Here is a 229,092-nt window from a genome sequence, read left to right as displayed (position 1 = left end):
CACCACCTCGTCGGCGGAAATCAGCCCATGCGATGTGTCCACGCCGGTAATCCGGCCATTGGTCTGGGCCAGCGCCGAGACCGTGCTGGCAATGACCCGCGTGCCATGCCGTTCGGCATCGGCCAGCAGGGCCCTGGCCGCGGCGACCGGTTCGGTCACGCCTTCCTCGGCGACATAAACAGCGAATTCAGGGGGCTCGGCGAGGTCGGGCTCGATTTGCGCCGCCCGCTCCCGGTCAACGCGTTCGATGCCGTAGCCCCATGAAGAGTGTTCGGCCGCGTAGGCTTCGAGCCGGTCGGCCGGCAGGTCCCAGCACAGGCCACCGCACCAGGCGAGCGGAAGCCCGGGCAACTCTTTTGCCAGCCGTTTCCACTCGGCCATGGCGCGGGTGCGCAGCCGGAAATAGATTTCGGGGTTGCCCCAGCTGGCGTTGATCCAGGCAAAGGAATTGGGCGTCGCGACGCCGCCCGCGCCGCTTTCGGAAACGACCGTGACCTGTGCACCGGCTTTGGCCAGGTGCCAGGCGATCGAAGCGCCGATGATGCCGGCGCCGACGACGATAAACTGTTTCGCCGCAGCCATGTTCGCTCCCTTGTCTTGTGGTCCGCCGAGGACACTCTTCCAGTGCCACCCTGCTCGTCACTTGCCAACAGCCGACACGGCAAAAAGATGTACTTGACATCAATACGTACGTACGTATTATTTTGCCATGGCTAGACAATCACTCCGCGAAAAACTTCTCGATGCCGGCTTCCGGACGATATGGGAGTCCGGCTATGCCGCGGCTGGCGTGCGCGACATCGTTGCTGCTGCCGACGCCCGGCCGGGCTCGTTCACCAACCATTTTGCCTCCAAGGAGGAATTCGCCGGCGAGGTGCTGGACCGCTACTTCGCCTATGTCGGCGGGCTGGTTGAAGCAGCGCTGGAGCGGGACGGCACGCCGCCCATCGGCAGGCTGCGCCGCTACCTCGACGTCATCACCTCGAAGCTTGAAGCGCATGACTGGGCGCGCGGCTGCATGATCGGCAACCTCAGCCTCGAGACAGCGGTGCACAGTGAGCCGCTGCGTTTGCGGCTCGTCGCCATTTTCGAGCGTTGGCGCCAGCCCTTCGCGGCCTGCATCGCCGAAGGCCAGGCGGCTGGCGACATCACCAGGGCGTTCGACGCCGAGGACCTCGCCGACTTCCTGCTGTCGTCCTGGCAAGGGGCAATGTTGCGCATGAAGGTCGAGCGCAGCCCGGCGCCGCTCGAGCGGTTCAAGAAAATCATCTTCAGCACGGTTTTTGCAAAGGAGACGGCGTCATGAACTCGAAAATCGACATGCCCCAGACGGGGACCACCACGGCAAGGCGTTCTCAGGTTCCCGTGCTCGATTCCACCATGTCTTATGTTGAAGCGGGCGCGTCTGGTCCGATCGTGTTGTTCCTGCACGGCAACCCCACTTCATCCCATATCTGGCGCAACATCATCCCGCATGTCGCGCCGTTCGGCCGCTGCATCGCGCCTGACCTGATCGGTTACGGCCAATCCGGCAAGCCCGATATCGACTATCGTTTCTTCGACCATGTCCGCTATCTCGACGCCTTCCTCGATGCGCTCGACATCGGCGATGCGGTGGTGGTCGCGCAGGATTGGGGCACTGCCCTTGCGTTTCATCTCGCGGCCAGGCGGCCGCGGCGCATCCTTGGCCTCGCTTTCATGGAATTCATCCGGCCCTTCGAGCGCTGGGAGGATTTTCACCAGCGTCCGCAAGCCCGCGAGACGTTCAAGGCGTTGCGCACGCCCGGTGTCGGCGAAAAACTGGTCCTCGAAGACAACGTGTTCGTCGAAAAGGTGCTGCCGGCCTCGGTGCTGCGCACAATGAGCGACGACGAGATGGCCGGATACCGGACGCCGTTCCCGACGCCGCAATCGCGCAAGCCGGTGCTGCGCCTGCCGCGGGAACTGCCGATCGAGGGCCAGCCCGCCGACGTTGCCGCCATCAGCGAACACGACCACCGCGCGCTGCGGCTGTCCACCTATCCGAAACTACTGTTCGCGGGCGATCCCGGTGCTTTGATCTCGCCGCAAGCGGCACGCGAATTCGCGGCCGGGCTGCGGAACTGCCGGTTCATCAATCTCGGGCCCGGCGCGCACTATCTGCAGGAAGATCATGCCGACGCCATCGGCAGCGCCGTTGCCGGCTGGCTTCCGGAGGTCATCCAGGCGAGCCGCATGAGCGAGGTGGCCTGAGGCGGGCTGTGGCATCCGGTGGCGTCAACGCCGCCGGACCGGTCGACAGCCCGGCACTGCGCTGCTAGAAGCCCGGCCTGTCACACGGAAATCCCAGAGAATGCCCGAAACAATACCAGAGGAAGTGGCGCGCCGCCGCACCTTCGCGATCATCGCCCACCCCGACGCCGGCAAGACCACGCTCACCGAAAAGCTGCTGCTGTTCGGCGGCGCCATCCAGCTTGCCGGCGAGGTCAAGGCCAAGAAGGACCGCATCCAGACCCGGTCCGACTGGATGAAGATAGAGCGTGAGCGCGGCATTTCCGTCGTCACCTCGGTGATGACGTTCGAATATGAGGACAATGTCTTCAACCTCCTGGACACACCCGGCCACGAGGATTTCGCCGACGACACCTATCGCACGCTGTCGGCGGTCGACTCGGCCGTCATGGTCATCGACGCCGCCAAGGGCATCGAGCCGCGCACGCTGAAACTGTTCGAGGTCTGCCGGCTGCGCGACATCCCGATCATCACCTTCGTCAACAAGATGGACCGCGAAAGCCGCGACCCGTTCGAGATCCTGGACGAGATAGAACAGAAGCTGGCGCTGGACACGGCTCCCATCACCTGGCCGATCGGCCGCGGCAAGACGTTCTCCGGCACCTATCACCTGGCGTTGAACGCGGTGCGCAAGGGCGACGACGAGAAGGAGCGCACGCCGGTCAACGGTCCCGATTCCAACCGCGTCGCCGGCCTGCTGCCGGAAAACGAGCGCGAGGCCTTCATCGAGGAACTGGAGTTGGCGCGCGAAGCCTGCCGGCCGCTCGACATCGACGCTTTTCGCGAGGGCCATCTGACGCCGGTCTATTTCGGCTCGGCGCTGCGCAACTACGGCGTGCGCGACCTGATCGAGGCGCTCGGCGCCTTCGGCCCACCGCCGCGCGCGCAGGACGCCGATACGCGAACCGTCGAGGCGACGGAGGACAAGATGACCTCCTTCGTCTTCAAGATCCAGGCCAACATGGACCCCAATCACCGCGACCGCATCGCTTTCGTTCGCGTCTGCTCGGGCAAGCTCGAGCGCGGCATGAAGGCCAAGCTGGTTCGCACGGGAAAGCCGATGTCCCTGTCCGCGCCGCAATTCTTCTTTGCCCGCACTCGCGTCACGGCGGACGAAGCCTTTGCTGGCGACGTCGTCGGCATCCCCAATCACGGCACGCTGCGCATCGGCGATACGCTGACCGAAGGCGAGGAGATACTGTTCCGCGGCGTGCCGAATTTCGCACCGGAGATCCTGCGCCGCGTCCGCCTCGGCGACGCGATGAAGGCGAAGAAACTCAAGGAAGCGCTGCACCAGATGGCCGAGGAAGGCGTCGTCCAGCTGTTCTCGCCCGAGGACGGCTCGCCGGCCATCGTCGGCGTCGTCGGCGCGCTGCAGCTCGACGTGTTGAAGGAGCGGCTGAATTTCGAATACACGCTGCCCGTCGAATTCGAGATGTCGCGCTTTTCCGTTTGCCGCTGGATATCGGCCGACGACAAGGCGGAAGTCTTGCGCTTCATCGAGGCGCATCGCGGCGACATCGCCCGCGACCTCGATAACGATCCGGTGTTCCTCGCCCAGCACGCCTTCTCGCTGAACTACGAAGCGGAACGCTGGAAGGCAATCCGCTTCGCCACGATCAAGGACTACCAGGTCCGCGACAAGGCGGCGTGAGCGCATTCTTCCTTCTCCCCCGTTCACGGGGAGAAGGTGCCCGAAGGGCGGATGAGGGACAGCGCAAATCTCAAGGATTAGCGGCTGAGATGCGCCTCCGCCCTCCGAATGGCTCCCCGCCTTTCGGGTGTTCAGCCTAAGCTCGAAAAGCCAAGCAATTGGCTTTTCGTCCGCTACGCGGACTGCTTCTCACCCTTTGGCCGCTGCTTCGATCTTGGCGATGTCGATCTTGCCCATCTGCATCATCGCCGACATGACCCGGCCGGCCTTGGCCCGGTCTGGATCGAGAAGCAGCCTCGGCAATTGCTCCGGCACGACCTGCCAGGAGACGCCGAACTTGTCTTTCAGCCAGCTGCAGACGCCCGGCTCGCCACCTTCCGTGAGCTTTTCCCAGAAATAGTCCACCTCTTCCTGCGTCTTGCAGTCGATGGACTGTGACATCGCCTCGTTGAACTTGAATTGCGGCCCGCCATTGAGCGCCTGGAACGGCACGCCGTCGAGCTCGAACGTGGTCATCAGCACTTTGCCCTCATTGGCATGTCCCTTGGGCCAGCGCAGAACGCTCAGCACCTTCGAATTCTTGAAGATGGACACATAGTGGTTCATCGCCTCTTCGGCCTGGCCGTCGAACCACAGGCAGGTGGTGATCTTTTGCATGTCGTGCTCCTCGCTTGCTTCTGCAGTGAAACGGCTGACCCCGAGAATGGTGCCATTTCCGTGCCGTCTACCCAAGGACGGCCGTGCGCCGCGCAATCCGACAGCGGCATCCGATTTTTCGTCGATTCTCGTTTTTCGGCGGAATCTGGCGCATCGCAAAAATGTGGCCAGACCAAGCTCTGGCGGCTATAACGCCTGCGATCCAAATTCAGCTCCGCCGCGCCACGCTTTGGCCGCGGCCAGCCACCAAGGAAAAAACATGCCTGCCTATCGCTCCCGCACCACCACCCACGGCCGCAACATGGCCGGCGCCCGCGGCCTGTGGCGCGCCACCGGCATGAAGGACTCGGATTTCGGCAAGCCGATCATCGCCGTGGTCAATTCCTTCACCCAGTTCGTGCCGGGCCATGTCCATCTGAAGGACCTCGGCCAGCTGGTCGCGCGCGAGATCGAGAAGGCCGGCGGCGTCGCCAAGGAGTTCAACACCATCGCCGTCGATGACGGCATCGCCATGGGCCATGACGGCATGCTCTATTCGCTGCCGTCGCGCGAATTGATCGCCGATTCCGTCGAATACATGGTCAACGCCCACTGCGCCGACGCCATGGTCTGCATCTCCAATTGCGACAAGATCACCCCCGGCATGCTGATGGCCTCGCTGCGCCTCAACATCCCGACCGTGTTCGTCTCCGGTGGACCGATGGAAGCCGGCAAGGTGGTGCTGGCTGGCAAGGCGCAGGCGCTCGACCTGGTGGACGCCATGGTCGCGGCCGCCGACGACAAGATCTCCGACGAGGACGTCAAGGTCATCGAGCGCTCGGCCTGCCCGACCTGCGGTTCCTGCTCGGGCATGTTCACCGCCAATTCGATGAATTGCCTGACCGAGGCTCTCGGCCTGTCGCTGCCGGGCAACGGCTCGACGCTGGCGACGCATGCCGACCGCAGGCGCCTGTTTGTCGAGGCCGGCCATCTCGTCGTCGATCTCGCCCAGCGCTACTACGAACAGGATGACGAGACGGCACTGCCGCGCAGCATCGCCTCGAAGGGCGCCTTCGAGAACGCCATGACGCTCGACATCGCCATGGGCGGTTCGACCAATACGGTGCTGCACATCCTGGCCGCCGCGCATGAGGGCGAGGTCGACTTCACCATGGAGGATATCGACCGGCTGTCGCGGCGGGTTCCCGTGCTCTGCAAGGTGGCCCCGGCAAAGTCCGACGTGCACATGGAAGACGTCCACCGCGCCGGCGGCATCATGGCGATCCTTGGCCAGCTCGACGAAGCAGGGCTGATCAACCGCGACCTGCCGACGGTGCATACGGCCAGCCTCGGCGAGGCGCTCGATCACTGGGATATTTCGCGCACCTCCAGCCAGAATGTCCGCGACTTCTTCCTCGCCGCGCCCGGCGGCGTGCCGACGCAGGTCGCCTTCAGCCAGGACCGGCGCTGGGACGAGCTCGACACCAACCGTGAGACGGGCGTCATCCGTTCCGCAAAGACGCCGTTTTCGAAGGATGGCGGTCTTGCCGTGCTGAAGGGCAATCTGGCGCTCGACGGTTGCATCGTGAAAACGGCGGGCGTCGACGAGTCGATCCTGAAATTCACCGGCCCGGCGCGGGTGTTCGAAAGCCAGGACGCTTCGGTCAAGGCAATCCTGTCCAACGAGATCAAGGCCGGCGATGTCGTCGTCATCCGTTATGAGGGACCGCGTGGCGGTCCCGGCATGCAGGAAATGCTCTATCCGACCAGCTATCTGAAGTCGAAGGGCCTCGGCAAGGCCTGCGCGCTGGTCACCGATGGCCGCTTCTCCGGTGGCACGTCGGGACTGTCGATCGGCCATGTCTCGCCCGAAGCCGCCGAAGGCGGCACGATCGGGTTGGTCAGGGAAGGGGATACGATCGAGATCGACATTCCCAACCGCACCATCCGCCTGGCCGTCAGCGAGGCCGAGCTTGAGGCACGCCGCGCGGCGATGGCGGCCAAGGGCGCCTTGGCCTGGAAGCCGGAGGAAAAGCGCAAGCGCAAGGTGACGACCGCGCTGCGCGCCTACGCCGCCTTCGCCACCAGCGCCGACAAGGGCGCGGTGCGCCACGTGCCGGAGTAGAGGCGCGACCTTACCTTCTCCCCTTGTGGGGGAAGGTGGATCGGCGCGCAGCGCCGAGACGGTTGAGGGGGGTGAAGGATCGCCACCGGCGCCAAGCTGGAGCACCCCTCATCCGGCCGAGCTTCGCTCGGCCACCTTCTCCTACAAGGGGAGAAGGAAAGGGCCCTCACGGCATCAGCTGATACTCATACAGCTTCTGGTAAAGCCCGCCCTGATTGAGCAGCGCACGATGTGGCCCGCTCTCCACCACCGTGCCGGCTTCCAGCACCACGATCGTGTCGGCCTGGTGCACGGTCGACAGGCGGTGGGCGATGACGATCGTCGTGCGCCCTTCGGTCAGTTGCTGCAGTGCGTCGCGGAACAGCGCTTCGGATTCGGCGTCGAGCGCGCTGGTCGCCTCGTCGAGCAGCAGGATTTCGGCATTGCGCAGCATGGCGCGTGCGATCGAGATGCGTTGGCGCTGGCCGCCCGACAAGAGGCCGCCATTCTCGCCGACATCGGTCTCATAGCCTTTCGCCTGCGCCTTGATGAAGTCATGCGCGTTGGCGGCCTTGGCGGCGGCGATCACTTCGTCGTCGGTCGCGCCCTCTCGCCCGAGCCGGATGTTGTGCATGATCGTACCGGCAAACAGGAACGTGTCCTGGCTGACATAGGCGATCTTTTCCCTGAGCGAGGCGAGCGTGGCATGCGAAATGTCCTGGCCGTCGAGCAGCACCTTGCCGCTCTTCGGGTCGTACATGCGCATGATCAGGTTGAGGATCGTCGATTTGCCGCCGCCGGACGGGCCGACCAGCGCCGTCATCTTGCCGGGCGCGAAGGTCAGGTCGAAACCGTCGAGAACCGGCGGGCCGTTCTGATAGGCGAAGCTGACGGCATCGAACCGGATCTCGCCTGGTCCGGCCCGAAGCGGCGTCGCGCCCGGTTTCTCGGCCAGCGTCAGCGGCTCGTCGGCGAGCTGGAACATCATGCGCACGCCGACAATGCCGCTTTCCAGCGAGATGCGCACGCGCGCAAGCCGCTTTGCCGGCTCATAGGCAAGCAGCAGCGCCGCGATGAAGGCCATGATGTTGCCAGGCATCTGGCCGCCCTGCAGGACCAGGAAGCCGCTGACCATGACGGCCCCGGCGATCGCCAGTCCTGCCAGCGTCTCCATCACCGGGCTGGTCACCGCTTCCAGCGCGGCGATGTTGTTGGCCCGATCCTCGACGTCCGCCACCGCCTTGTACATGCGCTTGCGCATCAAGCTTTCGAGGTTGAAGGATTTGACCACGCGCACGCCGATCGCGGTTTCCTGCATCACCTGAATGATCTGGCCGACCGAGCGGAATTCCATGGCGGCGAATTTGCGCACACGCTTCAGGATGCGATTGACGCCGTAGATGGCCAGCGGCCCGACGACGAAGCAGATCAGCGACAGTGCCGGTTGCTGCCAGATCATGACGCCAATCAAGGCGAGCAGGGTCACCAGATCGCGGACGTAGGAAGTGACGATCAGGTCGAGCACGTTGCGTGCCGCCTGGGCATTGTTGGTCATGCGGGTGATCAGGTCGGATGACGAGGTCGAATGATAGAATTCGATGCCTTGCGCCAGGATGCGGTCGTAGATCTTGCGCTGCCGGTCGGCGATGATGGCATTGCCGACCCGGCTCATGAAGTAGGCCTGGACGAAATTGGCGAGGCCCTTGAGGATGAAGATCCCGGCGACCGCGCCGGCAATCATGTTGACACGGTCGATCCGCTTGTCGATCACGAATTCATTGGTGATTTCGCGCAGGATCCAGGCGCTTGCAGCCGTCATGCCAGCCACCACCAGCATCGACAGGATGGCGGCGCCGTATCCGAACTTATGCTGTCCGAAGGACTCTTTGACCAGCCGCACGATAAGGCGCTGGTTCTCGATCGAGCGTTCGTCGCGTTTCAGGAACGGCAAGTTGAAGTTCACACGGGACTTCCATGGTTTGCGACTATGGCCTTGAGTCCGAAGCCGATCGCAGCGTGGACGAGAGGCGGCTTATAGAGGGAGTTGCCGCGGGAGGAAACCTTTCGCGATCGCCGAAAGAAACGGCTGCGGCAAGCTGTCTTTTACGCCACCATGGCTGGGTGATTCTGGAACGGGATGACGACAGATGGATTTCGACCTTATCGTTCGTGGCGGCACGCTGCCGGATGGCGGGATTGCCGATATCGGCATCAGCGGCGAGACGATCGCGGCGATCGAGCCCAAACTGCAAAGTTCCGCCCGGACCGAGGTCGACGCCCGCGGCAATCTGGTCTCGCCGCCCTTCATCGATCCGCATTTTCATATGGATGCAACGCTGTCCTACGGCATTCCGCGCATCAATGCCTCGGGCACGCTGCTCGAAGGTATTGCATTGTGGGGCGAACTGAAGCCGTTGCTGACGCATGAGGCGGTGCGCGACCGGGCGCTCGCCTATTGCGACTGGGCGGTGTCGATGGGCCTGCTCGCCATCCGAACCCATGTCGATGTCTGCGATGACCGTTTGCTGGCCGTCGAGGCCCTGCTCGACGTCAAGAAAACCATTGCCCCTTACATAGACCTGCAACTGGTGGCGTTTCCGCAGGATGGCTTCTACCGCTCGCCGAAGGCGCGTGAAAACACCATCCGCGCGCTGGACATGGGCGTCGACATCGTCGGCGGCATTCCGCATTTCGAGCGTACCATGACGGACGGCACGCGCTCGGTGACCGAGCTTTGCGAGATCGCGGCAAAACGCGGCCTGATGGTCGACCTGCATTGCGACGAGACCGACGACCCGCTGTCGCGCCACATCGAGCAACTGGCCTATGAAACGCAGCGCCTGGGCCTGCAGGGCAGGGTGGCCGGCTCGCACCTCACCTCGATGCATTCGATGGACAACTATTATGTCTCGAAACTTCTGCCGCTGATCGCCGAGGCCGGCGTGTCCGCCATCCCCAACCCGCTGATCAACATCATGCTGCAGGGCCGCCACGACACTTTTCCGAAGCGGCGCGGCATGACCCGTGTCAAGGAAATGCAGGCGCTCGGCATCCGCGTCGGCTGGGGCCAGGATTGCGTGCTCGATCCCTGGTATTCGCTGGGCACCGCCGACATGCTCGACGTCGCCTTCATGGGCCTGCACGTCGCCCAGATGTCGAGCCCGGCCGACATGGCGCGCTGCTTCGACATGGTTACCAACGTCAACGCCGCGATCATGGGGTTGGATCATCTGGGCCTGGCCGTCGGCAAGCGCGCCAGCCTCGTCGTCCTCGACGCCGGCAATCCGATCGAGGCCCTGCGCCTGCGCGCCGAGCGCATTTGCGTCATCGCCAGGGGCAAGGTGGTGGCGGAACGGACAAGGCAGGATACCAGGCTTTCCCTGCCTGGCAGGCCGGCGGCGGTGAACCGCAGGCATCAGGCCCAATAGGACGCCAGCATCTGCATCAAGCTTCGCCGCTTTGCCCGTCCGCGAATAAGTCTACAGTGATTCTCCACTTTTAATCGAGGAGGGTTCCATGTGGCGCAAGACTCTTGTGGCGATGGCGCTGACGGCGCTTTGCGCCGGCTGCACGACGATGTCGGCGGAGGATCGACGCGCCGCCGACGAAGCGAAATGCCGGTCCTACGGTTTTCTCAAGAAGAATGACGCGTTCGCCGAATGCCTGCAGCGCATTGATCTCGATCGCCGCGCGGAACTGAGAAGCACGCCGGACTTCGATCCCTGGAACCGGCCGGTGATCTATCGGCCGATCATCGTCAGGCCGCAACCGAAGTAGGTTGGGACGGGCCAGAGCCAGCCGATTCCCGGTGCTGGCCTTGCCGATTTCGGGATTTCTCCTCGTCAAAGCCGCCGCTTCCGTCTACGACGCGGCCTGGAGCAATTCCAGGAAAGTATAAGACGGTCTTTCCACAGGAATGCTCTACGCGAGGGAGGAATCGGGATCGGCATGACGCAGCCCGTGGCGCAGAATTCCACAATCAGGAACGTTCTTCTGGCCGGCATTCTGCTGATGCTGGCCGGCGATTTCATGTTTGCGCTGAACGATGCGATGGGCAAATGGCTGGTCGCAAGCTTCTCCGTCGGTCAGGTGGTGCTGATCCGCTCCGTCGGCGCCTTCATCGTGCTCGGCCCGATGATCGCCAACCAGGGCCCCGCAAAGCTTTTCCACTTGGAGCGGCCTATCCTCCAACTCCTGCGCGTGCTCGCGACCACGGCCGATACCGGGCTGTTCTACGCCGCGGTCGTCTATCTGCCGCTCGCCGACGTGATGAGCTTCTACATGGCCGGACCGATCTACGTTGCGGCGCTGTCGCACCTGCTGCTGGGCGAGAAGGTCGGCTGGCGGCGCTGGCTGGCGATCCTGCTCGGTTTCTGCGGCGTGCTGATCATCCTGAAGCCGTCCTCGGAGGCGTTCTCGCTATCCTCGGCCTTCGCCCTCGTCGGCAGCATCGCCTTTGCCTTCGCCATCATCCTCAACCGGCGTTTGCGCGGCACCAGCGACACCAACCTTGTGACATGGCAGACGATCGGCACGTTGCTGGTCGGCGGCGCGCTGACCATCGGCGCGTGGCGGACACCGTCGGCGCTCGATTTCGGCGCCATGCTCCTGCTTGGCATCGTCTCCTGTGCCGCCCATCTGATGATCACCAGGGCATTGAAGCTGGCGCCGGCCTCGACGCTGGCACCGCTGCACTACACGCTGCTGCTATGGGCCGTGGTGTTCGGACTGGTGTTCTTCGGTGACGTCCCCGGCCCGCGCATCCTGATCGGCTCCGCCATCGTCGTTCTGGCCGGCATCTTCATTTTCCACCGCCAAAAGGTGGTCGACACCACGGTGCCGCCCGAAAATGTGCCGAAGGGTGTGAATTGACGCCTGTCGCCCAAAAGTGCGCGGCGTTCCTGGGACGGCGGCACGGATAAGATTTAAATCCGGATTGCGGGGCTAACCCCGGCGTATTGCCGCCAGATGCCGCGAAAACTCCGGCGTCTCCATCAACGCCTTGCAGCGCGCGAAGCGGCCGTCGGCATAGGCACGGAAATCGTCGGCGGGATTGTCGTTGGCAAGCTGGATCAGCCCCCACAGCGTCCACAGCAGGTCGCACATCGCCTTGTAGATGACGACACGTCCGCGCTCCGCCGGTTTCGCCTCGCCGCCGAAATAGGCGCGCATCAGCTCTTCGTCCTGCGTAGCGTCGAACTTGCCTTCGACACTGAGGTCGCCGAGATCCCAGAGCGGGTCGTTCATCCCCGAATATTCCCAGTCGACGATCCACATCCGCTCGCCCGTATCGAGGAAGTTCTCGCACAGCGGATCGCAATGGCAGGCGACGAGCGGCAGGGGATGGGTGGCCAGCGCCGAGCGCACGCTCCCGGCCTCGCGAACCACGTCATGATAGCCGGCGGGCAGGGCGACGTCCTTGGTCGACAGGACCTTGAGATAGTCGTCGATCATCGCGAACAGTTCGAAGCGGAAAGGAAACACCGCACCGGACGCGTGCAGCTTGCGGAACGCTTCGCCGGCGCGGGCGGGGCTGCCCGGCCGTTCCCTGAATTTCTCCGGTGACATCGTTTCCGCACCGGCGATGAAGCGCGTCACCATCACGCCGGTGCCGGCGTCGGCATGCAGCACTTCGGGGCTGACGCCGGCCTTTGCCGCCTCGCGCGCCGCCACCGCTTCGTTGGCGCGGTTGATGTATTCCTCGGTGCCCTTGCCCGGAATGCGCAGGCAGAAGTCGCCGGCCTTGAAGACGAGATTGGTGAGGCCGCCAAGCCGGTCCAGTGGTCCGGCATAGCCGGCCAGCACCGGAATGGCGGCAAGTTCTGCCCGCGCCTCGTCTGTCACCATGCCTGCGCCCCCACGCGATTATTTCTCATCGCAACGGTTCCACAATTTTCGCCGTTTGGCTATCATCCGATCGTGGTGGGCAAGAGAGCGGCTGGCGGAACGGCGATGGTGGACGGCAAACATCATGGGGCACTCGGCGCCGCCTACGCGTCGAAGCGGCCAGAGGAAGTGGCCGCCCTCTATGACCGTTGGTCGCAGACCTATGACGCCGACATGTCAGCCGCCGGTTATCGCCACCCGACGATCTGCCTTGCCTTGCTCGCCCGCCATCTGCCGCGTGGCTTGGCGCCGCTGCTCGACGCCGGCGCGGGCACCGGTCTCATCGGTGAATGGTTGAACATTGCGGGCTATCCCGAAGTCGAGGCGCTGGACATCTCGCAAGGCATGCTGGATCAGGCCGCCCGCAAAGGGGTTTATTCCGCGCTGCATTGCCTCGCGCTTGGCGGTAGGCTGCCTTTTGCCGACAATGCCTATGCCGGAATCGTTTCGGCCGGCGTCTTCACCTCGGGCCATGTCGGCGTCGAAGGGCTGGACGACCTGATTCGCATCTGCCGGCCCGGCGGGGTGATCGTGCTGACGGTCAAGAACACGCTGTGGGATCAGGGTTTTGCAGCGCGCATCGCCGAACTCGAGGCGCAAGGCATCGTCACCCGCGCCGAGGAGACACGCCCTTACGTCTCCATGCCAGGCGAGGCCGACACCGTGCCCAGCCGGGGCCTTGTCCTGCGGGTAAACTGAAGCAATTCCAGGAAAAACCGTGTCGCTGTTTTCCCTTGGGAATTGCGTCAACACAAAGAGGCGGTTCGGCGTTTCCGTGAACCGATGAACCTTATCTAGGCCTTTACCCTCTCCGCCGCTGGATCGTACATCGGCTCGAGATGGATCTTGGCCGGCGTCCGCTCCATTGCGACCACCAGTTCATAGTCGCCCGAGGCGAGGAAATCGTCGCTCACCCCGTCGCCATTGCGCACATAGCCATAGCCGATATTCCTGCCGATCGTGTAGCCATAGCCGCCGCTGGTCAGATAACCGACCGGCTCGCCATCGCGCAGGATGGTCTCCCGGCCGAGCAGCACGATCTCCGGATTGTCGACCGTGAAGCCGGCAAAGCGCTTCTTCAAAGGCATGCCATCGAGTTTCTCGAGCGCGCGCCGTCCGACGAAATCGGTGTTCTTGCGCAGCTTGACCGCCCAGCCGAGCCCGGCTTCCTGCGGCGTGTCGTTGGGCGTGATGTCGGAGCCCCAGGCGCGGTAGCCCTTTTCCAGGCGCAGCGATTCCAGCGCCCGGTACCCGACCGGGCGGATGCGGTGCTTCTCGCCCGCCGCCGTCAATGCGTCGAAGACTTCACCAGTGGCCGCGATCGGCACATGCAATTCCCAGCCGAGTTCGCCCACATAAGTGACGCGCAGCGCCCGCACCGTGTGGCCGGCAATGGCGATCTCGCGCACATGGCCGAACGGGAATGCCGTGTTCGACACATCGGCCTCGGTCACCGCGGAAAGCACATCGCGGGCGCGCGGTCCCATCAGCGACAGCGTGCCGAATTCCTCGGTGACATCGGTCAGGTTGGCATCGAGGCCCTCGTCGATATGGTCGCGGATCCAGGAGGCGTCATGCGTGCGGAAACCGGTGCCGGTGACGATGTAGAATTTGTCCTCGGCCAGCCGCGCCACGGTCAGGTCGGCCTCTATGCCGCCGCGCGTGTTGAGAAGCTGGGTGTAGGTCAGCCGGCCGACCGGCTTGCTGACATCGTTGGCGCAGATCCAGTCCAGCGCCTTGGCCGCATCGGGTCCGCTCAGCTCGTATTTGGCGAAGGACGACTGGTCGAAGATGCCGACATGCTCGCGCACATGCCGGTGTTCGTCGCCGACCGCCGCGAACCAGTTCTGCCGGCCCATGGAATAGATGTCGTGTTGCTCGACGCCTTTGGGCGCGAACCAGTTCGGCCGCTCCCAGCCGAGCTTGGAGCCGAATACCGCGCGCCGTTGCTTCAGCCTGTCGTAGAGCGGCGAGATGATGCGCGGCCGGCCGCTGGCATATTCCTCGTGCGGGAAGCCGATCGTATAGTGCTTGCCATAGGCCTCCAGCGTGCGCTCGCACACCCATTGCCGGTCGTGGTGCAGGGCGGAAAACCGTCTGATGTCGACCACCCACAGGTCGAGCGGCGCCTCGCCGTCGACCACCCACTGCGCCAGCACCCAGCCGGCGCCGCCGCCGGACGCGATGCCGAAGGCGTTGAAGCCGGCGCCGACGAACATGTTGGCGCATTCGGGTGCCGTGCCGAGAATGAAATTGCCGTCCGGCGTAAAGCTTTCCGGTCCGTTGATCATCTGCTTGACGCCGACGGTTTCCAGCGCCGGCACCCGCGCGATCGCCTGTGTCATGTGCTGTTCGAAATGGTCGTAGTCGTCGTCGAACAGCCGGAATTCCCAGTCGTCGGGCACGTCACCCGTCGTCCATGCCTGCGGGTTGGGCTCATAGCCGCCCATCACCAGCCCGCCGACCTCCTCCTTGAAATAGGTGCGCCGGTCGGGGTCGCGCAGCGTCGGCGCGTCGGTCGCCAGTCCATCGATCTTCTCGGTGATGATGTATTGGTGCTTCACCGGCTGCAGCGGCACATTGATGCCGGCCATGGCGCCCACCTGCCGCGCCCATTGGCCGGCGCAGTTCACCACCTTGTCGCAGGCGATGTCGCCTTGATTGGTCTTAACGGCCGTGATGCGGCCGCCCTTCATCTCGAAACCGGTGACGCGGACATCCTCGAACAGCTTCGCGCCATGCATGCGCGCGCCCTTGGCCAGCGACTGCGTGATGTCGGAAGGGCTCGCCTGACCGTCGGTCGGCAGCCAGGAGGCGCCGACGAGATCGCCGGTTTCCATCAGCGGCCACATCGCCTTGACCTCGTCCGGCGACAAAAGATGCATGTCCATGCCGAAGCTCTTCGCCGTCGTCGCCAGCCTTTTGTATTCGGTCCAGCGGTCGGCATTGGTGGCGAGCCTCAGGCAGCCGGTCATCTTCCAGCCGGTGGCAAGACCGGTTTCAGCTTCCAGTCCCTTGTAGAGGTCGACCGAATATTTGAGCACCCGGGTGATCGATGCCGACGAGCGCAATTGCCCGACCAGACCGGCGGCGTGCCAGGTCGAGCCCGAGGTCAGCTTGCCCTGTTCGAGCAGCACGACGTCGGCCTTGTGATCGCGCGCGAGATGATAGGCCGTCGAGCAGCCGATGATGCCGCCGCCGATGACGACGATGGCGGCCTGGCTGGGCAAGGTCATGATTTCAGGATCCCGTATTTTGTCTGGTAGTTTTCCAGCGCCGCGTCGAGCCGCACCAGGTTTTCTTCGGTGTACGCGACGTAGTCGATGCCTGGCGCGTCGAGATAGAGTTCCGACACCATGCTCCACATCGCCTCGCGCAACAGCGAGGCGCATTGCATGGCGGCGTGCGAGCGGCGGATCGCATCGTCTGGTTCCTTCATGAAATAGGCGGTCAGGAAGGCGAAGGATTCCTCGTCGCTCATGCCCGCGTTCGAAGCGACGCCGGCAAGGTCGAACATCGCCGTGTTAAAGCCGGCATATTCGAAATCGATCAGCCACAGCCTGCTGCCGTCGTCGAGAATGTTTGCCGGCAAAAGGTCGTTGTGGCCGAAGACGATCGGCAGCAATTTCTGCGCCCGCTCCAACTCGTCTGCCAGCGTCAGCAGCCGTGGCAAGTCACCGCGCTTGCGGCTGCCGCCTTCCTCGAGCGTGCGCGCGTAGTCGCGAATGACGTGGAAGACCCAGAACATGAAGCCCGCGCCGGAAATATGGTTGGGCATCTCCCGATGGAAGCCGCGCATCAAGGCCGCGACGCGGCCGAGATTGGCGCGCACGTCCTCGGCAAGATAGGTCCTGGCGCCAAGGAACGCCGTCACCATGATGCCCGGTTCGGCGTAATGGACCGCCGGTGCGAAACCGGCGGCGTGGGCCGCGCGCGCGGTCATCACCTCGCGTTCGCGGAAGACATGGTGGAATGGATAGTCCTGACCGAAGCGCACGACATGCCGTCCGGCACCGTCGCTGACTACATAATTGGCGTTGCTCAGGCCGCCGGGCAGCGGGGCGATCTCGATGGCGCCGGTCCAGCAGGGCAGGGCACGGATGCGGTCTTCGGCAATCACGGGATCATCCCTGGTTTGCTGGGCTTCGACAAGGCGCCATGGACAGCGCAGCGACGGCGGGGAGAAGCGCAAATAATCTCGCCGGTGCGGGACGCCAGGATCGGTATCCCGCACCGCACCGACGAGCCCCTTGGCCAGGTTTTTGATCCCGGCATCCGCCCCCGCGGATCTGAAAATTCCTTGCGCCAGGCACGTTCGAGACTGCCCGGCCAGTGAGTTGCGGCTCTGCCATCGCCCTCCCGTTGCAGCTCCGAAACGCCTGTCGATCAACGGATTTCACGCCAAGGTTGCCCGGTTGTCAACAAAAAGATGTGACTTTTTTTGGGTATTTTGCCCGAAACCAGAAGTCGATCCCTTTAAAAGCGCTTGAATTACCTTAAAATCGGTCAAAAGCCTAAGTCCGGGAAACCCAATGGTCCATTCCAAACGCCACGGCGAGATCCTTCGGCTGCTGCAGGAAGAGGGAACCGTCACCATTGCCAGCCTCGCCGACCGGCTGGGTGTTTCGCTCGAAACCGTGCGCCGCGACGTCAAGCCGCTCACCGCTGATGGGTCGGTGCTGAAGATGCACGGCGCGATAGGCCTGCCGTCGATGATCGGCGAAGCGCCGTTCGAGCGACGCATGCGTGAGAATGCCGATGCCAAGCGCGTCATCGCCCGCATGGTCGCCGCCACCATCCGCGATGGCGAGTCCATCATGCTCGATACCGGCACCACGACCTCTTTCCTGGCGCGGGAACTGCTCGGCCACCGGCGGCTGACGGTTGTCACCAATTCGTCTGATATCGCCCGCACGCTGGCCACGATCAACGGCAACAAGGTCTATATGGCCGGCGGCGAACTGCGCAGCGATTCAGGGGCCGCGTTCGGGATTTCGGCCATCGAGTTCGTCAGCCGCTTCTCCGTCAGCCATGCCATCATCTCCACCGGTGCCGTCGATGCCGTGACGGGTGTCATGGACTACGATCTGGAAGAGGCCGAATTCGCCCGCATGGTGCTGTCACGCGGCCAGCGCTCGCTCGTCGTCACCGACCACACGAAATTCGGCCGCCAGGGCCTGGTCCAGGTCTGCGGCTTCGACGGCTTTTCCGAACTCGCCACCGACCGCGCGCCGCCGCACGATGTAGCCGCGGCGCTGGCGCAGGCGGGCGCGCGGCTCAGCATTGCCGGCGGCGAAGTCGCTTTTTAGCCGAACACCAAGGATTGGTGGGCGCACACGCCAGCGAAAGTCCCGCCCGATACGGCAAAGGCGATGTTGTGCATCGCGCGCGCCGCGTCGCCGGCAGCGTAGACGCCGGCGACTGTCGTCTGCTGCCGGTCATCGACCGTGATTACCGGGCCGAGGAAGCCGTCGGTGAAGCCGCAGCCGAGTTGTTCGGCCAGCGGGCTCGCCATCGTGTTGCGCGGTGCGGTGAACATCGCCCTGACACCAACCTGCCGGCCGCTGTCGAGGTGGACGATCAGGCCGCCGGAGCCGTCCTCCCTGAGTTCGCTGACCGTCGCGGGTTCGAACCTGATGGTCTTGGCCTCCATGGCGTGCATCTGCTCGGTGTCGGGCTCTATCTGGCCGTTGCCAAACAGCGTGACATCGCCCCAGTCGGCAATCAATTGCGCCTGATGCATGGACATCGGGCCGGTTGCGAGCACGCCAAGTGGCCCGCCGGAAACCTCGAAGCCATGGCAATAGGGGCAGTGCAGCACGGTCTTGCCCCATTGCCCGGCAAGCCCGGGAACCTCCGGCAGGATGTCGCGCACGCCGGTGGCCAGAACCAGTCGCGCGGCGCCGAATGTCTCGCCGCCATCGGTGGTGATGTCGAAATCGCTGCTGCTGTTGGCGACGGCTTTGTTTGCCCGCGCCTGGATGAGCTTGGCTGTCGGATAGGCCAGCAATTGCCGCCTTGCATCGTCGAGTATGGCGCCGGGTGCGCGCCCGTCCTGGCCGAAAAAGCCATGCGAATGCGCGGCAAAGCGGTTGCGCGGCTGGCCGGCGTCGATCACCAGGACGTTGCGCCGGGCCCGCGCCGCCTGGATCGCGGCGGACAGGCCGGCAAAGCTGCCGCCGACGACGGCAAGGTCATATTGCATGGCTGGAGGCTCCGATGAGGTCGTAACGACGGCGGAAATCGGCGGTCAGGTCGGCCAGCGTGATGCGGCTGAGCTTCTCCGCCAGCAGCTTCTCCGCCGCGATGCGGAAATCGTCGAGCACGGCGATCACGGCTTGCTCGACGAGACAGCCGGGGCTTTCCGGCTCGGTGCTGAACGGCAGCAGCGTCTCGCCAAGTGCCGCGCTGATCTCGGCCAGCGAGATTTCTTCGGGCGTGCGCCCGAGCAGCCAGCCGCCGCCATGCCCACGTGACGAGGTGACGATACCGGCGTCACGCAAGCCGGCGATGGTGCGGCGCACCACCACCGGATTGGTGTGGATGAAGGTGGCAAGCTGCTCGGAAGTCAGCGCCTGTTCGGGCTTCTCGGCCATGTGGACGAGAATGTGCAAGATGGATGAGAGCCGGCTGTTGCGTTTCATGCAACTTAATTAGTTACGATTTCGGCGATGTCAAACCCGCCAACGCTTTTTTCGTCAAGGCAAAGCTATGTCGGCGAGGCGCGAAAACTCATCCGGAAGCAGGCGCCGCTCGGCTTGCCATCGAAAATCTCGATGTGCCCGCCATGCAGTTGCATGATTTCCTGCACGAGGTTGAGGCCGAGCCCCGCGCCGTGATCTTGAGGGCGCAGCCTGTAGAACGGCTCGAAGATGCGTTCGCGCTCGGCTGGCGGCACTCCGACGCCTTCGTCCCGCACCTCGATGACGGCCGGAGCGGTGACGCTGACGGTGATCTTGCCCGCGCGGCCGCCATGCTCGATGGCGTTCAGGACGATGTTGGTCACCGCGCGCTCGATGGCGGTACGGTCGCCGGTCGCGAAAACCGTGTCCTTTGCCGGCTCGAACGACATTTCATACCCGGCAGAGAACGCCATCGGCGCGAGATCGACGATGACGCCGCGCGCGATTGCCACGAGATCGACTTTCTCGAAAGGCAAAGTCTGCCGGTCGAGCCGTTGCAGGTCGAGCAATTGGTCGGTCAGCGTCGAAAGCCGTGCCGCGTCCTGCAGCAGCCGGGCCCGCTCGGGTGTTGCCGGCAGCGAGGCCAGGCGCGTGTTGAGGATGGCGACCGGTGTCCTGAGTTCATGGGCGGCATCGGTCAGGAAGCGCTTGTGGCGTTCATAGCCTTTGTCCAGGCGTGCGAGGGCGGCGTTCACCGCCTTGACCAGCGGCGCGACCTCCTTTGGCACATCCTTCAGCGGCAGCTGCACGCCGCGCTGGTCGATGTCGATGCGCTCGGCCTCGGCCGCCGCATGGCCAAGCCCCGACAGCGCGCCGCGCACCACCCAGGGCGTCGCGAACAGCGTGGCAAGTGCCATCAATCCGGCCAGCGGCAATATGCCTTGCAGGAAGAATTGCGGCGCCTGTCCGAGCAGGCGCAGCAGCGAAAGCCCACCCTTGGTGCCGGTGAAGATCTGGACATTGCCGGCGGCCGTCTCGGTCCAGCGGATCTTTGCATCCGGCGGTGCGCTCTCGCCGATGGAATTGTCGATACGCGCGTCGCTGATGGTGTCCAGCAGGTCGGCGAAGGGCTGGAAGATGGCCGGCACCGTGCCTTCCTGCAGCCGCTGCCCCTGCTTGTCGCGGATGATGAGCCACAGGCCGGGGATATCGGATCGCAGCTTCGTCAGATCCGAAGTCTCGCGCAGCACAAGCTTGCCGCCCGTATCGCGCGCCACGGCATCCGCCAGCACGTCCATCGTGCCGTCCTCATAGTCGTGCGGAATGAGGCCGGTGGCGAGCAACGCGCCGAGAATACCGACGATGATCAGCGTCAGCATCGCGCATTGCAGCAAGGCGATGCGCAGCACCAGGCTCCATTTGAGCGAACGCGGGCGTTTGAGGCTCATCGCTCGACACTCATGGCGTTTCGCGCAGGAGATAGCCGACGCCGCGAATGCCGTTGATCGTCACGCCGCTCTCCGCGTCGGCGAGCTTGCGGCGCAGGCGCGAGACATGGGTGTCGAGCGCGTTGGACTGGATCTCGTCGTCGAGGCCGAACACCGCTTCCATCAGCGCCTCGCGCTGCACCATGCGGCCGGTGCGCCGCATCAGCGCCTCCAGCACCAGCAGTTCGCGGCGCGGCAGGCTGAGCGGCTCGCCGCGGATCGCAGCCTCGCGATGCCCGACATCGAGCACCAGATGGCCGGCGCGGATGAATTGCGACTGCATCGGCGCCGGCCGCCTGAGCAAAGCGCGCAAACGGGCCAGCAATTCCTCGAAGGCGAACGGCTTTGCCAGATAGTCGTCGGCGCCCATGTCCAGCCCGTCGACCTTGTCGGACGTTTCGCCCTTGGCCGTCAGAACCAGTACGGGCGTGGTGTTGTTCGCCGCGCGCAATCTCGGCACCAGCGACAGCCCGTCGCCATCCGGCAACTGGCGGTCGAGCAGGATGGCGTCGTAGCCGTCGACGGCAACGAAGCCTTCCGCATCGAGCAACGTGCCGGCGTGATCGACCACCATGTCGTGGCGCTTCAGCGCCGCACGCAGCGCCGAGACCATTTCGGGCTCGTCTTCGACCAGCAAGATACGCATCCACACTCCCCCGGCAACGAGCACACCGTATCCGGCGCTACCGCGCCAACATTGCGTGGACATGGCAAAGCCGAATGGCCCGAGACCGGCAAGTCCTTTCTTTGCGTCCGCGCTATTGCGCAATGTCTATGCAATCCAGCCACGGCAAACAGCGCCGGCCGGCAGGAATCGCCATGCCGGCATCAAGGTGTCGGGCCCGGATATGCAACGGATTCGGGTCCGACGCTGAAACGAAATCAAGCGGCACGCCAAATTGGTTTGGGGTGCTGTTGTCCGGGATTGAGGTTGCTTATGCCTGCACATGATGCCCTGTCTTTTCTCATGGCGTGGACCTTCGCGCCGTTCCGGGTCGGCTCCGTCACGCCGTCCAGTTCCAGCCTGGCGGCCTTGATGACGCGCGATATCGGTCCCGAAACCGGCCCCGTGCTGGAACTCGGTCCCGGGACCGGCCCGTTCACACGGGCGCTGCTGTCACGCGGGGTGAGGGAAGAGGATCTGACGCTGATCGAATCCGATCCGGATTTTGCGGCACTTCTCATGCGCCGCTTTCCCGCCGCCCGGATTTTCGAGACGGATGCCGTCGGCCTGCGCCATCTGTCGCTGTTTCCCGGGCCGGTGGTTGGCGCTGCCGTCAGCGGGTTGCCCTTCCGACTGATTTCGCCGCGCAAGACGCTTGCCATTCTCGAAGGCGTTTTCGCGAACCTTCGCCCGGGCGGGGCGCTCTATCAGTTCACGCTCGGCCGGCGCTGTCCGTTCGACCAGTCGCTGCTCGACCGGCTCGATCTCGAGGTCACGCGGGTCGGTCATACCTTTCGCAATTTCCCGCCGGCAACGGTCTATCGCATCGCCAGGATCAAGACTGCTGCGTCCTATGACTGGCGCTTCGCATGACCGGGCCGCTGTCGGCCATTCTCGGCTTCGGCCTGTTCGGCGTCTTCTGCCTTGCCTTCACCGAGAAGATCCTGCCGGTTCCGCCCTCGCATGTGCTGCTGCTGTTCCTCGGCATGACGGCTGCACCGGATGGCTTCACACTGGCGATCCTGCTGGTGGTGACGACGCTTGCCTCCTTCCTTGGCTGCCTTGTCTGGTATGGGGTTGGCCGCCGGATCGGATTCGACCGTGCAGATCGCATGATCGAACGGGTCGGCAGATATGTCTTCCTGCGCCCCGCAACCTACCGCAAGCTCGGCCAGGCCTATCGCTGCAATCATGTCCGCGTATCGCTGCTGGCGCAATTCATCCCGACCGTGCGCAACTATCTGCCGATCGCGGCGGGCGCCCTCAGTCTGCCGGCGTTGCCCTTCGCGATCGCGACGCTGCTCGGCGCCACCATTTGGAATGCGGGCTTCCTCCTGACAGGCTATCTCTTGCGCGGCAGCAGCCAGGATTCCTTCACGGTGGGCTTGCGCATCATCGTTATTGTCGTGGCGCTGGAAACGGCGTTCATGCTGGCATTGCGCTATGGGCCCGCATGGCGGCGGCGCATCCGGCTGGTGCTCGGCTGAGCGCGCTGCCCCAGTCTCCGGTCATGGGATAAGTTCCGCCGTCGGCTTTTCTTCGCCCGGCCGCCGGTGTTTAGTCCGGCGATGGCTTTCACCATCCGACAGTTGCAATTCTTCATCGCCGTCGCCGAGCAAGGCACGGTGTCGGGCGCGGCACAGAACCTCTCCATCTCGCAATCCTCGGTCACCGAAGCGATCAAGGAACTCGAAAGCGATCTCGGCGTCGAGCTGTTCGAGCGCCATCCCCGTGGCCTCAACATCACCCACAAGGGCCATCAATTCCTGCGTCATGCGACCAAGATCCTCGCCGACGTGTCCGATGCGCGACGCTCTTTCTCTGGCGAGCAGGCCGTGGCGGGCGGCCGGCTGCAGCTCGGCGTCACCTCGCTGGTCGCCGGCTATGTGCTGTCGGACCTGCTCGCCCGCTATCGCCGCGCCTATCCGGGCGTCGAGGTTTCGGCCATCGAGGACAATGGCGACTACCTTGAACATCTGCTGATCGGCGGCAAACTCGACATCGCCGTCATGGTCACTTCCAATTTGCGCGATCGCACGGCGCTGCAGTCCGAAATCCTCGAGGTCTCGGCCTACCGCCTGTGGCTGCCGCTCGGCCATCCGCTCGCCGGCGCCGACATCATCGGCATTGGCGACATCGCCGGCGAACCGCTGATCATGCTCACCGTCGACGAGATCGAGGAGAACACCGGCAAGCTGCTGACGGCGATCGGCGCCAAGCCGCATGTCGCCTTCCGCACCCGCTCGGTCGAGGCAGTGCGCAGCCTGGTCGCCACCGGGGCCGGCGTGGCGCTGCTGCCCGATCTTGTCTACCGGCCATGGTCGCTGGAAGGCGACCGCATCGAATCGCGCGATATTTCGGGCTCCTTGCCGGTGGTTCAGGTCGGCATGGTCTGGCGGCGCGGCTCCGGCCTGCCGCAGGCGGCACGGGACTTCGTCGGCCTTGCCCAGTCGCAGCGCACGGTCCGCCAACGCCCCTGATTGAAGAGTGTTCATCTATCGGAAAAACCGATATCGCCTTTCTGATAAATGAATTTGCGAAACCGGAATTTTCCAAGCACCTTCCGTTCCACGGACCAAGCCGCCACCAGAGCGACATCAAGTCCATAGGACGAACCGGCAGTTTTTCAGTCCGCGCTTGATCTGGCGAAAACCGGAGCGGTTTCGGGATCAGGCGCCAAAATGGGAGATCGATGATGAATTCATTCCTGAAGTCATGCACTGCGCTGACGGTCGCGCTGACCTTCTCGGGTCAGGCCATTGCCCAGGTCAAGGAACTCGGCAAGGGTGAAGGCCAGGTCAACATCGTTGCCTGGCCGGGCTATATCGAGCGCGGCGAGACCGACAAGGGCTATGACTGGGTTACCGCCTTCGAGAAGGAGAGCGGCTGCAAGGTCAACGTCAAGACCGCCAACACGTCCGACGAGATGGTCTCGCTGATGAACGAAGGCGGCTTCGACCTCGTCACGGCTTCAGGCGACGCCTCGCTGCGCCTGGTCGCCGGCAAGCGCGTGCAACCGATCAACACCGATCTCATCCCGAGCTGGAAGGCGGTCGACGATCGTCTCAAGGACGCGCCCTGGTTCACCGTCGACAAGGTGCACTACGGCGTTCCCTATCAGTGGGGCCCCAACATCCTGATGTACAACACCGAGGTGTTCAAGGAAGCGCCCAAGAGCTGGAACGTCGTCTTCGAGGAGATGAAGCTGCCGGACGGCAAATCCAACAAGGGGCGCGTCCAGGCTTACGACGGGCCGATCCACATCGCGGACGCCGCCAACTATCTGATGTTCCACAAGCCGGAACTCGGCATCAAGGACCCCTACGAGCTCAACGAAGACCAGTACAAGGCCGCTCTCGACCTGCTGCGCGTCCAGCGCACGCTGGTCGGCCGCTACTGGCACGATGCCGCCATCCAGGTCGACGATTTCCAGAATGAAGGCGTCGTGGCATCCGGTTCGTGGCCTTACCAGGTCAACACGCTGGTCGCCGCCAAGAAGCCGGTCGCCTCGACCGTGCCGGAAGAAGGCGTCACCGGCTGGGCCGACACCACCATGATGGAAGCCGACGCGGCTCATCCGAACTGCGCCTATATGTGGCTTGAGCATTCGCTGTCCCCGAAAGTGCAGGGCGATGTTTCGGCCTGGTTCGGTTCGCTGCCGGTCGTGCCTGCGGCCTGCAAGGGCAATGAATCGCTCGGCGAGGAAGGCTGCAAGACCAACGGCTACGACAATTTCGACAAGATCAAGTTCTGGAAGACGCCGGTCTCGAAATGCGTCACCCAGAACGACCAGTGCGTGCCTTACTACCGCTGGGTGTCGGACTATATCGGCGTCATCGGCGGACGGTGATCGTCTTTACCCTCCCCTTGTTGGGAGGGCCGACGCGCAACGTCGGGTTGGGGGCAGCGCGGGCGTTCGTGCCGGATCACCCCCACCCGCGGCTTCGCCGCGACCTCCCCCATGGATGGGGGAGGTAAAGTGGCCCGCGAATTTGCCATCCAAGCCATGATTTGCAGGCGAAGATGATTCAATAGAACAAAACCGGCAACAGACTGACAGCCCATGACCTCTGCCGTCTCCTTTCATAAAGTCTCCCGCCATTTCGGCAGCGTTCGCGCCGTCGACGCGGTCGATCTCGACATAACGCCGGGCGAGTTCTTCGCCATGCTTGGGCCGTCGGGTTCGGGCAAGACGACCTGTCTGCGCCTGATTGCCGGTTTCGAACAGCCGACCGCTGGTTCGATCTCGATCTTCGGCGAGCGTGCCGAGGGCGTGCCGCCCTACCGCCGCAACGTCAACACCGTCTTCCAGGATTATGCGCTGTTCCCGCATCTTAATGTGCTGGACAACGTCGCTTATGGGCTGATGGTCAAGGGCGTCGGCAAGGCCGAGCGCCACAAGGCGGCCGAGGAAGCGCTGTCGCTGGTCAGGCTGCCCGGCTACGGCGCCCGCCGGCCCGGCCAGCTTTCCGGCGGCCAGCGCCAGCGTGTCGCGCTCGCCCGCGCGCTGGTCAACCAGCCCAAGGTGCTGCTGCTCGACGAGCCGCTCGGCGCCCTCGATCTCAAGCTGCGCGAGAACATGCAGGAAGAGCTGAAATCGCTGCAGAAGGCGCTCGGCATCACCTTCGTCTTCGTCACCCACGACCAGGGCGAAGCGCTTTCGATGGCGGACCGCGTTGCCGTCTTCAATGACGGCAGGATCATGCAGATCGGCACGCCGGAGGATATCTATCAGCGGCCGAGAACCCGTTTCGTCGCCGATTTCGTCGGTTCCTCCAATATATTGCCGCCGGATTTTGTCCAGCGCTATTCCGGCCAGCATCGCTGGGGCAGTCTCCGTCCCGAATCCATTCGCGTCGGCCGTGCCGCAAGCGGCGAAGGGGTTTCTGCCCGCCTCGTCTCGACCAACTATCTCGGCGCCACCACCAGGCTGGCGCTCGATGCCGACGGATTGAAGCTGCACGCCGTGGTGCCGGCCGGCACTGCCCTGCCGGCGGAAGGCGAGGCGGTGGTGCTCACCTTCAACCGCGAGCACCTGCATCTGATGGACGAGCCGGCATGAGCGTCGACGCCACCATGCCGCGCGCCACGGCTCCCGCCATCCTGCCGGGCAGCGGCGGCATGCGCGGTGCGCTGTCGGACCTGTTCTGGCGCCGGCCGCGACTGCTTCTGCTCCTGATGCTGTTGCCGCCGGTGCTGTGGCTCGGCATCGTCTATATCGGCTCGCTCTTCGCGCTCTTGGCGCAGAGCTTTTTCTCCATCGACGAGTACTCCGGCCTGATCAACCGCCAATTCACGCTGAAGACCTATGGCGACCTGTTCCAGGCCGCCAATCTCGACATCATCCTGCGCACGGTGACGATGGCGGCACTCGTCACGCTGGCCTCGGCCGTCGTCGCCTTTCCGATCGCCTACTATGCGGCGCGCTATGCACGCGGCCGCTGGAAAGCGCTGTTCTATCTCGGCGTCATGCTGCCGCTGTGGTCGAGCTACCTGGTCAAGATCTACGCGTGGAAGCTGATCCTGGCCAAGGAAGGCATTTTGACCTGGCTGCTCGCCAAGTTGCATCTGCTGTGGCTGCTTGATGCCTGGCTGTCGCTGCCGGTCGTCGGCGGCAACTCGCTGTCGGTGTCGTTCACCGGCACCTTCATCGTCTTCGTCTATGTCTGGCTGCCTTTCATGATCCTGCCGGTTCAGGCAGCGCTTGAGCGCGTGCCCGGCAATCTGGTCGAGGCCTCGTCCGACCTCGGCGCCTCGCCGGGGCAGACCTTCCGCAATGTTTTGTTCCCGCTGGCGCTGCCCGGCATCGTCGCCGGCTCGATCTTCACCTTCTCGCTGACGCTGGGCGACTACATCATCCCGCAGATCATCGGCACGTCGCGCCTGTTCATCGGCCAGGCCGTCTATTCGCAGCAAGGCACGGCCGGCAACATCCCGCTCGCCGCCGCCTTCACCGTGGTGCCCATCGTCATCATGGGTTTCTACCTCTGGGGCGCCAAGCGCATGGGGGCTTTCGATGCGCTCTGATCGTGGTCAATCCGCTCCGCTCGGCCTGAAGATCGCCGCGGCCTGCGGCCTGCTCTTCCTGCACCTGCCGATCCTGCTGATCTTCGTCTATGCCTTCACCACCGAGGAAAAGAGCTTCGTCTGGCCGCCGCCGGGGCTGACCACGCAGTGGTTCGCCGTCACCTGGAACCGGCCTGACGTCTGGGAGGCGCTGTCGCTGTCGGTGCGCGTCGCCGCCATCTCGACGGCGATCGCACTGGTACTTGGCACGCTGTGTGCCGCCGCGGTGTCGCGCACAAGATTCTTCGGCCGCGAAACCATTTCGCTTTTGGTCATCCTGCCGATCGCGCTGCCCGGCATCATCACCGGCATCGCGCTGCGCTCGGCCTTTGCGCTGGCCGATATTCCCTTCTCGTTCTGGACGATCGTGCTCGGCCACGCCACCTTCTGCGTGGTCGTGGTCTACAACAACGCTGTCGCCCGCTTCCGCCGCACCTCCGGCTCGATGATCGAGGCCTCGATGGATCTCGGCGCGGATGGTTTCCAGACCTTCCGCCATGTCGTGCTGCCCAACATCGCCACCGCACTGCTTGCCGGCGGCATGCTGGCCTTCGCGCTGTCCTTCGATGAGGTCATCGTCACCACCTTCACCGCCGGCCAGCAGCAGACTGTGCCGATCTGGATGCTGGAGGAACTGATCCGTCCGCGCCAGCGCCCGGTCACCAATGTCGTGGCCATGGTCGTCGTGCTGGTGACGCTGTTGCCCATCCTGTTTGCCTACTACCTGACCCGCGACGGTGATCAGATCGCGGGTGCGGGCAAATGAGAACAGTGAGTAGTGAGTAGGAAAATCCACAGCCGGAGCCTGCGCATCACTGACCACCAACTACTCACTATTCACTACTCACTTCGGTTCAAGGAGAAACCCGATGGACACCCAGATGCTGATCGGCTCGAAGTTCGAGAAGGGCGCCGAGACCGAGGAGCCGATCCTCAATCCCAAGACAGGGGCAACCATTCTCAACCTGCCCGAGGCCAGCCAGGCGCAGATCGAGGCGGCTGTCAGTGCCGCCGAACAGGCGTTCGTCTTGTGGTCGCGCACCACGCCGGCGCAGCGCTCCGGCTATCTGCTGAGGATCGCCGACCGCATCGAGGCCGAGGCCAAGGATTTCGCCACGCTCGAGGCACTGAACTGCGGCAAGCCGATCAATGCCGTGCTCAATGACGAGATCCCGGCGATCGTCGACTGCTACCGCTTCTTTGCCGGCGCGGTGCGCTCGATGCCGGGCGTTGTCGCCGGCGAATATCTGCCTGGCCACACCTCGATGGTGCGGCGCGACCCGATCGGCATCGTCGCCTCGATCGCGCCCTGGAATTACCCGCTGATGATGATGGCCTGGAAACTGGCGCCGGCGATCGCCGGCGGCAACACGGTCGTCTTCAAGCCCTCCGAACAGACGCCGCTCACGGCGCTGAAGCTGGCGAAAATCCTGGCCGAGATCCTGCCCGAAGGTGTCGTCAATGTCGTGCTTGGCCGTGGCGACAGCGTCGGCAACACGCTGATCAACCACCCCAAGGTCAACATGATCTCGATCACCGGTGACGTCGCCACCGGCAAGAAGGTGCTGCAGGCGGCCGCCAAGTCGGTCAAGCGCACCCATCTCGAGCTTGGCGGCAAGGCGCCGGTCATCGTCTTCGACGACGCCGATCTTGGCGCCGTGGTCAATGGCCTGCGCGCCTTCGGCTACTACAATGCCGGCCAGGATTGCACCGCTGCCTGCCGCATCTATGCCGGCAAGAAGATTTACGACAAGCTTGTCGCCGATCTGTCCTCGGCGGTGTCGACCATCAAGTACAATTTGCCCGACGATACCGAGAACGAGATCGGGCCGCTGATCTCGCGCCGTCAGCGCGATCGCGTGTCGAGCTTCGTCGAGCGCGCCTCGGAGCTGAAGCACATCGAGATCACCACCGGCGGCAAGCCGGGCGAAGGCAGCGGCTTCTATTATCAGCCGACCGTCGTCGCCGGCGCGCTGCAGGAAGACGAGATCGTGCGCCGCGAAGTCTTCGGCCCGGTCGTCTCGGTCACCCGGTTCTCGGAAGTCGACGAGGCGGTGAACTGGGCCAATGACAGCGACTACGGCCTGGCCTCATCGGTGTGGACGAAGGATGTCTCGCGCGCCATGGCGACGGCCGCCCGCCTGCAATATGGCTGCACCTGGATCAACACCCACTTCATGCTGACCAACGAGATGCCGCATGGCGGCCTCAAGCAGTCCGGCTACGGCAAGGACATGTCGCTCTATGCGCTGGAAGACTACACCGCCGTCCGCCACGTAATGGTGGCGCACGGATAGGCTGGGAAGGAAGGCAAGCATTCAACGAGAGGGAGAAAGACAATGCAGCGCCGACAGTTTCTGACATCCGCAGCCATCGCCGCCACGTTTCTTGCCGTGGCGCCGTCCTTCGCCGCCGATACCGCGCAGTCGGTGGTCGAAGCCTATGTCGCGGCCTGGAATGCGCATGACTCGGCCAAGGCCGCCGGCTATTTTGCCGACGACGTCACCTACTACGATGCTTCAGTCGGAAAGCCGGTCGCGGGCAAGGACGCCGCCAAGACAGGCGTCATCGACAATTTCCTGAAGGCTGTTCCCGACGCCGTCTGGACGATGAAGGGCAAGCCCGTCGTCGACGGCGACCGCGTCTCGTTCGAATGGGAATTTTCCGGCACCAACACCGGGGCCTGGGGTGACGGCACGGCTGCGACCGGAAAGAAGTTCTCTTTCACCGGTGCCTCGATGTTCTCGATCAAGGATGGCAAGATCGCGACCCAGAGCGACTACTACGACGCGCTCGGCTTCTACAAGCAGCTCGGTCTCATGTAACAACGGTGTGTCTGCACCCTTCTCCCCGTTGCCGGGGAAAAGGGTGTCGGCCGCTACTCGACAATACGATAGATGTTCCACAGGCTGGTGCCTGACACGACGTAGGGCTCCATCTCCTTGCCCCATTTGGCGTGTGCGTCGATCTTGCCGATCTTGGCGAAAAACGCCTCCAGCTGGGCCAGGCTCTCGACCTGATGATGGGATTCGACCGTCGCCTCCCGCGCGCCGATCGATCCGGTCATGATCTGGAACTGGAGGTCGGCGAGACCGACCTGTGAGCCAATCTCGCGTTCCCATTTCTTCAGCAATTCGAGCACGGTCTGCTTGTGGCCGAATTTGGCGTCGATCTGCCATCTGGCGCTGAACATGGCGGCCTCACTCGTCCCAGGCCTGCACGACCGTCTGGCGTGCGATCTGCCCGTTCTTCAGTTCCAGCATCGCCGCGGCGAACACTTTTGTGCCGTCCGGATAGGCGCAGGCCTGGGTAAAGGCCAGGCTGTTGCCGTCGGCGATCGTTGTATCGACCTTGTGGGTCATTGCCCGGCTGCAGATATCATCCCAGAAGGTGGTGATCGCCGCCCGCCCACGGATTTCGCGCGGTTTGCTCGGCGGGTTGTTGCGGTCGATCACCCGCACCAGCGCGTCATCGGCATAGAAGCTCGACAGCATCTTGCCGTCACGGGTTTCGATCGCCTTCTTGATGGCCGCGCCATCCACGGCTTGGGTCTTGGTCAGCATTTTATCCTCCATGGCCCGTCTTCACGATCGGGCGGTTGACGTTTGCAAGTCTGCCCGGCGCTTATCGGCGGGCAGGGTCTTTCACTGCGACTTCGCCTTGACGGCCGCGAAGACGTCGTCGGTCTGCTTCTTGAAAGTGGCGAGATCGACCTGGCTGCCATTGAGCATCGTCGACCAATGGCGAACGATCGCCGCCATGGCGATCGCCTCCTTGATCTCCTCGTCGCTCGCGCCATTGAGCTTGGCCGCCTCGGTGTGGAAATAGATGCAGTACTGGCAGGGGATCTGGGAGGCCACCGCAAGGCCCATCAGCTCCTTGGTCTTGCCGTCGAGCGCGGTCTTGGGGTTGAGCTGCACCCCCTTGATCTCGGCCCAGGCACCGGCGACCGCGACGTCGGGCAGTGTCCTGAACATGTCCGGCACCGAGCCGAGCGTCGCCTGGATGTCCTTGTAGGCGGCTGTCGCCGATGCATCCTCGGCCTTTGCGGGAGCGATCGCGGACAGCGCGCCAATGCCTGCCGCGATCACAAATGATCTGACATTCGGTTTTGACTTGAGCATTTCCTCCTCCGTTCGCAGCGCCTTCCCGGCGGCATCCGCCTGGCCTGCATGGGGGAAATTGATAGCGCTACATCGGCATGCCCGCTTCGCCCGAAAGCGCCATGGCTCTCATGGCCCGTCCGGGCCAGTGTGCCTGACGGAAAATGCCGCCGCCGCAGCTCGCGATGGCAGGTCGAGTTTGAGCAATATGTTGGCGACGTGGCGCTTGACCGTGTGCTCGCTCAGCCTGAGCTCGGCGGCGATCGCGGCATTGCTCTTGCCGTCGGCAATCAAGTTCACCACCTCGCTTTCGCGCGCCGTCAGGCAGGCAGGCTCGGTCGCCTTGGCCTTTGGGCGGCAAGCCGGTTCCAGATGCTGTTCGGACATCGCCAGGACAAGCGCCAGCGGCTCGTCCAGTTCGTCGATGCCGATGCGGCCGGCGTCGGTGAAATGAAGCCCTGACCCGGCGGCCAGGTCGGCGACCAGCCGCGACGCCAATATGTCGCCGCGCCCGGCATGCGTGGCGAGGTGCATCGTGACGCGGCCCGTCAATCCGGTCGGTGGCCCGCGCAACTCGATCTCGCCGACATGCGCCCCCTGGGCGCTCGCCACGCCGATCTGCTGCGCCGCCTCGCGCAACGACGCCGCGCAACGCAAGGCGCGCCCTGGCCCATCGAAGCGCGAAATCATCGTTTCGCCATGCATGTCCACGCAGCGCCCGCCATGGCGCCCGACAAGCGTCCGCCATGTTTCCTGGAAACGCTCACAGCGTTCGCTCCACATCCGGTCGCCAAGCCGCGCGGTGTCGTAGATGCGCGTCACCAGAAGCGCGGCCAGGACGCGTTCGGCTTCCGCCACGGCGCACTCGCCGGTCAGGAATTCCTCGATCAGGTCGGCCACCCGGTCGACATCGCCGGTCCAGATCGGATGGTCGCGTCCCGGGATTTCGGCCAGCCGCGCATTCGCGATCTTCCTGGCCAGGAAGCGGCTGGCGTCGGGATCGACCCGGGCATCGTTGCGGCGATGGATCAGCAGCGTTGGCGCGCTGATTGCGGGCAGCACGCCGCGCACGTCGATCTCCGCGTTCATCCGCGCCAGTGCCGCCGCTGCTGTCGGGCTCGCCGACAAGCGCTCAAAGCGCGCCCACCAGGTCGAAAAACGGGTGTCATCCACCCGTCCCGGCGCGAAACTGGGCAAGGTGGCGCCGGTGCCCCAGGCCGTTTCGGCCGTCGCGATGAAGGCATCGAGGCGTTCGGGCGGCATCACCCATTTGTGGAAATGCGCATAGCCGCCATAGAGCGCCAGCGCCCGCGTCCGTTCCGGATAGGTGGCGGCGAACAGCATTGCCATGGGCGCGCCTTCGGAAGCGCCAAGCAGTGCCGCCCGGCCGCTGCCCGCCGCGTCCATCACCGCGCGCACATCATCCATACGCATTTCGAGACTGGGCAAGTGATGGACATCGACACGATCGGAAAGACCCGTGCCGCGCTTGTCGAACAGGATCAGCCGGGAGAATGCCGACAGCCGTCTCAAGAGCCTGGTATAGCCCTCGTCTTCCCAATGCAGGTCGAGATTGGAAATGAAGCCCGGCACGAAAACGAGATCAAGTGATCCCTGGCCGACCACCTGGTAGGCGATCCGCACCTCGCCACTGAGGGCATATCGGGTCTCGATCGGCCTCACGAGTTCTTCCGCCCGGCCTGACGATTTCTGATCGTCGAACATAGCAGAGCCGCATCGATAGCGGCAGCTCAAACTTTAGCAAAAGGAAATATAAGTCCGTGCGATCCGCAGGCTACTTTTGCGAGGCGGTAAGGTCGGCTGGGGAGGGATTCAGTCCGAGCTTGATGTCGGCCTCGGCCGGCGAGATCGGGCGCTTGATCCTGGCGGATGCGGCCACGACGAGTTCGTCGAAGCCTTCGCCGCTGTCCAGCATCTCGAAGAACTGCCGCCGCATCCTGGGCTCCCAGAACTTGTTGATATGCTCGGCGACGCCCGCGACACCTTCCTCGCGCGGCCTCGAATGAAAAAAGGTCGCGATCTGATTGGCCATGCGCACCAGCTTTTCGCTCGTGCTCGTGATGTGGTCTTCGTCATGCGACATGCTGGGCGGCTCCATAGATCACCCGGTCGGGGTGAGTGAAAACATCGAAATCGTCGCCGCGCACCAGCGCCACCAACGTCATGCCCGCCTCCTGCGCCGTGCGGATGGCAAGCGCGGTCGGCGCCGAGACGGCAATGATGAAGGCCGAGCCGATCGCCGCCGTCTTCTGCACCATCTCGACCGAGACGCGCGACGTCACCACGACAGCGCCCGACGCGCCGTCGATGCCGGCTTTGGCCAACGCGCCGGCCAGCTTGTCCAGCGCATTGTGGCGGCCGACATCCTCGCGTGCCATCACGACGCCCTTGCCCGGGATGTAGAAGCCGGCGGCATGCACGGCTCCGGTTTCCGTGTGCAGCGGCTGCACCTTCGACAACAGCCTGACGGAGCGCACGATGTCATCGGCATCAAGCGTAAGTTTTGACGCACCAACGGCGTCAACCGACCGCAGTGCTTCCTCGATGGATTCAATGCCGCACAACCCGCAGCCGACCGGCCCGGCAAGCCTGCGGCGCCGCGCCTCGAAGCGCGTATTGGCAAGGTCCTTCAGCCGGATCTGGATATCGATTCCGGCGCCATGATCCTCGACCTCGATCGCCTCGATCTCTTCAGGGGAAGCAATGATGCCTTCGGTCAGCGAGAAGCCGAGCGCGAAATCCTCGAAGTCGGCCGGGCTTGCCATCATTACCGCATGCGTGGTGCCGGCGAAGGAGAATGCCACCGGCGTCTCCTCCGGCACCATGCGGTTGGCCGCAGCCGTGCCACTGGCACGGTGCGCCAGCCGCGATATCTCAGTCGTTGCTTTGCGGCGCGCGGCCAAGGTTACTCCGCCGCTTGCAGCGAGGCGATGCGGCGGCTGTTTTTTGCCTGTTCATCGTACTCGCGTTGCCATTCCGACGGCCCGTTGGAGGCACCGACCTGCACGGCGGTGACCTTGTATTCGGGACAGTTGGTCGCCCAGTCGGAGAAGTCGGTGGTGATGACGTTGGCCTGCGTGTCGGGATGGTGGAACGTCGTGTAGACCACGCCCGGCGACACCCGGTCGGTAATCAGCGCGCGCAGCGTCGTTTCGCCGGAACGGCTGGTCAGCCGCACCCAGTCGCCATCGCGCAGGCCGCGGTTCTCGGCATCGTGCGGATGGATCTCCAGCCGGTCTTCCGAGTGCCACATGACGTTGTCGGTACGCCGCGTCTGCGCGCCGACATTGTACTGGCTGAGGATGCGGCCGGTGGTCAAAAGCAGCGGGAAGCGTGGCCCGGTTCTCTCGTCCGTCGCCACATATTCGGTGCGGATGAACTTGCCCTTGCCGCGCACGAAACCATCGACATGCATGATCGGCGTGCCGAGCGGAGCCTTCTCGTTGCAGGGCCATTGCACCGACCCGACACGGTCGAGCAACTCGAAGGAGACGCCGGCGAAGCTTGGCGTCGTCTTGGCGATCTCGTCCATGATCTCGGAGGGGTGCTGGTAGTTCCAGTCGAGTCCGATCGCGCGGGCGAGCTCCTGCGTTGCTTCCCAGTCGGCGTAGCGTGCCTTCGGCTCCAGGACCTTGCGCACCATGTTGATGCGGCGCTCGGCATTGGTGAAGGTTCCGTCCTTCTCCAGGAAGGTCGAACCCGGCAGGAAGACGTGCGCGTAGTTCGCCGTCTCGTTCAGGAACAGGTCGTGCACGACCACGCATTCCATCGCCGCAAGGCCGGCGGCGACATGCTTGGTGTCGGGATCGGACTGCAGGATGTCCTCGCCCTGGATGTAGATGCCCTTGAACGAGCCGTCGACGGCGGCATCCAGCATGTTGGGGATGCGCAGGCCAGGTTCGTCGTCGAGCTTCACGCCCCACAGGCTTTCATAGATGTCGCGCACGGCTTCCCCGGAGATGTGGCGATAGCCCGGCAGTTCATGCGGGAAGGACCCCATGTCGCACGAACCCTGCACGTTGTTCTGGCCGCGCAGCGGGTTCACGCCGACGCCTGGGCGGCCAATATTGCCTGTCGCCATCGCAAGGTTGGCGATCGCCATGACGGTGGTCGAGCCCTGGCTGTGCTCGGTGACGCCGAGGCCGTAATAGATCGCGCCATTGCCGCCCTTGGCGTAGAGCCGGGCAGCGCCACGGATCAGCTCGGGATCGACGCCGGAAAGCTTGCCGACGGTTTCGGGGCTGTTTTCCGGCAAGGCGACGAACGACGCCCAGTCCTGGAACTCCGTCCAGTCGCAGCGTTCGCGGATGAAGGCTTCGTTGAAAAGGCCCTCGGTGACGATGACATGGGCCAGCGCCGTCAGCACCGCGACATTGGTGCCGGGCTTCAGCGGCAGATGATAATCCGCTTCGACATGTGCCGATTTCACCATTTCGGTGCGGCGCGGATCGAGCACGATCAGCTTGGCGCCCTGGCGCAGGCGCTTCTTCAGCCGCGAGGCGAAGACCGGATGGGCGGAAGCCGGATTGGCGCCGATGATGACGGCGACGTCGGTGAACTCGACGGAATCGAAATCCTGCGTGCCGGCCGAGGTGCCATAGGTCTGGCCGAGCCCATAGCCGGTCGGCGAATGGCAGACGCGTGCGCAGGTGTCGACATTGTTGTTGCGGAAGCCCTGCCGGACCATCTTCTGCACGAGATAGGTCTCTTCGTTCGTGCAGCGCGACGAGGTGATACCGCCGATCGCGGTGCGTCCATACTGGTACTGGATCCGGCGGAATTCCTTGGCCGTATGGGCGATTGCCTCTTCCCAGCTCACTTCACGCCAGGGATCGCTGACCTTTTCCCGGATCATCGGCGACAGGATGCGGTCCTTGTGGGTGGCGTAGCCATAGGCGAAACGGCCCTTCACGCAGGAATGGCCATGGTTCGCCTTGCCATCCTTGTACGGCATCATGCGGATGACTTCGTCGCCCTTCACCTCGGCCTTGAACGAGCAGCCGACGCCGCAATAGGCGCAGGTGGTGACGGCGGAGCGCTCGGGCATGCCCTTCTCGAGCACGGTCTTCTCACGCAGCGCATCCGTCGGGCAGGCCTGCACGCAGGCACCGCAGGACACGCATTCGGAGGCGATGAAGTCCTCATGCATGCCGGCAACCATGCGCGACTCGAAACCGCGGCCCTCGATCGTCAGGGCGAAGGTGCCTTGCACCTCCTCGCAGGCGCGCACGCAGCGCGAGCAGACGATGCACTGTGCCGGATCATAGGTGAAATAGGGGTTGGATTCGTCGCGGGCGATATAGTCGACCGCCAGCGAACCATGGCCGGGTGCCACGCCATCTTCCTGCTTGACGTGGTTGCGGCCCTCGATGCCGTAGCGGTTCTCTGTCAGGCCGACCGACTTCGCCACCGCGTCGAACTCGCTGGCGCCGGTTCCGGCCTTCTCGTTCCAGCCGGTCGGATGGTCGGAGACGTAGAGTTCCATGACGCCGCGACGGATGGCGTCGAGCCGGTCGGATTGTGTGCGCACCACCATGCCTTCGCCGACCGGCGTCGTGCAGGACGCCGGCGTGCCGCCGCGTCCTTCGATCTCGACCAGGCAGACACGGCACGAGCCGAACGAGTCCAGCATGTCGGTGGCGCAGAGCTTCGGGATCTCAACCCCGCCTTCCATCGCCGCCCGCATGATCGAGGTGCCTTCCGGCACGCTGATGCTGCGGCCGTCCACGACCAGCGTGACCTGCTTTTGCGCCTTCGATTCCGGGGTCCCGTAGTCGAGTTCTTCGATGAGTATCGGGAAGTCGGCCTTGATGTTCATCTGCCAGCTCCTATTCAGCAGCCACGCGCGCAGGCGCGGGCTTGAAATCCTCGGGGAAATGGGTGATCGAGCTCATCACCGGGTAGGGCGTGAAACCACCCAGCGCGCAGAGCGATCCGAACTTCATCGTGTTGCAGAGATCGGTGACCAGAGCGAGGTTCTTTTCCGGCTCGATGCCGGCGGCGAGCCGGTCGATGGTCTCCACCCCACGCGTCGAGCCGATGCGGCAGGGCGTGCACTTGCCGCAGCTTTCGATGGCGCAGAACTCCATGGCGAAGCGCGCCTGCTTCAGCATGTCGGCCGTATCGTCGAACACGGTGATGCCGGCATGTCCGATCAGCCCGTCCTTGGCGGCAAAGGCTTCGTAGTCGAAGGCGGTGTCGAACAGCGAGCGCGGGAAATAGGCGCCGAGCGGGCCGCCGACCTGCACGGCCTTCACCGGCCGGCCAGTGGCGGTGCCGCCGCCGATATCGTCGACGATCTCGCCCAGCGTCAGGCCGAAGGCCGTCTCGAACAGGCCGCCATGCTTGACGTTGCCGGCGATCTGGATCGGGATCGTGCCGCGCGAGCGGCCCATGCCGAAATCCTTGTAGAACGCCGCCCCCTTGTCCATGATGATAGGGACTGAAGCCAGCGAGATGACATTGTTGATCACCGTCGGCTTGCCGAACAGACCCTGGATCGCCGGCAGCGGCGGCTTGGCGCGCACGACGCCGCGCTTGCCTTCGAGGCTGTTGAGCAGCGATGTTTCCTCGCCGCAGACATAGGCGCCGGCACCAACACGGATTTCCATGTCGAAGGCGTTGGGTGAACCCATCACGTTGACGCCGAGCACGCCTGCCTTGCGGGCGATCTCGACGGCCTTGTTCATCGTCGCCACCGCATGCGGATATTCCGAGCGGATATAGACGAAACCCTTGGTGACGCCGGTCGCGACACCGGCGATCGTCATGCCTTCGATCAGCACGAAGGGATCGCCCTCCATGATCATGCGGTCGGCGAAGGTGGCGCTGTCGCCTTCATCGGCGTTGCAGACGATGTATTTTTGGTCTCCCGCCGTATCCAGCACCGTCTTCCATTTGATGCCTGTCGGGAAACCCGCGCCGCCACGGCCGCGCAGGCCCGACTCGGTAACCTGCTTGACGACATCGGCGGGCGCCATGGCCACCGCGTTCTGCAGGCCTTTCAGCCCGCCGAGCGACTTGTAGGCGTCGAGCGACAACGGGTCGTTGATACCGCAGCGCGCAAAGGTCAGCCTGGTCTGCTTGGCCAGGAAGGGAATCTTGTCCGGCGCGCCCAGCCAGCGCTTGTGATGGCCGCCGGTGAGGAAGCCGCTATCGAACAGGCTCTTGACGTCCGACGTCTTGACCGGTCCGTAGGCGACACGGCCGTTGGCGGTCGCCACCTCGACCATGGGCTCGAGGAAATAGGCGCCGCGCGACCCGTTGCGCACGATCTTGGCCTCGATGCCGCGTTCGGCGAGTTCAGCGCGAATGGCGTTGGCGACCTTTTCCGCGCCGAGCGCCAGCGCGCCGGAATCGCCGGGAATGTAGATGCGGGGGATCATGAGCGCACCTCGGCAACGATCTCGTCGATCTTGTCGTCATCGAGCCGCCCGATCACCTCGCCGTCCAGCATCGCCGACGGCGAACAGGCGCAAAGCCCGAGGCAATAGACCGGCTCAAGCGTGACCGATCCATCGCGGGTCGTCTCATGGAAATCGATGCCGAGCAGCTGCTTGACCCTGGCGGCCACCGCATCCGAACCCATCGACTGGCAGGCTTCCGCCTGGCACAGCTTGAGCACGTGCCGACCGGCCGGCCGCGCACGGAAGTCATGATAAAAGGTCACGACGCCATGCACCTCGGCCCTGGACAAGTTCAGTTCATCGGCGATGACGGGCACGGCGTCCTGCGGCACATGCCCGAATTCTTCCTGGATGCCATGGAGGATCGGCAGCAGCGGGCCTTCGAGGCCTTTCAGCTCGTGGATAATCGCGGCCGTGCGCGATACGATCTCGGTACTTGCAGGCTGCATCGTCAAGCAGCGCCCTCCCTGGTCGGTAGCGCTCGAGCGCTAAGTCGTTACAAAAACAGAGGAAACCCGCGAAATCAATAAAGCTGATCCGTTGCTCGATAGAAATCTTCTATCAATGACGGTCAGCTCACCGTGTCTAAACTAGCGATGGGTGCGGAAATCGTCTGCCAGCGCCATTGCCTCGTCCAGCAGCGCCTGCACCAGCGGCGTGTGCGGTTCGCGCGGCGCGGCCACCAGGCCGACCGTATGGCTGGCATCCGGCTCGACGATCGGAATGGCCCGGATCGGCTCCGAAAAGCCGAATGTTTCCGCGAGGTTGAGCGGCATGATCGACGACCATTTGCCGGTGCGGATATGCGAGAACAGCACAATCATCGAATTGGATTCGAGCGTCGGCCGCACCTGCACGCCGGCCTCGGCCAGATGCTGGTCGATGAGGCGGCGGTTCTGCATGTCAGGCGTGAGGAGGCACAGCGGCAGCTGACTGATCTCGGCCCATGACACTTTGTCGCGATCCGAATAAGGGTTGCCTATGGCTGTGATCAATTGATAGCGCTCGTCGTAGAGCGGTACGCTGGTCACCCGCCCAAGCGGCTCGTTGTCGAGATAGGTAATGCCGGCATCGATGTCGAAATTGCCGAGCAACGACAGCACCTCGATCGAAGTGCGCGACAGCACCGAGAAGGTGACGCCCGGGTGCTTTTCGCGAAACGGCGTCGTCAGCCGCGCCACCATGGCGAGCGCGGTCGGAATGGCGGCGATGCGGATGCGGCCGGAAAGGCCGTGCCGCGCCGCCCGCATCTCCTCGCGCATGGTCCTCGAATCGCCGACGATGCGGCGCGCCCAGACCAGCACCTGCTTGCCCTCCGGCGTCAGCCCCTGGAAACGCGACCCGCGGTTGACCAGCATGACGCCGAGCTGCCCCTCCAGCTGTTTGATGCCGGCCGACAGGGTCGGCTGGGTCACGCCGCATGCTTCCGCCGCCCGGCCGAAATGCTCTTCCTTGGCCAGCGCGATGAAGAATTCGAGTTTGTCGATCATGCTATCTTTCCGGTCGTCGCGCACAGGCTCGGGGAAATCGTCCTTTGCCGCAAGCGGTATGCGCAATCGTTTCGCATCCACATCTTTCAGCCGGCTTACTGTTTCCCGCGGCTTCGCGCGGCGTTATGTCAATGAAACGGCCGTGGGCCGGGCGCGATGGGAGACTGACATGCTGGGCTGGTTTCGCAAGCTGCTGCCACGCGAAGATCGTTTCTTCGACCTGTTCGAGCGGCATTCCCGCACGGTGGTCGGCGGCGCGGAGGCGCTGCAGCAGCTTCTCCAGGGCAAGGACATCGATCGCTGGTGCCAGAAGATCGTCGATCTCGAGGACGAGGCCGATCACGTCACCGCGGAAGTCCTGCTCGCCGTGCGACGCTCCTTCATCACCCCTTTCGATCGCGGCGACATCAAGGATCTGATCCAGTCGATGGATGATGCCATCGACATGATGCACAAGACCGTCAAGACGGTAAGGCTGTTCGAGAAGCGGGAGTTCGATCCGCTGATGCAGGAAATGGGCGCCGTCATCGTCGACGCAGCGCGACTGGTCGCGGAGGCGATCCCGCTGCTCGCCAAGGTCGGCGCCAACAGCGCCCGCCTGAACGTTCTCGCCGAGGAAGTCATGCGCGCCGAGGGCCGGGCCGACGACTTGCATGAGCAGGGCCTCAAGGATCTGTTCAGGCGCCACGGCCGCGGTGACGCGATGGCCTACCTGATCGGCTCGGAAATCTATGGTCAGCTGGAGAAGGTGGTCGATCGCTTCGAGGACGTCGCCAACGAGATCAGCGGCATCGTGATAGAGAACGTCTAGGCGATGGACGTCGCGATCGCCTTCCCCCTGCTGGCCGGCCTTGTCGCCGTCGCGCTGTTCTTCGATTTTCTCAACGGCCTGCACGATGCGGCCAATTCCATCGCCACAATCGTCTCCACGCGCGTACTCAGGCCGCAATATGCGGTGCTGTGGGCAGCCTTCTTCAATTTCATCGCCTTCATGTTCTTCGGCCTGCATGTCGCCGAGACCGTGGGGAAAGGCATCGTCGATGTCAGCATCGTCACGCCGGCGGTGATCTTCTCGGCTCTCGTCGGCGCCATTGTCTGGAACATCGTCACCTGGATTGCCGGCATCCCTTCGAGCAGCTCGCACGCGCTGATCGGCGGGCTGGTCGGCGCCGGGGTTGCCAAGGCGGGCATCGGTGCCATCGTCTGGTCGGGACTCGGCAAGACGGTCGCCGCGATCGTGCTCTCGCCGGCGACCGGTTTTGTCCTGGCGCTTGTCCTGATCCTGGTGGTTTCGTGGCTGTTCGTGCGCCAGACGCCGTTCGCCGTCGACAGCACCTTTCGCGTCCTGCAGTTCTTTTCCGCCTCGCTCTATTCGCTCGGGCATGGCGGCAACGATGCGCAGAAGACCATGGGCATCATCGCCGTGCTGCTCTATTCGCAAGGCATGCTCGGCGAGAAATTCTACGTGCCGCTCTGGGTCGTCCTCACCTGCCAGTCGGCCCTGGCGCTCGGCACGCTGTTCGGCGGCTGGCGGATCGTCCACACGATGGGTTCGAAGATCACCCGGCTCAATCCGATGCAGGGCTTCTGCGCTGAAACCGGCGGCGCCATCACGCTGTTCGCCGCCACCTGGCTCGGCGTTCCCGTGTCGACCACGCACACGATCACCGGTGCCATCATCGGCGTCGGTGCTGCCCGCCGGGTCTCGGCGGTGCGCTGGGGCATCGCCGGCAACATCGTCATCGCCTGGATCATTACCTTGCCGGCGACGGCGGCGATTTCGGCTCTTACCTATCTCGCCATCAACCTGGCGGGTTGACCGCAGGCATCGTGGCGCTTGGAGTCGGCTTCAATCTGCACTATCTGAGCGGCAGCCCAACGCCAGGATAAAATTATGTCCGTCACCAAGGAAATCGTCACCGAGCGTCTGAAGACGGTCAATGGGCCGGATTTCACCGGCAACATCGTCGACCTCGGCATGGTTTCCGAGATTTTCATCGCCGATTCGAAAGTGTTCTTCTCGATCACCGTTCCCGCCGCAAGGGCGCAGGAGATGGAGCCGCTGCGCGCCGCCGCCGAACGTGTCGTCAAGGCAATTCCAGGTGTTGCCGGCGCCGTTGTCGCGTTGACGGCGGAAAAGAAGGGCGGCGGCATGGAGGCGCCTGTTCCGACGCGTCCCGCGCCCAGGCCGGCTCCGCCCGCCGCACCACGTTCCGCTCCGCATGCCCCCGCTTCGCACAGCCAGGGCAAGCGCGGCGTGCCCGGCATCGAGGCGATCATAGCGGTTGCTTCCGGCAAGGGCGGGGTCGGCAAATCGACCACCGCCGTCAACCTGGCGCTTGGTCTTGCCGCCAATGGCTTGCGGGTCGGCGTGCTTGACGCCGACATCTATGGGCCGTCCATGCCCAAGCTGCTCGACATCCATGGCCGGCCGCAGACGGTTGACGGCAAGATCCTCAAGCCGATGGAGAATTACGGCCTCAAGGTGATGTCGATGGGCTTCCTCGTCGATGAGGAAACGCCGATGATCTGGCGCGGGCCGATGGTGATGTCGGCACTCACACAGATGCTGCGCGAGGTTGAATGGGGCCGGCTCGACGTGCTTGTGGTCGACATGCCGCCCGGCACCGGCGATGCGCAATTGACCATGGCGCAGCAGGTGCCGCTGGCCGGCGCCGTCATCGTCTCGACGCCGCAGGACCTGGCCCTCATCGATGCCCGCAAGGGGCTGAACATGTTCAAGAAGGTCGACGTGCCGCTGCTCGGCATCGTCGAGAACATGAGCTATTTCATCGCGCCGGACACCGGCAAGCGCTACGACATTTTCGGCCATGGCGGCGCGCGCCGCGAAGCCGAACGCCTCGGCGTCACCTTCCTCGGCGAAGTGCCGCTGGAAATGGGCATCCGCGAAAGCTCGGATGCCGGGACGCCGGTGGTCGTCTCGAAGCCCGACGGCGCCGCGGCGAAAACCTATCGCGACATCGCCGCCAAGGTCTGGGACAGGGTCAATGAAGAACGCGGCGGGGCCGAAGCGGCGGTGCCGAGCATCGTCTTCGAGTGACCTCCCGGGAGGGTCAGCCGCCGACCTTCTCGCCAAATGTCGAAAAGAACTGCCCGGCCAGTTTTTTCGACGTCGACTCGATCAGCCGGCTGCCGAGCTGGGCGATCTTGCCGCCGACTTCGGCCTTGGCGGCATATCTGAGCACCGTGGCGTTCGGCCCATCCGCCGTCAGCGTCACGTCGGCGCCGCCCTTGGCGAAACCGGCGATGCCGCCCTTGCCTTCGCCCTGGATCGTGTAGGAATGCGGTGGCTTGAGGTTCTTCAGCGTCACCTCGCCATTGAAGGTCGCCTTGATCGGTCCGATCTTCAGCACGACCGTCGCCGCCATCTCGGTGTCCGACGTCTTCTCCAGGCTCTGGCAACCGGGAATGCTCTCCTTGAGCACCGCCGGATCGTTCAGAGCTTCCCATACTTTCTGGACGGGCGCCGCGATGCGTTCCTCGCCTTCGATCACCAAAGCCATCAAGACCTCCCGTGCAATTGATGTCGATTGGTCCTAGCGCGCGGCCCGATACATGTCTATCGCACCAAAGTCCGGATTCAGATCGCGCGTGCCCCTTGCCTGCATCCGCGCGTTGTCATATCGATTTGTCATACAAATACGGAGACCATGATGGCTGGCGCCCCCACAGGAAAGAAGAAATTTCGCTCGCAGGAGTGGTTCGACAATCCCGATAATCCGGGAATGACGGCGCTCTATCTGGAGCGTTACCTGAACTACGGGCTGACCCGCGCCGAACTGATGTCGGGCAAGCCGCTGATCGGCATTGCCCAGACCGGCTCTGATCTGTCGCCTTGCAACCGGCACCATATCGAGCTCGCCAAGCGCGTGCGCGAAGGCATCGTCTCGATGGGCGGCATCCCTTTCGAGTTCCCCTGCCATCCGATCCAGGAGACCGGCAAGCGCCCGACCGCGGCCCTTGACCGCAACCTTGCTTATCTCAGCCTGGTCGAGGTGCTCTACGGCTATCCGCTCGATGGTGTCGTGCTCACCATCGGCTGCGACAAGACCACGCCGGCGCTGCTCATGGCGGCGGCCACCGTCAACATTCCCGCCATCGCGCTGTCGGTCGGCCCGATGCTCAACGGCTGGCACAAGGGCAAGCGCACGGGGTCCGGCACCATCGTCTGGGAATCGCGCCAGCGCCTGTCGGCCGGCGAGATCAATTATGACGAGTTCATGGACATCGTCGCCTCCTCGGCGCCCTCCACCGGCTATTGCAACACCATGGGCACCGCCACCACGATGAATTCCCTGGCCGAGGCGCTCGGCATGCAGCTGCCGGGCTCGGCCGCCATCCCCGCGCCATACCGTGAGCGCGGCCAGATCGCCTACGAGACGGGAAAGCGCATCGTCGACATGGTGCATGAGGATCTGAAGCCATCAGACATCATGACGCGCAAGGCCTTCGAGAACGCCATCGTCGTCAATTCGGCGATCGGCGGCTCCACCAACGCACCGATCCATCTCAATGCCATCGCCCGCCATCTCGGCGTGCCGCTCGACAATGACGACTGGCAGAAGGTCGGCCTCAAAGTGCCGCTCATCGTCAATCTGCAGCCGTCCGGCGAATATCTGGGCGAGGACTATCATCATGCCGGCGGCGTGCCGGCCGTGGTTGCCGAACTGATGAAGGCCGGGCTGCTGCCCTATCCTGAAGCCATGACCGTCAACGGCAAATCGATCGGCGACAATTGCAAGGGTGTCGCAAACGAAAACGCCGACGTCATCCACAGTGTCGACAAACCGCTCAAGACCAATGCCGGCTTCATCAATTTCAAGGGCAATCTGTTCGATTCCGCGATCATGAAGATGAGCGGCATCTCGCCGGAATTCCGCGAGCGCTATCTGTCCAACCCGAACGACCCGGAAGCCTTCGAAGGCAATGCCATGGTCTTCGACGGTCCGGAGGACTACCACGCCCGCATCGACGATCCGGCGCAAGGCATCGACGAGCACACCATCCTGTTCATGCGCGGCGCCGGTCCGGTCGGCTATCCCGGCGGCGCCGAGGTCGTCAACATGCAGCCGCCGGCCTATCTCATCAAGAAGGGCATCCACTCGCTGGCCTGCATCGGCGACGGCCGCCAGTCGGGCACGTCGGGCTCGCCATCGATCCTCAACGCCTCGCCGGAAGCCGCGATCGGCGGCGGACTGGCGCTGCTCAAGACCGGCGACCGCGTGCGCATCGACTTGCGCAAGGCCACCGCCAACATGCTGATCAGCGATGAAGAGCTTGCCAGGCGGCGCGCCGAGCTGGAGAGCGATGGCGGCTACCACTACCCCAAGCACCAGACGCCGTGGCAGGAGATCCAGCGCGGCATGGTCGACCAGTTCTCCGAAGGGATGGTGCTGAAGCCGGCCGTGAAATACCTGGACGTCGCCCATACCAGCGGCGTTCCCAGGGACAATCATTGATTACACCGGGGACAATCATTGATTGCTCCGGGGACAATCACTGACATCGGATCGACGGCTGGCAGCTTGATCAATCAGGCCGCCAGCCGTTCTTCCATTTGGCATTGTGCGTCCTGACCGTGGTTCGAGACCGGTCACGATCCTTGACAAGCGTGCCCAACAAATCCACGATCATAACAAGGGGTGCATCGCGACGACCCCGTGAGGCGTCAGCCCAACGTTCGCGTCCAGGCTTCTCTGTCAGGAGGTGGACGCCATGCCGTCAACAACCGCTATCACCGTATCGCAACTCTCCCGGCTGGTCGGCCTGCCGGGCGCGCCTGCAATCATCGACGTCCGTATTGATGAGGATTTCGACGCCGATCCGCGCCTGCTGCCGGCCTCGGTCCGTCGCGATTTCAAAACCGTTTCGACCTGGGCGCCCGATTTCGCCGGCAAGCCCGTCGTGGTGGTCTGCCAGAAAGGCCGGAAACTCTCGCAAGGTGTAGCCGCATGGCTGCGCCACGAGGGGATTCCCGCCGAAACCCTCGAAGGTGGCTTCGAAGCCTGGCGCGATGCGGACGCGCTTCTGGTCCGCACCGACAGATTGCCGCCGCGCGATGTAAAGGGCCGCACGGTCTGGGTGACCCGCGCGCGCCCCAAGGTCGACCGCATCGCCTGTCCGTGGCTGATCCGGCGTTTCGTCGATCCTCGCGCTGTCTTCCTGTTCGTCGAGGCGGCCGAAGTGCCTGCCGTGGCCGACCGCTTTCAGGCCGAGCCTTTCGACATCGACAACGTGTTCTGGAGCCATCGTGGCGAACGCTGCACCTTCGATACGATGATCGAGGAATTCGGGCTGGAATCCACCGCACTCGATCGCCTTGCCGTGATTGTACGCGCGGCCGACACCGCAAGTCTCGATCTGGTGCCCCAGGCCGCCGGCTTTCTGGCTGCCTCGCTTGGCCTGTCGCGAATGTTTCGCGACGATCTGGAGCAACTGGAGGCAGGCATGCTGCTCTACGATGCGTTCTTCCGCTGGTGCCGTGATGCCACCGAGGAAACGCACAATTGGCCCAGCGCGGGTAAACCGTCATGAGCGCCGTTATGCCTGCACACAGGTCGGGGAACGTCGAAGCGCCGGCGGTGCCGACCTTTGCCGAAGCCGTGAAGGTCTGGGCGAAAATCGGACTGCTCAGCTTCGGTGGGCCGGCAGGGCAGATCGCGCTGATGCACAAGGAACTGGTCGAGGAACGACGCTGGATCGGTGAACAGCGTTTCCTGCATGCACTGAATTACTGCATGCTGCTGCCCGGCCCGGAAGCCCAGCAACTCGCCATCTATATCGGCTGGCTGCTGCACAGGACGATCGGTGGCCTTGTCGCCGGCGTCCTGTTCGTCGTGCCGGGCGCGCTCGTCATGCTCGTCTTGAGCAGTCTCTACGTGCTCTATGGCGACATGCCGCTCGTCGCGGCACTGTTCCTCGGGGTGAAGGCGGCGGTGCTTGCTATCGTCATCGAGGCGGTGATCCGCATCGGACGGCGTGCGCTGAAAAACCCAGCCATGGTGTCGATCGCGGTTGCCGCCTTCTTCGCCATCTATGCGTTAAATGTGCCGTTTCCGCTCATCATCCTGCTCGCGGGCCTGACAGGATGGCTGGGAGACCGCGTTGTTCCCGGCCTGTTTTCCGGCGCCGCGCACGGCAAGGGCGACGTTGCCGACATCAAGGGAGCCGTCGACCTGATGTTCGAGCGCGGCGAACTGACTCATGTCGAACCGACCAGATGGCATGCGCCGCGCACTGTCGCGATCTGGCTGCCGATCTGGCTCGGACCGGTTCTTGTTATCTGGTGGTTCACCGGCTTCGCCAGCGTGTGGACGGAGATAGGCCGGTTCTTCAGTCTGATGGCGGTCGTCACCTTCGGTGGCGCCTATGCGGTGCTTGCCTATGTCGCGCAGGCGGCTGTCCAGTCCTTCGGCTGGCTCGCGCCCGGTGAGATGGTCGATGGTCTCGGGCTTGCCGAGACCACGCCTGGTCCACTCATCCTGGTGTTGCAGTTTGTCGGCTTCATCGCCGCGTTCCGTCACGCCGGGTCACTGAACCCGTTGCTTGGCGGATCGCTTGGCGCGCTGCTGACCTTGTGGGTGACGTTCACGCCGTGTTTCTTCTGGATATTCCTTGGCGCGCCCTACATCGAGGCCTTGCGCGGCAACAGGATGTTGTCGGCCGCGTTGGGGGCGATCACAGCCGCTGTTGTCGGCGTCGTCATGAACCTCGCACTTTGGTTTGCCTTGCACGTCGTTTTCCGCGAGGTGCACGCGATGGGTCTCGGCATGAATGTCCCGGTGCTTTCGTCGATCGACTGGCGGGCGGCGCTGCTTTCCTGCGCCGCGATGATCGCCATCCTGAGGCTGAAGATCGGCGTGCTGCCGACGCTCGCCGGATCGGCCCTTGCCGGTGTCTTGCTGCTGGCGGCGAGGGGATAGAGGCTCGCCTGCCTTTGTATTCCGCTCGCCGACCATTTAAGTGGTTGGAAACGGATTGGAACATCATGGCGCAGCGACGCTCTTCCCTCGGTTTCCTTGGCATGTTCGGACGATCGGGCGATCTGAGGCAGCTTGATGCGGCATTGCGTGACGCCGACCTTCATCCCGCGCTTGTGCCGGAGGGGGTGAAACTCACCCTCGTCAATCTGATGAAGGATCGCTGGTCCGACGAGCCGCCGCCACAGGCCTACCCGGATGTGGCGCGACTGTTCAGCTACTGCGTTGCCGGACCGGAGACGTTCGAGCGCTCCCACGGCTTGCAGCAGCGGCAGGACGTGGAGCGCCGTATCGAGGACGCGGTCGAGGCCGGCGACAGTTTCGACGCCCGGATCGTGTTGATGACGCTGCACGCCAAGCTGATCAACGCCGAAGTCGTTGAACGCTACGGCCTGGGCGCCGACTGACTGCTTTGACGAGGCTCAGCCGCCCATATTGGCGCGCGGCAGCTTGATCATGTCGCCGAAGCGCGCGCGCAGCCTGTCGTCGAGCAGCTTCGGCACATGGCGCGGGAAGCGTTCGGCAAGGACGCGCTTCTTCTCGATGATCGCGCGCTGCAATATGTCGGGCCGGCCCTTTTCGTTCCATTCCTTCGGCGAAAACCGGTCGCCGACAGCCGGATAGAAATACTCGGTTTGCATCAGCCGAAGCGTCTGCTCGTTGCCGAGATAATGGCCCGGTCCCTTCAGGCAGACTTCGGCGATGGTGTCGATCGACAGCGCCTCATCGGTCACCTCAATGCCGCGGACGCAACGCAGGCAATGTCCGAGCATGTCATTGTCGATGATCAGGCTTTCCAGGCAGAAGCCGAGCAGCGAGGCATGCATGCCGGCCGATTCGTAGACCAGGTTGAGCCCGGCAAGGCCGGCCATCACGTCGGTGATGCCTTTTTCATAGCCGGACTGGATGTCGGGCAGTTTCGAATCCGTCATGCCGGCGGCCGAGCCGCCGGGCAAATCGTAGAACTGCGCCATCTGCGCGCAGGCAGCGGTCAGCACCGCCTGCTCGGCCGAGCCGCCCGACATGGCGCCGGTCCTCAGATCCGACACGAACGGCCAGGTGCCGAAGATCGCCGGGTGTCCCGGCTTGATGGCGTTGACATAAACCAGACCGGCCAGCACTTCGGCCACCGCCTGCACGACCGCGCCGGCAATCGCCGCCGGGGCGGTCGCACCGGCCTGGCCAGCCGACAAAAGCAGGATCGGGATGCCGCCCTCGACACAGGCCTCGAGCACGCCGCACGCGTCCTCGGCGAACTTCATCGGCGGCACGACGAAGCAGTTGGAGTTCGAAACGAAAGGCCGGGCGCGGAAATTCTCCTCGCCGCCGGCGATGGCATAGAGCATCTCCAGCGCCGGTTGCACGTTCTCGCGCACCGTGAACGAGGTGCCGACATGCTTGGACGTGCCCATCACGCAGGCATAGAGCGTGTTGAAGTCCATTTCGAGCGGATCGGGAATGTCGCGCGGCACCATCGGCCGCTGGAAGAAATGGATGTTGTCGAGCCCCTCGACGATGCGGGCCGCGTCATAGATGTCTTGCAGCAGCGATTCGCGATATTCACGCTTCTCCACATCGACCAGATGCACGGCGGCACCCGCCGTGCCGTAGTGCACGCGCTTGCCCTGAATCACCATGTCGTGTTTCGGGTCCTGGCCGTGCAAGGTGAAATTGCGCGCTGCCTTCTTGATGGTGTCGAGCACCAGCGCGCGCGGAAAACGGATGCGGCCATCATCGCCATGGGTGGCGCCGACCTTGGTCAGTGCCTCGATGCAGGAAGGGATGGCATTGGCGAAGCCGACCGTCTCCAGCAGCGTCAGCACGGCCTCGTGGATGCGCTCCTGATCGTTCCCACGCAAGGGCCCGTAGCTGCCGCCCTCGAGGCCGGCGCGCACCGGCCTGATGTCGTCGGCGAGCGGCGCGGCCCGCATGGCGCGGCGCGCTTCGCGTCCACCGGAGCGGCGCGAGCGCTGATCCGCCGCCGCTTCCTGCTTTTCAAGAACCACTGACATGGAGACACTCCAGCTTTCTCGGAAGCAGGGCGGCGGTTGGTCCACCATCGGCTGCTTCTTCCCCTTTGTGCCACGACTATGCCGCCGGCTTTGGCACAGCCTATGGGCCAGCCTGTTCGGGTGCATGTGCCAGAGCTAAAGGAACCGGAGCCGCCTTTGGGGCTCCGGTCCAAGCATCGGGTGGATGGATCAGGCAGCCGCCGGCCTGCGTCCGGCCGCGGTGGCGAGCTCGCGGATGCCGGGCTCGATGTGCTGCAGCGCGATCGAGGAAATGCCCAACCGCATGAAACGCGAAGGCTTTTCGGTGCGGTCGAAGAAGCGGTCTCCCGGCTCGATGATGACGCTGCGTGAGGCGGCGGCCTCGGCCAAACCACGGGAATCGGTGCCCCGCGGCCCCTCGAGCCAGAGCGACGTGCCGCCGGCCGAATCGGTCGAACGCCATTCCGGCAGGAAAGCGGAAATCGCATGGACCAGACGCTTGCGCCGCTCGTCAAAGGCGCTCGACAGACGCCGCACCAGGGCCTCGTGATGGCCGAGCGACAGGAACAGCGCCACGGCGCGCTGATTGTTGGCCGGCGGATGGCGCAGCATGAAACGGCGCAATGCCCTGAGTTCCGCGATTAGTCCAGCCGACGCGACGATGTAGCCAAGCCGCAGGCCTGGAGCCAGCGTTTTCGACATCGAGCCGACGTAGACGACGCGGCCGGAGCGATCGAGGCTCTTCAATGCCTGCTGCGGCGCCTCGTCGAGTAGCTGGCTGTCATAGCCGTCCTCGATGATGATCTGGTTGTGACGGTTGGCACGTGCCAGCAGATCCTGCCGCCGCTCGGCCGACAACGGCACCATGGTCGGGCAATGATGGCTGGGCGTGACGAACACGAAGCCGGAATCATTGGGGATAGAAGAGGTTACGATGCCGGACTGGTCGACCGGCACAGGCTGGATCTCGGCGCCCGCAAGGCGGAAGATCGAGCGCGCGTCGGGGTAGCCCGGGTCTTCCATTGCCACCTTCGAGCCCTTGGTCATCAACAGCGAAGCCAGCATGTAGAGCGCGTTCTGGGCGCCCAGCGTGACGATGATCTCGTCGGGATTGGCGAAGATGCCGCGCCGGGGCAGGAGCCGCGCCTGGATCTGCTCGATCAAGAGCGGATCGTCACGATCGACCATGTCGGACGCCCAGTTGCGGATCTCGAGCACGGCCAGCGCCATGCGGTTGCACTCGCGCCATTCGGCGGTCGGGAACAGCGCCGGGTCGAACTGGCCATAGACGAAGGGGTAGGACGACTTGATCCAGTTTTCGTGCTTGGCCGGCGGCGGCATGTCGCTGGCGGCGATCTGCCGGCGCGCCTTCCAGTCGATCTCATTGGCCTGGTCAGGCGCCTTCTGATGCGGCTTGGCCGGCGTCGCCAGCACGTCTGGATTGACGAAATGGCCGCGCCGTTCGCGCGCCACCAGGAAACCCTGGTCGACGAGCTGCTGGAAGGCGAGAACCACGGTTCCGCGCGCCACGCCGAGTTTCTCGGCCAGGATCCGGCAGGAGGGAAGCGGCATCGAAGCGGCGATCTGTCGGTCCAGGATGGCGGCCACGATGGCTTGGCGGATCTGCGCCTGCAGGGTCTGGCCGGATTCAGCCGAAATCCGGAACAGGCCGGACCATATCGCCGTGTCGTTTCTCTGTGGCATGGAAGATGTTCCTCGATGGCCAGCTTTTTTCGCTTTGCTGGACCAGTCGAATGTAACGGTGGCACAAGGGGTTGCGCCAATCAATTTTTCTGATCTTTGGGATTTATGCCAGTGATCCTTCCAGCCGAAATCGGGCGCTGTATCGTTCCTGTGACAATCCATGCCATCACTTCGTGACGCGCTGCGTCATCGCCGCGTATTGACCGGACGGAATTCGGCTCAATAGTTTTGTCGCGACGACACGCGCCGGAAACATCCGGTCTGATAGAGTGCGTCGAAAAACGCCAGGAGTCCCCGCCAGTGGATAAGTCAGCCTTCCAGAAACAGCTTGCCGCCTTGCGCGATCATCGCGCCGGGGCGCCAGCCGACATGCGCCAGGCCTTCGCTGCCGATCCACAGCGGTTCAAGACATTCTCCGCCACCGATGGCGACCTTTTGCTCGACTGGTCGAAATGCGCCGTCGACGCCACCACCATGGATCTGCTGGAAAAGCTGGCCGCCGCCGCCGATCTCGAGGGGCGCCGCGCCGCCATGTTTGCCGGCAAGAGGATCAACATCACCGAAGACCGCGCCGTGCTGCACACGGCGCTGCGCAACCTCAGCGGCAAGGGCGTCACGGTCGACGGCCAGGACGTCAAGGCGGATGTCATTTCCGTGCTCGACGCGATGGGTGCCTTTGCCGACGCGATCCGCTCCGGCAAGGCAGCCGGCGCCACCGGCAAGAAGATCACCGATATCGTCAACATCGGCATTGGTGGCTCCGACCTCGGCCCGGCCATGGCGACGCTGGCGCTCGCCCCCTATCATGACGGACCGCGCGCGCACTATGTCTCCAACATCGACGGCGCCCATATCCACGACACGCTGAAGGGCCTGTCCGCCGAGACCACGCTGTTCATCATCGCCTCCAAGACCTTCACCACGGTCGAGACGATGACCAATGCGCAGACGGCGCGCGACTGGGTACAGAAGGCACTCGGCAAGGAAGCGGTCGGCAAGCATTTCGCCGCCGTCTCGACTGCGCTCGACCTGGTGGCCAAGTTCGGCATCGAGCAGGATCGCGTCTTCGGCTTCTGGGACTGGGTCGGCGGCCGCTATTCGGTCTGGGGCGCGATCGGCCTGCCTGTCATGATCGCCGTCGGCCCAAGAAATTTCCGCGCCTTCCTCGACGGCGCGCATGAGATGGACGAGCACTTCCGCAGCACCCCGCTGGCCGGGAACCTGCCGGCGCTTCTGGGGCTGGTCGGCTGGTGGCATCGGGTCATCTGCGGCTATCCGGCGCGCGCGGTCATCCCCTATGACCAGCGCCTGTCCAGGCTGCCTGCCTATCTGCAGCAGCTCGACATGGAATCGAACGGCAAGGGTGTCACCCTCGACGGCACGCCCGTTACGACGCCGACCGGGCCGCTGGTCTGGGGCGAACCCGGCACCAATGGCCAGCACGCCTTCTTCCAGTTGCTGCACCAGGGCACGGACCTCATCCCGGTCGAATTCCTCGCCGCGGCCGTTGGCCATGAGCCGAACCTGCGGCATCAACACGATCTGCTGCTCTCCAACTGCCTGGCGCAGTCGGAAGCCCTGATGAAGGGGCGCACGCTGGACGAAGCCCGCGCGCAGATGCTGGCCAAGGGCATGAAGCCGGCGGATGTCGACAAGATAGCACCGCATCGCGTCTTCTCCGGCAACCGGCCGTCGGTGACCATCCTCTATCGCAAGCTCGACCCGCGCACCTTCGGCCGGCTGATCGCGCTCTACGAGCACCGCGTCTTCGTCGAGGGCACGCTGTTCAACATCAATTCCTTCGACCAGTGGGGTGTCGAGCTCGGCAAGGAACTGGCGACCGGCCTGCTGCCTGTCGTTGAAGGCAAGGAAAGCGCCGCAAACCGCGACGCCTCTACAAGGGGCCTTGTGGAACGCATCCACCAATTGCGTGGTTCGGAGTGAACGACTTGGCAGACATCAAGGGGATATTGTTCGACAAGGACGGGACACTTGTCGACTTCAACGCGACCTGGCTCGGCGTTGCCGACTTCATGGCCATGGACGCATCCGATGGCGACCGCTGGAAGGCCGACAGGCTGCTCGCGGCCGCCGGCTTCGATTTCGCCAACCGGCGCTTCAAGCCCGACTCCATATTTGCTTCCGGCACCAATCTCGACGTCGTCGAACTTTGGTTTCCGCGCCTTTCGAACGAAGACCAGATGCTGGCCGTCGCCCGCTTCAACGAGATCACCTCGGTGCAGGGCTCGGCGATGGCGGTGGCCCTGCCGGGCGTCGTCGACACCTTGGCGGTGCTGCACAAAACATCCTACCGGCTTGGCGTCGCCACCAATGATTCGACCAGCGGCGCGGAAAAGACCTTGGTCACGCTCGGCGTCGCGCAGCTCTTCGACGCAGCCTATGGCTACGACGCGGTCGCCAATCCCAAACCCGCGCCGGACACCATCCAGGCCTTCTGCGACCTCACTGGGTTGAAGCCGGCGCAGATCGCCATGGTCGGCGACAACCGCCACGACCTCGAAATGGCGCGTGCCGGCGGTTGTGGCCTGGCGGTCGGCGTGCTTTCCGGCACCGGTACGCGCGAATCGCTGGCCGAGATCGCCGACGTCATCCTGGATTCGGTTGCCGACCTGCCGGATTTCCTTTCAACGCGGGTCAAGGAGACGGTTTGATCGCCTCCACTGATGCATGTCGCCCAAGTGACCCCGGTTTTGGGAGAACGACATGCATGGAGCAAAGACCCGAGGTGCGCGGCACGAGTCTGTTTCACGGCGATGCGCTTCAGGCAGGCGCGGTCTCGGCCTCGAGGCGAAAGACGCCGCTCGGCGTCAGCGCGGCGTCTCTTGTCTCTCCGAAGTCCGGCACCTTGTATTCCGCAAGCAGGCGCAACCGCGACCGTGGCAGATAGGCCCGGCCCGGATCGCCGACAAGGATCTCGACGCCGACCGCGAGGCAGCGATCGAGAAAAGGCATGATGCGCGCCGCGACGTCTTGTCCGTAGAACACATCGCCGGCAAGCACGAGGTCGACCAAGGGGGGCGGGCCCCCGGTGATATCGCCGTCCACCACCGTGATGGCGACGCCGTTGGCGGCTGCGTTGAGGCCGAGCGCGGCGATGCCGTTGCGGTCGATTTCGGCGGCAACCACCTCGCATGCGCCGGCCTTCGCGGCGGCGATGCCGACCAGGCCGGACCCCGCGCCCAGGTCGAGCACGCGGCGGCCCGCCACGCTCATCGGATGGTCGAGGATATAGCGCGCCAGAACGGCGCCGCCGGCCCACGCATAGGCCCAGTAGGGCGGCTGCGGTTCTGGCGCGTCAGCGTCCGCGCGGGCGTCGTCTTCAGGCTCGACCAGCCGTCTCAATCCGCTGCCCGGATGGGCGGTGTAGAGCCGGATTTCAGGAAGTGCGGGCACCGGGACAAGGCGCATGTTGGCCTTGATGAATTCCGCCGCATCGAGGCGAAGGCGCCGGTCCGGTGCATCATTGTCGGCAAGGATCACTAGCCGCGCAGCGCCCGCCGCAGGATCTTGCCCACCGGCGTCTTCGGCAATTCGGTCCTGAACTCGATGTATTTGGGCCGCTTGTAGCCGGTAAGGTTCTCGCGGCAGAAAGCGGTGATGGCTTCCACGGTCAGGGCTGGATCCTTCTTGACGATGAACAGCTTCGGCACTTCACCCGAATGCTCGTCCGGCACGCCGATCGCCGCGACCTCAAGCACGCCCGGATGCATGGCCACGACCTCCTCGAGTTCGGTCGGATATACGTTGAAGCCGGAGACCAGGATCATGTCCTTCTTGCGGTCGACGATCTTGGTGTAGCCGCGCTCGTCCATGAAGCCCATGTCGCCCGACTTGAAGAAGCCGTCCTTGGTCATCACCTTGGCGGTCTCGTCGGGCCGGTTCCAGTAGCCGGCCATCACCTGTGGCCCCCGGATGCAGATCTCGCCAACCTCGCCCAGCGGCAAATTGTTGCCGTCATCGTCGCGGATGACGATTTCGGTCGAGGGCAGCGGCAGGCCGATGGTGCCCGTGAACTCACTCGATGTGAACTTGTTGGCGGTCGCCACCGGCGAGGTTTCCGACAGGCCGTAGCCTTCCGAGACCGGACAGCCGGTCAGCGCCTTCCAACGCTCGGCAACGCCCTTCTGCACCGCCATGCCGCCGCCCAGCGTCAGGATCAGAGGCTTGAAGTCGAGCTTGCGGAAGTCCTCATTGTTGAGCAGCGCATTGAACAGCGTATTGAGACCGGGAAAGATGTGGACCGGATATTTCCCGAGTTCCTTGACGAAGCCCGGAATGTCGCGCGGGTTGGGAATGAGGATGTTCTGGGCGCCTTGCTGCATGCCCATCAGCGCGTTCACCGTCAGCGCGAAGATATGATAGAGTGGCAGTGCGCAGACGAAGTTGAGATGCGCGGGCTTCGGCTTGATCGTGTAGGCGTCTTCGACCCAGAGCGAGTTCTGCGCGACGTTGGCCAGCACATTGCTGTGCAACAGGGTCGCGCCTTTCGAGATCCCCGTTGTGCCGCCGGTATATTGCAGGAAGGCTACATCATTGGCGGCCACCGTGGCCGGCTTGAAATTCATGCCGCGGCCTGCCTTCAGCGCCGCGTTGAACTTGACATGGCCGGGTAATGACCAGGCCGGCACCATTTTCTTGACGCGGCGCACGACCAGATTGACGATCGTGCCCTTAAGCCCGCCGAGCATGTCGCCCATGGATGCGACCACGACATGCTTGACCAAGGTCCTGGACACCACGGCCTGCAGTGTACCTGCGAAGTTCTCGAGGATGACGATGGCCTGTGCCCCGGAATCCTTGAGCTGATGTTCCAGTTCGCGCGGCGTGTAGAGCGGATTGACGTTCACCACCGTATAGCCGGCGCGGGCCACCGCCATCATCGCCACCGGATACTGCAGTACGTTCGGCATCATCAGCGCGACGCGCGCGCCCTTCTGCAGTCCCGTCGACTGCAGATAGGCGCCGAATGCCGCCGAAAGCCGCTCGAGCTCCGCATAGGTGATCGACTTGCCCATGCAGGTGAAGGCCGGCTGGCCGGAAAACTGGTTGCATGCGGCGACAAGGAAATCGCCGATGGAACTGTGGGGAAGGGGACCGATCTCGGCCGGCATGTTCTTCGGATAGCTTTTCAGCCATGGTTTTTCCGGCAGGCCGGCGACGAGTTCGGTGAGTGCCTTCGGCAGTCGCCGGCCTGGTGCGGGCGCCGGTGTCGGTGTCGGTGTCGCTTTCGCTGGCGATGCGGCCTTCGTTGCGCCGGTCTTGTTCGCCGCTGCCTTCATCGGAGCCGCTTTTGTGGGAGAAGCCTTCGGCGAAGTCTTTGCGGGGGCGGCTTTCACGGTCGGCTTGGTGGCGCCCTTGGCCGTGGTCGCCGCCTTTGCCGCTGGTGCTGTCTTGGCGGGCTTTGCGCCTGCCTTGGCGGTCGCGGCCTTGGCGGCAGCTTCACCTTGACCGTCGGCGGCGGCGGCTGGTTTCGAAACCGCCTTGGCCGACACTTTCACCGGCGCCTTCGATGCTTTAGCCACCCGTTCCTCCCTAGCAATTCTTGTTCGCCCGTCTCTTGGTCGCCTGGTGCCGCACCCGCCTCCAGATGACAGAGACGTCCTCCGCTGCCGCCAGCCAGACCATCTATGTATTGCCTCTATCGGCGGGGGTGCAAGTCTTGCCCTTGCGGCAAGGCGCCGAAAGATTTGCCGTCGAAAATCTTCCCCGCCGGCGACACTGGAACGGTATCTTTCCGCGTCCGCGGCCGGCTGAAGACGCGACGCGGCAATGATGGCGCCAGATGCCGGATCAATAAAAAAATGCGGTTGTTAACAATATCGTGAATGGAAAAAACTGCTAATTTTTTCTGCCATTTAGCAAAATTACGGATTTTTTTCCTGCTTCCCGCGGGGTAAGCAAACGGGGTGTTCCAAAGCCGGAAAAACGGTGCTTATATGCGCGCTTCGCGAGCCTGATAGAGGGGCTTGGAAGAACATCAGGGAGTGCTCAATGAAGAAGAAATTGACTTTTGCAGCCGCGTTGCTGGCTGCAAGCGTCCTGGGAGGCGTGGCCAACGCGAAAACCCTGGTCTATTGCGCGGAAGCATCGCCGGAGGGATTTGATCCGGCGCCGTACACCGCGGGCCAGACGTTCGACGCGTCCTCGCGTACCGTTTTCAACCGTCTCGTCGAATTCGATCACGGCAAGACCACGGTCTCGCCCGGACTGGCTGAAAGCTGGACGATCTCCGACGACGGCAAGGAGTATACGTTCAAGCTGCGCAAGGGCGTCAAGTTCGCCGCCACCGACTATTTCACCCCGACGCGCGATTTCAACGCCGACGACGTGGTGTTCTCGTTCCAGCGTCAGGTCGACAAGAACGGCCCGTGGTTCCAGTACATTCCCGGTATTGCCTACCAGTATTACAATGACCAGTTCGGCGACAACATCACCAAGGTCGAGAAGGTCGACGACATGACGGTGAAGTTCACCCTCAAGGAGCCGGCGATCACCTTCATTCCGACGCTGGGCATGGACTTCGCCTCGGTCGTGTCGAAGGAATATGCCGACAAGCTGCAGGCCGACAAGACGCCTGAACTGTTCAACCAGAAGCCGGTCGGCACCGGCCCGTTCATCTTCGTCGACTACCAGACCGACGCCGCCATCCGCTACAAGGCCAACCCGGACTATTGGGGCGGCAAGCAGAAGATCGACGACCTGGTCTTCGCCATCACCACCGACCCGGCGGTGCGCGCGCAGAAGCTCAAGGCCGGCGAGTGCAACATCATGTCGTACCCGGCCCCGGCCGACATTGCCGGCCTGCAGGCGGATGCGAACCTGAAGGTCGACGAGCAGGAGGGCCTCAACGTCGGCGCGCTGATGTACAACACCCAGCAGAAGCCGTTTGACGATGTGCGCGTCCGCAAGGCGCTCAACATGGCCATCAACAAGAAGGCCATCATCGACGCGGTCTTCCAGGGTGCCGGCCAGGTGGCGATCAACCCGATCCCGCCGACCATGTGGTCCTACAACAAGGACGTGAAGGACGATCCGTACGATCCGGACGCTGCCAAGAAGCTGCTTGAGGAAGCCGGCGTCAAGGATCTCAAGATGAACGTCTGGGCGATGCCCGTTTCGCGCCCCTACATGCCGAACGCGCGCCGCACCGCCGAACTGATCCAGGCGGACTTCGCCAAGGTCGGCGTCACCGTCAACATCGTCAGCTACGATTGGGGTGAATATCTCAAGCGCGCTTCGGCGGTCGATCACGACGGCGCCGTCATCGTCGGCTGGACCGGCGACAATGGCGATCCGGACAATTTCCTCGGCGTGCTTCTGAGCTGCGCTTCCGTCGGTTCGAACAACCGCGCGGAATGGTGCAACAAGGACTTCGATGCGCTCATCAACAAGGCCAAGACGGTTTCCGACCAGGCCGAGCGCACCAAGCTCTACGAACAAGCTCAGGTCATCTTCAAGGAACAGGCACCGTGGGCAACGCTCGCCCATTCCAAGGTGTTCATGCCGATGCAGAAGACCGTCTCCGGCTTTGCGATGGATCCGCTCGGCATCCATCGCTTTGACGGCGTCGATATCGCCGAATAAGGTTCGCGAAACGGGGCGGCGCCACAAGGTGCCGCCCCACCTCGCCCGCCATGCTGCGTTATATCCTCGGCAAGCTCGCCCTCATCATCCCGACCTTCATCGGGATAACCATCCTCGCTTTTGGCTTCGTGCGCATCCTGCCCGGTGATCCGGTGCTGGTGCTCGCGGGCGAACGTGGCCTGTCGCCCGAACGTCACACGGCGCTGATGCACCAGTTCGGTTTCGACCTGCCGATCTGGCAGCAATATCTGACCTATCTGACCAACATCCTCAGCGGCGATTTCGGCACCTCGTTTTCCACCAAGACGCCGGTGCTCAAGGATTTCCTGGTGCGGTTCCCGGCAACGGTCGAACTCGCCATCTTCGCCATGATCTTCGCCGTCGTCTTCGGCGTCGCCTTCGGCATCTTCGCCGCGATCCGCCGTGGCTCCTGGTTCGACCAACTCACCATGGGCACCGCGCTGGCCGGCTATTCCATGCCGATCTTCTGGTGGGGGCTGCTGCTGATCATCGTCTTTTCCGGCACGCTGCACTGGACGCCGGTCTCCGGCCGCATCGACCTACTCTACTTCTTCAAGCCGGTGACCGGCTTCATGACCATCGATTCCCTGATTTCCGGGCAGAAGGGCGCATTCCGTTCGGCGGTGTCGCACCTCATCCTGCCGACCATCGTGCTCGGCACCATCCCGCTGGCGGTCATCGCCAGGCAGACGCGCTCGGCCATGCTCGAAGTGCTGGGCGAGGATTATGTTCGTACCGCGCGTGCCAAGGGCCTGGCGCCGCGCCGCGTCATCGGCCTGCATGCCTTCCGCAACGCGCTGATCCCGGTCGTCACCACCATCGGCCTGCAGGTCGGCACGCTGCTCACCGGCGCCATCCTGACCGAGAGCATCTTCTCCTGGCCAGGCATCGGCAAATGGATGATCGACGCCATTTCCAAGCGCGACTATTTCACCGTCCAGGGCGGGTTGCTTCTGATCGCGCTGATCGTCATGTCGGTGAACCTCATCGTCGACGTGCTCTACGCCGTCATCAACCCGCGCATACGGGCCAATTGACATGACCAACGAAGGCCCAGCCACCGTCGAAGCCGCCACCGTCGTCAAGCCGCAGGACGCGCGGCTGCAGATGTTCGCGGAATTCTGGCATTACTTCTCCATCAACAAGGGCGCGGTGATAGGCCTCTTCGTCTTCGCGCTGCTGATCCTGGTCGCGCTCTTCGCGCCGCTGCTCGCCCCGCATTCGCCTGACGATCAGTTCCGTGACTTCTTCCTGACGCCGCCGGCCTGGCAGGCGGGCGGCAATGCGCAGTTCCTGCTCGGCACCGACGCCGTCGGCCGCGATATGCTGTCGCGCCTGATCTACGGCTCACGCTTCTCGCTGGCCATCGGCTTCGTCGTCGTGACCACGGCGCTGATCTCCGGCGTCATCCTCGGCCTGCTCGCCGGTTATTGCCGCGGTTGGGTCGATACGCTGATCATGCGCATCATGGACATCATCCTGGCCTTCCCGTCGCTGCTTCTGGCGCTGGTGCTGGTCGCGGTCCTTGGCCCTGGCCTCGTCAATGCCATGATCGCCATCGCCTTCGTGCTGCAACCGCATTTCGCGCGGCTCACCCGCGCCGCCGTGATGGCGGAAAAGAACCGCGAATATGTAATCTCGGCCAAGGTTGCCGGCGCCAGCCATCTCAGGCTGATGCTGGTTACCATCCTGCCCAACTGCATCGCGCCTTTGATCGTCCAGGCGACGCTGTCCTTCTCCAACGCCATTCTCGAGGCGGCCGCGCTCGGCTTCCTCGGCATGGGCGCGCAGCCGCCGACGCCGGAATGGGGCACCATGCTTGCCGAAGCACGTGAGTTCATCCTGCGCGCCTGGTGGGTGGTGACCTTCCCCGGCCTCGCCATCCTGATCACCGTCTTCGCCATCAACCTGATCGGCGACGGTCTGCGCGATGCGCTCGACCCCAAGCTGAAGAGGTCGTGAGCATGCCCCTGCTCGAGATCAAGAACCTCACCGTTTCCTTCGACACCGCGGCCGGACCGTTCATGGCCGTGCAAGGCATCGACCTTTCGATCGAACCGCGCGAGGTGCTGGCGATCGTCGGCGAGTCCGGTTCCGGCAAATCGGTGTCGATGCTGGCGGTGATGGGGCTGTTGCCCAATACGGCGACGGTCAGGGCCGACCGCATGGCCTTCGACGGCGTCGATCTGTTGAAGCTCAGTCCGTCCGAACGGCGCAAGATCGTCGGCAAGGACATTTCGATGATCTTCCAGGAACCGATCGCCAGCCTTAATCCGTGCTTCACGGTCGGCTTCCAGATCGAGGAGGTTCTGCGCTTCCACATGGGCATGGATCGCGCTCAGCGCCGGGCGCGGGCCATCGAACTGATGAAGCTGGTCGGCATTGCCGATCCGGAGGAACGGCTGAGCTCGTTTCCGCACCAGATGTCGGGCGGCCAGTGCCAGCGCGTCATGATCGCCATCGCCATTGCCTGCAATCCCAAGCTGTTGATCGCCGACGAGCCGACGACCGCGCTCGACGTCACCATCCAGAAGCAGATCCTCGATCTCCTGGTCTCGTTGCAGGCCAAATACGGCATGGGCCTGATCATGATCACCCACAATATGGGCGTGGTCGCCGAGACCGCCGACCGCGTCATCGTCCAGTACAAGGGCCGCAAGATGGAAGAGGCCGACGTGCTGTCGCTGTTTGAATCGCCGAAGAGCAACTACACGCGCGCGTTGCTGTCGGCTCTGCCGGAAAACGCCGTCGGCGACCGGCTGCCGACCGTGTCCGACATGCTGTTCGAGCCGGCTCCCTCTGCCGCGGGAGCCTCCGCATGAGCACTACGGTTCTCGAAGGCAAGAACATCGTTCGCGACTATCACATCGGCGGCGGCCTGTTCACCGGACCGCGCACCGTGCATGCGGTCAAGGGCGTCTCCTTCACCGTGGACAAGGGCAAGACGCTCGCCATCGTCGGCGAAAGCGGCTGCGGCAAGTCCACGCTTGCCCGCATCATCACGTTGATCGATCCGGCGACGGCGGGCGATCTGTTCATCGACGGCAACAAGGTCGACATCGCCAGGGGCGGATTGACCAAGGAGATGCGCCGCAAGGTGCAGATCGTCTTCCAGAACCCCTACGGCTCGCTCAATCCGCGCCAGAAGATCGGCGACGTGCTGGGCGAGCCGCTGCTGATCAACACCGACAAATCGGCCGCCGAGCGGCGTGACCTCGCCATGAAGATGCTGAAGAAGGTCGGCCTCGGTCACGAGCATTACAACCGCTATCCGCACATGTTCTCGGGCGGCCAGCGCCAGCGCATCGCCATCGCCCGCGCGCTGATGTTGAACCCGAGCCTCTTGGTGCTAGACGAGCCGGTCTCAGCGCTCGATCTTTCGGTGCAGGCGCAGGTGCTCAATCTGCTCGCCGACCTGCAGGACGAATTCCAGCTGACCTATGTCTTCATCAGCCACGATCTGTCCGTGGTGCGCTACATCGCCGACGATGTGATGGTGATGTATTTCGGCGAGGCGGTCGAATACGGCTCGCGCGACGAGGTGTTTTCCGACCCCAAGCACAGCTACACCCGGACGTTGTTCGCCGCGACCCCGCGCGCCGACGTCGCTTCGATCAAGGCGCGGTTGGCGAAGAAGAAGGCGGCCGCCTGAGGCTGCGAGCCGCAGCCGTCAGGCGCCCTTCGTCCATCAGGACAGCTTTGCGATGATGGCGCGCAGCGCCTCGCCGAAGCGGTGGATCTCCTCGACCGTGTTGTAGTGGACCAACGAGGCGCGGATGGCGCCGCTGTCCATCGACAGGTTGAGGCGCTTCATCAGGCGTGGCGCGTACATGTGGCCGTCACGGATGCCGATCTGCATCTCGGCCATCTCCTCGACGATCCTTTGCGGCGACAGCTTGCCGATGTTGAAGCAGAAGGTCGGCACGCGCTCGTTGATGCGCGCCTCGTCCGCGACGCCGTAGATGGTCGCGCCGCAGCCCTTGAGCACGCCAAGCATCTCGCGCGCCAGAACCAGCTCGTAGTCGCGGATTGCTGTCATGCCGGCAACGATGTTTTCGCGCCGCGAGCGATTGTTGGAGGGCGCGAGATTGCGGCCGATCAGTTCCAGATACTGCACGGCCGCGTCCATGCCGGAGACATTCTCGTAGATGAAGGTGCCGGCCTCGACCTTGTAAGGTGGTTCGTCCGGAATGAAATCCTCGCGGAAGGTCGGCAGCCGCTTCAGCGTGTCGAAGCGGCCCCAGAGGAAGCCCATATGCGGCGAGAAGTTCTTGTAGCCGGAGCAGACGAGGTAGTCGCAATCCCAGGCCTGCACGTCGATCAGCCCATGTGGTCCGTAATGCACGCAGTCGAGGAACACTTCGGCACCGGCCGCATGCGCGATCTTGGCCACGGAAGCCACATCGACGATCGAGCCGATCGAATGCGCCGTCACCGTGCAGGCGACGAGGCGGGTGCGGTCGGAAACCAGCGGGCGCAGATCGTCGACATGCAGGTTGCCGTCCTCGCGCATGCGCCACCACTTGAATTTCGCCCCGGCCGATTCCAGCGCCAGCCAGGTGGCGATGTTGGCGTCATGGTCCATGTCGGTGATGACGATCTCGTCGCGTTCTCCAAGCATCTGGCCAATGCCGAGGCTGACGAGGCGGATGAAGGAGGTGGCGTTCATGCCGAAGCAGATTTCCGCCGGGCTGTAGGCGTTGATCAGCAGCGCTACGCTTGTGCGGGCATCGGCGACCGACTGGTCGACGGTTACGCTGCGGCCATAGCGGCCGCCGCGCTGCACATTGTGCGAGACAAGGTGGTTGGTCACCGCGTCGAGCACGCTCTGCGGAATCTGCGCGCCGGCGGCGTTGTCCAGGAAGATGAAATCGCCGGCCCGCTGCAGGGCGGGAAACATGGCCCGGATTGTGGCGACGGGGAAGCCGTCGGTGGCGTGGGGATTGCTCAAGGGATGTCTCCTGCGGAGTGCTATGGCGAACGGTCTGATGGTCAGCGCGTCTTTTCGGTCTTGAAGCGGGCTTCAAGCAGGCTGACGAGGCGCACCATCGGCCAGAGGAAGATGAGATAGACGAGTGCCGCGCCGATCAGCGGCGAGGGGTTGGCGTAGAGCGACTGCGCGTTGGTCGCCTCCTTCAAGAGTTCCGGCAGCGCCACGGTCGAGGCGAGCGAGGTGTCCTTGAACATCGAGACGCAGTTGCTGGTCATCGGCGGGATGACCACGCGCACCGCCTGCGGCAGCACCACCTTGCGCAAGGTCAAAAGGAACGGCAGGCCGAGCGCTTGCGACGCCTCGAACTGGCCGCGCGGAATGCTCTCTATGCCGGATCGGAAGACTTCCGCCGAATAGGCCGACATGATGATGGCGAACGCCGTCACCGCGGACGCCCAGGACGACAGGCGTATGCCGAGGAAGGGCAGCGCGTAGTAGATCAGGATCAGCACCACCAGCACCGGCAAGGCGCGGAAGATGTCGGTGTAGCCGACGGCCAGCCACCGCAGCGGCTTTGGCGCATAGAGCCGCAGCAGGCTGATCACCAGGCCGATCGGAATGCCGATGCCGATGCTGAGCAGGCCGAGCAGCAGCGTGTTCAGGAAGCCGCGCAGCAGCGCGGGCAGGCTCGACGCGATGACGTCGGCGTTGAAGAAGGTGTCGATCAGCGACATGGGAGCGTTCCCGAACCGTTTTGCGTCCCGTGACGCTGGAGCAGGGCCCGGAAACACCGAAAGCGGCTTTGCCGCGCTGACCTGTGGCTCCGGGGAAGGATCATCAATGAAAACGAGGCGTGCCGGCCTTTTGAGCCGGCACGCCCCTGTTCTCGGTCGCCGCTCAGGCCTTCGGCATCGGCATTTCCTTGACGGTCGACGAGTCGGCCGGCGCGTCGCTGCCGAACCACTTCTTGTGGATCGCGGCCAGCGTGCCGTCCTTCTTCATCGCCGTCAGCGCGTCGTTGAGCTTGCCGAGCAGCGGGTGGTCCTTGGTCATCATCAGTCCGTACTGTTCGCCGGTCTTGATGCGCTGCTTCACCTTCAGGTCCTTCATCTTGGTGAAGGAGTATTCCATGCCCGGAATGTCGCTGACGGCGGCATCGACGCGGCCGGCGCTGAGGTCGAGCAAAAGGTTCTGCTGCGTGTCATAGCCCTTCACGTCGCTGAAGCCATCGGCTTCCTGATGCGCCTTGACCCAGGTCTCGCCGGTCGAGCCGGACAGCACGCCGACGATCTTACCCTTGAGGTCGGCCTCGGTGTTGACAGCGCTATCGGTCTTGGTGGCGATGCCCATGTCGGAATCATAATAGGGCTGCGTGAAGGACTGCGACTTCAGCCGCTCCGGGGTGATGGTGATCGAGGAGATGGCGACATCGATACGCTTCGAGGTGGTGGCCGCGAACAGCGCCTGGAAGCCGAGATCGGCGATGTCGGTGGTCATGCCGATGCGCTTGGCCGCTTCGTTGACGATATCGACTTCAAAGCCCTCGAAAGTGCCGCTCTCGTTCTTGTATTCGAAGGGCGGATTGGTCGGGTAGGCGCCGACATTGAGCACATCGGCGGCATAGGCGGTGGCGGGGCCGGCGGCGATGCCGATGGCTGCAGCGAGCAGGATGAGATTGCGACGGGTGAGCTTCATTGGTCGTCCCTCTGGGGTATTCCCTCTGGTTGTTGATCGGGCGGGCTGGCCCCGCACGGTTTCTTGCCGTCCCACCTCCCAGCGGGGCGTCAATTCATGGCAGCGACCATGCGGTCGAGCGCGGTCGCTATCTGGTCGCGGTCACGGCAGACGCACATGCGCAGGAATGCCGTCGCCGAGCTTCCAAAGAGATGGCCGGGCGCCAGCCCGACGCGCGCCGTCTCCAGGATTTTGGCGCAGGCGCGACTGGCATCGCTTTCGCCTTCCATGGCAAAGAAGGCATACATGCCGCCACGCGGTTTCGTCGGCAAAATGACGCCCGGAATCTGTGCCAGCCTGATATAGGCGAGGTCGAGGCCGGTTCTGATCCGCTGCCGAATTTCTTCGACCAGTGGCTCGCCCTGGCGAATTGCGGCAACGGCGCCAGCCTGGATAGGAGCGGCGGTGCCGCTGTTGACGTATTGGGTCATGGCGCCGAGCTGGTCGGCCACTCCCGATGGATGCGTCAGCCAGCCGATACGCCAGCCGGTCATGGCCCAGGCCTTGGAGAAGCTGTTGACCGACAGCACCCGGTCGCCGTCCTCGGCGATCTGCAGGATCGAGGGCGCGACGTCGCCGTCGAGATAGAGCCGGCCATAGACCTCGTCGGAAATGATCCAGATGCCGGTGCGCCGGCTGAAATCAAGCAGGGCCTGCATCTCCTCGGCCGAGGCGGTCCAGCCGGTCGGGTTGGACGGCGTCGACAGGAAGATGGCGCGGGTGCGGGCGTCGCAGCTGGCGAACAGCCTGTCGAGGTCGAGCCGCCAGTCACCCTCGAAGTCGAGCGAAAACGGCCGTGGCTCGCCGCCGATCAGGTGGATGGCGTTGTGGATGTTGGGCCATTGCGGCGCGACGTAGACGACGTTGGTGCCGGTATCGACCAGCAGTTCCAGTGCAAGGTATAGCGCCTGCATGCCGCCCGGCGTGACGGTGGTTCGTGTGATCGGAATCGGCCGGCGGTGGATGCGCGTCTGGTATTCCGACAGCGCTTCATTCAGAGCCCCGAGCCCGCGCATGTTCGGCACGTAGAAAGTCTGACCTTCGTCGAAGGCCGCCTTGGCCGCGTCGCGGATGAAGGCGGGCGTCACCATGTCGCCTTCGCCGTACCAGAGCGCGATGACGTCGCCCAATTCACGCGCGCGCACGGCAAGGTTGGCGATGTTTTCGGTATGGAGATCACGGATCTGCGCGCGGACGCCATCAAAAGCATAGCGCGCGCTGGACGATGACTGGGGCAGCATGAACGACAAGGACTGAACCCCTCCCACCCGAAGCACTGCGATGAACTGGCCGGCAACCCCTCCGGCATCGCGGTCGCCATCGATCCTTGGATGCTATCCAAAGTGCGGCACTTTTCAAGGCGAAAGTTTTAAGCTTAAAAAGTTTGGGCGGCCTGTTGCCCTGCCAATACGCCTTTTTTGCCCCGATGCGCACGTTTCATGCCAATTCGTCGCGCGCGGCGGCAAAGTTGGCCGCCGCGCCGGCACCCAGAAACATCGTGTCGCTGGCCAGCACGAAGAAACTCGCACCGATGGCTGCCCAACGGCCGATCGTCTGTGGACTGGCGCAAAATATGCCTGCTGTCTTGCCATGTGCGATCGTGGCAGAAATGATCGTCCGGATCGCCGCATTGAGCTTATCGGCGCCTTGCGGTCCGATCGCGTCGATCGACACCGAAAGGTCGCCGGGGCCGACGAAGATCACGTCGACGCCGTCGACCGCCGCGATCGCGTCGATGTTGGCGAGCCCCTCCGCTGTCTCGACCTGGACCGCGACGACGGTTCTGTCGTTGGCACCGGCAAGATATTCGGGAATACGATAGCCATAGCCGGCGGCCCGACCGGGTCCGACGCCTCGCTCGCCCTGTGGCGGATAGCGCGAGGCTTTCACTGTTGCTTCGGCCTGGGCAGCGGTCGAGACGCGCGGCACCAGCACGCCTTGCGCGCCGCTGTCCAGCGCCGCCTGGATGGCTTCCGGCGCATGGCCGGGAACACGCACCATCGCCGGCACGCGATGCACGTCTGCGGCTCGCACCATGGTCTCGATCATGTCGCGCGAAATCTGGGCGTGCTCCCAGTCGATGCAGAGGAAGTTGAGGCCGGATAGCGCCATCACTTCGACCGCAACGGGATGGGGAATGGCGGCAAAGGAACCGACGAGGCCCGTCTTGCCGAGGCATTTCTGGCGGAACTCGCTCATGTCCATCCTCTTTTTCGACCTGCCCAAATCCATATCCGCAAACGACCGCGAGGCGAAGCTATTTCAGGCTTGAAATATTCTGGCGCGGGCCTAGCGTGTAGCCTCCCGCCACGAGTTCCCGAGATGATCAAAGCGCATCCCTTGCACCGCCCGAACAAACTGAAGCTCGGCGTCTTCTCGACCAATGCCGACGGGGGGCTTGCGATCACCGATGTGCCGGAACGCTGGACGGCGAGTTGGCAGGACAATCTGACGGCGGCGCAAATCGCCGATCGCGCCGGGCTGGAGTTTCTGCTGCCGATCGCCCGCTGGCGCGGCTTTGGCGGCCGCAACAAGGTGCGCGAATGGTCGTTCGAGACCTTCACCTGGGCGGCGGCTCTGGCGGTGGCCACTGAACAGATCGGCCTGTTCATGACCGTGCATGTGCCGCTGGTGCATCCGCTTTATGCCGCCAAGGCGCTGGCGACCGTCGACCACGTCAGCCAGGGTCGCGCCGGCCTCAACATCGTCTGCGGCTGGAACCCGAAGGAGTTCGGCATGTTCGGCACGCCGCTCGTCGAAAAGGGCTACGACCAGGCGGCCGAATGGATCGAAATCCTCGAAAAGCTTTATGCCTCTCCCGAGCCTCTCGACTATGAAGGCACCTACTATCGTCTCAAGGAAGCGGTCAGCCGGCCGGCCAGTGTGCAGACCCCGCGTCCGGTGACCATGAACGCCGCATTCGGCGGTCCGGGCCGCGATTTCGCCGCCGCCCGGTGCGACTATCTGTTCACGACTTTTTCCGAAATGAGCGATGCCGGCAAACATGTCGCCGACATCCGCGAACGGGCCGGCAAGGTCGGCCGCGATGTCGGTGTCTATACGGTGGCGCATGTCGTCTGCCGCCCGACGATGGAAGAGGCGCGGGCCTACTATAACAGCTACGCGGTCGAACTGGCCGACCATGACGCGGTCGATGCCCATATGGCCGGCAAGAAGGAATTCTCGCAGTCGCACGACCCGCACGCCTATGACCGCTACCGCCAGCGCTTCGCCGGCGGCGCCGGCACCTATCCCCTGATTGGAACCCCGGAAACGATCGCCGCCGACATGGCCGCCATTGCCGGCCACGGCTATCAGGGCATCGCGCTTTCCTTCGTCAACTACACGCAGGAGCTCCCCTATTTCTGCGACCACGTGCTGCCGCTGCTGAGGCAGGCAGGCCTTCGCGGGTAATGACGACAGATTAATCCGGTATGACCGCGGTCGCCTGGATCTCCACCTTGGCGCGATCCTCGACCAGTGCCACCACCTGCATGGCGGCCATCGCCGGAAAATGCCGGCCGATCACCTCGCGATAGGCTTCGCCGATGCCCCTGAGATTGGCCAGATATTCGGTCTTGTCGGTGAAATACCAGGTCATCGAGGTGATGTGCTGAGGCGTGGCGCCCGCCTCCGCCAGTACCGCAACGATGTTTTCCAGTGTCTTTTTCACCTGGCCGACAAAGTCGTCGGTCTCGAACTGGCACTGCCCGTTCCAGCCGACCTGTCCGCCGACGAAGATGAGACGCCCACGCGCCGCGACGCCATTGGCGTAGCCGACCGGTTTGGCCCAGCCTTGCGGCTGCAGAATCTCATGCATTTCAAGCCTCCCCGTATTCCAGAAACCAAGTGTCAAAATTGAATGCCGTCAATGCCGCTGTCAGCCCGCGCTCATCACTTGCCTGGCGATGACCACCTTCTGCACGTCGGATGCGCCCTCGTAGATGCGCAGGGCGCGGATCTCGCGATACAGGCTCTCGACGATATGGCCCTTGCGGACGCCGTCGCCGCCATGCAACTGCACCGCTTTGTCGATCACATCTTGCGCCTTGTCGGTAGCGAACAGCTTGGCCATCGCCGCCTCGCGCGTGACCCGCGCCGCGCCCATGTCCTTGGTCCAGGCGGCGCGGTAGACCAGAAGCGCCGCCGCGTCGACGTCGAGCGCCATGTCGGCGACATGCCCCTGCACCATCTGCAATTCGGCCATCGGCGCGCCGAACAGTTTGCGCTCGGCCACCCTTTTGATGCTTTCATCGAGCGCCCGGCGGGCAAAGCCGAGCGCTGCTGCGCCAACCGTCGAACGGAACACGTCCAGCACCGACATGGCGATGCGGAAGCCGTCGCCGGGCTTGCCGATCAAAGCCAAGGCCGGCAGCCGGACCTGGTCGAAGGACAACCGCGCCAGCGGATGCGGCGCGATCACTTCGAGGCGCTCGGCGATGCCGAGGCCCTTGGCATCACCCGGCACCAGGAAGGCCGAGATCCCCTTGGCGCCCGGCGCCTCGCCGGTGCGGGCAAAGACGACATAGAGGTCGGCGATGCCACCATTGGAAATCCAGGTCTTCTCACCTGTCAGGATGTAGCTGTCGCCATCGTGGGTCGCCGTCATCTCGGTGTTGGCGACATCCGATCCCGACCGCGGCTCCGACAGGGCAAAGGCCGATATCGCCTTGCCGGCACGCGTCTTGGCCAGCCATTGCTGCTGGTTCGGTGTGCCGAACAGGCTGAGCGCTCCTGTGCCCAGTCCCTGCATGGCGAAGGCGAAATCGGCGAGCCCGTCATAGCGCGCCAGCGTCTCGCGCGTGATGCACAAGGTGCGCACGTCGAGCGGCCCCGGATTGTCGGTGTCAACAGCCGTCGGCTTCAGCCAGCCGTCGCGGCCGAGCTTCGCCACCAACTCGCGGCAGGCGGCGTCGACATCATGGTGATCGACCGGCAGGTTCTTGGCGCACCATGCCTCCAGGCGCTCGGCCAACTCGCGATGACGGTCTTCGAAGAACGGCCAGTTGAGGAAACTCTTGTCAGCCATCAATTGCCCTCGAACATCGGCTTTTCCTTGGCCACGAATGCGTTGTAGGCGCGTTCGAAATCGCGCGTCTGCATGCAGATCGCCTGCGCCTGGGCTTCCGCCTCGATGGCCTGGTCGAGGCCCATCGACCATTCCTGGTTGAGCTGCGTCTTGGTGATGCCGTGGGCGAAGGTCGGGCCGGAGACGATGCGCGCCGCCATGTCGAGCGCGTCGGCTTCGAGCGCTGCCGCATCGACCAGCCTGTTGTAGAAGCCCCAGCGCTCGCCCTCGGCCGCCGTCATGGTGCGGCCGGTGTAGAGCAGTTCGGCGGCGCGGCCCTGGCCGATGATGCGCGGCAGGATCGCGCAGGCGCCCATGTCGCAGCCGGCCAGGCCGACGCGGGTGAACAGGAACGCGGTCTTGGCTTCCGGCGTGGCGATGCGGATGTCGGAACTCATGGCGATGATGGCGCCGGCGCCGACCGCGACACCGTCGACCGCGGCAATGATCGGCTTGCCGCAATTCAGCATCGCCTTGACGAAATCGCCGGTCATGCGGGTGAAGGCCAGAAGCTGCTTCATGTCCATCTTGACCAGCGGGCCGATAATATCGTGGACATCGCCGCCGGAGCAGAAATTGCCGCCATTGGAGAGGAACACCACGGCGTCGACATCGTCGGCATAGACAAGGTCGCGGAATGTGTCGCGTAGTTCCGCATAGCTGTCGAAGGTCAGCGGGTTCTTGCGCTCCGGCCGGTCGAGCCGGACCTTGGCGATCCTGCCCTCAACCTCCCAGAGGAAATGTTTCGGCTTGAGGCCGGCCATTCCGGTCATTCGCGTCCCTCCCAGTTGCTGCGGAACGAGGTCAGCATGCCGGTCAGCCGGCGCGCATCTTCCTCGCTGACCTTGCCCAGCAATTCGCCGATCCAGCCCTCATGCGCCGCGGCGATGGTGGCGAAGGATTTGGTGCCTTCCTCCGTCAGCCGCACCATCGAGGTGCGGCGGTCGCCATTGCGGCGGGCGCGGGCGACCAGCCCTTCCGAAACCAGCCGGTCGACAATGCCGGTGACATTGCCGTTGGAGACCAGCAGGAAGCGCGACAGGTCGCTCATCAGCATGCCTTCGGGGGCGCGGTAGAGGGCTGCCATCACATCGAAGCGCGGCAGGGTCGTATCGAATTCCTTCTTCAGGCGCTCGCGCAGTTCGGCCTCGATCGTGCGCGAGGCACGCAGCAGCCTGATCCACAGGCGCAGCCTGTCCTTGCCGGGTCCCGACGGTGCGGGCAGGGGGCCGGCTACCATGTCTCGCCTCCTGAGATCGAAATTGCCTGTCCGGTGATCGATGCCGCCGCGTCGCCGCACAGCCACAGCACGGCGGCGGCGATCTCTTGCGGCTGGATGAAGCGGCCTTGCGGGTTGGTCGAGGCGAGGCTTGCCCGCGCCTCACCGGCCGAGCGGCCGGTCTTTTCGATGATGCGCTGGATGGACTCCTCCAGCATGTCGGTCTCGACGAAGCCCGGGCACACGGCGTTGACGGTGACGCCGGATTTCGCCGTCTCGGCGGCAAGCGCCCGCATCAGCCCGACGACGCCATGCTTGGCCGCGACATAAGGCGCCACATAGGCGTAGCCCTTCAATCCCGCCGTCGAAGCGATGAACACGATGCGGCCTGCCTTGCGCGCGGCCATCCCGGCCAACGCCGGCTTCACCGTCAGGAAGGCGCCGGTCAAATTGACGTCGAGCGTCTTCTGCCAGTCGGCGAGCGTGGTCTTGTGCGCCGGCGTGCTGCCGGCCATGCCGGCATTGGCGACGACGATGTCGAAGGCCCCGCGCGCGGTTTGCGCCGTCTCGTAGAGCGCGGCTATCGCCGCCTCGTTGGTGACATCGGCGGCGATGGCGAAGATGCGGTCGCTTTCGCCCGCAACCTTGGCAAGCTCGGCTTCACGGCGGCCGCAGATGGTCACATTGATGCCAGCGCCAGCCAGTGCCAGGGCGATGGCCCGGCCGACGCCGGAGCCGCCGCCGGTGACCAGCGCGTGCTTGCCGGGGATCGCTGTTGCGGCAGTCATACTTTCAGCCCCGCGGCCGCATCGCGCTCCGCCAGCCGGTAGAGCTGGTCACGCCCCGGCAGGTAGGGATCGGGCCATTTGACGCCGCGGTCACCAAGCGTCACCGCCGCATGCAGCGTCCAGTAGGGGTCGGCAAGATGCGGCCGAGCCAGCGCCACCAGGTCGGCGCGGCCGGCCATCAGGATCGAATTGACATGGTCCGGCTCGTAGATGTTGCCGACCGCCATCGTCGCCATGCCGACCTCGTTGCGGATGCGGTCGGAAAAAGGCGTCTGGAACATGCGACCGTAGACCGGCTTTGCCAATGCCGAAGTCTGGCCGGCCGAGACGTCGCAGATGTCGACGCCGGCTTCTTGCAGCAGCCGCGCGATCTCGACCGCGTCGGCCGGTGTCACGCCTTCGATGCCGACCCAGTCATTGGCCGAGATGCGCATCGAGATCGGCTTGCCTGCCGGCCAGGCGGCGCGCACCGCGTGGAAGATTTCGAGGGGATAGCGCATGCGATTCTCAAGCGAGCCGCCATAGGCGTCCGTGCGCCGGTTGGTGACCGGCGTGATGAAGGACGACAGCAGATAGCCGTGCGCGGCATGGATCTCCAGCATGTCGAAGCCGCAGCGGTCGGCCATCTCGGCCGAAGCCACGAACTGGTCGCGCACCAGATCCATGTCGGCGCGGTCCATCGCCTTCGGGACCTGGTTTTCGGGCGACCATGCGACGGCCGATGCGGCCATGATCGGCCAGTTGCCCGAGGCCAGCGGCACGTCGGTGCCTTCCCAACCCAGCCGGGTCGAACCCTTGGCCCCGGAATGGCCGATCTGCGCGCAGATCTTGGCCTCGGTCTCGGTATGGACGAAGTCGACAAGCCGCTTCCATGCCACCTCGTGCTCAGGCGCGTAGAAGCCGGGGCAGCCCGGCGTGATGCGCCCTTGCGGGCTGACGCAGGTCATCTCGATATAGACGAGGCCGGCGCCGCCCTTGGCGCGCTCGGCATAGTGGGTGAAATGCCAGTCGGTCGGGCAGCCGTCGACGGCCTTGTACTGCGCCATCGGCGAGACGACGACGCGGTTGTTGAGCCTGAGTTCGCGCAGCTTGAACGGCGCGAACATCGGCGCGCGGCGCAGCCTGTTGCCGCCGGCACCCGCCTGCCGCTGGAACCATTCCTCCGCGCCGCCCAGCCATTCGGCATCGCGCAGCCGCAAATTCTCGTGGCTGATGCGCTGCGAGCGTGTCAGCAGCGAATAATTGAACTGCACCGGGTCGAGGCCGAGATAGCGCTCGACCTCCTCGAACCATTCGAGCGAATTGCGCGCCGCCGATTGCAGCTTCAGCACCTCGGTGCGGCGGGCATCCTCATATTTACGGAACGCCGCATCGAGATCCGGCTCGGTCTCGACATAGTCGGCCAGCGCCACGGCACTTTCCAGCGCCAGCTTGGTGCCTGAGCCGATCGAGAAATGCGCCGATGCGGCGGCGTCGCCCATCAGTGCCAGGTTCTTGTACGACCAGCGCTCGCACAGCACGCGCGGGAAATTGATCCAGGCCGAACCCCTGATATGGTTGGCATTGGTCATGAGCGCATGGCCGCCGAGATGCTTGGCGAAGATGCGTTCGCATACCGCGATGGATTCCTGCTGCGTCATCGCGCCGAAGCCGAAGGCAGCCCAGGTCTGCTCGCTGCACTCGACGATGAAGGTCGCGGTGTCGCTGTCGAACTGGTAGGCGTGCGCCCACACCCAGCCATGCTCGGTCTTCTCGAAGATGAAGGTGAAGGCGTCGTCGAATTTCTGGTTGGTGCCGAGCCAGACGAACTTGCATTTGCGGGTGTCGATATCGGGCTTGAAGATGTCGACAAATGTGTTGCGCGCCCTGGAGTTCAGCCCGTCGGCGGCGACGACCAGGTCATGCGTCTCCATGTATGGCCTGGGGTCGGCGATATCGGTCTCGAACATCAGCTTGACGCCGAGTTCGCGGGCGCGGCGTTGCAGCAGGATCAACAGCCGCTTGCGGCCGATGCCGCAGAAGCCGTGGCCCGACGAGACCGTGCGCACGCCGTCATGGATGACGGCAATATCGTCCCAATAGGCAAAATGTTTCTTGATCCAGACGGCGCTGACCGGATCGTTCTTCGCGAGATTGTCGAGCGTTTCGGCCGACAGCACCACGCCCCAGCCGAATGTGTCGTCGGCGCGGTTGCGCTCAAACACCGTCACATCGTGGGCGGCGTCCCGGAGCTTCATCGAAATGGCAAAGTAGAGGCCGGCTGGTCCGCCGCCGAGAACCGCAACCTTCATGTGTGCGATCTCCTCTTCGCTTGCTGTGACCTCAAGTATCGCGCCGGCGGCAAGATATTTCAAGCTTAAAGTTTTATATCGAAATCATTGTGCTGATATTGGGCAGCGCGCTTGCGTCTCGAGCCGCAAGCGCGCGCCTGATGTCACTTCTCCGGATTCTTCGGGCTCCACAGCACGGTCTCGGCACCCTTCTCATAGGCCATGCCGTCGGGATAGCTGATCGCTTCCAGTTGAAGTCCCCAGGGCGCCTGGAAATAGAGAATGGTCTGGCCGGCGGCGGGGCCTTCCTTGACCGGCAAGGGGCCCATGCGCGTCTTGACGCCCTTGCCGTCGAGATAGGCTTTCGCCGCAGCGACATCATCGACATAGAAGGCGATGTGAAAACCGCCAATGTCGCTGTTCTTAGGCGTCAGGTTCTTCTGGTCGGGGGCGGTGTATTTGAACAGCTCGATGTTCGATCCATAGCCGCAACGAACCATGGTGACCTGTTCGATGACAGCCTTGGGATCGACGCCCAGAAGATCCTGCATGAAGGTGCCCTTGTCGTCGGCGAACGGGCCGAAGGACATCGCCTTCTTGCAGCCGACCACTTCGGTGAAGAAGTCGACCGCCTGCTTCATGTCGGGAACGGTAATGCCGGTGTGATCGTGCCCGCGCATGCCGGGGATCGAATCCGCCGAGGCCATGCCGGCGCTGCCAAGGACAGCGGCGGCGAGCGTTGCGTTTCGAAGTATCGTTTTCATGTCAGTCCTCTCCATTGGCGGGACCTGGTTGTTTGCCGGTCGCACGTCCGAGGCCCGCTTTTCGGCGTGCTTATGCAATCATGGCGGCGCCTTGCCGGCGGAAGGGATGTCCAGCCAGCCGGCATCGATCTCGGGCAGCGGAATGGCTGCGATGAGATCGCGCGTGTAGGCCTTTCCAGGGTTGTCGAACAAGGCGTCGGTGGCGCTGGCTTCGACGATCACGCCTTCGCGCATGACGATCACTTGCCGGCACAGCCGACGGATGACGGACAAATCGTGGCTTATGAAGGCGACGGTCAGGCCCATCTCCGCCGCCAGCTTTTCCAGAAGGGTGAGGATCTGCGCCTGTGTCGACACGTCGAGCCCGGAGACGATCTCGTCGGCCAGCACGAATTTCGGCGACAGCGCCAGGGCGCGCGCAATGCCGACCCGCTGGCGCTGGCCACCCGACAGTTCGTGGCGATAGCGGCCGGCGAAGCTCTGCGGCAGCCCGACGCGCTGCAGCGCCTCGGCGACACGTTCCTTGAGCCTGTCGTCAAGCCCGTTCTGCTTGAGCGGCGCGGCGATGATGCTGGCGATGGTGCGGCGCGGATTGAGCGACGACATCGGATCCTGGAAGATCATCTGCAGGTCGCGGCGCAACGGCCGCAACTCCGCTTCCGGCAGATGCGTGATGTCGCGGCCATCGAAGCTGATCGAGCCGGCGCTGGGTTCCAAGAGCCGCACCAAAGCGCGGCCAAGCGTCGACTTGCCGGAACCGGATTCGCCGACAATTCCGGTCACCGAACCCCTGGGCAGGTCGAAATCCAGGCCTTTCAAGATCTCGGCCAAGGGTGCGCGGCCGATCAGCGGTTTGCGTGTCATGTCGGGCAGCGCGACCTTCAGCCCGCGCACGGAAAACAGTGGGTCAGTCATGGCTTGGCCTCCACGCCTGGTCCGCCGCCGCGATCTCCGCCGCAAGTCCGGCCAGCACCGCTTCGTCCACCGGTTTCAGCGAGGCGAATGGATCGGTGTAGCGCGGCGTCGCCGCCATCAGCGCGCGCGTATAGGGATGCTGCGGCGCCGCGAAGAGAGCGGCCGTCTCAGCCTCCTCCACCACCTTGCCGGCATAGAGAACCGAGACCTTCTGGCTGATCTTGGCGACGACGCCGAGATCATGGGTGACGAACAGGATCGCGGTGCCGTGCTCGCGCTGCAACGCAGCGATCAGCCGCAGGATCTGCTTCTGCACGGTGACGTCGAGCGCCGTGGTCGGTTCGTCGGCGACGATCAGCCGGGGTTCGGCGGCGAAGGCGGCGGCGATCAGCACGCGCTGACGCATGCCGCCGGAGAGCTCGTGCGGATAGCTTTTCAATACGCGGTCGGGGTCACGGATCTGCACCTCGTCAAGCAAGTGCCGGATGCGGGTGTCGGCCTGGTCGCCGCTCCAGCCAAGAATGCGCACCAGCCGATCGGTCATTTGCGGGCCGATGCGGCGCGACGGGTTGAGCGCGGTCAGCGGGTCCTGCGGGATCAGCGCGGTGCGGGCGCCGATCAGCGTGCGCCGTGCCTTCGGTGGCATCTTGCCGAGGTCTTCGCCCTCGAGCAGCATATCGCCTTCGACGATACGCACGCTGGACGGCAGCACGCCGAGCACCGCCTTGCCGATCATCGTCTTGCCGGCGCCGCTCTCGCCGACCAGGGCGCGGACCTCGCCGGGCTGCACGGCAAGCGAGACCGAGCGCAGCACGCGGGCGCCGTTCGGCAGCACCGCGCTGAGATTGGCGATGTCGAGACAGGCGTTCATCGCAGCACCGGGTCGAAACGCGCCTTCAGCGCTTCGCCGAACTGGCTGAACGACAGCACGGTGAGGATCAGCGTGATCAGCGGAAAAACCAGCACCCACCAAGCCTGGTGGATCGACAGCCGGCCCTCGGCGATGAGGCCGCCCCAGGTTGGATCGTCGGTCGAGATCGACAGGTTGACGAAGGACAGGATCGCCTCGACGATGACGGCGATGCCCATCTCCAGCGACAGCAGCGCCACGATCGACGGCACCACATTCGGCAGCACTTCGCGCAGCATGATGCCGATGCGGCCATAGCCGGCGATGCGGGCATTCTCGACATAGTCCATGCGCGACTGGCCCATCGCCTCCGCGCGGATCACCCGGCAGAAGCGCGTCCAGTCGATGATCGCGATGGCCAGGATGACGGAACTGATGCCGGTGCCCAGCACGGCCACCAAAAGGATGGCGAACAGCACCGGCGGAAACGCCATCCAGACATCGACGATGCGCGAGATGATGCGGTCGGCCCAGCCGCCGAAATAGCCCGCGATCAGCCCGAGCGTCGAGCCGACCAGGCAGGCGGCGATGGCCGCGGCAAAGGCGACGATGAAGGCGATGCGGCCGCCGAAGATCAGCCGGGACAACAGATCGCGGCCGAGGCTGTCGGTGCCCAGCCAATAGCCCGGCTCGGCGCCATCGAGCCAGAACGGCGGCAGTCGCTCCAGCATCAGATCCTGTGCCAGCGGATCCTGCGGCGCGACAAGCGGCGCGAAGATCGCCGCCAGCAGCGCCAGCAGCAGCCAGCCGCCGGCGAGCCACAGCCTGGGGCTCAGTCCGCGTCTTGTGGCTCTATCCATGGCGCAGCCTCGGATTGAGCAGCGCATACATCATGTCGACGGTCAGGTTGATCAGCACGAACAGCAGCGCGAAGACCAGCACGATGCCCTGTATCAGCGGCAGGTCGCGGTTGATGACGGCATCGATCGCCATGTTGCCGAGGCCTTCATAGGAAAACAGCCGCTCGACGATGACGGTGCCGCCGATGAGGAAGGTGAACTGCACGCCGACCAGGGTCAGTGTCGGTAGTGCGGCGTTCTTCAGCGCTTCGCGCAGGATCACCTGCGTCTCGGAAAATCCTTTCACCCGGGCCAGCACGACATAGTCGAGGTCGAGCACTTCCTTCAGCGACTGCTTCAGCAACTGCGCGATGATCGCCGCCAGCGGCAACGCCAGCGCCACCGCCGGCATCAGCATGTGTTTCAACAGGTCCCAGGTCAGGTCGAAGCGCAGCCGAAGCAGGCTCTCGAAGAAATAGAACTGGGTGACGAAGGGCAGGTCGAGCTGTGGCGAGACCCGGCCGGAAATATCGAAGATCGGCACCAGCACGCCGAACAGCAGGATCAGCACCAGCCCCCACAGGAAATCGGGAATGGAAAGCGCGGCGCCGCTGGCGATGTCGATGCCGGCTTCCACCGCCGTGCCACGTTCGCGCGCGCCGAGCATGGCCGTGGTGCCTCCAAGCACCACGGCCATGACCAGTGCGACGATGGCCAGCTCCAGCGTCGCCGGCAGCCGGTTGAAGACGAGGCCGAGCACGTCTTGCCGCAGCGAGATCGAGGTGCCGAAATCGCCGCGCATCACGCCGGACAGCCAGATGAAGAATTGTTGGATGATGGTCTTGTCGAGGCCGTAGAGCGCGCGCAGCCGGGCGATGTCGTCATCCGTCGCGCCGGGCGGCAGCATCATCGCGATCGGATCGCCTGGCGCGACGCGGATCACGACGAAGACGACGATCGCCACGCCGAACAGCGTGATCAGCATCGTCAGCAGACGGATCAGGAATCGTTGCAGGAGCATGTAAATCTTTGCAGGAGCCCGCGGGCTCGTATGCCTGATAGAAAAATGCGCGCCGTCGCTATGGATGGCGCGCGGCAAGCCCAGGCCGATGTCAGGCCGGGGTCATCAGGGCGGGCAGCAGCGCGCCGGAGATATGCTGCACGACGTTGACGCCCTTGGCATGCACGATCGGCTGGGCGAACTGCAGCAGCGGCAGCACATAGGCCTGCTCGGCGATGTATTTGTCGACCGCCTTCCAGCCGGCGATGCGCTTGGCCTCGTCCTTTTCCCCCCAGAGCGGACCGATCTTGGCGTCGAGGTCGTCGGTCTTCCAGGACGAGTGCGGCGACGGCCCGAACATGGCGAAGCCGGTCGAGGTGGTCGGATCGCCGATGGCGTTGCCCCAGTTGTAGAAGGCCGCCGGCGCCAGCTTGTGCGCGGCGCGCAGTTCATAGTGCTTGGCAATCTCGTAGACCTCGATCGTCGCCTCGATGCCCACCTTGCGCCACATGCCGACGATCGCCTGCACCATCTCGTAGTCCTTGGGCTTGAAGCCCTTGGTCGTCTGGATGGTGACCTTGGCGGGCTTCTCCGGCGAGTAGCCGGAGGCGGCGAGCAACTCCTTGGCCTTTTCGGGATTGTGCTCGACCTTGATCGATGGATCGAAGGCCGCGTATTCCGGTGTCTCCAGCGTCGCGATCGGCTGGCCATAGCCACGCAGCAGCCGCTTGACCAGAAGCTCCTTGTCCACCGCCATCACGGCCGCCTGGCGGACATTCTTGTCCAGCATGGCGTCCTTGTTGTTGAAGAAGATCATGCCGATGTCGGAGACGTTCTTGCACGAGCCCGCCAGCCCGTCCTTGGCGATCAGCCGGTCATATTCCTCGTACGGGATTTCAAGCGTCACCTGCGAGGAGCCGGACTCGATCTCGGCCACGCGGCTCGCCGCGTCGGTGACGAACTTGATCGTCACATTCTCGAAGGCCGGCTTGCCGCCCCAATAGTTCGGATTGGCCTTGAGCCGCAGGAAGGCGTTGCGCTCGAATTTTTCGACCATGTACGGGCCGGTGCCGATCGGCGCCTTCTCGAAACCTTCGGCGCCGACCTTCTCGTAATAGGCCTTCGGCAGGATGTAGCCGGTCAGGAACGACATCCATTTGAAATAGACCGGGTCGAACTGCACCACGTCGCCGGTGATCTTGTTGCCGTCGATCTTGAAGTTGTTGACGTTCTTCCAGACGAACTGGATCGGGTTGCCGGTTTTTTCGTCGCCTGCCCGCTGCAGCGACCAGACCACGTCCTCGGGCGTGAACGGCGAGCCGTCATGCCAGGTCACGCCTTCGCGTACCGTCATCGTCACCTTGGTGCGGTCGTCGTTCCAGCCCCATTCGGTAAGCAGGCCCGGCGCGAAGGACAGGTCCGGCTTCTGTGGAATGAACTGGTCGAAGACTGATTGATAAAGGCCCTGGATCGTCGGGTTGACGGCCGAGGGACCGGTGGTCGGATCCCAGGAGGGCAGGTTGACATTGTAGGCGATGGTCAGTTCGCCGGCGGCCGCCTTGGCGATCCGCGGCAGGCCAACGGCGGCCACACCAAGTGCGGCGGCACTGTATCCAAGCAGTTCGCGTCTATTGATTGTCATGGTCGTTCCCCTTGTTGGTTATTGTCGTTGCGCGGCAGTGTCTGGTCATTGGTTCAGGCTTCGCGGGCAGCAGCGCCTTGCCTCTCGTCACCCCGATGAAATCGTCGGCCTACCTCCCGCCAAGCTGTTGCGCGAGCATGAAGCCCGAGGCCGCGCCGGTGCCGGCGCCCGGCCATGTCGCGGCGCCCGTTAGATGCAGATTGTTGACCGGCGTGTTCCAGCCGGCATAGCCGCGCGCCGGGCGGAACAAAAAGTTCTGCGCCAGATGGTGGCTGCCGCAGACCTGGTCGCCGCCGACGAGGTTCGGGTTCTCGCGTTCGAGGTCGATGGGCGAGAACACCGCCCGGCCGAGAATTTTGCCCCGCAGGCCGGGCGCATAGGTCTCGATGATGTCGAGCACGCGCTCGGCGTAGGCCTCCTTGACCTGATCCCAATGCGCGGGCGCGATGCTGGCCGATGCATCGCCCAGGATGTCGGCTGGCAGCATGCGCACCTGCACCCACAGCACATGCTTGCCCTGCGGCGCGCGCGACGGGTCGATCGCCGAGGGCTGGCCGACGACCAGCACCGGCTCGTCCGGCAGCTTGCCCGCCATGGCCTGCTGATAGGTGCGCGACATCGCGTCGAGCGAGGGCGACAGATGCACATAGGCGAACTTCCGAAGCTCCGCCCCCGCGCTCCAGTCCGGCAGATCGTCGAGCGCCAGGTGGATCATCATCGTACCTGGCGCGTGGCGGAATTTCTGCATCGCGGTGTCAAAACCGGCGTCGCCGGAACCGTTGGGCAGCAGCTTGCCGGTCAGCGCCCGGGGCGCGACGCCTGCGATGACCGCCCTGGTGGCGGTATGCGTCTCGCCCGAAGCGAGCCGAACCCCCGTCGCCTTGCCGCCGGATACGGTGATCTCGGCCACATCGGCGCCAGTGATGATCTGGCCGCCGGCGGACGTCACCATGCCGGCCAGAGCCCGGATGATGGTGTCTGCCCCGCCCTTGCCCAGCACCATGCCGAAACTCTGGTTGGCCATCGATTCCAGGTAGGGGAACACCGCACCGCCGGCGATATCGGGCGCGAAATCGAGATGCATGCCCCAGGTGGCGAGCGTTGCCCGCACATGTGGGGACTCGAAAGTCTCCTCCAGCCACGCGCGTGGCGACGACAGCAGCAGCCGACCGGTGTCGAGCGCACCGGTGACACCCTTCTTGCGCCACAGGTTCCACGCCGTGCCGGCAAGCGCGCGGGCGCCCATCGGCGAGCCGAGCAGCCGGAACAGATGCTCGGCCTCCGCCGGGAAGGCGGCGACCAGCTTGCGCCATGTCGCGGCGTCGGCAGCGGAGAAAGCCGCCATGCGCGCCGCGGTCTTTTCCAGATCGTTGCTGACGCCGAACCAGCGTCCATCCGGAAAGGCGCTGGCAAAACAGTCGGCGACGGGCGCGAATTCCAGCCCCTGCGCTTTCAATTCATTTGCATATTTCCGATGGAAGGCCGAGCCGGCAAACAGGCTCAGATTCATCGCGCCGAAATCGTGGCGGAACCCACGAAGGGTGAATTCGCGGGTCTGGACAGCGCCACCGATTGTTGCACTGCGCTCAAAAATCCCGGTTTTCCAGCCTTTGAGCGCCAGATGCGCAGCGCATGCCAGACTGTTGTGGCCCGCCCCGACAAAGATGGCGTCGAACTCGCTCACGCCCCGTTCCCATTTCCTTTATGCTTAAAGATAATTGCAGATGCATATGTTTTCGTCTAGTAGGATATTAAGGGCCGAGACGAGCCTTGATCATCATCGAAAAGAGGGAACAGAGACCATGGACACCCAAAAACTCCTCGGCGAGGTCGCCGGCCAGCTTCTTTCCGGCGCCATCAGGGTGGTCGACCTGTCGGCACCGCTCGGTCCCGATACACCGCTGATCAAGCTGCCGCCGGAACTCGCGGTCGACACGCCGAAGGTCGAGATCCACAACATCTCCCGCTACGACAAGAACGGTCCCTGGTGGGCATGGAACTGGCTGAAGCTTGGCGAGCATTCGGGCACGCATTTCGATGCGCCCCAGCACTGGATCAGCGGCAAGGATTACCCGGACGGCGCCACAGACACCATTCCGGCGCAGAACTTCGTCGGCCCGGTCAATGTCATCGACTGCTCGAAGGAAGCCGCCGCCGATCCCGATTTCCTGCTCACCGTCGATCACATCAAGGCATGGGAAGCCAAGCATGGCGCCATCAACGCCGGCGAGTGGGTGGTGATGCGCACCGACTGGTACAAGCGAAACGGCTCGGAAGCCGAGTTCCTCAACGCCAACGAGACCGGTCCGCACACGCCCGGCCCGACGGCTGAAGCCATCCAGTTCCTGATCAGCAAGGACATCAAGGGCTGGGGCTCGGAGACCATTGGCACCGACGCAGGCAAGGCCGGCGGCATGGAGCCGCCATTCCCGGCGCACACGCTGATGCACAAGGCCAACCGCTACGGCCTCGCCAGCCTTTGCAATCTCGATCAGTTGCCGCCGAAGGGCGCGATCCTGATTGCGGCGCCGCTCAAGATCGAGCACGGCACCGGCAGCCCGATCCGCGCACTGGCGCTGGTATCGGGCAAATAGAGCGAGGTGGGTCTTCGGGAGAAGATCATGCGCGCAGCCCCGACGGTCGAGAGAAACTGTCAATGAAGGCGCCCGACCACATCATCGTCGGCAGCGGCATCAACGCGCTGGTTTGCGCGGCGATGCTTGGCGGCAAGGGCGCCGATGTGCTCGTTCTCGAGCGCAACGACCGCATCGGCGGCTGTATGCGCACCGAGGAGATCACCGCGCCCGGCTTCGTCCACGATGTGATGGCGACGACCTTCGTGCTGTTCATCACCTCGCCGGCCTTCGCGGCGCTGGGCGCCGACCTCGCCCGGCATGGGCTGGAGTTCTGCCACACGGCAACGCCGACCGGCGTGCTTCGGCCGGACGGCAGCCATGCGGTGCTCGGCACCGACCGCGCCGCCAATGTCGCCGCACTCAACGCGATCGCGGCGGGTGACGGCGACCGGCACGCGGACGATGTCGGCGGCATCGAGCGCAATGCCGGCCTGCTGTTCGGCCTGCTCGGCGGGGCGCTCTGGTCTTATCCGACGGCGAAGCTGTTGGCCGGCGATGCCTGGCGGCGTGGTTCGCGCGGCCTTGCCGCCTTTCTCGGCGACGCCCTGGTGCCGGCGCGTGGCTGGCTGGAAAGTACTTACCAGTCCGAAACCATCCGGGCACTCTGGGCGCCCTGGGTATTGCATGCCGGGCTGGGACCCGAGGATGCGTTCTCCGGCCAGATCGCCAAGGTGATTGCCTTCGCGCTCGAGGCGGCCGGCGCGCCGATCGTCAAAGGCGGGGCGAGGAAATTGCTATCGGCTTTCGAGGCATTGATCACCGAGCGCGGCGGCGTCATCTCGACGGGAGCGGACGTTGCTTCCATCATCCTGGATGGAGGCCGCGCCACCGGCGTGCGGCTGGCCTCGGGCGAAACGGTCCATGCGAAGAAGAGCGTGATCTGCTCGGTCACGCCGACGCAGCTCTACGGTCGGCTGCTCGGCACGGATGCTGCCCAGGCCGATGTCGATGCGACGCGGAAATATCGCTACGGCAAGGGCAACTTCCAGATCCACTACGCCCTCGACAAGCCGCCGGCATGGCGCGGCGAGGGGCTGGACAAGGTGGCGTTGTTGCACCTTACGCCGGGACTGGATGGCGTCTCCAAGGCCTGCAACGAGGCGGCGCGCGGCATGCTGCCGGAGGTGCCCACCATCTGTGTCGGCCAGCCGCATGCGCTCGATCCCTCGCGCTGTCCACAGGGCAAGGCGATCCTGTGGCTGCAACTGCCCGAGGCGCCCCGGCACATCAAGGGCGACGCCGCCGGCAAGCTGCAGGCCCCGGCTGACGGGCAATGGACCGACGCATTGCGCGAGGCCTACGCCGACCGCGCCGAAGCGATCCTCGCCGGCCACATCGACGGCTTCAAGGACATCGTCCTGGCCCGCCGCGCCTATTCGCCGGCCGATCTTGAGGCGATGAACATCAATCTGGTCGGCGGCGATCCCTATGGCGGCTCCTCGACCATCGACCAGTCCTTCCTGTGGCGGCCGTTCAAGACCAGCCGCAACCACCAGACCGGTATCAAGAACCTCTACCATATCGGCGCCTCGACCCATCCCGGTGCCGGCCTCGGCGGCGGTTCCGGCTTTCTCCTGGCGGGGAGGCTCTGATGGAACAGAAGGTTGCGGAAAAGCGCCAGCGCATCTCGACCTTGGGGCAGATCGGCCTGCAGCAATTCGCGCCCTATCTGATGAACCGCATCATGGGCCGCTACAACGCCACCTTGCGCGACGATTTCCGCAAGCAGGGCCTGACCATTCCGCAGGTGCGCACGCTGGCCGTCCTGTCGGTCACGGACGGCGTCACCGTCAACGACCTCTCGGTCTATACGGTCATCGAGCAGTCGACCTTGAGCCGCACGCTCGACACGCTGGAGGGGCAAGGCTTCGTGCGGCGCGAGCAGGGCGTCACCGACAGCCGCATCCGCCATGTGTTCCTGACCGACGAGGGGCGCGCCGAGTTCACGCGCGCCTGGCCGGCCATGCATGATGCGTTCGAGGCAATGTTCGACGATGTCGACGATGCCGAATACGCGGCACTCATCGCGACGCTGCAGAAGATGCTGAAGAACATTCGCAAGCACGACATCTAGACCTACGCGCCGCCAGTGCCAGCCGATAACGGGCTGGGCGGTAACGGAAGGATTGAAGAAATGGCCGAACGGTCTTTTGCCAAGGAAGTCGAGAAACTCAGGCTCGGCGCAGGCGAGGAATTCGCCGGCGAAGGCATCCTCGCCATCACCAAGGCGCTGCTGCAATGCGGCGTCGGTTATGTCGGCGGCTACCAGGGCGCGCCGATCAGCCATCTGATGGACGTGCTGGCCGACGCGCAGGACATTCTGGGCGAACTCGGCGTGCATTTCGAGGCCAGCGCCTCGGAAGCGACCGCCACCGCCATGCTGGCCGCCTCGGTGCATTATCCGATCCGCGGCGCGGCGACCTTCAAGTCGACCGTCGGCACCAATGTCGCCTCCGACGCGCTCGCCAACCTCGCGTCCGGCGGCGTCACCGGCGGCGCGCTGATCATCGTCGGCGAGGACTATGGCGAGGGCTCCTCGATCATGCAGGAGCGCAGCCATGCCTTCGCCATGAAGAGCCAGGTCTGGCTGCTCGACCCGCGCCCGAACCTGCCGTCGATCGTAAAGGCGGTGGAGGACGGCTTCGAGCTGTCCGAGGTTTCCAACACGCCGGTCATGTTGCAGGTGCGCATACGCTGCTGCCACGTCCACGGCCATTTCATCGCCAAGGACAACAAGCGCCCGCCGATGACGGTGGCCGACGCGCTGGAGGCCCCTCGTCGCGACACCGGCCGCATCGTGCTGCCTCCCGCCTCCTTCCTGCATGAGAAGGAGAAGGTGGCGAAGCGCTGGCCGGCGGCGGTGGATTTCATCGCCAGGAACAAGATCAACGAATTCTTCGGGTCGGACCATGGCTCGGTCGGCATCGTCATGCAGGGCGGCATGTACAATTCGGTCATCCGCGCCTTGCAGCGTCTCGGTCTCGCCGACACCTATGGCGACACCGATGTGCCGCTCTATGTGCTCAACGCCGTCTATCCCTTGATCGACGACGAGTTCCTGTCGTTCTGCGAGGGCAAGCAGGCGGTGCTGGTCGTCGAGGAAGGCCAGCCCAACTACATCGAACAGGCCTTTGCCGCGATGCTGCACAAGGCCGGGCGGGGCACGAGGCTGGTCGGCAAGGAATATCTGCCGATGGCCGGCGAATACACCGGCCAGGTCATGCTCGACGGCATTGGCACGTTCCTGCGCGCCGAGGCGCCGCATCTGCTCCCAGGTGAAGTGCGCGCGCCCAACAAGATCGGCGAGGGCGTCGACACCGCGGACCTGATCAACGTCGTGCCGGGCCGCCCGCCGGGCTTCTGCATCGGCTGCCCGGAGCGGCCGATCTTCGCCGCGACCAAACTGGTCGAGCAGGAACTGGGCAAGCATCACATCGCCTCCGACATCGGCTGCCATCTGTTCTCGATCATGCCGCCTTTCGAACTCGGCGCCACCACAATGGGCTATGGTCTCGGCCCGGCCTCGGCCTCGGCGTTCAATTCGCCTGATGCCAAGCGCCGCTCGATCTCCTTCGTCGGCGATGGCGGCTTCTGGCACAACGGCCTGACCTCCTCGATCGGCAATGCCGTGTTCAACAAGAATGACGGCGTCATTGTCATCGTCGACAATTTCTATTCGGCCGCCACCGGTGGGCAGGACATCCTGTCGTCGCGCGCGGGTAACAAGACAAAGTCGACAAAACATCCGATCAGCGAAGCGGTGAAGGGCATGGGCGTCAAATGGCTGCGCCATGTCGACCGCACCTACGATGTCGGCAAGATGCAAGCCACGCTGCGCGAGGCGCTGACGACGGAGGAGAAAGGGCCGAAGGTCATCGTCGCCTCGTCCGAATGCATGCTCAACCGCCAGCGCCGCGAAAAACCGTTGGTCGACAAGGCGATCAAGGGCGGGACAAGGGTCGTCAAACCGAAGTTCGGCGTCGACGAGGACATCTGCACCGGCGACCATGCCTGTATGCGGCTGTCCGGCTGCCCGTCGCTGTCGGTCAAGTCGCTCGACGATCCGCTGCGTGACGATCCGGTGGCGTCCATCGACCAGAACTGCGTCGGCTGCGGTAATTGCGGCGAGGTCGCCGATGCGGCGGTGCTGTGCCCGTCCTTCTATCGTGCCGACGTCGTGCACAATCCGAGCCGTTGGGACCGCTTCCTGGAAAGCGCGCGCCGCGCCGTGATCAGCCTGTTGCAGCGCCGCCGCGAAAGCCGGCGCCTGACCTTCGCCGATGCTTGACGCTGTCCCGCCATTCCGCGCCAAGGCCGGCGCCCAGGACGACGAGCGCGTCATCAAGCTCGCCGTGCTGGCGGTCGGCGGCCAGGGTGGCGGCGTGCTGGCCGACTGGATCACCGACGTCGCCGAGCGCAATGGTTACGTCGCGCAATCGACCTCGGTCGCCGGCGTCGCCCAGCGCACCGGCGCGACGATCTACTATGTCGAGATGGCCCGCGATACCGGCCGGCTGCCGGTCTTCGCGCTGTCGCCTTCGCAAGGCGATGTCGACATCCTGATCGCCGCCGAATTGATGGAGGCCGGCCGCGCCATCATCCGTGGTTTCGTTACGCCGGAACGCACCACGCTGATCGCCTCCTCGCACCGCATTGCCGCCGTGTCGGAAAAGATCGAGCCGGGCGACGGCCGGGCCTCGTCCTCCAAGGTGCATGCGACGGCGGAGGCCGCATCGAAGCGCTTCATCGCCTTCGACATGGAAAAGATCGCCGCCGACAACGGTTCGATGATCTCGGCCAGCCTGCTTGGCGCGCTGGCGGGATCGGACGCGTTGCCGTTCATGCGCGAAAGCTATGAGCAGGCGATTGGCGCCGGGGGCCGTGGCGTCAAGGCCAGCCTCGCCGCCTTTGGCGCCGCGTTTGACCGCGCGCGGGGCACGGCCGCGCCGGCGCCAAGGCCAGTTGAACCTGCTATCGCGGAATCCGCCCAGGGTGCCGGACAGGTGAGTGGCCCGCAAAACCTGCTGCAGGGCTGGCAGGTGCTCGCCGCTCGCATCGACCTGATGCCCGTCGCCGTGCGCGACATGGCGCTGCGGGGCCTGAGGAAGGTCGTCGATTATCAGGACATCGCCTATGGTGGCGAGTATCTCGACCGGCTGGACAAGGCCGCCGCGCAGGACAGCGCCGACCATGCCCATGCGCTGTCCATCGCAGCCGCCAAGCATCTCGCCAACGCGCTGTGCTACGACGACATGATCCGCGTTGCCGACCTGAAGACGCGTTCGACCCGTGATCGGCGTGTGCGCAAGGAGGTCGGCGTCAAGGAAGGCTCGGTCCTGCAGGTGACCGAATATTTCCATCCGCGCATCGAGGAATTCTGCGGCACGCTGCCGGCGGGGCTCGGCAGCTACATCGAGAACCGGCCGAAACTCGCCGCCTTCCTCGACCGGCGCATCAACCATGGTCGCCGCATCCGCACCGACAGTTTCGCCGGCTTTGCGGCCCTCTGGTTCATCGGCGGCCTGCGCCGCTGGCGCCGCCGCCTGCTGCGCCACAAGGTCGAGATGAGCCATCTCGATCGCTGGTATGCGCTGGCGCTCGCCCATGTGTCCCAGGACTATGCGCTCGCCGTCGAAATCCTCAACTGTCGCCGGCTGATCAAGGGCTACAGCGACACCCATGTGCGCGCCCAATCGAAATTCGACCGCGTGCTGTCGGCGCTTCCCATGCTCAAGGGTCGAACCGATGCCGCCGACTGGATTCGCCGCCTGCGCGAGGCGGCGCTGAAGGACGAGAAGGGCGACATGCTCGACGGCGCGCTGAAGACCGTGGCGACGCTCGGACCAGGTCCGGCAACCGGGACGCCCTGACCCCTTATAAACGGCGTTGGCCGCCGCCGCTGTTTCCAGCTGCGGTGAACGTTGTTCATTTTTTGCTTGAACGCTGTTCAAAAAATGATAAGCTCCGATTGTGAACGATGTTCATTTCCGACGGCCGAAAGCCATGGATGGGCATCAAGCGCAGTAAGGAAGTTTAATCAGCTCACTGATATCACTGAGATTGAAACAGCGCCTGCAACCCCGCAGGGCCTTCCGGCACGCCGTCGTAGGGTTCCGCCAAATGGAAATCGCCATGAACACGCATCTGATGTTGTCCCGGCGCTTTGCGCCCCTGTTCTGGACGCAGTTCCTGTCCGCCTTCAATGACAATTTCCTCAAGAACACGCTGGTGTTCCTGATTCTTTTCACGCTGGCCGCCGATCAGGCGGCTTCGCTGGTCACTTTGGCGGGGGCCGTCTTCATGGCGCCCTTCCTGTTGTTGTCCGCGCTTGGCGGCGAGATCGCCGACCGCTTTGACAAGGCCCTCATCGCCCGGCGGCTGAAATTCGCCGAGATTGCCGCCGCGGCTGTCTCCGTCGCCGGCATCGCGCTGTCGTCGATCCCGGTGCTGATGACGGCCCTGCTGATGTTCGGCATCATCTCGGCGCTGTTCGGACCGATCAAATACGGCATCCTGCCCGATCACCTCGAGCGCAAGGAACTGCCCAAGGCCAACGCCTGGATCGAGTCGGCCACTTTTGCCGCCATCCTCGGCGGCACCATTGCCGGCGGCGTCGTCTCGGCCGATGGCATCGGCGTCACGGTCTTCGGGCCGATCATGATGGCCTTGGCGGTCGGCTGCTGGTTCGTCAGCCGCTACATCCCGTCCACGGGTTCCGCAGCGCCCGACCTTGTCATCGACAAGAACATCTTCCGCTCGACCTGGCGCCAGGTCAGCGAGTTGCGCACTGACAAGCGCATCTGGCGCGCCGGCCTGATGACTTCATGGTTCTGGCTGATCGGCGCCATCGTACTGTCGATCCTGCCGACCTTGACCAAGGATTCGCTCGGCGGCAACGAGATCGCCGTCACCGTCTATCTCGCGGTCTTTGCCGTCTCGATCGCCATCGGCTCGGCCATTGCCGCCTGGATGTCGCAGGGACGCATCGTGCTGCTGCCCGCGCCGGTCGGCACCGCGCTGCTGGCGCTGTTCGGCCTGCATCTGGCCTGGACCATCTGGAGCATGCAGCCCTCGCCGAGGGCCGAAACCCTTGCCCTGTTCTTCGCCGGGCCAAACACGATCCGTGTCGCGATCGACCTCGCCGGCATGGCTATCGCCAGCGCCTTTCTCGTCGTGCCGACCTTTGCCGCGGTGCAGGCCTGGTCGCCCGAAGCGCGCCGCGCCCGCGTCGTCGCTGCCGTCAGCATCGTCAATGCCGGCTTCATGACGGTCGGCGGCATTGTTGTCGCGGTGATCCAGACGAAAGTCTCCACTGGCGGCATCCTGTTCGGCTTGGCCGCAGCCAATGCCATTGCAGCCTGGCTGATGCTGAAATTCCTGCCGACCAACGCGTTCCGCGACTTCGTTTCCATCCTGTTCCGCGCCTTCCTGCGCCTTGAGGTCGAGGGCATGGAGAACCTCAAGGCGGCTGGCAAGGCGCCGATCCTGGCGCTCAACCATGTCAGCTTCCTCGACGGTCCGCTCGCCTTGACGCTGACCGATGAGGAACCGGTCTTCGCCATCGACTACACCATTGCCCAGGCCTGGTGGATGAAGCCGTTTATGAAGCTCGCCCGTGCTTTGCCGCTCAATCCGGCCAAGCCGATGTCGACCCGCACGCTGATCAAGATCGTGCAGGGCGGCGATCCGCTGGTCATCTTTCCCGAAGGCCGCATTACCGTCACCGGCGGGCTGATGAAGGTCTATGACGGCGCCGCCATGGTGGCGGACAAGACCGGCTCGATGGTTGTGCCGATCCGCATCGACGGCCTGGAGAAAAGCCCCTTCTCCCGGCTGACGTCGCAGCATGTGCGCCGCCGCCTGTTCCCGAAGGTCAAGGTGACCATTCTGGAGCCGGTCAAGCTGGAAGTGCCGCCCGAGCTGAAAGGCCGCCAGCGCCGCGCCGCGGCGGGTTCGGCCCTCTATCAGGTCATGTCCGATCTCGTATTCCGCACCCAGGACATCGACAGGACGGTCCTGGAAAAGATCATCCTGACCGCGAACGAACGTGGCATGAAACGGCTCGCCGTGCAGGATCCGGTCACCGGCTCGTTAAGCTATGGCAAGCTGCTGACGGCGGCCGCAGTGCTTGGCGAGAAATTCAAGAACCTCCATGCCGATCAGCGGACGCTCGGCGTCATGCTGCCCAACGCCAACGGCTCATGCGCGACGCTGCTTGGTGTGATGTCGGCGGGCAAGGTGCCGGCGATGATCAACTTCACCGCAGGCGCCGCAAACATACTGTCCGCCTGCAAGGCCGCCGAGGTGCGCACGGTGCTCACCTCCCGCGCGTTTGTCGAGCAGGCAAAGCTCGGCGCGGTGGTCGAGGAAATCGGTCGCTCGGTCGACATCGTCTGGCTCGACGATTTGCGCAAGACGATCGGTCTCAAGGACAAGCTGCTCGGCCTGATGCGCAAGTCGACGCCGCGCGCGCCGCGCAAGCCCAACGACCCGGCGGTAATCCTGTTCACTTCGGGTTCGGAAGGCACGCCGAAGGGCGTTGTACTGACCCACCGCAACATCCTGGCCAACGCCGCGCAGGCGGCCTCGCGCATCGACTTCCACTCGGGCGACAAGGTGTTCAACGTGCTGCCGATCTTTCATTCCTTCGGCATGACGGCCGGTACGGTACTGCCGCTGATTTCGGGTGTGCCGGTCTATTTCTACCCGTCGCCGCTGCACTACCGCATCGTGCCGGAACTGATCTACGCATCCAACGCGACGATCATCTTCGGCACCGATACATTCCTCAGCGGTTATGCGCGGACCGCGCATCCGTACGACTTCCGCTCGATACGCTATTGCTTTGCCGGCGCGGAACCGGTCAAGGCGTCCACGCGCATGACCTATATGGAGAAGTTCGGCGTGCGTATCCTGGAGGGCTATGGCGTCACCGAGACCGCGCCGGTGATCTCCATCAACACGCCGATGTACAACCGCTCCGGCAGTGTCGGCAAGATCATGCCCGGCATGGAGTATCGTCTCGATCCGGTGCCCGGTGTCGACGATGGCGGCCGGCTGCATGTCCGTGGTCCCAACGTGATGGCGGGTTATCTGCGCGCCGAGAAGCCGGGCGTGCTCGAACCGCTGCCGGATGGCTGGCATGACACCGGTGACGTCGTCTCGGTCGACGACGGAGGGTTCATCACCATTCGCGGCCGCGCCAAGCGTTTCGCCAAGATCGGTGGCGAGATGATTTCGCTCGCCGCCGTCGAAGTGCTGGCGGGTGAATTATGGAAGGGCTCGTTGTCGGCCGTGGCGGCTGTGGCGGATGCGCGCAAGGGCGAAAAGCTCATTCTCATCACCGAAGCACTCGGTGCCACACGTACAGAGTTCCTGGCGTTCGCCAAGGCGAACGGTGCCATGGACCTCATGGTGCCCGCTGAAGTGCGCGTCGTCCAGAAAGTCCCGGTGCTTGGCTCCGGCAAGCTCGATTTTGCTGGCGTGACCAAACTGGTGCGCGGGGAGGATGTGCCGGTCGCCAAGGTCGAGGCTGCGTGATCAAAGGCCAACAGCGCCCCCATGCCCCGTGCCCGGCCGAAATTCGGCCGGGAACTGTCGGCGCTCGATTCCGCTCAAGGCGCCGACGCCGCCATCAGCCGGATCCGCCGCCAGCGCGAGGCGGCGCCGGGCGCCTATTCGCTTGCTTCCCGACCAGAAACCTTTTCGACAAGGATCCGGAAAAAGACGTGCGGCAAGCTGTCTGATACGGGAGGCGTGACAGGCTTGAGCGCGCCAGGCTCCCACCAGTCCGCGTGCTTGCTCAACACAGACCATGCATGGTCCCGTTGAACCTTGTGGCCGATCCGATCCGTCAGTTCCTCATAGCGGCCGTCGACAATCACGCTTCTCCATCCGCGCCTATTTGTGTGTTCTTCCACCTGGGCGCACACCAGGGGATTGGCCCGCATCCAGTCGATCTTCTTACCCGGCAGGGAGAATGCATAGAGGTGACTGTCGGCATAGGCGTAGTTGAAGCACACGACGTAGGGTTGTGCGTCCTTGGCGCATGCCAGATGGCCCGTGCGGTTGGCCGCCAGCAATTTCGTGCATTCCAAGGTAGAGAGCGTGCGGATCATCATCGGTATGATCTCCTGGTCTTAACCCGGCCTTCAGCCCGAGCACTTCTGTTAATTGGCCTCCATCAACCCAAGCGCGGGACCGCTCATTGATCTGGATCAATCTGCCGTGCGGCAAAGGTCGAGGTCTGTCCTGTCAGTACGAAGCCGCGCCGCCGCCGATCGAAACTTCGGCGGGCGCAGCCGGTATGAATCGCGAGGCATTGTGTGCCGAGCCCGGAACGCTGTGCTGATCTGACGAAGATGTGATCCATCCCGTTTCGACGGGTTTGGGCCGTGCGCCGCGTTTCACGGTGGTTAGGGACGAAACCACGGAGACAACGCATGTTCACAAAATACTTGCTGCCCTTTGCACTGGCGGCCGGCACTTTGATGCTGTCCGGCGCCGGCTCGCAGGCCATGCCGATGGCCAGGCCAAGTGCCCCTTTGCCGATCGAGACCGTCGGCTGGCGCTGCGGTCCCGGCTGGCACATGAACCGTTGGGGCAATTGCGTGCCGAACCGCCGCATGATGATCCGGCCGGCGCGCCATTGGCATCCTGGCTTCTGGGCCCACCACCGTTGGCACCCCGGCTATTGGGGCTGGTGATCCCTCGAGCGATCCAGACGGGCGATCGGAACACCCGCTCCGGAAACGGCGCGGGTGTTTTTCGTTCGGGCCATCAGGCGACGAGATCCCGCATCGGCTTCACTTGCGTGGACTCCGGAAACACCTTGTCACCGAGCACGGCCGCGGAAAGGCCGAACTGGTCGGCGAGCAACCCCTTCAGCACTGCCCTGACATCGCTGGTCGGGGCCAGATCACGCTGTTGGTAAAGCTGAGCCGGCTTCAAGCCCGGCCAGTCGGCGATGACCCGGCCGCCCTTGATCGCGCCGCCGGCGAGCAGCACCACCGTGCCGGTGCCGTGATCGGTGCCGACCGTGCCGTTGATCTGTGCCGTGCGCCCGAACTCGGTGATGGCGACGATCGCCGTGTCCTTCCAGCGTTCGCCAAGACCCTTCTCGAACTCCTCGAAGGCGCCGTCGAGGCCGCCGAGCAGCGTGGCGAGCCGGCCTGTCGCGCCACCTTCGTTGACATGTGTGTCCCAGCCGTCAAAGGCCAGTGCGGCAACACGCGGACCGTCATCGGCGGCGATCAGCTTGGCGGCGCCTTGCGCGGCCTGCCGCATCCCGGCGGCGCTGTCGAGGCCGCCTTTCGGCTTCATCGCCCCGCCCTTCGATTTCATCGCATTGCCGCCCATCTGGTCGTCCAGCGCCATGCGGTCGGCATCTAGTCCTTTTTGCAGCGCCACCGCCAGAACCGGATCGCGATGCTGGTAGAGATCGAGAACCCGCGCCGCGAGGTCGCCGGCCGGCTCCGGCAGGGATTGCGGCGCCCAGCCGAGCACGGGAGCAGCACCGCGGATCACCAGCGGCGTCGAGGGGCCGACGGCGAGACCACCAAGCGCGGCCACGCGATCGCCCGCCGGCAGGTTTTCCAGCGCCCGGTTGAGCCATCCGGTGGCGACGTGGCCGGGTCCGGCAAAACCGCTTTCCAGCACATCCTGCCCGTCGAAGTGCGAGCGTTCGCGATAGCCGGTCGCGGCCGCATGCACCACCGCCGCCTGGCTTGCCTTGAACAGCCGCGCGAACACCGGCATCGCCGGATTGACGGCGAAGAAGCCATCGAGAGGCAGGGCCGCGTGCGGGCCGGTGAGCGACAAAGCGATGTCGCCATGCAGGCCGGCATAGTCGGGATCGCCGACCGGGCCGACCGCCGACAGGCCGTCGAGCGCGCCGCGCAGGACGATGACGATCAGCCGTGGGTCGCGATTGTCGGCGGCGCGGGCGAAGCGGGGCAGATAGGCCCAGGCAAACAGCGCGCCGCCGGTCATCAGCACGGCACGGCGGGAGGGATGAGGGGTTTCACACAGCAGGCTCATGACTTCATCTCCATGGGAGTTGTCGGCGCCGGACCTATCGCTCGAGCTATCGTCTCTGGAATTCGGGCGCCATCAGCAGCAGCGCCAGGCCTTGCTGCCTGGACTCGGCGCGGGCGATCGCCTGCCGCGTCTCCGGCGAGGCGGAAGGCCCGATCACGGCGTCGAGTATGTCGTTGGGATTGCCTATGTCCTTGACCTGACGGGCCGCCTGCCAGGCGATGTCGAGGCGGATCTTCATGCCTTCCGCCGACGCCCAACTGTCCGCCTGGTCGGAAAAGCCGTTCGGTCCCGGTGGCTGCCAGAGCGGCTCGCCCAGCGCGTTAAGCCAGCCGAGCGATTGGCCGGGATCGCTCGCCGCACCCGGGCCGACCGCCCGCCGGATGGCGGCGATGTAGTCGAACGGCGAGCGCATCTTGGCCAATGGCGTCGACCAGGCCTCCGGCATATCGATAAGGGTCGAGGCCAGTGCCCTGAGATTGCCGTCGCTCTTGGCGAAAACCTTGGCCAGCCGCGCCACCGCGGCCGGCGGCGGATCGTCGGATATGAAATGGCGGGCAAGCTCGGTGGCGATGTGCCGCGCCGTCGCCGGATGGCTGGCTATGTCGTTGAGCGCAGCCTCGGCCTGGGCCATGCCCCCGGCCGGATAGGTCTTGCCGAGCAGCACCGCGTCACCCGGCTCATGCGCATTGGCGTTGAAGACGGAACTGCCGGGTTCACCCAGCCGACCTTCACGCCCGGCCATCGTCCAGCCGGTCAGGATGCGCGCGAAGCTGGTGACATCGGCTTGGGTATAGCCGCTGCCGACGCCGAGCGTATGCAGTTCCATGATCTCGCGGGCGAGGTTCTCGTTGAGGCCGCGCTGGCGGTTCTTGCCGGCGCGCGAATCCGGGCCGATCGACTGCTGGTTGTCGAGATAGAACAGCATCGCGGGATGCCGCTCCACGGCCATCAGCATGTCGGCGAAACGGCCGAGCACGAAAGGGCGGATCGCTTCCCGTTCGAAGGCACCGGCGCTCGCCCGCACGACGTTGTCCTTGGCCACGGAAACGCAGAAATGGTTCGACCAGAAATAGACCAGACGTTCGACAAAGCCGGCATCGGCCCGCAGAGCCTTGTCGAAGCGCGCCTGGGCTTCCGCGCGGAACAGCGTGGCCTCGACCGGCGGAACCGCTGGCTTTGGCGGCGCGGCGGGCGACGGCGTGGGTTGGACGGGCGCAACCCGGACCGGTGTGCTCTGGACCGGCGTGAGCTGGATCGGCGCGGCTTGGGCAGGCATGTTCTGGATGCTCGCCGTTGCCATCGCCGGCTGTGCCGCGGCCATGCGTTCGCGGTCGAGCTTGCGCTGGACATTTGCCGCCATGCTGGCCTGGATAGCCGGTGTGCTGCCCAGCAGGCCCCCATAGGCCGGATCGGCAAGCGGGATCAGGGCGATGTCGGGTTGCCGCAGTTCCGCCTTCAGATAGCCGCGCGGGTCGCCGGCAATCCTGTCGCGGTCGCCGAGCCTTGCCCCGAGCCCGAAGCGGTTGAAAGCGACGAGGGTCGGGTCTGGCGGGGAATTGGAGGCCGGGATAGCCAAGTCAACTCTCCATTGCTGGGGCTTCCGGCGAGCAGCGCCTGAAGCCCGTTCGAGCCGGTTCGTGCCTGCTTAGACGGGATCATGGGGCCGGCGCGGTGGGCGGCCCCACGGCCCTTACCAGCGATGCCAGCGGTGCCAGTGGCGGTGCGGATGCCAGGCGTAGTAGGCCGGGCCGTGCCAGTAGTAATAGCGGGGATAGACCACCACGCGATTGGGGACGCAGCGCCCCCAGGGATTGGGATGCCAGCCGGGGCCGCAACCCCAGGCGACTTGCTCGACCACCGCCGGGGCGGCAAGCGGCGCCAGCGGCATTGCCGAGGACGCCGCAACCGTCGCAGCCGTTCCGGTCACCGCGAGAGCGGCGGTGATCGCGTATTTTGACAGATGGTTCATGACCAAACTCCGAAGTTGTCCGAGGTTGAAACCTGTCGGCGCCAGGTTGCCCGGCAGATCCTGCCCTTCATCTCGTTAAACGGGCGCCATCGACATTTTCCGTCGGTCGTCAGGGCGATTTTTTGGGCGTGGCGGATGGCTGCGTCCCGCCGCGTCTCGCGAGGCCCTCCGCCAGCATGTTGCGATCCTCGGTGGACGCTGCTGCCGCGAACTCGACGATGCGCTGCTCCAGCCGCGTGCGCACGGTGACGTCGGCATTGCGGGCCCGCTCCAGGGCGGCCGACAGGGCCGCCGTGTCGAGGACAGGCTGCCGCAGCAGGTCGGCCGCCTCGCGCCTCGCCTGCTGGCCATCGCGAATGATTTCGCGCGACTCTTGGCGGACCTCGCGCAGCGCCTTGCGAAACAGCGTGCGCTGCTGGTCGGGCAGCCGGCCCCCGGCCGCTTCCAGCGAATAGCCCTGGGCCGGCTTGCCGCTTCTTATCCAGACGGCTCCGCCGGCAAGCGCACCGGCCAGGAAGACATTCACCACCACCGACGCAATGAGGAGGTTACGCCCGGTGCTCATAGGTCTTCCTCGATCGTGTCGGGCCCGGCATCGCCGAAAGCCGTCGCGTTGGCGTCGAGCACATAGCGGTCGGGCTGAACCTCGGGCGTAACGACGGTCACCAGGGCCAGTCCGGCGATGGCGCCGGCGACCCCAATGCCGGCCAACCCCAGCCCGAGCCACCAGAACCGCTGACGCCGGCGCCGGACGATGTGCCGGCCGGCGGTCCGCAGGATGGTGTCGTGCAGTGTCTTGCCGGGGTGCGGGACGTTATAGCTGTCAAGCCGGGCGTCAAGCGTGCCGGCATGCCGCGAAATGGCCTGGCCCGCCTCGGTTGAAGCAAAGATGGTGGCTGCCTCATGCTCCGCTTTCGGCCAGCGCCGCAGATCGCCGCCATAGGCTTCCGCGAGCGCCGCGAAGCGCTTGGCATCCATTGCCGGGCCGTCCTCGATGTCTTCAGCCATGTGTTTTCCCCTTGCCCCTTGGTGCCGCGTGCCCACGCGGGTTGGAAACGAGGCCGACCGGTCCCCACCGGGCGCCCGCAAGGCGCGATGAATGTCCGGCGTCCATGATCGCACCTTTCTCAGTCATGGACGCCGTCCCTGGCCAGAATCATCTGCAAGGACCGACGGCCGCGTGAGAGCAGGCTCTCCAGGGCGTCGACGCTGATCTCCAACGTCGCGGCCGCCTCTATGTTGGACATCTCCTGATAGTAGACCAGGATGATGGCCTCGCGCTGGCGCGGCGCGATGGCCTGCAAGGCTTGCTCTACCCGATGTGGCTCTTCGCGGGCGTCGGGAAGCGGGGCAGGGTCGGCCATTTCCGGCAAATTGTCGGTCACCAGCTCGCGGCGCCGGCGCAACCGGTCGTAGCAAAGGTTGAGCGTCACCCGGTGGATCCAGCTGTCGAAGCGTGCATTGCCGCGTCGCCAGCTGGAGGCATGACGCCAGATGCGCACGAAGGTTTCCTGCGCGACGTCCTCGGCCTCCGCCGCGTCGCCCAGCATGCGCACGGCAAGTGAAAGGATGCGCGGCAATTTGCGTGCGACGAGCGTCTGCACCGCCGCGGGATCGCCAGCACCGACCCGACGAACCAGCTCCTCGTCCGGATCGGCGCTCATCGGCTCGCGCACTCCCGATATCCATCACCCGTCATGGCCTCTTGGTCATTGCTCCGGCTTGGGAGCGGATTTGTGGCCTGGCATTTCATCGGCCGTCAGAACGCCGTCGCCATTCTTGTCCAGCCTGGCAAAACGCTTGGCGAAGAACGCATCGAGCTCGGCGCGATCGACGAAGCCGTCATGATTGGAATCGATACGCTCGAAGGATTTGGCGGCGTCTCCCTTGACGTTGCGCTTGGCTTGAAAGGCTTCCCATTCCAAGAGGCTGATCTTGCCGTCACCGTCGGTGTCGGCGGCCATGACCGCCTTCTCCCGCCGCTTCTGGAACTTGGCCAGCGTGAGTTCGGACTTGGCATTTGACGCCGCGGGGGCAGCGGCTGGCGGCGTGGCGGCTGGGGGCTGTGTCGCTGTCTGGGCGAGAGCCGCGACGGTCAGCAGGCTCAAGGCAGCGGCAAGGATCGAACGGCGTATCATGCTTCGGCGTCTCCGGTTGGCGCGTCGGCCACGGCCCATGCCGTGGTCACGCTTCAACCGTTAAACGCCGAGATCGGGAAAATCCGTCGGTCGCCTGTACCTTCGATTGCGATGCCGAATCGGCATCACTCCACAGAGCGACCGCCGTGACGCAATTCCGCGCCGCCTGAATTCACGCCGGGCCGGCCACCACTCCTGGCGGGGCAGGGACTACGCCGGTTGATCGGCGGCGACCAACTGGTCGGGTTTGAAACCCGCATGCTGCGGCGTCCAAACGTCACCTTCCTTGTTGAACCAGTGGCAGAGATACATGCCGGAAGCGGCCCCATCGCTGACCGTCATCCTCGGCCCTCCCGACTTCAGCTTGACGACGTCTCCGGTCTTGAAAGTGTTAGGCATTTTGGACCTCCCATGCTGAGGCCCGCGAGTTTCCCACCAAAGCTGAGTCGCGACAATGGCGGATATGGATCGCTGGCGTCGCGATCCATATCGCAGACAGTGGTGCATGTGCCATTTGCGGCATATGGGACGACAACCGGGGGGAAACTGGTGCCGCTTGCGTGACTCGAACACGCGACCCCATCATTACGAATGATGTGCTCTACCAACTGAGCTAAAGCGGCCCGGGAGGCCAAGGCCTCCAAGATGGGCTGGGTGATAGACTCAACCGGCCGCGAATTCAAGATGCGACTTGGCAAATCATGCACGAGCGCCCAACACGGTCAAAACCAGGGTTGGAGTGTCGCTGCCTGCGAAGAATCGCCGGGATAGTCCGATTTTATTTGCCGGAACATCGCCAAGATGGACTTTCGACGGCCCGTCGAGGCAGAATGCACGCGCACGCCCGTTGATTGATTGGTCGCCTACGGCTAACCATCAGGGAAGATTGGTGCAATTTGCAGAGGGATCTCGCTTGGACGCCATCGAAAAAGCGATCCGGAACGCCTTGGAAAAGGGCAATGCCGAGGACCGGGCGTTTCGCGAGAGGGTCTACCGGTCGGCCTTTGCCGCGCTAGATCGTGCGCTCCAGGCCAATCCCGGCGTGACCGTGGAAGTCGCCATCAAGCGCCGCAAGGCGATCCAGGCGAAGATCGCTGAAATCGAATCCGAGTTCCTGCCGGCGGTGCCGGATGTTGGTCCGCAGGTCGATGCCCCGGCGGCCGGGCCCGCGGCCGCCGCCGCGCCCGCGATCGAGATCGGCGACACGGCGCCGCCCGCGGTCGCCGTCGACGGCCCCGCGCAGCCCGCATCCGACGCGCCGCGCTCACGCGTGCTGCCGGTCGTTCCCGACATCATGCCGGACGCTACGCTGCCCGGCGCGCCTGCCATCGGCATGTCCTCTCCTGCCGCTTCGGGAGCCGCGGCCGAAGTGGCGCCCGATCGCGACGAGCGCCGCATTCGCGGACGTCGCCTGCCGCTGACCGCCATCTTCTTCACCGTGACCCTGCTTGCGGCGATCGGCATCGGCCTGTTTTTCGCCATGCAGACCGGCGTGTTCAAGACCGCGGCGCAACTCGATACGGCACCGCCGGAGGCGCCGCCGACCGTGGAGGACGACGATTTCACGCCGGCCGACGGCGCCAACGCGCCGGCAAAGCCCGGTGCCGCGGACCAGTCGCGCGACTGGATCAATGTGTTCTCGCCGGCCGATCCGACGCATGTCGCCGCCCCTTCGGACGCCAAGGCCGAGGTGATGAAGGACGACACCGGTCCGTTCCTGCGCATCCGGTCCGGCGCCTCCGGTTCGGCGATTGCCTTCGATGTCGGGCAAGGCGTGCTGGAAAAGCTCGCCGGCAAGCATGCCGTGTTCGATATCATCGCCCGCGCCGAGGACGGCAAGGACACGCAAATCTCCGTCGACTGCAATTTCGGCGAACTCGGCGACTGTGGCCGCAAGCGCTACGCGGTCGGCCAGCAGCGCAACGAATATCTGTTCGACGTGCAGTTCCCCAACAAGCGTCCAGGCTCGGCCGGAACCATCGCCGTCAATTCCGACTTCGACAAGCAAGGCAAGGCGGTCAACATCTACGAGATCCGCGTCTCGATCGAGCCTTAGGCGGCTGGAACTCAGCGATCGAGCAGCGCCTGCAGCGTCTCGATGCGGTCGGCCTCGTTGGCCGGCTTGTCCCAGCGCAGCCGTGAAATGCGGGGGAAGCGCATGGCGACGCCGGATTTATGCCGGGTCGAACGGTTGAGTCCCTCGAAGGCGACTTCCAGCACCAGGCCATTGTCGCGGTCCGCCCGCACCGAGCGCACCGGGCCGAAGCGCTCGATCGTATTGTCCCTGACATATTTGTCGATCTGCTTCAGCTCCTCGTCGGTGAAGCCGAAATAGGCCTTGCCGACCGGCACCAGTTCCTCCTCGCCCTCGGGTCCGGACCAGACGCCGAACGTGTAGTCGGAGTAGAAGCTCGAGCGCTTGCCATGGCCGCGCTGGGCATACATCAGCACGGCATCCACTGTGTGCGGATCGCGCTTCCATTTGAACCACGGGCCTTTGGGCCGCCCGGCGACATAGGGCGAATCCCAGCGTTTCAGCATTACGCCTTCGATGATCGGGTGCGGCGGCGCGCGGCGCATCTCCTCCAACGCCTGCCAATCCGCGAAGTCGACGAAGGGCGACAGGTCGAAACGGCTGGGGTCGAGCGTCTTGACGAAGGCTTCGAGGCGCTCGCGCCGCTCGCGGAAGGATAGCCCGCGCAAATCCTCGGCGCCGATCTGCAGCAGATCGTAGCAGCGCATGAAGGCCGGATATTGCTGCTGCATCTTCGGCGTCACCGTCTTGCGGTTCAGCCTTTGCTGCAAATCCGAGAACGTCCCCGTCGCCTGTCGGGGATCGCCAACCAGCAACTCGCCATCCAGCGTCGCGGAAAAATCCATTGCGTCGGCAAGGTCGGGAAAGGCGCCGGCGACATCGTCGCCGGTGCGCGAATAGAGCCGGCGAATGCCGCCTTCCGCCACTGCCTGGACGCGGATGCCGTCCCATTTCCATTCGGCCGCATAATCCGCCGGATCGAGTTTTTCCAGATCGCCGTCGCCGACCGGGTTCGACAGCATCACCGGCCTGAACAGCGCCATCGCCGTGTTGCGGGGTTTTTCAGCCTTGCCTTCCAGCCACGCGAACAGCGCCGTATAGGGCGGCGACAGCCCGTGCCAGAGTTCCTCGATCTCGGCGACGTCGACCTCGCCGAAATCCGCCAGTGCCTGCTTTGCGAGCCGCGCCGACACCCCGATGCGCAGGCCGCCGGTGACCAGCTTGATGATGGCGAAGCGCGCCGAAATACCGGCGCTGTCGAGCAGCCCAGCCAACACCTTCGGTCCGTCGGAGCGGCTTGCCGCCTGCAACCTGGCCACGACCTCGCCGAGCGTCGGTTCACGGTTCGGGATATGTCCCGGCGTTTGCGGCCAGACCAGCGACACCGTCTCGGCCAGATCGCCGACATAGTCGTAGGAATAGCCGAACAGCACCGGGTCCATGCGTTCGGTGACAAGGGTGCGCAGCATCGCCGGCTTGACCGCGGCGATGTTGAGATCGCCTGTGATGGCGGCCAGCGCCAGGCCGCGATCCGGGTCCTCGACACTGCGGAAGTAGTCGACCAGCAGCGTCAGCTTGCCGTTGCGCGATGGAGTCAGCACCAGGCGGTCGAGGAGTTCGGCGAAGCGGTTCATGCCATCAATCGCCTTCGTCCTCATAGCCCACAAGATGCAATGGTCGGGCGGCAATGCCTTCGAGTTCGCACCAGCGCACCAGTGCTTCCTCACGGCCATGCGTGACCCAGATTTCCTCGGCGCCGGTCTCCTTGATGGTGGCGGTGAGCTCGTCCCAGTCGGCATGGTCCGAGATGATCAGCGGCAGTTCGACACCGCCCTGCTTGGCGCGCTGGCGGATGCGCATCCAGCCGGACGCGAAGCAGGAGATCGGATCGGGGAAACGCCGCGCCCAGCGGTCGGCGAAGGCCGATGGCGGGCCAACCACGATGGCGCCGGCGAAATCCCCTTTGCCGCCTTCCACCGTCGCCGGCTCGAGTATCCCCAGGTCGATGCCTTGGCTTTGATAGTACTCGCTGAGCTTGGCCAGCGCGCCATGGATGTAGAGCGGCCTGTCGTATCCGGCGTCGCGCAACAGCCGCATCACCCGCTGCGCTTTGCCCAGCGCATAGGCGCCGACCAGATGCGAGCGTTCGGGAAACTGCGCCGCCGATTTCAGCAGGCGGGCGATCTCTTCCGTGTCGGGCGGGTGACGAAACACCGGCAGGCCGAAGGTCGCCTCGGTGATGAACACGTCGCAGCGGATTGGCTCGAACGGCACGCAGGTCGCATCCTTTCGCCGTTTGTAGTCGCCGGAGGCGACGATACGCATGCCCGGATGTTCGACCGATATCTGCGCCGAGCCCAGCACATGGCCGGCCGGATGGAAGCTGACGCTGACGCCGTTGAGGACGATCGTCTCGCCCAGCCGTGCCGGTTGCATCGTGCCGGCGAAGCCCTCGCCATAGCGCAGCCCCATGATGTCGAGCGTCTGCTGCGTTGCCAGCACCGAGCGGTGGCCGGAACGCGCATGGTCGGAATGACCGTGGGTGATCAGCGCGCGGTCCACCGGCCGCACCGGATCGATGAAGAAATCGCCCGGCGGGCAGTAAAGGCCTTCTGGCCGGGGATGAAGCAGGTCGCTGGCGCGCATGGTCTGCAAGATAGGATATAATTCCGCCGCGGGAAGCCTGTCATCGGAGACTGCTGACTCTCCTGGCAAAGAACGCTCAATTTGGTTCAGCTTCCGCATCCTTTGCATTACAGAGATGGCGGCCCGGCCGCCTCCGCCGGCGGAACCCGCTATCATGAAGCCGTTGCAGACCTCATCGGGCGATTTGAACGCTGATCGCCGTGCCGACTATGCCGAGATGCTCTTTGCCTCCGGCGATCACGTGGCGGCGGCCGAGCTCCTGCTCGGCGCATTGGAATTGGCGCCGCAATGGGCAATGGGCTGGTTTCGCCTTGGCGAGATGCAGGAGGCATCAGGCAGGCTCGACCTGGCGGCGCAGGCCTGGGTGATGGCGCTGAACCTGGATCCAGCCGATCGCCAAGGCGCGGCCCTCAAATTGCAGCTGATCGGCAAAGGCCCGGTTTCCAGCGCGCCGCCCAGCGCCTTTGTCGAAACGCTGTTCGACCATTACGCCGAGACATTCGAAGAGATGCTGGTCGGCAAGCTCGATTATCGGTTGCCCGAAGTCCTCGAGCAGATGATTCGCAAGGCAAGGTCGGGACGCTTTCGTCTGGCGCTCGACTTGGGCTGCGGCACCGGGCTGATGGGCGAGAGGCTGAGGCCGATCGTTGACCGGCTGGAGGGGATCGACATCTCGGCCAGGATGCTCAAGAAGGCGCGGACGAAAGGCATCTACGACACGCTGACAAAGGCTGATCTGCATTGCTTCTCCCACTCGGGCGAAAACCCCGATCTGGTGACATCGGCCGACGTCCTGATCTATGTCGGCGCGCTCGAAGGCCTGATCGGGAGGGTCGCTGGTGTGCTCGCCGGCGGCGGCCTGTTCGCTTTCTCTGTCGAGAGCCTTGCAAGCGGCGACTTCGCGCTGCGGCCCTCGCGGCGCTACGCTCATTCCGACAGCTATGTCAGGCAGACACTCGAGGCCAACGGGCTTTCGATCCTGGCGCTGGAGCCAACGACCATCCGTCAGGATCGCCGCGAGCCCGTCAAAGGCTTGGCCGTCTTGGCCCTGAAGGCTCACGCCACTTGAAGTGTGCATGATCATTGCGGTGAATCCCGACACCGCTCCGCGCTGCTGCGAAAAAGTCCGATTTGCGTGCGCGACTGATATTTGCGATCTGGTCGCGTCAGGGGCGGGATATCAGGAGGAGCATATCGGATGCGCAGGAACATGACGGTCTTGGCCTCTTGCCTAGCAATGGCCGGCTGCGTCGGCAATTCGATGTCCGAGCGGCAGGACGCCAACATAGAATCCTCCCTGCAATACGACACCGTGCCGTGCGATCAGTTGCTGGCGCAGCGCAATGGGTTGGCACAGCAATACAATCTTGCGACGACCGTGAAGCCGACCTTCTCCAATCCCGCGATGGGTTTCGGTCCGTTCACGCCCGACATGCGCTCCAAGGCCCAGCGCGACAGCGACAAGGCGACTGGCGAGATCGACGCCATGAACCGGTCCATCGACCGCCGCGACTGCGGCAAGCCGGACAATCAGAAGAAGAAGTTCGCTCTGCCGGGCTGACGATACGAGACAGGCATTTGGGCGAGATTTATCGCCGGCAGCATGTTGCGCTGGCGCAGGGGTACTATCGGATGAAACTGTCTGACCTCGGAGATCGCATCTGCATTTTGGGGCCGTCCAACAGCGGCAAGTCGACCTTGGCCGACGCGATTGCCCGCAAACGTGGCCTGGAGCCCGTCCACCTCGATCTGCTTCATCATCTGCCCAACACCGACTGGGAACCGCGTCCCGAGAGCGAGTTCATTGTCTTGCATGACGCCGCGATCGCCGGCGAGCGCTGGGTGATGGACGGAAATTATTCGATCTGCATGCCGCAACGCTTACGCCGAGCGACGGGACTGATCCTGCTGGATGTCTCCACGCCGGCAAGTCTGCTGCGCTATTTCAGGCGAAGCTGGTTTGAGAAGAGCAGGCGCGGTGGCCTGCAAGGCGGGCGCGACAGCGTCAAATGGGACATGATCCACCATATTGCCGTGACCACGCCGAAAAACCGCCGGAGATACCAGGCGATGTTCGATCGGCTCGACCTGCCAAAGCTGCGGCTATCCTCCGTGAGAGCAATCAAGCAATGCTTCAGGCAGTGGGATCTGGCCAGATAAGAATCCTGGCTAGAGCACTTCACCGTTTCACGGAAACGGCGAACCACTCTAACTCCTTGTTTTGACGCAATTCCGGACGGAAAAACGCTCACACTTTTCCTGGAATTGCTCTAATACCCCGCTTTGCGATCTACCAGATTGTCGAGCTTCTCGCCGCGCTCGAAGGCATCCATCTGGCGCAGCATGATCGGCGCCAGGTGCATCGGATCGGAGGTCGCCGCGGCGTGCGGCGTCACGAACACCTTCGGATGGCTCCATAACGGGCTGGTCTTGGGCAGCGGCTCGACCTCGAACACGTCGAGGCTCGCCTCCTTCAACGTGCCGTCGTCCAGCGCCCGCACGATGTCGGCGTCCTTTTGCAGGCGGCCGCGTCCGGCGTTGATCAGCACCGAGCCGCCAAGGCCGTTGCGCTTGCGCAGTTCCTTCAGCACGCCATAATTGATGATGCCCTGCGTGTCCGGCGTCAGCGGCAGGAGCACGACGAGTATGTCGGTTGCCTTTAGGAACGGGATCAGGCCGGCCTCGCCGGAATAGGTCGCGACCCCTTGCATCGGCCGGTCGTTGCGCGACCAGCCATTGACGGCGAAGCCGAGCGAAAGGAGCACCGAGGCCGCGGCGCGGCCGAGATTGCCGAGCCCCATAATGCCAACGGAAATGTCGCCGGCCGGCCGCTGCTGCGGCTCGTGCCAGATCTTCTTTGGCTGCTGCGACCGGTAGAGCAGGCCGTGGCGATGGTGATCGAGCACCCGCCAGACGACATATTCCGTCATGTACTGCGTGAGGTTGTCGGCGACGACCTTGACGATCGGCACATCGGGCAGGCCCGGATCGGCGAAAATATGGTCGACGCCGGCACCTATCGAGAAGATGGCGCGCAGATTGGGCAGCGACGACAAAAGGTTCGGCTTCTGCTTCCACACCACCGCATAGGTGATCGATGGATCCTTGGCACCGTCCGGCTCCAGAACCACCTCGCGCTCGGCCGACAACAGCTCGCGCCAGCGCTGCGGGTGAAAGCCGGTGACGGCGAGCAGGATGCGGCCTTTTTCCATCGTTGTTCGTTTAGTCCCTCTAATCACTGACTGACGATGCCGACCGGCGCCGTCTCTATCTTGAAGGCCGCCGAAATCAGCGCCCGAGTATAGTCGGTTTGCGGATTTTCAAAAATCTGCTGGGAAGGGCCTGCTTCGACGATCCGGCCATTGCGCATGACGATGACATCGTTGGCAAGCGCCCGGATGACCTTGAGGTCGTGGCTGATGAAGAGATAGGCGAGGTCGTGCTTGGCCTGCAGATTGCGCAAGAGGTCGACGACCTGCGCCTGTACGCTCATGTCGAGCGCCGATGTCGGCTCGTCCAGCATGACGAAGCGCGGGTTGAGCACCATGGCGCGCGCGATGGCGACACGCTGTCGCTGTCCGCCGGAGAATTCGTGCGGATAGCGGTTGCGGGTCGCCGGATCGAGGCCGACCTCCTTCAGCACGTCGGCAACCTTGTCGTCGCGTTCATCGGGCGACAGCTTCGGCTCGTGGATCTTGAGCCCTTCCTCGATGATCTCGGCGATCGACATGCGCGGGCTGAGCGAACCGAACGGATCCTGGAAGACGATCTGCAACTCGCGCCTGAGCGGCCGCATGGCATTGAAGGTGAGCTGGTTGATGTCGCGCCCGTTGAACTGGATGGTCCCGGTCGATGAGATCATCCGCGCCAGTGCCAGGCCGAGCGTGGTCTTGCCCGAACCGGATTCGCCGACCACGCCCAGCGTCTGGCCGGCGCGCACGGTGACATCGATGCCGTCGACCGCCTTCACATGGTCGACCGTGCGGCGGAAGAAGCCTTGCTTGATCGGGAACCAGACCTTGATGTCCTTGCCGGTCATTACCGGCTTGGCGTCGGCGTTGGCCGCCGGTGGCTTGCCTTTCGGCTCGGCCGCCAGAAGGTGGCGCGTATAGGGGTGCTGCGGGTTGGCGAAGATCTCCTTGGTCGGACCGGTCTCGACGATCTTGCCCTTGGTCATCACACAGACCCGGTCGGCGATCTTGCGCACGATGCCCAGATCGTGGGTGATGAACAGCATCGACATGCCCTTGCGGCTTTTCAGGCCGGCGAGCAGTTCGAGGATCTGCGCCTGCACGGTGACGTCGAGCGCCGTCGTCGGCTCGTCGGCGATCAGCAGTTCCGGTTCGTTGGCCAGCGCCATGGCGATCATCACGCGCTGGCGCTGGCCGCCGGACAACTGGTGCGGATAGGCGTCGAGGCGCTTCTGCGGGTCGCGGATGCCGACCTCGTTGAGCAAAGCCAGCGTGCGTGCCTTGGCGGGGCGATCGGCCATGCCCTGATGCAGCTTCAGGATCTCGACGATCTGCTGCTCGATCGTGTGCAGCGGATTGAGCGAGGTCATCGGCTCCTGGAAGATCATGGTGATCTTGTTGCCGCGCACCTGGCGCAACTGCTTCTCGCTCATCGCCAGCAGGTCGGCGCCCAGGAACAGGATCTTTCCAGAGGGATGGCTGGCGCTGGGATAGGGCAGGAGCTTCAGCACGGACAGCGCCGAGACCGACTTGCCGGAGCCGGATTCCCCGACCAGCGCCACTGTCTCGCCCTTCGCGATGTCGAAGGAGATGTGGTCGACGGCGACAGACTGGCCGCCGCCCTGGCTGAAGGCGACGCTGAGGTCCTGTACGCTGAGCAGGGGAGATTCGCTCATTTGAACGTCTTGCGCGGATCGAAGGCGTCGCGCGTTGCCTCGCCGACAAAGACGAGCAGCGACAGCATCAGCGAGATGACGACGAAGCCGGAAATGCCGAGCCACGGCGCATTGAGGTTGCGCTGCGCCTGCTTCAGCAACTCGCCCAGCGAGGCGGAGCCGGGCGGCAGGCCGAAGCCGAGATAGTCGAGCGAGGTCAGCGTCGAGATCGAGCCTGAGAGCAGGAAGGGCAGGAACGTCAATGTCGCCACCATGGCGTTGGGCAACAAATGCCGGAACATGATGGTGCGGTTGGGCACGCCGAGGGCGCGGGCGGCGTTGACATATTCGAAGTTGCGGGCGCGCAGGAACTCGGCCCGCACCACGCCGACCAGCGCCACCCAGGAGAACAACAGCATCAGGCCGAGCAGGATGAAGAAGCCCGGCGGCAGGATGGCGGCAACGATCAGCAAGAGATAGAGCACCGGGATCGCCGACCAGATTTCGATGAAGCGCTGGAACAGCAGGTCCGTCCAGCCGCCGAAATAGCCCTGCAAGGCACCGGCGCCGACGCCGATCAGCGCCGATCCGGCGGTCAGGATCAGCCCGAACAGCACCGAGATGCGGAAGCCGTAGATGACCCGCGCCAGGACGTCGCGCGCCTGGTCGTCCGTGCCGAGCCAGTTCCAGTTGCCGACGATGCAGGCCGGGTCGGCAGCCCCTTGCGGGTACTGGTTGCAGCGCTTCGCGGCGTCATACTGCCAGGACGGCTTGGCGGGCGCGGCCTCCGGAATGGCGTTGTTGACTGTCTGGTAGGAATAGCGGATCGGCGGCCAGATCATCCAGCCATTGGCGTTGATCTCGTCCTGGATCACCGGGTCGCGATAATCGGTGACGGCATAGAAGCCGCCGAACTTTTCCTCGGGGTAGGCCACCAGCACCGGAAACAGGATCTCGCCCTTGTAGGAAGCGATGATCGGCTTGTCGTTGGCGATGAATTCGGCAAACAGCGACAGCACGAACAGGACGAGGAAAATCCACAACGACCAGTAACCGCGCCGGTTGGCCTTGAAATTCTGCAGACGGCGCTTGTTGAGCGGCGACAGGAATGGCCGTGGCATCCGCTCCGGCACCACTCCGGCGGTCACGCTTGCCTCCGACATCAGATGTCTCTCCGCTCGAAATCGATGCGCGGATCGACCCAGGTGTACATGAGGTCGGACAACAATCCGACGAACAGGCCGAGAAGCGAGAAGATGTAGAGATTGGCGAACACCACGGGATAGTCGCGCTCGACCACCGACCGGAAGCCGAGCAGGCCCAGGCCATCGAGCGAGAAGATGTTCTCGATCAGCAGCGAACCGGTGAAGAAGGCCGAGATGAAGGCGCCGGGGAAGCCGGCGATGACGATCAGCATGGCGTTGCGGAAGACGTGGCCGTAGAGCACTTGCCGCTCCGACAGGCCCTTGGCGCGTGCCGTCACAACATACTGCTTGCGGATCTCCTCCAGGAACGAGTTCTTGGTCAGCAGCGTGGTGGTGGCGAAAGCCGACAGAACCAGCGCCGTCAGCGGCAAGGTCATGTGCCAGATATAGTCGGCGATCTTGGCCGGCCACGACAACTGGTCCCAGTTGTCCGAGACGATGCCGCGCAACGGGAACCAGTCCCAGAACGAGCCGCCGGCAAACAGCACCATCAGCATGATGCCGAACAGGAAGCCGGGAATGGCATAGCCGACGATGACGACGCCGCTGGTCCAGACGTCGAAAGGCGAGCCATCCTTCACCGCCTTGCGGATGCCGAGTGGTATGGAAATCAGATAGGACAGCAACGTGATCCAAAGCCCGATCGAGATCGACACCGGCATCTTTTCCAGGATCAGGTCGAGCACCGAGATGTCGCGGAAGTAGCTGTTGCCGAAATCGAACCGGGCATAGTTCCACAGCATCATGCCGAAGCGTTCTAGCGGCGGCTTGTCGAAGCCGAACTGCTTCTCCAGCTTCTTGATGAATTCCGGATCGAGTCCCTGCGCGCCGCGATATTTCGAGCTGACGTCGCCGGCGGCGTCGAAGTTGGAGCCGCCCGCATCGCCGCCGCCACCGCCGAGGCGGTCGCTGCCGCCCTGATTGGTCAGCTTGGCGATGACCTGCTCGACCGGGCCGCCCGGCGCGAACTGGATGACCGCGAAGGAGATCGCCATGATGCCGAACAGGGTCGGGATCATCAAAAGGATGCGGCGCAGTATATAGGCGCCCATCAGGCTTCCTGCCCTCTGCGGACCGATATCTCAGCCTTTGCCAATTTTTGCCGCCTTGCCCTTATCGAACCACCACAGCGTCTCGACCGGAAAGCCGAAATCGGGCTTTTGCTCGGGAAAGCCGAACATGTCCCAATAGGCGCTTCGGTGATTCGCCAGGAACCAACTAGGAATCCAATCGCACCGCGCGCGCAAGACCCGGTCGAGCGCTCGCATCGCGACCGTCAGGCTTTCACGGTCTTTTGCCGCGCCCACCGTGGCGATCAGCGCATCGATCGCGGGGTCTGAGGTGCCCGGCAGGTTGCGCGACCCGGAGAGGTTGGCCGTCCTGGAATGGAAGAAGCCTTCGAGATCGTCGCGCGTCGGTGTCGCGCTGAACGAGAAAGCCGCTGACAGCAGATCGAAATCGAAGGTCGCCTGCCTGGCCTGGTATTGTGCCGAATCCACCAGCCGGATCGTGGCATCGATGCCGATCGCCTTCATGTTGGCGACCCAGGGCGAATAGACCTGTACGAAAGTGTCGTCGTCGACCATGAATTCGGCCGAAAGCCGGCCGCCCCTGCCGTTGACGACGAAATCGCCCGACCGTTTCCAGCCGGCTGCGGCCAGAAGCTTTGCCGCCTGGCCAAGCAGCTTGCGGTCGCGGCCGGAACCGTCGGATGCCGGCTGGGCCACGGCCTGGCCGAAGACCTCAGCCGGCACCTGGCTTCGCAGCGGCTCGAGCAGCGCCAGCTCTTGTGTCGGTGGCACACCTTCGGCGCGAAAATCCGATTTCTCGAAGCAGGATTGCGAGCGCTCGTAGGAGCCGTAGAAGAAGTTGCGCCGCGTCCATTCGAAATCGAAGCAGAGCGCGATCGCCTGGCGCACGCGAGCGTCGCGAAACTGTTCGCGCCGCTGGTTGACCGCTGTCCCCTGCATCGTCGGCCGCTTCTCGGCCGGGAATTCGTGCTTGACCACCTTGCCGGCGGTCAGCGCGGGGAAATCGTAGGCGGTCGCCCAGACGCGCGAGGTGAATTCCTCGCGGTAGGTGATTTCGCCCTTCTTGAAGGCTTCGAAGCCGGCGGTGCGGTTCTGGTAGAATTCGATGCGGATACGGTCGAAATTGTTCTGGCCGCGATTGACCGGCAGATCACGGCCCCAATAGTCCGCGACCCGATCATATTCGATCCATGCGCCGGCCGAGAACCGGCCGACCTTGTAGGCACCGGAGCCGAGCGGCGGGTTCAACTGCGAAGAGTCGAACGGGTTGGCCGTATAGAAGGCCTTCGACAGGATGGGGAATTCCACGACGTTGAGCACGGTGCGGGCCGATTGCTTGCCGGAGAAGGTGAGCCGCAGCGTGCGGTCGTCGACAGCAACGGCGTCGACCATGTGCGTCAGCGACAACGACAGGTCGGGATGGCCCTTGTCCTTGTAAAGCTTGAAGGTGAAGGCGGCGTCCTGGGCTGTCAGCGGCGTGCCGTCGTGGAAGCGCGCCTCGGGGCGAAGCGAGAAGGTGAAGGAGTTGCGGTCTTCCGACAGTGTCACGCCGTCGGCGATCTGGCCGTAGACGGCGTCGGGCTCGTCGAGTGCGCGCACCATCAGCCCGTCGAAACACATCTCCATGCGCGGCGGCGCATCGCCCTTGTCGGCGAAGGAGTTCATCGTGTTGAAGGTTTGTGTGTCCTGGTTATAGCCCCAGTTCGGCGGCGAGAAATTGAAAATTCCACCGGCTGGTGCGTCGACACTCACATAGTCGAAATGGGCGAAATCCGGTCCGTATTTGAGGTCGCCAAAGGCGGACAGGCCATGCAGCTTGGTGCCGGTCGCAATGTCGGCGAAAGCTTTTGCGGGCAACAGGGCGGCGGCGGTCGCCGCCGCGCCAAGCGCGAGAAAATCACGGCGGGGCAGGGCCGTCATCGATTGCCGCCCCATCAATTGCCGCCCTTGTACTTGGCCGCCAGCGCCTTTTCCTTGTCGACGTCGATCCACCAGGAGTCGATATCGACACCGACATAGGCAGGCTGCTTGTCGGGAAATTTGAACTTGTCCCAATAGGCTAGCCAGACCGCCGACCGGTGATATTGCGGCACGACGTAGAAGTTCCACAGCAGCACCCGGTCGAGCGCATGGGTGGCGGCAACCAGATCATCGCGATCCGTGGCAAAGATGATGCTGTCGACCAGCGCATCGACGGTCGGATCCTTGATGCCCATCAGATTGCGCGAGCCAGGCGCGTCGGCGGCCTTCGAACTCCAGAAGTCGCGCTGCTCATTGCCGGGCGAATCCGACTGGCCGAACAGGCCCGTGACGACATCGAAATCGAAGTTGTTGACGCGGTTGATGTACTGCGTCTGGTCGATGATGCGCAGCGAGGCGTCGACGCCGATCTTGCGCAGATTGGCAATGTAGGGGCTGGCGATTACCTGGTCGGTGTCGTTCCAGCCGAGGATCTCGAACTTGAATGGCGTGCCTGTCTTGGCGTTGACCATCTTGCCGCCCTTGATGACCCATCCGGCCTTGGCGAACAGATCGACAGCCTGCTTCAGGTACTTTCGCTCCGCTTGCGGCGAATCGTAGACGGGTAGCTTGAATTCCTGGGTGAAGAGTTCGGGCGGCAGCTTGTCACGGTATTTTTCCAGGATTTCCAGTTCTTTGCCCTGTGGCAACCCGCTGGATGCCAGTTCGGTGCCCTGGAAATAGCTCGATGTGCGGGTGTTGAAGTCGAAGAACAAGGTGCGGTTCATGCTCTCGAAATCGAACGGTATGGTCAGTGCCTCGCGGACCAGCCGGTCCTGGAACAGCGGCCTGCGCTGGTTGAGGACAAAGCCCTGCATCGGCTGTGGCGACTGGGTCTGGAAGTCCTTCTTGATGACGTCGCCGACCTGGATCGCCGGGAAATTATAGGCCGTCGCCCATTTGCGGGAGCTGTATTCGCGGTTGATGTCTTCCAGTCCGCCCTTGGTGAAGGCCAGCCAGGCGGCATTGTCGTCGAGGATGTAGGTATATCGGCGCGTGTCGAAATTCTCGCGGCCGATCTTCACCGGCAGCTTGGCCGCCCAATAGTCCGGCACGCGCTGCCAGACGATTTCGGAGCCCGGCTTGAAGCTGGCGATCTTGTATGCGGCCGAGCCCAGCGGCGGTTCCAGCGTTCCCTTGGTGATGTCGCGCTTCTTGCCACTGGCGTCGGTGCCTTCCCACCAATGCTTCGGTAGAACGACGAGGTCGCCGATAATCTTCGGCAGTTCACGATTGCCCTTCTGGTTGAAACGGAACTCGACCTCGCGATCGGAGATCGCCACCGCGTCGGTGACATTTTCGAAATACCGGTTGTATTGCGGGCTGTTGGCCTTCAGCACCTGGAACGACCAGATCACGTCGTCGACGGTGATCGGCTGGCCGTCATGCCACTTCGCGCGCGGGTCAAGCCGGTACGTGGCCGAGGAATAGTCGTCAGGATATTTATAGGCATCGGCGATCAGCGGGTGGCTGGTGCTGCCTTCGTCCGTCGCCTGCTCCATCAGCGTGTCGTAGAGCAGGCCGCCGCCAAACCCGACCAGGCCCGCCGCCGGCGATCCCTGGACGATATAGGGGTTGAAACTGTCATAGGTGCCAAGCAGCACCGAATTCAGCGTACCGCCTTTCGGCGCGTTCGGGTTGACGTAGTCGTAATGCTGGAAATTGTCGCCGTATTTGGATTGGCCGATCAGCGATGAGGTGGTCCGCCACTCGTCGGCCAGGGTCGTCTGCAACCCCGCCGCCAGCAGGGCCGCCGCCAGCAGCGACTTGAGAAGCGTTCGGCCAACCGTCATGCACTATCCTCTTCGCGATGCGTGCCAGATCATCCAGGACGCGATCCTAGATGATTTGGCGCTGGTGAAAACCGCAATGCGCCGGCTTTGTCGCCGCACCCTGGATTTTCCCAACAAAAAAGCCGGGCTGAACCCGGCTTTTTCAAGATCGTGGAGATTACAAATTGTTCACTGGGCGGGTGCCGGCGCTGGAGCGGCAGGCTTGGCGGGCGCGCTGGCGTCCGCGGCGGCACCCGGTGCCGGCAGCGGCTTGGGATTGTCCGACAGCGTGCGCAGATAGGCGATGACGTTGGCGCGGTCCTCGTCCTTGGGCAGGCCGGCGAAGCCCATGGCGGTGCCCTTAACGAATTTCTTCGGCGAGGTGATGAAGTGGTTGATGTTGTCGTAGGTCCACTTCTCGGTGCCGCCCTTGGAGAATTCCTTCATGCCGGCCGAATAGGCGAAGCCTTCATGTTCGGCGACGGGGCGGTCGACAAGATCCCACAGGTCGGGGCCGACCTTGTTGGGGCCGCCCTTTTCGCCGGAATGGCAGGCCTGGCATTTCTTGAAGACGGCAGCGCCCGCCTCGACATTGGCGGTCTGCAGCAGGTCGGCGATCGGCTTGGCCGCGGCGGCCGGCGCGGCCGGGCCGCCTTCGGCGGGCTCAGCCGCCTCGATGGCGAAGCCGGGCTTTTCCGGGGCCGGCGAGGCAAACAGTGCGTCCGACACCAGGCCGACCGAGAAAACGACGAAAACGGTTCCGAGCAATCCGGCGAGCAGTTTATTGACTTCGTTGGAATCCATACGCCCCTTGCTCCCTTTTCCGGCGGACCGAACCGTCCACTCCGTCCGTCGGTATCGAGACCCGCCCTCCAGAGCCGGTCAAATCGGGCGGAAACTAGGTCTTTTGCTCGGGCGTTGCAACACCTATAAGGGCGCTGCCAGTGAGACCTTTTGCCACTTTTCCCCTCCTCTTTTCGAACGCCTTGCCATAGCGATGTCCACCTTGATCCTGATACCGGCCCGCATGGCCTCCACCCGCCTGCCGGGCAAACCTCTGGCCGACATCGCCGGCGTGCCGATGATCGTCCATGTCGCCCGCCGTGCCGCCGAAGCGGGCCTTGGCCGGGTGGTGGTGGCGACCGACACGCAAAGCGTGGCCGAAGCGGTGCGCGCGCATGGATTCGAGGCGGTGATGACGCGCATCGACCACGAATCCGGCTCCGACCGAATCCACGAGGCGCTGGCCGCGCTCGATCCTGGACATAAGGTCGAAACGATCGTCAATGTGCAGGGCGACCTGCCGACCATCGATCCCGGCATCATCGCCGCCTCGCTCAGGCCATTCGAGGACGGGGCGGTGGATATCGCCACACTCGGTGTCGAGATCGTCCGCGAGGAGGAAAAGACCAATTCCAATGTCGTCAAGATCGTGGGCTCGCCGCTGTCTGCCACGAGGCTGAGGGCGCTCTATTTCACCCGCGCCACGGCACCTTGGGGCGAGGGGCCGCTCTATCACCACATAGGCCTCTACGCCTATCGCCGCGCGGCACTCGAGCGCTTCGTCGCGCTGAAGCCGTCGCCGCTGGAACGCCGCGAGCGGCTGGAGCAGCTGCGGGCGCTGGAAGCCGGCATGCGCATCGATGCCGAGATCGTCCGGTCGCTGCCGCTAGGCGTCGACACGCCGGAAGACCTTGAGCGCGCCCGAACCATCCTTTCAAACTGAGAAATTCCTCCGCCATGCCTGAAAAAACCAACAGAATATCCTTCCAGGGCGAGCCGGGCGCCAATTCCGATACCGCCTGCCGCAACGTCTATCCCTCGATGGAGCCGTTGCCGTGCCCGACCTTCGAGGATGCCTTCAACGCGGTCGAGACCGGCAAGGCCGATCTCGCCATGATCCCGATCGAGAACACCATCGCCGGACGCGTCGCCGACATCCATCATCTCTTGCCGGAATCGAGGATGCACATCGTCGGCGAATATTTCCTGCCGATCCATTTCCAGTTGATGGTGCTGCCCGGCGTCAAGCGGGAAGAAATCAAGACCGTTCACAGCCACATTCATGCGCTTGGCCAGTGCCGCAAATACATCCGCAAGAACGGCTGGAAGGCCGTCGTGGCCGGCGATACGGCGGGCGCCGCCAAGATGATCTCCGAGGTCAAGGACCGCACGATGGCCGCCCTGTCGCCGGCGCTGGCGGCGACGCTCTATGGGCTCGACATCATCGAGGAGAACGTCGAGGACACCGATTCCAACGTCACCCGCTTCGTCGTCCTGACCAAGAGCAAGCAATGGGCCGAACGGCCGACTGCCGACACCAAGATGATGACGACCTTCATCTTCCGCGTCCGTAACGTGCCGGCCGCGCTCTACAAGGCGATGGGCGGCTTTGCCACCAACGGCATCAACATGACCAAGCTGGAGAGTTACCAGCTCGGCGCTTTCACGGCGACGCTTTTCTACGCCGACATCGAGGGCCATCCCGACGATCCGCTGGTCAAGCTGGCGCTGGACGAGCTTCGCTTCTTCTCCCGTGAAGTGCGCATCCTGGGCGTCTATCCGGCCAGCCAGTCGCGCGAGCAATGGAAGGTAGCGGATTAGAGCAATTCCAGGAAAAGCGCTTGGCGCTTTCCCTTGAGAATTGCGTCAAAACAAAGAGTTGGAGCGGGTCCCCGTTTCCGTGAAACGGTGAATTCTAGATCACCGCGCCCAGCGGCACATAGTCGATCTCGAGAAATTTCTCGACCTCCGGCACCCAGCGGTCGCGCACGAAGGCGACATGGTCGGGATGGTCGTTGTATCTGGTGTAGGCGGCCTGGTCGGCGAACTCCATCGAGAAGCCGAACTGATAGTCGTTCTTGGGGCTGATCTGCCGCAATTGCTCGAAATGCGTGACGCCCCGGATCGCGGTGAGGATTTTCTTGGCGTCGACGAGGAATCGCTTTTCCTCCAGCGAATGCGGCGCGTGCTTCAGCGTGAAGACGACGGTGTGGCGGATCATTTGTCTCTCCTGCAATGACTTTCAGTATCGGCTATTCGCTGTCGACCCAGGCGCGGATGAGGTGATGCGCGATCGCACCTTTCGGCGGCGTGACCAGATTATCGGCGTGCTCCCTGGCCAGCATCAGGCGCACCTCGTCGCGGCCAAACCACCGGCAGTCCTCCAGCTCGTTGAGGTCGGCCTGGATGTCCTCATTGAGCGGCTCGCCGAAGCAGCCGATCATCAGTGAGTAGGGGAACGGCCAGGGCTGGCTGGCGTGGTAGACGACGCGGCCGAGCCGAATGCCGGCCTCCTCCAGCGTCTCGCGGCGCACCGCCGCCTCGATCGTCTCGCCCGGCTCGATGAAGCCGGCGAGCGCCGAATACATGCCCGGCGCGAAGTGCCGGCCTCGCCCAAGCAGGCATTTCTCCCGCGTTGCCGTCAGCATGATCGCCACCGGGTCGGTGCGTGGAAAATGCTCGGTGCCGCAATTCGGGCAATGGCGCTTGTAGCCGCCGGCCCGCATCTGCGATTGGGTGCCGCATTTGCTACAGAAACGGTGGCTGGCGTGCCAGGCGAGCAGGGCGGCCCCTTGTGCCATCGCGCCGGCGGCCGCTTCGTCGATCAGCCCTTGCATGTAGACCGACCGGTAGTCGATCGCCTTGACGGTCTCCGGCAACTGTTCGGCGTCAACGCCGGCCACCACCGCGAGCACCGGTCCTTGATCGGAAAAGCCGAGCAGGACACTTTGGTCGAGGGAAGGGTTGAAAGACTGGCTCTCGGAGGCGCCGAACCAGGGATCAAGACCGCTGCCATTCCCCAATTTCAGATAGAGCCGGCCGCCATTCATCAACAGCAGCCGCGTCGTTGGATCGGCCAGCGCCTTGTCGACCGAATCGTCGGCGCGACTCTCGGATTGCCGGTCGATGGTATTGCCGGCAAAGCCGACAAATTGGCTCGGCTCGCGCAGGGGCGCGTCAAACAGGCTGAAGCTCATGCGGACTCTGGTTCTTTGGGATGGACATGTTTTGGAATGAATACAGGGGAGCTTATAGCGCCGCCCTTATCGTTTCGGCAAACCGGCGCAGGTCGGAGCGCTCATAAGGTTCGCGCAGGCCGTGCCCCCACACCGGACCGGGCCAGCCGGGATCGCCTTCGGACCGGGCGATGATATGGATATGCAACTGGCGCACGATGTTGCCGAGCGCGCCGGTGTTGATCTTGGTGCAACCGCTCACTTTCTTGAGCGCCTGCGCCACCATGTTGGTCTCGAAGGTCAGCATGGCCTGGTCGAGCGGCGTCATGTCGTGGATTTCCTCCGCGCCCGGCCGCTGCGGTACCAAAAGCAGCCATGGCCAGCGGCGATCGTTCATTACCCGCAATTCGCAGAGCCCAAGCCACATCAACTGCTCGCTGTCCGCTTCCAGCCGGGCATCCAGCATGAATCCGGCCTTCAGGCCCGGCAGCATCGGCGTTTCCCTTGCTTTTCTTGGTTTCCTTGAACTCACGACGCTAGAGCGGCGGCAAGAGGGCTGCAAGCGAATCATTGTTCCTCTGAGGGTTTGGTGCGCCAAATCGCGTGCGCACTTGCATTTCATCGCGCAATTGCCGATATGGACGGTGGGAGGTTGGTGGTGGACGATCCACTCGCCAACCGGGTCAGGTCCGGAAGGAAGCAGCCCTAACGAGCCCGGAACGGGTCATTGTTCCAGCCTCCCACCTCATCGGCCCCCCTCGCGACATTGACGACGCATTGCAGCGCGGGCGAGACTATGCGCAGGAATCGGCGCCTTTGGGCGCGGCCTTTTGGAGCTTAACGGGCGAATGAGCGAAGCCGGAAATTCGGGGCCAAAAAGCCTGGAGCCAAAAAGCCCGGAAAACGCAAAGGCCGCCGCCTATCGCGTGCTGGCGCGCAAATACCGTCCGTCGAACTTTTCCGAACTGGTCGGCCAGGAGCCGATGGTGCGCACCCTCACCAATGCCTTTGCCACCGGCCGCATTGCCCAGGCCTGGATGCTGACCGGCGTGCGCGGCGTCGGCAAGACCACCACGGCGCGCATCCTGGCGCGGGCGCTGAACTACAAGACATCGACCGTGGACCAGCCTTCGGTCGACCTTGCCGTCCTCGGCGAGCATTGCCAGGCGATCATGGAAGGCCGCCATGTCGACGTCATCGAGATGGACGCCGCCTCCCACACCGGCATCGACGACATCAGGGACATCATCGAGCGTGTGCGCTATGCGCCGGTGTCGGCCCGCTACAAGGTCTACATCATCGACGAAGTGCACATGCTGTCGACGCAGGCCTTCAACGGCCTGCTGAAAACGCTGGAAGAGCCGCCGCCGCACGTCAAATTCATCTTCGCCACCACCGAAATCCGCAAGGTTCCGATCACCGTCCTGTCGCGCTGTCAGCGTTTTGACCTGAGGCGCATCGATGCCGGATCGCTGGTCGCGCATCTCTCTTCGATCGCCGCCAAGGAAGGCATTTCGGTCGACGACGACGCGCTGGCGATGATCGCGCGCGCCGCCGAAGGCTCGGCCCGCGATTCGCTCTCCATCCTCGACCAGGCGATCGCCCATGGCGCCGGCTCCGTCAGTGCCGAGGCCGTACGGGGCATGCTGGGCCTGGCCGACCGCGCCCGCATCGTCGACCTGTTCGAACATGTGATGAAGGGCGACGTGGCGGCGGCGCTCGCCGAATTCCGCGCTCAATACGACACCGGCGCCGATCCGGCCGCCGTACTGACCGATCTTGCCGAGTTCAACCACCTTGTCACCCGGCTGCGTTTCGTACCGACCGCCATGGATGATGCTTCGCTGTCGCAGGACGAGCGCCAGCGCGGCGCCGATTTTGCCAGGACGTTGTCCGTCAAGGTGCTGTCGCGAACCTGGCAGATGCTGCTCAAGGGCATTCCCGAGGTGCAATCATCGAACCGGCCGGTGAGCGCGGCCGAGATGGTTTTGATCCGGCTGGCGCATGCCGCCGACCTGCCGACGCTCGACGAGGCGCTGAGATCGCTCGAGGGCGCGGGACCGGTTCAAAATGGCGCATCGCGTCCAAACGGGGCGCCCGCTGGCGCTGGCAATGGCGGTGGTGCCAGCGCGGTCGCGCAAACGCGCATGCCATCCGGACAGGGCGGTGGCGCGCAGACCATGCGGTTGGTCGAGGCCACGCCCGCGCCGGTGGCTTTCGTCGCCCCTCCCCAACCGGCGCCGGAGACGCCGCCGGTACCCCTGAAATCGCTGGCCGACATCGTTGCCCTCGCCGACGCACAACGCGACATCGCCCTAAAGGTGCTGGTCAAGCGCTGCATCCGTCCCGTGCGCATCGAACCCGGTCGCATCGACGTCAGCCTGACCGAAGATGCGCCCAAGCTGCTGCTCAACGATCTGACAACGAAACTGCGCGCCTGGACCGGCCGCAACTGGCTTGTCTCGCTGTCCAAGGAAGAGGGCGGCCAGACGCTGGCTGAAATGGAATCGACGAAGCGCGAAAATGCCTTCCTCGATGCCAGGAGCGATCCGGCCGTGGCCGCCATACTGGCGCGTTTCCCGGGCGCCAAGATCATCGACGTGCGCATTCCCGATGCGCCGGAGGCAGACGAGACCGAGGCGGAAGTGCCGGTCGAGCCGCCGGCGGATGACGACGAGACCTGATAAACCAAGAACCTGACAAACCAAGAACCAAGGATTGGACCATGAAAGATCTTCTCGGCCTCATGGGCAAGGCGAAGGAAATGCAGGCCAAGTTTCAGGCCATGCAGGACGAGATCGCCACGGTCGAATCCGTCGGCCAGGCCGGCGGCGGCCTGGTCAGCGTCACGCTGAGCGGAAAGTTCGACATGAAGTCGCTGAAGATCGACCCGTCTCTGTTCAAGGAGGACGATGTCGAGATCCTTGAGGACCTGATTCTTGCCGCCCACAATGACGCCAAGGCCAAGGTCGAGCAGATCATGCAGGAAAAGACCAAGGCGCTGACATCAGGCCTGCCGATCCCGCCGGGAATGAAACTGCCGTTCTGATGCATGGCGCCCAAAACCGTGCAGCGGTTTTGGGGCAACGGCGTGCACGAAAGTTGAGCCAGCGGTGATGCGCCCATGACCGAAGAGCCGTCTGAAAGACTGATCGAGCAGCGTATCCGCAACAGGATCTACGAGATCCTGGAAATCCTCGCGGATTGCGATGCCGGCGTCGATATCGTCGGCATCAAGGGCTATTTCTATTTGTTCGAGGATTTCGTGCACCGCCCGTCGATCGAGGCCGGCACATCGGCGCTTTCGAAGGAGGAGCGTGCGATCGTGCTGGAAATCGCTGAATTCCTCGAGGCGGCTTCCGAGACGAATCCCGATTTCACCAAGGCCGAATTCATCGATAGCGACTGGCCGGGAAAGATCGCGCCGACGGCCAGGAACGCGCGGGCGTTGTTCCTCAGGCGCGGCCTGTTTTCCGAGAAAGTCGAGGAGCTTGAGCCTGGTCGGCCGGCCGCGATGGCGGCGGGGCGGTAGCGATTTCCGGAAAAGCGCGCCGCGGTTTTCCCTGGACAATTGCGGCGAAACGAAGGGATAGCGGTCATCGCTTTTGTGAAATGATGGCTCGATCTATCTGGAAAGCCTCGAAATTGTGCCTTTTCGGCAACAGTACGTTGTTAATAACGTTTTGGCCATCATTTTGCCCGAAAGTGTCTCATTCTTGCCGCAGCCTGGGGGCGGGCATCGAAGTGAGAGGGTAACCTGTTGATCGTCACGCGATGGAAGACGCCGCTGTTGCTCGGCGTCATTACGTCTCCCCTGTTTTTGGCTGCGTGCAGCCAGACAACCTCGCACGGCATGTCCGTCGCCGGCCTCACCGATGCCATCACGCCGAGTTTCCTGAGCTCGCGGCCTTACAGCCACACCCCGAAGGACAGGGAATGCCTGGAAAGGGCGATGTTCTTCGAATCCAACAGGTCGAGCCGCGACGGCATGATCGCTGTCGGCACCGTGGTGATGAACCGCCTGCGCTCCGGCCAGCATGGCAGCACCATCTGCGAAGTGGTGGGCGAGCCGGGCCAATTCGCGCCGGGCGTCATGACCAGGCCGATGAATTCGCGCGCAATGCCCGATGTCGAGGAAGCGGCCAACGCCGTGCTCAAGGGCGAGCGCAAGGCCAAGCTCAAGAACACCATGTATTTCCACACGGCGGGCCTGCGCTTCCCCTACAAGAACATGCATTACACCATGGTCGCCGGCGGCAATGCCTTCTATGAGAAGCGCGGCCGTAACTGGCAGCCGCTGCCCGATGAGCCGACCGTGGCGGTTGCCTCGGCTGGGTCCGAAATCGTGAAGCCGGCCGCACCGGTGACGATGGTTGCCTCGGCCGAGCCGGCGCCTCCGGCCAAAACGTCCCGCGTCGCTCCGGCGCAGCAAGTCTTTATGACCGCCTCTGTGGAACCGGCCCGTCAGCCCAAGGCCAAGGCCGCTCCAGTTCAAGAGACCTATGTGACCGCGGCCGCGGTGCCCACGGCGAAGTCGGCGCGTGTGACCGTGAAGCAGACGATGGTCGCGATGCAGGAGCCGATGGAAGAACCGGATGCCGCCCGGTTCGGCGGAACCTTGAACAAAAAGGTTATCAGTTCGGTTCAGGGTGAGCCGCAAGAGGCGGCGATGGGGTTCCTGTCGACGCCGGAGAACACCGACGCCATCGGCGCGATGATCGCCAGCCAGAGTCGACCGCTCGAGGTCAACTGATTCGCATCGCCACGGCTTCGCGTGGCGGCATGGCGGACCATACGCTGACACGGATGTTCCAAGGCGCTCGGAAAAATCCTGGAGCAGTTCACCGTTTCGTGGAAACGGCGAACTGCTCCAGCTTTTCGTTTTGACGCAATTCCGGACGGAAAACCGCTTCGCACTTTTCCTGGAATTGCTCTAGATCAGAGCGATGTCCAAGCGAATCGCCGGTCCCGAGATCGAACGTCTGATCCAGCTCCTGGCCAAGGTGCCGGGGCTTGGTCCCCGTTCGGCCCGGCGCGCGGCACTGCATCTGATCAAGAAGAAGGAGCAGCTTCTGTCGCCGCTCGCCGCCGCCATGGGCGAGGCTGCCGACAAGGTGCGTATCTGTTCCACCTGTGGCAATGTCGATACGTCGGATCCTTGCATGATCTGCACGGACCCGCGCCGCGATGCCGCCACCCTCATCGTCGTCGAGGACGTCTCCGATCTCTGGGCGCTCGAACGCGCGGCGGCGATGAACGTACGCTACCATGTGCTCGGCGGCACGCTGTCGCCGCTCGACGGCGTCGGCCCGGATCAGCTCAACATCCGCTCGCTGATCGACCGCGTCGCCGGCGGCGAGGTCAAGGAAATCATCCTCGCCGTCAACGCAACGGTCGAGGGCCAGACCACCGCGCACTACCTCACCGACCAATTGTCCGGCTTCGACATCAAGGTGACAAGGCTGGCGCATGGCGTGCCGGTTGGCGGTGAACTCGACTATCTCGATGAGGGCACGCTGGCCGCCGCGCTGCGCTCGCGGACGGCGTTTTGACGCAATTGGCGGGATGTTTGCCGAAATGACTGCATTCCTTCGTACGATCACCTTCGCCCTTGTCGCTACGCTTATCGGTGTCTTCCTCGCCACCTCGGTCTCGGCAGCCAGGATCGACGACCAGTACCGCGCGTGGCTGCAGAACGATCTCTGGCCCGAAGCCAAGGCCAAAGGCATTTCCAAGAAGACCTTCGATGCCGCCTTCGACGGCATAAAACCCAACCTGAAGCTGCCCGACCTTGTCATGCCCGGCGAGAAGCCGAAGACGCCGCAGAAGCAGCATCAGGCCGAGTTCGGCTCGCCCGGCGCCTATTTCGCCGAAAAGACGGTTCGCGCCGTGACGTCGGGTGGACGCACGCGCGAGGCGGCCAACGCCAGGACCCTTGCCGCGATCGAGAAGCGCTATGGCGTGCCCGGCGAGATCGTTCTGGCGATCTGGGGCCGCGAGACCGGTTTCGGCGCGGCGAAGATGCCCTACGACGCATTCGAGGTGCTGGGCACCAAGGCATTCATGTCGACGAAGAAGGACTTCTTCCGCACCGAGCTTTTGGCCGCACTGGAAATCGTCGAACGTGGGCTGGCCCCTGTCGGCGCGATGAAATCCTCCTGGGCCGGCGCGCTCGGCCAGCCGCAATTCATGCCGACCTCCTTTCTCAAGCATGCCGTGGATTTCGATGGCGACGGACGCGTCGATATTTGGAACTCGACGCCCGACGTGCTTGCCTCGATCGCCAACTATCTCGTCCATTATGGCTGGGTGAGGGGACGGGGCTGGGGGTTCGAGGTGACCGTGCCCGAGAGCGTCTCCTGCTCGCTGGAAGGTCCCGATCAGGGCAAGAAGATCTCCGACTGGGCCGGCATGGGCATCAAGCGCGTCGGCGGCAAGCTGTTTCCGGCGAGCGAGCTGAAGGCGGAGGGCTTCCTGCTGATGCCGGCCGGCCGCAGCGGACCGGCTTTCATCGCCACCCCCAATTTCTACGTGCTGAAGGAATACAACACCAGCGACCTCTACGCACTGTTCATCGGCCATGGCGCCGACCGCATCGCGCATGGCGATCAGGATTTTTCCGGCAGCTGGGGGCCTGTCGGCGATCTGCATCGTTCCGATATTGCCGCCCTGCAACGGGCGCTGGAAGCCAAGGGCTATGATGTCGGCAGCGCCGATGGCCTGCCCGGCTTCAAGACCCGCCGCTCGATCGGCAAGTGGCAGGCCAAGAACGGCCAGGCCGCGACCTGTTTTCCCGACGCCGGCCTGGTCGCCGCGCTGAAATAGCGCCGAAATCAAAGCAATTCCAGGAAAAGTGTGAACGGTTTTCCGTCAGGAATTGCGTCAAAACAAAGAGATAGAGAGGTTCGCCGTTTCCACGAAACGGTGAGCCTCTAGCAGATTATTCTCGATCGGCTGCCTCGATTGGCCGAACTACGCGTCGACGCGCGACCCGCCATCCTGCTTCAATGAGCCGTCGTATAAATGCTCGTTGCCGGCCACGGAGCCGCCGGATATGGTGTTGACCAAATGGACAAAAACCACGACGGTAAGTGGACAAGGGGCCGTCATACGCCCTGAAAAGAAGACCTCAATCCTGAGCCGGGAACTCAGGTCAACAACAAAAAAGGGAACAGTCACCATGATGATGGAAAAGCTTGCTCTACGATCCCGCATCCTGCTCGCGGGCGCGGCCATGTCGGCACTGCTTCTGGCCGGAGCGCCGGCCGGCGCGGTCACACCCGCCGACACGCTGGTCGAAGGTTTTGCGATCGACGACATCATCTCCATGGATCCGGGCGAGGCGTTCGAACTGTCGACCGCCGAAGTCACCGGCAATACCTATGACCTGCTGGTCCGCCTCGACCTCAGCGACACCTCCAAGGTCAAGGGCGATCTCGCTGAAAGCTGGACCGTATCCGACGACGGCCTGACGTATACTTTCAAGCTCAAGCCCGGCCTCAAATTCGCCTCCGGCAATCCGATCACCGCTGCCGATGTCGCCTATTCGTTCGAGCGCGCCGTCAAGCTCGACAAGAGCCCGGCCTTCATCATCGATCAGTTCGGCATCAGCGGCGACAATGTCACCGAAAAGGCCAAGGCCGTCGACGACACCACCTTCCAGTTCGTCGTCGACAAGGCCTATGCACCGAGCTTCGTGCTGAACTGTCTCTCGGCAACCGTCGCTTCGGTTGTCGATGCAAAGCTGGTCAAGGAACATGTCGCGGCGGTGACGCCGAGCGCGGACTACAAATGGGACAATGATTTCGGCAATGCCTGGCTGAAGACCGGCTATGCCGGCTCCGGCGTCTTCAAGCTGCGCGAATGGCGCGCCAACGAGGCTGTCGTGCTGGAGCGCAATGACAACTACTACGGCGAGAAAGCCAAGCTTGCCCGTGTCATCTATCGCAACATGAAGGAAAGCTCGGCACAGCGCCTGGCGCTGGAAGCCGGCGACATCGACGTCGCCCGTAACCTCGAGCCGAACGATCTCGACGCCATCGCCAAGAACGCCGACCTCACCTCGACCAGCGCGCCGAAGGGCACGGTCTACTACATCAGCCTGAACCAGAAGAACCCGAACCTCGCCAAACCCGAAGTGCGCCAGGCCTTCAAATATCTGGTCGATTATGACGCGCTGAGCTCGACCATCCTCAAGGGGATCGGCGAGATCCACCAGACCTTCCTGCCCAAGGGCGTGCTTGGCGAACTGGACGAGAACCCGTTCAAGCTCGACGTCGCCAAGGCCAAGGAATTGCTGGCCAAGGCCGGCCTGCCCGACGGCTTCAGCGTAACCATGGACGTGCGCACCGGCCAGCCGACGACCGGCATGGCGGAATCGATCCAGCAGACGCTCGGACAAGCCGGCATCAAGCTTGAGATCATCCCGGGTGACGGCAAGCAGACGCTGACCAAGTATCGTGCTCGTAATCACGACATCTATATCGGCCAATGGGGCCAGGACTATTTCGATCCGAACTCCAACGCCCAGACCTTTGCCTCGAACCCGGACAATTCGGACGAAGGCAAGACCAAGACGCTTGCCTGGCGCAATGCCTGGGATATTCCGGACCTGACCAAGCAGACGGAAGCGGCGCTGCTGGAAAAGGATTCGGGCAAGCGCGCCGACATGTACAAGGACCTCGAGAAGAAGATCCTCGACACCAGCCCCTTCGTGGTCATCCATCAGCAGCTGGAAGTCGCCGGCCTGCGCAAGAACCTCAAGGGCTTCGCGCTCGGCCCGAGCTTCGACACCAATTTCGTCGGGCCGGTCTCGAAGGAATAGTGCCCGCGGACGCGCCGCATGAGTGCGGTTGAAAACGAAGGCGGGCGCGGTGGCGCCCGCGCCGTTGCCCTTGCATCATCGCTCGGCCGTTTCCTGGTCATCGCGGTGACGACCTATCTTGGTCTTCTCGCGGTGACCTTCTTCATTGGCCGTGTCATCCCGATCGATCCGGTGTTGGCGGTGCTCGGCGACCGGGCGCCGGCCAATGTCGTCGAGCGCACGCGTCGCGAGATGGGCCTCGACCTGCCGCTGATCGAGCAGTTCTACATCTACGTGAAAGGCGCGCTGAACGGCGATTTCGGCACTTCGGTGCTGACCACCAACCCGGTCATGACCGACATCCGCCGCGCGCTTCCGGCAACCACGGAACTGGCGACGCTCGGGACACTGATCGGTGCGCTGTTCGGCGTGCCGCTTGGTGTACTGGCCGCGGTCAAGCGCGGCAGCATCATCGATCAGATCGTGCGCGTCATTGGGCTGATCGGCTATTCCGTGCCGATCTTCTGGCTCGGCCTGCTGGGCCTGGTGCTGTTCTACGCCAAGCTGCAATGGGTGGCCTTTCCGGCACGGCTCGACGTCGTCTACGAATACACCTTCACCCCGATCACCGGTTTCTACCTCCTCGATTCTGCGATGCAGGGTCAGTGGGATGTCTTCCGGGACGCCTTCCGGCACATCATCCTGCCGGCCTCGCTGCTCGGCTATTTCTCGCTCGCCTATATCAGCCGCATGACGCGCTCGTTCATGCTCAACGAACTCGCCCAGGAATATATCGTCGCGGCGCGCGCAAAGGGTCTGTCGGAAACCCGCATCATCTGGGGCCACGCGCTACGCAACGCCGCCGTGCCGATGGTCACGGTGATCGCGCTCTCCTATGCCGGCCTGCTCGAAGGCTCGGTGCTGACGGAAACCGTCTTTTCCTGGCCGGGCATCGGCCTCTACATCACCAATTCGCTGCAGAACGCCGACATGAACGCCGTGCTCGGCGGCACCATCGTCATCGGCTCGGTCTTCATCGGCATCAATCTTCTGTCCGACCTCCTTTACCGCCTGCTCGATCCGAGGACGAAATCCGCATGAGCAGAGGTATCTCACTTTCGGGTTCGGCTGCGGCCAATCACCCCCACTCCGGCCCTTCGGGCCACCTCTCCCCCTGCCCGGGGGAGAGGAAAAGCCGGCCGCACGCTTGGCTCCTTTCCTCTCTCCCATCGAACGGGGGAGAGGTGGTCCGCGAAGCAGACCGGAGTGGGGTTCGACAGCCTCAGGAGGCATCGTCATGACCGCCTCCGACGCCCGCCCTCTCTCTCGTCGCGACTGGTTGCTCAGCGAGCGGCCGGCCTCGCGCATGCAGGCGAGGCTTGGCCGCGCCTATGTCGCGTGGCGGCGCTTTTCCGCCAACCGGCTGGCTTTCGTAGGCCTGCTGATCATTATCGCCCTGCTGGTCATCGCCGCCCTTGCCGGCGTGCTGGCGCCCTATTCGCCGACCTTTGGCGATCTGAAGAACGCGCGGCTGCTGGCGCCGAGCGAGCAGCACTTGTTCGGCACCGACGACCTCGGCCGCGACATCTACTCACGCATCCTCTACGGCTCGCGCTGGACGCTCTATGTGGTCATCCTGGTTGCCATCATCGCGGCCCCCATCGGTCTGCTGGTCGGCACCGTCGCCGGCTATGCCGGCGGCTGGACCGATGCCGTCCTGATGCGCATCACCGACATCTTCCTCGCTTTCCCGAAGCTGGTTCTGGCGCTGGCCTTCGTGGCGGCGCTCGGCCCCGGCATCGAAAACGCGGTGCTTGCCATCGCCATCACCTCCTGGCCGCCCTATGCCCGCATCGCGCGCGCCGAAACGCTGACGGTGCGCAATTCCGATTACATCAAGGCGGTGCAACTGATGGGCGCCTCGCCGGCCCGTATCGTGCTGCGCCACATCATGCCGCTCTGCATCTCCTCGCTGATCGTTCGCGTGACGCTCGACATGGCCGGCATCATCCTCACCGCCGCCGGCCTCGGTTTCCTCGGCCTCGGCGCGCAGCCGCCGCTGCCCGAATGGGGCACGATGATCGCGTCCGGCCGCCGCTTCATCCTCGACCAGTGGTGGGTGGCCGGCGCGCCCGGCTTCGCAATCCTCATCGTCAGCCTCGGCTTCAACCTGCTTGGCGATGGCCTGCGCGACGCGCTAGATCCGCGCAGTGGTGACCAATGAGCGCGCTTCTCGACGTCGAGGACCTGCGTGTCACCTTCCCAACCCGCACCGGGTTGATCGAAGCGGTGCGCGGCGTCTCCTTTTCGCTCGGCCGCGAACGGCTCGGCATTGTCGGTGAAAGCGGCTCCGGAAAATCGCAGACCGGCCGCGCCATCATGGGCCTGACGCCGCCGCAGGCCCGGATATCGGCCAGGAAACTGGCCTTCGACGGCATCGACCTGCTCGGCATCTCGGCGCGCCAACGCCGGGCGTTGCGGGGCAACCGCATCGCCATGATCCTGCAGGATCCGAAATACTCGCTCGACCCGGTGATGAGCATCGGCCGCCAGATCGTCGAAACGCTGCGCACGCACGAAAGGGTTTCCAAGGCCGAGGCCCGCGAGCGGGCGCTGGCCATGCTGGAGGCGGTGCAGATCCGCGACCCCAAGCGCGTCTTCGACCTGCATCCGCATGAAGTGTCCGGCGGCATGGGCCAGCGCGCCATGATCGCCATGATGCTGATCGCCGGGCCGGAAATGATGATCGCCGACGAGCCGACCTCGGCACTGGACGTCACGGTGCAGCTCGACGTTCTCGGCATTCTTGACCGGCTGGTCAGTGAGCGCGGCATGGGGCTGATCTTCATCTCCCACGATCTGCGGCTGGTCTCGTCCTTCTGCGACCGCGTCATCGTCATGTATGCCGGTAAGGTGGTCGAGCAGCTCAAGGCCTCGGAATTGGGCCAGGCCCAGCACCCCTACACGCGCGGCCTGCTCAACTGCATGCCCAAGATCGGCGCCGACCGCCACCCGCTGCCGGTGCTCGACCGCAAGCCGGAGTGGGCGGCATGACTGCTGCGATTACCGTCGACAGGCTGGAGGTGATCTTCGACCGTTTTCGCGCGCTGAAGGGCGTCAGCCTCGACGTGCGGCCGGGCGAATCCTTCGGCCTGGTCGGCGAGAGCGGTTCCGGCAAATCGACGCTGCTCAGGGCGATCGCCGGCCTTGCGCCGGTCGCGTCGGGCAGCATCGCCGTCAATGGCAAGACGCTCGGCGCGCGCCGCGACAAGGCCTTTTACCGCGAAGTGCAGATGGTCTTCCAGGATCCGTATGGCTCGCTGCATCCGCGCCAGACCGTCGACCGCCTGTTGCAGGAACCGCTTGCCATCCACGGCTTTGCCGATGGTGAAAAGCGCATCGAGCGCGCGCTCGACGAAGTCGGCCTCGGCAACGGCTTCCGCTTCCGCTACGCGCACCAATTGTCGGGCGGCCAGCGCCAGCGCGTGGCGATCGCACGCGCGCTCATCCTCGAACCATCGATCCTGCTGCTTGACGAGCCGACCTCGGCGCTCGACGCGTCGGTGCAGGCGGAAGTGCTTAATCTTCTGGAAGAGGTCCGCCGGCGGCGCAAGCTGACCTTCCTGATGGTCAGCCACGACCTCGCCATCATCACCCATATGTGCGAGCGGCTGATGGTGATGCAAAGCGGCGAGGCGGTGGAGAACCTGACGGCGGGCGACCTTGTCGAGCGCCATGTCACCAAGGATTATACGCGCAATCTTTTGCGGGCGAGCGACGGGTTTGTGAGAACGGCGTGACTCGTTCTTCCCGTGGCGGACCGGTGCTATCGGACAAGAGTATATTCAAATCTGACGATTGGATTGCATACGTTGTGCATGAAGCTGACGACGACGACATCTACAACGAAGAAGGTGGCAGCTGGCAAATCCACGCAGCGACACGCCAGAGCGGAACGAACGCGAGATAATGCTGGTCGGCCTGCGGCAGGTGGTTCGGCGGGATGAAACCCTCTTGGCATTGGCCGATTGCCGAAAGGTTGGCATGCTTGGCGCAGTTCCAAGTCGTCGCCGTGGCAGCGCGCGAAATCACTCCCTGTGCCGTCCAACGATAACGAGGATACAGCAGGGTCTTAATTCGAACCTTGCGCCAGTTCGCCGTTCTCCGGAGCGGATGGTTCGTCCCCTTGCTTGGGCTCCTTGATCCTGAACCACGTCACATAAAGCGCCGGCAGGAACAGCAGCGTGATCGCCGTGCCGGCGATGATGCCGCCCATCATCGCGTAGGCCATCGGGCCCCAGAACACTTCGCGCGCGATAGGGATCAGCGCCAGGCTGGCTGCGGCCGCCGTCAGAGCGATCGGCCGCATGCGGTGTTCGGTCGCCTCGATGACGGCCGTCCATCGGTCCTTACCCTCTCGGACGAGATCCTCGATCTGCACGATCAGGATGACCGAGTTGCGGATCAGGATGCCGATCAGCGCCAGCACGCCGAGGATGGCGACGAAGCCGAGCGGCGCGCCGCTCGGCACCAGGGCGGCCACCACGCCGATCAGCCCGAGCGGCGCCACCGCCACGACCAGGAACAGACGCTGGAAGCTCTGCAGCTGCACCATCAGGATGGTCGCCATGATGAACAGCATCAGCGGCACCACGGCCGCGATCGGCCCCTGGCTTTTGGCGCTTTCCTCGACCGAGCCGGCGGTTTCCACCGAATAGCCCGCCGGCAGCTTGGCGATGAAGGCATCCACCGATGGCTTCAGCTCGTTGACCACCGTGGCAGGCAGCGTGTCGCCCACCATGCCGGCGCGCACGGTGATCGTCGGAATGCGGTCACGCCGCCACACTGTCGGCTGCTCGAGGTCGTAACTGAAATTGGCCACCGCCGCGAGCGGGATCGCTTCGCCGGTGCTGGTCGGCAGCTGCATGTTCTGCAGCGTCCCGATCGAGCCGCGTTCGGCATCGCGTGAGCGCGCCACGACATTGATCAGATAGGTGGCGTCGCGCACCTGGGTGATGGTGGCGCCGCCGACCGTGCTGTTGAGCGCACTGGCGATGTCGGAGGAGGTGATGCCGAGCTGGCGCGCTTTGTCCTGCAGCACGTCGACCCTCAGCACGCGCTGCGGCTCGTTCCAGTCGAAGGTGGGTGCCGCGAGCTTCGGATTGGCCGAGATGAGGCCGGCGAATTGCTGCGCCAACTCGCGCACGGTCTGGATTTCGGGACCGCCGACGCGATACTGCACCGGACGGCCGACAGGCGGTCCGAGTTCGAGCAGTTTGACGAAGGCGTCGGTGCCGACAAACTCCTCGCGCAGCAACTTCTCCAGCGCGGGCTTGACCCGATTGCGAGCCTCGAGGCTCTTGGTGACGATCACGGTCTGGCCGAAATAGGGGTTGGCCGGCTGCACGTCATAGGCCAGCACGAAGCGCACCGCGCCCTGGCCGATATAGGACGAGAAATGGTCGATGTCTGGATTGCCGACCAGCGCCCGCTGCTCGAACCGCTCCATCTGGTCGCGCGTCTCGGCGATCGACGAGTTCTGTGGCAGGTTCCAGTCGACGATCAGCTCCGGCCGGTCGGATGGCGGGAAGAACTGCTGCTGGACGAGGCCGAAGCCGGCGATCGAGGCCGCGAACAACAGCACCGTGACGATGATGGTCATCCAGTGCCGGCGCACCGAAAATACCAGCAACCGCCGGAACGCCGAGGTGAATCGGCCAGGCTGGTCGTGATGCTTGGTCTTCATCGTCGCCGGCAGGATGGTTACGCCCAGCAGCGGCGCGAACAGCACCGCCACGATCCACGACACCAGCAACGACACGGCGATGACGACGAACAGGGTGAAGGTGTATTCGCCGGCGGCACTTGAGTTGAGGCCGATCGGGATGAAGCCGGCGACCGTCACCAGCGTGCCGGTCAGCATCGGGAAGGCGGTCGAGGTGTAGACATAGGTCGCCGCCTTGCGCAGGTTGTCGCCAACCTCCAGCCGCGCCACCATCATCTCGACCGCGATCATGGCGTCGTCGACCAGAAGCCCGAGCGCGATGATCAGCGCGCCCAGCGAAATGCGCTGCAGTGAAATGCCGAGATACTCCATGACCGTGAAGGTGATGGCCAGCACCAGCGGGATTGACAGCGCCACGACGAAGCCGGCGCGCATGCCAAGGCTGATGAATGAGACGGCAAGCACGATGGCCACCGCCTCGAACAGCGCGCGGGTGAAGCCGGAGACCGCTTCCTCGACGATCACCGGCTGGTCGGCGACCAGATGCACGCCGACGCCGACCGGTAGGTCGGCCAGCACCTTGTCCATCTCCCTGTGCAGCGCCGCGCCGAATTCGAGCAGATTGGCGTTGGGCTTCATGCCGATGGCGAGCGCGATGGCGTCCTGGCCGTTGAAGCGGAACAGTGCCGTCGGCGGATCGACATAGCCGCGTGTGATCGTGGCCACGTCGCTCAGCCGGAAGAAGCGGTCGTTGACGCGCAGATTGATGGCACGCAGGCTCTCTTCGGACGTGAACTGGCCGCCGACGCGCACGCTGATGCGCTCCGGTCCGGACTGGATGACGCCGGACGGCGTTATCGCGTTCTGCGCCTGCAGGCTGGCGATGATCGCCTGCTGGTTGAGGCCAAGGGCCGCGATCTGGCGCGTCGAGAATTCGAGATATATGGCTTCGTCCTGCGCCCCCACGAGATCGACCTTGCCGGCATTGGGCACGGTCAGGATTTTTGTTCGGACCTCCTCGACATAGTCGCGCAACTGGCGCGACGTCAGCCCGTCCGATGTGAAGGCATAGATGTTGCCGTACACATCGCCGAAGCGGTCGTTGAAGAACGGCCCCTGCACGCCTTGCGGAAACTGCGCCTTGATATCGTTGACCATGTTGCGCACCTGAAGCCAGTTCGGCACGACATCGCGCGCCTTGGTGGTGTCCTTCAGGTTGACGAAGATGACGGTCTGGCCGGCGGTGGTGACGGATCTGGTGAAGTCGAGGCTGTCGAGCTCCTCGAGCTTCTTCTCGATGCGGTCGGTCACCTGCTGCAGCGTCTCCTTGACCGACGCGCCCGGCCAGTTGGCCTGGATGATCATCGTCTTGATGGTGAAGTTGGGGTCTTCCTCACGGCCGAGGTTGAGATAGGAGAATATGCCGGCCACCACGAAGACCAGCATGAAATACCAGACCATGGAGCGGTGGCTGAGCGCCCAGTCGGAGAGATTGAAGCCCTTCATCAGACGCCACCCCCGGGCACTCTAACCTTCTGGCCTTGGCTCAGGCTATGGACGCCGGCGGTGACCACGCGCATGCCGGCCTCAAGTCCATCGGCCACCGTGAAGGTGCCGCCATTCCTGGAAGCGATCTTGATGTCGCGCGTACTCACGCTCGATGTCTGCGGGTCGACGATCCACACTTTGTCGGAACCGTTCTTTTCGAGCAGCGCCGACATGGGCAGTTCGATCGTCGGCGCCACCTTGGTCATGCGGGTTGCCGTTACCGTTGAGCCGAGCCTGAAGGCCTGCGGCGGATCGGAGAGCGTCAGCCGCACGCGCCGGGTGCGCGTCGAGCCCTCCGCCTGTGGCGCGATTTCGCGCAGCTTGGCCTCGGTCTGGATCGTCGGCAGCGATTGCAGGATGACCTGGAACGGTGTGCCGGCCGTGAGATCGCCGACCAGCTGGTCGGGAATGTCGACGACCGCTTCGCGCAGGTCGGAGCGCGCCACGGTGACGACTGTCTGGCCTGCCGAAACCGTCTGCCCGACCTCGGCGCCGACCGCGGTGATGACGCCGTCGAAGTCGGAGAACAGCCTGGCATAGCCAAGCTGTTCCTGCGATTTGGCCAGCGAGGCCCTGGCTCGCTCGACGCTGGCTTCCGCGGCCTTGCGTGCCTGCTGAGCGGCATCGAAGACTGCCTGGGAAGCGTTGGCCGAGGCAAGCAGCTGGCGCTGGCGCTCCTCGCTCGCCGCGGCGTTGGCGAACTGTGCCTCGGCATTGGAGAGCTCCGCCTTGGCCGCCTGCACGGCCAGTTCCAGCGCGGTCGGGTCGAGCGCGGCGATCGTGGTGCCCTTGGTGACGATGTCGCCGACCTTGACGTCGCGGGAGACGACCCGGCCAAGCAGGCGGAAAGCAAGGTCGGCGCTGACCTGCGGCTCGACCGAGCCGGCGAAGCCGAAGGTCTCGGTGGTGCGCGGCTCGACCACCACCGAAAGCACCGGCCGGATGATCTCCGTCGGCTTTTCTTCGGATTTCGAGCAGGCGGCGAGCGCGCCAAGCGCGAACAAGCCGAGCATGATTGGCGGCAGCCGGTTCATTGGCCCGCCCTCGATATCTCCACCGTCTGGCCGGGACTGAGCAACTGCCCGCCCGCGGTAACGACACTCTGGCCTTCGTTCAGACCGCTGGCGACGACGACCGTGCCCGAATCGAAGGCCAGCACCTCGATCGGTGTCGTCGACACTGCCTTGGTCGCCGGGTCGACAATCCAGACGGCCGGCCTGCCGGCACTGGACGTCAGCGCCTGCCAGGGCAACAGGATCGCCTTCGCCGGCTTGGCGCTGATCGAGCCGATCACGGCCGCCCCCAGCGGCAAGCCGGGGGGCGTGGCGGGAATGCCGACCCTGACCCGGATCGAACCGGAGGCCTGGTCCACCACCGGCGAGATTTCGCGCACCTTGCCTGTTGCCCGGACCTGCGGATCGGCCAACAGCGTGATCGTCACCGCCGGCGAGACCGGCGTCCTGGCGACCAGCGTTTCCTGCACGTTGAACACGGCGTCACGGTCACCGTCCTCGGCGACGGTGAAGACAGTTTGCGCCGCCTGCACCACCTGGCCGGTTTCGACCTGGCGGGCGGTGATGACGCCGGGGGCGCCAGCCTTGAGCTCGGTGAAGGACAGGTTTTGCTGGGCATTGGCGAAGGCGCTCTGCGCGGCATCGACGCTGCCTTGCGCCACCTTCATCGCCTGGTCGGCGGCGTCATAGTCGCGCCTGGTGGTGAAGCCCTGGGCAAGCAGCGTCTTCTGCCGCTGGAAGGCGGCGGCGGACTGGGTCAACTGCGCCTTCGCCGCATCGAGATCGGCCTGTGCGGAGCGCAGATCGGATTCCTGTTCCTGTGGATCGATGCGGGCCAGCACCGCGCCTTGGTCGACATGCTGGCCGACATCGACAAACCGCTCGGCGACCCGGCCACCGACACGAAACGACAGATTGTTCAGCGTACGCGCCGCGATCACCCCGGTCAGCGAGGTCCTCGGTGCGTAGTCGGCCATCGCCACCGTTTCCGCGCGCACCATGACCGGCAATTTCCTGGTCGCCGCTTCCTGCTTCTGGCAACCGGCCAGCAGCAGGGCGGCCGCGCAGACGCAGACTGCCGAGGGAAAAGACAAAAGACTGGAGGTTTTGACGGATGGCGGCGACACGGATGATGACGCGTTTCTGCTCATGGGCTCCCCCAGCCGCGGGCCACTCGTTGACGGCGATGCCTCGCCGATATCCGAAGGATAATCGATCCCCCGAAAAAGGAAACCGCTCTCGTACGTGTATCGCCCGACTGGTTAAGGGCGGAGATATGCCCGTCGCAGGCCCAATCGCCATCCGGTGGTGCCGACTTGAGGAAAACATGAAATAAGGTCAGAAGACATCTGATCAACGAGAGCGGGCGCCGGCCCGATGAGGGATATCATGAAGAATTCAGCCATTTCCGAACGCAAGAACCAGTCGATCTCGCGCGGCGTCGGCATGACCACGCAAATCTACGCCGACCGGGCTGAAAACTCGGAGATCTGGGATGTCGAGGGCCGCCGCTACATCGACTTTTCCTCCGGCATCGCCGTCGTCAACACCGGCCACCGCCACCCCAGGGTGATCGAGGCCGTCAAGGCGCAGCTCGACCGTTTCACCCACACCTGCCACCAGGTCGTGCCCTATGAGAGCTATGTCAGGCTGGCCGAGCGGCTGAACGCCATGCTGCCCGGCAAGTTCGAGAAAAAGACCATTTTCGTCACCACCGGCGCCGAGGCGGTCGAAAATGCCATCAAGATCGCCCGCAACGCCACCGGCCGCCAGGCCGTCATCGCCTTTGGCGGCGGCTTCCATGGCCGCACCTTCATGGGCATGGCGCTGACCGGCAAGGTCGTTCCCTACAAGGTCGGCTTCGGCGCCATGCCGGGCGACGTCTACCACGTGCCGTTTCCCGTGGCGTTGCATGGTGTCTCGGTCGCCGATTCGCTTGCCGCGCTCGACAAGCTGTTCAAGGCCGATGTCGATCCGGCACGCGTCGCCGCGATCATCATCGAGCCTGTCCAGGGGGAGGGCGGCTTCTACGACGCGCCCCGTGAACTCCTGACCGCGCTGCGCAAGCTCTGCGACCAGCACGGCATGCTGCTGATCGCCGACGAGGTGCAGACGGGCTTCGCCCGTACCGGCAAGATGTTTGCGATGGATCATCATGAGGTCGCGGCCGACATCACCACCATGGCCAAGAGCCTCGCTGGCGGCTTCCCGCTGTCGGCGGTGACCGGCCGCGCCGAGATCATGGACGCGCCTGGCCCGGGCGGCCTCGGCGGCACCTATGGTGGCAGCCCGATCGGCGTCGCCGCGGCACACGCAGTGCTTGACGTGATCGAGGACGAAAAGCTGTGCGACCGCGCCAACACGCTTGGCGCGCGGCTGAAGCAGCGCCTGCAGTCGATTCGCGACGACGTGCCCGAGATCGTCGATATCAGGGGCCTCGGCTTCATGAACGCGGTCGAGTTCAACGACATCAAGAAGGGCCTGCCCTCGGCGGAGATTGCCAACGCCATCCGGCTGAAGGCACTCGACAAAGGCCTGATCCTGCTGACCTGCGGCGTCTACGGCAACGTCATCCGCTTCCTGGCGCCGATCACCATCCAGGACGAGGTCATGAACGAGGCGCTCGACATCCTGGAAAGCTCGATCCGCGAAGTCTGCGCTGCCTAGCGTTCTACCTCCCCCTCGTGGGGAGGTCGGACCAAAGGTCCGGGTGGGGGGGCGCCGACCCCCGCCCCGCTGCTTCGCAGCAACCCTCCCCACAAGGGGGAGGGTGAGGGCGCCTAGCCCGCAGCCCTTGCCGGCTCATCCTGCTGAAACGCGGCCAGCGCCGCCTTCAGCCCATCCGGTCCAGCCGCAACGGTTTCCGGCGTCGGTGAGAAACCCGCACCGAGCATCTTGCGGCCAAGCATGTGGTCGCCGGGGCGGTTGACGGATTCGATGCCGAGCAGCCGGTCACCGGCATAGTGATAGATGGAAAACTTGTTGTCGGGCAGGTCGCCCAGCACGACATGGCTGTCGCCGCCGGCGGTCAGCCCGACCATCTGCAGCTTCATGTCGCCAATATCGGACCAGAACCATGGCACCGCCGAATAAGCGTCCGCGTGACCGGTGATCGTGCGGGCCGCGAGCCGCGCCTGGTCGGTGGCGTTCTGCACCGATTCCAGCCGCACGTCGCCGCCGGTGAACCAGTGCCGGTAGGAGGCGGCGTCGCCGATGGCCAGGATTTCCGGCACCGAACTGCGCATCTGGTGGTCGACGCGGATGCCGTTGGCGATGGCAAGGCCAGCTTGCTGCGCCAGCTCGACATTGGGCACGGCGCCGATGCCGACGATGACCATGCGCGCCGGCAGCCTTTCGCCCGACGAGGTGATCGCGGCCACGACATGGCCGTTTTCGCCTTCGAGCCTTGAAATCGAGGTGCCGGTCAGGATGCGTACGCCGGTCGCCTCCAGCCGCTGGCGGACATGGTTGGCCACCACGGGTGCGACGGCGCGGCCGAGCAGCCGGTCGACCGCTTCCACCACAGTCACCGTGCGGCCGGCCGCGCGCAGCGTCGCGGCGATCTCCAGTCCGATAAAACCGCCGCCGAGGATGACGACATCCTCGCTGGTTGTGCTGAGCTCCCGGATCAGCCGTGCGTCGGCCAGCGAACGCAGCGACAAGACGCCGGACAGGTCCGAGCCCGGCAGCGGCAGGACGCGCGGGCGCGACCCGGTCGCCAGGATCAGATGGTCGAAGGCAAGTTCGCCGCCGCCTGATATCTCCAGGTTGCGGCGGCCGGCATCGATGCGCTCGATCCGGATGCCCGGCCGGTAGTCGATCGCGTTGCCGGTATAAAAGGCCTCGCCACGCAAGGGTTGCGGCTTGGCCTCGGCATCCTTGATGAAGGTCTTCGACAGCGGCGGCTTGTGGTAAGGCAACTCGTTCTCGTCGCCGACGAGGATCACCGGCCCGTCATAGCCGTCCTCGCGCAGACTGGCGGCCGCCTGCACGCCCGCATGACCCGCACCGACAATGACCACACCGTTCTTCATCGCATTCCCATCCCGATTCGATCCTAGAGCGTCTCGCCAGGTGGCAATTGTCTGGCGCCGCCGCAAGAGAGCGTTTGCGGGTCGCACCCGGGATGACAGCTGTCAATCGTACAGTTCGGCGGCAAGGCCGGCACAGCCGAGGCATAAAGTTGACCATTGTAGTTTAGAATAATTCTAAACTATTGTTTCAATTGGCTTTTCCGGACGATTTTCATTGACTTCCATTGGCGTCGAAGCTTTATGGAAGCTCGCGCGTTAGCGCATCCCTTTGATGTCTGGGCCTTGAACCCGTTCGATTGGAGGCATTTTGGTGTCTTTCTTCCCCCAACCGCGCGATCGCGTGGCCAGTCTTGCGTCCCATGGCATCAGCATGGCCTGGCGCCGGCCGCCGCACGCGCCGTTTATAAAATTTTCAAAAAACTGGAGAGCGATAATGACGGCACGATATGGCGGCAGGCTTGCGGCGATTGGCGCCACGGCACTGCTGACGGCGGCGGTGTTTGTGCTGCCGGCCAAGGCGGATACCGATGCGAAAGCGGTGATCAAGACCTACTCCGACATCGCGCTTGCCAAATATGAGGATTCGCTGACCACGGCCCAGGCCCTCGACAAGGCGGTCGACGCGCTGCTTGCCAATCCGTCCGCTGACACGCTCAAGGCCGCTCGCGACGCGTGGAAGGCATCGCGCGTGCCCTACCAGCAGACCGAGGTCTACCGCTTCGGCAACAAGATCGTCGACGATTGGGAAGGCAAGGTGAACTCCTGGCCGCTGGACGAAGGGCTGATCGACTATGTCGCCAAGAGCTACGGCACCGAATCGGATGCGAATTCGCTCTATACCGCCAATGTGATCGCCAACAAGGAAATCGAGATCAACGGCAAGAAGGTCGATGCCTCGAAACTTTCGCCGGAATTCCTGTCCGGCACGCTGCAGGAGGCCGGCGGCATCGAGGCCAATGTCGCCACCGGCTATCACGCCATCGAATTCCTGCTCTGGGGCCAGGATCTGCACGGCACCGGCCCGGGCGCCGGCGAACGCCCCTACACCGACTACGACCTCAAGAACTGCACCGGTGGCAATTGCGACCGCCGTGCCGAGTATCTGAAGTCGGCCACCACCCTTCTGGTTTCGGACCTGCAGGAAATGGTCGGCAACTGGAAGGAAGACGGCGCCGCGCGCAAGAACCTGGTCGATGGCGAGCCGAACACCGCGATCTCGGTCATCTTCACCGGCATGGGCTCGCTGTCCTATGGTGAACTGGCCGGTGAGCGCATGAAGCTCGGCCTGTTGCTGCACGACCCGGAAGAGGAGCATGACTGCTTCTCCGACAACACCTACAACTCGCATCTCTATGACGCGATCGGCATCCGTGCTGCCTACCTCGCCAGCTATACCAGGCTCGACGGCACCGCCGTTTCGGGGCCTTCGGTGCATGACATGGTCAAGGCAGCCGATCCGGCGATCGACAAGGAACTGTCCGACAAGCTCGATGTCACCGTCGCCAAGATGGAGGCGATCAAGGTGCGGGCCGAGGCCGGTGAGGCCTATGACCAGCAGATCGCCGAAGGAAACAAGGAAGGCAACGCCACCGTGCAGGCGGCGATCGACGCGTTGGTCGATCAGACCAAGTCGATCGAACGTGCCGTCGGCTCGCTGAAACTCAACGCCATCGCCTTCGAAGGCTCCGACAGCCTCGACGCGCCCGATAAGGTGTTCAAGTAAGACCGAACCTGGCGCGCGGTTCCGGAGCCTGACAATTGGCTCCGGAATGGGCTCCGGGACCAATCAAGCCACGCGGCGCGGAAGGCGCCGTCAGCCATCCGAGCACTATAAATGCTGATCTGCCATTGCAATATCATCACGGAGAGGGAGATCGAGCAGACGATCATCGCGCTGCTGGATCAGGACCCTTGGCAGCTTATCGTGCCGGCAAAGATCTATCACTCCATGCAAAAGCGCGGTCGCTGTTGCGGCTGCTTCCCAAATGTGGTGGAAACGATCATTCGGGTCACCGAAAATTACCACGCCCGCTCGGAGGCGACCGGCGTGGATGTCGTTTCACATCTGGATCGCGTCAGAGGCCTGCGCATCCAATACGGGAGCAGAACCCATGAAGGGCGAAAGTCAGATCATCGAGCGGCTTAACGAGGCTCTTTTTCTGGAGCTTGGAGCCGTCAACCAATATTGGGTGCATTTCCGTCTGCTGGAGGATTGGGGGTACACCAAGCTGGCAAAGAAGGAGCGGGCCGAATCGATCGAGGAGATGCACCACGCCGACAAGCTCATCGCGCGCATCATCTTCCTTGAAGGCCATCCGAACCTGCAGTCCGTCGCGCCGCTGCGCATCGGGCAGAACGTCAAGGAAGTGCTCGAATCCGACCTTGCCGGCGAATATGACGCGCGCACTGCCTACAAACGTTCGCGCGAGATCTGCCACGAGGTGGGCGATTACGTGACGATGAAACTGTTCGAGGATCTGCTGGCCGATGAGGAAGGTCACATCGACTTTCTCGAGACGCAGCTCGACCTGCTCGCCTCGATCGGCGAGGAGAAGTACGGCCAGCTCAACGCCGATGCGGCCAACGAGGCGGAGTAAAGGCATGCGGGAATGCGGCGCCCCTTAGAATTCCTGCGCCGCTTGCTGAGGGCCGCCGGCTCGCCGCTCCTGCCGAAAAGACCAGCCCGCCCGGCTGGCCGGCGCTGCACCATTCTTGTCCTGGCGCTGACATCATCCGCGATTGCGGGTGACCTTCAGCCAGCCAGCCTTGCCACCACGCGCGGCGACCTCGATGCCCGGGATCAGGCGCGTGTCACCGCCGTCACCAGGCCGACCACGGATTTCTCCAAACCCGAGCCGTTCGAGCTGATGCAAGGTGGCGCCGGCACGTCTGAGAAGGACGTCAGCCGCGATGCCTTCTCGCAATCCTCGACCAACATCACCTTCGAGGAGGAGGGCACTTTCAAGCTCGGCAACGCCTTGTTCCGCAAGAACTGGGTCTCGTCGCCATCCTCGACGCTGGCGTCGGACGGGCTTGGTCCGCTGTTCAACGAGCGCGCCTGCCAGAACTGCCATCTGAAGGACGGCCGCGGCCGTCCGCCGCAAGGCGATGCCGGCACCACCTCGATGTTCCTGCGCCTGGCGCGGGACGCCGGCAGCGCCGAGGAAAAAGCGGCCATCGCCAACCGCCAAATGCTCAATTTTCCCGACCCGGTCTACGGCACGCAGTTGCAGGAACTGGCGGTGCCCGGCCTGCGCGGCGAAGGTCGGATGCGTGTCGACTATCAGGAACGTGAGGTGGAACTGACGGATGGCACCGTCGTTTCCCTGCGCAAGCCCAATTATTCCGTCACCGATCTCGGCTATGGGCCGCTCGATCCGCATACCACGCTGTCGCCGCGCCTGACGCCGCCGATGATCGGCCTTGGCTTGATTGAGCAGATCGCGCCGGCGGACATTCTGGCCCACGCCGATCCGGTCGACCACGACAATGACGGCATTTCCGGCAGGCCCAACATCGTGCTCGACGGTCCGAGCGGTGAGTTGACGCTTGGCCGTTTCGGCTGGAAGGCACAGACCGCATCGATCCGGCAGCAGGCCGCGGATGCCTTTGCCGGCGACATCGGCATCTCGACACCCGAGGAACCAAGACATTGGGGCGATTGCACCGCCGCGCAGGCGGAATGCCTCGCAATGCCGAATGGCGTGCAGGAGCGCCTCGGTCCGGTCGAGGCGCCGGCGCCGGTGATGGATCTCGTCACCTTCTATTCGCAGAACCTGGCCGTGCCGGCACGCCGCGATCTCGCAGCGCCTGATGTGCTCGCCGGCAAGAAGGTCTTCTACGAGATGGGCTGCATTTCCTGCCACACGCCGAAATTCGTCACCCGTCGCGATGCGCCTAACAAGGCGCAGGCGTTCCAGCTGATCTGGCCTTATTCCGACTTCCTGCTGCACGACATGGGTCCCGGCCTGGCTGACGGCCAGGCGGTGGGCGATGCGACGGGCAGCGAGTGGCGCACCCCGCCGCTGTGGGGTATCGGCCTCACCGAGACCGTCAACGGCAATTCCTTCTTTCTACATGATGGTCGTGCGCGCAGCCTGACCGAGGCGATCCTGTGGCATGGCGGCGAGGCGCAGAAGGCGCGCGACCGCTTTGCCGCCGCCAATGCGGCCGAGCGCGACGCACTGGTCAAATTCCTGGAGTCACTCTGATGTTGAAGCGTTCCGCCCTGGTTCTCGCTCTTCCGCTGGCCCTGCTGGTTACCTTCCCCGCATCGGCGGCGGTGAAAGCCTCCGACATCATCCAGCCGGCGATCGACGGCTTCGTCCGCCCGGCCTATGCCGATTTGCACCAGCATGCCGAAACCTTGACAAAAGCGATGCACAAGCTCTGCGAGGCGCCGTCGCAAGGCGAACTCGACGCGACGCGCACCGAGTTTTCCGCCACGGTCCATGCCTGGTCATCGGTCGAGATCATCGGTTTTGGACCGATCAAGGAGAACAACCGCCTGGAGCGCATGCTGTTCTGGCCGGACCGCAAGAGCATCGGCCTCAAACAGGTGCAGGCGGCCTTGTCGGACAAGGATCCGGCAGCCACCGATCCGGCACAGCTTGCTGGCAAGAGCGTCGCCATGCAGGGGCTGGGCGCGCTGGAATTCGTGCTTTTCGGCGACGGCGCCGATGCGCTGGCGGGCAAGGATGATCCCTATCGCTGCGCCTATGGCGCGGCGGTTGCCGGCAATATCGAAACCATGGCCGGCGAGGTCAGCGCAGCCTGGAACAAGCCGGACGGTTTTGCCGCGCTCTGGGCCAATCCGGGGCCGCAGAACGCGCTCTACCGCGACGGTAACGAGGCGGTGACCGAACTGGTCGGCGTCTTCATCAACGAGTTGGAGATGGTCCGGGATGTCCGCCTGAAAGGTTTCCTTGGCGGCAAGCCCGAGGCGGACAAGCCCAAGCAGGCGATCTACTGGCGTTCGCAAAACACCACCAATTCGCTGGCGGGAAATCTCGCCGGCATCGATGCGTTGTTCCAGGCCTCCAAACTTGGCGACGCGCTGCCGCCCGATGCGCGCTGGATGGCGGAGTCGATCCATATCCAGCTGGTCAACGGTGTCGCCACCGCGAAGTCCGTCCCGGGTCCGATCGACAAGGCGCTCGCGGACCCGGCTCTGGGCGAAAAACTCGAGCATTTCGCCCTGATCACCTCCAGCCTGTCGACCCTGATCGGCACCCGGCTGACCGCCGAATTCGGCCTGACCGCAGGCTTCTCGTCGCTCGATGGAGATTGATCCTTGAAAACGCCGCTGATCGATCGTCGGGATTTCCTGAGAGCCGCGGGCATCGGCTTTGCCGCTGTGGTGGCGCCGTCCGCCTGGGCAAGGACACTTGCCGCCGACGCCGTCTTCGCCACCGCCTTCGTCAAGCGCGACGGCAGTTTTGGCGCCGCCGTCCTGTCCGAGGCGGGCAAGGTGCTGCATGCGATCGACCTGCCTGATCGCGGCCATGACGTCACCTTCGATCCCGTATCGAAGCGTTCAGTGGTCTTTGCCCGCCAGCCCGGCACCTTCGCCGTGGTGTTCGATCATACCGGCAGAGACGCCCCGTTGACCATCGCCAGCGTCACCGGCCGGCATTTCTTCGGCCATGGGGTGTTCTCGCCCGACGGCGCCCTGCTCTATGCCACCGAAAACGACTTCGACAACGCTGCCGGCGTCGTCGGCATCTACGACGCGCGGGCGAAGTTCAGCCGCATCGGTGAATTCCCGACTTACGGCATGGGTCCGCACGAGCTTCTGCTGCTGAGCGATGGCAGGACGATCGCGGTCGCCAATGGCGGCATCGAGACCCATCCCGATTATGGCCGCGCGGAACTCAACATCGCCACCATGAAGCCGTCCTACGTCCTGATCGACCGTGTCACCGGTGACCTGATCGAGAAGCATGAATTACCGGCTTCCCTGCACCAACTGTCGATCCGCCATATGGACACCGACGCATCCAGTACCGTCTGGTTCGGCTGCCAGTATAGGGGGCCGGGCATCGATCGCCCGCTGCTGGTTGGGCGCGCCGCGCGCGGCAAGGATTTGCAACTGCTCGACATGTCGCCGGACGTGCTGTCCTGCTTCCGCAACTATATCGGCTCGGTCGCCGCCAATCCTTTGGCGGGCACCGTCGCCGTTTCGTCGCCGGAAGGCAATTCGCTTGCCGTGATCGACGTGGCGAGCGGCAGGGTGGTCTCTACCAGTGCGCTGGTCGAGGTCTGCGGCCTGGCGCCGGACGGAGCTGGCTTCATGGCAACCACCGGCGCCGGCGAGATCATCGAGGGCAGCGGCGCGACACGGTCGGAACCGGACTATGTCTGGGACAACCACATGCTGCGCATCGAGCAGGTTTGACGTCGAGGCGGCGAAGCGAAGCCGCTTAACAAATTATGCTTGCGGTGCCGCGCCTTGGCGGGCACAGGGAAGTGTTTCTCGGAAGCGTTCGTTTCATGAAAGTGCTTGCCATCGACTGTGCCGCCAGCCTCTGCGCCGCCTGCGTCTACGACGCGGTGGCCGGGCGGGAGCTTGGCCGCGCGGTGCTCGATCTCGGCAAAGGCCATGCCGAGCACCTGATGGCCGTCATCGCCGAGGCGCTGAAGGCGGGCGCGACCGACTATCCCGGCCTCGGCGCCATTGCCGTCTCTGTCGGCCCAGGGTCCTTCACCGGTCTGCGCGTCGGCGTTTCGACCGCGCGTGGCCTGGCGCTGGCGTTGAAAATACCGGCGATCGGGGTGACGACGCTCGAGGCACTGGCCGCCGAGGCCGCATCGGCATTTCCCGGCCGCGCCGTACTGGCGGCGCTCGATGCCGGCCGCGACGAAATCCATGCCGCGCTCTACGACAAAATGTCAGTTTTGACTTACGGTCCGGCGGTGACCACATTGCCGGAAGCCACTGCCTTGGCGGTGGAGAACCTTGCGGTGCTTGCCGGCACAGCGGCGGTGCGGATCGCCGCGTCGGCGGGTCGGGTTTCCGACATCGGGCCTCGGACGGCCACCGCCGACATTGTCACATACGCCCGCCTCGCCGCCGCCAAAGGCGAGGGTGAAAGGCCGAAACCACTTTACCTGCGCGGCGCCGATGCAAAGCCGCAAGCCGGATTTATTCTTTCAAGGCAACAAAATTGATGCGCATACCTTTTTTACAGCCGCGGCGCCGGGACTATGCGCTCGAGCCGCTCAGGATCACCGACAGCCCCGCGGTCTCGTTGCTGCATCGCGAGGACTTTGTCCGCCCGTGGACCGATGGCGAGTTCGCCGCCTTGCTCGAGCAGGACACCGTGTTCGGTTATGCCGCGCGCGAAACCGGGCAGGGCGCCAAGCCGCCCGTCGGCTTCGTGCTGGCCCGGCTGGCCGCCGGCGAGGGCGAGATCCTGACCGTCGCGGTGGCGCGATCCCATCGCCGCCAGGGACTGGGCTGGCAGTTGATGGACGCCGTGCTGCGCGAACTGCATGTGCAACGCGCCGAAGCGCTGTTCCTGGAGGTCGACGAGACCAACATCGCCGCGATCGCCCTCTACCGTCGGCTGGGCTTCCGCGAAGTCGGCAAGCGCCCCGACTATTACAGGTCGCCCGATCGCGGGCCGACCGGCGCGCTTGTCATGCGCCGCGATCTTCGCTAGCCAGACGCCGAAATTAAATCATTACGGCGTCCTTTGCGCGTCCAAGAGAACGCGCGGCGCTGTGATGGCAGGACCAGGACAGCATGATCGGAAAAATCAGGATTTTCCTGGCCGTGGGCCTAGTCGTTGCTGGTTCGCTGGTCCTGGTGCCGCTGCAGATCCTGTCGATGAAGACCGGCTGGTGGCCGGAAACCTTCATCCTCAAGATCTGGCACAGGCTTGTCCTCAGGGCGCTCGGCATGCGCGTCCATGTCAAGGGGGCCCTGTCGTCCAAGCGCCCGTTGCTGGTTGCCTCGAACCACATCTCCTGGACCGACATCATGGTGCTGGGCTCTTTTGCCGATGTGAAGTTCATCGCCAGGGCCGATATGGAAGGCTGGCCGCTGATCGGCATGCTGTCCAAGCTGCAGCGCACCGTCTTCATCGAGCGCGAGCGCAAGCGTTCGTCCGGCGACCAGGCAAGCGAGATCGCCAGCCGCATGGCCAAGGGCGACGCCATGGTGCTGTTCGCCGAGGGGTCCACCGGTGACGGCAACGTCATCCTGCCGTTCAAGAGCACGCTGTTCGGCGCCGCCTCGATGGCGATTTCGGAGGGTGCGGCCGAGCAGGTGTTTATCCAGCCGGTGGCGATCACCTATACGCGCCTGCATGGCGTGCCGCTCGGCCGGCGGCACCGGCCGATCGCGGCCTGGATCGGCGATGAGGATCTGATGCCGCATCTCAAGGTGCTGATGGCGGAAGGCGCGCTCGACGTCGAAGTGCATTTCGGCGAACCGATCGCCTTTGCGAAGGGTTCGAACCGCAAGGAAACGTCGAAGCTGATGGAAGGCCAGGTGCGCGGGATGATGCAGGCGGCACTCGCCGATCCGCGCCCGAGCCGCTAGCCCGACATGCGCCTTGGGGGCGCACGCCGAGAATCGTCTGTTTTTTGTCACGGAAAGGCGTTAGAAGCCGCCGGATGGACTTGAACACGATTGAAAGCGACGACATCGGCACCATGGCCGGACAGCCGGCATCTCGCGCCATGGCAACGAAGAAGGTCTTCATCAAGACCTATGGCTGCCAGATGAACGTCTATGACTCCCAGCGCATGACCGACGCGCTGGCCGCCGACGGCTATACCGCGACCGACGCCATCGGTGAGGCCGACCTGGTGCTGCTCAACACCTGCCATATCAGGGAGAAGGCGGCCGAAAAGGTCTATTCCGAACTCGGCCGCATCCGCGACATGAAGGCGGAGCGCGCCATTGCCGGTCGCGAACTGCTGATCGGCGTCGCCGGCTGCGTGGCGCAGGCCGAGGGTGCGGAAATCATCAGGCGTTCGCCGGCCGTCGACCTGGTAATCGGGCCGCAGACCTATCACCGCCTGCCCGATGTGCTGGCAAGAGTGCGCGGCGGCGAAAAGATCGTCGAGACCGACTACGCCATCGAGGACAAATTCGAGCACTTGCCGCAGCCCAAGCGCGCCGAGGTGATCAAGCGCGGCGTCACCGCCTTCCTCACCGTGCAGGAAGGCTGCGACAAGTTCTGCACCTTCTGCGTCGTGCCCTATACCAGGGGCTCGGAAGTCTCGCGGCCGGTGGTGCAGATCGTCGCTGAAGCCGAGCGCCTGGCCGAAGTCGGCGTGCGCGAGGTGACGCTGCTTGGCCAGAACGTCAATGCCTGGCACGGCCAGGGCGAGAACGGCGAGGAGTGGGGCCTTGGCCGGCTGCTGTTCCGGCTGGCTGAAATTCCGGGCCTGGCCCGGCTGCGCTACACCACCAGCCATCCGCGCGACATGGACGACGAACTGATCGCGGCCCACCGCGACCTGCCGTCGCTGATGCCTTATCTGCATCTGCCGGTGCAATCGGGCTCCGACCGCATCCTGAAATCGATGAATCGCAGGCATACGGCCAGGGACTATCTGGCGTTGCTCGATCGCATCCGCGCCGGGCGTCCCGATATCGCGTTGTCCGGTGACTTCATCGTCGGCTTCCCCGGCGAGACGGAAGCTGATTTCGAAGCGACGATGGAACTGGTGCGCCAGGTGAACTACGCTTCGGCCTTCTCGTTCAAATATTCGCCGCGCCCGGGTACGCCGGGCGCCGACATGCCTGATCATGTGCCCGAAACGATCAAGGACGAGCGCCTGCAGCGCCTGCAGGCACTGCTCCTCAAACAACAGCAGGATTTCGGCTTGAGCCTTGTCGGCACCACCATCGACACGCTGATCGAGAAGCCCGGCCGCCAGGCTGGTCAGAAGGTCGGCCGCTCGCCTTGGCTGCAGCCCGTTATTGTTGATGAAAAGGCCGGCGAAATCGGTGACATTATCCAGGTGCGAATCACGAAGACGGGCTACAACAGCCTGTTCGCCGAATTGGCCTGATGGTCTCGGCAGATGAGGAGAGACGGTTGAGCGCAGCAGAGCTGAAGAACCTGCCCCCGGTACCGGCATCTGGGGCTTCTGACATGGCGCACATCGTTCTGACTTTCGACAACAACAAGCTTGCCAGCGCCCTTTACGGTCAGTTCGACGAGAACCTCGCCCGGCTCGAGCAGAAGCTCGGCGTCGATATCCGCTCGCGCGGCAACCAGCTGACCATCAAGGGGTCCGCTTCGGCCGCCGAGCAGGCGCGCCGCGCCTTGGACAATCTCTACGGGATTCTGCAGAAAGGCGTCGATATCGGCCAGTCCGATGTCGACGGTGCCGTGCGCATGGCGGTCGCCGCCGACGATCAGCTGACGCTGCCGACGCTGGAGCGCAAGGGCAAGGTCTCCGCCGCCCAGATCGCCACCCGCAAGAAGACCATCTATGCCCGCTCGTTGAACCAGGACGCCTATATGCGGGCGCTCGAGCGCTCGGAACTGGTGTTCGGCATCGGTCCGGCCGGCACCGGCAAGACCTATCTGGCGGTGGCGCATGCGGCGATGCTGCTCGAGCGCGGCATGGTCGAGCGCATCATTCTGTCGCGGCCGGCCGTCGAGGCCGGCGAGCGGCTGGGCTTCCTGCCCGGCGACATGAAGGAGAAGGTCGATCCCTATCTGAGGCCGCTCTACGATGCGCTCTACGACATGATGCCGGCCGACAAGGTCGAGCGCGCCATTGCCGCCGAAGTCATCGAAATCGCGCCGCTCGCCTTCATGCGCGGCCGCACATTGGCGCATGCCGCTGTTATCCTTGACGAGGCGCAGAACACCACGCCGATGCAGATGAAGATGTTCCTGACGCGTCTTGGCGAGAATTCGCGCATGATTGTCACCGGCGATCCGACCCAGATCGACCTTCCTCCAAGCACCAAATCGGGCCTGGTCGAGGCCTTGCGTGTCCTCGACGGTGTGGCCGGCGCGGTAACCGTGCGCTTCAACGATGTCGACGTCGTTCGCCATCCGCTGGTGGCGGAGATCGTCAGGGCCTATGACCGCGATGCCAAGCTGGCGCGCGGCCTGGGCGCGGAGAATTGATTTCAGCGATGCGGCCTCATGCCTGAGGACAATTTATCCGGCGACGGGGGTCCTTCGGTGCCCGTCGACATCGATATAGCGGTCGAAGCGGGCGACTGGCCCGATGAGGCAAGCCTGACGCGGCTGGTCGATCGAGCGGTTGACGCTGCTTTCGCCGAGACCGGCGTGGCCGGTCGTTCCGAGCTCAGCATCGTTTTTTCCGACGACGCCCATATCCGCACGCTCAATGCCGGCTGGCGCGGCAAGGACAAACCCACCAACGTCCTGTCTTTCCCGGCCTTCCCGCCCGTGCCCGGTGGCCCTCTGCCGCCGATGTTGGGCGATATCGTGCTTGCCGCCGAGACAGTGGCGCGCGAGGCGGCACTGGAAGACAAGCCCCTGGAGAACCATATCACCCATCTCGTCATCCACGGCCTGCTGCATTTGCTGGGCTATGATCACGAGACCGACGCCGAGGCCGAGGAGATGGAAGCCATCGAACGCGTGGCACTTGCAAGGCTTGCCATTCCCGATCCCTACGCGTAACTACATCTGACAATTGACCGGACGACGATGAACGACAAACCAGAGACTGCCGCCCGCCCCGACGCCGGCAGTGCGACCAAGGCTTCCGATACGTCGGAAGAGGGGTCAAGTCCGAGTACCGTTACCACTGGTGTTGCCAACACCGGCAGCGTTGCCAGCGAGTCTTCGTCTGCCGGCCCCTCCCTGTTCGACCGCGTTCTGGGCCTGTTCAGGCAACGCAACGGCACCAGCCTGCGTGAGGAAATCGCCGGCGCGCTGGCCGAGACGGCGAGCGACGCCGAATCCTTTTCGCCCGGCGAGCGCGCCATGCTCAACAACATCCTGCGCCTGCGCGAGGTGCGCGTCGAGGACGTCATGGTGCCGCGCGCCGACATCGAGGCGGTCGAGATCGCCACGACGCTCGGCGACCTCTTGGGCACCTTCGAGCAGTCCGGCCATTCCCGCATGCCGGTCTATTCCGAGACGCTCGACGACCCGCGCGGCATGGTCCATATCCGCGACGTGCTGGCCCACATCACCAAGCTCGCGCGCGTCAAGAAGGGGCGTACGACCAGGAAGACGCCTGTCACCACGCAGCTCGATCTCGCCCAGGTCGACCTCGCGCGCACCATCGGCGAGCTCAACCTGATCCGCCAGGTTCTGTTCGTGCCGCCATCGATGCTTGCTTCCGACCTGATGGGCCGCATGCAGACGACGCGCACGCAGATGGCGCTGGTCATCGATGAATATGGCGGCACCGACGGACTTGTATCGCTCGAGGACATTGTCGAGATGGTCGTCGGCGATATCGAGGACGAGCATGACGATGACGAGCCGATGATCACCCAGGCCGGTGACGGCGTGTTCATCGTCGACGGCAAGGCCGAGATCGACGACGTCGCCAAGATGATCGGCGAGGACTTCGCCGCCGGCGAGCACGGCGAGTATGTCGATACCATTGGCGGCATGATCTTCAACACGCTCGGACGCGTGCCGACGCGTGGCGAGGTGGTACAGGCCATTCCGGGCTTCGAGTTCCATGTGCTCGATGCAGATCCGCGCCGCGTCAAGCGCGTGCGCATCGTGCAGAGCCAGAAGGGCGAGCGCCGCCGGCGGGCCACGGCGCGCACCGAACAAGCCTGAACGGTTCGGCTTCTAGATGACGATCGACGACCCGTTCAGGCACGCAAGTCTGGGGTCCGGCGTCTTCTACAGGGATCCTCGCGCAGCGCTGGCTTGGCTAGAAGCGGCTTTCGGCTTCGAGCCCAGCATGGTGGTGACCGATGCCGCGGGAAAGCTCATCCACTCCGAGATGCGGTTCGGCGATTGCTACATCATCGTCGATTCAGAATGGAGCGATTACGTCGCGAGTCCTGCTTCGGTGTCGGGCAAGAACACGCAGTCGGTCTATGTCAGGCTCGTGGGCGGGCTGGATGCGCATTGCGAGCAGGCGCGCGCGAGCGGCGCCGAAATAATCCAGGAGCCGACGGATCAATTCTACGGCGAACGCCAGTATCGGGCCCGCGATCCCGAGGGTCATGTCTGGACCTTCACCCAGCCCATCCGTTCCGTTTCCCGCGAAGAAGCCGAGCGGTTGAGTGGCTTGCGCATCGACGGCTGGCACCGTTAATGGGCGTCGCCAGAAGTGACCTCGGCTTCGGGGGAACGAGATGCATAAAAACAAAGACCTGAAGCGCGTCGCATGAATCCGTTTCGACGCGACGCGCTTTTGAGCGGCGGTCGAGGCATCCCGGCTGATCGGCCGTTTGGAGCACAGGCCGCGGCCTGATAAATCTTGCGTCCTGATTCGCGCGACTCGGAAGTATGCATGGAGCGCCTTGCCGGCCGGATAATTCTGCTTTGGGGTTGGCGGCGGGCGCTCGTGGCCTTTCTTGCCGGAGCGCTGACGGTGCTTGGGCAGGCGCCCTATGATTTCTTCGCAGCCTGCTTCATCTCGTTTCCGGTGCTGGTCTGGCTGCTTGACGGCGCGACCGGCGATGCCTCCGGCAGCCTGTTTCGGCGCCTGCGGCCGGCCTTTTCCGTCGGCTGGTGGTTCGGTTTCGGCTATTTCCTCGCCGGTCTCTGGTGGATCGGCTCGGCGTTGCTGGTCGAGGCTGATGATTTTGCCTGGGCGCTTCCCTTCGCCGTGGTCGGTATTCCCTTCGCGCTCGCCTTTTTCTATGGCTTCGCAACGATGGTTGCCCGGCTGCTGTGGAGCAGCGATATCGGCCGCATTGCCGCCCTGGCCTTCGGCTTCGGGCTGACGGAGTGGCTGCGCGGCTTCCTGTTCACCGGTTTTCCCTGGAATGCGATCGGTTACGCGGCAATGCCCGTGCCTCTCTTGATGCAGAGCGTCTCGGTGACCGGCATGATCGGTATGAATGCGCTTGCGGTGTTCCTTTTTTCGCTGCCCGCGCTGCTGGCGGCGCGCCGGCATCTTCGCCTCGGCGCGGCGCTGTTCGTGCTGCTTGCCGCCGCCCATGTCGGGTTCGGCTATATCAGGCTTGCCGCTCCTGAAAAGCCGGCGCAGCGCAGCCTTGATGTGCGCATCGTCCAGCCTGCCGTCGACCTCAGTGAAAAATGGGACGCCTCGGTGCGCGACCGCATCTTCGCCACCTTGCTGGGCCTGTCCGCCAAGGCGCCGGACCCTGGTCACGGCAAGCCACAACTCATTCTCTGGCCGGAAACCTCGGTGCCATTCCTGTTCACCGAGCGTCCGGATGCGTTGACGGCGCTGGGCGACATGCTGGCCGATGGCCAGATGCTGATCGCCGGCGTCGTCCGCGAGGAAGGCGGCTCCGCGGCCACCGACAGCCGGTATTACAATTCCGTGGTGGCGATCGACGACAAGGGCGAAATCACCGATGCCGTTGATAAAGTCCATCTGGTGCCGTTCGGCGAATACCTGCCTTTCGCCGACCTGCTCAACCGGTTCGGCATCGCACAGCTTGTTGCTGGGCCGGTGACGTTCGCGGCCGGCAACGAGCGGCACGCCATCACGCTGCCCGGTGGCATCCGAGCCCTGCCATTTATTTGTTATGAGGTGATCTTTCCGGATCTTGTGGCAGTTGACGCTACGTCAGCGCAGCTTATTGTGAACGTTACCAACGATGCCTGGTTTGGGGACACGCCAGGCCCGTATCAGCATTTCAGACAGGCCCAGATTCGCGCGGTGGAGAACGGATTGCCCTTGCTGCGTGCTGCCAATAACGGCATTTCGGCGGTCGTCGATCCATACGGACGCATCGTCGATGCGCTGGCGATCGACGCGCGTGGCGCCATCGATGTGAAGGTGCCGATTTCCGGACAGACGGTCGTTTCCTCGGGCCAGCGGCGCATTAACGGAATGCTGATCATGTTGCTGTTTGCGGTGGTGGGGGCGCTGTTGAACGTAAGGCAAAGGCTACGGGTGAATTGACAGTCGACACATTAGAAACTCATACTGTATCGCCTGAAAATTTCTCGAAGCTGGTGGATCGTTCTGTTGGGGCAGTCGCCCCCGGCTTTGTTTGGGCGGAAAAAAATCACAAAGCCGAAAAAATTCGGCGAGGAAAAAATGACAGAAGAAAACAAGAAAAAACCCAATCCCATCGACATCCACGTTGGAAGTCGCGTCCGGCTTCGGCGCAACATGCTCGGAATGAGCCAGGAAAAGCTGGGCGAGAATCTCGGCATCACATTTCAACAGATCCAGAAATATGAAAAGGGCACCAACCGCGTCGGCGCCAGTCGCCTGCAGGCAATTGCCTCCATACTCGGCGTGCCCGTCGCCTTCTTTTTCGAGGACGCGCCGGGCCAGGAGCCCGCGGCCAGTCGTGGCTTTGCCGAGGATGCGTCGATGGCTTTCGCCGTGGAATTCTGCGGCAGCCCCGAAGGCCTCCAGCTCAACCGGGCCTTTGTCAAGATCGCCGACGTCAAGGTACGCCGCAGGATCATCGATCTGGTGAAGTCGCTCGCCGCGGACGACCTCGACTGACGCTCAACGCGACTCGAACCGGCGGCATCCGCCGCCGGTGGCACAAGATATTGACATCGACAGTCATGCCAGAATGGCGGCAACGCTTGACGAGCGGCGCTTTGCCCCGCTAACACGTGGCGCGCCAAAATCGGCAGCCTGCCGATCGTTTTTCAAGAGGGGACACCCGTGACGCGGCAGAATTACTTCTTTACCTCGGAGTCCGTTGCCGAGGGCCATCCCGACAAGGTCTGTGACCGGATCTCCGACGAGATTGTCGATCTGGTTTACCGTGAAGCCAAGAAGACCGGCATGGACCCATGGAAAGTGCGTGTCGCCTGCGAGACGCTGGCGACCACCAACCGTGTCGTCATCGCCGGCGAAGTGCGCGTCCCCGAGACGCTGTTGAAGAAGGACAAGGCCGGCAATATCCTCAAGGACGCGGCGGGCCACCCGGTCGTGAATCCGGCGAAGTTCAAATCCGTCGCCCGCAAGGCGATCCGCGAGATCGGCTACGAGCAGGCCGGCTTCCACTGGAAGACAGCCAAGATCGAGGTTCTCCTGCACGGCCAGTCGCCAGACATCGGCCAGGGCGTCGACAACGCCGCCGACCGCCAGGGCGAGGAAGGTGCCGGCGACCAGGGCATCATGTTCGGCTATGCCTGCCGCGAGACGCCGGACCTGATGCCGGCGCCGATCTACTACAGCCACAAGATCCTCGAACTGCTGGCCGCCGCCCGTCACGAAAACAACGGCGAGGCCGGCAAGCTCGGACCCGACGCCAAGAGCCAGGTCACCGTCCGCTACATCGACGGCAAGGCCGCCGAGGCAACGCAGATCGTGCTGTCGACCCAGCATCTCGATGCGACCTGGGATTCCAAGAAAGTCCGCAAGGTCGTCGAACCCTATATCCGCGAGGCGCTTGGTGATCTCAAGATTGCCGACGATTGCATGTGGTACATCAACCCGACCGGCAAGTTCGTCATCGGGGGCCCGGACGGCGATGCCGGCCTCACCGGCCGCAAGATCATCGTCGACACCTATGGTGGCGCGGCACCGCACGGCGGCGGCGCGTTCTCCGGCAAGGATACCACCAAGGTCGACCGATCCGCTGCCTATGCGGCGCGCTACCTGGCCAAGAATGTCGTGGCGGCGAAGCTTGCCGACCGTTGCACCATCCAGCTCTCCTACGCCATCGGCGTCGCCCAGCCACTGTCGGTCTATGTCGACCTGCACGGCACCGGCAAGGTCGACGAGGCAAAGCTCGAGGACGCGCTGCGCAGCGTGATGGACCTGTCGCCATCCGGCATCCGTCGGCATCTCGACCTCAACAAGCCGATCTACGCCAAGACGTCGTCCTACGGTCATTTCGGCCGCAAGGCCGGCCGAGACGGGTCTTTCTCCTGGGAGAAGACCGATCTCGCCAAGGCGCTCAAGGATGCTGTCGCGGCCTGAGCCGCGACAGACCCCGCGCCAGCCAGATGAGCCCTGAAGACAGGCCAAGCCGAGCGACCGAAGCCTTCTTCGGTCGTCGACGCGGCAAGCCCGTTCGCCCGCAGCAGGCGGCGGCCCTGGAAAGCGGGCTTGGCTCCTACCGGCTCGATCTGACGGCTGAGGCGCCGTCGGATCTGCGCACTCTGTTTGAGGCTGACATTTCGGCGGTTCGGCTCGAAATCGGCTTTGGCGGCGGCGAGCATCTTCTGCATCGCGCAATCGAGACGCCGACGGTCGGCTTCATCGGTGTGGAGCCCTTCGTCAATGGCATGGCCAAGATGATGATGGCGGTGCGGGCGAGGCCGCTGGCCAATCTCAGGGTTTACGACGACGATGCCACCCGGCTGCTCGACTGGTTGCCCCCGGCCTCGCTCGACGGCATAGACCTTCTCTATCCCGATCCCTGGCCGAAGAAGAAGCATTGGAAGCGGCGTTTCGTCAGCCCGGTCAATCTTGACCGTTTCGCCCGCGTGCTGAAGCCGGGTTCAAAGTTCCGCTTCGCGTCGGACATCGATACGTATGTCAACTGGACCTTGCTCCACTGCCGGGCGCACGGCGCCTTCGCATGGCAGGCAGCGGAAGCGGCGGATTGGCATCGCCCTTACGATGGTTGGCCGGGCACCCGTTACGAAGCGAAGGCCATTCGCGAGGGCCGGCCGCCGGCCTATCTGACCTTTATCCGGATTTAGGCGCCTTCGAGCAATTCCAGGAAAGTGCATAACGGCTTTCCGTCTGGAATTGCGTCAAACAAAACCAGAGAAGTTCACCGTTTTCGCAAAGCGGTGAACTTCTCTACGGCGCCTCCCGCCGGATTTTCAGAAACGACCGATGCGGTTGAAGACAGCCGGATCCATGCCGAGCTGGCGCAGATCGTCAGCGCGCGGCTTGCGCCCGGCTTCCACTGCGCGCGACGCGGCCACCGCGCTGCCGAATGTCGTGAACAGATCGCCTATGGCGGAAAAAATCTTACGGTTGCTCATGGTCGTGCCCTTTCGCGTCTGCGAAATCTCTTTGAATTTTTGTGATGCCGTACAGATGGGGATGCGGCATCAAAGCTCACAGAGGCGCGGCTGCATGGAGGCCATGCGTCTGACGCAACGCTGGCGCGGCGGCGTGACACCTCGTCGGTTTGCCACGGCGGGCTTGAAACACGAGCAGTGTTCGTTTATATCAGGCTCAAATTCTTGGTCGGTATGACGAAGAGTGGGTCCACCCGGTCCCGCTCTTTTTTATTACCTGCCGATAGGTTCGAAACGAACGACAGGTAATTGATGACTGCAACGGCAAGCGAAAGTGACGACCGCATCATCCGCGAAAGCGGCATCGATGCGCGCATTGCGCTGATCGTCCAACCGGTGCTGCGCGGCATCGGCTTTCGCCTCGTGCGCGTGCATCTGTCCGGCCAGAACGGGCTGACGCTACAGATCATGGCCGAGCGCGAGGACGGCACCATGACTGTCGAGGATTGCGAAGAGGTCAGCCGCGCGGTGTCGCCGGCGCTCGATGTCGATGATCCGATCGAAAAGGCGTATCATCTCGAAGTCTCTTCGCCTGGTATCGACCGGCCGTTGGTGCGCAAATCGGATTTCGTCACCTGGACCGGTCATCTGGTGAAGATGGAAACGTCGGTCATCGTCGCGGATCGCAAGCGCTTCAAGGGCAAGATCGCCGAGGCCGGCGAGAACGATGTGCTGATCGAGCGCGACAAGGCAGCCTATGGCGAGGAGCCGACGGTGCGCGTTCCCTATGACGCGATCGCCGATGTGCGGCTGATCCTTACCGACGACCTCATCCGTGAGGCGTTGTCGAAGGACAACCGGGAACGCAAGGAAGCCAAGAAACGCCGCGGTGAGCCTGATGACGCACCCGAGGGTGTTGAAGGCGGCGCGGAAGACGAAATCTAACAGGAACTATGATTGAGCGGCGGGGCGTAAAAGCTCGGCAACAAGCTCGGGAGAAATAAGATGGTTGTAAGCGCCAACAGACTTGAACTGCTGCAGATTGCCGACGCGGTCGCGCGTGAAAAGTCGATCGACAAGTCGATCGTCATTGCCGCCATGGCCGATGCGATCCAGAAGGCGGCGCGTTCGCGTTATGGCCAGGAGACCAACATCCGCGCCGACATCAACCCGAACACCGGTGAGATGAAGCTGCAGCGGCTGATGGAAGTGGTCGAAAAGGTCGACGACTATGCCACGCAGATCGCCATTTCCTCGGCCCGCGAGCGCAATCCCGACGCTCAGCTCGGCGACTTCATCGCCGAACAGCTGCCGCCGATGGATTTCGGCCGCATTGCCGCCCAGTCGGCCAAGCAGGTCATCGTGCAGAAGGTGCGCGAGGCCGAGCGTGACCGTCAGTACGACGAATACAAGGACCGCATCGGCGAGATCGTCAACGGCACCGTCAAGCGCGTCGAGTATGGAAATGTCATCGTCGATCTCGGCCGTGGCGAAGCCATCATCCGCCGTGACGAGCTGATCCCGCGCGAAAACTACAAGTATGGCGACCGCGTTCGCGCCTATGTCTACGATGTGCGCCGCGAGCAGCGCGGCCCGCAGATCTTCCTGTCACGCACGCACCCGCAGTTCATGGCCAAGCTCTTCACCATGGAAGTGCCGGAAATCTATGACGGCATCATCGAGATCAAGTCGGTGGCCCGCGACCCGGGCTCTCGCGCCAAGATCGCCGTTATCTCGCGTGACAGCTCGATCGATCCGGTCGGCGCCTGCGTCGGTATGCGCGGCAGCCGCGTCCAGGCCGTCGTCGGCGAACTGCAGGGCGAGAAGATCGACATCATTCCGTGGTCGCCCTCGGCCGCCTCCTTCATCGTCAACGCGCTGCAGCCGGCGGAAGTGGCCAAGGTCGTGCTCGACGAGGACGCCGAGCGCATCGAAGTGGTGGTTCCCGACGATCAGCTGTCGCTGGCCATCGGCCGCCGCGGCCAGAACGTGCGTCTCGCCTCGCAGCTCACCGGCTGGGATATCGATATCCTGACCGAGGCCGAGGAATCCGAGCGCCGCCAGAAGGAATTCGTCGAGCGTTCGGCGCTGTTCATGGAAGCCCTCGATGTCGACGAGATGGTCGGCCAGGTGCTGGCCTCCGAAGGCTTCACCAGCGTCGAGGAAGTCGCCTATGTCGACGCCGGCGAGATCGCCTCGATCGATGGCTTCGACGACGACACCGCTTCCGAAATCCAGACCCGTGCTCGCGAATATCTCGAAAAGATCGAGGCCGAGCATGATGAGAAGCGCAAGGCGCTGGGCGTCAAGGACGAGTTGCGCGAAATCCCCGGCATCACCACCGCCATGATGGTGACGCTCGGCGAGGACGGCGTGAAGACGATCGAGGATTTCGCCGGCTATGCCGCCGACGACCTGACCGGTTGGAAGGAACGCAAGGACGGCGAGACCAAGGTCTATCCGGGCGTGCTGGCCAATCACGGTGTTTCGCGCGCCGACGCCGAGCAGATGGTGCTCAATGCCCGTCTCAAGGCCGGCTGGATTTCCGAAGACGAGCTTGCGGCCGAGGAAGCATCGGCTGACGAAGCCGTTGGTGCGTGAGGTGAAACCGCATCGCACAGAACCCGCCCTTGGACGAGATGAACGATCGCACCTGCATCGTCACCCGCAAGCAGGCCGAACCGGATGAACTGATCCGGTTCGTCGTCGGCCCGGATTCGGCCGTCGTTCCCGATCTCAAGAGAAATCTGCCCGGCCGTGGTTGCTGGGTGAGCGCCGACCGCCTACATATTGACAAGGCGGCGGCCAAGAACCTTTTTGCCCGCGCCTTCAAGGCACAGGTGGTTGTGCCGCCGGATCTTGGCGGCATGGTCGACGGGCTGCTCTCCCGATCCGCGCTGGGTATGTTGGGTCTCGCCCGCAAGGCAGGCGCGATCGCGCTGGGCGCCACCAAGGTTGAGAGCGCCGTGCGCGGCGGGCTGGCGCTTTTCGTGCTCCACGCGACCGAGGCATCCGACGATGGCGTGCGCAAGATCAGCCAGGCGCGACGGGCGACTGTCCATCTCGGTGGCCCTTCCACCCTTGCCTACAAACTTTTCTCCGAGGCCGAGTTGAGCTTGGCATTGGGGGGTACAAATGTGATACATGCTGCCGTCCTCGCGGGAGACGCGGGTAAGGCGGTCCAGAAGCGCATGGTTGCGCTCGACCGATATCGGGGCGGTACCCCGGACGATCTGGCAATGCTTGCGGCCGTTGCTGACGAAGATGAGCCCGCAGAGGATATGGAATGAGCGATACGAAATCGGGCGACGACAAGACGTTGAGTGTTACACCGAAGAAGACCTTGACGCTGAAGCGCCCCGGCATGGAACAGGGCACCGTGCGCCAGAACTTCTCGCATGGCCGTACCAAGTCGGTCGTGGTCGAGACCAAGAAGCGCAAGTTCTCCCTGCCCGGCGACAAGCCGGAGCCGGTTGCCGCTGCCCCTGTGCCTGTCTTCACGCCGAAGCCGCCGGTCGCGGCAGCGCCTGTCGTGCAGGAAGCGCCCAAGGCGCCGCCTCCGCCTCCGCCGCCAGCTCCGGTCGAGCGCAGCGGCATGGTGCTGAACGAATTGTCGCGCAGTGAAATGGAAGCCCGCCGCAGGGCGCTTGAAGGGTCCAAGGTCCGCGAGGTCGAAGACCGTCAGCGCGCCGCCGAGGAAGCCAAGCGCCGCGCCGAGGACGAAGAGCGCCGCAAGCGGGAACGCGAGGAATCCGCGCGCCGCCAGGCCGAGGAAGAGGCACGGTTGCAGACCGAGGCCGAATCGCGCCGTCGCGCCGAGGAAGAGGCACGCCGCCGCGCGCCGCAGGCCGCGGAACTGGCAACCGTCGACGAAGAGGAAGAGGTCAAGCCGAAGCGGACGGGCGCAGGTGCGCCGGTACGTCGCCTGGTCACGCCCGAAGTGGCGCGTCCGGCCAAGCCGACCAAGGGCGAGGAAGATCGTCGCCGTGGCAAGCTGACACTGAATTCCGCGCTTTCCGACGAGGATGCGCGGGCTCGTTCGCTGTCGTCGATGCGTCGACGCCAGGAGAAGTTCAAGCGCGCGATGCACAATGAGCCGCGCGAGAAAGTCATGCGCGAAGTGATTCTGCCCGAGACCATCACCATCCAGGAACTGGCGCAGCGCATGTCCGAACGTGCGGTCGATGTGGTCAAGTTCTTCATGAAGCAGGGCCAGATCCTGAAGCCGGGCGACGTGATCGACGCCGATACGGCCGAGCTGGTCGCCACCGAATTCGGCCACACGGTCCGCCGCGTCGCCGAGTCCGACATCGAGGAAGGCCTGTTCAACATCGCCGATCGTCCGGAAGACCTCGTGTCGCGTCCGCCGGTGGTGACCATCATGGGCCACGTCGACCACGGCAAGACGTCGCTGCTCGATGCGATCCGCAATGCCAATGTCGTCTCCGGCGAGGCCGGCGGCATCACCCAGCATATCGGTGCCTATCAGGTCGAGAAGAATGGTCAGAAGATCACCTTCATCGATACGCCCGGCCACGCCGCCTTCACGGCGATGCGTGCCCGCGGCGCCCAGGCCACCGACATTGCCATCCTGGTGGTGGCCGCCGACGACAGCGTGATGCCGCAGACGATCGAATCGATCAGCCATGCCAAGGCGGCCGGCGTTCCGATCATCGTGGCGATCAACAAGATCGACAAGCATGACGCCGATCCGCAGAAGGTGCGCTCGGAACTGCTGCGCCATGAGGTCTTCGTCGAATCCATGGGCGGTGAAGTGCTGGACGTCGAAGTGTCGGCGACCAAGGGCACCAATCTCGACAAGCTGCTCGAGGCGATCCTGCTGCAGGCCGAAATCCTCGACCTGAAGGCCAATCCGGACCGTACCGCCGAGGGCGTCGTCATCGAGGCGCAGCTTGACAAGGGCCGTGGTCCCGTCGCCACCGTGCTGGTACAGACCGGAACCTTGATGCCGGGCGACATCCTCGTCGCCGGCAACGAATGGGGTCGGGTGCGCGCTCTGGTCAACGATCGCGGCGAGCAGATCAAGGAAGCGCCGCCGGCGATGCCGGTCGAGGTGCTCGGCCTTCAAGGCACGCCACAGGCTGGCGATCGCTTCGCGGTCGTCAACAACGAGGCCCGCGCCCGCGAGATCACCGAGTATCGCCAGCGTCTGGCGCGCGAGAAGGCGGTGGCCAGGCATGCCGGCCAGCGTGGCTCGCTCGAACAGATGATGTCGCAACTGCAGACGAGCGGGCTGAAGGAATTCCCGCTGGTCATCAAGGGCGACGTTCAGGGTTCTATCGAGGCGATCAACGCCGCACTGGACAAGCTCGGCACCGACGAGGTGCGTGCGCGCATCGTCCATGCCGGCGCTGGCGCCATCACCGAAAGCGACGTCTCGCTGGCGGAGACTTCGGGTGCCGCGATCATCGGCTTCAACGTTCGCGCCAACGTGCAGGCGCGCGCCGCGGCCGCGGCCGCGGGCATCGAGATCCGCTATTACTCGATCATCTACAACCTCGTGGATGATGTGAAGGCGGCTCTGTCGGGTCTGCTGTCGCCGGAGCGTCGCGAGACCTTCATCGGCAATGCCGAGATCCTCGAGATCTTCGACATCACCAAGGTCGGCAAGATCGCCGGCTGCCGTGTCACCGAAGGCAAGGTCGAGCGTGGCGCGGGCGTACGCCTGATCCGCGACAACGTCGTCATCCACGAAGGCACGCTGAAGACGCTGAAGCGCTTCAAGGACGAGGTTTCGGAAGTTCCCGGCGGCCAGGAGTGCGGCATGGCCTTCCAGAACTACGAGGACATGCGCGTCGGCGACATCATCGAGTGCTTCCGTGTCGAGATGGTGACCCGGACACTCTGAGTTCGCGTGACTTGTCGGTATCGGGCGGTGGTCGAAAGACCGCCGCCCCAAGCCTTTTGAGAATGACCCGTTTGAGACATGCGGCACGGTCCCACCCCGCGCCTCACGCTTTCAGGATTGAGAAAAATGCCCCGTTCCACCACATCCGGCCCATCCCAGCGCATGCTGCGCGTCGGCGAACAGGTGCGCCATGCCCTGTCCGAAACCCTGCAGCGCGGCGAGATCCTCGACCCGTTGATTGAAAATTCGGTCGTCTCTGTCTCGGAAGTGCGCATGTCGCCCGATCTGAAGATCGCCACCGCCTTTGTTTCCCCGCTCGGCGCCAAGGATGCCGGCGCCGTCATCGAGGCGCTCAACAAGCATGCGAAATTCATCCGCGGCCGTGTCTCCGGCGCGCTCCGGCAGATGAAATACATGCCGGAGTTCCGCTTCCGGCTGGATACCTCCTTCGACAATTTCGCCAGGATCAACGACCTGCTGAAGTCGCCCGAAGTGGCGCGCGATCTCGATGCGGACGGCCAGGACAAAGACGAAGACAAGGACAGCGAATAATGGCGCGCCGCGGCAAGAAGAAGGGCCGGCCGGTCTCCGGCTGGGTGGTGCTCGACAAGCCGGTCGGCATGGGCTCGACCGAGGCTGTCTCCAAGATCAAGTGGCTGTTCCAGGCGGAAAAGGCCGGCCATGCCGGCACGCTCGATCCGCTGGCCTCCGGCATGCTGCCGATCGCGCTCGGCGAAGCCACCAAGACCGTGCCTTACGTGCAGGACGGCGCCAAGATCTATCGTTTCACCGTCGCCTGGGGCGATGAGCGCTCCACCGACGATCTCGAAGGGCCGGTGACGAAGAGCTCCGACCTGCGTCCGGCGGAAGCCGAGGTCAGGGCGCTGCTGGCGAAATACACCGGCGTCATCATGCAGACGCCGCCGCAATTCTCGGCCATCAAGATATCAGGCGAACGCGCCTATGACCTTGCCCGGGAAGGCGAGACGGTTGACATCCCCCCGCGCGAAATCGAGATCGGTCGTTTGGAGATCATCGAGCATCACGCCGATCGCACGGTTTTCGAGGTCGAATGTGGCAAGGGCACCTATGTGCGCTCGCTGGCTCGTGACATGGGCCGTGACCTCGGCTGCTTCGGCCATATTTCCGACCTGCGCCGGGTCGAGGTCGAGCCGTTCACGCAAGAGGATTTCGTCACCATCGCCGAACTAGAGGCGGCCCGCTTCGGAGTACAAGGTGAGGACAGACCGGAGCCCGCCGACGGCGCCGAGCCGATAGAAATCCCAGTCGACTTCGATGCCATCGATGCGCTTCTTGTCGACACATCGGCGGCTCTCGACTGCCTGCCGCAGATCGCCATCAGCGATGATGCGGCGACCAAGATCCGTCTCGGCAATCCGGTCATCATTCGCGGCCGCGATGCGCCGGTGGAAGCCGAGGAGGCCTGCGCGACGGCGCGCGGCAAGCTGGTCGCCATCGGTGCGATCGAACAGGGCATGTTCAAGCCCAAGCGGGTCTTTGCCGGCTGACGCAATTCCGGGAAAAGGGTGAAACGGCGTTCGAAATTGCGAGAACAAGGTTCTAACTTCACGTCGACTCTACGCTCGAGGGGCACATGGCAAAAGCCGAGGCGGTGAAAAAGCGGGCGCCGGTGAAGACAAGGCGGCCGCCGGTCGGCGCCTCGCCGGGTACGCTGATCGCCGATCCGGCGGCGCGGCGCTCGGAATTGCGGCTGACCTTGATCTCGCCGCAGAAGTTCAAGACCATCGACAATGCCAGCATCGCCGATGTCGAGGCCAATTGCCGGAAATGGCCGGTGATCTGGCTCGACTGCACCGGCCTCGCCAACATCGGGCTGATCGAGGAGATCGGCCGCATCTTCAGCCTGCATCCGCTGGCGCTTGAGGATGTCGTCAACACCGGCCAGCGGCCGAAGGTCGACTTCTTCGAGGATCATGCCTTCGTCGTCGTGCGCATGATCGACGATGTCACCTCGCATCGCTACGAACAGATCGCTCTCTTCCTAGGCGAGAACTTCGTCGTCACCTTCCAGGAGCGCGAGGGCGATCCGTTCGACCCGGTGCGCAAGCGCATCGAGAGTTCGGCGCCCAACCGGTTGCGGACCCGTGGCGCCGACTATCTGGCCTACGCGCTTATCGACGCTATCGTCGACAGCTATTTTCCGCCGATCGAGGGAGCCGGAGACCTGGTCGACAGCATCGAGGATGAGATGCTGCATTCGCCGCACAAGCATCAGATGCGGCAGCTGCACGAATTGCGGCGCGACGCCAATGTGCTGAAGGGCGTGCTGTGGCCGATGCGCGATGCGTTGGCGACGCTGATCCGTAACGAGGTGCCCTATGTCAGAGCCGAGACCAAGGTCTTCCTCAATGACACGCTCGACCATTCGCTCAGGTTGATCGAACTCGTCGAGACCCAGCGCGACATGCTGACCGGCCTGATCGAGATGCATCTGTCGCTGAGCCAGGCGCGCACCAACGACGTCATCAGCTATCTCACCATCGTTTCGGTCATCTTCATGCCTCTCACCTTCCTGGTCGGTGTCTGGGGCATGAATTTCGACCCCGAGAGCTCGCCGTGGAACATGCCGGAGTTGAAGGCCTATTACGGCTATCCGGAAGCGCTCCTGTTCATGGCTGTTATCGCGGTCGGCCTGGTTGCGTTCTTCAAATGGAAGAAATGGCTTTGACTGCGGCGAAACTTGCCATTTTGGGCTGAAAAGCCGGCTTGGTGAATTGGGCTGGTGTTTTGCCGGGAATTGCACTATATGCGCCGCAGCATAGCGCCACGACGCTTTGCTTGCACCGGCCCCTGCTGGACGACATCCCGGCTGAGGGCGACCCGTTTCCTCAAACAGATAAGGAAAAACACGATGTCGATTACTGCCGAGCGCAAGAAGGAATTGATGGGTGAATTCGCTACCGCCAAGGGCGATACCGGGTCTCCGGAAGTCCAGGTGGCCATCCTTTCCGAGCGCATCAAGAACCTGACCGACCATTTCAAGGACCACAAGAAGGATAACCATTCCCGCCGTGGTCTGCTCGCTCTCGTGTCCCAGCGCCGCAGCCTGCTTGATTATCTCAAGCGCAAGGACGACGCGCGCTATCAGACACTGATCGAGAAGCTCGGTCTGCGCCGTTGACGAATTGACCGGCGGGCTCCTTCAAGGAGTCCGCCGGTCGCGCATTCGAGCCCCGGGCCAACCCGATCTCGAATGCAGGACTGGAGCGCCGCGCACCCTTCCGGATGCCGGACGGACGCTCCAAAAGTAGAATTTGCGCATGACGCGTTCCGTAAGCCGTGGGTTTCGGGGTTGTGCGCAGGCCAGTCGATCGATTGGCCATATCCGGCTTCGAGCGCGCAGAGGGCCACTCGAAGCCACCCATGGACGGTCATGGGGCAGGATTGCAGGACGCTCGTAAGGCCACCGCGCCGATGAAACCCGAGCCTCCCGTTGTCTTGCCCGTGGCTGCCCGAGAAAGGAAGCCAGAGGAAAGGGCACCCGCGCACGCTGAAACGGCGCGGCCTTTCCTCATACAAAGGACAAGACATGTTCAATCAACACAAAGTGGAAATCGAATGGGGCGGTCGCCCGCTCATCCTCGAAACCGGCAAGATCGCGCGCCAGGCTGACGGCGCTGTGCTCGCCACCTACGGCGAGACCAAGGTTCTGGCCACCGTCGTTTCGATGAAGGAGCCCAAGCCCGGCCTGGATTTCTTTCCGCTGACCGTCAACTACCAGGAAAAGACCTACGCCGCCGGCAAGATCCCGGGCGGCTATTTCAAGCGGGAAGGCCGTCCGAGCGAAAAGGAAACGCTGGTTTCGCGCCTCATCGACCGCCCGATCCGTCCGCTCTTCGCCGACGGCTACAAGAACGACACCCAGATCGTCGTCACGGTCGTCCAGCATGACCTCGAGAACGATCCGGACATCCTGTCGATCGTTGCCACCTCGGCCGCTCTGACCCTGTCGGGCGTTCCCTTCATGGGCCCGGTCGGCGGCGCGCGCGTCGGCTACATCAACGGCGAATACGTTCTCAACCCGCACATCGACGAGATGCAGGAATCCAAGCTCGACCTCGTCGTCGCCGGCACCGCCGACGCCGTGCTGATGGTTGAGTCGGAAGCCAAGGAACTTGGCGAAGAGCTGATGCTCGGCGCTGTCATGTTCGGCCACAAGGGCTTCCAGCCGGTTATCGACGCCATCATCAAGCTGGCCGAAGTTGCCGCCAAGGAGCCACGCGACTTCACCGCGCCCGACTATTCCGCGCTCGAAGGCGAAATGCTCAACATCGTCGGCGACGAGCTTCGTGAAGCCTACAAGATCACCGACAAGCAGAAGCGCTATGCCGCCGTCGACGCCGTCAAGGCCAAGGTCAAGGCCGCGTTCGCTCCGGCCGAAGGCGAGGACCCCAAATACACCTCAGAGCAGATCGGTTCCGTGTTCAAGGAACTCCAGGCCAAGGTCGTGCGCTGGAACATCCTCGACACCGGCTCGCGCATCGATGGCCGCGACCTGAAGACGGTCCGCAAGATCGTTTCCGAAGTCGGCGTGCTGCCGCGCACCCATGGTTCGGCGCTGTTCACCCGCGGCGAGACCCAGGCGCTGGTCGTTGCCACGCTCGGCACCGGCGAAGACGAGCAGTATGTCGATTCGCTGACCGGCATGTACAAGGAGAAGTTCCTCCTTCACTACAACTTCCCTCCCTATTCCGTCGGTGAGACCGGCCGCATGGGTTCGCCGGGCCGCCGCGAAATCGGCCACGGCAAGCTCGCCTGGCGCGCCATCCGGCCGATGCTGCCGAGCGCTGACCAGTTCCCCTACACGCTGCGCGTCGTCTCGGAGATCACCGAGTCCAACGGCTCGTCGTCGATGGCCACCGTCTGCGGCACCTCACTGGCGCTGATGGATGCTGGTGTGCCGCTGGCCAAGCCCGTTGCCGGTATCGCCATGGGCCTGATCAAGGAAGGCGAGCGCTTCGCGGTTCTGTCCGACATTCTGGGTGACGAAGATCACCTCGGCGACATGGACTTCAAGGTCGCCGGCACCGCCAACGGCATCACCTCGCTGCAGATGGACATCAAGATCGAGGGCATCACCGAGGAGATCATGAAGATCGCGCTGGACCAGGCCAAGGATGGCCGCCAGCACATCCTCGGCGAAATGGCGCATGCCCTGACCGGCGCCCGCGCCGAACTCGGCGAGTTCGCGCCGCGTATCGAGGTCATGCACATCCCGACCGACAAGATCCGCGACGTCATCGGTTCGGGCGGCAAGGTCATCCGCGAGATCGTCGAGAAGACCGGCGCCAAGATCAACATCGAGGACGACGGCACGGTCAAGATCGCTTCCTCGAACGCCAAGGAGATCGAGGCGGCGAAGAAGTGGATCCACACCATCGTCGCCGAGCCGGAAGTCGGCGAGATCTACGAAGGCACGGTCGTCAAGACCGCCGACTTCGGCGCTTTCGTCAATTTCTTCGGTCCCCGCGATGGTCTCGTCCACATCTCGCAGCTCGCCAATGAGCGCGTTGCCAAGACCTCGGACGTCGTCAAGGAAGGCGACAAGGTCTGGGTCAAGCTGATGGGCTTCGACGAGCGCGGCAAGGTCCGCCTGTCGATGAAGGTCGTCGACCAGGCCACCGGCAAGGAAATCGTGCGCGAGAAGAAGGCCGAAGGCGAAGAAGACGCCGCCTGAGCGACCTGACAGAAAAATCGGAACGGGCGCGGCTTATGTCGCGCCCGTTTTCGTTTGGAGCAATTCCAGGAAAAGTGCGTGGCGCTTTCCCCACGGGAATTGCGCAAGACCATGGGGAACACGGCTATGTCCGCTGAAGCGCTGAAGACGCTTTTCCATCCGTTCGAGGCAGAGGCTCTTGCCATGCCGCGAAAGGGTGAGCGCATCCTCTTCCTCGGCGCCGAGCCTGGCCTGCGCTTGCCGTCGGGCTTCGAGGCCGGTCTACATCTCGGACAAGGCTTCAGGCCGCATTTCCGCGCGTTGCAGGCGGCGGGTTTCACGGTCGCGCCGCAACCGGTGGGTGATGGTTTTGATGCCGCTCTGGTGCTTGCTGGCCGCCATCGCGGCCAGAATGAACTGCGTATCGCCGAGGCTCTCGAGCGCGTCGTGCCGGGCGGACTGATCGTCATCGCCGGCGGCAAGGACGAGGGCGTTGCCAGCCTGCGCAAGCGCGTCGACGAGCTCGTGCCGCTCGACGGGCATATGCCGAAATATCACGGCATTGCCTTTTGGCTGCGCTGTCCGGCGGATATGCGGGCTGCCGCGGCACTGCGTGCCGCCAACCCGGCGCAACTGGTGGAGGGCCGGTTCCGCACCGAGCCTGGCATGTTCTCCTTCGATCGCGTCGACGCGGGTTCGAAACTACTGGCCGACAATTTGCCTGGCGATCTGCGTGGCAATGCGGCTGATTTCTGCGCCGGCTGGGGCTATGTGGCGGCTGAGATGGCTACCCGTTCGCCGGGCTTGTCGGGGCTCGATCTTTACGAGGCGGATTTCGATGCGCTGGAGGCTGCCAAGGGCAACCTCGGCGGCACCGTGGCGCAAGGCTTCTTCTGGACGGATCTGCTCGCCGAGCCTGTCGAGCGCCGCTACGACGTCATCGCCATGAACCCGCCCTTTCACCGCAGCCGTGCGGCGGAGCCGGAGATCGGCGCCGGCATGATCCGCGCGGCAGCCAAGGCGCTCAAGCCCGGTGGCAGGCTGGTCATGGTCGCCAACCGCCAGCTTCCCTACGAGCCCGTGCTGTCGGCCGCCTTTGCCAGCCACGCCGAGCTTGCCCGCGACGGCATGTTCAAGGTGTTTGTCGCGCGTCGCTGAAACGATGCGTATCGCGCTCAGTGCAGATTGGCGACGCGTCGGACCTCGTCGGTGGCTTGCCCGCCACCAAGGCCGATCCTGAGCGGCGCCGGCCGGCCGAACAGGTAACCTTGCACCACCTCGCAGCCGGCTGCCCGCAGCAGCGTGGCCTGGCTCTCGGTCTCGACGCCTTCGGCAATGATGCTGACGCCAAGTGCACGCGAAAGCCCGACAATGGTCGAGACGACGGCGCCGGAGCTGGAATCGGTATCGATGCGGCTGACGAAGGAGCGGTCGATCTTCAGCTTGCCGAAGGAGAAATCGATCAGATAGCTGAGGTTCGAGTAGCCGGTGCCGAAATCATCGACGGCAACGGAGATGCCCATTTCGGCCAGCTCTTTCAGGATGACGGCAGCGCGATCGCGGTCCTGCATCATCGCCGTCTCGGTGACTTCCAGCTCCAGCCGTGACGGCTTGATCCCGGTGGCCCGCATCGTGTCGCGCACGATGCCGACGAAGTCCTTGGTCATGAACTGGACCGGCGAAATATTGACGGCGACGAAACAGTCGTCTGGCAAATGCCGGGCGTCGTTGCAGGCTTTGCGCAGGACCCATTCGCCGATCGGGTTGATCATTCCGGTTTCCTCGGCAATCTGGATGAACTCCATGGGCGGGATCATGCCTCGCTCAGGATGGTTCCAGCGGATCAACGCCTCATAGCCGACGATGCGGCCGCTCGGCAGGTCGAGTTGTGGCTGATAGTGGAGGTCGAAATCGCCACGCTCGAAAGCCGTGTGCAGCTCGGATTCCACCCATTGGCGATAATCGGCGACTCGTCCCATCTCGCTGTCGAATACCGACCAGTTGCCAACGCCGCTGGCGCGCGCATGCTGCAGCGCCAGGTTGGACCTGCGCAGGATAAGGACCGGATCGACACCATCCTTGGGCATGGCCACGATGCCCACGGACAGGCTCACCGATTGCTGATGGCTGCTGAGTTCATAGGGTTCCATCATCTCGTCGATGAGCCGCTCGATCATGCCCTCCATCGTCCCTTGGATCTGATGATCCGGCAGCAGTACCGCGAACTCCCCGGCACCGATGCGCCCGATCAGGGCGCGTGCGGGCACGCTGTCTTGCAGTCGCCTGGTGAAGGCGCGGATCAGCTCGTCGCCCTGGCTATAGCCAATCGCATCGTTGATCTGCTTGAACCGGTCGATGTCGATGTCGATCAGGAACACCGGTTCCCCGGTCCGGCTTGTCACGCATGCCGCCTCGGCGATCTTGCCGACCATCGCCGGCCGCGCCAGAAGTCCCGTCAGCTTGTCGAAATGGGTTTCGTTGAAAACGAAATCCGCCGATTCATCGACGCCGGCGAAGAAGGACATTGCCGCCACCGATGCGGCGAGCGCGCAAAGCGCAGCCATGATCGCGACCATCATGTCCGCCGATATGCCGGCAAACCCGGCGCCGAGACCGTGCTTCAGACCCCATATGCCGAGGACGAAACTGCCAATGCCCGAACTTGCTATCGTGAGCAGTCGGAACACCGGTGTTCGCTTCGGGTTGCTGGCGGCAGGCATTCAAAGGTCCCCAGATTGCGGGCCTCTATAGCGGAAATCCTCTTAAAATGAGTTTCCGCGAATGCATCCAATTTTACTGGAGAGGATTATTTCTTTACTGGAAAAGGACCATTTCGGCGAAACGGCACCATCCATGTTTCCCGAAACGTGTCGCCTTGACCCGTTTCAGTACTCGTTAGCCATCCGTCTGCTTCAACTCATCGAGCGTCGGCATCGAGACGATGTGATAGCCGGAATCGACATAGTGGATTTCGCCGGTGACGCCGGAAGCCAGGTCGGACAGCAAATAAAGCGCCGAGCCGCCGACCTCGTCGATGGTCACGGTACGGCGCAGCGGCGAGTTGCGCTGCTGGTAGGAGAACATGTGGCGGGCGTCCGAAATGCCGGCGCCGGCAAGCGTGCGCACCGGCCCCGCCGAGATGCCGTTCACCCGGATGCCGCGCGGGCCATAGTCATTGGCGAGGTAACGCACGCTGGCCTCGAGGCCGGCCTTGGCGACGCCCATGACATTGTAGTTCGGCATGACGCGGACCGAACCGGCATAGGTCAGCGTGATCATCGAGCCGCCCTGCGTCATCAGGGGCGCGGCATTGCGGGCGACCTCGGTGAAGGAGTAGCAGGAGATCACCATGGTGCGGACGAAGTTGTCGCGGCTGGTGTCGGCGTAAAGGCCCTTCAACTCGTTCTTGTCGGAAAAGCCGATGGCATGGACGACGAAATCCAGTCCGCCCCAGGCATTGCCAAGCGTCTCGAACGTGGCGGTGACCGAAGCGCTGTCCTCGACATCGCAGGGAACGACCAGCGACGCGCCCAGCCTGTCCGCGAGCGGCTTGACCCGGCGGCCGAAGGCCTCGCCTTGGTAGGTGAAGGCGAGCTCCGCCCCATGTTCGGACAATTTCTGGGCGATGCCCCAGGCGATCGAATGATCGTTGGCGACACCCATGACAAGCCCGCGCTTGCCCTTCATCAATCCGTCCATGTCAGGCAATCCTTCTAGAAAAACGCTGGCGTTATGCGGAATAGCGCTGGAAAACGAGCGTCGCGTTGGTGCCGCCGAAACCGAAGGAATTTGACAGGACGGTGTCGATCTTGGCGTTGTCGATGCGCTTTCGCACGATCGGCATGCCCTCGAATTCAGGATCGAGCGTTTCGATATGGGCGCTCTCGCCGATAAAGCCGCCTTGCATCATCAGGATCGAATAGATGGATTCCTGCACGCCGGCCGCGCCCAGCGAATGGCCGGTCAGCGATTTCGTCGAGGTGATGAACGGCATCTTCTCGCCGAACACCTCGCGGATGGCGCCCATTTCCTTGGAATCGCCCACCGGCGTCGAGGTGCCGTGGGTGTTGATGTAATCGATCGGCGTGGAAACCGTCGCCAGCGCCTGGCGCATGCAGCGGACCGCGCCTTCGCCGGAAGGCGCGACCATGTCGTAGCCGTCCGAGGTCGCGCCGTAGCCGACGATCTCGGCATAGATCTTGGCGCCGCGCGCCTTGGCATGCTCCAGCTCTTCCAGCACCAGCACGCCGGCGCCGCCGGCGATGACGAAGCCGTCGCGGTTGACGTCATACGCGCGGGACGCGGCTGATGCCCTGTCGTTGAACTTCGACGACATGGCGCCCATGGCGTCGAACAGGTCCGACATGGTCCAGTCGAGATCCTCGTGGCCGCCGGCAAAGACGATGTCCTGCTTGCCCCACTGGATCAGCTCGTAGCCATTGCCGATGCAATGCGCCGAGGTCGAGCAGGCTGATGAGATCGAATAGTTGACGCCGTGGATCTTGAACCATGTGGCAAGCGTCGCCGACGCGGTCGACGACATCGCCTTTGGCACCGCGAACGGACCGATGCGCTTGGGGCTGCCGTTCTTGAGCGTGGTTTCGGCCGCCTCGACAATGGTACGGGTGGAGGGGCCGCCCGAGCCCATGACGATGCCGGTGCGCTCGTTGGTGACGTCGCTTTCGCTCAAGGCGGCATCCGCGATCGCCTGATCCATGGCGACGTGGTTCCAGGCCGCGCCCTGTGACAGGAAGCGCATCGCGCGACGATCGATCATGGCGGTCGGGTCGAGTGTAGGTGCGCCCCAGACCTGGCAGCGGAAGCCATGTTCGGCGAAGGAATCGGAAAAGCTGATGCCGGATCTGGCGTCATGCAGCGAGGTCTGCACCTCGTTGGCATTGTTGCCGATCGACGACACGATGCCGAGGCCGGTGACTACGACACGTCTCATTCGCAACTCCTTCCAGGGATGCTGGCCAGTGGGTCGGCCAGAACTGCGGTCAAGCGACCGCCGACTGCTTGGACAGACCGACCTTCAGGTCGGTAGCCGCATATATGGGCTCGCCATCCGCCTTCATCCAGCCATCGGCGATGCCGAGCACCAGCCGGCCACGCATCACGCGCTTGAAATCCACGCCATACTCGACCTTCTTGACCGATGGGGTGACCATGCCCTTGAACTTGACCTCACCGGTAGACAGCGCCATTCCCTTGCCGGGTTCGCCGAGCCAGCCGAGATAGAAGCCAGTCAACTGCCACAAGGCGTCGAGGCCGAGGCATCCCGGCATGATCGGATTGCCGATGAAATGGCAGGCAAAGAACCACAGGTCCGGCTTGATGTCGAACTCCGCCCGGATGAAGCCCTTGTCGAAGGCGCCGCCCGTCTCGCTGATTTCGGTGATGCGGTCGAACATCAGCATGGGCGGGTAGGGCAGCTGGGCATTGCCCTCTCCGAACAGTTCGCCGCGGGCGCAGGCCAGCAATTCTTCGTAGTCGTAGCTGGATTTACCCGCCATCAATCTCGTCCCCATATCGTCCGGGCGGTAGCGCGCCCTTGTCGTTGGTGTCCTAACACAATCTGTTTCAGGCCGGAAACCGGCGTTTGCGCTTAACCCGCCAGTCTGCCCGGGTCAATGCGCGCTATTGATCGCATTCGGACGACAGAATATATGTCAGCAGGGGTCCGGTTTCGGCAGACGTTCATTTTTTTGCCATTCTGGGCGTGTCTTGAAGCGGGACTGCAAGCTTGGAAGACCAGATGGACCGGGGCTGCCGGAAGGAAAATGTCGCTGTGGACAAGCGGGTGCGCGAAGCCGGCCTGAGGCCGACGCGCCAGCGTATTGCGCTGGCCGACCTGCTTTTTGCCAAGGGCGACCGCCATTTGTCGGCCGAGGAATTGCATGAGGAGGCGCTGGCCGCCGGCGTGCCGGTGTCGCTGGCCACGGTCTACAACGCACTCCACCAGTTCACCCAGGCGGGACTGCTGCGCATCCTGGCCGTCGAGGGCGCCAAGACCTATTTCGACACCAACACCTCCGACCACCACCATTTCTACGTCGAAGGCGAGAACCGGATTTTCGACATTGCCAGCGGCCCGGTGACGATCACCAACCTGCCGGACCCGCCCGAGGGCATGGAAATCGCCAATGTCGATATCGTGGTGAGATTGCGCCCCAAGCGCCGGGAATGACCGGCAGGACCAGAACAATCGACCAGGCCGGAATAATCGGCAAGGGATGAAACCCCTCGACCTGACAATCCGGCTCGAATCGGCAGTCGTGGCGGCCATCTGCACCGCCCAAATCGCCATCGACCGCGCATCGGGCTTATGGCCTGAAGCTGCCAACCGGCTTTCAGGATACCCATCCCGGCTGTATCGGCCGCGAACGGAGCGACCTCAGTCCTTGACCCGCTCGCCGGGATAGGCGCCCCAGACCGCCGACTGGGCGAGCCAGCCGGTGTGGCCGTCAAGCGTCATTTCGCACCACTGGCCGTCGCAGGTCTTGATCGTGCCCATGACGCCCGGCTCGACGATCGCCACGACCCTGGCGTCCTTGTCCGGACTTTTCATGAGATTGATCTGGCCACCCTTGCCGCGCTGCCAAGGCGCGATGATGGCGGTGCGCCGGCCCGAAAGCATCGACTGGTTGATCCAGCCCTCCGAACCGTCCGCATCGCGCACGCGGCGCCATGTATCAAATTCCTGGATGACCTCCATCGGCAGGCCGGCCTTCACATACATCCAGTTGACGGAGTAGTTGGCGCCCGGACCGACGCGCGAGTTGACGCGCGCTGGCTTGAGGCTGACGAATCGCGGCAGCGGCAGGCCGCTCGGCCCGAGCGTGACGCTTTGGGCGGGTGCTGCCGCGCTTTGCGCCACGGCAAAGGGAGAATAAAGCAGAGCGCCGAGAAATGCTGCGCTTAGGGTCAGGCGAAGCGACGCGAAACCAGACACTTTCGTTCCTTTCGGCGCGGGCTCGATGACCTCGGCGCCCCTTTTTCTTTGTCTTCGGCGGCACCGCTTGTTACATGGGTAAATCGGCTACCGCGACCGGCTTTCAGTTTCGCCGGTCTTGGTTAAAGAGGTCTCAACGAGGGAAACAATGCCAGGCAAAAAGAAGCCTCTCGTGGTCATCACGCGAAAGCTCCCCGACCCGGTCGAGACCCGCATGCGCGAGCTGTTCGACGCGAGGCTGAATGTCGAGGACAGGCCGATGACGCAGCCGGAACTGGTTGCCGCGGTCAAGGAGGCCGACGTGCTGGTGCCGACGGTGACCGATCAGATCGACGCGGCGCTGATCGCCCAGGCCGGCGACAACCTCAAGCTCATCGCCAATTTCGGCAACGGCGTCGACAAGATCGACGTGGCCGCGGCCGCCAGGAAGGGCATCACCGTCACCAACACGCCCAATGTCCTCACCGAAGACACCGCCGACATGACCATGGCGTTGATGCTGGCGGTGCCGCGCCGGCTCGCGGAAGGCGCCAATGTGCTCACCGGCGACAAGAAATGGGCCGGCTGGTCGCCGACCTGGATGCTTGGCCGGCGCATCTGGGGCAAGCGGCTCGGCATTGTCGGCATGGGGCGCATCGGCACGGCCGTCGCTCGGCGCGCCAAGGCCTTCGGCCTCTCCATCCACTACCACAACCGCCATCGCGTCCTGCCGGCCGTCGAGGACGGGCTTGAGGCGACCTATTGGGAAAGCCTCGACCAGATGCTGGCCCGTATGGACATCATCTCGGTCAATTGTCCGTCGACGCCGGCGACTTTCCATCTTCTGTCGGCACGGCGCTTGGCTCTGCTGCAGCCCACGGCCTACGTCGTGAACACCGCGCGCGGCGACATCATCGACGAGGAAGCGCTGGTCAAGCTGATCCAGGACGGCAAGATCGCCGGCGCCGGCCTCGACGTCTACGAGCACGAGCCGGCGCTCAATGCCAAGCTGCTCAAGCTCGCCGCCAGGAACAAGGTCGTGCTCCTGCCGCATATGGGCTCGGCGACGCTCGAGGGCCGCATTGACATGGGCGAGAAGGTCATCATCAATATCCGGGCGTTCGTCGATGGCCACCGCCCGCCGGACCGCGTTCTGCCGCTCAGGACCTGACGGGCTCGACGCCTTCAAGTGAAAGCCAAAGGTTACGAAAGCGCCTTGCGCATGGTGATCGAGGTCGGCCTGACGTAGCCGTCATGCGCCGTCCGTTCGGTCTCGCGAAAGCCGAGGCGGGCAAAGACGGCGTGGTTGGCGGTGAGCTCGATCCGTGTCTGCAACTCCAGGGCCGCCTTGCCGTGGTCTAGAGCGAGCAGTTCGACCGACCGCATCAGCCGCCGGCCAATGCCTTGCCCATGGCAGTCCGGGTCGACGGCGAGCTTGCCGACGTAAAAATCATGTGCCCTTTCAAGAGCGAAGACGCAGCCGACGATCCTGGCACCGTCGAGGGCCACCAAACCGGTCTCCCGCCCGGCCTTGTCGCGCAGTGTGTCTACGGTGAGCAGGTGAGCAGAGGACGGCGGGTCGATAACGCCGTCCATGAAGGCGAAGGCACGCATGATCAGGGAAAGCAGCTCGTCCCAACGATTGAAGCCGACCGAAATGCGGTCGATGGAAAGGGGCATTTTTTGCGTCAAGGTCAGCGCCTGGCGTAGCGGATCGTTTCGAAGCGTGCGGCAAGCGCATCGTAAAGCAATAGCCTGCCGACCAGCGGCTCGCCGATGCCGGTGATCAGCTTGATCGCTTCCATCGCCTGCAGCGTTCCGACGACGCCGGTCAGCGCTCCAAGCACCCCGGCCTCGGCGCAGGACGGCACAAGGCCCGGCGGTGGAGCTTCGGGGAAGAGATCGCGATAGCCCGGGTTCGGCTTGCCATCCTTACCGTTCTCGAAGGGCTTCAGCACCGTCACCGAGCCGTCGAAGCGACCGACAGCGGCATGCACCAGCGGTTTGCGCGCGCTTGCGCAGGCATCGGCCACCGTATAACGGGTCTCGAAATTGTCGGAACCGTCGACCACAACGTCATAGCGAGAGACAAGGGCCGGGGCGTTCTCCGCGCTCATCCGGAACGTGTGCGTCTCGACCGCGGTGTTGGGATTGATGCGGGTGATTGCCGCCTTGGCGCTGTCGGTTTTCAGCATGCCGACCGTATCGGTGCCGTGGATGACCTGGCGTTGCAGATTGGACAGCGACACGGTGTCGTCGTCGATGATGCCGAGCGTGCCGACGCCTGCGGCCGCGAGATATTCGAGCACTGGGGCGCCCAGCCCGCCGGCGCCGATCACCAGGACCCGTGCTTGTTTGAGTTTCTGCTGGCCCGGGCCGCCGACCTCGGGCAGCACTATGTGGCGGGCGTAGCGTTCGATTTCGTCGGAGGTCAGCGCGGTGGTCATGTCAGGACCATATAGCGGCTGAAAAACCTTGTCAGGGCCCTTCGGTTGGCCCAACCGTGCCGTGGTCTACGGTGAGGAACTGGGCGCGGCCTTGCAAGCTGGAAAACAGCGCGGCATCGGTTCCCGTCATGAATGCCTGGCAGTTCAACTCCTCGAGGATCGAAAACAGCGCCGCCCGCCGCCCGCCGTCGAGATGAGCGGCGATCTCGTCGAGCAGCAGGATCGGCGTCAGGCCCGACATTTCGCCGGTCAGCCGGGCATGTGACAAGACGATGCCGACCAGCAGTGCCTTCTGCTCGCCGGTGGAACAGAGTTCGGCCGGCATTGCCTTGGGCCTGTGTCTCACCAGGAGATCGGAGCGGTGCGGCCCTTCGAGCGTTCGTCCCGCGGCACGGTCACGATCGCGGCCATCGGCGAGCGCCCGTCGGAACCGCTCCTCGACGTCGACTGCCGGCGCGGCGGAAACCTCTGTTTCCAGATCGCCAGAAAGGCTGATGTCGGCCTGCGGGAACGGCCCCGTGTCGGGCAGCCTGTCGATCATGGCGGCAAGCAGGCGCACCAGTTCGGCGCGTGCCGCAGCAATGGCGACGCCGGTTTCGGCCATCTGTGTCTCGATCGCTTCGAACCAGCGGTCGTCCCGAGACCCATCCGTCAGCAACCGGTTACGGCCGCGCATCGCCTTTTCGTAGTCGAGCGCCCGCTGCCCATGGCCGGGATCGATTGCCAGGACCAGCCGGTCGAGAAAGCGTCGGCGATCCGCGGCCGGTCCCGTGAACAGCGCGTCCATTGCGGGCGTCAGCCACACCACCCGCAGCCATTCCAGCATGTCCTCGGCCGATCTCGCGGTCGCGCCGTTGATGCGAACCCGCCTGCCGCCTTCGCCCTCACCGCCGGAAATACCCGTGCCGATCTCGACCTGGCCGTCAGGCCCGTCGAGACGGGCGTGCAGCGCAAAGCCGCCATCGCCGCCCTCGCGTGCGACGTCGGCGTAGGGCGCACGGCGCAAGCCGCGTCCCGGCGTCAGGAAGGAGATTGCTTCGAGGAGATTGGTCTTGCCGGCGCCGTTGTCGCCGGAAAAGACCACGGGCCCCGGGGCGAGATCGATCGCCAGCGAGGCGTAGTTGCGAAAATTAGTAAGTGTAAGCTTACTTATATGAGTCTGTGCCGGCAACCGCTATCCGCCTGTAGAAGTCGCCATTGTTGCCGCCGCGGGTCCCGTCGCAGAACCGGATCGATGATGCGGCGCCGGCTATACCCGCATCGGCATCAGCACGTAAAGCGCCGTCTCGTCGGCCATGTCGTGGATCAGCGTCGGCGAACCGGCGTCGGCCAGCATGAATTTGGCTTCCGTGCCGGTCAGCTGCGCGGCGACATCGAGCAGATATTTGGCGTTGAAGCCGATCTCGATCGGGTCGGACGAATAATCGGCCGCCAGTTCCTCGGTGGCGCTGCCCGAATCCGGATTGTTGACCGCAAGCGTCACCTGGCCTTCGCTGATCGAAAGCTTCACCGCGCGGCCGCGTTCGGAGGAGATGGTCGAGACGCGGTCGACCGCGGCGGCAAAACTCTGGCGGTCGAGGATCAGCTTCTTGTCATTGCCGGTCGGAATGACTCGCTGATAATCGGGGAAGGTGCCATCGATCAGCTTCGAGGTCAGGACCACGCTGCCGATGGTGAAGCGGATCTTGGTGTCGGATAGTTCGGTCGTAACGGCGACATCCGGGTCGTCTACCAGCTTCTGCAGCTCGCTCACCGTCTTGCGCGGAATGATGATGCCCGGCATGCCCTCGGAGCCCGCCGGCGCATCGATTTCGGCGCGCGCCAGGCGGTGGCCGTCGGTGGCCACCGAGCGCAGCTTCAGCTTGCCGCCGACTTCATGCGTGTGCAGGTAGATGCCATTGAGATAGTAGCGTGTCTCCTCGGTGGAAATGGCGAACTGCGTCTTCTCGATCAGCCCCTTCAGAGCAACCGAGTCGAGCCGGAAGATATGCGAGAAGGATCCGGCCGAGAGCTCGGGGAAATCGGATTGCGGCAGGCATTGCAGGCGGAAGCTCGATCGGCCCGACGTCACCGTCATGGCGTTGCCGTCTTCATCCGTCTTCAGCATCACCTCGGCGCCGTCCGAGAGTTTGCGCACGATATCGTAGAGCAGGTGCGCCGGCACCGTCGTCGCGCCGCCGCGCTCGACCTTGGCGGGCGTCGCTTCCGTCACCTCCAGATCGAGGTCGGTCGCCTTCATTTCGAGGCTGGCGCCCTCGGCGCTGAGCAACACATTGGACAGGATCGGTATCGTGTTGCGCCGTTCGACCACGCGATGAACGTGGTTGAGCGACTTCAGGAGATTTGACCGTTCCAGGATAACACGCATGACGAAACAGGCTCGCTTGAAAGGATGAGCGGGTCTCCGGCTGGCGGCGCCCCGCGAAAGGTCTGAACAGGCTCAGAATCTGCGTAAACTGACAGGAAAAAGCCAGCAAACGCAAGCCCGCGCCGCCGGTTCCGGCCGGCTGCGCGGGCTTTCTGGGGATAAAGGCCGCGAAGACCGCCGCGCAGGGTACTGAAACCGGAATCCGGATCGTCGCCAGCCACTGGCTCGAGCCCATCTCAGGGGTGCCGCCGAGCAGGCAAGCCATTGAATTCCGATGCGGTTCTGGCTTGCCTGTCTCGGATCCATCAGGCCTGGTCGTTGATCAGCCGTCGCAGCAGCTCGAGTTCCTGCGCCAGCGTGTTGTCATTACCGGACAGGTCCTCGATCTTGCGCACGGCGTGCAGCACCGTGGTGTGGTCACGGCCGCCAAAGCGCCGTCCGATTTCGGGCAGCGAGCGCGGCGTCATCACCTTCGACAGGTACATGGCGACCTGCCGCGGCTTGACGATGGTGCGCGTGCGCCGGTTGGACAGCAACTCCGTCTTCGAGACATTGTAGTGGCGTGCCACGATGCGCTGGATATCCTCAATGCGAACCCGCTTCGGCTCTCCGGTGCGATAGATATGGCCGAGGATCTCGTCGATGCGGTCGATGGTGATCTGCGGCTCGAACGACTGGCGGAACAGCAGCTGATTGAACGCGCCTTCCAGTTCGCGTCCGCTGCCGGTCACGGTGCGGGCGACGTGATTGAGGATTTCGTCTGAAATGTCGAGCGATGCGTCGTCTACCCGGGCCGTGGCCAGGCGCAGCTTGAGCATGCCGAGGCGCATGGCGAAATCAGGCGCCGACATTTCGAGCGCGACGCCGCCGTTGAGGCGCGAGCGGACCCGCGGCTCTAGCGATTCCAGCTCCGACGGAGGCCGGTCGGCGGCGACAACGACTTGCTTGGCGCTGTCGAGCAGCATGTTGATCAAATGGCAGAATTCATGCTGGATCGACTTGCCCTGCAGGAACTGCATGTCGTCGATGATCAAGAGGTCGATGTCGCGCAGCTGTTCCTTGAGCGTCAGCGCATTGTTGTCGCGGATCGCCGTGGCGAAGCGCCACATGAAATATTCCGCGGTCAGATAGACGACGCGCGACTTGGGGTTCTGCTTAAGCGATTCCGCCGCGATGGCCTGCAGCAGATGGGTCTTGCCGAGCCCGACGGTCGCGTGCAGGAAAAGCGGATTGAAGCGCACCGCGCTCGACTGCGATTCCGCCACGGCCTTGGCGGCGGCGAAAGCCACCCGGTTCGACGGGCCTTCGATGAAGGAACCGAACGTGTAGCGCGGGTCGAGCGGGGATCCCAGCACATTATGGCGGAACTCGCTCTCGGTCGCGGCGCCCGGACGCGGCACCGGGGGACGTTCCACCCTGCCGGGGCTCACGGTGCCGGCGGCCAATGCCGTTTGCGTCTGCCGTGTCATCTTGCGTGCCGGGGCCAATTCCGGTTCCGCATGGCTGCGCCCCTGGCGGGTGGCCGTGCGCACCACGATCTCGATCTTGAGGAGATCGGCATCCTCCTGCTTCCACAACTCGGAGATGAGGTCGAGATAGTGGCCGTTGATCCACGAGCGCAGGAACGCGGTGGGCACCGAGATGCGGACAATGCCCTTGGATGCCTCCGCGACCTTCATCCGGCCGAACCAGCTCGAATAGACCTCAGCTCCCAGGCGCGCCTTCAACTGGGTCTTGACCCGGTCGAACTTCTGTTCCGCGTCGCTGGAGACCGCCATCTCGTTTGCTCCGATCAAAGTTCCAGGAAATGGGAGGTCGCCCGTAAGCTCCCTTTCGATGCCGCTCTGCATGATCGAGTTCCTTGTTTTGTACCTGTTTTTCCGCCGGGGATGCGCCTCCTGCATCCTTCATCCAGCGACTGCGCTTTGCTACAACGTCCGCTGCCGCCGCTGGCAGTGAACATCGCCCATTGTCTCAGGGAACCGGTGCCGGCCCATGGAAGCCAGTCCGCGTTGGGTATGTCAGGGCAATACAACACCGTCCGGCGAAAACGCCGGCGCGCCGTCGACCTGCCATGTCTAGTTACGCCAGTCCCCTACCGTATCGAAAAAGAGCAAACCAAACCCATCCGCAGACTTGATCCGCGTCGCAAATCCCGCCAATTTAAGCTGGCCGCGTCAGGCTGGGTTAAGGGCCCAGAGGCCCGTCCCTTTCGATGGATCGACATTACCGAAATCGCTGTGGATAGGGCAAGGCCACGTCTAACGGATTTTTAAGGAATCTGGTTACCTCGGGCGCGTCGGAGCGCCATGCCACGGCGGTGTATTTTGACAAAGCCATTGTGATTCAAACCCTTTTCCGGCGAATATGAAAAAGACTGGCCGGCGCGAAATATTCTGAAATAATTTGCTTGACAGCCAGTTGTCCTCGCGCCTCCCCGGAGTGCTGTGGACAAGCTGTGGATGACCACAGATAACTATCTGAAAAATAGGGGTTATTTCTGAGAATTAAGAAATTCTAAGCGGATGCTTTTCAAGCGTGCCAACCATCAGCGGACATGCATGTGCCGGCAAAGCATTTCGAAGCTTGGAATCCGCTTTGACAGCCGTTTCCGAGTATTCTTTTTAAGTCCTTGCCGGCAAACGAAAAAACCCGGCGTGATCGGCCGGGTTTTAAAGAAGATCAGTCTGAAAAGCCGATGTCAGGCAGACAACACCTTGAGGCGCTGGGCCAGGCGCGACACCTTGCGGGACGCGGTGTTCTTGTGGATGACGCCCTTGGTCGCGGCGCGCATCAATTCCGGCTCGGCGGCCTTGAAGGCGGCCTGTGCGGCGGCCTTGTCGCCGGAAGCGAGTGCTTCCTCGACCTGGCGTACATAGGTGCGCACGCGCGAGCGGCGGTTCTTGTTGATCGCTGCGCGGCGGACGATCTTGCGCGTTGCCTTTTTGGCCGAGGATGTGTTGGCCATGATGCCTCTCTTCTGATCTGGTCGGCGCACGCGGCATGCCGCAGGGCGCAAAAAACAAACGGGCAGCCACGGGGCCGCCTCGGTTGGTGCGGCTTATAGTTCAGCTTTTCCGGCGCGTCAACGCTGCCCGGCGTTCTTTTTGGTCGCCGCCCCAGGGTTTCGATCGTCGGCCGGCAACGCTTTACCGATTGGTGAAATTCGGCTTCCGCTTTTCGGCGAAAGCCGCCATGCCTTCCTTCTGGTCTTCGAGCGCGAAAAGCGAATGGAACAGGCGGCGTTCGAACCGCAATCCCTCCGCCAGCGTCGTCTCATAGGAGCGGTTGACGGCTTCCTTGGCCATCATCACCGACGGCAGCGAGAAATCGGCGATCTTGGCCGCCGCCTTGATCGCCTCCTCGATGAGTTCGCCGGCGGGCACGACCCGCGACACCAGGCCTGAGCGCTCGGCTTCCGCTGCATCCATCATCCGTCCGGTCAGGCACATGTCCATCGCCTTCGACTTTCCGACGAACCGGGTCAGGCGTTGCGACCCCCCCATGCCGGGAATGACACCGAGCGTGATTTCGGGCTGGCCGAATTTGGCCGTGTCGGCGGCAATGATGAAATCGCACATCATCGCCAGTTCGCACCCGCCGCCAAGGGCATAGCCGGCCACCGCCGCAATGATCGGCTTGCGCGCCCGCGTGAACTCTTCCCATCCGACGAAGAAGTCCTGGCTGTAGGCGTCCACATAGGAGATCGCCTGCATCTCCTTGATGTCGGCACCGGCGGCAAAGGCCTTGTCGGAGCCGGTAACAACCATGGCGCCAATGCCGGGGTCGGCGCCGAAACCGTTCACCGCCGAGACGAGTTCGGCAAGGATCTGGGAATTAAGCGCATTGAGCGCCTTTGGCCGGTTCAGCGTGATCAGTCCGACCTTGCCGCGCATCTCGGTGATGATCGTTTCATAGGCCATGGCTGCTTCTCCTCGCGATCCGGTCTATCTCTTTGTTTTGACGCATTCCCAAGCGCCATGCGCCTTCCCGGGAAAACCGTTCACTAACTCAGCTCTGACACGTCCGGCAATAGAAGGTCGAGCGTCCGCTCTTCACGATACGCTCGATGTGGCCGCCGCAGCCGGGTTTCGGGCACGGCTGCCCCTCGCGGTCGTAGACGGCGAAGGAGTGCTGGAAGTAGCCCAGCGATCCGTCGGTGTGCACATAGTCGCGCAGCGACGACCCTCCGGCGGCGATGGCATCGGATATGACCGAGCGGATCGCCTCGGCCAGGCGTTCGCTTTGTTCCCTGGCCTTCTTGCCCGGCCTGGCGATGGTTCCCGCCTCGCGCAAGGGCGACAGGCCGGCACGCCAAAGCGCTTCCGAGACATAGATATTGCCAAGTCCCGCGATCAGCCTCTGGTCGAGAAGAGCTGCCTTGAGAGGCGATCTGCGGCCTTTCAGCAGCGAGGCGAGCAGCACGCCGTCCAGCGTATTGCCCGTGGGCTCGACGCCCAGCCCGGCCAGCATCGGATGCGTCTCCGGCGATCCTTCCGCGAACAGCATGAAACCGAAACGGCGCGGGTCGTTGAAGATTACGCGCGACAGGGCACCGGCGGCGGAGATCACATGGAACACGACATGGTCGTGCACCGTGCTTTTCGAGCGTTCGTGATGGAACACGCCTGGTGTGTCGCTGTCATCGTCGGTCTCGATGCGAAAGGAGCCCGACATGCCGAGATGGCAGATCAGCAGCGGGCCATCCTGCACATGCATGGTCAGATATTTGGCGCGGCGGCCAAGCGCCGTGATCGTCCTGCCGGTCAGCCGTTCCGAAAACCGTTCGGGAAAGGGAAACCGGAGATCCGGCCGCCGCGCCTCGACCCTGGCCAGACGGGCACCTTCCAGGACAGGCTGCAGGCCGCGCCGGACCGTTTCGACTTCGGGCAATTCAGGCATGGCCGCCAATCATCGCATGGAAGGAAGTTCCGTGGCGTCCGGGTGCCAGCCCGAGGTGTTCGGCGACGGTCTCGCCGATATCGGCGAATGTTGTTCTCAGTCCGATGTCACCACCTATCAAACCGGGGCCCGTGCCGATCACCGGTATGCGTTCACGCGTATGATCGGTCCCTCGCCAGGTCGGATCATTGCCGTGATCGGCCGTCAGGATGAGAAGGTCGCCCTGTCGCAGCCTTGCGAGTGCTTCCGGCAGCCGCCGGTCGAAGGCCTCGAGTGCGGCCGCATAGCCGGCGACATCGCGGCGATGACCGAATTCAGTGTCGAAATCGACGAAATTGGCGAAAACCAGATCGCCGTCGGCGGCATCGTCCATCGCGCCGAGCGCCTTGTCGAACATGGCCATGTTGCCGGCGGCCTTGCGCACTTCCGAAATTCCGCGATGGGCGAAGATGTCGCCGATCTTGCCGACGGCGATCACGCGGCTTCCCCGCTCGGTCAGCCGGTCGAGCAAGGTCGGCTCCGGCGGCGGCACGGCATAGTCGTGGCGGTTGTACGTTCGTTCGAAGGTCGCGGCGGTTTCACCGACGAACGGCCGTGCGATCACGCGCCCGATTCTGAGCGGATCAACCAGACGGCGCACGACCTGACAGAACTCATAAAGCCGTTCCAACCCGAAATGGACTTCATGCGCGGCGATCTGCAGGACCGAGTCGACGGAAGTGTAGCAGATCGGCTTGGCGGTGCGGATGTGCTCCTCGCCGAACCGTTCGATGATTTCGGTGCCCGGCGCATGGCAGTTGCCGAGAATGCCTGAAACCTCGCCCTCGCGGATCATCGCCGCGGTCAGATCAGCCGGAAAGGCGGGAACCGTATCCGGGAAATAACCCCAGTCGAAACGCACCGGCAGGCCTGCGATCTCCCAGTGGCCGGAGGGGGTGTCCTTGCCGCTCGAAACTTCCTGCGCCGCGCCATGGAAAGCATTGGCGAGCAGATCCGTACCGAAATGGGCAAAAGCCAATCCTGTCGCCGTCTCGGCTGCCTTGCCGAGCCCGAGTGATGCCATATGAGGGACAAACAGCGGCCCTTGCCGAAGCCGCTCGCGATCCGCGCGCCCTTCGGCGCAAGCTTCGGCGATGTGCGCGAGCGTGTTGGCGCCGGCGTCGCCATAGCGTTCGGCGTCGGCCGCGCCGCCGATGCCGAAAGAATCCAGGACGAAGAGGAAAGCACGCGCCATCGGGTCATTATCGCCAGTTTGGACGCCCAGACATAGGATCCCACGGCGGCATTGGCAATTCGGAAACCAAACGGCAACGGCTTGGCGCGATAGTCCAGTGCATGTCGCCCAAAAAGTGCGCAGCGGTTTGGGGCAATGACATGCGCAAAACAAGGGCGCATGTCGCCCAAAAGTGCGCAGCGGTTTTGGGGCAATGGCATGCGCAAAACAAGGGCGCATGTCGCCCAAAAGTGCGTAGCGGTTTTGGGGCAACGACATGCGCAAAAAACCAAGGGCCCATGTCGCCCAAAAGTGCGTAGCGGTTTGGGGCAACGACAAGCTCAATCCAGGATGTAAAGTGTCGCGGGCAGCGGGCATGGATATGGACCGAAGAAAACGCAGGACGGCCTTGTCATGAATGCCGCGCGGAAGGCATGCGCCGCCCTTGTGGCCGTGCACGGCGCGCTTTGGTGTGGTCCGGCGCGGGCCGACTGGCGTGATGATATCGGCACGTTTCGCATCGGTATCGTCGCCGAGCCTGGCGCCGGCAACACCGTTCCGGGGCTGGCGCTGTTGACGCAATCCTTTACCAATGCGCTTGGCATGAAGGTGGAGTTCGTCGTCGCGCGCGACTATGCGGCACTGATCGATGCTCAGGCCAATGCCCGGATCGAATATGCCATCTATTCGGCGACGGCCTACGCGACGGCGCTGCAGCGTTGTGGATGCATCGAGCCGCTTGTGGCTCCGGTCGATTCCGACGGGGCGGCCGGCATCCGCTCCGTGCTGCTGACCAGGGACGGCAAGCTGCCCGACCTGGCGGCGATGGAGGCGCACCGGATCGCCATGCCGCCGCCGGACAGCGTCGGAGGTTCGCTTTTGCCGCTGGCGGGCCTGGCCGCCGAACACGTCAAGATCGCTGAAGATTCACCGTTTCTGGTCCATGCCGATTCTTCGTCCGCGGCGGAAAAAATGCTCTTCGATGGCCAGGCTGACGCTATGTTCGGCTGGGTGACGGCGACGGCCGACGGCCAGCCCTTGTTGTCTGACGGCACGCAGGCAAGGTTGGAGGAGGCCGGCCTTGCGCCGTCGGCATTTCAGGTTGTGTGGATGTCGGGTTTGCTGAGATACGGTCCCCATGCCGTGCGCAGCGATCTCGACCCGGAAGCCAAGCGCCGGCTGACCGTCTTCCTCACCAACCTCAAATCGACGACGCCGGATGTCTACGATCTTCTGGAATCAAAACACTCCGGCGGCTTTTTGACCGTTGCCCCAAAGGACTATGCGATGGCGGAGGCGGTCGTGCGCATGGTGACGTCTGATGGTGGTCAGCAGTAGAAGTCTTCAGCAATCGCTGCAGGGGATCGTCAGGCTCCTGCGCGGGCGCAGATAGTAGGTCTCGCCCATCGGGATTGTCGTGGACAGGGATTGGGTCAGTCCAAGCTTCTGTTGGGTGTCCGGCTGCCAGTTGATAATTGGCGAATAGGCGAGGTTGCTCTCGACCCGGATGAGGAAGGTGCCGGCGACCCTGAGCGTTGCCGGAACAGTGGTGGTCGCGGGCAGGGCAGTGGCGATGCTGTAGACGCCATCGACCACCTTGCGCGACCACACCACGTTCACGTTGGGTGGCGTATCGGCGGTGACCTGTATCGCGGTGATGGTGATGTTCGGTGTCGAGCGGTTGTAGGGCTGGATGGTCGAGGTGCCGATTTTCATGATGGCGTCGAGATCCGCCTTGACGATGGTCGGCTGCTGCGTGACGAGGTCGGCAACCATGCTGCCGATGCGGCTGACCTTCTTGCTGGTCTCAATGGCCTGCGAAGCCTCCATGGTCATGAAATACATGACCAGCAGGATCGGCACGATCAGGGCGAACTCGACCGCCGCCACCCCACGGCGATTGGAGCGGAACCCAACCACCTTGCCCCAGATCCCCGCAATTCCCGGATGTGCCCCCGCACGCATCATGTCATTGCCTTTTTTCTTGTTGTCGTCTTCGAACTCAATTGTCGAACGGCTCGTTCTGCCAGGTCACGGACGCGAAGTGCAGCGTCCTGCCTCCGCTCAGATTGGCCATCGACTTGGCCATCAGATCGGTCATGACAGGCCATTTGTAGAAGACCCGCAGCATGTTCTTCGATTCCGCCAGGCCAGGCGTGTTCGCGAAAGTCTGTGAATTCGTGCCTTGCATCAGCACGACGTCGCCGTTCTGGATCTTGAAGCTCGCCGTCGCCGCGTCGGCGAAAGTCGGATACTCGCGAAGATCCACAAGCAACTGTTGCGGGCAATCCGTGGAGACGATGATCTGAAGTCTGCCGCAGATCAGGGTCGTCAGCTTGTCCCCGGCCACATCGGCCGGCTTCAACTGGCCCGTGCGCAACTGGCGCGCGACATCGTCGGTGATGTTGGCCATCACCTCCTGGCCGGCAAACGAGATGCAGCTTTCAAGGATGGCGAACACAAGGAGGGCGAACGGCAATGCGAGCAGCGCGAACTCCAGCGCCGTGCTGCCACGCCGGTCGCGAACGAAGCGCCTGAAAGACCTGGCGCGCTCCACCTTGTGCCGAACTGTCGAGCCGAATCCGTTGCGCATGCCTTGTCCTGCCATCCCTGGACGGTCCTGGCAGGTGTCCTAACGCAAACCAATTGAAGTCCGGTTTGGATGATCGTTAAAGTCGGTGAGGGCGTCTTAACTGGCCGGTAACCTGGACGGCCGCCGGGGCCATGCAGCCTATCTGCTGACGTTCATTTCGGCTTCGGAGGATTTCTCGGCCTCGCTCTTGTAGGAGCTCTCGCAATAGGGCGTGCAAGACATGGTTTGGACCTCGGCGCGCCGGTAGATGCGAACCGACGAGGCTGCCTGCCGCACGACGGTAACCTGTGCGTCGACGATCGGGCTGCCGTCCTGGTCGAGAACGACGAGATTGGTGACACCAAAACCCTTGCCGGTGAGCACGATCGTCGAGGCGTCCTGGACGGAGGCATCGGCGATTGCCGGGTTGCCGACGACGATCGTGTCGGCGGGGCGCGACAGTTTCACGATCTTGGCCTGATTCATGGTGACTTCTATATCGGCGCCGGCTCTGGCTGGCGTGATCAGGCTCGTGGCGGCAAGAAGCACGGCAATCAGGATTGAGGATCTCTGCACGGCCATCGAGGCGCTCCAAGCAAGCAAACTGTTCAACGGAACATGAACGAGATTGGTGAACCAACAGTTAAGTCGGCTTGCTGGCGCCGGATATGGCGATCGGTACAGCTGTTCGCATGGTCGATCCGCTCTGGGTCACAAGATTCCTTAAGTCCTTGCCCTTTGCTGCGTTGGCCTGGGGAACGGTACTTTAGCCGGCGCTTAGCATGGAGTTAACCAAGCACTCCGTTCGAGCCGGGAAAGGAATCGGTAAGGCTGTTTATTAAGCCGATCGAAAGAGCTTCTCCCTAGATTGGCAGCATCCGATCAACCATCACAGAAGTTGACGGAAGTGCTGTAACACGTGGAGTAGGAGCTCTCGAATGTCTAACCTTTTTGCACGTTTCGTGAAGGACGAATCCGGCGCGACCGCTATCGAATATGGTCTGATCGCCGCTCTCATCGCGCTCGCCATCATCACCGGCGCCGGCGCACTCGGCAATGCGATCAACGCCAAGTTCACTTCCATCGGAAGCACCCTGAACAGCAGCGGCAGCTGATCTGCTTATTGTTGAACGCTCCGATAGCGTTCCAGACAGGGGCCGCCACATGGCGGCCCCTGTTTTATTCTGTTTGTCCATGTCACTGCCAATACCAGCCATCTTTTCGTTTCGGGCCTCATCAATCGTTAATCGAACGAGCCTAGGTTGAGCCCCTTGGAATTCTGACAATAGGCATGAGCGCCGATGCTTGAAGCCCTGATCTTCGTCGTCTTTCCGTTCTGCATGCTTTTTGCCGCGATCTCCGACATGCTGTCGATGACGATTGCCAATCGCGTGTCGGTGTTGCTTGTCGCCGTCTTTGCGCTGGTTGCGCCGCTGACGGGTATGGAATGGGCAGCCTACGGTTGGCATTTCGCCGCCGGCGCCCTGGTCCTTGCCGTTACGTTCGGCCTGTTCGCGATGGGTGGCATGGGTGGAGGCGATGCCAAGCTGCTCGCCGCCACGGCCGTGTGGATGGGGTTGAACGTTCATCTTGTCGAATACCTGGTTGTCTCGACATTTATCGGCGGCCTGCTGACGCTTGCCATTCTCGTCTATCGGAAATCGCCGCTGGCGGTTATTACCGGCCGCAATCCATTCCTGCGTCATTTCGCGGATGACACGACCGGGGTTCCCTATGGGATCGCGCTCGGCCTGGGCGGACTGCTGACCTATCCGGATTCGCCCTTGATGGTGTGGGCGCTGGCAAGGCTGGCGAGCTGAACGCGATCTGAATTCCGTCACCTTGATCGGGTTTCCCGACCGGCTTTGGAAAGCGCCGGCGGCCGGGACCCTCTTTTGCATCCGTGGCCGGGCGATCCAGCTAATTTATGTAAACCTTAAATTAATCACGATCGTAAGCATTGCATTAACCTTGTTTTGACGATTGCCGCTGCAAAGTCCGGCTTGGCTAGGTGGTTTGCCAAGGGCGAGGGTTCGGACAGATGCCAGCATCCCGACTGATTATTCTGAGCGTGGCGGTGGCCGCGGCAGGTGGCGCTGGCTATGTCGCAAAAAACATGGTCGCCGCGCCGCCGCCCCAGATCGTCGTTAATTCGGGTCCCCAGGCTCCTGCCGTGCCCCTGCAGGACGTGCTTGTGCTCTTGGGCGACGTCGCTATGGGCAACGCGCTCCAGAACAACATCTCCTGGCAATCCTGGCCGGCCGACGGCGTCAACGCGAATTTCATCACCAAGGCAACCGCTCCCGACGCCCTCGACAAATTGAAGGGGTCGATTGCCCGTGTGCCGATGTACGCGGGTGAGCCCGTGCGGCGTTCCAAGCTGATCGGCGAGGGGCAGAGCTTCATGTCGTCCATCCTGCCTTCGGGGATGCGGGCGGTCGCCACCGCCATATCGGCCGACACTTCGGCAGGCGGCTTCATCCTGCCAAACGATTTTGTCGACGTCATCATGACGCGAAGGGCGGATGCCAACAGCGGCAGCACCGGCTTCAACACTGAAACCATCCTCAAGAACATCCGCGTCCTGGCGATCGACCAGACCATCCAGGAGGACGAGGAGGGCAAGAAGACCAGGGTCGGCCAGACCGCCACGCTGGAGCTCACGCCCAAACAGGCGGAGATCATCACCGTTGCCCAGCAGATGGCCGATCGCCTGACCCTGGCGCTGCGGGCGATCACGGACACCCAGGAAAAGAATGTGGACGAGGCCGACTATCTCGTTTCCGGCAATGGCCGCAAGGGAACGGTGAGATTGATCAAGTCGGGTGAAGTATCCGAAGTAGGGGCAAGGAAATGAGGCTAAGCGGTAAACTGCCGGCAATCGCAGCCGCGGCATTCGGCCTGCTGCTCGTCGGAACGAATGTGCAGGGCGTCGTCGAGGCCAAGAGTACGCAGGTGACGGCTACGACAGCCACGCAGCGCGTCAAGCTGGGCCTCAACAAATCGGTGGTCATAGATCTGCCGAGCGATGCCTACGACATTCTTGTCGCCAACCCGAGCGTTGCCGATGCGGTGACCCGCACCGCAAGGCGTATCTACCTGTTCGGCAAGTCGGTCGGCGAGACCAATATCTTCGTCTTCGGTCCGAACGGCGAACAGATCGCCAGTCTGGATCTGGCCGTCGAACGCGACGTTGCCGGTCTGGAAGGCTACATCAAGCGCTTCCTTCCGACCTCGGCCGTCAAGGTGGAACTGCTGAACGACAACGTCGTCCTGACCGGAACCGTCGATACGCCGCTGGATGCGAAGCGGGCGGTCGACCTGGCGACGATCTTCGTCTCGGGCGGTGAAGCGACGACGGGTCAGTATTCGCAGACCGCGGCCGGCGGCTCGGCCCAGAGCGGTGTCGACATCAACAACCCCGACCAGGAACGACGCGTCTCGAAGATCGTCAATCTCCTGCAGATCATCGGTGACGACCAGGTCACGCTGAAAGTGACCGTCGCGGAAGTAAGCCGGTCCGTGATGAAACAGCTCGGCGTCAACATGGTCGGCAGTGGCGGCAGCAACGGCATTAGCTGGGCCGCACTTAGTTCGCCCAACTACGGGTTGGGCAAGCCGCTTTCGTCGACTTCGGGCCTTGGGTTCGCTACTTCGGGTCTGCAGTCCTACATCAATGCCATGGAACAAAGCGGCGTCATGAAGACGCTTGCCGAACCGACCCTGACCGCTGTTTCGGGCGAGAAGGCTACGTTCAAGGTTGGTGGCGAGTACAATGTGGTCTCGGGGCGTACGAGCAACGTATCGTCCGACAACCAGACCGGCCAGACGACATATACTTTCGACAAAGTCGAATACGGCATCGGCCTTGAGTTCCAGCCCGTGGTGCTCTCGGCGGGCCGGATCAGTCTCAAGGTCAGGACTTCCGTATCGGAGCCGACGACGGAAGGTGCCGGCTCCTTGGAAGCGGGAGGCTTGAAGCAACTGGACTTGCAGGGAATGGCGGTTTTGTCGATCCGCAAGCGGCTTGCCGACACGACCGTCGAATTGCCGTCGGGTGGTTCGATGATGATTGCCGGCCTGGTGCGCGATGACGTCCGTCAAGCCGTTGCGGGACTGCCCGGCCTCACCAAGATACCGGTGCTCGGTGCGCTCTTCCGCAGCAGGGACTTCGTGCGCAACGAAAGCGAACTCGTCATCATCATCACGCCCTATCTGGCGAAGCCGGTGGCACGCAACGATCTCGCCAAGCCGGACGACAATTTCAATCCTCCGAGCGACGGCGCCGGCATGTTCCTTGGCAAGGTCAATCGCGTCTACGGCACCATGCAGACCGACAAGCCCAACGGCCGGTATCACGGCGTTGTCGGCTTTATCTACAAGTGAATGGGGAAGCGGACATGTCTCAGTCAGCGTTGAACACAAGGGGCATCGTCACGACGATGCGCACCGGCCGTTCGCGGACCAGCCTGCGGGCGCTCTCGATCCTGGCGGTGGCGGCAACGGCTTTGCTGGCCGGCTGCGCCCAGCGCGACAGCATCACCGTGGGCGCCATTCCGGACGACTATCGCACCAACCATCCGATCGTGATCGCGGAGAAGAACCAGAAGATCGACCTTCCCGTCGGCGCCGGTGACCGTGGCATGACCGGTTCGCAGCGCGACACGCTGCTCGGTTTCCTCGACGGCTATGACAAGAGTGCCGCTCCGACATTGACGATCCAGGTTCCCAGCGGATCGGCCAATCAGGTTGCCGCCTCGGCGGCCGGCCGCGATTTCGCCCGGCTGGCGGTCGCCAGCGGCGTCAAGCGCAACCGGATCATCGTGGTTTCCTATCAGGCCGGATCGAGCGAGGTATCGGCCCCGGTTCGCGTCTCCTATATCGCGGTGAGGGCCCAGACCGACAAATGCGGACGCTGGCCCGACGATCTGACGGAGACGTCGGAGAACAAGCACTATGCCGACTTCGGCTGCTCCTATCAGAACAATCTCGCCGCCCAGATGGCCAACCCGGCCGATCTGCTCGGGCCGCGCAAGCAGACCACCATCGACGCGGAAAACCGCGGCGCGGTGATCGATGTCTATCGCAACAGGGGCATTTCGGATGAATTCCTCGGCAATTCGGAAGTGACCTACTAAGCCGCCCTTGGGAAAGAGAAGACACGGAAAGAACAGGCCACGGAAAGAGCATGACCATGAGCAACCTTGCCTATGACGCCACCGTGGACGGCGGTGACACCTCACCGCAGGACATCGCCGCGATGCAGGCGTTGCGGCCGGTCCCGCGCATCTCGATCCAGGCATTCTGCGAGACCGAGGGCGTTGCCAATCCGGTCGAGCGCGCCGGCGAGGACCGCCGCATGACCAAGGCGCATCTCAAGGTCCATATGGGCGGCGTTCCCACGGCCATCGAGTTCTATCAGTCGGCACCGACGCCGAACCTGATCCTGCTGGAATCACGCAGTGAACCCAAGCAATTGCTGGAGCAGCTCGCCCAGCTCTCCGAACACTGCGATCCATCCTCGAAAGTGGTGGTTATCGGCCATTACAACGACGTCGGTCTCTATCGCGAGCTGATTCGCTCCGGCATCTCCGAATATGTCATCGCGCCGGTGTCGATGGCCGACATCGTCAGCGTCGTGTCGTCGATTTTCGTCGACCCTGAGGCCGAACCGCTCGGCCGTTCGGTGGCCTTTGTCGGTGCCAAGGGCGGCGTCGGCTCCTCCACCATCTCCCACAATGTAGCCTGGGCAATGTCCTCCCTGTTCAAGTCCGAGGTCGTCGTTGCCGACCTCGACCTCGCCTTCGGCACGGCCAACATCAATTTCGACCAGGACCCGGCACAGGGCATCGCCGAAGCGGTGTTTTCGCCCGAACGCATCGACGAAGTCTATCTCGACCGGCTGCTGACCCAGTGCGCGGAGCACCTGTCGCTGCTCGCGGCGCCCTCGACGCTGGAACGTGTCTACGACTTCGATCCCGATGCCTTCGCGCAGCTTGTCGATACCGCGCAGCGCAGCGTACCCCTTCTGGTACTGGACGTTCCCCATGTCTGGACGGGATGGGCCAAGAACACGCTGGTCAAGGCCGACGAGATCGTCATCACGGCGACGCCGGAACTGGCCAATCTGCGCAACACCAAGAACCTGATCGACATGCTCAAGCGGCTTCGCCCCAACGACCCGCCGCCGAAGCTCATCATCAACCAGGCCGGCGTCCCCAAGCGGCCGGAAATTTCGCCGTCCGATTTCGCCGAGCCGCTCGGCCTGACGCCGATGGCGGTCATCGGCTTCGATCCGTTGCTGTTCGGCAATGCCGCCAACAACGGGCGTATGCTCGGCGAAATGGATGCCAAGAACCAGATTGTCGCGACCATCAATGAGATTGCCCATGTGCTCACCGGGCGAAGCGAAATCCGGACGAAAAAGAAGGCCGGCTTGGGCAGCCTGCTCGGCAAGCTCTCGCGCAACAAGAAATGATGCTTTGGAACCGGTAGTCGATCATGTTCGGTAAAAGAGGCAACGACGACGGCAACCGGTTCACACCGGAATTCCGCCAACCAGCACCGGCGCCGGCCGCGCCGCCGGTCGCGGGTTCGACGGATACGGCGGTTCTTGGCCGGGCCGCGGCACCGCCGCCAAGCGCAACGGTCGCTCCACCAGCCCGGCGTGCGGTAGAGGCGCCACCCATCGCGCCGGAGGCGAGGCGGGGCCGCGAAAAGAGCGAGACCTACTACGACACCAAGAGCCAGGTTTTCTCGGCGCTCATCGACACGATCGACCTGTCGCAACTTGCCAAGCTCGAACCCGAAAGCGCGCGCGAGGAAATCCGCGACATCGTCAACGACATCATCGCGATCAAGAACTTCGCGATGTCGATCGCCGAGCAGGAAGAATTGCTCGAAGACATCTGCAACGATGTGCTTGGCTATGGGCCGCTTGAGCCATTGCTCGCCCGCGACGACATCGCCGATATCATGGTCAACGGGTCCAAGAACGTCTACATCGAAGTCAATGGCAAGGTCGAGCAGACCACCATCCGCTTTCGTGACAATCAGCAGCTTCTCAACATCTGCCAGCGCATCGTCAGCCAGGTCGGCCGCCGCGTTGATGAATCCAGCCCGATCTGCGACGCACGCCTTCCCGACGGCTCCCGCGTCAACGTCATCGCGCCTCCGCTCTCCATCGATGGAGCCGCACTTACCATCCGAAAGTTCAAGAAGGACAAGCTGACGCTCGATCAGCTGGTCAAGTTTGGCGCCATTTCTCCGCAGGGAGCCGAGGTTCTCAAGATCATCAGCCGCGTTCGCTGCAACATCGTCATCTCCGGCGGCACCGGCTCGGGCAAGACGACACTGCTCAACTGCCTGACCAACTATATCGACCGCGAGGAGCGCGTCATCACCTGCGAGGATTCGGCCGAACTGCAGCTGCAGCAGCCGCATGTCGTTCGCCTGGAGACCCGACCGCCCAACCTCGAAGGCGAAGGCGAAGTGACGATGCGCGACCTGGTCAAGAACTGCCTGCGCATGCGGCCCGAACGCATCATCGTCGGCGAGGTGCGCGGACCCGAAGTGTTCGATCTTCTACAGGCGATGAACACCGGCCATGACGGCTCGATGGGAACGATCCACTCGAACAGTCCGCGCGAATGCCTTAACCGTATCGAATCCATGATCGCCATGGGCGGTTACTCGCTGCCGCAGAAAACCGTGCGCGAAATCGTCGTCGGCTCCATCGATGTGATCATCCAGGCGGCGCGTCTGCGCGATGGATCGCGTCGCATCACCCACATCACCGAGGTCATCGGGATGGAGGGCGACGTCATCATCACGCAGGATATCGTCCTCTACAACATCAAGGGCGAGGACGCCAACGGCAAGCTTCTGGGCGAGCACGTCTCGACCGGCATCGGCCGCCCGCATTTCTGGGACCGTGCCCGTTACTACGGCGAGGAGCAGCGCCTCGCCGTTGCGCTCGAGGCCATGGAGAAACGCGCTGACTGACGTGGCGTTGAGGGCTCTGCTCGATGTTTGGAATTGACGGCACCGTATTGGCGTTTGTCGTGCTCGCCGGCTTCAGCGCCGGCGCGGTCGCCTATGCATTCCTGTTCAACCAGATCAGCAATGAGAAACAGGCCAGCAAGCGGCTTGAAACGATCAAGGCGGCGGAAACGGACCGCTCCATCGTCAAGGCCACCCGCGACCGCGCCGCGGACGCGGCCAAGCGCCGTAAATCTGTGCAGGATTCGCTGAAGGAGCTCGACGAGAAGCAGAAAGCCAAGGACACCGCCGTCAAGAAGCCGCCGCTGAAGGCGCAAATCCGGCAGGCCGGGATGAAGGTTTCGATCGAGCGCTTTTACATCTATTCCGCCATATGCGGCCTCGCGCTGACCATGGTCGCATTCATGGCCGGGGCGCCGACGCTCGTCCTGCCGGGCGTGCTGCTGGCAGGCGCGCTTGGCCTGCCGCGCTGGTTCGTTTCGTTTCGCCGCGCCCGGCGCGTCAAGGCATTCCTCAACGAATTTCCAAACGCCCTCGACATCATCGTGCGCGCGGTCAAGTCCGGCCTGCCGCTGAACGATGCCGTGCGCCTGATCGCCAACGAATCCCCCGAGCCGGTGAAGACCGAGTTTCGCCGCATCGTCGATTCGCAGCAGATGGGCCTGTCGATCCCCGACGCGACCTTGAGGATGCCCGAAACCATGCCATGCACCGAGGCGAGTTTCTTCGGCATCGTCATCCAGATCCAGTCGCAGGCCGGCGGCAACCTGTCCGAGGCGCTGGGCAACCTCTCTCGCGTCCTTCGTGACCGCAAGAAGATGAAGGCCAAGGTCCAGGCGCTGTCCATGGAGGCGAAGGCGTCGGCCGCCATCATCGGCGCGCTGCCTTTCATCGTCGCCTTCCTGGTCTACCTTTCGAGCCCGCTCTACCTGATGCCGCTCTTCAACACCAGTGTTGGCAATCTGATCCTCGGCGTTTCCGCCGTCTGGATGTCGATTGGCATCTTCGTGATGCGCAAGATGATGAACTTTGATGTCTAGGGCCGCGGCATGAGTGAACAAGTCATCAAGTCACTGACGGATCCGGCGTTTCTGATCGCGGTGCTGGTCGCCATCGCCGTGTTCGCGACCGTCTTTACGCTGCTGCCGGCGCTTGGCGGCAACCAGCTCAAGGCGCGCATGAAAACGGTCGCGCTCGAGCGCGATGAGCTTCGCGCCAAGCAGCGCGCGCGGCTTGCCACCGAGGCCGATCGCCGCCGCAAGGGCCTGCGCGAACAACAGTCGATCGGCATGCGCAACATTGTCGACCGGCTAGACCTGCGGCGCGCGCTTGCCGACGAGAACACCTTGCAGAAACTCAAGGTCGCCGGCTTTCGCGGGCAGAACCCGCTGACGCGATTCCTCTTCTTCCGTCTCGTGCTGCCCTTTGTCGGCTTCGCGCTGGCCCTGGTCTACATATTCGTGCTTGGAGGCTTGCCGGACAAACCACTGGTCGTGCGGCTGTTCGTCTGCGTCCTCGTAGCCTATGGCGGCTTCTACGCACCGGTTGTTTATGTCAACAACCGCGCCACCAAGCGCAAGCAGTCGATCCAGATGGCGTGGCCTGATGCGCTCGACCTGATGCTGATCTGCGTGGAGTCGGGCATGTCGGTGGAAGCCGCGCTGCGCAAGGTTGCCGACGAGATCGGCGCCCAGTCGGTGGCTCTGGCGGAAGAATTCATCCTCACCAACGCCGAGCTTTCCTATCTGCAGGAACGCAAGCAGGCCTATGAGAATCTTGCCAGCCGTACCGGCCTGGAATCGGTCAAATCGGTGTCGCAGGCGCTCGTCCAGGCCGAACGCTACGGCACGCCCGTGGCGCACGCGTTGCGCGTGCTTGCCGCCGAAAGCCGCGACATGCGTATGAACGCCGCCGAGAAGAAGGCCGCCGCCTTGCCGCCCAAACTCACCGTGCCGATGATCTTGTTCTTCCTGCCGGTGCTCTTCGCCATCATCCTGGGACCCGCCGGTATCCAGGTCAGCCAGCGCGGCATCTTTGGCGATCATTCCGGGGCGCCGGCGTCGACCAGCCAGTAAAAATCGCGGCAGGTTCTCGCCCAAAGACAAAAGCCGCGCTGCATGCAGCGCGGCTTTCAATGTCGGCGAAATCGTTGTCAGTTGGCTGCCGGTTTCGCCTTGTCCTGGTCCTTGAGCTGGGTCCAGGCATTCTGCTGGGCCAGCATCTGCCTGAGATAGGCGACATTGGCCTGTGCCTGTTCGGGCGATAGCTCCTGCGAGGCGATTTTCTCGGCTTCGTCGAAACGGCCCTGCAGACCGACGACCAACGCCAGGTTCTGGCGCACACGGCTGTCGGCCCCGGGCTGCTGGGCGGCCGAGCGCATATAGGTCTCGGCGGTGCGCAGATCCCCTCCCAGCACATAGGACATGCCGAGATTGGAGAGAACCGAGGGCTCGTTCGGCTTGAGTTCGAGGGCCTTGCGGTAAAGCTGGCGCGCGTCGTCCTTCTGGCCGAGCTGGTCAAGGATGGCCGCCTCCGCCGAGACCAGCTTCCAGTCAGGGTATTCCGGCGTCTGCGCGCGACGCACGGCGTCGAGCGCTGCCTCGAACTGGCCGTTGGCGGCCAGCGCCTTGCCATAGGCGGCGAGCACGTCGCGGTCCTTGGGGTAAGCGATCGCCAGCTTGCGCATCACGGCGAGCGACTGGTCGGCATCGCCATCCATCTGCAACGCGGCCGCGAAATTGGTCGCGATTCGCTTGTCATTGGGGTTCCTGGCGTAGGACTGGCCAAGGGCGGCCGTGGCATTGTGCAGTTCTCCGGCCGACATGGTCTCCAGCGGTTTGCCGCCGGTGCGGCCGATCGAGCCGGTGGTGAGCTTGTCGGTTCCGCAGCCGGCGACGCCCGCCGCGAGCGCCAGCATGAGGGCCGTGGTGACGAGCCGTTTTCCCCTGGCATTCACTGTGCGGTCGGTCGGCATCGCTACACAAGCCTCCATTTCATGCGCGGCCATTGCGTGGCCATCTTTCCTCCCGCAGAAATATTCTGTTAACCCTAACGGAGAGTTAAGAAACGCCGACTCGGTTTGGGTTCGGCATGGAGAACATCGAATGCCTGTCGAACTCGTCGAGAAGAAATTGGACGGCGCGTTGCCGGTGCACCTGGTGGCCAGGGACGGTCTGGAGGCCGCGGGCCTTGCGCCGTCCATGATCGCCTGGGCCAGGGCCAATGGCTTTTCCGGCGAGGCAGGCAGGACGCTGGCCGTGCCCGGCCAAAACGGTGCGCTTGCCGGGGCCTTGTTCGGCATTGGAGACGGTGAGGGGGCGCTGGCACTCGGTGTATTGTCCAGAAACCTGCCGGAAGGCGACTGGCATTTCGCCGCGACGCCGGCCGAGCCGGAACTCGCGGCAATCGCGCTGGCGCTCGGCGGCTATGTCTTTACCCGCTACGGCAAGAAGTCAGGCAAGGCGCTGCGCTTCGATCTGCCGGCCGGCGTCGATGCAGGGCGTGTTCGCCGCATCGCCGATGGCGTGTTCCTGGCACGCGACCTGGTCAACACGCCGACCAGCGACATGGGACCGGACGATCTGGAGATGGCGGTGCGGACCTTGGCCGGGGTTCATGAAGCCGAAGTCTCCGTCATCAAGGGTGAGGACCTGCTCGCCCAGAATTTCCCGATGATCCATGCCGTCGGCCGTGCCTCGACCAGCGCGCCGCGCCTGATCGACATGACATGGGGGTCGAAGGCCGCGCCGAAGGTGACGCTGGTCGGCAAGGGCGTCTGCTTCGACACTGGCGGCCTCGACATCAAGCCGTCATCTGGCATGCTGCTGATGAAGAAGGACATGGGCGGCGCTGCCAACGTGCTTGGCCTGGCCTCTATGATCATGGCTGCCGGATTGAACGTGCGGTTGCGAGTGTTGATCCCCGCGGTCGAGAACTCGATCGCCGGCAACGCTTTCCGACCGGGCGACGTGCTGGCGAGCCGCAAGGGCATCACGGTCGAGATAGGCAACACGGACGCCGAAGGGAGGCTCGTGCTGGGCGACGCGCTGGCGCTGGCCGACGACGAGGAACCGCAGCTCCTGGTCGACATGGCGACGCTGACGGGAGCCGCCCGTGTCGCGCTTGGCCCCGATCTGCCGCCCTTCTACACCGGTGACGAGGCACTGGCCTCGGATCTGGCGGCGGCTTCCGCCGCGGTCGAGGATCCGCTGTGGCGCATGCCGCTGTGGCGGCCTTACGATGCGAAACTGTCATCGAAGATCGCCGACATCAACAATGTCACCACGGACGGGTTCGCCGGCTCGATCACCGCTGCCCTGTTCCTCAAGCGCTTTGTCGAGAAGACCGCGAGCTGGGCGCATTTCGACATCTTCGCGTGGAACGCCGCCGACCGCCCGCATGGTCCTTCCGGCGGCGAAGCGCAGGGTATCAGGGCTTTGGAGCGGGTCATTTCGAGACGGTTTGGATAGAGCAATTCCAGGAAAGGCGTGAAACGGTTTTCGTCCGGAATTGCGTAAACAAATAGTAGAGCAGTTAGCCGTTTCCGTGAAATGGCGAACTGCTCCAGACCCGCCAACGGAGCCGGCAAATTGCCGAAACTGAAACGGAACCGAAACAATTTGGCGTCATGCTGGTGCGATGTCGATTGCGATGCGCCCGAGCCAGGCCTTGCGACTGTGGCAGCAAGTGATGCTGTCGCAGGTGCGTGACGACGCACCCGACCTGACCATGCGCCAGACGGCGATCCTGTTCACCATCTATCTCGATCCGCCGCCACACACGGTGCGCGGACTGGCTGCTCGCCTCAACGTCACCAAGCCCGTCATCACGCGCGCGCTCGACACGATGGGCGCGCTGAAGCTGGTCTCGCGCCATCGCGACGAATTCGACAAGCGCAATGTCCTGATCAAGCGAACGGTCGAGGGCGCGCTCTTTGTCGAGCGCTTCGGCGATGGTATCATTGCCAGGGCGCACGAACTGCCCATCTGACCACCAGCCATTTGACCGGATTGCCGATTTGACCGCCAGGGATGCCCGCCTTCACGCTTTCCGTTCCGACCTTGCCGACGCAAGGCTGAAGGGCGAGGTCGTCGCCGACCGCTTCGTCCCCGGTCGGCCAGCGCGGATTTCGGCATCGGTGGCCGATATCCGCAAGGCGCCCAGGGCGGATGCGGGCATCAACACGCAAGCCCTGTTTGGCGACGATGTGCTGGTTTTCGAGGATGCCGAAGGCTGGGCCTGGATCCAGGCCGAACGCGATGGCTATGTCGGCTATGTCGACGCAACCATGCTGGGCGGACGGGACCATGCACCCACCCATATCGTGTCGGTGCCCCGCACTTTCCTCTACCCCGGTGCGGATCTGCGCTTTCCGATCGCGGGACGCCTATCGATGGGATCGACGGTGACCGTGGCGGGGAGCGCCGAAACGCGCGGCACGCATTATGCCGTCCTGCCCTCTGGCGAGGCGATCATTGCGGGCCATTTGCGGCCCATCGGCGAGGTCGCCGCCGACTATGTCGCGGTGGCCGAGGCTTTTCTTGGGACACCGTATCTTTGGGGTGGCGCGTCCGGCTTCGGCATTGACTGTTCGGGCCTCGTGCAACTGGCGATGCGCATGGCCGGCCGGGACGTGCTGCGCGATTCCGACATGCAGGCGGCAAGCATCGGCGAGCCGCTCGATCCGGGCCCGGACCATGCCGGATTGCGCCGGGGCGACCTCGTCTTCTGGAAAGGTCATGTCGCGGTCATGACCGATACCGAGACCATGATTCATGCCAATGGCCACACCATGCTGGTCTCGCGCGAAGGGCTGAAGGATGCCATCGCCCGCATCGGTTATCTCTATGGCGGCCCGACGGGGTTTCGGCGGCCGTAAGCTTCTTCGTCCTCCTGTATGGTGACGGGAGGAGCGCTCCTCGATCCCCTTTTGTTCCGATTTCCCTTGGCGATTGCCCGTGGCCGCGCTACCTCTGGCGCGTGACAGTTGAGCCGCGCCTTGCCGAACAGAATGCCACTGTGGCCCTGCCCGAGCCATTCCTCAGATGGTTCGCGGAGAAGGGCTGGTCGCCGCGCGCCCATCAGATCGAATTGTTGGCGAAGGCTCAAAGCGGGCAATCGGTGCTGCTGATCGCGCCGACCGGAGCCGGCAAGACGCTGGCCGGTTTCCTGCCGTCGCTGACCGAACTGGCCGTCAGGCCAAGGCGAAAGCCGGGGCAGGCGCATCGCGGCATCCACACGCTCTACATATCGCCGCTCAAGGCGCTGGCCGTCGACATCGAGCGCAATCTCGGCAAGCCGGTCGAGGAGATCGGGTTGCCGATCAGCATCGAGACGCGCACCGGCGATACGCCGTCCCACAAGCGCCAGCGGCAGAAGCTGGTGCCTCCCGATATTCTGCTGACCACGCCCGAGCAACTCGCGTTGCTGATCGCTGCCGGCGATGCCAGGCGCTTCTTCGAGGACCTGCGCTATGTCGTGCTCGACGAACTGCATTCGCTGGTGACGTCGAAACGCGGCCATCTGCTGGCACTCGGCCTGGCGCGGCTGCGCAGCTTTGTGCCCGGCCTGCAGACAATCGGCCTGTCGGCGACGGTGGCCGAACCGGACGAACTGCGACGCTGGCTGGTCAGCCAGAATCCACCCGGCGACATGTCCGAATTGATCGTCGTCACGGGTGGCGCGAAGCCTGAGATCTCCATCCTCGATTCCGAAGAGCGCGTGCCATGGGCAGGGCATTCGGCCCGCTATGCAACGCCGGAGATTTATCGCGAGATCAAGCGCCACAAGACGACGCTGCTGTTCGTCAACACCCGCAGCCAGGCGGAACTGCTGTTCCAGGAATTGTGGCGGGTCAACGAGGACACCTTGCCGATCGCGCTTCATCACGGCTCACTCGATGTCGCCCAGCGCCGACGCGTAGAGAAGGCGATGGGCGAGAACGCGCTGCGTGCCATCGTCGCCACCTCGACGCTCGATCTCGGCATCGACTGGGGTGATGTCGATCTGGTCGTGCATGTCGGCGCGCCGAAGGGAGCGAGCCGGCTGGCGCAGCGCATCGGCCGCGCCAACCACCGCATGGACGAACCGTCAAAGGCGATCCTCATCCCCGCCAATCGCTTCGAGGTGCTGGAATGCCGGGCCGCGCTCGACGCCAACTATCTCGGTGCACAGGATACACCGCCGCTGGTCGATGGCGGCCTCGATGTGCTGGCGCAGCATGTGCTCGGCTGCGCCTGTGGCGCGCCCTTCCGCGCCGATGATCTGTTCGAGGAGGTTCGAACGGCGGCACCCTATGCCAGCCTCGATCGGCCAACCTTCGACCGCGTCATCGATTTCGTCGCCACCGGCGGCTACGCGCTGAAGAACTATGAGCGTTACGCCCGGATCCGCCTGAACAAGGATGGCCTATGGCGGGTTTCCAATCCGCGCGTTGCCCAGCAATACAGGCTCAATGTCGGCACCATCATCGAAGTGCCGGCGCTCAACGTGCGTTACGTCAAGGCTGGCAGCAAAGGCTCGGCTACGCGAGGCGGCAGCGTTCTCGGCAAGATCGAGGAGGCCTTCCTCGAAACGCTGACGCATGGCGACACCTTCATGTTTGCCGGCAAGGTGCTGCGCTTCGAAGGCATTCGCGAGAACGAATGCTTCGTGTCGAACGCGCCCGGCAGCGATGCCAAGGTGCCCTACTATGGCGGCGGCAAGTTTCCGCTTTCGACCTATCTCGCCGAACAGGTCCGCATCATGCTGGACGATCCGCAACGCTGGAAGAAGCTGCCCGAGCAGGTGGCCGACTGGCTGCGATTCCAGGCCGACAAATCGGTGCTGCCCAAACGCGATGACCTGCTGATCGAGACCTTTCCGCGCGGCAACCGTTATTATCTCGTGGCCTATCCATTCGAGGGCAGGCTGGCCCACCAGACGCTCGGCATGTTGCTCACCCGCCGCCTCGACAGGGCAGGCGCCAAGCCGCTCGGCTTCGTCGCCACCGACTATGCGCTGGCCATATGGTCGCTGGGTGATATGGGCGCTATGTTCAAGGCCCGCAAACCGTCGCTCGGTGCCCTGTTCGATCAGGACATGCTGGGCGACGATCTCGAAGCCTGGCTGGCCGACAGCTGGCTTCTCAAGCGCACCTTCCGTAACTGCGCGCTGATTTCAGGACTGATCGAGAAACGCCACCCGGGCCAGGAGAAAAGCGGCCGCCAGGTCACCGTGTCGACCGACCTCATCTACGACGTGCTGCGCAGCCACGAACCGGACCATATCCTGCTTCAGGCGACACGCGCCGATGCGGCGGCCGGTTTGCTCGATGTCAGCAGACTTGCCGACATGCTCTCGCGCATCCAGGGTCGAATCATGCATAAGAATCTGGAGCAGATTTCGCCACTCGCCGTGCCCATCATGCTCGAGATCGGCAAGATGCCGGTGAACGGCGAAGCCGACGAAACACTGTTGATGGATGCGGCGACACTGGTCGAGGAGGCCATGGGGCCGGAGATGGTCGAGGAATGAATTTTTCGCTGGCGCGCACATCGTTGATTGGTCAGGCCGACCTTGTCGGTATCGCCGGGGAACGTGCGGTCTGCGATCCGCGTGGCGTGCTCTATTTTCCCGAGCTCAGGCTTCTGGCCGTGTCCGACCTGCATCTGGAAAAAGGGTCGTCGCTGGCAAGGCGCGGCACGTTGATCCCGCCCTACGACACCGGCGCGACCTTGCTGCGGCTGCAGGCGGTGATCGCGGACTACCAGCCATCGATCGTCATCAGCCTGGGCGATAGCTTCCATGATGGCGGTGGCGCCGAGCGCATGCATTCAAGCTTTCGCGAGCGGCTGGAAACGCTGATGGCAGGCCGCGACTGGTTCTGGGTCGCCGGCAATCACGATCCGGAAGCGCCGGCCGATCTGCCCGGCGAAACCGTGCGGGAACTCGCCATCGGTCCGCTGCTGTTCCGGCATGAGCCATCAAAGGTGCGAGTCGAGGGCGAGATCGCGGGCCATCTGCACCCTTGCGCGCGGATCGTGCAACAAGGCCGCTCTGTGCGAAGGCGCTGCTTTGCCGGCGATGGCGGTCGCATGATCATGCCGGCTTTCGGCGCCTATACCGGTTCGCTCAATGTGCTCGACCGCGCCTATGCCGGGCTGTTCCGGCTGGAATCGCTGATGGCCTATATGCTTGGCGCCGACCGTATCTTCGCCATCTCCCGCTCGATGCTGCGGCCCGGCTGAGGATTGTCGCTGAGTCTTGTGTGGGAATTCAAGTCTTCTTAAGCGCAGCTTCGATGCGATCAAGAGCTTCTCCCGCGCCATGGTATCCTTGGGCTGCCGAGCGTTTCAGCCATTGGACCGCAACGTCTGCATTCTGCTCAACTCCAACACCTTTGAGATACATCAATCCCACGTTGAATTGGGCCTTGCCATTGTTCCGTTGCGCAGCCTTTTCGTACCAATGAAAGGCCAGCTTGGGGTTTTTATCCACGATTTCGCCGGTCAGATAAGCGGCGCCGAGATTAATTTGCGCGTCAACGTTACCCTGCTCCGCTGCTCTGGTTAACCAAAGAGTCGCGTCCGCGCCACTTTGGGGCACTCCCTTCCCGACGGAATACACATATCCAAGATATTGCTGAGCTTCTGACAAACCTTGGATCGCCGCCCTGCGCCATAGCTCCGCCGCTTTGGTGTCATCCAGCGGAACGCCCTTACCCCAGGAATACAAAAGTCCAAGATTTAACTCAGCCACCGCCATGTCTTGATCTGCCGCCTTGTCCCACCACTCGGCAGCCTTGGAATAGTCCAATGGGACACCAAGTTCCTTGGAGTAAAGAAATCCGACGTTAAATTGGGCAATAGCGTCGCCCTCTTGCGCAAGGGCCATCCATTCTTTGTACGCCTCGGTATAGTTCTTCGCCTGAAAGGCAGCTTCGGCTTCGAGCGCGCCCGCCATCAAATTTTGAGGCGCGACGACAAATATACAGGCAACGAAAGATGCTCTTACGAGACAAGTCGCAAGGTACTTAGCAGTCAGATTCATCGCCTTGATCGATCCGGAACATGCTAGTGTTCACTACAGATCATAATATTGGATCGTACGGTCGTCCAGAAATTTGACGGAAGTTAATTCAGGTGCTTATCGTCCGTAATAGAGCGTGACCGTGTGTTTCGCCTCGGCAAAAAACAGCCAGCGCTCGACCAGCACGCCGGTGAATTGCAGCAGCGCTGCCAGCACGGATGCGATGGTGCGCAAAGGCCATGGCAGCAAGAACGCGGCCGCAAGGAGAAAGGCAGGCGCGGCGAAGGCCAGAGTCTGTGCGATCCGCCGCAGTTTCGCGCTATGCTTGCGCGCGATGCGAAAACCCATTTCTTTGAGCAGATAATTCTCCTCGGTGTGCGGCCATTCCAGCGACCGCACCGTGCCGGCCAGCCCCGTCGCGGTGTTGGCGGTGCTCGGGATCTCGAGCCGGTCATTGTGCCGCCAGGTCGCGAGCTTCCAGCCCCAGCCGAACACCGTCAACAGCACGCACGCCGCCAGAAGCATTTTCGAGCCGATCGCAAAGCCCTGGCATAGTGCGTTCAGAAGCACACTGCCGGTCATGGTCGCGAAGATCAGATAGGCCGGCAAGGTGTAGCGGCTGTGCCACTGGGCAATCGGCTTCAGTGACGCATAGATCATGCCGGTGGTGCAGACCGTGACGGTCGCACCGATGGCGGCCAGCAATCCGGCAATAGCCACCCAGCCATCGGTGTGGCCCAGGAACACCCAGCCGATGCCGAACAGTCCCGCCGGGATGAAGGTGATGACCGAAGCAACGCCCTCACGCGACAGCCACGAGCTGCGCCACTGCGAGAACGCCCGCCAGGCGCGTTCGGGTCGGCCGAGATGACCGGTCGAGGACAACAGTCCCGCCGCGATCAGGCCGAGCGCCAGCGCCAGGCCGACGAGGCCGAGCCAGAAATCGGACGGGATGATCTGGAGCCCACCGAGCACGCCAAGCAGCGCGAGCAGGCCGTAGCCGGCCCCCGTGGCGGTGGTGAAGAAGACAACGGAGAGGGCTGGATGCATGGATGTCAGTTCGAAAGCATGCGGTCGACCCAGCCGAGGAAACCGCCTTCGGCCCGCACCGGCTCCAGCGCGGGGGCGGTGACCGATGCGGCGCGCTGCGTATGGGCGCGCGGGGGCAGATATTTGTTGGTCGGGCGATAGCCGAGTTCCGGCATCAGGTCGACCCCGCCGCGCTCCGCCACCAGTTGCGAGACGGCCGAGAGGGGATCGCCGAGATCGCCGAAGTGCCGCGCACTTGTCGGGCAGGCGGCGACACAGGCCGGCACGCGGTCCTCCTCGGCCAGATTGTCGTTGTAGATGCGGTCGACGCAGAGCGTGCATTTCTTCATGACACCGACATCGGTGTCGAATTCGCGCGCGCCATAGGGACAGGCCCAGCTGCACAATTTGCAGCCGATGCACTTGTCCTCGTCGATCAGTACGATGCCGTCCGACGCCCTTTTGTAGGAGGCACCGGTCGGGCAGACGGTGACACAGGCCGGCGTCTCGCAATGCAGGCAAGAGCGCGGGAAGTTCACCGTGCGCCCACCCATCTCGGTGGTGTGCTCATAGCTGTGCACGCGGTTGAACCAGACGCCGTCGACGTTGCCACCATAAGGATCGATGTCGGTCAGCGGCGCCATGTGGCCGCCGGTGTTCCATTCCTTGCAGGCGGTGACGCAGGCCTGGCAGCCGACGCAAGTGTCGAGATCGATGACGAGGCCGAGCTTCTTGTCGGTATGGGCGGGAAGGCAGGTCATTCGGCGGCTTCCCGGTTCATGCGGAATACGGCGCCGAAGCGAAGGATATCGGGCGCGGGCTCGAAATGCGGCGGCTGGTGAAAACGCTCGAATTGCGGTTCGGTGAAGCCGGCTTCCTCATCAGCGCATTTGACGATGCGCACGCGCAGGTCGAACCATGCCGCCTGGCCGGTCACCGGGTCGGAGTTGGAATAGCGCTTGCTCTGCGCATCGGCCGAGGTCTGGTCGCCAATGATGTGGTTAAGCAGGAAGCCGCGATTGCTCTCGGCAGCATCATCCTTCAGCCCCCAGCTGCCACGCCGCTTGCCGATCGCGTTCCAGGTCCAGACCGTGCTTTCATTCACCCCGTCGATCAGCTTGATCTGCCCCTTCACCCTGCCGTTTATGCTCTCGATCCAGACCCAGTCGTCGTCGACGAGACCGAGGCCGGCGCCGGTCCGGTGATGCACGAACAGCCGGTTCTGGCTGGTGATCTGCCGCAGCCAGGCATTCTGCGAGCCCCAGGAATGATACATGTGCATCGGTCGCTGTGTCAGCGCATGCAGCGGATATTTCTCGAGGTCGACGGCCGCTTCCTCGAAGGGCATGTACCAGAACGGCAGCGGGTCCATGTAGGTCTCGATGCGCTGACGTTCGCTCTCGGGCGGCACTACGCGGCCATGGCCGCGCGCGGCGAGTCGGAAACGCTGCATCGGCTCGGAATAGAGCTGGAAGATGATCGGCTCGGCCTTGGGGATAAAACCCATCTGCACCGCGAAATCGAGATAGGAGCGGTTGGCCATCTTGTAGTAGCGCTGGTCGTCGGCAAAGTCGTGATGCCAGAAGCCGCCATTGTCGATGTAGCGCTGCAACTGGTTCGGATTGGTCTCGCCCTTGCCGATCGACGTCCCGTCCTTGCCGCGCCAGCCGGCCAGCGGACCGATGCCTGATGTGCGCTCGTGGTTGACGATGTAGTCCGCATAGTCGGCATATTTGGCCGTTCCGTCGTCATTGACGAAGCCGGGGAGTCCCAGCCGCGCGCCCAACTCGATCAGCACCGACTGGAACGGCCTGACGTCGCGGTCCGGCTCGACGACGGGATGGCGGATGGCATCGCCCGGCCCGTCGGCGTGGCTGATCGGCCGGTCGAGCAGGCTGATGCAGTCATGGCGTTCGAGATAGGTGGTGTCGGGCAGCACCAGATCCGCGAACGGCACGGTCTCGGAATAATAGGCGTCGGAATAGATGATGAAGGGAATCTTGTAGTTCCCGGCCCCGTCATGGTCGGTCAGCATGGCAATCGTCTCGACGGTGTTCATCGAGGAATTCCAGGCCATGTTCGACATGTACATCATCAGCGTGTCGATCGGGTAGGGATCGCCCGCCCAGGCATTGCGGATGACGGTGTGCATCAGGCCGTGCGCCGCCAGCGGCGCGTCCCAGGAGTAGGCCTTGTCGATGCGGGTCGGCGTGCCGTCTTCATCGACCAGCAGATCGTCAGGCCCACAGACGAAGCCGAGCGGCATGCCGTCGAGCGGCGTCATCGGCTTGACGGTCTTGCCGGCGGGTTTCGGGCCAGGCGGCGCCGATCTGGGGTAGGGCGGCTTGAAGCGGAAGCCGCCTGGAACGTCCACCGTGCCCAGCAGCACCTGCAGCAGGTGGATGGCGCGGCATGTATGAAAACCGTTCGAATGGGCGGAGATGCCACGCATGGCATGCATCGAAACCGGCCGACCTTTGATCGTTTCGTGCCGCCGCCCGGCCCAGTCGGTCCAGGCAACCGGCAGTTCGATCGCCTGTTCGAAGGCGACATGGGCGAGTTCGGCGGCGATCCCGCGGATCGTATCGGCGGCAATGCCGCAGCGCTCGGCGACCGCATCGGGGGCGTAGCTTTCGTCAAGATATCGGTCGGCGATCAGCTGGAACACCGGCGTGCAGCGGCGTCCGTTGACTTCGAAGCTGCCGGTCAGCGCCGGCTTCGCCTCCGGGTCGATGGCCTTGACGGCGGTCTTTGCCACCCTGTCCCAGGCTAGCGGATTGCCTTCGGCATCCCTGACGAACAGCCCGTCGCCGGAGGCGCCAGGCTCCTGCACGACGAGGATATGGGAGTTGGTGTAGCGCAGCAAATAATCGAGATCGACGCGGCCAGCCTTCAGCAGTTCGTGGATGAGCGCGAAGACGAACAGGCCGTCGGTGCCGGGCCGGATGCCGATCCAGTCGTCGGCGATCGCATTGTAGCCGGTCCGGCACGGATTGATCGAGACCACCTTGGCGCCACGCGCCTTGAGTTTGCCGAGGCCGATCTTGATCGGGTTGGAATCATGATCCTCGGCGACGCCGAACAGCATGAAATATCGCGAGTTGTCCCAGTCGGGCTCGCCGAACTCCCAGAACGAGCCGCCGATCGAGTAAAGGCCGCCGGCCGCCATGTTGACCGAACAGAAGCCGCCATGGGCGGCGAAATTCGGCGTGCCGAACTGGCTTGCCCACCAGCCGGTGAGAGACTGCGACTGGTCGCGGCCGGTGAAGAAGGCGAGCCTTTTGGGATCGTTCCGGCGTATCGTCGAAAGCCGCTCTGTCGCGATCGCAAACGCTTCTTCCCATTCGATCTCGCGAAACTCGCCGGAGCCGCGCGGGCCAGTGCGCAGCAATGGCTTCTTCAGCCGGGCCGGGCTGTAGTGCTGCATGATGCCGGAACTGCCCTTGCCGCAGATCACGCCGCGATTGACCGGATGGTCCTTGTTGCCGTTGATGTAGCGGACCTTGCCGTCCTTGATGTGCACGTCGATGCCGCAGCGGCAGGCGCACATGTAGCAGGTGGTCTTGGCGATGCTGTCGGAAATGCCTGGCGACGTGTCGACACCGTCGCCTTCATCAGGCGCGCGCGTGTCGGCAAGTGGGCGTTGCGATGGTGCCGAATTCGCGCCGCGCGGCGGTCGGTGGCTCATGATCCGGCGGTACCCCCGGACTTGGCCCGCGTCTTCGGCCCGGGGCCGCGCATATAGTGTTCCTCCGGATGATAGCGATCGCCGGCCAGCCGCCGCCTTATGCCACGGGCCCAATGGGCAAGCAGGGATCTCAACCGCCCGATCATTTATTCGCTGCGACCTGAAGGCCAATTTTTTCTAACTTCGCCGGAAAAAGTAGAATAAAGCTATCGATCCGTCTAATCAGTTGTTCTTGTAAATTCGATCGATATTGGTTCTTAATGCATCCATGACCCTGGATCAGTTGCGCATTTTCGTCGCCGTCGCCGAGCGCGGCCACATGACCAAGGCGGCGGAGCTTTTGGGCATTTCCCAGTCGGCGGCATCGGCCGCCATCCGCGCGCTGGAAGAGCAGCACGGCGTCCATTTGTTCAACCGCGTCGGCCGCAACATCGAGCTTGCCCAGACTGGTCACCGGTTCCTGCCGGAGGCCAAGGCCGTGCTGGAGCGGGCCGCCGCCGCGCGCAATGTGCTGGAACATGTCTCCCAGACGGTCGCCGGCAGTCTGTCGATCGCCGCCAGCCTCACCATCGCCAGCTACTGGCTGCCGCGCCGGCTGGCGTCTTTCCATGAGGCCTATCCGGCGGTGCGGCTGAGCGTCAGCATCGGCAACACAAGGCAGGTCGAGGCCAGTGTGCTGGATGGAACCGCCGATCTCGGCCTGGTCGAGGGGCGCACCGAATCCGACATATTGCGCCGCGCCAAGGTCGATACCGACCGGCTGATGCTGGTGGTTGCCGCGTCACATCCCGGGATTACCGAAATTGCGCCGGGCCGCCCGGATATCAGGGGCTTGCGCTGGATCATCCGCGAGGGCGGTTCGGGCACGCGCGAGGTGCTGGAGGACCTGGCGCGGCGCGAGGGGATTTCGCTTGCCGATTTGCGGATATTCCTGGTGCTGCCCAGCAACGAAGCCGTCCGCCAGGCGGTCGAGGCCGGGGCCGGCGCCACCATCATTTCGGAACTCGTCGTCGGACGCGCCGTGGCTGAGGGCAGCCTGAGGGCCGTGCCGATTGAACTGCCGAAGCGCGACTTCGCCATGATCACGCACCGCGATCGGCAGGCAAGCCTGGCCCAGATGGCGCTGAAGGCACATCTGGCTACAGAGATGAGCGGGTCCGCGCCGGGGTAGAATATCAGTGAAACCGTTCAGCCGAACTTGCGCTGGGCGTCCAGAGCCAGGCCAAGCCCGACCGAGCCGAACATGTCGCCGTCGATGACGGAAGCGTGCGGCACCAGCGACAGGATTTCCCGCCTCGCCAGCGGTATCGCGGTCGAGCCTCCGGTCAGGAAGACCGCCGTGATGTCGGCCGGCCTGACCTGCGCGTCGCGGATGGTCTCAGCCACCGTTGTGGTGACGCGCTCGATATCCCTGGCGATCGTGGCGTCCAGCCCGTCGCGCGTGATCTCGGCGGCGAACTCCACGTCGGATAGCCGCACCGCGACTTCCGCCGATGACTGGTCGGTCAGCTCGATCTTGGCCTTTTCGACCAATGCCGCCAGCGCGTGCCCGTAGCGGTGCTCGACGATGTGGATGAAGCGGTCGACCAGATCGGCGCGCGCGGCCTCGTAGCGGATCTGGCGCAGATGCGTCATCGCCTTGGCGGTGTAGACCAGGTTGATGCGCTGCCATGTCGCGAGATCGATAAAATAGCTGGCCGGCAGATTGCGCTTGCCGTCCCTGGTCGGAGAGAGATAGCCGAGCTGCGGCATGACATGGGCGATGCTGAGCAGCCGGTCGAAATCCGTGCCGCCAATATGAACACCCCGGCTGGCCAGGATGTCGTCCTTGCGGTCCGGAGATCGGGCCCGCTCCGGCGAGACGCGCACGACGGAGAAATCCGACGTGCCGCCGCCCATGTCGATGATCAGCGCCAGTTCCTCGCGCGTCACCCTCTGCTCATAGTCGAGTGCCGCCGCGATCGGCTCGAACTGGAAGGCGATGTGCTTGAAGCCCTGCGCGTGCGCGGCCTTTTCCAGGTCGCTCTGGGCATTGGCGTCGGCTTGCGCGTCGTCATCGACGAACTGCACCGGGCGGCCGAGCACCACGGTCTCCACCTGGTCGCCGCCATCCTCCTCCAGCCTTTTCCTGAGATGCCCGAGGAACAGGCCGATGATCTCCATGAAGCCGATCGAGCGGGCCTTGATGCGTGTCTTTTCATGCGCCAGCGAGCTGCCGAGCACGCTCTTCAGCGAACGCATCAGCCGGCCTTCCACGCTGTCGGTGTAGTTGGCGATCGCCTGGCGGCCAAAGAAGATGCGGCCATCCTCGAAATTGAAGAACACGGCACTCGGCAGCGTGACCTGGCCGTCCTCAAGCGTGACGAGGCGAGGTTGCCCGTTGCGGACCACGCCGACAGTGGAGTTCGAAGTGCCGAAGTCGATGCCGGCGAATGCTGGTCGCAAGGCAGCCTCCTGTCATTGGCGCCAGGCAGTGGATCGGCGCTCGCTGTAGACGCGTGCGCTGCGGTTTCGGGCGACCGAACCACTTTGCCGAATTGAATTGTGCGTGCTTGCCCGGTGGGCGGGGAGGTGCGGTCTATAGCATGAGGCGGGAAAGGGAAACCCCCTTTGGGATGCCTAGTCCTTGCGGAAGACCAGCCTGCCGAGCCAGCCTGTCAGCATGGCCAGCGATATGGCGAAGACGCCATAGAGGAAGGAGTAGTCGTGGGCGACCCGGAAGATCGACTGTTCGAAGCCGGACTTGCGGATTTCGAGCTGGGCCGAGCTCTCCTTGATGAACAGGCCGCTCCTGAACAGGAAGGCGCGCGCCTTGTGGGTGCCGACCGGCACATTCGGCGCAAGCCTGACGGTGGCGCGGAACAGGTTCTGCGACAGGAACTGCACCCCGCCGACATTTTCGCTGTAGAGGCCGGTCGCGGCCTTGCGTTCGCGCAATGCCGCGGTGAATTCCTGGATCGTCGCCGGACTGTCGCCGGCGTCGGCGGGCTGCATATAGAGGTTGGAGGCGCCGAGCGACAGCTGCTTGTAGCTGTTCGGTTCGGTGATGTCCTGCAGCGGCCGCGTCGTCGCCACCGAATAGGACATCGGCACGTTCTCGAAGGTTTCGGAATCGAGATTGACCCACACGCCAAGCACCCGGTCCTTGCGGCGCACCACCACCGGTCGCGGCGGGCCTTCGAGCACGACGATGACATCGTAGCGGTTCTGACGGGCTATAAGCGGGTCGGGATTTTCCAGCGAACCGAAGATAGTCAGGTCGGCGCCGGAAAAGCCGGCGGTGATCGAGACATTGTCGGTGGAGAGCCCGATCTGGATGCCTTCCGGCAAGGGCGACTGTGCCTTCGCCGGTGCGGCGGCCGCAAGCAATGACAGGAGGATGGCGGCTGCGAACGCTTTAGGGCCCGTCATCAGTTGAGGCCCACGCCGGACAGCGAATAGAGATTGGGCGGGGTGACGAAGAGATCGATGGCGAGCCTTATCGCCACGGCCAGCACCAGCAAGGCCAGCAACGCCCTGAGTTGCTCGCCGCGCAGCCTCTGGCCGGCCTTGGCGCCATATTGCGCGCCGGCCACGCCACCCGCCATCAACAGGAAGGCCAGCACGACATCGACCGTCTGGTTGGTGGTGGCGTGGACCAGCGTTGTATAGGCGGACGTGAAGATGATCTGGAACAGTGAGGTGCCGATAACGACATTGGTCGGAACCTTGAGCAGATAGATCAGCGCCGGCACCATGATGAAGCCGCCACCGACGCCCATGATCGACGAGAGGAAGCCGATGCCCGCGCCAAGGCCAAGCACGGGGATGACGCTGACGAACAGCTTCGACGCCCTGAAGCGCATCTTCAGCGGCAGCCGGTGGATCCAGTTGTGCTGGCCGGATTTCTTCAACACCGGGGCGGCACCGCTGCGTGTTGCGCGCAGTGCATTGATGCTTTCGACCAGCATCAGTCCGCCGACCGTGCCGAGCAGCACGACATAAAGCAGCGAGATGAACAGGTCGAGCTGGCCAAGCCGGCGCAGGAAGGCGAAGACGTAGATGCCGGCGGTGGAGCCGACGATGCCGCCCGCCAGAAGCACGCCGCCCAGCTTGAAGTCGAGCGTGCCTCGCTTCATGTGAGAAAGGACGCCGGAGACGGAAGAGGCGATGACCTGGTTGGCGCCGGTGGCAACCGCGATCGCCGGGGGAATGTTGTAGAAAATCAAGAGTGGCGTGATGAGGAACCCGCCACCGACGCCGAACATGCCCGACAGGAAGCCCACCGCCGCGCCCATGGCCAGCAGCACGAAGACGTTGACGGAAATTTCCGCAATCGGGAGATAGATGCCCACCCGTCAGTCTCGATCAGTTTGCCTGTCGGCGAATACAGCCGTTGTGAGCAGTCTCGCACCGAAAAGCCAATTTTTCCTTGCGCCGACGCGGCGGCGGGGTCAAACCCCGTCGCCGCGCCGAAACAAAAAATATCTCAATCAGTTAACAGGCAAATATATGGCAAGAGCGTCGTGGAAACGACGCTTGTTCTGTTATTTGCGCGCCAGCAGCGCCCGGACCAGTTTCTCATCGACGGCGCCGGTCGCCGGCAGCTTGTTGTCGGTCTGGAAAGCGATGATCGCGTTCTTGGTCTTGTCGCCCATGACGCCGTCGGCGCCGCCGGCATCATAGCCGTTCTTGTTGAGGATGAGCTGGATGTTCTTGACCGCCTTCTTCATGTCGATGCCGGCGGTCGTCTGCGGCGTACCTTCCTGCCAGGACTCGGGAATGTCGGCCGAATTGGATGCCGCGTTGAGCGGCTTGGCCTTCCACAATTCGGTCGCGGCGCGCGCCCGCTCGAGCTGCTCGGGCCGCAGCGCGTTGGCAATCTCGTCGCGCTTGGCGGCCGCGTCCTTGTCGCCGGTCTTGGCGACGAGCGCGAACCATTTGTAGGATTCCTCGAGGTTCTGCTTCATGCCGACGCCCTTGGCGGCGAGGATGCCGAGATTGAACTGGCTGTCCTTGACGCCGAGGTCGGCAGCCTCCTGGAACCAGTGCGCGGCCGATTCATTGTCGGTCACGCCATCGGCGGCCATGGCGAACAGCACGGCCAGATTGTGCATGGCGCTGGCGTTGCCCTGTTCGGCGGCCAGCTGATACCAGGTCTTCGACTTCTTGATGTCGCGCGCGACGCCGATGCCCTTCTCGTAGAAATTGCCGATGCGGTATTCGGCCGGCGCGAAGCCGAGTTCAGCCGATTTCTCGTACCATTTGGCCGCTGCCGCCATGTCTTCCTTGACGCCGCGCGACTCGGCATAGCGCGAGCCGATCTCGAACAGCGCCTTGGCGTCGCCATTGGCGGCGGCATCGCGCAGCGCGGCCGGGCCGGCATCGGCCGGAATGTCGAACTTGGTCGCGGCTGCCGGTGCATCCGTCGGCGCAACGGCACCGGTGGTGAGTTTGGACGTGGTCTCATTGGCCGCCGCCGGGGCAGCCGCTGCCGGCTGGGCATCGGTATCCGCCGCTTGCGCGCTGCCGTCGACCGCGGCCGGCACTGACGCCGTCGCATCCGGGGTCACGGCAACGGACGCGGCTGGTGCCGGAGCCATCGCGTCGGAGGCTGCTGCGCTCGGGCCGGAGGAAGCCGAAGCCGCGGGCGCCGCAACCGGTGCTGTATCCGCCATTGCATCCATGTCCGACGGCATCGCCAGGGCGGTCTGCGTCACCATGTCGTCCTTGGTCGCGGACGGGGATGGTTCCGCCTGCCTGACGGCGCGGGACGGCGCACTGTCCGTTGCGGCCGACTGGGCTTCCGCCTTCGGCTGGCTCGTCGTGTCGACGGACGCGGTTTGCACAGGCTTCGCGGCGACGATCGGTGCCGCGTCATTGTTTGCCACCTGGGCGGGATCCGAGAAAAACGCCTTGCCGAGCTGCAGGCCGGCAAGCGCAAGCATGATCGCCGCCGCCGCCATCAGGATCGGCTTGCGCCGCGCCTTGAGCAGGTCGCCGATCCTGAGCGCCTTCACCGGTCCCTTCATCGTCGACTGGCGCTTCAAGGCGTCGGCCTCGGCCGCGGCGGCCTGGGCCGCGCGCCGAGCGGCGGCGATGAAGTCGGACTTCGCGGCGTCGCCTTCGCTGAGCTTGGCCGGCTGACCACGCTCGTCGCGCACCCGCTTCATGATGGCGTTGAGGTCCGGCGCACCGGAGCCGGGCTCCAGCGGGCGATTGGCCACTTTCGGGTCGAGGGGCTCGTCGAGATCGACATTCGGGACATCGCTGCTCGGCGCCGAGCCGGCCAGTGGCGGAATATCAGCCGCCTTCTTGCCCTTGAAGGCGCGTGCCAGCCCGCCGAACATCGATTTGCGGCCTGCCGGCTGGTCCTTCTCGGCGATGGTGTCGGACCCGAGGGCTGCGATGGCGGCAGCCGCGGCTGCTTCCGCCGGCGTGCGCGTGCCCAGGTCGCCACGCGTGCCCAGGTCGCCACGTGCGCCGTGCTCGTTGCGCAGTATGGCGGCGGCGCGGCCGTCGAGATCGGCCATGTCGCCGGTCAGCGGCATAGGCGCGTCGATATCCAGGGACGGTGCCTCGACAGCCATCTTGGCGATCCGCGTGCGGCGCTTGCCGGCCGCTTCGTCCGATCGCGTGTCCAGAAGCTCGCTCACCGCTTCGGACGGTTCGCTGGTCTCCAGCGAACCAAGCCTGTCGACGATCTTGAGCAATGTGTCGTGGATGGCCTCAAACGTTCTCGAATTGCGTTCGTCGGAACGCCGCGTCAGCGTTTCCAGCGTCTTCAGGTCCTGGGCGAGGCCGGAAACGGCCGTCGTGTTGGCGCTCGACCCGGCCAGCGAACGCACCGCGTTCTCGGCCGCTTCGCGTGCCGCGCCGAGGATGGAATCGCGGGTGCCGGCCAGCGCCTTCTCGATTTCGTCGAGGCGCGGGCTGATGTCCTCGAATTCCGGAAGTGGGGTGCTCGGCCTGGAAAGATGGGCGGACAGGCCGGCGACCTGCGCTTCCAGGCTGCGGATCAGCGCCGGGTCGATGCCGGCCACCTGGGCCGCCGATGCGTCGAGCCGGCTGGAAATGTCCTCGAGCCGGCTTTCCAGGCCACGGATCGCCGCTTCGCCGGCCGGATCGGGAACGCGCGTCTCCATGCGCGTCGCGAGCGCGGTGAAGCGTGCGTCGATGGCTTCCATGATGCCGGCGCTGTCCACTTGCGGCACGATGCGCTGGTCGAGCCGGTCGGCAACCTCGTCCAGGCGGCGCTCGAGATCGCGAAACAGCATGTTGCCCTGTTCGATGGCGTCGCCCTGCCGGCGTTCCATCATGCCGGACAGCACATCGAAGCGCTGCTCGAGCCCCTGGAAGATATAGTCGGCGTCGGGCATGGCCGGCGCCTGGTCGATCTTGTCGGCGATGAGCGTGATCTGCTTGGCCAGCCGTTCCATCGCCTGTTCGGGAAGGTTGGCGCGGCCGGCGAGTTCGTCGACCCGGCTCGATAGCGTGCTCAGCCGATCCATGACAGCGTCGCCTGGGCGATCCTGTGCCACTTCCTCGATCTGCCGGGCGAGCGAGTCGATGCGCTTCTCGATGCGGTCGAAGGCTTCGTGGTCGACCGAATTGGCCTGTGCCGCGACCGTCGAGGCCACGATGGCGCGGGAGATCTCGTCCAGCCGCTCGTCGATCATGGCAAGCGTGTCACCGCCGCGATTGTCCTGCTGCTGGCTGGCGAAGTGATCGACAGCGCCGGCCAGGGTACGGACCTTTTCCTCGAGCGAGCGCAGCGACAGCGATTCCGGCAGGTTGTTGACGGCGTTGCTGATCTGCTCCAGCCGGTCGGTCAGCGCCGCAAGGGCGGGATCGTCGGAGCGTTTGCGCTGGTCGGCGTCGACGCGGTCTTCGAAAGCCGTCCAGCGGCGGTCGAATTCGTCCCAGCGGCGGTCGACCTTCTGCACGCTCTCCTCGCGCGCCAGCGTGTCGAGCGCGGCCTTGACCTGCTCGAGCTCCAGCCGCAGCAGATTGACGCTTCTGTCGTCGCTCTTCTCCGACAGCGACTTGATGGCGCCGGAAAGCCGTTCGAACTCGACGCCGAGTTCGGCGCTGCCCTTGCCTGCCGCGCCGGGCTTGGCGTTCGCCTGGAAGGCGCGGTCGATATCCTTGCGCAGCGCATCGAATTCGCGCTGCAGGCCTGCCGTCATCTGGTGGCGCAGTTCCTCGCGCATGCCGCGCAGCTCGCCGGCGATCTTGCCGACCATGGCGACACTGTCTTCCTGGCCGCGCACACGGTCGATGTCGCGGGCGATGGCTTGGTAATTCTGGTCGAATGAAGGGGCTGGCGCCGGGCTCTGCGGGCGTGGTGCCGGTTGCGGATCCTCGTACCAGCGCTGCTGGCCGGTTGGCTGCGCGGCGGGGTAGCGCGGCTCCATGGCGGGATAACGCGGGTCGGCGCCGTATTGGAGCTGGGCCGGACGTGCCGTCACCTCCTCGCGGGTCTGCCCCAATCGCTGCTCCAGCGTCTCCAGCGAACGGTTCAGCTGCTCGAGCGTGGTCTGCGGCCTGCGCTGCCTGCCGGCGTTGAGTGTGTCGAGGTAGGACCGCTTGCTGTTCATCGGTGCGTCCGTCTTTCAGATTGGCCGGCTTGCGGCCAGCTCCCCAAGTCCCTGCCGGAACGAAGGCGACCGCGCTTCCATGCCACGGTGGAAGACAAGCTTCCCGGGGGTTCACCCGCGCTCCGAAAAACCGTGAAAAATTCGATACAGGATAAACACGGGTAGCCGACGCGCCCACATTTCCCTCAACGTGGTAAACAACGCGTTAACCAAGCTTAAGAAGTTGCAAGAAGTTGGCTGCCGCTGCCCGCGGTGCGGCATAAAGCGCCTTCATAGAACGCCCCTTGCGTCATGAGGCGGCTATCGGTATAGAATTGACGTAAACGTAAAAGGCGCATTTGAGTGTGCTGTTTGCGATTTTGTTTGTCGAAACCACGGCCGGAAGCACGCCCCCGCTTCCAGTCAGGCGACGCATGGTCCAGGACCGCGACGCCACCAGACGGGGAAAGCCAGTGACCATGAAGCTTATCTCGGCCGGCGAGACCGCCGCCAATACCAATAATGTATCTGTCGAAGCCGGTGAGGACCTCGTCCGCATCGGCGAAATGGCCAAGAAATACGGCGTGACGCTGCGTACGCTGCGTTTCTACGAAGACAAGGGCCTGCTCAACCCGCAGCGCGACGGTTCGACCCGTCTCTACACACGCCGCGACAAGGCCCGGCTGAAGCTGATCCTGCTTGGCCGCAAGGTCGGGTTCTCGCTGCGCGACGTCAAGCAGATGATGGATCTCTACGATCCGACCGGTTCCAACACCAAGCAGCTGCGGCTGGCGCTGGACAAGTCGGAGAAGCAGCTTGCCCGCCTGCAGAAGCAGCGAGCGCTGATCGACGACGCCATCAACGAACTTTCCGGCTCGATGTCGGCGGTTCGCCAGATGCTGGCCGAGCGCACGGCGCCGCAGGCGAGCGTCGCAAGCTAAGCAAACCGCCGGTTCCGGCACGATCAAGCCGCGTGGCTCTGCCACGCGGCTTTTTCGCTTTGTGCATCTGCCTCTCTCCGATCCCTCGGCTCTGGCCCGCACGACGTTGCGCCGCTAGGCTCACCAGGCTTGGGGCAGGGGGAAATCTTGTCGCATCGAAAAAATTGACGTTTACGCAAACGTCAATTTTTGCTATCTCGGCTCCAATACGGGTCCGCATGCTGCCCTGACATGAATTCGGGGGCTTTCGGACCAGGTCCGCAGGGTGGAGAAAAAGCATGCCGACATACAGGGCTCCGGTTCAGGATACGCTGTTCGTACTCACCGAGGTGCTGGGCTATCAGCGCTATTCCAACCTTCCCGGATTTGCCGACGCCACGCCCGACGTTCTGGAAGCGATCCTCGCCGAGGGCGCCAGGCTCGCCGAAAATGTCATGCATCCGCTCAACCGCGTCGGCGACATGGAAGGCTGTGTGCGTCACGACGACGGCTCGGTGACGACGCCGAAAGGCTTCAAGGAGGCCTTCGACCAGTATCGCGAGGGCGGCTGGATGGGGCTGGCCGCACCGGTCGAGTTCGGCGGCCAGGGCTTGCCCTATGCCGTCCACACCGCTGTCGCCGAATACATGGTCTCGGCCAACATGTCGCTGATGATGTATCCGGGCCTGACGCAGGGCGCGATCGCGGCGATCATCACCCACGGCACCGATGAGCAGAAGGCGACCTGGCTGCCCAGGATGGTCGAGGGCTCCTGGACCGGCACCATGAACCTCACCGAGCCGCATTGCGGCACCGATCTCGGCCTGCTGCGCACCAAGGCGGTGCCGAATGGCAACGGCACCTACAGGATTTCAGGCCAGAAGATCTTCATCTCGGCCGGCGAGCACGACATGTCGGACAACATCGTCCATCTGGTGCTGGCCCGCATCGAGGGCGCGCCGGAAGGTGTGAAGGGCATATCGCTGTTCATCGTGCCGAAGCTCAAGCTCGATGCGTCGGGCAATCCGGGCGAGAAGAACACGCTCTCCTGCGGCTCGATCGAGGAGAAGATGGGCATCCACGGCAATTCGACCTGCGTCATGAACTATGACGAGGCCGAAGGCACGCTGCTCGGCGAGGAGAATGGTGGCCTCAAGGCGATGTTCACGATGATGAACGAGGCCCGCCTTGGCGTCGGCCTGCAAGGGCTGTCGCTGTCGGAGATTGCCTACCAGAACGCCGTCGCCTACGCAAAGGACCGCTTGCAGGGCCGTTCGCTGTCAGGCGCCAAGGCGCCGGACAAGAAGGCCGACCCGATCATCGTCCATCCCGACATCCGCCGTTCGCTGATGACCATGAAGGCCTTCAACGAGGCCGGCCGCGCGCTGGCGCTGTGGACGGCGATCAAGTCCGACATCGCGCATCGCTCCGCCGACGACAAGGACCGCCAGGCCGCCGACGATTACACCGGCCTGATGACGCCGGTGGTCAAGGGCGTGCTCACCGACAAGGGTTTCGACCATGCGGTGATGGCCCAGCAGGTTTTCGGCGGCCACGGCTATATCGAAGAACATGGCATGAGCCAGTTCGTGCGCGATGCCCGCATCGCCATGATCTATGAAGGCGCCAACGGCATCCAGGCGCTCGACCTCGTCGGCCGCAAGCTCGGCCTGAACGGCGGCCGCGCCATCCAGGCCTTCTTCAAGGAGGTCGGCGAATTCTGCGAGGAAAACCGTTCGGACGAAAAGATGGCGCCGTTCACCAAGGGATTGAAGAAGGGTCTCAACGATCTGCAGGCGGCGACCATGTGGCTGGTGCAGAACGGCATGGCCAAGCCCGACAATGCCGGTGCGGCCTCGACAGACTATATGCACCTCTTCGGCCTTGTGGCGCTGGGCTACATGTGGGCGCAGATGGCCAAGGTGGCACAGGGCAAGACCGGCGCCAACGGCACCCAGTCCTTCTACGACAACAAGGTGGTGACGGCGCGCTTCTTCATGGAGCGGATCATGCCGGAGACGTCGGCCCATCTCGCCCGTATTTCGAGTGGCGCGGACACGCTGATGGCCCTGCCCGCGGAAGCGTTCTAAAGATGGTTGCCCTCTCCCTCGAGGGGAGGGTCGGTTGAGGCCCGCGTGACGTGCGCCGACCTCAACTCTGACGATGCGCTCTGGGAGGAGTACCATATCCACATGACCAACCCCGCCGAAATTCTTGGCCTTCCCAAGCCCGCCTGGGCGGCGGACGAGGTCGGCATGCTCTATGACATGGCAACCCGCTTCATGGCGGAGGAGATCGCGCCGCGCTACGACGAGTTCGAGAAGAACGAGATGGTCGATCGCGAGAGCTGGCTGAAGGCCGGTGCCGCCGGCCTGCTCTGCGCCTCGATGCCGGAGGAATATGGCGGCTCCGGCGGCACCTTCGCGCATGAGAGCGCCATCATCGAGGCGATCGGCCATGTCGGCGTCGACGGTTTCGGCATCGGCCTGCACAATTCGATCGTCGCGCCCTACATCCTTCACTACGGCTCCGAGGAGCAGAAGAAGAAGTGGCTGCCGAAGCTCGCGACCGGCGAGCTGATCGGCGCCATCGCCATGACCGAACCAGGCGCCGGCTCCGACCTGCAGGGCGTCAAGACGCGGGCCGAGAAAGACGGCAACCAGTACCGGATCAACGGCTCCAAGACCTTCATTACCAACGGCCAGCTCGCCAACTTCATCATCGTCGTCACCAAGACCGATCCGGAAAAGGGCGCCAAGGGCACCTCGCTGATCGTCGTCGAGACCGACGAGGTCGACGGTTTCGAGCGCGGCCGCAACCTCGACAAGATCGGTCTAAAGGCCAACGACACGTCGGAACTGTTCTTCAACGACGTGCGCGTGCCGACCGCCAATCTGCTTGGCCACGAGGAAGGGCAGGGCTTCATCCAGCTGATGCAGCAGCTGCCGCAGGAGCGGTTGCAGATCGGCACCGGCGCCATCGCCATGATCGAGCGGGCGCTGGCGCTGACCATCGATTACGTGAAGGAACGCAAGGCCTTCGGCAAGGCGATCATCGACTTCCAGAACACCCAGTTCAAGCTGGCCGAGCTCAAGACCGAGGCCACCATCGGCCGCGTCTTCTACAATGATTGCGTCACCCGCCACATCAATGGCGGCCTCGATCCGGTGACGGCCTCGATGGCCAAATACTGGCTCTCCGACCTGCAGGGAAAAGTCGTCGACGAATGCCTTCAATTGCATGGCGGCTATGGCTACATGAATGAATATCCGATCGCCCGCATGTTCCGCGACGCTCGCGTCCAGCGCATTTACGGCGGCACCAACGAGATCATGAAATTGCTGATCGGACGCTCTCTCTGAGAGTGGCGGCCGGCAAACCCAAGGAGCAAGGAAATGGCTGAGGCTTACGTCTACGACGCCGTGCGCACGCCGCGCGGCAAGGGCAAGAAGGACGGATCGCTGCACGAAGTGCCGGCGGTGCGGCTTGCCGCCAAGACGCTCGAGGCATTGCGCGACCGCAATGGGCTCGACACCGGTACAGTCGACGACATCATCTTCGGCTGCGTCGATCCGGTCGGCGAGGCGGGTTCGGTCATTCCGCGCGCCGCCGCCTTCGAGGCCGGCTACGACACCAAGGCACCTGGCATGCAAATCTCGCGCTTCTGCGCCTCGGGTCTCGACGCCATCAATTTCGGCGCCGCCAAGATCGCGCAGGGCGCCGATGAGATCGTCATCGCCGGTGGCGTCGAATCCATGTCGCGCGTCGGCATGGGCGCCTCGGGTGGCGCCTGGTTCATGGATCCCTCGGTCGGCCTGCCCGGCTGGTTCGTGCCGCAAGGCATTTCGGCCGACCTGATCGCCACCAAATACGGCTTTTCCCGCGACGATGTCGACGCCTATGCGGTCGAGAGCCAGAAGCGCGCCGCAAAATCCTGGGCGGATGGCCGCTTCAAGAATTCGGTCATTCCGATCAAGGACCAGAACGGCCTGACGATCCTCGACCATGACGAGCATATGCGGCCTTCGACCGACATGCAGTCGCTCGCCTCGCTCAACCCGTCCTTCGTCATGCCGGGCGAAATGGGCGGCTTCGACGCGGTTGCCGTCCAGAAGCATCCCGAGGTGGAAGAGGTCAACCACGTCCACCATGCCGGCAACTCGTCGGGCATCGTCGATGGCGCCGCCGCCGTGCTGCTCGGTTCCAAGAAGGCCGGCAAGGCGATGGGCATCAAGCCGCGCGCGCGCATCCGCGCCTTCGCCAATATCGGTTCGGAGCCGGTGCTGATGCTGACCGGTCCGGTCGACGTCACCGAGAAGCTGTTGAAGCGCGCCAAGATGAAGCTGTCCGACATCGATCTGTTCGAGCTCAACGAGGCCTTCGCCTCGGTGGTGTTGCGCTACATGCAGGCCTTCGACATCCCGCACGACAGGATCAACGTCAATGGCGGCGCCATCGCCATGGGCCACCCGCTCGGCGCCACCGGCGCGATGATCTTCGGCACGGTGCTGGACGAACTCGAGCGCCGCGACCTCAACACCGCGCTGGTGACGCTCTGCATCGGCGCCGGCATGGGCACCGCAACGATCATCGAACGCGTCTGACGGGGAGAGAACAATGAGCTACATCAATTTCACCCTCGACACCGACGCTGACGGCATTGCGCTCGTCACCTGGAACATGCCCGACCGCTCGATGAACGTGTTCACCGAGGAGGTGATGGGCGAGTTGGACAAGATCATCGACCAGGTGGTGGCCGATGCCGGCATCAAGGGTGCGGTGATCACCTCGGGCAAGGACAGCTTCTCCGGCGGCGCCGATCTCACCATGCTCCAGAAGATGCTGGCGGTCTTTGCCATGGAGAAAGACAAGGATCCGGAGAAGGCGGCAAAGCTGCTGTTCGACAATGCCGGCCGCATGGGCGGCCTGTGGCGCAAGCTCGAAACGTCCGGCAAGCCTTGGGTGTCGGCGATCAACGGCACCTGCATGGGCGGTGCCTTCGAACTGTCGCTGGCCTGCCACGGCCGCGTCGCGGCTGACTCGGACAAGGTCAAGATGGCCCTGCCGGAAGTCAAGGTCGGTATCTTCCCCGGCGCCGGCGGCACCCAGCGCGTGCCGCGGCTGACCGATCAGCAGCAGGCGCTGCAGATGCTGACCTCGGGCCAGAACCTGTCGCCGCAGAAGGCCAAGGCCATGGGCCTTATCCACGAGATAGCCGAGCCAGCCAAGCTGATCGAGACGGCAAAGGCCATGATCAAGAACGGCCTGAAGGCCGTCCAGCCCTGGGACGAGAAGGGCTTCAGGCTGCCCGGCGGCCAGATCTATTCGCCGGCCGGCTTCAATCTCTGGCCGCCGGCCATCGCCATCCTGCGTCGGGAGACCTATGGAAATTACCCGGCCGCCGCCGCCATCCTGAAATGCGTCTATGAAGGCCTGCTGGTGCCGTTCGACACCGCGCTCAGGATCGAGCAGCGCTATTTCACCGAGATCATGCGGACCAGGGAAGCGGCGGCGATGATCCGCTCGCTGTTCGTATCGCTGCAGGAATTGAACAAGGGCGCGCGCCGCCCGGCCGGCGTGCCGGAAACCAAATTCAAGAAGATCGGCATTCTCGGCGCCGGTTTCATGGGCGCCGGCATCGCTTATGTCACGGCCAAGGCCGGTATCCCGGTGGTGCTGCTCGACCGGGACCC

Annotated in this window: 205 protein-coding genes, 1 tRNA gene and 1 other RNA gene (2 of these 207 only partly in view); 110 read left to right on the top strand and 97 right to left on the bottom strand. The window is 63.7% G+C overall.

All coding sequences use genetic code 11. The features are described 5' to 3' along the window. A protein-coding gene (locus tag AC07SZ_RS24805; RefSeq protein ID WP_494916263.1) for an NAD(P)/FAD-dependent oxidoreductase crosses the window boundary here: on the bottom strand, positions 1-582 show its 5' portion. The gene continues 492 nt to the left of window position 1, outside the view; the window shows 582 of its 1,074 coding nt (coding positions 1-582); it begins with the start codon at positions 580-582; its stop codon lies off the left edge, out of view. Between the two features lie 127 nt (positions 583-709). Between AC07SZ_RS24805 and AC07SZ_RS24800 the strand changes: the two genes are divergently transcribed. The 3 genes from AC07SZ_RS24800 to AC07SZ_RS24790 all read left to right on the top strand — a co-directional run bounded on the left by AC07SZ_RS24800 (position 710) and on the right by AC07SZ_RS24790 (position 3,925). Next, positions 710-1,306: a TetR/AcrR family transcriptional regulator gene (locus tag AC07SZ_RS24800; RefSeq protein WP_056569615.1), complete on the top strand. Its 597-nt coding sequence runs from the start codon at positions 710-712 to the stop codon at positions 1,304-1,306. After that, positions 1,303-2,232 (top strand): haloalkane dehalogenase, encoded by a 930-nt coding sequence (locus tag AC07SZ_RS24795; protein ID WP_494916262.1) that lies wholly within the window; start codon positions 1,303-1,305, stop codon positions 2,230-2,232. The genes AC07SZ_RS24800 and AC07SZ_RS24795 overlap by 4 nt, the downstream gene beginning before the upstream one ends. 100 nt (positions 2,233-2,332) lie before the next feature. After that, entirely contained in the window at positions 2,333-3,925 is a 1,593-nt protein-coding gene (locus tag AC07SZ_RS24790) for a peptide chain release factor 3 (protein WP_056569618.1), read from the top strand. A 189-nt stretch (positions 3,926-4,114) separates the two neighbouring features. Here AC07SZ_RS24790 and AC07SZ_RS24785 read toward each other — a convergent pair whose 3' ends face one another. After that, complete coding sequence (locus AC07SZ_RS24785; protein ID WP_056569621.1) at positions 4,115-4,582, bottom strand: VOC family protein; 468 nt, start codon at positions 4,580-4,582, stop codon at positions 4,115-4,117. A 259-nt stretch (positions 4,583-4,841) separates the two neighbouring features. Between AC07SZ_RS24785 and ilvD the strand changes: the two genes are divergently transcribed. Further along, positions 4,842-6,686, top strand: a complete 1,845-nt coding sequence (ilvD, locus tag AC07SZ_RS24780) for a dihydroxy-acid dehydratase (RefSeq protein WP_172371041.1) — start codon at positions 4,842-4,844, stop codon at positions 6,684-6,686. A 166-nt stretch (positions 6,687-6,852) separates the two neighbouring features. Here the strand turns inward: ilvD and AC07SZ_RS24775 are convergent, their stop codons facing one another. After that, positions 6,853-8,607, bottom strand: coding sequence for an ABC transporter ATP-binding protein (locus AC07SZ_RS24775; protein ID WP_494916293.1), 1,755 nt, complete (start codon positions 8,605-8,607; stop codon positions 6,853-6,855). Positions 8,608-8,812: 205 nt separating this feature from the next. On the opposite strand from AC07SZ_RS24775, the gene AC07SZ_RS24770 reads away from it, so the two are divergent. From AC07SZ_RS24770 to AC07SZ_RS24760, 3 genes are all read left to right on the top strand, one after another. Then, positions 8,813-10,093, top strand: coding sequence for an amidohydrolase family protein (locus tag AC07SZ_RS24770; RefSeq protein WP_056569625.1), 1,281 nt, complete (start codon positions 8,813-8,815; stop codon positions 10,091-10,093). A gap of 88 nt (positions 10,094-10,181) precedes the next feature. Beyond that, complete coding sequence (locus AC07SZ_RS24765) at positions 10,182-10,442, top strand: hypothetical protein (RefSeq protein ID WP_065005410.1); 261 nt, start codon at positions 10,182-10,184, stop codon at positions 10,440-10,442. A 171-nt stretch (positions 10,443-10,613) separates the two neighbouring features. Beyond that, entirely contained in the window at positions 10,614-11,537 is a 924-nt protein-coding gene (locus AC07SZ_RS24760; protein WP_056569630.1) for a DMT family transporter, read from the top strand. A 72-nt stretch (positions 11,538-11,609) separates the two neighbouring features. On the opposite strand, the gene AC07SZ_RS24755 is transcribed toward AC07SZ_RS24760, so the two are convergent. Then, positions 11,610-12,512: a phosphotransferase gene (locus tag AC07SZ_RS24755; RefSeq protein WP_494916260.1), complete on the bottom strand. Its 903-nt coding sequence runs from the start codon at positions 12,510-12,512 to the stop codon at positions 11,610-11,612. A 105-nt stretch (positions 12,513-12,617) separates the two neighbouring features. Here AC07SZ_RS24755 and AC07SZ_RS24750 point away from each other — a divergent pair, with 105 nt between their 5' ends. Then, entirely contained in the window at positions 12,618-13,250 is a 633-nt protein-coding gene (locus AC07SZ_RS24750; protein ID WP_056569636.1) for a class I SAM-dependent DNA methyltransferase, read from the top strand. Positions 13,251-13,345: 95 nt separating this feature from the next. Here the strand turns inward: AC07SZ_RS24750 and AC07SZ_RS24745 are convergent, their stop codons facing one another. Both AC07SZ_RS24745 and AC07SZ_RS24740 read right to left on the bottom strand, forming a co-directional pair. Continuing rightward, positions 13,346-15,787 (bottom strand): GcvT family protein, encoded by a 2,442-nt coding sequence (locus tag AC07SZ_RS24745; protein WP_494916259.1) that lies wholly within the window; start codon positions 15,785-15,787, stop codon positions 13,346-13,348. After that, a complete protein-coding gene (locus AC07SZ_RS24740) occupies positions 15,784-16,671 on the bottom strand; it encodes a phosphotransferase family protein (RefSeq protein WP_056570409.1) in 888 nt (295 codons plus the stop codon). The genes AC07SZ_RS24745 and AC07SZ_RS24740 overlap by 4 nt, the downstream gene beginning before the upstream one ends. A gap of 412 nt (positions 16,672-17,083) precedes the next feature. Between AC07SZ_RS24740 and AC07SZ_RS24735 the strand changes: the two genes are divergently transcribed. Then, positions 17,084-17,860, top strand: coding sequence for a DeoR/GlpR family DNA-binding transcription regulator (locus tag AC07SZ_RS24735; protein WP_056569642.1), 777 nt, complete (start codon positions 17,084-17,086; stop codon positions 17,858-17,860). Here the strand turns inward: AC07SZ_RS24735 and AC07SZ_RS24730 are convergent. The 4 genes from AC07SZ_RS24730 to AC07SZ_RS24715 form a co-directional block, all read right to left on the bottom strand. Continuing rightward, positions 17,857-18,756, bottom strand: a complete 900-nt coding sequence (locus AC07SZ_RS24730) for an NAD(P)/FAD-dependent oxidoreductase (RefSeq protein ID WP_494916258.1) — start codon at positions 18,754-18,756, stop codon at positions 17,857-17,859. The genes AC07SZ_RS24735 and AC07SZ_RS24730 overlap by 4 nt on opposite strands. Continuing rightward, positions 18,746-19,195: an RrF2 family transcriptional regulator gene (locus tag AC07SZ_RS24725; protein WP_494916257.1), complete on the bottom strand. Its 450-nt coding sequence runs from the start codon at positions 19,193-19,195 to the stop codon at positions 18,746-18,748. The genes AC07SZ_RS24730 and AC07SZ_RS24725 overlap by 11 nt, the downstream gene beginning before the upstream one ends. A 65-nt stretch (positions 19,196-19,260) precedes the next feature. Further along, entirely contained in the window at positions 19,261-20,622 is a 1,362-nt protein-coding gene (locus AC07SZ_RS24720; RefSeq protein WP_494916255.1) for a sensor histidine kinase, read from the bottom strand. 10 nt (positions 20,623-20,632) lie between these two features. Continuing rightward, positions 20,633-21,307 (bottom strand): response regulator transcription factor, encoded by a 675-nt coding sequence (locus AC07SZ_RS24715; protein WP_056569652.1) that lies wholly within the window; start codon positions 21,305-21,307, stop codon positions 20,633-20,635. A 291-nt stretch (positions 21,308-21,598) separates the two neighbouring features. Between AC07SZ_RS24715 and AC07SZ_RS24710 the strand changes: the two genes are divergently transcribed. From AC07SZ_RS24710 to AC07SZ_RS24670, 9 genes are all read left to right on the top strand, one after another. Next, positions 21,599-22,198: a class I SAM-dependent methyltransferase gene (locus tag AC07SZ_RS24710; protein ID WP_494916253.1), complete on the top strand. Its 600-nt coding sequence runs from the start codon at positions 21,599-21,601 to the stop codon at positions 22,196-22,198. Next, entirely contained in the window at positions 22,195-22,812 is a 618-nt protein-coding gene (locus tag AC07SZ_RS24705; protein WP_494916252.1) for a DedA family protein, read from the top strand. The genes AC07SZ_RS24710 and AC07SZ_RS24705 overlap by 4 nt, the downstream gene beginning before the upstream one ends. A gap of 81 nt (positions 22,813-22,893) precedes the next feature. Next, on the top strand, positions 22,894-23,805 hold the full coding sequence (locus AC07SZ_RS24700; RefSeq protein ID WP_056569659.1) for a LysR family transcriptional regulator: 912 nt from the start codon (positions 22,894-22,896) through the stop codon (positions 23,803-23,805). Between the two features lie 215 nt (positions 23,806-24,020). After that, complete coding sequence (locus AC07SZ_RS24695) at positions 24,021-25,175, top strand: ABC transporter substrate-binding protein (protein ID WP_494916251.1); 1,155 nt, start codon at positions 24,021-24,023, stop codon at positions 25,173-25,175. A gap of 213 nt (positions 25,176-25,388) precedes the next feature. Next, the gene (locus AC07SZ_RS24690) at positions 25,389-26,387 is read left to right on the top strand and encodes an ABC transporter ATP-binding protein (protein ID WP_494916250.1); all 999 of its coding nucleotides are present in this window, start codon (positions 25,389-25,391) and stop codon (positions 26,385-26,387) included. Further along, entirely contained in the window at positions 26,384-27,352 is a 969-nt protein-coding gene (locus tag AC07SZ_RS24685; protein WP_056569664.1) for an ABC transporter permease, read from the top strand. Before AC07SZ_RS24690 ends, AC07SZ_RS24685 begins: the two co-directional genes overlap by 4 nt. After that, entirely contained in the window at positions 27,342-28,157 is an 816-nt protein-coding gene (locus AC07SZ_RS24680; protein ID WP_494916248.1) for an ABC transporter permease, read from the top strand. The genes AC07SZ_RS24685 and AC07SZ_RS24680 overlap by 11 nt, the downstream gene beginning before the upstream one ends. Before the next feature lie 103 nt (positions 28,158-28,260). Then, complete coding sequence (locus AC07SZ_RS24675; protein WP_494916247.1) at positions 28,261-29,688, top strand: gamma-aminobutyraldehyde dehydrogenase; 1,428 nt, start codon at positions 28,261-28,263, stop codon at positions 29,686-29,688. Positions 29,689-29,730: 42 nt separating this feature from the next. Continuing rightward, positions 29,731-30,216, top strand: coding sequence for an ester cyclase (locus AC07SZ_RS24670; RefSeq protein ID WP_056569672.1), 486 nt, complete (start codon positions 29,731-29,733; stop codon positions 30,214-30,216). Between the two features lie 53 nt (positions 30,217-30,269). Here AC07SZ_RS24670 and AC07SZ_RS24665 read toward each other — a convergent pair whose 3' ends face one another. From AC07SZ_RS24665 to AC07SZ_RS24620, 10 genes are all read right to left on the bottom strand, one after another. After that, positions 30,270-30,584, bottom strand: a complete 315-nt coding sequence (locus AC07SZ_RS24665) for a hypothetical protein (protein WP_023775764.1) — start codon at positions 30,582-30,584, stop codon at positions 30,270-30,272. A 7-nt stretch (positions 30,585-30,591) separates the two neighbouring features. Further along, complete coding sequence (locus AC07SZ_RS24660) at positions 30,592-30,954, bottom strand: nuclear transport factor 2 family protein (RefSeq protein ID WP_056570412.1); 363 nt, start codon at positions 30,952-30,954, stop codon at positions 30,592-30,594. An 81-nt stretch (positions 30,955-31,035) separates the two neighbouring features. Next, positions 31,036-31,515, bottom strand: a complete 480-nt coding sequence (locus tag AC07SZ_RS24655) for a carboxymuconolactone decarboxylase family protein (protein WP_056569675.1) — start codon at positions 31,513-31,515, stop codon at positions 31,036-31,038. Between the two features lie 108 nt (positions 31,516-31,623). Beyond that, complete coding sequence (locus tag AC07SZ_RS24650) at positions 31,624-33,177, bottom strand: alpha/beta fold hydrolase (protein ID WP_172371039.1); 1,554 nt, start codon at positions 33,175-33,177, stop codon at positions 31,624-31,626. Between the two features lie 112 nt (positions 33,178-33,289). Beyond that, positions 33,290-33,598 (bottom strand): formate dehydrogenase subunit delta, encoded by a 309-nt coding sequence (locus AC07SZ_RS24645; RefSeq protein WP_494916245.1) that lies wholly within the window; start codon positions 33,596-33,598, stop codon positions 33,290-33,292. Continuing rightward, positions 33,588-34,418 (bottom strand): formate dehydrogenase accessory sulfurtransferase FdhD, encoded by an 831-nt coding sequence (gene fdhD / locus AC07SZ_RS24640; RefSeq protein ID WP_494916244.1) that lies wholly within the window; start codon positions 34,416-34,418, stop codon positions 33,588-33,590. The genes AC07SZ_RS24645 and fdhD overlap by 11 nt, the downstream gene beginning before the upstream one ends. A 2-nt stretch (positions 34,419-34,420) precedes the next feature. Continuing rightward, positions 34,421-37,333, bottom strand: a complete 2,913-nt coding sequence (gene fdhF / locus AC07SZ_RS24635) for a formate dehydrogenase subunit alpha (RefSeq protein WP_494916243.1) — start codon at positions 37,331-37,333, stop codon at positions 34,421-34,423. A 10-nt stretch (positions 37,334-37,343) separates the two neighbouring features. After that, the gene (locus AC07SZ_RS24630; protein WP_494916242.1) at positions 37,344-38,900 is read right to left on the bottom strand and encodes a formate dehydrogenase beta subunit; all 1,557 of its coding nucleotides are present in this window, start codon (positions 38,898-38,900) and stop codon (positions 37,344-37,346) included. Further along, positions 38,897-39,376, bottom strand: coding sequence for a formate dehydrogenase subunit gamma (locus tag AC07SZ_RS24625; protein WP_056569689.1), 480 nt, complete (start codon positions 39,374-39,376; stop codon positions 38,897-38,899). The genes AC07SZ_RS24630 and AC07SZ_RS24625 overlap by 4 nt, the downstream gene beginning before the upstream one ends. Before the next feature lie 135 nt (positions 39,377-39,511). Then, positions 39,512-40,411, bottom strand: a complete 900-nt coding sequence (locus AC07SZ_RS24620; RefSeq protein ID WP_172371030.1) for a LysR family transcriptional regulator — start codon at positions 40,409-40,411, stop codon at positions 39,512-39,514. A 169-nt stretch (positions 40,412-40,580) separates the two neighbouring features. Here AC07SZ_RS24620 and AC07SZ_RS24615 point away from each other — a divergent pair, with 169 nt between their 5' ends. The 3 genes from AC07SZ_RS24615 to AC07SZ_RS24605 all read left to right on the top strand — a co-directional run bounded on the left by AC07SZ_RS24615 (position 40,581) and on the right by AC07SZ_RS24605 (position 43,472). Further along, positions 40,581-41,222 carry a DUF47 family protein gene (locus AC07SZ_RS24615; protein WP_494916241.1) on the top strand — a complete coding sequence of 214 codons (642 nt, stop codon included), beginning with the start codon at positions 40,581-40,583 and terminating at the stop codon, positions 41,220-41,222. Between the two features lie 3 nt (positions 41,223-41,225). Continuing rightward, positions 41,226-42,230 carry an inorganic phosphate transporter gene (locus AC07SZ_RS24610; RefSeq protein WP_494916240.1) on the top strand — a complete coding sequence of 335 codons (1,005 nt, stop codon included), beginning with the start codon at positions 41,226-41,228 and terminating at the stop codon, positions 42,228-42,230. Positions 42,231-42,305: 75 nt separating this feature from the next. After that, positions 42,306-43,472 (top strand): Mrp/NBP35 family ATP-binding protein, encoded by a 1,167-nt coding sequence (locus AC07SZ_RS24605; RefSeq protein WP_494916239.1) that lies wholly within the window; start codon positions 42,306-42,308, stop codon positions 43,470-43,472. Between the two features lie 13 nt (positions 43,473-43,485). Here AC07SZ_RS24605 and AC07SZ_RS24600 read toward each other — a convergent pair whose 3' ends face one another. Then, positions 43,486-43,935 (bottom strand): SRPBCC family protein, encoded by a 450-nt coding sequence (locus AC07SZ_RS24600; RefSeq protein WP_056569701.1) that lies wholly within the window; start codon positions 43,933-43,935, stop codon positions 43,486-43,488. A 150-nt stretch (positions 43,936-44,085) separates the two neighbouring features. On the opposite strand from AC07SZ_RS24600, the gene AC07SZ_RS24595 reads away from it, so the two are divergent. The 4 genes from AC07SZ_RS24595 (at position 44,086) to AC07SZ_RS24580 (ending at position 48,818) form a co-directional block, all read left to right on the top strand. Next, entirely contained in the window at positions 44,086-45,891 is a 1,806-nt protein-coding gene (locus tag AC07SZ_RS24595) for an IlvD/Edd family dehydratase (protein WP_056570418.1), read from the top strand. A 256-nt stretch (positions 45,892-46,147) separates the two neighbouring features. Next, positions 46,148-46,966 (top strand): chromate resistance protein ChrB domain-containing protein, encoded by an 819-nt coding sequence (locus AC07SZ_RS24590; RefSeq protein WP_494916236.1) that lies wholly within the window; start codon positions 46,148-46,150, stop codon positions 46,964-46,966. Then, on the top strand, positions 46,963-48,354 hold the full coding sequence (chrA, locus tag AC07SZ_RS24585; RefSeq protein WP_494916234.1) for a chromate efflux transporter: 1,392 nt from the start codon (positions 46,963-46,965) through the stop codon (positions 48,352-48,354). The genes AC07SZ_RS24590 and chrA overlap by 4 nt, the downstream gene beginning before the upstream one ends. Positions 48,355-48,419: 65 nt before the next feature. Continuing rightward, the gene (locus AC07SZ_RS24580) at positions 48,420-48,818 is read left to right on the top strand and encodes a hypothetical protein (protein WP_081295039.1); all 399 of its coding nucleotides are present in this window, start codon (positions 48,420-48,422) and stop codon (positions 48,816-48,818) included. 15 nt (positions 48,819-48,833) lie between these two features. On the opposite strand, the gene AC07SZ_RS24575 is transcribed toward AC07SZ_RS24580, so the two are convergent. Both AC07SZ_RS24575 and pdxR read right to left on the bottom strand, forming a co-directional pair. Beyond that, complete coding sequence (locus AC07SZ_RS24575) at positions 48,834-50,423, bottom strand: trimethylamine methyltransferase family protein (protein ID WP_056569711.1); 1,590 nt, start codon at positions 50,421-50,423, stop codon at positions 48,834-48,836. Between the two features lie 189 nt (positions 50,424-50,612). Continuing rightward, positions 50,613-52,106 (bottom strand): MocR-like pyridoxine biosynthesis transcription factor PdxR, encoded by a 1,494-nt coding sequence (gene pdxR / locus AC07SZ_RS24570; protein WP_056569714.1) that lies wholly within the window; start codon positions 52,104-52,106, stop codon positions 50,613-50,615. 300 nt (positions 52,107-52,406) lie between these two features. On the opposite strand from pdxR, the gene pgi reads away from it, so the two are divergent. Beyond that, the gene (pgi, locus tag AC07SZ_RS24565) at positions 52,407-54,050 is read left to right on the top strand and encodes a glucose-6-phosphate isomerase (protein WP_056569717.1); all 1,644 of its coding nucleotides are present in this window, start codon (positions 52,407-52,409) and stop codon (positions 54,048-54,050) included. Positions 54,051-54,055: 5 nt separating this feature from the next. Next, a complete protein-coding gene (locus AC07SZ_RS24560) occupies positions 54,056-54,778 on the top strand; it encodes an HAD family hydrolase (protein WP_056570422.1) in 723 nt (240 codons plus the stop codon). 109 nt (positions 54,779-54,887) lie between these two features. Here the strand turns inward: AC07SZ_RS24560 and AC07SZ_RS24555 are convergent, their stop codons facing one another. Together AC07SZ_RS24555 and AC07SZ_RS24550 are read right to left on the bottom strand one after the other, a co-directional pair. Next, complete coding sequence (locus tag AC07SZ_RS24555; RefSeq protein WP_494916232.1) at positions 54,888-55,607, bottom strand: class I SAM-dependent methyltransferase; 720 nt, start codon at positions 55,605-55,607, stop codon at positions 54,888-54,890. Further along, positions 55,607-57,649, bottom strand: a complete 2,043-nt coding sequence (locus AC07SZ_RS24550) for a long-chain fatty acid--CoA ligase (RefSeq protein ID WP_494916230.1) — start codon at positions 57,647-57,649, stop codon at positions 55,607-55,609. The genes AC07SZ_RS24555 and AC07SZ_RS24550 overlap by 1 nt, the downstream gene beginning before the upstream one ends. 469 nt (positions 57,650-58,118) lie before the next feature. On the opposite strand from AC07SZ_RS24550, the gene AC07SZ_RS24545 reads away from it, so the two are divergent. The 5 genes from AC07SZ_RS24545 (at position 58,119) to AC07SZ_RS24525 (ending at position 63,384) form a co-directional block, all read left to right on the top strand. Next, entirely contained in the window at positions 58,119-59,711 is a 1,593-nt protein-coding gene (locus tag AC07SZ_RS24545; protein ID WP_056569724.1) for an ABC transporter substrate-binding protein, read from the top strand. A gap of 50 nt (positions 59,712-59,761) precedes the next feature. Then, positions 59,762-60,769: an ABC transporter permease subunit gene (locus AC07SZ_RS24540; RefSeq protein ID WP_056569725.1), complete on the top strand. Its 1,008-nt coding sequence runs from the start codon at positions 59,762-59,764 to the stop codon at positions 60,767-60,769. 70 nt (positions 60,770-60,839) lie between these two features. Beyond that, positions 60,840-61,694 carry an ABC transporter permease subunit gene (locus AC07SZ_RS24535; protein ID WP_171883339.1) on the top strand — a complete coding sequence of 285 codons (855 nt, stop codon included), beginning with the start codon at positions 60,840-60,842 and terminating at the stop codon, positions 61,692-61,694. A 2-nt stretch (positions 61,695-61,696) separates the two neighbouring features. Continuing rightward, positions 61,697-62,554, top strand: a complete 858-nt coding sequence (locus AC07SZ_RS24530; RefSeq protein WP_056569729.1) for an ABC transporter ATP-binding protein — start codon at positions 61,697-61,699, stop codon at positions 62,552-62,554. Then, a complete protein-coding gene (locus AC07SZ_RS24525; RefSeq protein ID WP_056569731.1) occupies positions 62,551-63,384 on the top strand; it encodes a dipeptide ABC transporter ATP-binding protein in 834 nt (277 codons plus the stop codon). Before AC07SZ_RS24530 ends, AC07SZ_RS24525 begins: the two co-directional genes overlap by 4 nt. Positions 63,385-63,420: 36 nt before the next feature. Here AC07SZ_RS24525 and AC07SZ_RS24520 read toward each other — a convergent pair whose 3' ends face one another. From AC07SZ_RS24520 to AC07SZ_RS24500, 5 genes are all read right to left on the bottom strand, one after another. Then, positions 63,421-64,683, bottom strand: a complete 1,263-nt coding sequence (locus AC07SZ_RS24520; protein WP_172371026.1) for a cysteine desulfurase-like protein — start codon at positions 64,681-64,683, stop codon at positions 63,421-63,423. A 41-nt stretch (positions 64,684-64,724) separates the two neighbouring features. Beyond that, positions 64,725-65,399, bottom strand: coding sequence for an amino acid ABC transporter permease (locus AC07SZ_RS24515; RefSeq protein WP_056569735.1), 675 nt, complete (start codon positions 65,397-65,399; stop codon positions 64,725-64,727). A gap of 163 nt (positions 65,400-65,562) precedes the next feature. Then, positions 65,563-66,360 (bottom strand): ABC transporter substrate-binding protein, encoded by a 798-nt coding sequence (locus AC07SZ_RS24510; protein ID WP_202324738.1) that lies wholly within the window; start codon positions 66,358-66,360, stop codon positions 65,563-65,565. A gap of 89 nt (positions 66,361-66,449) precedes the next feature. Continuing rightward, entirely contained in the window at positions 66,450-67,640 is a 1,191-nt protein-coding gene (locus AC07SZ_RS24505; RefSeq protein WP_494916291.1) for a pyridoxal phosphate-dependent aminotransferase, read from the bottom strand. 196 nt (positions 67,641-67,836) lie between these two features. Beyond that, positions 67,837-68,598 (bottom strand): HpcH/HpaI aldolase family protein, encoded by a 762-nt coding sequence (locus AC07SZ_RS24500; RefSeq protein WP_494916228.1) that lies wholly within the window; start codon positions 68,596-68,598, stop codon positions 67,837-67,839. Positions 68,599-68,721: 123 nt separating this feature from the next. Here AC07SZ_RS24500 and AC07SZ_RS24495 point away from each other — a divergent pair, with 123 nt between their 5' ends. Continuing rightward, on the top strand, positions 68,722-69,813 hold the full coding sequence (locus AC07SZ_RS24495) for an LLM class flavin-dependent oxidoreductase (protein WP_494916227.1): 1,092 nt from the start codon (positions 68,722-68,724) through the stop codon (positions 69,811-69,813). A gap of 10 nt (positions 69,814-69,823) precedes the next feature. Here AC07SZ_RS24495 and AC07SZ_RS24490 read toward each other — a convergent pair whose 3' ends face one another. From AC07SZ_RS24490 to AC07SZ_RS24430, 13 genes are all read right to left on the bottom strand, one after another. Beyond that, complete coding sequence (locus tag AC07SZ_RS24490) at positions 69,824-70,219, bottom strand: RidA family protein (protein ID WP_494916226.1); 396 nt, start codon at positions 70,217-70,219, stop codon at positions 69,824-69,826. Between the two features lie 60 nt (positions 70,220-70,279). Continuing rightward, positions 70,280-71,428 (bottom strand): acyl-CoA dehydrogenase family protein, encoded by a 1,149-nt coding sequence (locus AC07SZ_RS24485; RefSeq protein ID WP_056569748.1) that lies wholly within the window; start codon positions 71,426-71,428, stop codon positions 70,280-70,282. Next, on the bottom strand, positions 71,428-72,240 hold the full coding sequence (locus AC07SZ_RS24480; protein ID WP_494916224.1) for an enoyl-CoA hydratase family protein: 813 nt from the start codon (positions 72,238-72,240) through the stop codon (positions 71,428-71,430). The genes AC07SZ_RS24485 and AC07SZ_RS24480 overlap by 1 nt, the downstream gene beginning before the upstream one ends. Next, positions 72,237-72,707, bottom strand: a complete 471-nt coding sequence (locus AC07SZ_RS24475; RefSeq protein ID WP_056569752.1) for a MarR family winged helix-turn-helix transcriptional regulator — start codon at positions 72,705-72,707, stop codon at positions 72,237-72,239. Before AC07SZ_RS24475 ends, AC07SZ_RS24480 begins: the two co-directional genes overlap by 4 nt. Further along, positions 72,701-73,474: an SDR family NAD(P)-dependent oxidoreductase gene (locus AC07SZ_RS24470; protein ID WP_056569754.1), complete on the bottom strand. Its 774-nt coding sequence runs from the start codon at positions 73,472-73,474 to the stop codon at positions 72,701-72,703. The genes AC07SZ_RS24475 and AC07SZ_RS24470 overlap by 7 nt, the downstream gene beginning before the upstream one ends. Then, positions 73,471-75,765, bottom strand: coding sequence for a bifunctional salicylyl-CoA 5-hydroxylase/oxidoreductase (locus AC07SZ_RS24465; protein WP_494916223.1), 2,295 nt, complete (start codon positions 75,763-75,765; stop codon positions 73,471-73,473). The genes AC07SZ_RS24470 and AC07SZ_RS24465 overlap by 4 nt, the downstream gene beginning before the upstream one ends. A 143-nt stretch (positions 75,766-75,908) precedes the next feature. Continuing rightward, positions 75,909-76,508, bottom strand: coding sequence for a VOC family protein (locus tag AC07SZ_RS24460; RefSeq protein WP_494916221.1), 600 nt, complete (start codon positions 76,506-76,508; stop codon positions 75,909-75,911). A 78-nt stretch (positions 76,509-76,586) separates the two neighbouring features. Beyond that, positions 76,587-77,423, bottom strand: a complete 837-nt coding sequence (locus AC07SZ_RS24455) for an ATP-binding cassette domain-containing protein (protein WP_494916219.1) — start codon at positions 77,421-77,423, stop codon at positions 76,587-76,589. Then, positions 77,416-78,294 carry an ABC transporter ATP-binding protein gene (locus tag AC07SZ_RS24450; RefSeq protein WP_494916218.1) on the bottom strand — a complete coding sequence of 293 codons (879 nt, stop codon included), beginning with the start codon at positions 78,292-78,294 and terminating at the stop codon, positions 77,416-77,418. Before AC07SZ_RS24450 ends, AC07SZ_RS24455 begins: the two co-directional genes overlap by 8 nt. Next, positions 78,291-79,160, bottom strand: a complete 870-nt coding sequence (locus tag AC07SZ_RS24445) for an ABC transporter permease (RefSeq protein WP_172371011.1) — start codon at positions 79,158-79,160, stop codon at positions 78,291-78,293. Before AC07SZ_RS24445 ends, AC07SZ_RS24450 begins: the two co-directional genes overlap by 4 nt. Further along, the gene (locus AC07SZ_RS24440; protein ID WP_494916216.1) at positions 79,126-80,133 is read right to left on the bottom strand and encodes an ABC transporter permease; all 1,008 of its coding nucleotides are present in this window, start codon (positions 80,131-80,133) and stop codon (positions 79,126-79,128) included. Before AC07SZ_RS24440 ends, AC07SZ_RS24445 begins: the two co-directional genes overlap by 35 nt. Before the next feature lie 91 nt (positions 80,134-80,224). Beyond that, entirely contained in the window at positions 80,225-81,754 is a 1,530-nt protein-coding gene (locus tag AC07SZ_RS24435; RefSeq protein WP_056569768.1) for an ABC transporter substrate-binding protein, read from the bottom strand. Positions 81,755-81,863: 109 nt separating this feature from the next. Further along, a complete protein-coding gene (locus tag AC07SZ_RS24430) occupies positions 81,864-83,438 on the bottom strand; it encodes a phytoene desaturase family protein (protein WP_494916214.1) in 1,575 nt (524 codons plus the stop codon). A 118-nt stretch (positions 83,439-83,556) separates the two neighbouring features. Here AC07SZ_RS24430 and AC07SZ_RS24425 point away from each other — a divergent pair, with 118 nt between their 5' ends. The 6 genes from AC07SZ_RS24425 (at position 83,557) to AC07SZ_RS24400 (ending at position 93,930) form a co-directional block, all read left to right on the top strand. After that, the gene (locus tag AC07SZ_RS24425; protein ID WP_056569772.1) at positions 83,557-84,348 is read left to right on the top strand and encodes a cyclase family protein; all 792 of its coding nucleotides are present in this window, start codon (positions 83,557-83,559) and stop codon (positions 84,346-84,348) included. Positions 84,349-84,410: 62 nt separating this feature from the next. Beyond that, complete coding sequence (locus AC07SZ_RS24420) at positions 84,411-85,982, top strand: phytoene desaturase family protein (RefSeq protein WP_494916212.1); 1,572 nt, start codon at positions 84,411-84,413, stop codon at positions 85,980-85,982. Further along, a complete protein-coding gene (locus AC07SZ_RS24415) occupies positions 85,982-86,464 on the top strand; it encodes a MarR family winged helix-turn-helix transcriptional regulator (protein WP_056569777.1) in 483 nt (160 codons plus the stop codon). Before AC07SZ_RS24420 ends, AC07SZ_RS24415 begins: the two co-directional genes overlap by 1 nt. 60 nt (positions 86,465-86,524) lie before the next feature. Further along, positions 86,525-88,678, top strand: a complete 2,154-nt coding sequence (locus AC07SZ_RS24410; protein WP_065005406.1) for a thiamine pyrophosphate-dependent enzyme — start codon at positions 86,525-86,527, stop codon at positions 88,676-88,678. Beyond that, positions 88,671-90,260, top strand: coding sequence for an indolepyruvate oxidoreductase subunit beta family protein (locus AC07SZ_RS24405; RefSeq protein WP_494916210.1), 1,590 nt, complete (start codon positions 88,671-88,673; stop codon positions 90,258-90,260). Before AC07SZ_RS24410 ends, AC07SZ_RS24405 begins: the two co-directional genes overlap by 8 nt. Before the next feature lie 262 nt (positions 90,261-90,522). After that, complete coding sequence (locus AC07SZ_RS24400) at positions 90,523-93,930, top strand: acyl-[ACP]--phospholipid O-acyltransferase (protein ID WP_494916209.1); 3,408 nt, start codon at positions 90,523-90,525, stop codon at positions 93,928-93,930. Positions 93,931-94,064: 134 nt separating this feature from the next. Here the strand turns inward: AC07SZ_RS24400 and AC07SZ_RS24395 are convergent, their stop codons facing one another. After that, positions 94,065-94,511 carry a pyridoxamine 5'-phosphate oxidase family protein gene (locus AC07SZ_RS24395; RefSeq protein WP_056569783.1) on the bottom strand — a complete coding sequence of 149 codons (447 nt, stop codon included), beginning with the start codon at positions 94,509-94,511 and terminating at the stop codon, positions 94,065-94,067. Between the two features lie 321 nt (positions 94,512-94,832). On the opposite strand from AC07SZ_RS24395, the gene AC07SZ_RS24390 reads away from it, so the two are divergent. After that, positions 94,833-95,096, top strand: a complete 264-nt coding sequence (locus AC07SZ_RS24390; protein WP_494916208.1) for a GCG_CRPN prefix-to-repeats domain-containing protein — start codon at positions 94,833-94,835, stop codon at positions 95,094-95,096. 73 nt (positions 95,097-95,169) lie between these two features. On the opposite strand, the gene AC07SZ_RS24385 is transcribed toward AC07SZ_RS24390, so the two are convergent. The 9 genes from AC07SZ_RS24385 to AC07SZ_RS24345 all read right to left on the bottom strand — a co-directional run bounded on the left by AC07SZ_RS24385 (position 95,170) and on the right by AC07SZ_RS24345 (position 101,159). After that, the gene (locus AC07SZ_RS24385; RefSeq protein ID WP_494916207.1) at positions 95,170-96,429 is read right to left on the bottom strand and encodes a DUF1501 domain-containing protein; all 1,260 of its coding nucleotides are present in this window, start codon (positions 96,427-96,429) and stop codon (positions 95,170-95,172) included. 46 nt (positions 96,430-96,475) lie between these two features. Continuing rightward, positions 96,476-98,005 (bottom strand): DUF1800 domain-containing protein, encoded by a 1,530-nt coding sequence (locus AC07SZ_RS24380; protein WP_172371003.1) that lies wholly within the window; start codon positions 98,003-98,005, stop codon positions 96,476-96,478. A gap of 114 nt (positions 98,006-98,119) precedes the next feature. Then, positions 98,120-98,398 carry a GCG_CRPN prefix-to-repeats domain-containing protein gene (locus tag AC07SZ_RS24375; RefSeq protein ID WP_056569792.1) on the bottom strand — a complete coding sequence of 93 codons (279 nt, stop codon included), beginning with the start codon at positions 98,396-98,398 and terminating at the stop codon, positions 98,120-98,122. Positions 98,399-98,507: 109 nt separating this feature from the next. Continuing rightward, the gene (locus AC07SZ_RS24370; RefSeq protein ID WP_056569794.1) at positions 98,508-98,963 is read right to left on the bottom strand and encodes a periplasmic heavy metal sensor; all 456 of its coding nucleotides are present in this window, start codon (positions 98,961-98,963) and stop codon (positions 98,508-98,510) included. Beyond that, positions 98,960-99,406: a hypothetical protein gene (locus tag AC07SZ_RS24365; protein ID WP_494916206.1), complete on the bottom strand. Its 447-nt coding sequence runs from the start codon at positions 99,404-99,406 to the stop codon at positions 98,960-98,962. Before AC07SZ_RS24365 ends, AC07SZ_RS24370 begins: the two co-directional genes overlap by 4 nt. A gap of 119 nt (positions 99,407-99,525) precedes the next feature. Then, positions 99,526-100,062: an RNA polymerase sigma factor gene (locus AC07SZ_RS24360; protein ID WP_081294926.1), complete on the bottom strand. Its 537-nt coding sequence runs from the start codon at positions 100,060-100,062 to the stop codon at positions 99,526-99,528. A 45-nt stretch (positions 100,063-100,107) separates the two neighbouring features. Continuing rightward, entirely contained in the window at positions 100,108-100,536 is a 429-nt protein-coding gene (locus AC07SZ_RS24355) for an EF-hand domain-containing protein (protein ID WP_056569799.1), read from the bottom strand. A 210-nt stretch (positions 100,537-100,746) separates the two neighbouring features. Further along, on the bottom strand, positions 100,747-100,935 hold the full coding sequence (locus AC07SZ_RS24350; RefSeq protein WP_056569801.1) for a YodC family protein: 189 nt from the start codon (positions 100,933-100,935) through the stop codon (positions 100,747-100,749). 148 nt (positions 100,936-101,083) lie between these two features. Then, positions 101,084-101,159, bottom strand: a tRNA-Thr gene (locus tag AC07SZ_RS24345). A 290-nt stretch (positions 101,160-101,449) separates the two neighbouring features. On the opposite strand from AC07SZ_RS24345, the gene AC07SZ_RS24340 reads away from it, so the two are divergent. Next, positions 101,450-102,592, top strand: a complete 1,143-nt coding sequence (locus AC07SZ_RS24340) for a hypothetical protein (protein ID WP_494916205.1) — start codon at positions 101,450-101,452, stop codon at positions 102,590-102,592. 11 nt (positions 102,593-102,603) lie between these two features. Here the strand turns inward: AC07SZ_RS24340 and AC07SZ_RS24335 are convergent, their stop codons facing one another. Both AC07SZ_RS24335 and AC07SZ_RS24330 read right to left on the bottom strand, forming a co-directional pair. Continuing rightward, positions 102,604-104,205 (bottom strand): cisplatin damage response ATP-dependent DNA ligase, encoded by a 1,602-nt coding sequence (locus tag AC07SZ_RS24335; protein WP_494916203.1) that lies wholly within the window; start codon positions 104,203-104,205, stop codon positions 102,604-102,606. Between the two features lie 4 nt (positions 104,206-104,209). Then, on the bottom strand, positions 104,210-105,217 hold the full coding sequence (locus tag AC07SZ_RS24330; protein ID WP_056569806.1) for a ligase-associated DNA damage response exonuclease: 1,008 nt from the start codon (positions 105,215-105,217) through the stop codon (positions 104,210-104,212). Between the two features lie 154 nt (positions 105,218-105,371). Between AC07SZ_RS24330 and AC07SZ_RS24325 the strand changes: the two genes are divergently transcribed. The 3 genes from AC07SZ_RS24325 (at position 105,372) to AC07SZ_RS24315 (ending at position 107,377) form a co-directional block, all read left to right on the top strand. Continuing rightward, positions 105,372-106,286, top strand: coding sequence for a class I SAM-dependent methyltransferase (locus tag AC07SZ_RS24325; RefSeq protein ID WP_494916201.1), 915 nt, complete (start codon positions 105,372-105,374; stop codon positions 106,284-106,286). A 129-nt stretch (positions 106,287-106,415) separates the two neighbouring features. Beyond that, complete coding sequence (locus AC07SZ_RS24320) at positions 106,416-106,778, top strand: hypothetical protein (RefSeq protein ID WP_056569808.1); 363 nt, start codon at positions 106,416-106,418, stop codon at positions 106,776-106,778. A 71-nt stretch (positions 106,779-106,849) separates the two neighbouring features. Beyond that, positions 106,850-107,377, top strand: a complete 528-nt coding sequence (locus AC07SZ_RS24315; RefSeq protein ID WP_056570432.1) for a P-loop NTPase family protein — start codon at positions 106,850-106,852, stop codon at positions 107,375-107,377. Positions 107,378-107,487: 110 nt separating this feature from the next. Here the strand turns inward: AC07SZ_RS24315 and AC07SZ_RS24310 are convergent, their stop codons facing one another. The 7 genes from AC07SZ_RS24310 to AC07SZ_RS24280 form a co-directional block, all read right to left on the bottom strand. Next, complete coding sequence (locus AC07SZ_RS24310; protein ID WP_056569810.1) at positions 107,488-108,429, bottom strand: 2-hydroxyacid dehydrogenase; 942 nt, start codon at positions 108,427-108,429, stop codon at positions 107,488-107,490. Between the two features lie 23 nt (positions 108,430-108,452). Next, complete coding sequence (locus AC07SZ_RS24305; protein WP_494916198.1) at positions 108,453-110,084, bottom strand: ABC transporter ATP-binding protein; 1,632 nt, start codon at positions 110,082-110,084, stop codon at positions 108,453-108,455. Beyond that, a complete protein-coding gene (locus AC07SZ_RS24300; RefSeq protein ID WP_199645479.1) occupies positions 110,081-111,226 on the bottom strand; it encodes an ABC transporter permease in 1,146 nt (381 codons plus the stop codon). The genes AC07SZ_RS24305 and AC07SZ_RS24300 overlap by 4 nt, the downstream gene beginning before the upstream one ends. Beyond that, positions 111,226-112,320: a microcin C ABC transporter permease YejB gene (locus AC07SZ_RS24295; protein WP_056569814.1), complete on the bottom strand. Its 1,095-nt coding sequence runs from the start codon at positions 112,318-112,320 to the stop codon at positions 111,226-111,228. Before AC07SZ_RS24295 ends, AC07SZ_RS24300 begins: the two co-directional genes overlap by 1 nt. A 30-nt stretch (positions 112,321-112,350) precedes the next feature. Then, positions 112,351-114,219, bottom strand: a complete 1,869-nt coding sequence (locus AC07SZ_RS24290) for an extracellular solute-binding protein (protein WP_494916196.1) — start codon at positions 114,217-114,219, stop codon at positions 112,351-112,353. 14 nt (positions 114,220-114,233) lie between these two features. Beyond that, on the bottom strand, positions 114,234-116,111 hold the full coding sequence (locus tag AC07SZ_RS24285; RefSeq protein WP_494916194.1) for an extracellular solute-binding protein: 1,878 nt from the start codon (positions 116,109-116,111) through the stop codon (positions 114,234-114,236). Positions 116,112-116,279: 168 nt separating this feature from the next. After that, positions 116,280-116,894, bottom strand: coding sequence for a c-type cytochrome (locus AC07SZ_RS24280; protein WP_494916192.1), 615 nt, complete (start codon positions 116,892-116,894; stop codon positions 116,280-116,282). 193 nt (positions 116,895-117,087) lie between these two features. Between AC07SZ_RS24280 and AC07SZ_RS24275 the strand changes: the two genes are divergently transcribed. Beyond that, on the top strand, positions 117,088-117,816 hold the full coding sequence (locus tag AC07SZ_RS24275; RefSeq protein WP_494916190.1) for a 3-deoxy-manno-octulosonate cytidylyltransferase: 729 nt from the start codon (positions 117,088-117,090) through the stop codon (positions 117,814-117,816). Between the two features lie 14 nt (positions 117,817-117,830). Continuing rightward, the gene (locus tag AC07SZ_RS24270) at positions 117,831-118,694 is read left to right on the top strand and encodes a prephenate dehydratase (protein WP_056569822.1); all 864 of its coding nucleotides are present in this window, start codon (positions 117,831-117,833) and stop codon (positions 118,692-118,694) included. A gap of 94 nt (positions 118,695-118,788) precedes the next feature. On the opposite strand, the gene AC07SZ_RS24265 is transcribed toward AC07SZ_RS24270, so the two are convergent. Genes AC07SZ_RS24265 through AC07SZ_RS24255 form a run of 3 tightly spaced genes read right to left on the bottom strand, consistent with a single transcriptional unit; the run spans position 118,789 to position 120,542 of the window. After that, complete coding sequence (locus tag AC07SZ_RS24265) at positions 118,789-119,094, bottom strand: Dabb family protein (RefSeq protein WP_494916188.1); 306 nt, start codon at positions 119,092-119,094, stop codon at positions 118,789-118,791. Between the two features lie 31 nt (positions 119,095-119,125). Further along, positions 119,126-120,070 (bottom strand): NAD(+) diphosphatase, encoded by a 945-nt coding sequence (gene nudC, locus AC07SZ_RS24260; protein WP_056569828.1) that lies wholly within the window; start codon positions 120,068-120,070, stop codon positions 119,126-119,128. A gap of 52 nt (positions 120,071-120,122) precedes the next feature. Continuing rightward, positions 120,123-120,542: an HIT domain-containing protein gene (locus AC07SZ_RS24255; RefSeq protein WP_056569830.1), complete on the bottom strand. Its 420-nt coding sequence runs from the start codon at positions 120,540-120,542 to the stop codon at positions 120,123-120,125. 154 nt (positions 120,543-120,696) lie between these two features. On the opposite strand from AC07SZ_RS24255, the gene ffs reads away from it, so the two are divergent. The 7 genes from ffs to AC07SZ_RS24220 all read left to right on the top strand — a co-directional run bounded on the left by ffs (position 120,697) and on the right by AC07SZ_RS24220 (position 126,874). Continuing rightward, positions 120,697-120,793: signal recognition particle sRNA small type (gene ffs, locus AC07SZ_RS24250), an RNA gene on the top strand. A 104-nt stretch (positions 120,794-120,897) separates the two neighbouring features. Then, positions 120,898-122,733: a DNA polymerase III subunit gamma/tau gene (locus AC07SZ_RS24245; RefSeq protein ID WP_056569832.1), complete on the top strand. Its 1,836-nt coding sequence runs from the start codon at positions 120,898-120,900 to the stop codon at positions 122,731-122,733. Positions 122,734-122,774: 41 nt separating this feature from the next. After that, the gene (locus AC07SZ_RS24240; protein ID WP_056569838.1) at positions 122,775-123,098 is read left to right on the top strand and encodes a YbaB/EbfC family nucleoid-associated protein; all 324 of its coding nucleotides are present in this window, start codon (positions 122,775-122,777) and stop codon (positions 123,096-123,098) included. 75 nt (positions 123,099-123,173) lie between these two features. Further along, positions 123,174-123,581: a hypothetical protein gene (locus tag AC07SZ_RS24235; RefSeq protein ID WP_056569840.1), complete on the top strand. Its 408-nt coding sequence runs from the start codon at positions 123,174-123,176 to the stop codon at positions 123,579-123,581. 228 nt (positions 123,582-123,809) lie between these two features. Then, entirely contained in the window at positions 123,810-124,802 is a 993-nt protein-coding gene (locus tag AC07SZ_RS24230) for a cell wall hydrolase (RefSeq protein WP_494916186.1), read from the top strand. 193 nt (positions 124,803-124,995) lie between these two features. Continuing rightward, positions 124,996-125,601, top strand: coding sequence for a recombination mediator RecR (recR, locus tag AC07SZ_RS24225; RefSeq protein WP_056569846.1), 606 nt, complete (start codon positions 124,996-124,998; stop codon positions 125,599-125,601). Positions 125,602-125,626: 25 nt separating this feature from the next. After that, entirely contained in the window at positions 125,627-126,874 is a 1,248-nt protein-coding gene (locus AC07SZ_RS24220) for a lytic murein transglycosylase (RefSeq protein WP_056570436.1), read from the top strand. A gap of 147 nt (positions 126,875-127,021) precedes the next feature. Here the strand turns inward: AC07SZ_RS24220 and AC07SZ_RS24215 are convergent, their stop codons facing one another. Then, positions 127,022-127,285, bottom strand: coding sequence for a hypothetical protein (locus tag AC07SZ_RS24215; RefSeq protein ID WP_171883264.1), 264 nt, complete (start codon positions 127,283-127,285; stop codon positions 127,022-127,024). Between AC07SZ_RS24215 and AC07SZ_RS24210 the strand changes: the two genes are divergently transcribed. The 5 genes from AC07SZ_RS24210 (at position 127,230) to AC07SZ_RS24190 (ending at position 132,652) form a co-directional block, all read left to right on the top strand. After that, complete coding sequence (locus AC07SZ_RS24210) at positions 127,230-128,873, top strand: ABC transporter substrate-binding protein (RefSeq protein ID WP_056569850.1); 1,644 nt, start codon at positions 127,230-127,232, stop codon at positions 128,871-128,873. The two genes, AC07SZ_RS24215 and AC07SZ_RS24210, sit on opposite strands and share 56 nt — an antisense overlap. Positions 128,874-128,891: 18 nt before the next feature. Beyond that, a complete protein-coding gene (locus AC07SZ_RS24205) occupies positions 128,892-129,953 on the top strand; it encodes an ABC transporter permease (RefSeq protein ID WP_056569852.1) in 1,062 nt (353 codons plus the stop codon). A 196-nt stretch (positions 129,954-130,149) separates the two neighbouring features. After that, on the top strand, positions 130,150-131,076 hold the full coding sequence (nikC, locus tag AC07SZ_RS24200; protein WP_056569855.1) for a nickel transporter permease: 927 nt from the start codon (positions 130,150-130,152) through the stop codon (positions 131,074-131,076). Then, a complete protein-coding gene (locus tag AC07SZ_RS24195; RefSeq protein ID WP_056569857.1) occupies positions 131,073-131,906 on the top strand; it encodes an ABC transporter ATP-binding protein in 834 nt (277 codons plus the stop codon). Before nikC ends, AC07SZ_RS24195 begins: the two co-directional genes overlap by 4 nt. Next, positions 131,903-132,652 carry an ABC transporter ATP-binding protein gene (locus tag AC07SZ_RS24190; protein WP_056570439.1) on the top strand — a complete coding sequence of 250 codons (750 nt, stop codon included), beginning with the start codon at positions 131,903-131,905 and terminating at the stop codon, positions 132,650-132,652. Before AC07SZ_RS24195 ends, AC07SZ_RS24190 begins: the two co-directional genes overlap by 4 nt. A gap of 332 nt (positions 132,653-132,984) precedes the next feature. Here AC07SZ_RS24190 and AC07SZ_RS24185 read toward each other — a convergent pair whose 3' ends face one another. The 3 genes from AC07SZ_RS24185 to AC07SZ_RS24175 are packed head-to-tail and all read right to left on the bottom strand — an operon-like array spanning position 132,985 to position 138,289. After that, on the bottom strand, positions 132,985-136,083 hold the full coding sequence (locus tag AC07SZ_RS24185) for an efflux RND transporter permease subunit (protein WP_081294924.1): 3,099 nt from the start codon (positions 136,081-136,083) through the stop codon (positions 132,985-132,987). After that, positions 136,083-137,159, bottom strand: coding sequence for an efflux RND transporter periplasmic adaptor subunit (locus AC07SZ_RS24180; protein WP_056569871.1), 1,077 nt, complete (start codon positions 137,157-137,159; stop codon positions 136,083-136,085). Before AC07SZ_RS24180 ends, AC07SZ_RS24185 begins: the two co-directional genes overlap by 1 nt. Further along, complete coding sequence (locus AC07SZ_RS24175) at positions 137,156-138,289, bottom strand: efflux RND transporter periplasmic adaptor subunit (RefSeq protein ID WP_494916182.1); 1,134 nt, start codon at positions 138,287-138,289, stop codon at positions 137,156-137,158. Before AC07SZ_RS24175 ends, AC07SZ_RS24180 begins: the two co-directional genes overlap by 4 nt. A 238-nt stretch (positions 138,290-138,527) precedes the next feature. On the opposite strand from AC07SZ_RS24175, the gene AC07SZ_RS24170 reads away from it, so the two are divergent. Next, complete coding sequence (locus AC07SZ_RS24170; protein WP_494916180.1) at positions 138,528-139,805, top strand: 4-aminobutyrate--2-oxoglutarate transaminase; 1,278 nt, start codon at positions 138,528-138,530, stop codon at positions 139,803-139,805. A 113-nt stretch (positions 139,806-139,918) separates the two neighbouring features. On the opposite strand, the gene AC07SZ_RS24165 is transcribed toward AC07SZ_RS24170, so the two are convergent. Beyond that, a complete protein-coding gene (locus AC07SZ_RS24165) occupies positions 139,919-141,172 on the bottom strand; it encodes an NAD(P)/FAD-dependent oxidoreductase (protein WP_494916178.1) in 1,254 nt (417 codons plus the stop codon). A 433-nt stretch (positions 141,173-141,605) separates the two neighbouring features. Here AC07SZ_RS24165 and AC07SZ_RS24160 point away from each other — a divergent pair, with 433 nt between their 5' ends. The 18 genes from AC07SZ_RS24160 (at position 141,606) to trmB (ending at position 158,922) form a co-directional block, all read left to right on the top strand. Continuing rightward, positions 141,606-142,895: an imelysin family protein gene (locus AC07SZ_RS24160; protein ID WP_065005404.1), complete on the top strand. Its 1,290-nt coding sequence runs from the start codon at positions 141,606-141,608 to the stop codon at positions 142,893-142,895. 111 nt (positions 142,896-143,006) lie between these two features. Beyond that, entirely contained in the window at positions 143,007-143,318 is a 312-nt protein-coding gene (locus tag AC07SZ_RS24155) for a (2Fe-2S)-binding protein (protein WP_065005403.1), read from the top strand. Beyond that, positions 143,284-143,769 carry a bacterioferritin gene (gene bfr / locus AC07SZ_RS24150; protein ID WP_027043556.1) on the top strand — a complete coding sequence of 162 codons (486 nt, stop codon included), beginning with the start codon at positions 143,284-143,286 and terminating at the stop codon, positions 143,767-143,769. The genes AC07SZ_RS24155 and bfr overlap by 35 nt, the downstream gene beginning before the upstream one ends. Positions 143,770-143,781: 12 nt before the next feature. Then, positions 143,782-145,383: a di-heme oxidoreductase family protein gene (locus AC07SZ_RS24145; protein ID WP_494916175.1), complete on the top strand. Its 1,602-nt coding sequence runs from the start codon at positions 143,782-143,784 to the stop codon at positions 145,381-145,383. Further along, positions 145,383-146,462 (top strand): imelysin family protein, encoded by a 1,080-nt coding sequence (locus AC07SZ_RS24140; protein ID WP_056569890.1) that lies wholly within the window; start codon positions 145,383-145,385, stop codon positions 146,460-146,462. Before AC07SZ_RS24145 ends, AC07SZ_RS24140 begins: the two co-directional genes overlap by 1 nt. Positions 146,463-146,465: 3 nt before the next feature. Beyond that, positions 146,466-147,569 carry a DUF1513 domain-containing protein gene (locus tag AC07SZ_RS24135; RefSeq protein ID WP_494916172.1) on the top strand — a complete coding sequence of 368 codons (1,104 nt, stop codon included), beginning with the start codon at positions 146,466-146,468 and terminating at the stop codon, positions 147,567-147,569. Between the two features lie 95 nt (positions 147,570-147,664). Continuing rightward, positions 147,665-148,342: a tRNA (adenosine(37)-N6)-threonylcarbamoyltransferase complex dimerization subunit type 1 TsaB gene (gene tsaB / locus AC07SZ_RS24130; protein WP_065005530.1), complete on the top strand. Its 678-nt coding sequence runs from the start codon at positions 147,665-147,667 to the stop codon at positions 148,340-148,342. After that, a complete protein-coding gene (locus AC07SZ_RS24125) occupies positions 148,342-148,836 on the top strand; it encodes a GNAT family N-acetyltransferase (RefSeq protein ID WP_056569901.1) in 495 nt (164 codons plus the stop codon). Before tsaB ends, AC07SZ_RS24125 begins: the two co-directional genes overlap by 1 nt. An 83-nt stretch (positions 148,837-148,919) precedes the next feature. After that, complete coding sequence (gene olsA, locus AC07SZ_RS24120; protein WP_494916171.1) at positions 148,920-149,720, top strand: lyso-ornithine lipid O-acyltransferase; 801 nt, start codon at positions 148,920-148,922, stop codon at positions 149,718-149,720. Between the two features lie 113 nt (positions 149,721-149,833). Further along, positions 149,834-151,204: a tRNA (N6-isopentenyl adenosine(37)-C2)-methylthiotransferase MiaB gene (gene miaB, locus AC07SZ_RS24115; RefSeq protein ID WP_494916290.1), complete on the top strand. Its 1,371-nt coding sequence runs from the start codon at positions 149,834-149,836 to the stop codon at positions 151,202-151,204. 83 nt (positions 151,205-151,287) lie between these two features. Continuing rightward, the gene (locus AC07SZ_RS24110) at positions 151,288-152,280 is read left to right on the top strand and encodes a PhoH family protein (RefSeq protein ID WP_019863063.1); all 993 of its coding nucleotides are present in this window, start codon (positions 151,288-151,290) and stop codon (positions 152,278-152,280) included. A gap of 18 nt (positions 152,281-152,298) precedes the next feature. Continuing rightward, entirely contained in the window at positions 152,299-152,805 is a 507-nt protein-coding gene (gene ybeY, locus AC07SZ_RS24105) for an rRNA maturation RNase YbeY (RefSeq protein WP_056569906.1), read from the top strand. 27 nt (positions 152,806-152,832) lie between these two features. Continuing rightward, a complete protein-coding gene (locus AC07SZ_RS24100) occupies positions 152,833-153,927 on the top strand; it encodes a hemolysin family protein (RefSeq protein WP_494916170.1) in 1,095 nt (364 codons plus the stop codon). A 16-nt stretch (positions 153,928-153,943) separates the two neighbouring features. Next, positions 153,944-154,414 carry a VOC family protein gene (locus AC07SZ_RS24095; protein ID WP_056569909.1) on the top strand — a complete coding sequence of 157 codons (471 nt, stop codon included), beginning with the start codon at positions 153,944-153,946 and terminating at the stop codon, positions 154,412-154,414. A gap of 198 nt (positions 154,415-154,612) precedes the next feature. Then, a complete protein-coding gene (gene lnt, locus AC07SZ_RS24090) occupies positions 154,613-156,202 on the top strand; it encodes an apolipoprotein N-acyltransferase (RefSeq protein WP_056569912.1) in 1,590 nt (529 codons plus the stop codon). Positions 156,203-156,340: 138 nt separating this feature from the next. Beyond that, complete coding sequence (locus AC07SZ_RS24085) at positions 156,341-156,760, top strand: helix-turn-helix domain-containing protein (protein ID WP_056570445.1); 420 nt, start codon at positions 156,341-156,343, stop codon at positions 156,758-156,760. A 168-nt stretch (positions 156,761-156,928) separates the two neighbouring features. Beyond that, complete coding sequence (gene metK / locus AC07SZ_RS24080; protein WP_056569917.1) at positions 156,929-158,194, top strand: methionine adenosyltransferase; 1,266 nt, start codon at positions 156,929-156,931, stop codon at positions 158,192-158,194. 26 nt (positions 158,195-158,220) lie between these two features. Further along, a complete protein-coding gene (gene trmB, locus AC07SZ_RS24075) occupies positions 158,221-158,922 on the top strand; it encodes a tRNA (guanine(46)-N(7))-methyltransferase TrmB (RefSeq protein ID WP_494916168.1) in 702 nt (233 codons plus the stop codon). 126 nt (positions 158,923-159,048) lie between these two features. Here trmB and AC07SZ_RS24070 read toward each other — a convergent pair whose 3' ends face one another. Continuing rightward, positions 159,049-159,213, bottom strand: a complete 165-nt coding sequence (locus AC07SZ_RS24070) for a hypothetical protein (protein ID WP_081294923.1) — start codon at positions 159,211-159,213, stop codon at positions 159,049-159,051. 291 nt (positions 159,214-159,504) lie between these two features. Here AC07SZ_RS24070 and rimP point away from each other — a divergent pair, with 291 nt between their 5' ends. The 10 genes from rimP to AC07SZ_RS24020 all read left to right on the top strand — a co-directional run bounded on the left by rimP (position 159,505) and on the right by AC07SZ_RS24020 (position 171,917). Continuing rightward, positions 159,505-160,137, top strand: a complete 633-nt coding sequence (gene rimP, locus AC07SZ_RS24065) for a ribosome maturation factor RimP (protein ID WP_056569925.1) — start codon at positions 159,505-159,507, stop codon at positions 160,135-160,137. Positions 160,138-160,197: 60 nt separating this feature from the next. Continuing rightward, positions 160,198-161,793, top strand: coding sequence for a transcription termination factor NusA (gene nusA / locus AC07SZ_RS24060; RefSeq protein ID WP_010913320.1), 1,596 nt, complete (start codon positions 160,198-160,200; stop codon positions 161,791-161,793). A 38-nt stretch (positions 161,794-161,831) separates the two neighbouring features. Then, positions 161,832-162,482 carry an RNA-binding protein gene (locus tag AC07SZ_RS24055; protein WP_056570447.1) on the top strand — a complete coding sequence of 217 codons (651 nt, stop codon included), beginning with the start codon at positions 161,832-161,834 and terminating at the stop codon, positions 162,480-162,482. Then, positions 162,479-165,061, top strand: coding sequence for a translation initiation factor IF-2 (gene infB, locus AC07SZ_RS24050; RefSeq protein ID WP_056569927.1), 2,583 nt, complete (start codon positions 162,479-162,481; stop codon positions 165,059-165,061). The genes AC07SZ_RS24055 and infB overlap by 4 nt, the downstream gene beginning before the upstream one ends. Before the next feature lie 126 nt (positions 165,062-165,187). Continuing rightward, on the top strand, positions 165,188-165,613 hold the full coding sequence (gene rbfA, locus AC07SZ_RS24045; RefSeq protein ID WP_494916165.1) for a 30S ribosome-binding factor RbfA: 426 nt from the start codon (positions 165,188-165,190) through the stop codon (positions 165,611-165,613). After that, on the top strand, positions 165,613-166,590 hold the full coding sequence (gene truB / locus AC07SZ_RS24040) for a tRNA pseudouridine(55) synthase TruB (RefSeq protein ID WP_494916163.1): 978 nt from the start codon (positions 165,613-165,615) through the stop codon (positions 166,588-166,590). Before rbfA ends, truB begins: the two co-directional genes overlap by 1 nt. 86 nt (positions 166,591-166,676) lie before the next feature. Beyond that, entirely contained in the window at positions 166,677-167,771 is a 1,095-nt protein-coding gene (gene corA / locus AC07SZ_RS24035; protein WP_494916161.1) for a magnesium/cobalt transporter CorA, read from the top strand. 78 nt (positions 167,772-167,849) lie between these two features. Next, a complete protein-coding gene (rpsO, locus tag AC07SZ_RS24030) occupies positions 167,850-168,224 on the top strand; it encodes a 30S ribosomal protein S15 (RefSeq protein ID WP_269465810.1) in 375 nt (124 codons plus the stop codon). 408 nt (positions 168,225-168,632) lie between these two features. Beyond that, positions 168,633-170,780 (top strand): polyribonucleotide nucleotidyltransferase, encoded by a 2,148-nt coding sequence (gene pnp / locus AC07SZ_RS24025; protein ID WP_202324670.1) that lies wholly within the window; start codon positions 168,633-168,635, stop codon positions 170,778-170,780. 126 nt (positions 170,781-170,906) lie between these two features. Continuing rightward, positions 170,907-171,917, top strand: a complete 1,011-nt coding sequence (locus tag AC07SZ_RS24020; protein WP_494916288.1) for a class I SAM-dependent methyltransferase — start codon at positions 170,907-170,909, stop codon at positions 171,915-171,917. A gap of 17 nt (positions 171,918-171,934) precedes the next feature. Here AC07SZ_RS24020 and AC07SZ_RS24015 read toward each other — a convergent pair whose 3' ends face one another. The 4 genes from AC07SZ_RS24015 to fabA form a co-directional block, all read right to left on the bottom strand. Continuing rightward, on the bottom strand, positions 171,935-173,479 hold the full coding sequence (locus tag AC07SZ_RS24015) for a putative bifunctional diguanylate cyclase/phosphodiesterase (RefSeq protein ID WP_494916159.1): 1,545 nt from the start codon (positions 173,477-173,479) through the stop codon (positions 171,935-171,937). A gap of 175 nt (positions 173,480-173,654) precedes the next feature. Further along, entirely contained in the window at positions 173,655-174,458 is an 804-nt protein-coding gene (gene fabI, locus AC07SZ_RS24010; protein ID WP_056569944.1) for an enoyl-ACP reductase FabI, read from the bottom strand. A 31-nt stretch (positions 174,459-174,489) separates the two neighbouring features. Continuing rightward, complete coding sequence (gene fabB, locus AC07SZ_RS24005; RefSeq protein ID WP_056569945.1) at positions 174,490-175,710, bottom strand: beta-ketoacyl-ACP synthase I; 1,221 nt, start codon at positions 175,708-175,710, stop codon at positions 174,490-174,492. 49 nt (positions 175,711-175,759) lie between these two features. Continuing rightward, positions 175,760-176,275, bottom strand: coding sequence for a 3-hydroxyacyl-[acyl-carrier-protein] dehydratase FabA (gene fabA, locus AC07SZ_RS24000; RefSeq protein ID WP_010913332.1), 516 nt, complete (start codon positions 176,273-176,275; stop codon positions 175,760-175,762). 242 nt (positions 176,276-176,517) lie between these two features. Between fabA and irrA the strand changes: the two genes are divergently transcribed. Beyond that, on the top strand, positions 176,518-176,949 hold the full coding sequence (irrA, locus tag AC07SZ_RS23995; RefSeq protein ID WP_056570449.1) for an iron response transcriptional regulator IrrA: 432 nt from the start codon (positions 176,518-176,520) through the stop codon (positions 176,947-176,949). A gap of 207 nt (positions 176,950-177,156) precedes the next feature. Here the strand turns inward: irrA and AC07SZ_RS23990 are convergent, their stop codons facing one another. Further along, positions 177,157-177,714, bottom strand: a complete 558-nt coding sequence (locus AC07SZ_RS23990) for an SH3 domain-containing protein (RefSeq protein ID WP_056569947.1) — start codon at positions 177,712-177,714, stop codon at positions 177,157-177,159. A gap of 148 nt (positions 177,715-177,862) precedes the next feature. On the opposite strand from AC07SZ_RS23990, the gene AC07SZ_RS23985 reads away from it, so the two are divergent. Further along, positions 177,863-178,864 carry a 2-hydroxyacid dehydrogenase gene (locus tag AC07SZ_RS23985; RefSeq protein WP_056569949.1) on the top strand — a complete coding sequence of 334 codons (1,002 nt, stop codon included), beginning with the start codon at positions 177,863-177,865 and terminating at the stop codon, positions 178,862-178,864. 32 nt (positions 178,865-178,896) lie between these two features. Here AC07SZ_RS23985 and AC07SZ_RS23980 read toward each other — a convergent pair whose 3' ends face one another. From AC07SZ_RS23980 to AC07SZ_RS23940, 9 genes are all read right to left on the bottom strand, one after another. After that, a complete protein-coding gene (locus AC07SZ_RS23980) occupies positions 178,897-179,373 on the bottom strand; it encodes a GNAT family N-acetyltransferase (RefSeq protein WP_056570451.1) in 477 nt (158 codons plus the stop codon). Between the two features lie 14 nt (positions 179,374-179,387). After that, complete coding sequence (locus AC07SZ_RS23975; protein ID WP_494916157.1) at positions 179,388-180,140, bottom strand: molybdopterin-synthase adenylyltransferase MoeB; 753 nt, start codon at positions 180,138-180,140, stop codon at positions 179,388-179,390. 31 nt (positions 180,141-180,171) lie between these two features. Next, entirely contained in the window at positions 180,172-181,311 is a 1,140-nt protein-coding gene (gene recF, locus AC07SZ_RS23970) for a DNA replication/repair protein RecF (RefSeq protein WP_494916155.1), read from the bottom strand. Between the two features lie 78 nt (positions 181,312-181,389). Continuing rightward, positions 181,390-182,508 (bottom strand): DNA polymerase III subunit beta, encoded by a 1,119-nt coding sequence (dnaN, locus tag AC07SZ_RS23965; RefSeq protein WP_010913340.1) that lies wholly within the window; start codon positions 182,506-182,508, stop codon positions 181,390-181,392. A 305-nt stretch (positions 182,509-182,813) separates the two neighbouring features. After that, positions 182,814-184,358, bottom strand: coding sequence for a chromosomal replication initiator protein DnaA (gene dnaA / locus AC07SZ_RS23960; protein ID WP_140775480.1), 1,545 nt, complete (start codon positions 184,356-184,358; stop codon positions 182,814-182,816). 851 nt (positions 184,359-185,209) lie between these two features. After that, complete coding sequence (gene rpsT / locus AC07SZ_RS23955; protein ID WP_056569958.1) at positions 185,210-185,476, bottom strand: 30S ribosomal protein S20; 267 nt, start codon at positions 185,474-185,476, stop codon at positions 185,210-185,212. Positions 185,477-185,657: 181 nt separating this feature from the next. After that, entirely contained in the window at positions 185,658-186,431 is a 774-nt protein-coding gene (locus AC07SZ_RS23950; protein ID WP_494916154.1) for an enoyl-CoA hydratase, read from the bottom strand. An 88-nt stretch (positions 186,432-186,519) separates the two neighbouring features. After that, complete coding sequence (mutM, locus tag AC07SZ_RS23945) at positions 186,520-187,410, bottom strand: bifunctional DNA-formamidopyrimidine glycosylase/DNA-(apurinic or apyrimidinic site) lyase (protein WP_494916153.1); 891 nt, start codon at positions 187,408-187,410, stop codon at positions 186,520-186,522. Further along, on the bottom strand, positions 187,403-188,644 hold the full coding sequence (locus AC07SZ_RS23940; RefSeq protein ID WP_494916152.1) for a phosphopentomutase: 1,242 nt from the start codon (positions 188,642-188,644) through the stop codon (positions 187,403-187,405). Before AC07SZ_RS23940 ends, mutM begins: the two co-directional genes overlap by 8 nt. 393 nt (positions 188,645-189,037) lie before the next feature. On the opposite strand from AC07SZ_RS23940, the gene AC07SZ_RS23935 reads away from it, so the two are divergent. Next, positions 189,038-189,961: a phosphate/phosphite/phosphonate ABC transporter substrate-binding protein gene (locus AC07SZ_RS23935; RefSeq protein WP_065005398.1), complete on the top strand. Its 924-nt coding sequence runs from the start codon at positions 189,038-189,040 to the stop codon at positions 189,959-189,961. 6 nt (positions 189,962-189,967) lie between these two features. On the opposite strand, the gene AC07SZ_RS23930 is transcribed toward AC07SZ_RS23935, so the two are convergent. The 3 genes from AC07SZ_RS23930 to AC07SZ_RS23920 form a co-directional block, all read right to left on the bottom strand. Continuing rightward, positions 189,968-190,591: a TadE/TadG family type IV pilus assembly protein gene (locus AC07SZ_RS23930; RefSeq protein ID WP_056569962.1), complete on the bottom strand. Its 624-nt coding sequence runs from the start codon at positions 190,589-190,591 to the stop codon at positions 189,968-189,970. A 34-nt stretch (positions 190,592-190,625) separates the two neighbouring features. Further along, the gene (locus tag AC07SZ_RS23925) at positions 190,626-191,216 is read right to left on the bottom strand and encodes a TadE/TadG family type IV pilus assembly protein (RefSeq protein ID WP_056569963.1); all 591 of its coding nucleotides are present in this window, start codon (positions 191,214-191,216) and stop codon (positions 190,626-190,628) included. A 138-nt stretch (positions 191,217-191,354) separates the two neighbouring features. Then, on the bottom strand, positions 191,355-191,777 hold the full coding sequence (locus AC07SZ_RS23920; RefSeq protein WP_056569964.1) for a pilus assembly protein N-terminal domain-containing protein: 423 nt from the start codon (positions 191,775-191,777) through the stop codon (positions 191,355-191,357). 356 nt (positions 191,778-192,133) lie between these two features. Here AC07SZ_RS23920 and AC07SZ_RS23915 point away from each other — a divergent pair, with 356 nt between their 5' ends. From AC07SZ_RS23915 to AC07SZ_RS23875, 9 genes are all read left to right on the top strand, one after another. Continuing rightward, a complete protein-coding gene (locus AC07SZ_RS23915; RefSeq protein ID WP_056569967.1) occupies positions 192,134-192,310 on the top strand; it encodes a Flp family type IVb pilin in 177 nt (58 codons plus the stop codon). Positions 192,311-192,496: 186 nt separating this feature from the next. Then, positions 192,497-193,015, top strand: a complete 519-nt coding sequence (locus tag AC07SZ_RS23910) for an A24 family peptidase (protein ID WP_056569971.1) — start codon at positions 192,497-192,499, stop codon at positions 193,013-193,015. 221 nt (positions 193,016-193,236) lie between these two features. Next, on the top strand, positions 193,237-194,052 hold the full coding sequence (cpaB, locus tag AC07SZ_RS23905) for a Flp pilus assembly protein CpaB (RefSeq protein WP_494916151.1): 816 nt from the start codon (positions 193,237-193,239) through the stop codon (positions 194,050-194,052). After that, the gene (locus AC07SZ_RS23900) at positions 194,049-195,581 is read left to right on the top strand and encodes a type II and III secretion system protein family protein (protein WP_056569975.1); all 1,533 of its coding nucleotides are present in this window, start codon (positions 194,049-194,051) and stop codon (positions 195,579-195,581) included. The genes cpaB and AC07SZ_RS23900 overlap by 4 nt, the downstream gene beginning before the upstream one ends. A 14-nt stretch (positions 195,582-195,595) precedes the next feature. Next, complete coding sequence (locus AC07SZ_RS23895; protein ID WP_065005396.1) at positions 195,596-196,333, top strand: CpaD family pilus assembly protein; 738 nt, start codon at positions 195,596-195,598, stop codon at positions 196,331-196,333. 50 nt (positions 196,334-196,383) lie between these two features. Continuing rightward, positions 196,384-197,673: a CpaE/TadZ family protein gene (locus AC07SZ_RS23890; RefSeq protein WP_056569985.1), complete on the top strand. Its 1,290-nt coding sequence runs from the start codon at positions 196,384-196,386 to the stop codon at positions 197,671-197,673. A gap of 23 nt (positions 197,674-197,696) precedes the next feature. Continuing rightward, positions 197,697-199,199, top strand: a complete 1,503-nt coding sequence (locus AC07SZ_RS23885) for a TadA family conjugal transfer-associated ATPase (RefSeq protein WP_056569987.1) — start codon at positions 197,697-197,699, stop codon at positions 199,197-199,199. Between the two features lie 23 nt (positions 199,200-199,222). Further along, on the top strand, positions 199,223-200,236 hold the full coding sequence (locus AC07SZ_RS23880; RefSeq protein WP_494916149.1) for a type II secretion system F family protein: 1,014 nt from the start codon (positions 199,223-199,225) through the stop codon (positions 200,234-200,236). 9 nt (positions 200,237-200,245) lie between these two features. Further along, the gene (locus AC07SZ_RS23875; RefSeq protein ID WP_056569991.1) at positions 200,246-201,271 is read left to right on the top strand and encodes a type II secretion system F family protein; all 1,026 of its coding nucleotides are present in this window, start codon (positions 200,246-200,248) and stop codon (positions 201,269-201,271) included. 77 nt (positions 201,272-201,348) lie between these two features. Here the strand turns inward: AC07SZ_RS23875 and AC07SZ_RS23870 are convergent, their stop codons facing one another. Then, positions 201,349-202,170 carry a tetratricopeptide repeat protein gene (locus tag AC07SZ_RS23870; RefSeq protein WP_494916147.1) on the bottom strand — a complete coding sequence of 274 codons (822 nt, stop codon included), beginning with the start codon at positions 202,168-202,170 and terminating at the stop codon, positions 201,349-201,351. Between the two features lie 130 nt (positions 202,171-202,300). Here AC07SZ_RS23870 and AC07SZ_RS23865 point away from each other — a divergent pair, with 130 nt between their 5' ends. From AC07SZ_RS23865 to pdeM, 5 genes are all read left to right on the top strand, one after another. Beyond that, entirely contained in the window at positions 202,301-203,665 is a 1,365-nt protein-coding gene (locus tag AC07SZ_RS23865; RefSeq protein ID WP_494916145.1) for a leucyl aminopeptidase family protein, read from the top strand. Positions 203,666-203,834: 169 nt separating this feature from the next. After that, positions 203,835-204,185: a MarR family winged helix-turn-helix transcriptional regulator gene (locus tag AC07SZ_RS23860; RefSeq protein ID WP_494916143.1), complete on the top strand. Its 351-nt coding sequence runs from the start codon at positions 203,835-203,837 to the stop codon at positions 204,183-204,185. A 28-nt stretch (positions 204,186-204,213) separates the two neighbouring features. Further along, on the top strand, positions 204,214-205,074 hold the full coding sequence (locus AC07SZ_RS23855) for a C40 family peptidase (protein WP_494916142.1): 861 nt from the start codon (positions 204,214-204,216) through the stop codon (positions 205,072-205,074). Between the two features lie 101 nt (positions 205,075-205,175). Continuing rightward, complete coding sequence (locus AC07SZ_RS23850; RefSeq protein ID WP_494916141.1) at positions 205,176-207,710, top strand: ligase-associated DNA damage response DEXH box helicase; 2,535 nt, start codon at positions 205,176-205,178, stop codon at positions 207,708-207,710. Continuing rightward, the gene (gene pdeM, locus AC07SZ_RS23845) at positions 207,707-208,423 is read left to right on the top strand and encodes a ligase-associated DNA damage response endonuclease PdeM (protein WP_494916140.1); all 717 of its coding nucleotides are present in this window, start codon (positions 207,707-207,709) and stop codon (positions 208,421-208,423) included. The genes AC07SZ_RS23850 and pdeM overlap by 4 nt, the downstream gene beginning before the upstream one ends. Before the next feature lie 28 nt (positions 208,424-208,451). Here pdeM and AC07SZ_RS23840 read toward each other — a convergent pair whose 3' ends face one another. From AC07SZ_RS23840 to AC07SZ_RS23825, 4 genes are all read right to left on the bottom strand, one after another. Next, positions 208,452-209,225, bottom strand: coding sequence for a tetratricopeptide repeat protein (locus AC07SZ_RS23840; protein ID WP_494916138.1), 774 nt, complete (start codon positions 209,223-209,225; stop codon positions 208,452-208,454). 96 nt (positions 209,226-209,321) lie between these two features. Further along, positions 209,322-210,254, bottom strand: a complete 933-nt coding sequence (locus tag AC07SZ_RS23835) for a dimethyl sulfoxide reductase anchor subunit family protein (protein WP_494916136.1) — start codon at positions 210,252-210,254, stop codon at positions 209,322-209,324. Positions 210,255-210,259: 5 nt separating this feature from the next. Then, on the bottom strand, positions 210,260-210,994 hold the full coding sequence (locus AC07SZ_RS23830; RefSeq protein WP_494916134.1) for a 4Fe-4S dicluster domain-containing protein: 735 nt from the start codon (positions 210,992-210,994) through the stop codon (positions 210,260-210,262). Beyond that, positions 210,991-213,921: a molybdopterin oxidoreductase family protein gene (locus AC07SZ_RS23825; RefSeq protein ID WP_494916133.1), complete on the bottom strand. Its 2,931-nt coding sequence runs from the start codon at positions 213,919-213,921 to the stop codon at positions 210,991-210,993. The genes AC07SZ_RS23830 and AC07SZ_RS23825 overlap by 4 nt, the downstream gene beginning before the upstream one ends. Before the next feature lie 268 nt (positions 213,922-214,189). Between AC07SZ_RS23825 and AC07SZ_RS23820 the strand changes: the two genes are divergently transcribed. Next, positions 214,190-215,092: a LysR substrate-binding domain-containing protein gene (locus AC07SZ_RS23820; protein ID WP_494916132.1), complete on the top strand. Its 903-nt coding sequence runs from the start codon at positions 214,190-214,192 to the stop codon at positions 215,090-215,092. A 17-nt stretch (positions 215,093-215,109) separates the two neighbouring features. Here AC07SZ_RS23820 and AC07SZ_RS23815 read toward each other — a convergent pair whose 3' ends face one another. The 4 genes from AC07SZ_RS23815 to AC07SZ_RS23800 all read right to left on the bottom strand — a co-directional run bounded on the left by AC07SZ_RS23815 (position 215,110) and on the right by AC07SZ_RS23800 (position 222,500). Then, positions 215,110-216,366: an Hsp70 family protein gene (locus AC07SZ_RS23815; RefSeq protein WP_494916131.1), complete on the bottom strand. Its 1,257-nt coding sequence runs from the start codon at positions 216,364-216,366 to the stop codon at positions 215,110-215,112. Between the two features lie 174 nt (positions 216,367-216,540). Beyond that, positions 216,541-217,332: a TIGR02186 family protein gene (locus AC07SZ_RS23810; RefSeq protein ID WP_056570014.1), complete on the bottom strand. Its 792-nt coding sequence runs from the start codon at positions 217,330-217,332 to the stop codon at positions 216,541-216,543. Continuing rightward, positions 217,332-218,255, bottom strand: a complete 924-nt coding sequence (locus AC07SZ_RS23805) for a sulfite exporter TauE/SafE family protein (protein ID WP_056570016.1) — start codon at positions 218,253-218,255, stop codon at positions 217,332-217,334. Before AC07SZ_RS23805 ends, AC07SZ_RS23810 begins: the two co-directional genes overlap by 1 nt. 192 nt (positions 218,256-218,447) lie before the next feature. Then, positions 218,448-222,500 (bottom strand): peptidoglycan-binding protein, encoded by a 4,053-nt coding sequence (locus tag AC07SZ_RS23800; RefSeq protein ID WP_494916130.1) that lies wholly within the window; start codon positions 222,498-222,500, stop codon positions 218,448-218,450. Positions 222,501-222,958: 458 nt separating this feature from the next. Here AC07SZ_RS23800 and AC07SZ_RS23795 point away from each other — a divergent pair, with 458 nt between their 5' ends. The 5 genes from AC07SZ_RS23795 to AC07SZ_RS23775 all read left to right on the top strand — a co-directional run. Next, positions 222,959-223,420: a MerR family transcriptional regulator gene (locus AC07SZ_RS23795; RefSeq protein ID WP_081295036.1), complete on the top strand. Its 462-nt coding sequence runs from the start codon at positions 222,959-222,961 to the stop codon at positions 223,418-223,420. 278 nt (positions 223,421-223,698) lie between these two features. After that, complete coding sequence (locus AC07SZ_RS23790) at positions 223,699-225,489, top strand: acyl-CoA dehydrogenase (RefSeq protein WP_494916128.1); 1,791 nt, start codon at positions 223,699-223,701, stop codon at positions 225,487-225,489. A 102-nt stretch (positions 225,490-225,591) separates the two neighbouring features. After that, complete coding sequence (locus AC07SZ_RS23785; RefSeq protein ID WP_081294920.1) at positions 225,592-226,761, top strand: acyl-CoA dehydrogenase family protein; 1,170 nt, start codon at positions 225,592-225,594, stop codon at positions 226,759-226,761. Positions 226,762-226,794: 33 nt separating this feature from the next. Then, positions 226,795-228,003: an acetyl-CoA C-acetyltransferase gene (locus AC07SZ_RS23780; RefSeq protein ID WP_494916127.1), complete on the top strand. Its 1,209-nt coding sequence runs from the start codon at positions 226,795-226,797 to the stop codon at positions 228,001-228,003. A gap of 13 nt (positions 228,004-228,016) precedes the next feature. Then, positions 228,017-229,092, top strand: partial view of a 3-hydroxyacyl-CoA dehydrogenase NAD-binding domain-containing protein gene (locus AC07SZ_RS23775; protein ID WP_494916126.1) — the start only. The gene runs 1,207 nt beyond the window's last position; the window shows 1,076 of its 2,283 coding nt (coding positions 1-1,076); its start codon is at positions 228,017-228,019; its stop codon lies beyond the right edge, outside the window.

Source organism: Mesorhizobium sp. GW821-FHT07A06, from assembly GCF_059419085.1.
Note: the sequence above shows the minus strand (reverse complement) of the source record. Positions and strands in the feature narration are given on the sequence as shown.

Bases quoted from the DNA above. Each gene is read 5' to 3' on its own strand.
- AC07SZ_RS24800 (WP_056569615.1), top strand. From the start codon at position 710: ATGGCTAGACAATCACTCCGCGAAAAACTTCTCGATGCCGGCTTCCGG.
- AC07SZ_RS24795 (WP_494916262.1), top strand. From the start codon at position 1,303: ATGAACTCGAAAATCGACATGCCCCAGACGGGGACCACCACGGCAAGG.
- AC07SZ_RS24790 (WP_056569618.1), top strand. From the start codon at position 2,333: ATGCCCGAAACAATACCAGAGGAAGTGGCGCGCCGCCGCACCTTCGCG.
- AC07SZ_RS24785 (WP_056569621.1), bottom strand. From the start codon at position 4,582: ATGCAAAAGATCACCACCTGCCTGTGGTTCGACGGCCAGGCCGAAGAG.
- ilvD (WP_172371041.1), top strand. From the start codon at position 4,842: ATGCCTGCCTATCGCTCCCGCACCACCACCCACGGCCGCAACATGGCC.
- AC07SZ_RS24770 (WP_056569625.1), top strand. From the start codon at position 8,813: ATGGATTTCGACCTTATCGTTCGTGGCGGCACGCTGCCGGATGGCGGG.
- AC07SZ_RS24765 (WP_065005410.1), top strand. From the start codon at position 10,182: ATGTGGCGCAAGACTCTTGTGGCGATGGCGCTGACGGCGCTTTGCGCC.
- AC07SZ_RS24760 (WP_056569630.1), top strand. From the start codon at position 10,614: ATGACGCAGCCCGTGGCGCAGAATTCCACAATCAGGAACGTTCTTCTG.
- AC07SZ_RS24755 (WP_494916260.1), bottom strand. From the start codon at position 12,512: ATGGTGACAGACGAGGCGCGGGCAGAACTTGCCGCCATTCCGGTGCTG.
- AC07SZ_RS24750 (WP_056569636.1), top strand. From the start codon at position 12,618: ATGGTGGACGGCAAACATCATGGGGCACTCGGCGCCGCCTACGCGTCG.
- AC07SZ_RS24745 (WP_494916259.1), bottom strand. From the start codon at position 15,787: ATGACCTTGCCCAGCCAGGCCGCCATCGTCGTCATCGGCGGCGGCATC.
- AC07SZ_RS24735 (WP_056569642.1), top strand. From the start codon at position 17,084: ATGGTCCATTCCAAACGCCACGGCGAGATCCTTCGGCTGCTGCAGGAA.
- AC07SZ_RS24730 (WP_494916258.1), bottom strand. From the start codon at position 18,756: ATGCAATATGACCTTGCCGTCGTCGGCGGCAGCTTTGCCGGCCTGTCC.
- AC07SZ_RS24725 (WP_494916257.1), bottom strand. From the start codon at position 19,195: ATGAAACGCAACAGCCGGCTCTCATCCATCTTGCACATTCTCGTCCAC.
- AC07SZ_RS24720 (WP_494916255.1), bottom strand. From the start codon at position 20,622: ATGAGCCTCAAACGCCCGCGTTCGCTCAAATGGAGCCTGGTGCTGCGC.
- AC07SZ_RS24715 (WP_056569652.1), bottom strand. From the start codon at position 21,307: ATGCGTATCTTGCTGGTCGAAGACGAGCCCGAAATGGTCTCGGCGCTG.
- AC07SZ_RS24710 (WP_494916253.1), top strand. From the start codon at position 21,599: ATGCCTGCACATGATGCCCTGTCTTTTCTCATGGCGTGGACCTTCGCG.
- AC07SZ_RS24705 (WP_494916252.1), top strand. From the start codon at position 22,195: ATGACCGGGCCGCTGTCGGCCATTCTCGGCTTCGGCCTGTTCGGCGTC.
- AC07SZ_RS24700 (WP_056569659.1), top strand. From the start codon at position 22,894: ATGGCTTTCACCATCCGACAGTTGCAATTCTTCATCGCCGTCGCCGAG.
- AC07SZ_RS24695 (WP_494916251.1), top strand. From the start codon at position 24,021: ATGAATTCATTCCTGAAGTCATGCACTGCGCTGACGGTCGCGCTGACC.
- AC07SZ_RS24690 (WP_494916250.1), top strand. From the start codon at position 25,389: ATGACCTCTGCCGTCTCCTTTCATAAAGTCTCCCGCCATTTCGGCAGC.
- AC07SZ_RS24685 (WP_056569664.1), top strand. From the start codon at position 26,384: ATGAGCGTCGACGCCACCATGCCGCGCGCCACGGCTCCCGCCATCCTG.
- AC07SZ_RS24680 (WP_494916248.1), top strand. From the start codon at position 27,342: ATGCGCTCTGATCGTGGTCAATCCGCTCCGCTCGGCCTGAAGATCGCC.
- AC07SZ_RS24675 (WP_494916247.1), top strand. From the start codon at position 28,261: ATGGACACCCAGATGCTGATCGGCTCGAAGTTCGAGAAGGGCGCCGAG.
- AC07SZ_RS24670 (WP_056569672.1), top strand. From the start codon at position 29,731: ATGCAGCGCCGACAGTTTCTGACATCCGCAGCCATCGCCGCCACGTTT.
- AC07SZ_RS24665 (WP_023775764.1), bottom strand. From the start codon at position 30,584: ATGTTCAGCGCCAGATGGCAGATCGACGCCAAATTCGGCCACAAGCAG.
- AC07SZ_RS24660 (WP_056570412.1), bottom strand. From the start codon at position 30,954: ATGCTGACCAAGACCCAAGCCGTGGATGGCGCGGCCATCAAGAAGGCG.
- AC07SZ_RS24655 (WP_056569675.1), bottom strand. From the start codon at position 31,515: ATGCTCAAGTCAAAACCGAATGTCAGATCATTTGTGATCGCGGCAGGC.
- AC07SZ_RS24645 (WP_494916245.1), bottom strand. From the start codon at position 33,598: ATGTCGCATGACGAAGACCACATCACGAGCACGAGCGAAAAGCTGGTG.
- fdhF (WP_494916243.1), bottom strand. From the start codon at position 37,333: ATGAACATCAAGGCCGACTTCCCGATACTCATCGAAGAACTCGACTAC.
- AC07SZ_RS24630 (WP_494916242.1), bottom strand. From the start codon at position 38,900: ATGATCCCCCGCATCTACATTCCCGGCGATTCCGGCGCGCTGGCGCTC.
- AC07SZ_RS24620 (WP_172371030.1), bottom strand. From the start codon at position 40,411: ATGATCGACAAACTCGAATTCTTCATCGCGCTGGCCAAGGAAGAGCAT.
- AC07SZ_RS24615 (WP_494916241.1), top strand. From the start codon at position 40,581: ATGCTGGGCTGGTTTCGCAAGCTGCTGCCACGCGAAGATCGTTTCTTC.
- AC07SZ_RS24610 (WP_494916240.1), top strand. From the start codon at position 41,226: ATGGACGTCGCGATCGCCTTCCCCCTGCTGGCCGGCCTTGTCGCCGTC.
- AC07SZ_RS24605 (WP_494916239.1), top strand. From the start codon at position 42,306: ATGTCCGTCACCAAGGAAATCGTCACCGAGCGTCTGAAGACGGTCAAT.
- AC07SZ_RS24600 (WP_056569701.1), bottom strand. From the start codon at position 43,935: ATGGCTTTGGTGATCGAAGGCGAGGAACGCATCGCGGCGCCCGTCCAG.
- AC07SZ_RS24595 (WP_056570418.1), top strand. From the start codon at position 44,086: ATGGCTGGCGCCCCCACAGGAAAGAAGAAATTTCGCTCGCAGGAGTGG.
- AC07SZ_RS24590 (WP_494916236.1), top strand. From the start codon at position 46,148: ATGCCGTCAACAACCGCTATCACCGTATCGCAACTCTCCCGGCTGGTC.
- chrA (WP_494916234.1), top strand. From the start codon at position 46,963: ATGAGCGCCGTTATGCCTGCACACAGGTCGGGGAACGTCGAAGCGCCG.
- AC07SZ_RS24580 (WP_081295039.1), top strand. From the start codon at position 48,420: ATGGCGCAGCGACGCTCTTCCCTCGGTTTCCTTGGCATGTTCGGACGA.
- AC07SZ_RS24575 (WP_056569711.1), bottom strand. From the start codon at position 50,423: ATGTCAGTGGTTCTTGAAAAGCAGGAAGCGGCGGCGGATCAGCGCTCG.
- pdxR (WP_056569714.1), bottom strand. From the start codon at position 52,106: ATGCCACAGAGAAACGACACGGCGATATGGTCCGGCCTGTTCCGGATT.
- AC07SZ_RS24545 (WP_056569724.1), top strand. From the start codon at position 58,119: ATGAAGAAGAAATTGACTTTTGCAGCCGCGTTGCTGGCTGCAAGCGTC.
- AC07SZ_RS24540 (WP_056569725.1), top strand. From the start codon at position 59,762: ATGCTGCGTTATATCCTCGGCAAGCTCGCCCTCATCATCCCGACCTTC.
- AC07SZ_RS24535 (WP_171883339.1), top strand. From the start codon at position 60,840: ATGTTCGCGGAATTCTGGCATTACTTCTCCATCAACAAGGGCGCGGTG.
- AC07SZ_RS24530 (WP_056569729.1), top strand. From the start codon at position 61,697: ATGCCCCTGCTCGAGATCAAGAACCTCACCGTTTCCTTCGACACCGCG.
- AC07SZ_RS24525 (WP_056569731.1), top strand. From the start codon at position 62,551: ATGAGCACTACGGTTCTCGAAGGCAAGAACATCGTTCGCGACTATCAC.
- AC07SZ_RS24515 (WP_056569735.1), bottom strand. From the start codon at position 65,399: ATGTCGCTGATCGACACCTTCTTCAACGCCGACGTCATCGCGTCGAGC.
- AC07SZ_RS24510 (WP_202324738.1), bottom strand. From the start codon at position 66,360: ATGAAGCTCACCCGTCGCAATCTCATCCTGCTCGCTGCAGCCATCGGC.
- AC07SZ_RS24505 (WP_494916291.1), bottom strand. From the start codon at position 67,640: ATGCTGCCCCAGTCATCGTCCAGCGCGCGCTATGCTTTTGATGGCGTC.
- AC07SZ_RS24500 (WP_494916228.1), bottom strand. From the start codon at position 68,598: ATGAGCGAGTTCCGCCAGAAATGCCTCGGCAAGACGGGCCTCGTCGGT.
- AC07SZ_RS24495 (WP_494916227.1), top strand. From the start codon at position 68,722: ATGATCAAAGCGCATCCCTTGCACCGCCCGAACAAACTGAAGCTCGGC.
- AC07SZ_RS24490 (WP_494916226.1), bottom strand. From the start codon at position 70,219: ATGCATGAGATTCTGCAGCCGCAAGGCTGGGCCAAACCGGTCGGCTAC.
- AC07SZ_RS24485 (WP_056569748.1), bottom strand. From the start codon at position 71,428: ATGGCTGACAAGAGTTTCCTCAACTGGCCGTTCTTCGAAGACCGTCAT.
- AC07SZ_RS24480 (WP_494916224.1), bottom strand. From the start codon at position 72,240: ATGACCGGAATGGCCGGCCTCAAGCCGAAACATTTCCTCTGGGAGGTT.
- AC07SZ_RS24475 (WP_056569752.1), bottom strand. From the start codon at position 72,707: ATGGTAGCCGGCCCCCTGCCCGCACCGTCGGGACCCGGCAAGGACAGG.
- AC07SZ_RS24470 (WP_056569754.1), bottom strand. From the start codon at position 73,474: ATGACTGCCGCAACAGCGATCCCCGGCAAGCACGCGCTGGTCACCGGC.
- AC07SZ_RS24465 (WP_494916223.1), bottom strand. From the start codon at position 75,765: ATGAAGGTTGCGGTTCTCGGCGGCGGACCAGCCGGCCTCTACTTTGCC.
- AC07SZ_RS24460 (WP_494916221.1), bottom strand. From the start codon at position 76,508: ATGAAAACGATACTTCGAAACGCAACGCTCGCCGCCGCTGTCCTTGGC.
- AC07SZ_RS24455 (WP_494916219.1), bottom strand. From the start codon at position 77,423: ATGACTGACCCACTGTTTTCCGTGCGCGGGCTGAAGGTCGCGCTGCCC.
- AC07SZ_RS24450 (WP_494916218.1), bottom strand. From the start codon at position 78,294: ATGAACGCCTGTCTCGACATCGCCAATCTCAGCGCGGTGCTGCCGAAC.
- AC07SZ_RS24445 (WP_172371011.1), bottom strand. From the start codon at position 79,160: ATGCGCTGCTCAATCCGAGGCTGCGCCATGGATAGAGCCACAAGACGC.
- AC07SZ_RS24440 (WP_494916216.1), bottom strand. From the start codon at position 80,133: ATGCTCCTGCAACGATTCCTGATCCGTCTGCTGACGATGCTGATCACG.
- AC07SZ_RS24435 (WP_056569768.1), bottom strand. From the start codon at position 81,754: ATGACAATCAATAGACGCGAACTGCTTGGATACAGTGCCGCCGCACTT.
- AC07SZ_RS24425 (WP_056569772.1), top strand. From the start codon at position 83,557: ATGGACACCCAAAAACTCCTCGGCGAGGTCGCCGGCCAGCTTCTTTCC.
- AC07SZ_RS24420 (WP_494916212.1), top strand. From the start codon at position 84,411: ATGAAGGCGCCCGACCACATCATCGTCGGCAGCGGCATCAACGCGCTG.
- AC07SZ_RS24415 (WP_056569777.1), top strand. From the start codon at position 85,982: ATGGAACAGAAGGTTGCGGAAAAGCGCCAGCGCATCTCGACCTTGGGG.
- AC07SZ_RS24410 (WP_065005406.1), top strand. From the start codon at position 86,525: ATGGCCGAACGGTCTTTTGCCAAGGAAGTCGAGAAACTCAGGCTCGGC.
- AC07SZ_RS24405 (WP_494916210.1), top strand. From the start codon at position 88,671: ATGCTTGACGCTGTCCCGCCATTCCGCGCCAAGGCCGGCGCCCAGGAC.
- AC07SZ_RS24400 (WP_494916209.1), top strand. From the start codon at position 90,523: ATGAACACGCATCTGATGTTGTCCCGGCGCTTTGCGCCCCTGTTCTGG.
- AC07SZ_RS24395 (WP_056569783.1), bottom strand. From the start codon at position 94,511: ATGATGATCCGCACGCTCTCTACCTTGGAATGCACGAAATTGCTGGCG.
- AC07SZ_RS24390 (WP_494916208.1), top strand. From the start codon at position 94,833: ATGTTCACAAAATACTTGCTGCCCTTTGCACTGGCGGCCGGCACTTTG.
- AC07SZ_RS24385 (WP_494916207.1), bottom strand. From the start codon at position 96,429: ATGAGCCTGCTGTGTGAAACCCCTCATCCCTCCCGCCGTGCCGTGCTG.
- AC07SZ_RS24375 (WP_056569792.1), bottom strand. From the start codon at position 98,398: ATGAACCATCTGTCAAAATACGCGATCACCGCCGCTCTCGCGGTGACC.
- AC07SZ_RS24370 (WP_056569794.1), bottom strand. From the start codon at position 98,963: ATGAGCACCGGGCGTAACCTCCTCATTGCGTCGGTGGTGGTGAATGTC.
- AC07SZ_RS24365 (WP_494916206.1), bottom strand. From the start codon at position 99,406: ATGGCTGAAGACATCGAGGACGGCCCGGCAATGGATGCCAAGCGCTTC.
- AC07SZ_RS24360 (WP_081294926.1), bottom strand. From the start codon at position 100,062: ATGAGCGCCGATCCGGACGAGGAGCTGGTTCGTCGGGTCGGTGCTGGC.
- AC07SZ_RS24355 (WP_056569799.1), bottom strand. From the start codon at position 100,536: ATGATACGCCGTTCGATCCTTGCCGCTGCCTTGAGCCTGCTGACCGTC.
- AC07SZ_RS24350 (WP_056569801.1), bottom strand. From the start codon at position 100,935: ATGCCTAACACTTTCAAGACCGGAGACGTCGTCAAGCTGAAGTCGGGA.
- AC07SZ_RS24335 (WP_494916203.1), bottom strand. From the start codon at position 104,205: ATGAACCGCTTCGCCGAACTCCTCGACCGCCTGGTGCTGACTCCATCG.
- AC07SZ_RS24330 (WP_056569806.1), bottom strand. From the start codon at position 105,217: ATGCGCGCCAGCGACCTGCTTCATCCCCGGCCAGAAGGCCTTTACTGC.
- AC07SZ_RS24325 (WP_494916201.1), top strand. From the start codon at position 105,372: ATGAAGCCGTTGCAGACCTCATCGGGCGATTTGAACGCTGATCGCCGT.
- AC07SZ_RS24320 (WP_056569808.1), top strand. From the start codon at position 106,416: ATGCGCAGGAACATGACGGTCTTGGCCTCTTGCCTAGCAATGGCCGGC.
- AC07SZ_RS24315 (WP_056570432.1), top strand. From the start codon at position 106,850: ATGAAACTGTCTGACCTCGGAGATCGCATCTGCATTTTGGGGCCGTCC.
- AC07SZ_RS24310 (WP_056569810.1), bottom strand. From the start codon at position 108,429: ATGGAAAAAGGCCGCATCCTGCTCGCCGTCACCGGCTTTCACCCGCAG.
- AC07SZ_RS24305 (WP_494916198.1), bottom strand. From the start codon at position 110,084: ATGAGCGAATCTCCCCTGCTCAGCGTACAGGACCTCAGCGTCGCCTTC.
- AC07SZ_RS24300 (WP_199645479.1), bottom strand. From the start codon at position 111,226: ATGTCGGAGGCAAGCGTGACCGCCGGAGTGGTGCCGGAGCGGATGCCA.
- AC07SZ_RS24295 (WP_056569814.1), bottom strand. From the start codon at position 112,320: ATGGGCGCCTATATACTGCGCCGCATCCTTTTGATGATCCCGACCCTG.
- AC07SZ_RS24290 (WP_494916196.1), bottom strand. From the start codon at position 114,219: ATGACGGCCCTGCCCCGCCGTGATTTTCTCGCGCTTGGCGCGGCGGCG.
- AC07SZ_RS24285 (WP_494916194.1), bottom strand. From the start codon at position 116,111: ATGACGGTTGGCCGAACGCTTCTCAAGTCGCTGCTGGCGGCGGCCCTG.
- AC07SZ_RS24280 (WP_494916192.1), bottom strand. From the start codon at position 116,894: ATGGATTCCAACGAAGTCAATAAACTGCTCGCCGGATTGCTCGGAACC.
- AC07SZ_RS24275 (WP_494916190.1), top strand. From the start codon at position 117,088: ATGTCCACCTTGATCCTGATACCGGCCCGCATGGCCTCCACCCGCCTG.
- AC07SZ_RS24270 (WP_056569822.1), top strand. From the start codon at position 117,831: ATGCCTGAAAAAACCAACAGAATATCCTTCCAGGGCGAGCCGGGCGCC.
- AC07SZ_RS24265 (WP_494916188.1), bottom strand. From the start codon at position 119,094: ATGATCCGCCACACCGTCGTCTTCACGCTGAAGCACGCGCCGCATTCG.
- nudC (WP_056569828.1), bottom strand. From the start codon at position 120,070: ATGAGCTTCAGCCTGTTTGACGCGCCCCTGCGCGAGCCGAGCCAATTT.
- AC07SZ_RS24255 (WP_056569830.1), bottom strand. From the start codon at position 120,542: ATGCTGCCGGGCCTGAAGGCCGGATTCATGCTGGATGCCCGGCTGGAA.
- AC07SZ_RS24245 (WP_056569832.1), top strand. From the start codon at position 120,898: ATGAGCGAAGCCGGAAATTCGGGGCCAAAAAGCCTGGAGCCAAAAAGC.
- AC07SZ_RS24240 (WP_056569838.1), top strand. From the start codon at position 122,775: ATGAAAGATCTTCTCGGCCTCATGGGCAAGGCGAAGGAAATGCAGGCC.
- AC07SZ_RS24235 (WP_056569840.1), top strand. From the start codon at position 123,174: ATGACCGAAGAGCCGTCTGAAAGACTGATCGAGCAGCGTATCCGCAAC.
- recR (WP_056569846.1), top strand. From the start codon at position 124,996: ATGTCCAAGCGAATCGCCGGTCCCGAGATCGAACGTCTGATCCAGCTC.
- AC07SZ_RS24220 (WP_056570436.1), top strand. From the start codon at position 125,627: ATGACTGCATTCCTTCGTACGATCACCTTCGCCCTTGTCGCTACGCTT.
- AC07SZ_RS24210 (WP_056569850.1), top strand. From the start codon at position 127,230: ATGATGATGGAAAAGCTTGCTCTACGATCCCGCATCCTGCTCGCGGGC.
- AC07SZ_RS24215 (WP_171883264.1), bottom strand. From the start codon at position 127,285: ATGGCCGCGCCCGCGAGCAGGATGCGGGATCGTAGAGCAAGCTTTTCC.
- AC07SZ_RS24205 (WP_056569852.1), top strand. From the start codon at position 128,892: ATGAGTGCGGTTGAAAACGAAGGCGGGCGCGGTGGCGCCCGCGCCGTT.
- nikC (WP_056569855.1), top strand. From the start codon at position 130,150: ATGACCGCCTCCGACGCCCGCCCTCTCTCTCGTCGCGACTGGTTGCTC.
- AC07SZ_RS24195 (WP_056569857.1), top strand. From the start codon at position 131,073: ATGAGCGCGCTTCTCGACGTCGAGGACCTGCGTGTCACCTTCCCAACC.
- AC07SZ_RS24190 (WP_056570439.1), top strand. From the start codon at position 131,903: ATGACTGCTGCGATTACCGTCGACAGGCTGGAGGTGATCTTCGACCGT.
- AC07SZ_RS24185 (WP_081294924.1), bottom strand. From the start codon at position 136,083: ATGAAGGGCTTCAATCTCTCCGACTGGGCGCTCAGCCACCGCTCCATG.
- AC07SZ_RS24180 (WP_056569871.1), bottom strand. From the start codon at position 137,159: ATGAACCGGCTGCCGCCAATCATGCTCGGCTTGTTCGCGCTTGGCGCG.
- AC07SZ_RS24175 (WP_494916182.1), bottom strand. From the start codon at position 138,289: ATGAGCAGAAACGCGTCATCATCCGTGTCGCCGCCATCCGTCAAAACC.
- AC07SZ_RS24170 (WP_494916180.1), top strand. From the start codon at position 138,528: ATGAAGAATTCAGCCATTTCCGAACGCAAGAACCAGTCGATCTCGCGC.
- AC07SZ_RS24165 (WP_494916178.1), bottom strand. From the start codon at position 141,172: ATGAAGAACGGTGTGGTCATTGTCGGTGCGGGTCATGCGGGCGTGCAG.
- AC07SZ_RS24160 (WP_065005404.1), top strand. From the start codon at position 141,606: ATGACGGCACGATATGGCGGCAGGCTTGCGGCGATTGGCGCCACGGCA.
- AC07SZ_RS24155 (WP_065005403.1), top strand. From the start codon at position 143,007: ATGCTGATCTGCCATTGCAATATCATCACGGAGAGGGAGATCGAGCAG.
- bfr (WP_027043556.1), top strand. From the start codon at position 143,284: ATGAAGGGCGAAAGTCAGATCATCGAGCGGCTTAACGAGGCTCTTTTT.
- AC07SZ_RS24145 (WP_494916175.1), top strand. From the start codon at position 143,782: ATGCGGCGCCCCTTAGAATTCCTGCGCCGCTTGCTGAGGGCCGCCGGC.
- AC07SZ_RS24140 (WP_056569890.1), top strand. From the start codon at position 145,383: ATGTTGAAGCGTTCCGCCCTGGTTCTCGCTCTTCCGCTGGCCCTGCTG.
- tsaB (WP_065005530.1), top strand. From the start codon at position 147,665: ATGAAAGTGCTTGCCATCGACTGTGCCGCCAGCCTCTGCGCCGCCTGC.
- AC07SZ_RS24125 (WP_056569901.1), top strand. From the start codon at position 148,342: ATGCGCATACCTTTTTTACAGCCGCGGCGCCGGGACTATGCGCTCGAG.
- olsA (WP_494916171.1), top strand. From the start codon at position 148,920: ATGATCGGAAAAATCAGGATTTTCCTGGCCGTGGGCCTAGTCGTTGCT.
- miaB (WP_494916290.1), top strand. From the start codon at position 149,834: ATGGCCGGACAGCCGGCATCTCGCGCCATGGCAACGAAGAAGGTCTTC.
- AC07SZ_RS24110 (WP_019863063.1), top strand. From the start codon at position 151,288: ATGGCGCACATCGTTCTGACTTTCGACAACAACAAGCTTGCCAGCGCC.
- ybeY (WP_056569906.1), top strand. From the start codon at position 152,299: ATGCCTGAGGACAATTTATCCGGCGACGGGGGTCCTTCGGTGCCCGTC.
- AC07SZ_RS24100 (WP_494916170.1), top strand. From the start codon at position 152,833: ATGAACGACAAACCAGAGACTGCCGCCCGCCCCGACGCCGGCAGTGCG.
- AC07SZ_RS24095 (WP_056569909.1), top strand. From the start codon at position 153,944: ATGACGATCGACGACCCGTTCAGGCACGCAAGTCTGGGGTCCGGCGTC.
- lnt (WP_056569912.1), top strand. From the start codon at position 154,613: ATGGAGCGCCTTGCCGGCCGGATAATTCTGCTTTGGGGTTGGCGGCGG.
- AC07SZ_RS24085 (WP_056570445.1), top strand. From the start codon at position 156,341: ATGACAGAAGAAAACAAGAAAAAACCCAATCCCATCGACATCCACGTT.
- trmB (WP_494916168.1), top strand. From the start codon at position 158,221: ATGAGCCCTGAAGACAGGCCAAGCCGAGCGACCGAAGCCTTCTTCGGT.
- AC07SZ_RS24070 (WP_081294923.1), bottom strand. From the start codon at position 159,213: ATGAGCAACCGTAAGATTTTTTCCGCCATAGGCGATCTGTTCACGACA.
- rimP (WP_056569925.1), top strand. From the start codon at position 159,505: ATGACTGCAACGGCAAGCGAAAGTGACGACCGCATCATCCGCGAAAGC.
- nusA (WP_010913320.1), top strand. From the start codon at position 160,198: ATGGTTGTAAGCGCCAACAGACTTGAACTGCTGCAGATTGCCGACGCG.
- AC07SZ_RS24055 (WP_056570447.1), top strand. From the start codon at position 161,832: ATGAACGATCGCACCTGCATCGTCACCCGCAAGCAGGCCGAACCGGAT.
- infB (WP_056569927.1), top strand. From the start codon at position 162,479: ATGAGCGATACGAAATCGGGCGACGACAAGACGTTGAGTGTTACACCG.
- rbfA (WP_494916165.1), top strand. From the start codon at position 165,188: ATGCCCCGTTCCACCACATCCGGCCCATCCCAGCGCATGCTGCGCGTC.
- truB (WP_494916163.1), top strand. From the start codon at position 165,613: ATGGCGCGCCGCGGCAAGAAGAAGGGCCGGCCGGTCTCCGGCTGGGTG.
- corA (WP_494916161.1), top strand. From the start codon at position 166,677: ATGGCAAAAGCCGAGGCGGTGAAAAAGCGGGCGCCGGTGAAGACAAGG.
- rpsO (WP_269465810.1), top strand. From the start codon at position 167,850: ATGCGCCGCAGCATAGCGCCACGACGCTTTGCTTGCACCGGCCCCTGC.
- pnp (WP_202324670.1), top strand. From the start codon at position 168,633: ATGTTCAATCAACACAAAGTGGAAATCGAATGGGGCGGTCGCCCGCTC.
- AC07SZ_RS24020 (WP_494916288.1), top strand. From the start codon at position 170,907: ATGTCCGCTGAAGCGCTGAAGACGCTTTTCCATCCGTTCGAGGCAGAG.
- AC07SZ_RS24015 (WP_494916159.1), bottom strand. From the start codon at position 173,479: ATGCCTGCCGCCAGCAACCCGAAGCGAACACCGGTGTTCCGACTGCTC.
- fabI (WP_056569944.1), bottom strand. From the start codon at position 174,458: ATGGACGGATTGATGAAGGGCAAGCGCGGGCTTGTCATGGGTGTCGCC.
- fabB (WP_056569945.1), bottom strand. From the start codon at position 175,710: ATGAGACGTGTCGTAGTCACCGGCCTCGGCATCGTGTCGTCGATCGGC.
- fabA (WP_010913332.1), bottom strand. From the start codon at position 176,275: ATGGCGGGTAAATCCAGCTACGACTACGAAGAATTGCTGGCCTGCGCC.
- irrA (WP_056570449.1), top strand. From the start codon at position 176,518: ATGGACCGGGGCTGCCGGAAGGAAAATGTCGCTGTGGACAAGCGGGTG.
- AC07SZ_RS23985 (WP_056569949.1), top strand. From the start codon at position 177,863: ATGCCAGGCAAAAAGAAGCCTCTCGTGGTCATCACGCGAAAGCTCCCC.
- AC07SZ_RS23980 (WP_056570451.1), bottom strand. From the start codon at position 179,373: ATGCCCCTTTCCATCGACCGCATTTCGGTCGGCTTCAATCGTTGGGAC.
- AC07SZ_RS23975 (WP_494916157.1), bottom strand. From the start codon at position 180,140: ATGACCACCGCGCTGACCTCCGACGAAATCGAACGCTACGCCCGCCAC.
- dnaN (WP_010913340.1), bottom strand. From the start codon at position 182,508: ATGCGTGTTATCCTGGAACGGTCAAATCTCCTGAAGTCGCTCAACCAC.
- dnaA (WP_140775480.1), bottom strand. From the start codon at position 184,358: ATGCAGAGCGGCATCGAAAGGGAGCTTACGGGCGACCTCCCATTTCCT.
- rpsT (WP_056569958.1), bottom strand. From the start codon at position 185,476: ATGGCCAACACATCCTCGGCCAAAAAGGCAACGCGCAAGATCGTCCGC.
- AC07SZ_RS23950 (WP_494916154.1), bottom strand. From the start codon at position 186,431: ATGGCCTATGAAACGATCATCACCGAGATGCGCGGCAAGGTCGGACTG.
- mutM (WP_494916153.1), bottom strand. From the start codon at position 187,410: ATGCCTGAATTGCCCGAAGTCGAAACGGTCCGGCGCGGCCTGCAGCCT.
- AC07SZ_RS23940 (WP_494916152.1), bottom strand. From the start codon at position 188,644: ATGGCGCGTGCTTTCCTCTTCGTCCTGGATTCTTTCGGCATCGGCGGC.
- AC07SZ_RS23935 (WP_065005398.1), top strand. From the start codon at position 189,038: ATGAATGCCGCGCGGAAGGCATGCGCCGCCCTTGTGGCCGTGCACGGC.
- AC07SZ_RS23930 (WP_056569962.1), bottom strand. From the start codon at position 190,591: ATGATGCGTGCGGGGGCACATCCGGGAATTGCGGGGATCTGGGGCAAG.
- AC07SZ_RS23925 (WP_056569963.1), bottom strand. From the start codon at position 191,216: ATGCGCAACGGATTCGGCTCGACAGTTCGGCACAAGGTGGAGCGCGCC.
- AC07SZ_RS23920 (WP_056569964.1), bottom strand. From the start codon at position 191,777: ATGGCCGTGCAGAGATCCTCAATCCTGATTGCCGTGCTTCTTGCCGCC.
- AC07SZ_RS23915 (WP_056569967.1), top strand. From the start codon at position 192,134: ATGTCTAACCTTTTTGCACGTTTCGTGAAGGACGAATCCGGCGCGACC.
- AC07SZ_RS23910 (WP_056569971.1), top strand. From the start codon at position 192,497: ATGCTTGAAGCCCTGATCTTCGTCGTCTTTCCGTTCTGCATGCTTTTT.
- cpaB (WP_494916151.1), top strand. From the start codon at position 193,237: ATGCCAGCATCCCGACTGATTATTCTGAGCGTGGCGGTGGCCGCGGCA.
- AC07SZ_RS23900 (WP_056569975.1), top strand. From the start codon at position 194,049: ATGAGGCTAAGCGGTAAACTGCCGGCAATCGCAGCCGCGGCATTCGGC.
- AC07SZ_RS23895 (WP_065005396.1), top strand. From the start codon at position 195,596: ATGTCTCAGTCAGCGTTGAACACAAGGGGCATCGTCACGACGATGCGC.
- AC07SZ_RS23890 (WP_056569985.1), top strand. From the start codon at position 196,384: ATGACCATGAGCAACCTTGCCTATGACGCCACCGTGGACGGCGGTGAC.
- AC07SZ_RS23885 (WP_056569987.1), top strand. From the start codon at position 197,697: ATGTTCGGTAAAAGAGGCAACGACGACGGCAACCGGTTCACACCGGAA.
- AC07SZ_RS23880 (WP_494916149.1), top strand. From the start codon at position 199,223: ATGTTTGGAATTGACGGCACCGTATTGGCGTTTGTCGTGCTCGCCGGC.
- AC07SZ_RS23875 (WP_056569991.1), top strand. From the start codon at position 200,246: ATGAGTGAACAAGTCATCAAGTCACTGACGGATCCGGCGTTTCTGATC.
- AC07SZ_RS23870 (WP_494916147.1), bottom strand. From the start codon at position 202,170: ATGCCGACCGACCGCACAGTGAATGCCAGGGGAAAACGGCTCGTCACC.
- AC07SZ_RS23865 (WP_494916145.1), top strand. From the start codon at position 202,301: ATGCCTGTCGAACTCGTCGAGAAGAAATTGGACGGCGCGTTGCCGGTG.
- AC07SZ_RS23860 (WP_494916143.1), top strand. From the start codon at position 203,835: ATGTCGATTGCGATGCGCCCGAGCCAGGCCTTGCGACTGTGGCAGCAA.
- pdeM (WP_494916140.1), top strand. From the start codon at position 207,707: ATGAATTTTTCGCTGGCGCGCACATCGTTGATTGGTCAGGCCGACCTT.
- AC07SZ_RS23840 (WP_494916138.1), bottom strand. From the start codon at position 209,225: ATGAATCTGACTGCTAAGTACCTTGCGACTTGTCTCGTAAGAGCATCT.
- AC07SZ_RS23835 (WP_494916136.1), bottom strand. From the start codon at position 210,254: ATGCATCCAGCCCTCTCCGTTGTCTTCTTCACCACCGCCACGGGGGCC.
- AC07SZ_RS23830 (WP_494916134.1), bottom strand. From the start codon at position 210,994: ATGACCTGCCTTCCCGCCCATACCGACAAGAAGCTCGGCCTCGTCATC.
- AC07SZ_RS23825 (WP_494916133.1), bottom strand. From the start codon at position 213,921: ATGAGCCACCGACCGCCGCGCGGCGCGAATTCGGCACCATCGCAACGC.
- AC07SZ_RS23820 (WP_494916132.1), top strand. From the start codon at position 214,190: ATGACCCTGGATCAGTTGCGCATTTTCGTCGCCGTCGCCGAGCGCGGC.
- AC07SZ_RS23810 (WP_056570014.1), bottom strand. From the start codon at position 217,332: ATGACGGGCCCTAAAGCGTTCGCAGCCGCCATCCTCCTGTCATTGCTT.
- AC07SZ_RS23800 (WP_494916130.1), bottom strand. From the start codon at position 222,500: ATGAACAGCAAGCGGTCCTACCTCGACACACTCAACGCCGGCAGGCAG.
- AC07SZ_RS23795 (WP_081295036.1), top strand. From the start codon at position 222,959: ATGAAGCTTATCTCGGCCGGCGAGACCGCCGCCAATACCAATAATGTA.
- AC07SZ_RS23790 (WP_494916128.1), top strand. From the start codon at position 223,699: ATGCCGACATACAGGGCTCCGGTTCAGGATACGCTGTTCGTACTCACC.
- AC07SZ_RS23785 (WP_081294920.1), top strand. From the start codon at position 225,592: ATGACCAACCCCGCCGAAATTCTTGGCCTTCCCAAGCCCGCCTGGGCG.
- AC07SZ_RS23780 (WP_494916127.1), top strand. From the start codon at position 226,795: ATGGCTGAGGCTTACGTCTACGACGCCGTGCGCACGCCGCGCGGCAAG.